Below are 196,998 nucleotides of genomic sequence, written 5' to 3' on the forward strand. Positions count from 1 at the left end.
GCCGGAGCCGAGAGGTTGTAGGCACGACCAAGACGGGTCATGGAGTCCAGCAGGACGACCACGTCGTGGCCGAGTTCAACCAGACGCTTGGCGCGCTCGATTGCGAGTTCGGCAATGATCGTGTGATCTTCGGCAGGCCGATCAAAGGTGGAGGCAATGACTTCGCCCTTGATCGAGCGCTGCATGTCAGTGACTTCTTCTGGCCGCTCATCGACCAGAACGACCATGAGGTGAACCTCTGGGTTGTTCTCAGTGATGGAGTTCGCTATCGACTGCAAGACCATCGTCTTGCCAGCCTTGGGCGGTGAAACGATCAATCCGCGCTGACCCTTGCCGATTGGGGCAACGAGATCGATCACGCGGGCGGTTAGGTTGGTGGCATCAGTTTCAAGGCGCAGCCGCTCCTGCGGGTACAGCGGAGTGAGCTTGGAGAACTCTGGCCGATTGCGAAGTGAATCCAGATCTCCGCCGTTGACGGTGTCAATGCGAACGAGCGGATTGAACTTCTCGCGACGATCTCCATCGCGCGGTTGCTTGGTGGCACCAGTGAGTGCATCGCCCTTGCGCAGACCGTGCTTGCGCACCATAGACAAGGAGACGTAAAGGTCGTTCGGACCTGGCAGGTATCCACCAGTGCGAAGGAATGCGTAGTTCTCCAGGACATCGAGGATGCCGGCTACGGGTACGAGGACATCGTCTTCGCCAACCTCAATGTCAGCCTCGCTGTAGCCATTGCGGCGGTCGGCGTTGCTGCTACTGCTGTTGTTGCTGCTGCTATTGCCGCCGCCATTGTTGTTGTTTCGTGGACGGTCGCGGAAGCGTTCGCGGCCGCGCCGACGATTACGCGAGCCATCGGCGTCACCGCCGCGGTCGTTATCTTCGCGCGGGCGATCTTCGCGCGGGGGGCGATCCTCACGTGGACGATCTTCACGGGGAGCCCGATCATCGCGAGAGCGGTCTTGGCGTGGGGCGCGATCACGCTGTTCACGCGGTTCGCGGGCTTCACGAGGCTCGTGCTGTTCACGCGGTTCGCGTTCCTGGCGCGGCTCGCGCAATTCGCGCGGCGCCTCGTCATTGGTCTGGTTGGTCTGTGTGGCAGGGGCTGCCTGACTGGGCTGCTCAGCCGAGCGGCTGGAGCGATTGGCACCTTGGCGATCAGCGATCGCGGCGACGAGATCGCCCTTGCGCATGCCACTGGCCCCGGAGATGCCCATTTGGTTGGCCATTGCCTTCAGTTCTGGCAACAGCATTGAAGAGAGGCTGTCCCCACGCGGCTTGCGCGTGGTTGCCGTTGTTTCAGTCACGAATTGAAATTCCTTTGACTCGTAAGAAACTCCAGTTAGGACCCGTACAGTTAGTTGTCCGGATTCACAGGTAAGAAGCGGTGCGCTGTGCGGGGAAAACGTCAGCTGACTTCCGCGACGCTGGAGTTGAAGCAAAGTGTAGCACTGAGATGACTCAAATGCTGTGCGCCGGGTCGACATGGGCCCCGTGCGTTGCCACGCGCAGTGCCTCGACCCGCCAGTTGGTGCCCGAAAGAGCACTTACCTCATCGAGTTGATCTGTCATGCCGAGCACCAGAACCGTGGGTCCAGCGCCAGAAATGACAGCGGCGATACCGCGCTCGCGAAGGCCGTCGATCAATTCCATAGAAGACGGATACATCGATCGACGCGCTTCCTGGTGAAGGCGGTCTGCTGTGGCCTCCAGCAGCAGTCTCGGATCCCTGGTGATGGCATGAACGAGCAGAGCTGAACGAGAAATATTGAACGAGGCATCCTTGCGAGAAACCGTTGCATGCAAAGCACTTCTGGCTTCTGCCGTTGGCACACGGAAGTCCGGGATCGCCACCACCGTGCGGATGCTTGGGTGCGCCTCCTGCCGAACGACATGGGCAAATTCGTCTTCCATCCAGGCGGTGGTGAAGCCGCCGTACAGAGCCGCCGCAAGATTGTCCGGGTGTGGTTCGAGTTCGAGAGCGAGTTGAAGGAGGTCCTGATCTGACAACAGCGAGTCACCTTCAGCATGCAGTCCACGTGCGAGCACGAGTCCGCCGATGATGGCCGCCGCCGAAGAACCCAGCCCGCGCCCGTGCGGGATGAGGTTTGTGCAGCGCAATACGAACCCGGCAGGTCGGGAGTCCATCGCCGCGAACCCGAGCGCCATTGCGCGAGCAACAAGATGGGAGGAATCCAATGCGACCTCGCCCAGCCCCTCCCCTTCCACCTCGATGAGGACTCCTTGATCCTCAGAGACCATCGCGGCGAGCGTGTCATACAGACCTAGGGCAAGACCAAGGCTGTCGAATCCTGGGCCGAGGTTGGCCGAGGTCGCCGGAACCCGAACCCGCACGGCTTCACTCAACCACGAGCTCATCAGTCAACCAAGCCCAGGGCCTGCGCGGCAGCCTTCGCATTTGCTGGCACGACAACCGGGTCCTTGGCTCCTTGCATTGCCCAGTGGGGATCCTTCAAGCCGTTGCCAGTGAGGGTGCAGACCACCAATTGCCCTGAATCGAGCAAGCCTGCGGCATGCCGCTTGATCAAGCCCGCAACGCTTGCTGCGCTTGCGGGCTCGCAGAACAAACCCTCTTTGCTGGCCAGGAAATGGTAGGCGTGCAGGATCTCTTCGTCAGTGACCGAGTCGATGACGCCCCCGGACTCATCTCGCGCTGCGATCGCCTGCTTCCATGATGCCGGATTGCCGATGCGGATTGCTGTAGCGATGGTCTCTGGATCTTTAACGGGAACCCCGAGTACGAGCGGAGCCGCGCCTGCAGCTTGAAATCCCCACATGCGCGGCATGGCTTGAGCCACGCCGTCGCGTGCGTACTCGCAGTAGCCCTTCCAGTACGCCGTGATGTTGCCGGCATTGCCGACTGGAAGGCAGTGAATGTCAGGCGCCTTACCGAGCAGATCGACCACCTCGAATGCGGCGGTTTTTTGGCCTTCGATACGAGCGGGATTGACGCTGTTGACCAGGGCAACGGGGTAGTCGTCGGAGAGCGCGCGAGCCAAGGTCAGACATTCATCAAAATTGCCTTCGACTTGCAGCAAGATTGCTCCGTGCACGATGGCCTGGGCCAACTTGCCCATCGCGATCTTGCCTTCAGGTACCAAGACGGCACAGGTCATTCCGGCCTTCACGGCGTATGCCGTGGCACTCGCACTCGTGTTGCCGGTTGATGCACAGATGACCGCCTTGGCACCTTCTTCAGAAGCCTTTGAGATCGCCATCGTCATGCCGCGATCCTTGAAGGACCCGGTCGGATTCGCGCCCTCGTATTTCAACCACACATCGCAACCGAGCAATTCACTTAGTGCGCCCGCTTGAACAAGCGGCGTACCACCTTCGCGCAGAGTGATGACCGGAGTATTCGCTGTGACCGGCAAACGGTCGCGATATTCCTCGATGAGTCCTCGCCATTGATGTGCCACGATTAAACTCCCGCCTCGCCCTCGACACGCATGACTCCGACCACGGCCGTGACCATAGAGAGTTTGCGCAGCCGATCCACGGTGTTCTGCAAGGCACCATCACTTGACCGATGGGTGCGAACGATCAAACCTGCGGCATCGCCGTGTCCGTCTTGTCGGACGACCTGAATGCTGACTCCACTGTCGGCAAATGCCTTGGCGATGCCGGCCAAGGCTCCGGGTTGGTCGGCCACAACAAGATTTACGTAATAACAAGTAAGTGCCTCGCTGATCGGAAGCACCGGCAACTGCACATCAGCACTCTCACCCCAGCCAGTTGAGCCAGTGAGTCGGTTGCGAGCCGCAACAACGACGTCGCCAAGAACCGCTGATGCTGTGGGTGGGCCACCGGCACCGCGGCCATAGAACATCAACTCCCCCGCAGCCTCCGCTTCGATGAAGACTGCATTGAAGGCATCGCGAACACTGGCAAGTGGGTGTTCGCGCGGCACCATCGTGGGGTGCACTCGCACAATGACACCGCGATCATCGTCAACCCGCTCGGCCACAGCCAAGAGCTTGATGACGCAGCCCAGACTCTTAGCCGCACGAATGTCCGTAGTAGAGATATTGGTAATGCCTTCGCAGTACACGTCTTCACGAGTGACGTGCGTGTGGAAGGCGAGTTCGGCAAGGATTGCCGCTTTGGAAGCCGCATCGTGGCCTTCGACATCTGCTGTCGGATCTGCCTCTGCGTAGCCAAGAGCTTGCGCTTCAGCAAGCGCGTCTGAAAATGACGCCCCATCCTCATCCATCCGAGTCAGGATGTAATTGGTGGTGCCATTGACAATGCCCATGATCTTGGTGACATGGTCACCGGACAGCGACTCCTGCAGCAAGCGCACAATCGGAATCGCACCGGCAACCGAAGCCTCAAAGAAGATATCCACGCCTTCGGCTTCAGCCGCCGCGTACAGCGATGCACCGTCAGACGCAAGCAGTGCCTTGTTGGCAGTGACAACGCTGGATCCCGATTTGATCGCCGCCAGGATCAGCGATCTTGCAGGCTCGATGCCGCCGATCAACTCAACCACGATGTCGGCACCGGACGTCGCAACGGCCATCGCATCGTCGGACAGGAAGGACGCGGGAATGTCGCGCTTCTTGGACAAATCGCGCACAGCGACCTTTGTCAGTTTCAGCGAAGTGCCCATGCGAATGTGGAGGTCGGTATCCCGGTCGGTGAGCAGCCGGGCAACCTGCGCTCCGACCGTGCCGCCGCCGAGCACAGCCACCGTTACGGGGCGTGCAGATTCGGCCGGTGACATGTGTACTCCTGAGGGGACGGTTGTGGTCCCCTAGCCTCTCAGGTCAACTGCTCGAACTCCGCATTGGCACAATGCCGAGCTCACAGAACCGCCAATTGGCCACAGCAAAGTCCCGCGCGCGTCCCACACTCCTTTCTCAGGAACTCCTAGCCTGCGTGGATCACGTTCATTCGGACAAGGAGTGCACATGAGTTTCATGACCAGAAAACTCATTGCTGAAGCAATGGGAACCTTCCTCTTGGTCTTCCTGGCTGTTGGTGCTGCTGTCTTTGGAATTTCGCACAAGGTTGGCGTCGGCGAGGGCGGTCCGGGCAACGGCATCGTGGGTGTCGCGCTCGCATTTGGCCTCGTGCTCCTGGGTATCGCCTACGCATTTGGTCCGGTTTCCGGAGCCCATGTCAACCCAGCAGTCACCCTGGGCATGCTGCTTGGTCGACGGATGCCTGCGGGAGAGGCAGTTGCCTACTGGGTCGCACAGTTCGCTGGCGCAATCGCGGCCGGCGCAATGCTGAAGCTATTCGTCTCCTCCTTCGGCGTCACCGACTACACCGGCGGCTTGGGAACCAATAGCTACGACAACGGCAATATCGACATGGGCGGAGCATTCCTGCTTGAAGTCATCCTGACGGCTGCATTCGTGCTCGTCATCCTGCTCGTGACCGAGCGGGTTGCGGCGCCTGGATTCGCAGGCATTGCCATTGGCTTGACCCTCACCCTGGTCCACCTTGTTGGCATCCCGCTCGATGGCACGTCAGTCAATCCAGCCCGCTCCTTGGGCCCGGCACTGTTCGCCGGCGGAGAAGCGATGAGTCAGGTGTGGCTGTTCATTGTGGCGCCACTGGTTGGCTCTGTGGTGGCAGTCATCATCTGGATGATCACTCGCACACCTGCTCCTGAAACTGAGTTACTGGTTGCAGGTTCTGAGCGCGAGTAGCCACGCGCTCCTTCACAATTGCTGGCGCTGGATCCCGGCTCAAGCCCCGGGATCCAGCGCCAGTAGGTCTTCCAAGGTCTCTCTGCGCAAGATCACCGTCGCCTCGCCGGCCCTCACGCCAATCACTGCTGGCCGTGGCAGGTAGTTGTAATTGGATGCCATTGAGCGGCAATAGGCACCGGTGGCAGCAACGACGAGCAGATCACCTGGCACGAGATCCGCGGGAAGCCAAGCCTCGCGAATGAGGATGTCGCCGGTCTCGCAATGCTTGCCGACCAAGCGGATCAGCATCGGCTCGGCCGTGGAAGTTCGAGATGCGAGTTCAACGGTGTACTCGGCGTCATAGAGCGCGGTCCGGATGTTGTCGCTCATCCCGCCATCAACTGAAATGTACGTGCGCACTCCGTCATCTGTCTGCACTGCCTTCACGGTGCCGACTTCATACAGCGTGACTCCGGGCGGCCCGATGATTGCGCGCCCAGGTTCAAAGGCAAGCGCAGGCACAGGCACTCCGGCTGCTAGGCAATCGCGCGCAACAGCACTCGCCACCTGTGCGGCAAGTTCCTCGATGGCCAGCGGATCATCCGACTCGAGGTAGGCAATTCCCATGCCTCCGCCGAGATCCAACTCAGCGAAGCTGAATCCGATCTCCTTGGACATGCGTCCCATGAAGGCCACGATCCGCACAGCGGCCTCCTCGAAACCAAGAGCGTCGAAGATCTGCGATCCGATATGCGAGTGCAGGCCGCGAAACTCCAAGCTCGGCAGCATCGCGATGCGTCGGAGCGCTTCTTCGGCGGCGCCCGAAGCAACAGAGAAGCCGAATTTCTGATCCTCATGCGCCGTCGCAATGAACTCGTGGGTGTGGGCTTCTACGCCAATGGTCAATCGCAGAAGGACTGGCTGCACGATCCCCGCACGATTGGCCGCGTCCGCAACGCGCACGATCTCCTCGAAGGAGTCCAACACGATTCGTCCGACGCCGGCTTCGATGGCGGCCTCGATCTCAGCCATCGATTTGTTGTTTCCATGCAGTAAGAGCTGGGCACCGGGAACACCCGCACGCAGAGCAACGGCAAGCTCTCCGCCTGAGGCGACGTCAATGCCAAGACCCTCTTCGTACACCCAGCGAGCCACGGTCGTTGCAAGAAAGGCCTTCGCTGCGTAGTAGACCTGACGCGCTCCGATCTGAGTTGCCGCTAGTCGATATTCCCGAGCGCGGGATCGCACCTCTTGCTCGTCGAGAATGAACAGTGGGGTGCCGTACTGGGCTGCGGCATCGCGCACATCGATTCCACCGATGCTGAGTGCACCGGAGGAATCACGGGTGGCCGAAGTCGGCCAGACATTGGACACCAGCGAAGGCTAGGGCATCCAAATCCAAGAACTACATGCGCTCTGGCGCGCTCACTCCAAGCATGGCCAAGCCGTTTGCAAGCGTCTGCCGGGTCGCGGCACACAGCCATAGTCGCGCAATGTGCTCAGCAGTGGTGTCTTCATCCCCGCGCGGCAGCACCCGACAGGCGTCATAGAAGCGGTGATAGGTCGTGGCCAATTCTTCCAGGTAACGCGCTACCCGGTGGGGTTCGCGCAACTCCGCCGAGGTTGCCACGATGCGCGGAAACTCACCAAGTGCACCAAGCAGCTCATTTTCTCGATCATGTGCGAGCAAGCCAGGATCAAATTCTGCTGACGCCCAATCGATTTCAAGATCAGCCGCGTTCCGGATGACTGAGGCTATGCGGGCGTGCGCATACTGCACGTAGTAGACGGGGTTGTCATTTGTGTGTCGGGCGATGGCCTCAAGATCCAAGGTAAGTGGCGAGTCGACCGGATGACGAATGAGCGAGTATCGAGCAGCGTCTACTCCCACCTCCTCAACGAGATCCTCCAGAGTGACGATGGTCCCGGCGCGCTTGGAGAGCTTGACCTCCTCACCACCCTTGGTGATCTTCACCAATTGTCCGATCAGCACCTCTGCTGCATTGGCGGCATCGCCGTAGCACTGTGCGACCGCCTTGAGCCGATTCACGTATCCGTGATGATCGGCTCCAAGCAGGTAGATGCACGTGCCAAAACCGCGTTCGCGCTTGTTCACGTAGTAGGCAGTGTCGGAAGCAAAATACGTCAACTCGCCATCGGCTTTGACCAGCACTCGGTCCTTGTCATCGCCGAAGTCAGTGGTGCGAAGCCAGGTTGCGCCATCGAGTTCGAACATATGCCCTTGTTCGCGGAGGCGATCGAAAGCCAATTCCACTGAGTGGCTTTCATGGAGTGCACGCTCAGATGCCCAGACATCAAAGTGCGTTCTGAAGAGTTCGAGAACTCGTTGCTGCTGTGCTAACTGAATTCGATACGCCGCTTCGCGGAAGCCTGCGGCTCGTTCGGCTTCGGGCAGCTCTATGAGCGATGGATCCTCGCCCGTGACTTGCGCAGCGAGATCAACGATGTAGGCACCGTGATAGCCACCTTCGGGCACAGGCTGGCCTTGGGCCACCGCGAGAACGGAGAGGCCGAACTTCTCCATTTGCACGCCACGGTCATTGATGTAGAACTCGCTGGTGACGCGTGCGCCGGCAGCTGCGAGCACCTGGGCCAGTGCGCTGCCAACGGCGGCCCATCGCGTGTGTCCCAGGTGCAAGGGACCTGTGGGATTCGCCGAGATGAACTCGACGTTGATCATCTGTCCATCAAGAGCAACACCATGACCGTAGTTCGCACCTTGATCCACGATGCTCCGAGCTAGTTCGCCCTGAGCCGCGCTGTCCAGGCGAATATTGATGAATCCGGGACCGGCAATGTCAGCACTGCTGACTCCCTCGACCAAGACGAGCCGCTGCACGATGGCCTCGGCCAGGGTGCGTGGTGGCACGCCTGCAGTCTTCGCAAGAGTCAACGCGATGTTTGTCGCATAGTCGCCGTGCTCACGTGATCGAGGTCGCTCAACGTGGACCGAACCCGGCAGCTCAATCGCTATGCCGTCGGCGTCACGAACCTGGTCCAGCACGAGCAAGAGCGCTGCGGCCAGAGCGTCGGGAGTCACCGCGAGAGCGTACCGACCGGCATTGGGAACGAAGGACTCCCACCACAGAGGTGGGAGTCCTTCTGGTTCGACCCTTATCCCCCGATTCGAGTCGATTCAATCTTCACCCGGCACGCCCGGACGCGCCAGCAGTTCGGTATCGCCTGTGGATAGGCGCTACTCGGCCTCGAGGTGCGTGCGGGCAACCTGAAGATCCTTGAGGGTCTGCTCAGCCACCTTTGGATACTGCGGATCGATCTCCTGCAGAGTGTGCAGGACGATCGCGCTCGTGAGCAGATGCGTCACCCACTTGTGATCGGCCGGAACGACGTACCAGGGGGCCCACTTCGTGCTCGTGTTGCTCACCATGGCGGAGAAGGACTTGCGATAGGCATCCCAGTACTCACGCTCGCGAAGATCCGCAGGTGAGAATTTCCAGTTCTTCTCGGGCTGATCAATGCGCTCCAGGAATCGCTTTCGCTGCATCTCCTTGGAGAGATTCAGGAAGATCTTCACGATCTGTGTTCCGCTGTCCACGAGGTGCCGCTCCCACTCATTTATTGCGTGATACCGGCGCTTCCACAGTGCATCGAGATCCTTGATTTGATCGGCGGGTGGCCAGATCAACTCCGGATGCACCTGCGTGACGAGCACATTTTCATAGTGGGAACGGTTGAAGATCGAGATCTGCCCGAGTTCAGGAAGCACCAGTTGATGGCGCCACAGGAAGTCATGCGCACGCTCAAGAGTTGAGGGAGCCTTGAATGAATGAACTTCCACTCCCTCTGGGTTGAGTCCACTCATCACATGCTTGATGGTGCCGTCCTTGCCTGCCGCATCGGTTGCTTGGAACACGATCAGCATTGCGTTCGAGTTTGCCGCATAGAAGCGATCCTGCAAGGCCGTCATCTCTTCCAAAATCGGCTCATGCGCCTGCTGGCTGGAGATCTTGTCGAAGTGCTTGGGCATCAGCGACGAATCGAAGTCAGCATCCAGATCTACCTTCCGACCCGGCTCAACTTGACACTGATGCACGACCGCCCGCCATTCGTCCTTAGTCAGCACAGCTGGCGACTCACTCATGTGTCGTTGGCCTTTCCTCCGTGAGATACATCTGCATCTCGGCGCCGAGTAGCACTCCCATGAAGGACAGGTAGAGCCACAGCAGCACCACCATAGGCGCTCCGAATGCGGCGATGGCGGCGCCAATTGTCGTTGACAGTCCGACGTAGACCCCCACCCCAGCGCTCATGCCCAAGAACCAAAGTGCCACGGCAATAGCGATGGGTGACTTCCACGACAAAGGGGCGCCCTTGCTCGGTCCCCATCGAAAGACACCCAGGACAACGAGCCAGGCAACGATCGCAAAGAGCACCCAGTCGATCCAGCCGACTCCTGTGCTGAAGCGGACTTCTGGGAATCCAAGAGCTCGGGCAATTCGAGGCAGCAAGGTCAAGGCAAGTACGACCGTGATCAAGATGAGTAGACCGAAAAGAGTGATGACTGCATCGCGCACGCGACCAAGCAAGTCAGGCCGGTGCCCAATGAATCCAAAGGTCCTGTCCAGCGCCATGCGAAGGGCAGTGATGGCTTTGGACGCCGCGTAAATTGCAATAAGAAGACCAATGACTGAAGCCAGAGCCAATGCGCTTGCAGACGAACTCGTGATCACATTGACGACGGAGTTGGTCACCTCTTGCAATTGGGTATCAGTGTCAGGAAGTCGGCTCAGGATCGACTCGATCGCATTTCTGGTGTTCTCCGGCCCAATGATCGCGCCAGCTACGGCTCCAACGGCAACAGCAGCAGGAGCCATGGCAAGAAGCACGAAGTAGGCCATGCCACCGGCAGCCAACGATCCTTGGTGGGCGGTGTACTCGCGGAATATCGCGCCACCAGCTCGAGTCAACGAAGACAGGTGGCCGCGCACCCGCCTATCGTGTCAGTGCAGCGCCTCGCTGCTAGCCTGACACCCGTTTGCCTCCGTAGCTCAGGGGATAGAGCAGTGGTTTCCGGTACCGAAGGTCGCAGGTTCGAATCCTGCCGGGGGCGCAAATGTCACTTCCCGGGACATCCCTAATCAGGCGTGCTGGACAGCCGCCCCTGATGCAAGTAGGTCCTCGATCACCTGATCCTTCAAACCGAATTCACGAAGGCATTCGACGGTGTGCTCGCCGAGCACAGGTGCCGCGCGCTCCATGCGAATTTCCTGGTCGCCAAAGGACCAAAGGCCCCCAGGCTGCAGAATGGTGCCCCACAGAGCATGGTTCGTTGCTGAGACCAGACCGGCAGCGCGGTTGTCCTCACTGTCGAAGAATGCGTTCATCTGGTCCAGGCGCACCTGCTCGGCCGGCACACCTGCGGTGGCCAAGACAGACAAGGCCTCTGCGACCGTGCAGCCCGTGAGATTCAAAGCGCCCAGTGCGGCGAGTTGCACTGGCTCGTCTGCGGCGATCATGACCCACCCGTCGGCCTGTTGAAGGATGCGATGCCCGTCGTCACGGGTCAACTGGTCAGCGCTCAGGCCAGGGAATGGTGGCAAGGTGCCGTCGGCTCCCTTGAAGATCTCGCTGACCGTGAGCAGGCCGGAGCCGAGCAGCGAGGCCGCGACATCCTGACCGACACCTGTGCGGTCACGATGGTAAAGGGCCAGCACCACAGCCAACGCCGATGAGGTGGCGCAGTGGTGGTCCATGAATCCGAATCGGTGCCACATCGGCGGATTGCCGTCGCCGGCCGCAAGAGTCTCCCAGCCGGACAGTGCCTGGAACAACTGGTCAAAGCCTGGCCAATCTGCTCTCGGGCCGGTCGGGCCATAGGAACTCGTGTGGCAGTAGATGACCGTGGGATTGATTTCCCGGACGGTCTTGGCATCCAAGCCCAGGCGAGTGGCTGCGGGCATCCGCATGTTGTGGTGCACGACGTCGGCCCAGCCGATAGCTGCCTCCAGCGCGGCGCGCGACGCGGGTTCCTTCAGATTCAAGGCGATGCCCCGCTTGCCTCGCTGACAGCCAAGAAACACGCCAATCCACCGCATAGGGTCGCCCGACGTCGTCTCAAGCTTGATCACATCTGCGCCAAGGTCCGCCAGCATCTGCGGACCATACGGTCCGGCCAGGTGGCTCCCAAGATCCAGCACCTTGATGCCCTCCAACGGCCAGCGCCGCTTGCGCCCATCGCCCGCCGGTCCCGGCGAGACATCCCAGGACTGGAGCACTTCCTCGGTGTGCGCGCCATGTGCCGGCGCAGGACCTACGATCTGCTGCGGTGGGCTGAGGGTGAGTGGCGTCCCAACGACCGTGATGAGCCCTTCCTGCGGATCGTCAAGGTCGACCAAATAGCCGTTGATACGCGCCTGCTCATCATCGAAGATCTCGCCGAACTCAGCACATCCCTGCACCGGCACGTCGCTCGCCCACAACTCCTGCAGCCACGCCGCTCTGGTATCAGTCAGGAAGCAGGCGACGATCGCCTCGTCAACTGGGCCGTCGTGCTGCTCGACGAACGCACGGACGCGAGCGCTGCGCATCAAGTCGGGCATGTGGTGAAGCCAGAGCCCGTCACCGCACTCGTAGAGCGGGGTGTGCATGTTCTTGGGCAGTGGGTTGGACTGTTCCTGCGGCATGCCCTCCCCGCGATTCCAGAACATGCCCAAGTTGACGAGGGCACCCTGGGCCAAACTGGTGTGCGCCGGACCACCGAATCCCGAGCGACCCCGCGACAGCAGCCGTGCGACGATTCCGGTCGCGGCCAGCCAAACGGCGTTCCACGTCGTCAATGGATAGCGCAGGTAGATCGGTCCGTCCCGGAGAACACGCGGGAGCTGCTCATCGCAGACGCCGAGCCTGGCGTGCACCAGGGAGGCTTCAACAGGCAGATCCGCATCGGCATGGTTCATCGGCCATCCGAGTACCGAACTCACGATGAGCTTGGGATTGAGCTGGGCCAGCGACGCATCGTCCAGGCCGTGCGCTCGCGCCTGCGTTGGGCCAAGCTCATGGACGAACACGTCAGCGGCTGATAGCAGCTGCTTCAGACGCGTCAGACCTTCCGGCGTGTCGATGTCTGCGATGAGACTCCGCTTACTGCGGTTCCAGGTACGAAACCCCGGGAGATCTCGATCCCGCCCGGGCTTTGCCCTCTCGACCTTCACGACATCGGCGCCGCACTCGGCCAGGAGCATTGTCGCCGCCGACCCAGCCGGGCCAACAGACAAGTCGACAATCCTGATGTCGGTGAGAATGCCATCAGCCACCGTGTCCTCCTATTGCTCAGTCAGTGAGGCAGCGCCCTCCGCGGAGGCAGGAGATCGCACGCTCCAAGTAAGAGGCGAAACAAGGTCTCCTCCAGCGGTACAAAGGCTCGCCGCCACCGTACGCGAGCCGCGCCGTAAATGCCGGTGAATCGTCTGACGATTCCATTCGCTGGCTGGATCGTGCACTGGATTCTGAGGCATCGGCGAGTCGAGGACTTCATCGACAAGGGCACGAAGGCCAGCGCTGACCTTCTGTTTGGACAGCGCCCGCGCGGGACTCGCCATCTCGCAAACGAAGGTCGGGTGTGACATACCTGTGCCGAATGGTTGAATGACTCCGCCATGAGCACCGAAACGCAGAGCCAACGAGTGCACTTCGCCTCAATCACCCATAGTTACTACCCGCTCATCGTTGGCATCTTCGTCGGCATCCTGATCATCTCGAACATCGCCGCTACCAAACTGATCGTCTTCGGTCCTGCGATCCTCGATGGCGGTGCATTCCTGTTTCCGCTCGCCTACATCATCGGCGACATCCTGAGCGAGGTCTATGGATTCCGTGCTGCCAGGCGCGCGATCCTGTTGGGCTTCGCCATGGCGATTCTGGCAGCGGTGACCTTCTATGTCGTGCAGATCTCGCCAGCGCCCGATGCGTACACCAACCAAGAGGCCTACGAAGCAGTCCTTGGCTTCGTGCCGCGCATCGTGCTGGCAAGTGTCTGCGGCTACCTCGCCGGTCAACTGCTGAATTCGTATGTTCTGGTCAAGATCAAGGAACGCACAAAGGAGAAGCACCTCTGGGCTCGCCTGATTGGATCCACAATCGTCGGCGAGCTGGCTGACACTGTTGTCTTTTGCACGGTTGCCTTCTACGGCATCATCACCGGAGCCGAATTCGCCAACTACGTGATCGTCGGCTACTTGTACAAGACTCTGCTTGAAGTAGTGCTGCTGCCCATCACGTATCCGCTGATTGGATTCATCAAGAGACGCGAGCCGAGTTACGACTTGGCTTCAGCTCACTGAGTGCCTGTTCCAAACCTTCCGAGAAAGTCCTCTCGGAGTACCTCGAACTCGCCACTCGGAATGCTCGCGCGAATCTGATCAAGCAGGGCGACCACAAAGCGCTCGTTGTGAATGGTTGTCAGGGTGGCCGAAAGTCGCTCCTTGGCCTTGAACAGGTGATGGAGGTAAGCACGCGAGTAATGCGAGCATGTGTAGCAGTCGCAGTGGTCGTCAATGGGGTTGAAATCAGCCTTGAATCTGGCATTGGTGACATGGAATCGGCCTTCGGGATGCAACACGGTCCCATTGCGAGCCATCCGCGATGGCGCCACACAGTCAAACGTGTCGATGCCGTACTCGATCGCGGTGAAGAAATCGACTGGGTCACCGATCCCCAGCAGATGACGCGGCTTGTCCTCTGGCAGTTCTTCGTTGACCCACCGGATGATCGTTCCGAGATTGGCTTTCTCCAGTGCACCGCCGATCCCGAATCCGTCAAAGTCCAAAGCACCCAGTTCGCGGGCAGCCTGCCTGCGCAGATCCTCGTATTGCGCACCCTGCACCACCCCGAACAGGGCTTGGTAGGGCCGATGAGTACGAAGACTGGTCAACCGCTCGTGTTCTGCAATGCAGCGCTCAGCCCATTCATAGGTGCGCCTGAGCGACCGCTCTTGATATTCGCGAGTGTTCATCAAAGTGGTGCATTCATCGAATGCGAAGATGATGTCCGCGCCAATTGAATGCTGCACTTGCATGGAGATCTCGGGCGTGAAGCGATGCATCGTTCCGTCGATATGCGACTTGAACGTGACGCCATCATCATCGACATGTGCCAGTCGATCCTTGCCAGGAGCGATGACTTCATCAGAACGCACAGTCTTTGCGTCCATTGCGAGGATCTTCTTGAAGCCGACGCCGAGCGACAGCACCTGAAAACCCCCACTGTCCGTAAAGGTAGGACCTCCCCAGTGCATGAATGCGCCGAGTCCTCCTGAAGAGTCAATAACCTCGGCCCCGGGCTGCAGATACAGGTGATAGGCGTTGGCAAGGATTGCCTGTGCACCCAACTCCTCCATCGACTCTGGCAACACAGCCTTGACTGTTGCCAGAGTCCCAACAGGGATGAAAGCGGGAGTGTTGATGTTTCCGTGCGGTGTGGAGATGACGCCTGTTCGACCCAAGCCTTGTGAATCCCCGTGGTCCGCGAGACGAGATTCGAGGGCGAACATCGGCGAGACCATTGAGTCATCTAAGCAAACTCGATGCCGCACAGATTCCCGGTAGTGATGACGTACCGTGGTGACGTGAAGCGCATAGGCATCGTCGTAGTTGCGACAGCACTGGCAATTGCCGCACCTCTCGCGTCGAGCCAGGCTGCAACAGGCCTTGATGCCTATCGCGCGCAGAGTCTGAAATGGCACTCGTGCGCTGTTGGCCAGTGCGCAAGTCTGCAGGTCCCGCTCGACTATTCCGACCTCAGTCGCGGTGACATCACCCTTGCCGTCAGTCGAGCTCCCCATTCGGGTCCGAACTTTCAGGGATCAATCGTCATCAATCCTGGAGGTCCTGGCGAATCTGGCTTGGCCTTCGCGGGGTATGCGGCAAAGTTTCTGGCACCTGCCGTCGCAAAGGAATTTGACTTCATCGGCCTTGATCCACGCGGAGTTCAGAATTCAGCGCCCGTCACATGCATGACTTCTAAGCAGACTGCTGCTTGGCTCGCGATGGATTCCACACCGGACACGCCAAAGGAGGTCGCCTCCGTCATGCGAGCTGCAGCACGCATCAGCAAGGGCTGCTTGAAGCACAGCCCGCGCATTGCGCCATTCGTAGGCACGCCTTCGGCCGCCCAGGATCTCGACATCCTTCGATCTGCCCTGCGCGAAGAAAAACTGAACTGGCTTGGCTTCTCCTATGGCACGGCTCTTGGCATTGCCTATCTCGAAGCGTTCCCAGACCACGTGGGTCGATTTGTGCTTGATGGATCGCTCAATCCAGCTCTGGACTCCATGCAATTATCTGCAGGACAGTCCGTTGGATTTCAGCGAGCCTTTCAGAATTTCGCAGCCGACTGCAGCAGGCAGAAGAACTGCACTCTTGGCGAATCCGCGACGGTGATCACTGCCAAAGTCAATGCCCTATTGGCACGGCTCGATCAGCATCCGCTGCGCACTGATCAAGGGCCAAGGCTCACCCAGTCTCTGGGCATGGGCGGCATGCTGACGGCAATGTATTCAACAGATCTGTGGAAGCCACTCGGTGATGCAATTGCGCAAGCGCTCGCTGGCAATGGCACCGGGTTGATGGAATTGGCTTGGAGCGGGGCAGAGCAAATCGGCCCGGCCAAGTTCTCGTCAAATATTCAGTCGGCCTACTACGCCATCGACTGCTGGGATATGCCCCCAGCACCTGGAGCCGCAGGGCTGAGCTTGGCCGCCAAGCGCTGGTCGGTCGCGGCACCTGTACCCGAATTCGCCGAGTCGATGGCCTGGAGCAATGCGCCCTGCACCAGTTGGTTTGCCCACGATCCGCACCTACCTGCACCGGCTTCCACCTCAACCAAGGCACCGGTCTTGGTGATTGGCACTCGCTTTGATCCAGCAACGCCATATGAATGGGCCCAAGCCTTGAGTTCACAGTTGCCGACCAGCACTCTTCTCACCTACGAAGGCAATGGTCACACCGCCTATGGCTCTGGTTCGAAGTGCATTGACGGTCAAGTTGATCTCTACCTCCTGCAGGGAAATATGCCTGCCAAAGGCACCAGCTGTCCGGCTTAGCCGTCGGTCTTGCCTTCCCCCGCATCGAGATCACGCAGGAATGATTCAAACTGAGCAGCAATCTCGTCACCTGTCAGCACCGGCTCCTCTGACATGAGGCTTCCTGGAGGTGCTCCGATGGTCTGGTCGTACTGCTGCTCTAGCGCACTGACGACCGTGGCAAATTCATCGTTGCCTGCGAGTTGATCAGAAATCTCGCGAGTCGCCTGGGCTGCGAGTGGATTCAAACCGTCAACGGGAAGATCCAGACCCGTGACTCGGCTGAGGCCATTGATCAAGGTTTGCGCACCTTGGGGGTACTGGAACTGGCTGAGGTAGTGCGGCACTTGGGCCGTGATGCCCATGGAGTCAAAGCCCTCCTGTGCCAGATGGTATTCGAGCATGGCTCCCATATGCCCAGGCACATCAACCTCACCAACAACGGAGCGGAATCCGCGAACGAGCTCAGGGTCCGAGCCGTGCACCGTGATACCCAAAGGCCGCGTATGCGGCGCCGGCCACGGAATGCCGGAGACAGCAACAGCAAGGCGAATGCCCAGTCGGTGGCCAAGCCCGGAGATTGCGGCGATGAATCGCATCCACTGGTAATCAGGCTCTGGACCGGCAAGCAGAAGAAACGAGACACCCTTGGAATCGGTCATCTCATGCAACTGGATGCTTGGAATGTCTACGCCAGTGAAATGGTCGACGGAGTACGACAAGACCGGACGGCGTGCACGAAAATCCATCACGGCGTCCACATCGAAGGTAGCAATCAACTCATGCTCGCAATGCTCAAGCAGATGATCGATCGTCATTCGCACTGCGCCGCCCGCATCGACGTATCCAGTGAATGCGTGGATGAGCACAGGTGGCTCTTTGAACCGCGGCATCTGGTGGATGGCGTACATATCTTCCGGCGACTGCACGGATCCTCCTTGAGTGGGTTCTTGCTGCCTTAGATTATGCGCGCTTGGTGAGGCGCTGCATCATCCTTGCCCCTGTTCCAGAGTTCTGCTTAAAGAAAACAATGAATTGCTCTGCCACTGCACCGCTGCTCCAGAAGCGATCTCGAGCATCGTCATCCATCGCCAATGCGAGCTCACACACCCGCGACCAAGCCAAGCCAACTGCCTTGGTCATCGAGGCTGCGATGGTCGCTGAGATGGCTGAACCAGCCACGGCTCCCCCTGGAATGAACTTCAGCAGATTGGTGACGGCATATCGACCTGCCAGTGTGGCTCCGCCTGTCAGCACGATCGATCCGGCCAATGACATCGCCCTCGCGCGACTTGGTGGAAGTCCATATGCAGCAGTGATACGAGCGATCATGGTGATCTGATTCGGCACGAGCAGAGCAGCGTCGGCGAAAGGGATCGGCGTTGCTCCAATGCCCGCGGCAAGAGCCGACGCCTGATTAATGATGGCGTCTACCGCTTTTTTTTTACGTCCAATATCGATCTTCTGCGCAGCGGTGAGCGCGCGCGCAGCCACCTCGGGGGCAACAAGATAAGTGGCATCCAGAAGGTCCTGTACTCCGAAAACCGGAGCACCACTAAAGGCATCCGCAAGCGCATTGGTCAGCACAGTCGCGCCAGCAATTGGAAGCAACAAGCCATCGATGTAGTCGGCAAATTCCAAGGCCTCCGGGTGAATCTCTCCCGTCTTTGTCGGTACTTGGGTCATAACGATGATGACGGGTAGACCTAGCCGAGCAAGTTCCCGGACGAATTCAACCTGCGCCTTTTCGAATCGCCGATCTGACCACCGCACGAGGTACCAGGCCGCGTGAATTCGTTGTTCGGCGGGCTGCTTGGAATTCTGCTCAACGACAGTGCGCAAGCCCTCCAGAATCACATTGCCTGCCACGCCAGTCTCAAAGCCTTCGGCGTCATAAAGGCCAAGGAAGCCGTCCGGCAGCCGATAGTGCGTCAGCCCCTTGGTTACGGGCTCACCAACGCCGGTGCGCGCGACCTCGCTGCCGAACATCGTGTTCACCAATGTGGATTTGCCAACGCCGGTCTTGCCGAGCACAAGCAGATTGAACAAGCCCAGGGAGGCAAAGGCTTCAGCGAGACGTTGTTCGAACAGTGACTCAACCTGAGGGCGGGTGAGATCCGGAACTCGTCCCACCACGTCATCAGCCACGAGCCCACGGTACGCGGTCAAGACCGACAAAGAGTTACCGTGTACGAATGCACGTGACACTTCGGCTTCAGTCCATTGCAATTCTGGGTGTCGTGCTCGCATTGGCACTTGGCGCAGTTGCCTTGGGTATTTCGACCGCAAAGAGATACGGCCTCATTGGCCCTGTGCATGTGCCCAGCGAGTATCGGACTCTCGTCCTAAGCGCTGCGCAGCGTTGTCCTCGCATTCCCGTTGAGGTCTTCGCTGCCCAGATTGCTGCGGAGAGCGGATGGGACGCCACTGCAAGGAGTCCCGCTGGGGCGCAAGGCATAGCGCAATTCATGCCCACCGTGTGGGATCAATACGGCTTGGATGCCAATGGTGACGGCGAGACGAGCGTGTGGGATGCGGCCGATGCCATCCCCTCGGCAGCAGAGTTGAATTGCAAGAACCGCAGGCTGCTCAAAGAGGTCTCTGGAAATAGACTTGAGAACACTTTGGCCGCCTACAACGCCGGATATGCCGCTGTTCGACGCTATGACGGTGTACCGCCATTCCCGGAGACTCAGGCCTACGTGAAGAACATCCTCGAGGATGCCAAAGACATCAGTTGGTAGGTGCCTGCGACTTGGTCGCGTTCTTGCCGGGGAGATCAGCCTGTGCTGAACCGACAAACTCCGCCCAGACTTCGTCGCTCATCGATTCAGAGTCATTGGTGGTGCCCCAAGTCTTCATCTCGCGGATGAGCGCTTCCTTGGCACGCGCCACCTGCTCGGTGACAACTCGTCGCTGAGCCCACTGCAGTTCGCGCGTGCGCAGCGCGGTTTCCATGTTGATGAGCTGCTCCGGCGTGCACGGCAAGTCATATACAGACGATACAAATCGCGCGATGTCCTCGCGATAGTCATGGCCTCGTCGACCAAAGGTGCCCGGTACGACGTCCATCGCGTTGATGAGGTCGATGCCAGTCAGCACAAAGGTGGTACCAGGACGCCAGCGTGAGGATTTGGGCACGCCAATAGGGCGATCATTTTGCGGGCCCAGCCACCAGGGCTGACGCAGCAGTAGATTGGTCCCGAACTTTGGAATGGGATCGTCGTAGTGGCTCAACAGCAGATGTCGGACTTTGTCGCGCTGCTCGGCTGGCAGATCCAAGTACTCGCCGTAGTTGTCGAGTTCGACCAAGACGCCATCTGGATCGACCCGGGTCTTGTCCAAGCGCCAAGACTTTGCAAACTCCGTTGCTGAAGGTGTTCCAAGGAAGATCGATGAGTGCACAAAATCACGTTCGATCGCCTCAACTGTGCGGTGCCTCCAAATATCTTGGGTCGTCAGAGCACCAAGACTTTCGCCAAAGAGCACGAACTTGGGTCGCTTGTGCGGCTCCAAGCCTCGCAAATATCCCGTGATGCCGTACATGACAGCGCGGTTCTGCTCGACAGCAAGCCCGGTGCGCGTAAGCGACATTGACGACGGAAGCATCGAGTACTGCATGGTGCAAATCGCGCTGTTGCCCAAGGTGAGGTACTCGAGAGATTCGGCCAACACATAGTTGATATACCCAGAGCCGGTCGGAGAGGCGAATACGAGAACTTCGCGTTCAAAGGCCTTGGTTCGCACGAGTTCATCGAGCAGAGTTTCAACTCGGTCTTCGATCACGCTGGCTGAATCAAGACCAACAAACAGTCGAATGGGATCCGCAACAGCGGGCACTCCCATGACTTCTTCGATTTCTGGCCGAGTCAGCACCATGTTGGTGAAGCGACGCCCTTCGCGTGACAGGCTCGCAAAGGAAACCGAACTCTCTGGACTGCCCGACACATATGGACTCGAAGGCGGGATTTCGTAGGCAGGTTCGACAGCTGCGCCACCCTGCTCTACTCGACGAGTCAGGTACTCATAGCCACCGCTCAGGATGCCGCCCAACAGTCCAAGTGCGACCAGGTGCCCTGCTGGGTTCGCGACTTCGTCGTAGCTGGGGGCGATTCGGGTCAGTCCGCGCGAGACCTGATTGGCGAGCAGCCGCTCTCCTCCCTGCAGGGTGATGACGCCAGCACCTACACCCAGCGCGATCAGCACAGAATTGCGAGTGGAGACCTTCGCGATAGTCGTATCGCCCAATTCAGCGGCCCGACGATGCACCCGACGAATTTCAAATGCTGATGCGCCGACACCAGCGGCGAGTGGAATCGGAAGCATCTTCGCCCAGCCCATGCGCGGTGACTTCTGCGCGAGCAGATCCAGCGAACCGATCGCACCACTCAATGCCGCGCCAGCCAGGGCAACTCGAGCCGAGCGCTGAGCGGCAACTCGAGCCAAGCCGCGACGCAGTTTTTCATCCTCTTGGGCAGGCAGGAGACGCGAGAGTCCTTCGGCGAGCGCTGCTGCTGCAAGATTCGTGCCGACAGTGAAGGCAAGCCGCGAAGCCGAGGCGCTGCCATCGGACGCTTCAGCTCGATTGCGAGTGAGGCGATTACCAAGAGAATCAATGGTGCTCTCGGCCGCGGTAACCAAGGACAGCGTGGTTGCCGAGATAACTCCGGTTGCAATTGCCTGATCCAGGGTCTTTCGCGGTTGGAGGCCGGGCTCAAATGAAGGACCGACCGCTGCAGCGGCAGCGAACAGTGCAACACGTTCAGCAAGTGGACGGTTGTGGCCAAGAGCTCCCACGACCCGACTGAAGGAAACCATGGCGCAATCCTGCCAGTACCGAGGGCTATGTGCTCACGGTTGTGGGCGTAGGAGTGGGGACAGCCGTCTCCGTTGGCGACGGAACCGGCGTTGGCACAGGAACTGGCGGCGGCATCGTTGGGGTGAAGGGGTGACTGTGCAGCGCTGACTTCTTCAACCAAATCGGCCACGCCACATTCCACAACCCACCAGGGCCATTGCCCGGTTGTGCCAGATTGCCAAGGGTGTTGGAGTAGATGAAGACGTCACCAGGGATGGTGATCTCGTAAATCCATTTGGCATCCGACTCGTACATATTCGTACAGCCATGCGAACCGTTGTACTTGCCCAATCGTCCAGTCGCCCAGGGCGCAGCGTGGATGAACTCACCTGATGGAGTCACGCGGGTATTCCAGCGGGCGTCGAGGGAGTACTGCTGCGAGGGATCAGAAATTCCGAGCGAAGTGCTGGTGTACGTCTTGAATGGCTCTTTCTGCGTGCTCACCACCTTGACTCCGTTGCGCGTTCGCCAGTCCGGTCCGCCAAGTGAGATCTTGAAAGTCTTCACTTTCACGCCATCGATGTACACCGTCATGAGGTCTGAGGCCCCATTGACTCGGCCGATGAATGAGCGTGCCGTCTTGAAGGAGTAGGTGGTGCCAAGCGAGGAAGTTCCGACCAGAGTCGAGCCGCCGGACACGCCCATGTTGGCTGAGTTCAAGGAAGAGGTGATGGTAATAGTTGAGTGCCCCGGCCAGAAACCCGTGGGACGGAACATCACCGAGCGATTGCTCTGCCAGGCCCAAGCGCCTGGAACCACCTGGGTTGCACCTGTTGCATCGGAAGTGGCCGACACAGTGAGGTGGCGCTCCACGACTGCCTTATTTGGGATGTCTTGGCTGAAGGTGAGCTTGGGAATGGTGCCAATGCCCAAGCGGGTTGCCGAGGCATTGACGCCAAGGTCGTTGGCAGCTCCGTCAAATTTGCCAGTAATCATGATGCGGGCCTTGGGAAGTTTGGTCAGCTTGTCGGTGTCCAGAGCAATGGGGACAGTTGGTACGCCCGAACCCAGGGCACTCATTGGCCCAGGCCCAGCTTCATTGACCGCTCTGAGCGCGACGATGTACTTCACGCCATCGGTCAGACCGCTGACCACGCAAAGCCCGAGCGTCAATCCACAGGCACTCCAGGTATTTCCGCCATTCGACGTCACCTGGACCTCAGTAACTGGCGGAACATTGGCACTCAAAGGCAGGACATAAGCAATCTGCAGGGAGCCGGTGCCAACCGAAGTGACTGAGGCGATGCTTGGTGCATCGGGAAATGGGGCCGCGGCTTGCGCCGGCAACGCAAGGGCCAATAGGCCAAGAGCGAGCACAGAAGCAAGACCCATGCGGCCGGAGTGTGGGGGAAGCACTCCCTCACTGTAAGTCGCGCGGCGCGGCGATCCAAAACCGACCCAGATTGAGACCCGGATTACGTTCGTTGAATATGGGAACTTGCGCGTGAAGCGACTATTCTTATGTGGGCGCAACTGCGCTAGTGCGCCTCCACGTCAGTGCTGTGTGCACCATCTATTCGACGAAATGAGCACCTCGGTGCGAGAGGACCTGCAGTGGCCACGGAATCCATGGACACCTTTGGCGCCAACGAGTGGCTCGTAGATGAACTCTATGATCTGTATCGACAGGACAAGAGCAAAGTCGATCCGATCTGGTGGGACTTCTTTCAGGATTACTCCCCCGGGGCGCCAGGCGAGCCACCAACGCTGAATGCGGCCACATCGGGCTTTGCGCCTGCTCCTGTGACTACTGAAGCCACGAGCGAGGTCCTTGCTCCCGTGCCTGTTGTCGCTCCCCCAGTTGCCGTGCCTCCGAGCCCAACTACCCCGACTTATCCCACTCCCGCCGCTGCTCCTGTCGCGGCCCAGTCCGAGCTCTCAACGCAAAGCGCAACCTCTGTTCTCAAGGGCCCGGCAGCTCGAGTCGTCACCAACATGGAAGCCAGCCTTGCTGTGCCAACGGCAACAAGTGTTCGCGCGTTGCCAGCGCGACTGCTTCAGGACAACCGCACAGTCATCAACAACCATCTCGCGCGCACCCGCGGCGGGAAGGTCTCCTTCACGCACCTCATCGGCTACGCGCTTGTTCGCGCTGTTGCCGATATTCCTGCCATGAACGGCCACTTCGTCGAGGTCGACGGCAAGCCCGCACTCGTGTCCAGTTCAGCGATCAACCTCGGTCTTGCTATCGATCAGACCAAGCCCGATGGCACTCGCCAACTGCTCGTGCCGAGCATCAAGGGCGCACAGGACATGGATTTCTCACAGTTCCATGCGGCCTATGAGGACATCGTTCGCAAGGCTCGCAATAACAAGCTCACCGTCGACGACTTTGCCGGAACTACCCTTTCGCTCACCAATCCAGGTGGCATCGGCACCAACCTCTCAGTGCCGCGATTGATGAGCGGCCAAGGCTGCATCGTTGGCGTGGGTTCACTTGAGTACCCAGCTGAGTGGGAAGGGGCTTCAGAGGAGTCCATAGCCCGCAACGCGGTCTCGAAGATCTTGACCCTGACCTCTACCTACGACCACCGCATCATCCAAGGCGCTCAGTCCGGTGAGTTCCTTCGCCGAATCCACCAGTTGATCCTCGGAGAAGATGGCTTCTACGACGAGATCTTCCGAGCCCTGCGCATTCCATACGAGCCCATCCGCTGGGCCAAGGACATCTCTGCCAATCACGAGTCAGATCTCAGCAAGGCAACACGTGTGCAGGAGATCATCCACGCCTACCGAGTGCGCGGACATCTCCTCGCCGATACCGATCCACTTGAAGCGCGTCAGCCGACGCACCCAGATCTCGACACGATGTCGCACAGTCTGACTCTTTGGGATTTGGATCGCGTCTTTCCGACAGGTGGATTTGGCGGCCAGCCCCTGATGAACCTGCGCGAGATTCTGCGCATCCTTCGCGATTCGTACACGCGGTCGATGGGCATCGAATACATGCACATTCAGGATCCAGACCAGCGCACTTGGATTCAAAGCCAGATCGAAGGCCCGCATGTGCGTCCCGATCGCGAAGAGCAGTTGCGCATCTTGCACAAGCTCAATGAAGCCGAAGCGCTTGAATCCTTTCTGCAGACCAAGTACGTCGGCCAGAAGCGCTTCAGTCTCGAAGGCGGCGATTCGCTCATCCCTCTTCTTGATGCCATCCTCATTGAAGCTGCTGATGCCAACCTTCTCGAGGTCGCCATCGGTATGCCACACCGTGGCCGCCTCAATGTGCTCACCAACATCGCAGGCAAGTCCTACGCCCAGATTTTCCGTGAGTTCGAGGGTGACTTCGGCCCAGAGTCGGTGCAGGGCTCAGGCGACGTGAAGTACCACCTCGGCACCACCGGAATGTTCACCGCTCCAAGCGGTGCGACAACTGATGTCTACCTCGCCGCGAACCCCTCGCACCTTGAGGCGGTCAATCCCGTGCTTGAAGGCATCGTTCGAGCAAAGCAGGATCGGCTGAATCGCGACGAGACCAGCCGCATCCTGCCGATCTTGATGCATGGCGACGCCGCCTTTGCTGGCCAAGGGGTAGTGGCCGAAACGCTGCAGATGTCGCAGATTCAGGGCTACCGCACTGAGGGCACGATTCACATCGTCGTCAACAATCAGGTCGGCTTTACCACGAGTCCGCGGTACAGCCGCTCCTCGGTCTACTCAACTGATGTCGCTCGCACTATTCAGGCGCCCATCTTCCACGTCAATGGTGATGACCCAGAAGCGGTAGTGCGCATTGCGCGGCTGGCTTACGACTTCCGGCAGAAATTCCACAAGGACGTTGTCATCGATTTGGTCTGCTACCGACGCCGCGGCCACAACGAGGCCGATGATCCATCACTGACCCAGCCACTGATGTACAAGATCATCGACAACAAGCGTTCAGTTCGCAAGCATTACACCGAGTCATTGATCGGTCGCGGAGACATCACCGTTGAAGAGGCTGAGGACGCTCTCAAGCACTTCCAAGCCCAACTCGAGCGAATCTTCCAGGAGACGCACAGCGATCCAGGCAAGGCGTTCAGTGAATCCGAGCAGGACATCGTTGAGACGGGCAGCCGCGAACTGGTGCGTCAGCGACCGGCTTATGAAGTCGACACCTCGATTACTCAAGAGCAGATCGACACCGTCATCGCATCGCAACTGCAAATGCCAGAGAACTTCGCAGTGCATCCGCGCTTGCAGCCGCAGTTGGCTCGACGCGAGCAGATGGTCGCCGACGATGCGATTGACTGGGGCATGGGAGAAGCGCTCGCCTTCGGCTCGCTGTTGATGGATGGCCGTACGATTCGACTCGCGGGTCAGGATTCGCGCCGCGGCACCTTCGGCCATCGACATGGCGTCATCGTCGACAGCCAATCTGGCTGGCAGTACAAGCCTTTGAAGCAGTGCTACCGCGGTGACGCCAAGCTCTACATCTACGACTCCCTCCTCAGTGAGTTTGCCGCGATGGGCTTCGAATACGGCTATTCCGTGGCTCGGCCTGATGCCCTTGTGCTCTGGGAAGCCCAGTTTGGTGACTTTGCCAATGGCGCTCAGACCATCATCGATGAGTTCATCTCATCAGGTGAGCAGAAATGGGGACAGAAATCGTCGTTGACTCTGCTGCTCCCACACGGATTCGAAGGTCAGGGGCCTGACCACTCTTCTGCGCGAATCGAAAGATTCCTGCAGATGTGTGCGCAGGACAACATGACGGTGGCGATGCCAACAACGCCAGCGTCGTACTTCCACCTGCTGCGATGGAAGGTGGCCAGCGAGTTGACTCGACCACTCGTGGTCTTCACACCCAAGTCCCTTCTTCGGGCCAAGCAGGCAGTGTCGAGCAAGGCTGATTTCCTGAACGGTCATTTCCGCGCAGTGATTGGTGACGACAAGATCAATCGGGCAGATGCTAAGACAGTTCTGCTGTGCAGTGGCAAGGTCTATTACGACCTGGTGGCGCACCGCGAGAAGATTGGCGCCAATGACGTGGCGATTATTCGAATGGAGCGTCTGTACCCGCTGCCCCATAAGACTTTGCCTCTGTCAATGGAGGGCATGGAAGGCGCCGACCTGCGTTGGGTCCAGGAGGAGCCGGCAAATCAAGGTGCCTGGAGTTTCATGGCCATGCATCTTCCCGAGTTGCTGCAGCGTCCCATTACTGGTGTTACTCGACCGGCTTCTTCGTCACCTGCGGTCGGCACCCATGCTCGTCATGAGCTGGAGCAGAGCGCGCTGGTGGAGCAGGCCTTCGCTCCACGGAGCTAGACGTGTACTTCACCGATCGAGGTATTGAAGAACTCCTCGCCCGCAGGGGCGAGGAGGAAATCAGTTTCGACTGGCTCGCCGAACGGATGCGCGAATTCGTCAATCTGCATCCGGAGCATGAGGTACCTGTCGAACGGCTGGCTACCTGGCTTGCTCGGCTCGATGACGATCTCGACGAGGACTAGTCAAAGGTCAACACGATCTTGCCTCGTACTTCACCAGCATTCATCACTGCAAAGGCTTCAGCGGCATCACTGATTGGCAACACCCGATCGATGATCGGACGGACTCCTGATGAGACGAGCAGTGCAACAAGTGCGCGCAGTTCGTCTGCTGTGCCCATGGTCGAACCTTCTACTTTGAGTTGAAGGAAGAAGACTCGGTTGAGGTCAGCATTCGCCGCTCCACCGCTCGTTGCCCCACACGTGACGATGGTTCCGCCCGGCCGCAAAGAGCGAAGGGAGTGCGACCAGGTGGCCTCGCCAACAGATTCAATGACGGCGTCGACCTTTTCGGGCAGGCGAGCTCCAGTTTCGAATGCCTCTTCTGCGCCGATGCTCTTGGCCCAAGCGCGCTTTTCCTCATCTCGCGAAGTCACCCAGACCCGCAGCCCGAGTGCCTTGCCCAGCAGGATTGCGGCCGTGGCAATGCCACCCGCAGCACCCTGAACCAGTACTAAGTCGCCTTTCTGGGCACCTGACTTGGTCACGAGCATGCGGTACGCGGTGAGCCATGCCGTGGGCAGGCAGGCAGCCTCGGCCCAAGTGATTTGGGCTGGCTTGTCGATCAAGTTGCGTGCCGGCACGCGCACCTGGGCAGCCATCGTGCCCGGGTACACCTCGCTGAGCAACGAACGCTTCGGATCCAAGGTCTCATCGCCCCGACCCTTTGCCGGATCGCCGATAACCCCATGGACGATAACTTCGCGACCGTCCTCGGTGATGCCAGCAGCATCGGTGCCAAGAATCATCGGAGCTTGATCGGCCGTGAGCGCCGTGCCACGCAAAGCCCACAAATCATGGTGATTCAGTCCGACAGCCTTCACATTGACGGTGATCCAGTCCTCGGGAGTTGGCGTCGCTTCGAACTCACCGATTGCAAGGCAGGACAGGGGATCTTCGGCATTCACGCCGGACGCGTAGACAGCAAACATGGCTTGAGCGTATCTGCGCGGGACTGCGCGTATCCGGCCAACCTCAACTTCTCGTCAGGGGAATCAAGGGCCGATAGCGAAGCACGAGCCTGCCCACCACCCTTGCCGGATCAACGACGCCAAAGAATCGACTGTCGTCGCTGGCAGCTGCGTTGTCGCCGAGCACCCACCAGCCTTCAGGCCGACGATGATCAACACGCTTGACGGTGAGCAGGTCCGTACGAACGGGATGCCAGAACACGATCAACTGACCGGGTCGAACATCGCGTGTTCGACGCACCAACCACCAGTGGCCTGAGCGCAGCGATGGTTCCATCGAGGAGCCAGCGATGGCAATCGCAGTGAGCCCGAGCATCCCTGCATCCTTCCGCAAACTGAGTCAGGCTCCCGCACTAGGCTGAGTCCGATTTCTCCCCAACGAAAGGGATGGTTGATGTTTACCCGTGTATTCGCCCCACGCCAGACTGCTTACGCACACTGCGATCTGCCGTGTGGCATCTATGACCCAGCACCGGCCCGACTCGAAGCAGAGTCTGTTAAGGCCTGTATGACGAAGTACCACGGCTCCGAAGATCCAGACTTCAAGGCTCGCGCCGTCTCGATCAAGGAGGCCCGTTCGACCATGGTCAAGGAGCACCTATGGGTGCTGTGGACTGACTACTTCAAGGCACCGCACTTCGAGAAGTACCCGAACCTGAACGAGCTCTTCAATCAGGCGACCAAGCTCGCAGGTGCCGGTGGCACCAAGGGGACAAACGATGTTGCTGTGGCCGATGAACTGCTCGCCAAGATCGACGAGATTGCCGCGATCTTCTGGGAGACCAAGGCCGCGTAGTGGCCTTTGCAGCGGGCTCGAGGCTTCTGGCCTCGGGCCCGTTTCTTTTTGTCGCAGCTGTGCCGACACCTGCACGTTGAACAGCAGAAGTTGCCAAGACTGGATCTACGCTCAGAACACATAGCTCAACGGAGGTAATCATGACGGTCTTGATCAATCTGCCTGCTGAGCCGGGCTATGCAAGTGTCCTGCGGACGACCGCTGCATCGATCGCTGCTCATTGCAATCTGACCTACGACCGCCTGGAAGATGCCCGCTTGGCCATCGATGAAGCTTTCGCGCAGGTCATCTCGTTCGCCCAGGAAGACTCAACAGTTGAATGTGTGTTTGAAGAAGCTCCGGGCGATCTTCGCTTCATCGTTTCCGGGCCCACGCAATTGAATACCGATCTCCCCACGGATTCCTTCTCGTGGACAGTGCTGAGTGCGCTGGCTGACGAGCTCAGCGCAAAAGTCGAACAGGGTCGACTGGCAATTCATGTGCGCGTCCGGGAACCCCAAGAGGCCCATGCGTAACACCCACCTTTCGCTGAAATGGATATCCAAAAGCGCGCGGAGCAGATTGCCGCGCACATCGGCCTGGTTCACCATGTCGCCCGTCGTTTTCGCGGTTCATCTGACTACGAGGATCTTGTCCAAGTCGGCATTGTCGGTCTCATTCACGCCGTTGATCACTTCGATCCAGCCCAAGGCACCTCGTTCAGCAGCTATGCGGTGCCTTCGATCACTGGAGCAATCCTCCACCACCTACGCGACCACTCCTCGAGCGTCAAAGTTCCCGGTCGCCTGCAAGAGTTGGTGTCGAAGGTTTCCAGGGCAGTTGACCATCTCACCCAACACCACGGACGTTCCCCCACAGTGGCGGAGATTGCGGAGGAAGTCGCTACCAGCCAAGAGGCGGTGCTGGAGGCAATTGAGGCCAATTACGCGCGTTCGACCGTGAGTCTGGAAGCAGAGGATGCTCCGCCGGCAGTTCCAGCAGCAATTGACACAGATTTCGAAGAAGTGGAAACGCGTCTCGTGGTTCTTCAGGCGCTGTCCGGCCTGCCAGGGCTGGACCGACGAGTAATCGAACAGCGCTTCTATCGAGGTCGAACCCAGAGCCAGATTGCCGAGGATCTTCAGCTCTCCCAGATGCAGGTCTCGCGCATCATTTCGCGCAGCCTGACTCAACTGAGGCAGGCACTAGCCGACATCTGAACCCGGGCGGCGGTAGGAGTCCGAATAAGTCCGCAGTACTGAGGGATTGAAGGAGAGGATCAAGCCGAGGATCGAGGGGACCGCAAGCATCAAGCCGGGCAACAGCTGTTCTTCAAATCCGCTGAAAACAAAACTGATGCCGGCCAGCAAGCCAATGAGTTGAGCCATGATGAACGGTCCTCGAGCCCACCGACTCATCCGAATCCAAGCAAAGGCCACTTTGACCAATCCGAGTCCAAGCAGGGTGAAGATCGCGATCTCGATCACCATTGCTGATGTCGAATTGCCGATGACTCCGTAGGATCCGCCGCTCACGACATTGATGCCGACGACAATCGCATATGCGAGCAAGGCTAAGCCCTCCAGCGCGGCAAGGGCGCCAAGGAAAATGAATTGGCGAGGAACAGGCACGAGCGACACTCTACGGTTCCCTGCATTGCTAGCAGCCTCGCTAGGGTGCGTGAATGCGCGCTCTGCTGATTGTGAATCCACAGGCGACCACTACCTCGCGGCGCATGACTGATCTCGTCATCCACGCCTTTGCCGACGCGCTGCAACTTGAAGTCGTCAACACTGAGCATCGCGGCCACGGCATCGCACTGGGCAAACAAGCGCGGGCTGCCGATCTGGATGTAGTCATCACCGTTGGCGGCGATGGCATCATCAACGAAGTGGTGAATGGACTCATCAGCGACGGACCTGCGCCCCGCACTCAGTTGGCGACTTTGCCTGGCGGCAGCGCGAACGTCTTTGCCCGTGCCTTGGGCATTCCCAATGACCTCGTCGAAGCAGGGGCACATCTGCTCGAGGGAATCAAACAAGGCCGCAATCGCACGATCGGCCTTGGTCGAGCTAATGAACGATGGTTCACCGTAAACGCCGGCGTCGGACTGGATGCCGAGGTCATCGCGGCGATGGAGCACAAGCGCCGCCGTGGCCGCAAAGCCTCTCCTTCACGCTACCTCGCAACCATGGCCTCCACGATGATCAAATCGGCTCGTAGTCGGGTTCCGCAACTGACGCTGACGCGGGGCGATCAGGTCATTAACGATGTCTTCTTGAGCTTGGTGCAGAACACCACCCCATGGACCTACTTCGGCAACTGGCCCATTCAGATGTGCCCGGCCGCGGACTTCAATTCAGGCTTGGATCTGTTCGGACTGCGCAAGATCGACGTGCCAACCGCGCTGCAGAGCACCAAGCGGCTCCTTGTTCACCGCAAGCCCAGCGCCCTTTCGTCCGTGATCTCCTGGCATGACGAGCAGGAGTTCACCGTCTCGGCCCTGAAGCCGATGGCATTCCAAATTGATGGTGAAGGGATGGGCGAGGTAACCGAGGTCAGATTCGCGTCCGATCCGGCTGCTCTCACGGTGATTGTCTGAACATATTCCCCTCAAAGCGGAAGAAAGCCGCTTCTGTGATGAAAGTGACAGCCAAAGGGCCGTATTTTTCGGCGCGCCCCTTGCGCGGCTAGCCCGCCCATGTAACCCTTTACTTCGCCCGTTGCTGATCGGCACCGGCCGCCTTCCTCCGGGGGACGACCAGGAGACCCCTAGGGTCGCCCCCATCCGATGGCCGGGGTACGTGAAAGCAATCACGAGCACTGGTAACCCCAGTGCCCTTTTTGATGATGGAGTTGAGTGCGCATGGACTGGCGACACGAGTCAGCCTGCCGAGAGGAAGACCCGGAGCTGTTCTTCCCGATTGGTAACACCGGACCTGCCTTGGTTCAGATCGAGGAAGCCAAAGTTGTTTGCCGTCGTTGTTCCGTCGTCGATGAGTGCCTGCGCTGGGCCCTGGAGACTGGCCAGGATGCTGGCGTCTGGGGTGGCTTGAGCGAGGACGAGCGGCGCGCCCTTAAGCGCCGAAACGCCCGCTTGCGCGCCCGCGGCTCAATCTAGGCTTTCTTCGTCCAAGGGCACGGTAATCATTACCGTGGTGCCGAAATCCACCGAAATCTCAACAGAACCCTGTAATTCGCCCACCAGCGAATGCACGATCTGGAGGCCAAGGCCTCCTGCTACATCCCCGGTTTCGGCGAGGTCTGCAGGCATTCCCAGTCCGTCATCGCACACACAGGTGACCAGCGCATCTGGCTCGCGGCGGACGCGAACCTCAATGACTGATGCCTGGGCATGCTCCACGGCGTTCTGCAGGAGTTCCGAAACGCACATTGCCAGCGGCATCGCGACCTCAGCTCCCAGCAACCCGGCCGAACCCGTCCGTTGGATCGCTGGCGAGGTCGTGCCGCCAAGCGCCGGCGCGAGCTCACGCACAAGCTGAATGATTCGATCGGTCACTTCGTCGAATTCGACTGTCTCGTCTATTTGGCGCGACAAGGTCTCGTGCACCACGGCGATGGCTGCCACTCGAAGCTCAGCTTCGCCCAGAGCAAGCCGAGTCTCCTCGCTTTGGGCTCGCCTGCCCTGCATTCGCAGCAGCGCTGCCACTGTTTGCAGATTGTTCTTCACGCGGTGATGGATTTCACGAATAGTGGTGTCAGCTGACATCAGCGCGCGCTCACGACGACGAACGTCGGTGATGTCTCGCACGAGAATGAGTGCTCCAGGCTCCCGACCGAGAGCGCTCAATGGGATGCCGTGCACGAGTGCGACTGCCCGAGCATTTTCAACCTCTGATTGACCGGCGATCCGGCCGCCAGCAATAAGGGCCAGATTCTGATCCATTGGCCCGTGTCGATGCGAGAGGCGAACTAGCAGGCTTGCCAAGTCGGCACCGACCAAGTCGGCGGCAAGACCCAGACGGCGCAAGACGCTCATGGCATTGGGGCTGGCGTAGGTCACGGTGCCTTCCCCGTTGAGTCGGACAAGTCCATCCCCGACTCGAGGGGATTCGCTCGTCTCCCCCACAAATTCCGGTGGCGGGAAGTCCCCGGCCACCATCATGTGCAGGAGGTCCTCCGAGCAACGCAGGTAGACCTCCTCGAGATGTCCGGCAACACGAGATGCAGGCGAGGAGGACCGGACAATCACGCCGATAACGCGACCATCGGGTTCATGAGACGACTTGATTGGGAAGGCGTTGCCAACGGCTCGACCAAAGTGCAGTGCCTGATCGATCTCAGGAAGCCGGCCGCGTGGCACGAACCGACCGACTAAATCCTCTTCAACAGTCGTTGAAGCTGTAGTTGGTCGCACGAGTGCAGCAGCAAGAGCGCCTGCGTTGTTCCAAGTTGGCACCCACAGCACGAGATCACTCAGCGAGAGATCTGCGATGAGCCCCCAGGCGCCAATGATCTGTTGAAGTCTGTCGACTTCTTCAGGGTGCAGATCAGTGCGTTCCTCTGCCAGTTCTTGGACGGTGCCCACAGCAGTTGAGCGTACGCGGAAGCGTCAATGGAATGACGAAGCGGCGCGGCGCAAGATTCAGTTCGAACGCAGGCTTGCCTGGATCTGGCTGACGATCCGAGTGCGCAGTTCTTGTGGCGTTTCCATCGCAGTGCAACAGCGGCGAATGCGAGCTTGCACGATTTGCTCCGCGGTGTAGTGGTCTGCGCATGGCGGGCACTCCTGCAAATGCACCGTCACTTCAAAGCGATGACCATCATCGATCTCGTTATCGATGTACACCCACATCAGTGACAGCACTTCAACACAAGGCACGTCGTGATGATTGCCGCAACTCATGAACCCACCTCCTGGGCTACAAAGCCGCGCTCGGCAGCGTACTCGCGCAACAGCCCTCGCAGAAGCTTGCGTCCGCGACTCAAGCGAGACATCACCGTGCCAACGGGAGTCTGCATGATCTCGGCGATCTCCTTGTAGGCAAAGCCTTCAACATCGGCGAGATAGACGGCCATCCGAAAGTCATCAGGCAGCGCAGCAAGTGCTTCCACGATCTCTGCGTCAGCAAGATGATCAAGGGCTTCGGCCTCGGCCGAGCGCATGCCCAGGTGCTCGCCAACTTCATTCAACTCACCGTCGGTGAGTTCATCTGCACTGGTCTGAAAGGGCTGACGCTGCTTCTTGCGGTACTGATTGATGTAGCTGTTGGTCAGAATCCGAAACAGCCAAGCGCGAAGGTTGGTGCCTTCGGTGAAGGAATCAAAGGCGGCGAAGGCCTTCAGCGTGGTTTCTTGTACGAGGTCCTCAGCGTCAGCCGGATTGCGAGTCATCCGCAGGGCTGCTCCGTAGAGGGAGTCAAGAAACGGCATGACATCGCGCTCAAAGCGTGCTGCCTTCTCGTCCTTGGTTTCTGTCGTCATCTCTATGGAGCCTACGGTACTCGGATCCAACTTCACGTAGTCCAAGACCTTGAGCACACCTACATGAACGCAAGGGCAGCGAACAGTATTCCCAGCCTCGCTGCCATGGTTGGGCTGATCCGAGCACTACCCTTGAGGCAATGACCGCTCCTTCGCCGCTGCATTGGGACGCGCCCCGGGCCGTCGAGCCGCTTCACGCCACGGTGCGTATCCCCGGTTCGAAATCTGCCACGAACCGAGCCCTGGTCTTGGCAGCCCTTTCCGACGGCCCAAGCACGATCGAGCAGGCACTTGATGCGCGCGATACGCGACTGATGGTCGCTGCCCTTCAGGCACTTGGTGTGGGGATCCAGGTGAGCGAGATCTCTGCAGTGGGCAACGCTCGTGTCCTGGTTACTCCGGGCCGCCTGCTTGGACCCGCAAGCATCGATGTTGGCCTTGCTGGAACCGTGATGAGATTCGTCCCAGCCGTAGCTGCATTGGCCACCGGTGAGATCCACTTCGATGGTGACGAGGGTGCGCGTCGACGGCCGATGGCAACGACCTTGAATGCCTTGCGCGCACTTGGGGTCGGGATCGTTGGATCTGACTCTCTGCCCTTCACAGTGCAGGGCAGAGGTCGGCTGCACGGCGGCGAGATCACGATCGATGCCTCGGCTTCGAGTCAATTTGTCTCGGCCCTGCTGCTTGTGGGAGCTTGCTTCGGTACAGGCCTAACGATCCGGCACGTCGGCGATCCGGTTCCAAGTCAGCCCCACATCGACATGACCATCAGCATGCTTGCTGAGCACGGCGTCACAGTGGAGCGAGAAGACCTCAACACCTGGAAGGTGCGACCTCAGCCGATCAAGGCCGTTGACCGAGTCATCGAGCCGGATCTCTCCAACGCTGCCCCCTTTCTTGCCGCAGCTCTGGTGACAAAAGGCTCAATCACGATCCCTGACTGGCCCACGAACACCACTCAGGCAGGCGACGCACTTCGCGATCTCCTCGGGGCCATGGGCGCAACAATCGCGCATCACGTGGGCGGACTGACCGCTTCAATGAGCGGCGAGATCCACGGCATCGATGTTGATCTCAGCGAAGTCGGTGAACTCACGCCTACCCTTGCGGCACTGGCCTGCCTGGCTGTGAGCGAGAGTCGTTTTCGCGGTATCGGACATCTGCGAGGTCACGAGAGCGATCGACTCGCCGCTCTCACGCACGAGATCAACCACCTCGGCGGCGATGTTGTCGAAACCGCCGACGGTCTGCATATTCGACCCAGTTTCCTACATGCCGGAAGGTTTGCCAGCTACGACGACCATCGCATGGCCACAGCTGGCGCAGTGATCGGACTTCGAATAGGCGGCGTCGAGGTAGAAGACATCAACACCACAGACAAGACCTTGCCCAACTTTGCTCGCAGGTGGGTTTCAATGGTCGAGGGCTCGTCGATGCCGTGACAAATATGAAGACCCACGAACGGTGGGATGAAGATGACGTGCGCATTCGTCCCGGCCGCACGAAGTCCAGGCCGCGGACTAAAGAACGACCGGCTCACACTGAAGCTGAAACCGGAATGGTCATCGCCGTTGATCGCGGTCGCTTCACTGTTGCGCTGAGTTCAGCCAGCGATGAAATCGCCATGGGGAAACAGATCTTCGCCATCAAGTCACGCGAACTGGGACGCAAGGGAATCGTCGTCGGTGATCTCGTTGCCCTCATTGGTTCTGACACTTCTGGCACCGATGACCTCGCGCGCATTGTTCGCAGACAGGAACGCACGTCGAATCTGCGTCGAACTGCCGACGATGTAGATCCGGTGGAACGCATCATCGTCGCCAACGCCAGCCAGATGGCCATAGTGACGTCGACGGCAGATCCCGAGCCTTCATTCGGCTTGATCGACCGAGCGCTCGTGGCGGCCTTCGATGCCGACATCCAACCAATCTTGATCATCACCAAGACTGATCTCGCCAGCCCTGAAGCCTTGTATTCGATGTACGGGCCACTCGACCTGCCGGTATTCACCGTGACGAGTCGGGTGCCGCCCGAAGAGCTGCGCGAGGCCTTGAGTGATGAACTCACCGTTGTGCTCGGCCATTCAGGCGTCGGTAAATCGACTCTCGTAAATGCGATCGTTCCGGGCTCAGCGCGAAGCACGGGTCACGTCAATACCGTGACCGGCAAGGGCCGACATACGTCAACCAGTGCCTTGGCCTTGGCTCTGGTAGGCGGTGGTTGGATCATCGACACTCCAGGCATTCGATCCTTCGGACTCGCGCATGTAGACCCGGACCAATTCATTCGCGCATTCCCAGATCTTGAGCCTGGGATCGCCAACTGTCCCCGCGCGTGCTCGCACGACGAGCCTGATTGCGGACTCAACGAGTGGATCCAACAGCAGCCAGCAAATGTGCAGGATCGCTTGCTGTCGCTTCGTCGACTCTTGACTCAACCGGCGCCGACAGCCCAATCTGACGCCTATTGAAGCAGCGGGATCCATAGGGTTTCAGAACCGCTGTGACCCGCACCTAGCACCTGAATCAAGGCAATGACGCCGAGCAACACCATGACCCCTGCAAACACGTGCACCCACACCGGGCGGGGCCGATTAGCAGGAATGCCTCGATCAACCAGCCAGAACGCGATGACTGCAATGCTGAAAGCGCCGATCCACCAGGGAGCCCGCTCGCCCCAAGCCAAGTGATCCGCGCTCACTCCCACCACGGGTGCCAACTGCTCGCCCGCTTGGCGAGCGATGATTGCCCCCACCAGTCCGAGCACGGCACCAATCGCAATCAGCGGCCCAAATCGTCTTGAGAATTTTGGCCACACAGCAATCAGGAAGGCACCAGCAAAGGTCATCGGCACAACTACCACTACGAGATGTACAACAAGTGGATGCAGAGGTAGGCCACCGACAGTGACGAGATCCGACATACCTCCGGAGCCTACGAGTTTGGTTTGGCTTCGCACTACATTCAGACTCATGTCGACGCGAGCTTCTGAGGCAAGCCTTGCAGGCCTTGCCGACGATCTGTCCCTTGCAATTGCGATGGCCGATGTTGCCGATGCCATCACCATGGATCGATTCGGCTCCGATTCTCTTCAGGTGGAGACCAAGGCCGATCTCACTCCAGTTACCGATGCCGATCGATCAACGGAACAGGCCTTGCGCGAACTCCTGGCCAAACACCGCCCCGGGGACGCGATTCTCGGAGAGGAGTTCGGCTCTACTGATGATTCGAACTCTCGCCAATGGATCTTGGATCCCATCGACGGCACCAAGAATTACCTGCGCGGAGTACCGGTGTGGGCGACCTTGATCGCGCTGAGCATCAATGGCCTGCCTGTGCTTGGCGTCGTCTCTGCACCAGCGCTTGCTCGGCGATGGTGGGCCGCAGTTGGATCCGGCGCCTGGGTGAGTGCAAACACTCACCCGCCAATTGCCTTGCGAGTGAGTCAAATCGAGGCACTCAGCATGGCCTCGCTTTCGTACTCTGATGCGGTCGGATGGACAGCTGGGACTCTGGAGGGATTGTTGAGCTCCACTTACCGGCAGCGGGCATACGGAGATTTTTGGTCGCACATGCTGGTAGCGGAGGGTGCCGTCGACATTGCAGCTGAACCAGAGCTAGGCAGGTGGGATATGGCAGCGCTCATCCCGATAGTGCGCGAAGCCGGAGGCGCAGCGACGGCTTTCGACGGCACCGACCCGATGACAAGCGGTTCGCTGCTCTCAACAAACAGCCGTCTACACGATCAGGTAAAGGAACTCCTCCACTAGTGACTTTCTCGGCGCAGAGGAGCATCATGCAAATACCACGCCGTGGATTGGAGTCACATGCAACTCTCAACGATCTTGGCAAATAAGGGCTCGCACGTGGTCACTATTCGACCCGGAGCAACCGTCTTCGGACTGGCAAGTGTGTTGGCTGAGAACCACATTGGTGCTGCAGTCGTTTCGGAGGACGGCGAGCACATTCTCGGGCTCGCGTCAGAGCGCGATGTCGTGCGCGCAATAGCCGACCGCCTTGAACTCGCACAGACTCAAGTTGCTGAAGTCATGAGTCCGGAAGTCTGCGCCCTACTGGCCACTAACACGGTGGAACATGCAATGGAGGTGATGACGAATCAGCGAGTGCGACACCTGCCGATCGTCGATGAGTCGCTCGCATTGATGGGAATCGTGAGCATTGGCGACCTTGTGAAACTTCGGCTTGATCAACTAGAGGTCGAACGCAGTGCATTGATGGAGTACATCACCAAGGGTGGTTAGTTGCGAGCAACAACCCTGAGTTGCACGCCGCCGATCGGGCGCATCGTGACTGCTGGATCAAATTGAGGAAAGTTCGATCCTGCGGGAAAGACCAATTCGAAGCGCGAGACGAGCCGAGCGAGCAAGGCAATTTGCTCTGCATAGGCGAAATCGCGCCCAATGCACAAGCGCGGACCCGCACCAAAGGGGATATAAGCGGATCGATCGATAGCGCCGTTCAGGAAACGATCCGGCTCGAAGACTTCTGGCCGAGTCCAGTAGTCGGGATGGCGGTGAATCAGATAGGGGCTCATGATGACCAGCGACCCAGCTGGAATTCTGGCCTGCGTCAACTCGTCGTCGATAAGCGCCTTGCGCGTGATCAACCAGGCTGGCGGATAGAGCCGCATCGCTTCGTCAATCACTGCGCGCACCAACGGCAATCGAACAAGGTCGTCCATGGTCATCGTCTGGTCCGTCACAACCGCGTCAACTTCGACGCGAACACGCTTCTGAATGTCCTGGTGCTCCGCGAGAAGGGCAATGCACCAGGTCAATGCAGAAGCCACCGTCTCATGCCCGGCCACAATCATTGTGACGATCTCGTCGCGGATCTGAGATGACGTCAGTCCGCTGCCCGACTCACCCTGCGCCTGTATCAGCAAATCGAGGACATCGTTGGTCCGCGCACTCCCCGGCTCCATTCTTCGAGAACTCAGCAATCGGTCGACGGCACCATCGAGTTCGGCATTTGCTTTGATCAGCTGGCGATTGCGCGGAGTGGGAATCCACGACGGGGGTGTGATCGGTACCCGCGCACGGGCAATGACGACATCCAAGCCTTCAAGAGTGGCATCGACCAGACGTACTGCATCGTCAGATAGATCCTGGCCAAAGAGCGCATGCCCAACCGTCTCCAATGCCACCTTGGCCATCGCATGTCCGACATCGACTACAGAGTCGCGTGGCAAGCACAGCCACTGGTCAACGAGATCGCGACCAGACTGATCCACCTGCAGTACCAACGATGAAAGCCGCTCCTGATGAAAAGCCGGCTGCAGAATGCGTCGATTCCCTCGAGGATCCTGACTTGCCAGGAGACCTTGTCCGGTCACCAGCGCAAGGGCTCGATACTGCAGCGTGTCCTTGGTGTAGTCACGAGAACGATCAACAAGGACTTGACGGACCGCAGCAGGATCAGTGAGCAGGTAGCTGGGCGGACGAGGGATCGGAAATTGCGCGATGTCACCGTATTTGCTCCACACCTCGTGCAGATAGGTCAGTGGATTTCTCCTGATCGCGGCGAAGGCGGCCAGCATTTGCGGGCCGCTTGGTCCGGGAGCGGTTGCAGGAGTGCCGAGATACGAGCGCTTTGGTACGTCGAGCAAGGCGAATCAGCTCAGCACGGAGACGCCGATAGGGACGTACAAAGTTGAACGTTCTTGAACGCTGCGTCCAATTGGCTCGGCGATCGCGGCAAATTCTTCAACGGTGATCCCCTGCCCGTGCGTGGCACCCGCCGCACGAGAGATGTTCTCGTCCATCAAAGTGCCACCAAGATCGTTGACCCCAGCACGAAGCAATTGTTGGGCACCACTAGTGCCAAGCTTGACCCACGACGCCTGGATATTGTCGATAGATCCGTGATACGCAATACGCCCAACGGCGTGCATTAAGACGGTCTCGCGCCATGTTGGTCCGCGGCGAGCGCCCTTCTTCAAATACATCGGTGCGGCCATGTGCACAAATGGAAGTGGAACAAACTCGGTAAAGCCCTGAGTTCTGGCTTGCAATTCGCGAGTGCGGATGAGGTGCCTGGCCCAATGCACTGGTCTTTCGACTGACCCGAACATGATCGTGATATTGGATCGCAATCCGACTTCGTGCGCAGTTTCGTGCACTTCCAGCCATTGCTCGGTATTGACTTTGTCAGGACAGATGATGGCTCGAATCTCATCGTCAAGAATCTCAGCGGCGGTGCCTGGTAAGGACTTCAACCCTGCTTCCCGCAAGGTCGTGAGGAATTCGCGCAGCGGTATGCCAAGACGCCGGGCTCCCTCCCACACCTCCAATGCGGAGAAGGCGTGCAGATGCAGACTCGGCGCAGCGTCACGAACAGCCGCCAAGATGTCGAGGTACGACTGACCATTGAAGTCAGGGTGGATCCCACCTTGCAGGCAGACTTCAGTGGCACCGAGCTCGACTGCCTCCACTGCGCGGGCGGCCACTTCACCAGTAGTCAACAAGTACGGGGCTCCGCGCAGATTCAGGGTTGCTGGACCCTTGGAGAAAGCGCAGAAAGTGCACTTGAAAGTGCAGACGTTGGTGTAATTGATGTTTCGATTGCGTACGTAGGTGACGACTTCGCCTGATACCGCCGCGCGCAATTGATCAGCCAGAGCAGCGATTGCACGCACTTCGGCACCACGAGACTCGAACAAGGTCACCAGTTCAGACTCGCCGGGTACCTGACCTGCCCGCACTCCCTGCAACACCTCCCCGACTGCTCCGCCCACTTCTGCGGCCGGTTCATTGGAGATCAAGATGCCTGGGAGGCGATCCGAACCTGAGTACCACGAGGTAGATCGTCGTCCGATCTGCACGACCTCCGGACCAGTGCCGACATTTGCAGCCTGGGCATATCGCTCAGGGAACATGGCTCCAACATCGTCGCGCCCCAGCGCTTCAGCGTCGCCACGATCTTGCACAGCAAAATGCAATGCGGGGTCAATCCACACATCAGGATTTCTTGCGAATTCAGGGTGGATGGTCAAGCGAGGAACGAGAGAACGGCCTCTTGATTCCACAATTGCGCGGAGATCCTCGATTTGCGGCCACGGCCGTTCTGGGTTCACATGATCGGCGGTGATCGGAGAAATTCCGCCGAAGTCATCAATGCCAGCTTCAAGGAGCGACCCAGCATCCTCTACAAGATTCGGCGGGGCCTGCACATGCACATCTGCCGGCAGGATCGCACGCGCGAGTGCGATTGCATCAAGGTGATCGGCCTCCGGGCACGCTGGCCACAAGCGCATCACTGTGTCTGACTTTGGCATGAAGTTCTGGACGATGACCTCCTGCACGTGACCGTGACGGGCATGAGACGCGGCGATCGCCTCAAGAGCCTCGATACGATCCTCGCGAGTCTCACCAATGCCGACAAGGATTCCGGTGGTGAAGGGAATGCGCAGTTCACCTGCGAACTCAAGAGTTGCCAGGCGCCGCTCAGGAGTCTTGTCCGGAGCTCCCCGATGCGCTGCCAGATCTCCGCGCAGAGTCTCAATCATCATGCCTTGACTTGGCGCGACTTTTCGTAGTCGAGCCAGATCCTCGCGAGATATTGCGCCGGCGTTCGCGTGGGGCAGTAAACCGGTTTCATCGAGCACTGCTTGGCAGGCAGCAACGAGGTAATCAATAGTTGACGAGTAGCCATGCTCATCAAGCCAGTCCCGTGCCACCGGGTAACGATCTTCAGGAGCCTCCCCCAAAGTGAAGAGCGCCTCATGACAACCAAGTTCTGCTCCGGCGCGTGCGATCTCCACTACCTGATCCAGGGTGAGGTAAGGCGCGACATGTGCAGGTGACTGGGCAAAGGTGCAGTAGCCGCAACGATCGCGACACAAGGTGGTCAACGGAATGAAGACCTTGGGCGAATAGGTCACCCTTGTCGACGCGAACTTCGCCACGTTATTCATGAACTGCCGATGGTGGATGCACGAAGCCTTCCGGCTCAATCTGCAAGGTTGAATGAGCAATGTTGAAATGCCCGACGAGGCATGACTGCAGGTCATTCAACAGGATGCTCGTATCGAAGGCCGGCTGCTGGGTACGAACAACAACGTGAGCGCTCATCACCTCTTTGCCCGAAGTGATGGTCCAAGCATGCATATCGTGTACACCAACGACATTCGGCTGGCCCATCAGGTGCTCTCGAACCTCGCTCAGGTTCAAGGATCGGGGCGTGGTCTCCAACAAGATATCGAGGGCTTCCTTGAGCAGAAGCCAAGCTCTGGGCAGGATCATCAACGCAACAGCCACCGAAGCCAGCGGGTCAATGCGATCCCAACCCGTCAGCCAGATCCCGAGCGCCGCCGCGATGACAGCAATCGAGCCGAGCAGATCACCCATCATCTCGAGGTAGGCGCCTTTGAGGTTCAGACTCTGTTTGGCTCCCCCGCTCAGGAGTCTCATTCCAACGATGTTCGCGATCAAGCCGATGGTGGCGAAGCCCAGCATGAGTGGGCCATCAATGGCCGATGGCTGCTGCCAGCGTTGCCATGCTTCAAATGCGATGAGCCCGGCGACCAAGAACAACAGGAGCGAGTTGGCCGCGGCAGCGAGGATTTCCAATCTCAGCAGACCGAAGGTGCGGTGCAAAGTGGCAGGACGCGCAGCCAGGGTCAGCGCAATGAGTGAGATCAGCAAGCCCGTGACGTCGGTCAGCATGTGTCCGGCATCGGCCAGAAGTGCCAGTGAGCCCGAGATCAGGCCGCCAACAATCGAAACGATCAGCACGCCGAACGAGAGCATCAACGCATAGACAAGCCTGCGACGCATCTGTGTTGTGGTCATCTCCCCACCGCCAGGGGCGTGATGATGCGCAGTCACTTCTGAAGTATGTCGCAGAAGGGACAGATTGGACGTGGCTGTGCTCATGCTGACCAACGTGGAAAGGCCAAGGCCTAGGAGAAGGACAAGCTGCGCTTGGAAAGGCCCCAGAAATAGCCGTCGACTTCAGACTGACCAGAACCGGGATCGTTCGCAGCGCCGAGCGCGACGAACAGCGGCACAAAGTGCTCCACCGTGGGATGGGCATATGGCAGCCCGGGGGCTTGCTGCAAATAGTTGGCCAGCGCATCAATGTCGCCGGCCTGTAAAGCCGTCTGAACCCAGAGATCGAAATCTGAGGACCAAGCAGGCACCGCTCCGCTCATCATGCTGGCATCGAGGTACGGCAGCCCATGGGTCATGAAGCCGGAACCGATGATGAGCACGCCTTCTTCACGAAGGGCTTTCAAGCGCTCGCCGACCTTCAAGAGCAAGGCCGGATCATGCGTTGGCAGGCTCACTTGCACGACAGGTACGTCCGCAAGTGGATACATCACTTTCAACGGAACCCAGGTTCCGTGGTCGGTGCCTCGATTGCTCTGGCGCACCCCGCCAAGTCCCGAGAGTTCACCCACCACCCGGGCTGAGAGTGCGGACGCATCGGGGGTGACATATTTCATCGCGTAGAAACGTGGATGGAAACCACCGAAGTCGTAGACGAGCGGAGAGTTTGGGCCGGCGGCAGTTACCGCGATGGGACGGGCTTCCCAATGAGCGCTGATGCAAACGATTCCGGTTGGCTTCGGCATCCGCAAAGCCCAGTCATGCAGTTCGCGCATCCACAGCGGGTTGTCGAACAAAGGAGGTGCTCCATGACTCAAATACAGTGCAGGCATCGAACCGTCGACCCAATCTCGTTGAGCCGAACTTGCCACTAAGGCATCGGCCTCGAACTCGTCGAATGCCGCTCCACCTTCGCTTGCCATGATGCCTCCCGAAATACTTTCGATAACCCATCCAACACCCCTGCTCTCCAGTATGTTCCTTGAGAAAGCAGCGCCCGCAATGGGCAATATGAGGGGAATCCATGGAAGACGAGGGCGCACCGGGATGGCAGCGCAATAACTACGCTTCCATGTTCGCGGTGTTCCTGCTCTGCATCACATTCTCCTTCACAATTCCCTTCCTTCCCCTGTACCTGAATCAGCTTGATTCATCCTTGACCGGCCAACAGGCCGCCCTTTGGGCAGGCATTGCCACCGCTCTTGGCGGGCTTGGCTCCTTCGTCTCAGGGCCGATCTGGGGAATACTCGGTGACCGATACGGACGCAAGCCCATGCTCATCCGCGCCTGTTTCGGCGGCGCAATAGGGCTGACCTTGTTTGGCTTTGCCACCAGCATCTGGCAGGTGGTGGCCATCCGCACCTTTATTGGAATCATGGCTGGCGCCCCGGCTGCCGCCATGGCCCTCATTGCCGCCGGCACCCCGGCTACTCGACTTCCGAAGGCGCTGGGCCAGTTCCAGGGAGCAACCCTGGGTGGGATTGCCCTTGGCCCGGTCATCGCCGCAGTGTTCATCGCTGCTTTCGGCTATCGCCCAACCTTCATCGTTGCCGGAATCCTGATGTTCTCTGGCGCGCTCGTCACCGTCTTCATGATCAAGGAGCCCACCCGAGCTCTGGCGGCCAAGCCCGGGTCAGGCACTCTCGGCCTTCGCACTGTGTTGAAATCCCCGTTGGCCTGGGCCGCTCTCATGCTCGTGCTGCTGCTGAGTTTTGCGGCACCCATGGTTCAACCCGTGCTACCGACGTACATCCTGACTCTACTGCCAGATCCAGAACACGGCGGCACAGTCATCATTGGCTGGATCTTCTTCGGCATGTCTGCGGCCAGCGCGATTGCTGCCGTCTATGCGGGCCGCTTGATCTCCCGTGCCGGCCATCAGCGCATGCTGTTGATTGGCGCCATCGGGATTGCCGTCTTCCTCATTCCGATGGCATTCGTCAATACGGTTCTTGCACTCGCGCTGTTCGCGATCTGCATGTCACTGTTCCAAGGGCTGCTGACGACCAGCGCTGTCTCGCTCCTGCCCACCGTGGTCACGGCCGCAGCCCTGAGCTCAATGTTCGGGCTGTACCAAAGCGTCCAGGCGCTTTCCTCTCAGCTAGGACCAGCCCTTGGCGGCGTGATCGCTGTCCAATTCGGGTACCAAGCGGTCTTCCTCATTGCGGCAGCCGCCCTCATGATTCTCGGACTTCCGATGTTTGTGGTGTTCAAGAGAGTCGCCGCAAAATACAAGGTCGAGGCCGAGCCCGAAGAGGTTCATCCGATCGAGCCTCATATTCAGACTCACACCAAGGATCAGATCGAGAAGTCAGTGGATTCCCAGACTCCATCGACTGGCCGATAGATACCGTCTGGAGCAGCGTGCCCGTGGATTTCGGTCTCCAGGTTTTGCACCCGACCGAGCAGATCCTGCACAGCGCTGCCAACTGGGTCCGGCGCATTGCGATCCTGAGCGTCAAAGCTTGGTCGAGCGGTGTGCACCCCGGCGCGCGCCACTACTTGGCCTGGAACTCCAACAACTACTGAGTCCGGATCCACTGATCGAACGAGCACAGCATTGGCTCCGATGCGCGAATCTGAGCCCACCTCAATATCACCCAGGATTTTGGCGCCAGCGCCGATAGTGACGCGATCACCCACCGTTGGATGCCGCTTGCCAACATTCAAACTGGTGCCACCCAGAGTGACTCCGTGATAGATCGTCACATCAGCACCAACGATTGCCGTCTCACCGATGACCACCCCTGCCCCGTGGTCGATGAACACCCGAGGACCCAAGCTGGCGCCGGGATGGATCTCAACTCCGGTGAGTGCGCGTGCCGCCTGCGATACCGCTCGCGCAGGTAGGTAGGCGCCGGCATTCCAGAGATGGCTGCTCACTCGATGCGCCCACACCGCATGAACGCCGGGATACAGCAGTGCTACTTCGGCAGCCGAACGGGCTGCGGGATCTCGATCAAGCACCGATTGGACATCTTCACGAGCCTGCTCAATGAATGCCTTGATTCCCCGGGGAAGGCGCGCCACAAGGACCGTCAGTCGCCCAGCCCGGCGAACAGGGCGGTAGAGAGATAGCGCTCGCCGAAGTCTGGGATGACGACCACGATCAACTTGCCGTCATTCTCTGGACGCTTGGCAACTTCGATCGCCGCCCATAGAGCAGCTCCGGAAGAGATACCGACTAGCAGGCCCTCTTCTGTGGCAGAACGTCTGGCAGTGGCCATTGCATCGTCGGCTGTGACCTGGACGACCTCGTCGTACACCGTGGTATCGAGAACATCGGGGATGAATCCGGCACCGATGCCCTGAATGGGGTGGGGGCCCTTCTGCCCACCGGAGAGAACCGGCGAGGCAGCAGGCTCGACGGCAATGATCTGGACTCCCGGCTTGCGTTCCTTGAGCACCTGGCCCACACCCGTCACCGTGCCGCCGGTGCCGACTCCGGAAATCAAGATGTCCACCTGTCCTTCGGTATCGTTCCAGATTTCCTCTGCCGTAGTGGCCCGATGGATAGCCGGGTTTGCCGGATTCTGGAACTGCTGTGGCATGAAGTACTTGGGATCTGAATCAGCCAACTCCTTGGCCTTGGCGATCGCGCCCCCCATGCCTTCTGGTCCTGGAGTGAGGATCAACTCGGCCCCATAACCACGCAACACCATGCGCCGCTCCATGCTCATGGTCTCGGGCATCGTCAACACGATCTTGATTCCACGCGCGGCGCACACCATCGCAAGTGCGATGCCAGTGTTGCCACTGGTCGGCTCAACCACGACAGTGTCCGGCCCAATCAGCCCAGCAGCTTGAGCAGCATCGATCATCGAAAGCCCGATGCGGTCCTTCACTGAGTTTGCTGGGTTGAAGAACTCCAACTTCGCAGCAACGGTGGCGCCGGCCCCATCAGTGATGTTTCGGATCTTCACAAGTGGGGTGTTGCCGATCAACTCTGTAATGTCATTCGCAATACGCATGGCCAAATCATGCACTGGTCACATGTGCGAGCGCAGCCGACCCCATGAACTGAGCCGGGCTCCTCCACAAAAGGCCATAATTGCCGACATGACGGAGCGCAGCGACATCGCTTTGACCACGCACGTTCGCAAGGAATCTGTGGCCGAACGAGTCGAGGCCGGCAAACGCGCCCGCAAGGAGCACCCGCGCAGCACGATGGGCAATTGGGAAGTTGCTGCGGATCGTCCCGACCCCGTGGAAATGCTGCGCGAGCAAGAAGCAGTGCGAGTGCAGGAGTTGGTGCCAATCCGGCACGCACGAATGGCCGTGAGCCCATTCACCTTCTATCGCGGCACAGCTGCTGTCATGGCTTATGACCTCGGCACCTATCCCAGCTCCGGGCTCACTACCCAGTTGTGTGGTGATGCCCATTTGTCGAATTTCGGGGTTTTCGCAAGCCCAGATCGTTCGATGCTGTTCGACATCAATGACTTCGACGAGACTCATCCAGGTGCGTTTGACTGGGATGTCGCGCGGATGGTCGCCTCCTTCTACATCGCAGCCACGGACAACCAATTCAGTAGCACTGACCGCCAATTGGCCACGCTTACGGCGGCAGCCTCATATCGCTTGGCGATGGCGCAGTACGCATCGATGAACGACCTCGATATGTGGTACTCGCGCGTCGATGCTGAATTTCTCCTCAATCTCGCGCAAACCGAAGGCGGGAACAAGGCAGCCAAGAACATGGATCGGAATCTGGCCAAGGCCCGCAGCAGAGATCGTTGGTCAGCAATCAACAAGCTCACCATCCAGGCGGACGGGGTTCGCCAGTTTGTCGACGATCCGCCCCTGCTGGTGCGCCTGCCGATGGATGGCGTGATGTGGGAAGTCATCGACGGCATCTTCGAGCAATACCGAATGACCCTCCTCGATGACCGCCGAGAGTTGCTGCGCAAATATCACATAGTCGATTTCGCCCACAAGGTTGTCGGCGTTGGCAGCGTTGGGCTGCGCGCGTTCGTGGTGTTGCTGCAAGGCCGCGATCCTGAGGACCTGCTCGTATTGCAGGTGAAGGAGGCGGTGAGGAGCGTGCTCGAGCCGTATTCGGCTCACTCTCGCTACAAAGACGAAGGCCATCGGGTTGTTGCAGGCCAACGAATGATGCAAGCGGCAAGCGATGTCTTTCTTGGCTGGCTTGTCGGGCCAGCCGGCCGGCATTTCTACGTGCGCCAACTGCGCGACATGAAATGGTCACCAGAGATTTCGACTCTGACGCCGCGAACTCTCGCCGGATACGCGCAGATCTGTGGCAAGACCCTTGCTCGCGGGCATGCCCGCACGGGTGATTCGATCAAGATTGCTTCGTACCTGGGAACGAGCGACGTCTTCGACCAATCGATGGTCGCATTCTCAGAGCGGTATGCCGCACAGGTGGACACCGACTTCGATGCCTTCAAGGCGGCACTCGACGACGGAAGCCTGGCGAACTCCTTGAATGAGAATGATTCAGTGCAGCAGAGTCTGATGGCCGAAGCCGATCTGATGCGTGAGCGGTTCACGCAGGGCGAAGCGACTACGCAGCCACAGGCTTAGTCTCGGCGGTCCCTGGCTGCGCTTCCGGAATGCGAGAGGTGAATAGCAAGGACGCCACCGCGAACAATGCAAGTAAGCCGAGTGCGGCATCAAGACCTTGCACTCTGGCCTCCTCATTCTCCATCACCACGGCATCAGTGACTTCTGGGCTCGCACCTGCCTCCAGCATCGCGGCATTCAAAGCCGTGTCGGAAAGGAAAGGCACGCCGCTGGCGAGTTCGACTCCGGCCTGCTGCTGAATGCTTTCCGGCACTTGTTCATTTGATTGAATCCCAGCAATCAGAGAACCGGTCAAGACTGCGATGAGCACCGATCCAGCAAGCGCCGTTCCAAGTGAGACTCCTAAATTCGTGGCCGTGTTCTGAATACCGCCGACTTCTCCGCTGCGGTTATCGGATACAGCCGAGACTGTCACGCTGCCCAACTGCGAGGCGAGCGAACCCATGCCGAGCGCCATCAGTGCCAAGGGAACCGAGACGACCGCAGCAGTGGCGTCGATATCGATTCCCGATAGCAGCGCCAAGATGCCAAGGAGCATCAGCAACACCCCGATGCGCACCACCCGGCGTGGAGACGCATGTGGCCAAAGCTTCGGAACGCCAACTGCTGCAAGGAGCAGGGCAATCGAGAGCGGCATGAGTCGAACGCCAGTCTCCATTGCCGATAGTTCCAGGACCACAGACAAGAACAACGGGATGACGAAGAAGACTCCCGATTGCAGCAGAAATTGGAAGAAGAACATGATCAGCCCGCCACTGAATTGGCGCGAGCCAAAGATATCCGCACGAACCAATGGCTCCTTGCCTGCGGCAAGCACCCTTTGCTCCCACTGGAAGAACAGCCAGACGATGAAGGAGCCCACGACGATAAGCCAGAAACTAGGCGAAATCCCTGCGATTGAGGGTCCGCCGACTTTCGGGTTGATCCATCCCCATTCGCTGGTGCGCAGCACGCCATAGACGGCCAGACCGAGTCCGGCAATCGAGAGCGCAGTACCGACGAAATCGAGGGGCTTCTTGGTTTCAACCGCGGCATCTGAAACCCGCCGAGACAGCAGCAAGATGATCGCCACGATGAAACTCTCACCGAAGAAGACCCAACGCCATGACAAATAGGTGGTGGCTGCCCCCCGATCAAAGGACCAAGAGCCACGGCGATGGCGCCCGCTGCAGCAATGAGCCCGTACGCGCGCGGTCGATCCTGAGCCTGGAAATTTCTCGCAACCAAGGCAACGATCGCAGGCATGATGAGGGCAGCACCGACGCCTTCGAGCAGAGACCAGCCGAGGAGCAGGGTCGCGAGATTCTGCGCAAGGCCAGTGACGAAGGAGCCGATGGCATAAATGACGCAGCCGATGGCAAAGGCTGCGACGTCCGATATTGCTGCCGATCTTGCCGCCGGTGATCATGAGCGTTGCCATGACGAGGGTGTACATCGTGATGGCCGTTTGAATACCAGTAATCGGCGTATTGAGATCGCTTGCGACAGTGGCCATTGAAACGTTCATCACAGAACTGTCCAGAGTCATGAGAAATTGACCGGCGCCGAGGGTGAGCAACACCAATCCGGAAGCCGCTCCGACGGCAGTACTTCGAGCGGACATGCAAGCTCCTTTTGTTCCCGAACGGATCGTGTCGAACCCTATTGATTTGCATGTGAGTCGTAAGCCTGTTGGCGGCGAACACTCGTAGAGTCGTGGAGTGACTCAGGAGACGCAGGAGCCTCGAGAGTTGGGCGAACGCCGCCTGCCGATGGCCCTAGCTGTGTTGGCAGTTGGTGGACTCGTGCTGATTGTGCCGGAGGAGTTCCGACTTTCCAATGCACTTCACTACGCGTACTGCGCGCTGCTTCTGGTGATGCTGCTCGTCTTGGTCATCGGCGATCCCGGCCGAATGGACAATGAGCACCGCTGGCTGAGAATCGTGAGCGGAGTGCTTATTGCACTGATCACTGGGCTGACCATCATGTCCGCGGGCCGGCTGGTATTGGGCATATTGCAACATGCAGACTTCGCCACACCAGCGCAACTCCTGACCATTGGCGGGGCGATCTGGACGATCAACGTCATCGCTTTTGCACTCTGGTATTGGCATTTGGATTCGGGAGGTCCCGCGGCACGAGCACGCGACGAATTGCCCACGCATCCGGCATTCATCTTTCCCGAACAGAACATCCCAACATTGCTTGCGCAGGGGTGGTATCCAAAATTCGTTGACTACTTAGCTCTGTCGTTCAACACGGCTTTGGCGTTCAGTCCCACTGACGTTGCCGCCATTCGGCATTGGCCAAAGCTCTGCATGATTGTCGAATCGCTCATCTCGTTGGTCTTGGTAGCACTAGTGCTGGCTCGGGCCGTCAACGTTCTGTAGCCAATAGAGTGGCGAACATGGTCGATGAGCCCGCCGAACATGAGGATCACGTCGAATCGCACGACCACAATCACGACCACGAGCACCCCAATTCGATCCTCGCAAGAATCGGCAGCATCTTCATTGCGCATAGCCACGACACAGCAGATTCCTTTGACAGCGCGCTTGAATCCAGTGCCGCGGGCATTCGCGCGGTAAAGCTCAGCTTGCTGGCACTGCTCATCACATCGGCAGTTCAAGCAACAGTCGTTGTCCTCACGAGTTCCGTCGCATTGTTGGCCGACGCCATCCACAATCTTTCTGATGCACTGACCGCCATCCCCCTGTGGATTGCCTTCTCATTGAGCCGCCGCCCCGCTACCCGCCGCTACACCTACGGCTTCGGAAGGGCTGAGGATCTCGCGGGCATTTTCATCATCCTCATGATCGCCCTTTCGGCAGGGGTCGCTGGCTACGAATCACTCAGACGCTTGTTGAATCCCCAGGAGGTCTCCTACCTTGGAGCCGTCATGGCCGCGGGAATCATCGGCTTCGCTGGCAACGAGTTGGTGGCGATCTATCGAATTCGCGTGGGGCGTCGCATTGGCTCAGCTGCGCTGGTGGCCGATGGATTGCACGCCCGTACCGACGCAATCACGTCGCTGGCTGTTGTGATCGGCGCATTTGGAGTACTCATCGGCTTCCCAGCGGCCGACCCGATTGTCGGCCTGCTTGTGACCTTTGCAATTCTGATCGTTCTGTGGCAGGCCATGCGCGATATCTACCGAAGATTGATGGACGCCACGGACCCTGAACTGATCGACGAAGTTGAGGCCGCACTTTCCAAGACGCCGGGCATCGTTGGCATCGACAAAGTCCAGATGCGCTGGGTTGGCCATCGACTGCACGTTGAGATCGCAATCTCCGCTGACCCAAATCTCAGCCTGATTGCCGCACATGACATTGCTCATGAAGCTGAACACGAGCTGCTGCACGGCATTGCTCGCATTGATGAAGTGCAAGTTCACGTAGGGCCCAATGAGACCAAGGGGCCGGAGTTTCATGGTGTCATCGAACATCACCGCGGTTGACCAACGGCAGCCCGACTTACGAGCTTGTCACCTGCTCCTGCGGGCTGTCGCCAAGACCAGAGGCGACCTTGTTCATCTTTGCATCCACTGACACCCGAATGAGGTAACCGATCACTGCCCCGATAATTGCAAAGGGAGCGATTGCCCCACCGGCGCCACCGATCAGCACCGCACCCAGCAAGGCGGCAGTTGCGGGCAACCTCAGCATCGCCGCGGCTGTTGAGCCGATGCCAGCTGCAGCCATCGCGCTGACGGAATCCGTGGGAAGAATGAGGGCGGCAAGCACGCCATGCCTTGATCGGATCGCAGGTAGGTGATGCGCAAGGGCTGGGAATTCATCGCGGTCGGTGCGTGACGAACGAGGTTGTAACTCTCCTCCAGTTCGGCGTCACTCACCAAGTCGGGAGCAAAGTCGTAGGCGGTATGGGCCTGGCGAAAGAATGGTGGTCATGGTGGACTCCTTCGCAGGACGGCCTCGTGAGCCATATGCGTCGTGGTCAACTATTAGATGAATGTTCAAGCAAATCGCGCGCAACTGAGATCGAGGAGGCAGTCATGGGCGTGGAAATTCGCGATAACTCAGCAGTACGTGCGGGCTTGGCCGAGTACACGATCGAAGGGGATCGCATCTCGCTGACGCACACCGAAACCTCCCCCGAATTCGCCGGAAGAGGTCTGGCCAAGCAATTGATCATCTTCGCCTTGGAATCGGCTCGTGAACGCGGCTTGCAAGTGCTGCCGTTCTGCCCATATGCCTTGCGCGTCATTGCCGACAACCCAGAGACCTTCCTGGACCTGGTGCCAGCAGACGCGCGCGTTCAATTCAACCTTCCTGAGGCGCAGTAATCCGCACATGACGGTCAATCCAAAGATCGCACTAGCCACGTGTGCTGCGTATCCCGAACTCGATATTGATGACCGACATCTGCTGGAGCCTCTTCGAGCCGCCGGGCTTGACCCAAGTGTCACCGTCTGGAATGACCCTGCGGTTTCCTGGGAGCAATACGACATGGTGCTCATCAGGTCCACGTGGGACTACACAAAGCATCGTTCGGAGTTTCTGGCCTGGGCCAAGAGTGTGGAATCAGTGACGGAACTGGCAAACCCGCTCGCGGTCGTAACGTGGAGTTCAGAAAAGGGCTACCTGCGGGACCTGGAACAAGGCGGAGTGCCGATCGTGCCAACGGTATTCGTAGCGCCCGGTCAGTCCTGGACATTCCCATCCGGCGAGTTCGTGGTAAAGCCAACAATCTCAGCAGGGTCCCGCGACACAGTTCGACTCAGCAGCACAAGCGCCGAATCCGGCAACCGTGCAGTGCAAGCCCTGCACTCCATGAATCGAGTGGCGATGATTCAGCCGTACTTCCCTAGCGTCGATGTCAGCGCCGAGACAGCAATGATCTTCTTCGACGGCCAGTTTTCGCATGCCGTGAGCAAAGCCGCACTGCTGATCTTGGATCAGCCTTCGCAGCTGTTCGAACGCGAACTGTTTCTGCGCGAACGAATTTCCAGAACGCAGGCTCGGCCGGATCAACTGCTTGTGGCTACGGCTGCCTTGCAATGCGCTCCTTCGGGATGGCTCTATGCGCGCGTGGATCTGGTTGATGACGAGCACGGCGATCCAGTTGTCCTTGAACTCGAAATGGTCGAACCCTCGCTGTTTCTCGGCTTCTACGCGACAGGCGAAACTCAGCCTTCAGCCAAGCTCGCCAAGATGATTGCAAATCGCTTAGTGCCTAAGTGATCGAGGCCGCGTAAATGCTGGCAATCGCAGAATCCAGGGCCGAGTCGAACTCGGCCTCGCTCTGTTGGGCAGAAAGTCCCTCAGTCAATGCCCGCGAGAAACTGGCTATAACGCCATGGTTGTTCGAAAGGCGGGTGTCGGCCTCTTCACGCGAGTAACCACCGGACAGTGCCACCAATCGCAGCACACGTGGGTGATTCACCAGAGAGGTGTAGAAGCCATCCTCATCAGGAAGAGTCAACTTGAGCATGACGAATTGATCTGCAGAAAGCGCATCCAACGCTTGAGTCAGTGCACCAAGAAGTTTGTCTTCGGCAGCACTTTTTTCCGTGCTGTGAATGTCGATCTCTGGTTCGATGATCGGAATCAGCCCGGCGCGCAGGATCTGTGCTCCGACCTCGAACTGCTGGGTCACGATCGCCTCGATGCCCGAGTCGTTGGCGAGTTTGATCACCGATCGCGTCTTCGTGCCAAAGACTCCGTGAACCACTGCGCGCTCGAGCAGGGGATCAAGATCGGGTATGGCCTTCATCAACTGCACGCCATCGGCGGCGTCCGCCAGACCCTTGTCGACCTTGAGAAATGGCACGACCTGCTTGTCGTTCCATAGGTACTCAGCGGTACCTCGGCCGTCGATCTGTCGATCCATCGTCATTTCAAACAGGATCGCGCCAAGAATTCGATCGCCGTTGAACGCTGGACTGGCGATGATGCGGCTGCGCATCTGATGGATGCAGTCGTACATCTCAGTGTCATTGGAATATGCAGAGGAATCCAGCCCGTAGAGCAATAGTGCCTTAGGAGTACTGCCACCGCTTTGATCAAGCGCCGCGATGAATCCCTTGCCCGTCTTCATTTTCTCGAATTGAGCTTGGTTCACGTTCTCCCCCTCATTGCGTATGCCCGGCTCTGCTGATAGTGCCAAATGATCTCCGTGCTGACTACAGAGAGTCCAGTTCCACCTGCTCGTCACTCAGCGCGGCGGAATCCACGGGAGTGCCCCGTTGGATGAGTTCGCGAATCGGATCAACGACATCCCAGATATTGACGTTCATGCCAGCCTGGATTCGACCCTCGCGCAGCCAGAAGGCGATGAAGGCACCGCTATCCAAATCGCCGCGGATCACCACTTCGTCAAATTCGCCAGGCGCCGTGTAGCCGACGTATTCAAGCCCAAGGTCGTATTGATCGCTGTAGAAATACGGGAGCCGATCGTAGCTGGCCTCTTGCCCCATCATTCCCAGCGCAGCCACGGCCGGCATGTTCAAAGCGTTAGCCCAATGCTCCACGCGAATATGCGAGCCAATACGTGGATTGAACGCGTTGGCAACATCGCCTGCAGCAAAAATGTCGGCGTCGCTGGTACGTAAGTGCTCATCTACGAGGATCCCATTGTCGGTGTCAAGGCCAGCAGATTCAGCAAGTGCAGTGTCCGGCAAGATGCCCACGCCAACGATGACCATGTCGGCGGAGATCTCACTGCCATCACCTAGACGCACACCAGTCACTCGGCCCTGGCGACCAAGGATCTCGTCCACACTGACTTCCAGACGGAGGTCAACACCATTCTTGCGGTGTAAATCTGCGAAGACCTGAGCCACTTGTTCGCCAAGAATGCGCACGAGGGGCAGCGACGCGGCTTCGAGGATGGTGACATCAAGCCCGGCAGCCCTCGCCGCAGCGGCAGTCTCCAAACCAATCCAGCCAGCACCGATGACAATCACGCTCTTGGACAAGGAGAAGGCAGACTTGATGGCCTCGCTGTCATCAATCTCCCGCAGGTAGAACACTCCTGCTAGATCGGCACCCGGGATACTCAGTTTGCGCGGGATCGAACCAGTGGCGATCAGTAATTTGTCATACAACTGCGTCGAGCCATCGCTCAAGGTGACGATGTGGGCTTGCGCATCGACTCCCACGACCTCTGACTCCCGCTTCAGCTCAACTTCGTTTTCTGCGTACCACTCCATTGGGTGAACGAAGACGCTCTCGCGCGAGTCCCTGCCCATCAAATAGCCCTTGGAGAGCGGCGGGCGCTCGTATGGAAGATGCGACTCTTTGCTCAGAATGGTGATGCCGCCATCGAAGCCACTGGCCCGTAGAGCTTCAGCGGCCTTGGCTCCTGCCAAGCCGCCCCCGACGATTACAAAATTGGAAGTCATCTGGCTATCGAACCACAGTCACGCAATGCGATTCGGTAGTTCATAGGAGGTTCACAATCTGCGAAAACATTCGCGGCAACATTTGTGCAACAGGAACGATGGTTCCTCGCATTCGTTTATTCCGCGCTGCTAAGAGGAGCGACGACGTCAGTATTCGATAGGAACGCGTGATGCGCTTCCACTCTCGTTCGTAGCCGCCAAGTTCGTTCGCCACGATGCATGCCACGGCAGCGTGCGCTTGCGCGAAGCCAACGCGCAGACCCTCACCAGTGAGTGCATCGACATAACCGCTTGCATCGCCAACGAGTAGTGCCCGGCCTACACGCTTTTGCGCAACGTGCACGTGCATCGGCCCGGCGCCACGCGGGGAGCTCACGCGGGCAGCCAGATTCAGACGCCAAGCGAGCGCAGGTACGCGCGCAATCGCATCGTCAAGATCGAGAGGCGCAGCGCCGAGCACCGCAACTCCCACGGTGCTGTCATCAATAGGCGTGACGTAGAGCTCGGCGTCAGGTAACCAGTAGACCTCCACCACATCAGCCCATGGCTGGACGGCGAAATGCTGTCGAATACCGAAGCGATGCCTCGGCCCGGTTGTTGTCGGAATGTGCAGAGCAGAGCGGACTTGCGAATGCAGACCATCAGCTCCGACCAAGTACCGAGCGGAGAAGCCTTGAACTTCCACTGAATCGGAGCCCTGGACAAGCTCGGTGATTCTTCCTTTGGCGAAGCACACGCCAAGTTGCTCTGCGCGCGCTTGCATCTGGGCTTGCAAGACCGTTCGGCGCACTCCCCTGCCCGGGCCGGACGAAAAATGGGCGAGAGCAGCGTGACCCGGAGCGATATAGCGAATGCCCGTGAAATCTCTACCTTCTGGATCAATCCCGAGTCGAGCAAGTCGATCCAATGCCTCTGGCATCAAACCTTCGCCACAAGCCTTGTCAATCGGAGTGGTGCGCGGGTCGACGACTTGCACCTGAAGCCCGGCTTGTGCGGCCGCTATCGCCACAGCAAGTCCAACAGGGCCAGCGCCAGCGACAAGAACGTCGTTCACATCGCGGCCGCAGGCAACGACGCAAGCGCCTGATTCTCAACTCGTAATCGCACATATAGCAGTGGCAAGTTGAGCAGAGTGAAGATCAATGCCGTCACCCAAGCGAATCCAACGAGCGGAAGAGCGATCCCCTCGATCACGACTGCCACGTAATTCGGATGACTGATAAGTCGATAGGGACCAGCGGTCACCCGAGGAAGCCCCGGGATGACGACTACAAGAGTGTTCCAGCGCTGGCCCAATGTCCTTATACACCACCAGCGCAAGCCCTGTGCTGCGATCACTACGACGAACATGCTCCATGACAGAGCAGCGACCAGGGGCTTCTGCCAGACCCACACCTCAATCAAGGAACCAGCGAGCAGAAACGCGTGGAGCACAACCATGAACGGGTAGTGCGTTCGACCAAATTCAATCCCGCCGTGCGCAAAACTCCAGTCGAGATTGCACTTGGAGACTCGAAGTTCAACGACCCGTTCAATAGCCACGAGCACGATCAGCACCGTGAAGGCCCAGTAGCCGATCATTGGCTCACCATTCGAGCAGCACTAACTCAGCGCAGAAGCCCGGCCCCATGGCCATGACAACTCCAGGCGTTCCAGCAGGGGGCTTATCCATCCCAGTGCCCTGCATGGTGTCGCGCAGTACATGCAGGACTGAAGCGGACGACAGATTGCCGATGGCCGCCAATGAACGCCAAGTGACATCGAGTTCTCCTGAATGCAAACCCAATGTCGATTCCATTGCTCGCAAGACGCGTGGTCCGCCGGGGTGACTCACCCAGCGCGAGACATCGTCAATCTTCAAATCATGCCTTGAGAGAAAGCTGTCAACATCCTCACGGAGGTACTGGCTTATGACGTCACCAACTCCAGCTGACAGAACAATGCGAAAACCATGCTCACTGATATCCCAGCCCATCGTTCGTTCGGTATCGGGATATAGCCGACTCTGCGAGGCGAGCACCCGCGGGCCGGTCAGTCCAAGACTGGCTGCCCGATTCGAACCAACCAAAATGACTGCGGCCGCACCGTCGCCGAACAAGCCACTTGCTACGACATTCGGCATTGAATAGTCGTCGCGTTGCACTGTGAGCGAACACAGTTCCACAGAGAGCAACAAGGCAATCTCGTCTGGATGTCCCAATAGATAGTCGTGCATCCGAGCAATACCCGAAGCGCCAGCAACACAGCCGAGGCCGAAGATTGGCAAGCGCTTGATATCAGGCCGAAATCCAACACGAGACACCAACCGCGCATCTAGGGAGGGAGTAGCAATGCCAGTGACCGATGTGGACATCACAAGGTCGATGTCGCTTGCTGACAGCCCTGCCTCGAGCAGTGCTCCATCGATTGCGGCCTGCCCGACCTCCAAAGCAACGCGAATGAAGGCGTCATTGGCCTCGCCGAAGCCAGCCAACTGCGCATAGGCCTCCAGAGGAAGTGCCAGATTGCGATATTCGATGCTCGTAGCTCGGTGTATCCGCTCGATAAGTGGTCGGTGCTCACCTGATGGCGAGACCACGTCTGCAAACGCCGCCGTGATCTCAGATTGCGGGTAACGATTGGCTGCGAGTTCGCAATGGACCGCCGCGATGACGCTCACGGGAGGCGGCCTTGCGAACTCAGCATGCTTGAGCGTATGGCTTGGACAACTGCGCGGGCCAATACCCCCTTCGTCAAGGGACTGCCACAATCACCACATGATGAGGAATTGTGCGCGGATCGGCGGGGCTCTGCTTGCTGTGGCGATCGGAGTTGGATTCGCCAGTGCTGCGCAAGCGGCCGAGTCGATCAACTCATATGACGTCGTAGCCACCGTCCAACCCAACTCAGTCGTGGATTTCAAAGAGACCATCAACTACGACTTCTCAAACACCCCGAATAAGCACGGGATCTATCGAGATCTCGTTGTCGCCGATGAGGACAGCACTGGTCGCACGCGCCTGTACGACGTCAGAGTTCTTGGAGTCAGGGTCGATGGATTTCTAGCAAGCTACACACTGAGTGACGAATCAAACGTGCTACGGATTCGCATTGGTGATGCCAACACGGAGGTGACTGGCGCGCATACCTACGTGATCACCTATTCGGTAGCTCACGCGCTTCGCGTGATCACCAAGTCTGATGTTGCCGACCCACAAGCACCTCCAGGTCTCGCCGTTGGAGATGTCGAACTCTTCTGGGACCTGATCGACAACAACTTTGATGTGCCGATCACCAGCGCAAAGGCGAGCGTTGCTGGCCCGGCGAGTCCCATTGCTTCTCGATGTCTGCTGGGCTCCTTTGGCTCCACCAAGACTTGTCCTCTTGCAGTCAATGGTCAGACAGTCGATCTCGGACCAAGTCCCGTCGCCAATGGTGAATTCCTCACTACTGCCATCGACTATCCAGCAGCTGCCTTCACAGTAAAGCCGGTAGAAGTCTTTGAACCCGAGCAGCCAATTGGGCTCGCAATGATTATCGGCGCGGTGCTGTTTCTTGCGCTGTTGATTGTGCCCATCGTGCTCGCCATCCGCTGGCGCCGCGGTGACAAGGGCGTGGCCGTCAACGCCACGCCCGTGCAATTTGAACCACCAGATCGCCTGAGCGCAGTGGAAATGGCAGCAGCATGGAAGGGCGACAACGCTTCCATGCGCCCACGGGCCATGGTCGCCGCGCTCACTGATCTTGCCGCACGCGGACAGGTAGTCATAGCTGACGCTGATCACCTCACGGTCGCACTCGTGCCACAGGCAGCCGTCAAGGTGCAGGCCTGGGAAGCAATGCTGCTGGATCAGATCTTCGCTGCTGGATCCCCAGCAAGCTTGGGTTCATACAACGCCGAATTGGCAGACGTGTGGGGCACTGAATTCTCAGGCTTAGTCGGCGCTGCTGAAGCCGCCGGGCGCCGCAATGCCGAAGGGGGCACACCTGACCGACGTTGGAATTGGATGTTCCTTGTCGCGGCGGTTGGAGTGGCCTTGTTTATTGCTTCGATCGCGTTCAAATCACCGCCCGTGACCGTCGTGGCGGTGTGCATCGTCATCGGTTCGATCCTTGGTGGCGCTATCGCGCGCGCCATCACTCCGCGACGGGAAACCGAAGCTTCGGCACGATTCCTCATGCTTACTCTTGGGTTTCGAAGGCTGCTTGAGACAGATGCATCAGCCGCGCGTCGGGAATTCGCCCAGCGGCTGGGGCTACCGGCCGGTGCCATTTTGGCCACGATGCTGCCGTATGCCGTGGTCTTCTCTCTTGAGCAGTCCTGGGTCGGCGCCTTCCCTGATCTCACCCCGGAAGAACTTCAAGCCACAGGATTCAATGTCCTGACGATTGCTGCCATGAGCTCACTGGTCAGCAGCGCATCGCATTCGGCATCAAGCTCGCTCACAGCCCCAAGCAGCGGTTCTGGTTCAGGCGGAGGGGCCGGCGGCGGCGGCGGAGGTGGCGGCGGCGGCTCCTGGTAACTAGCCGGCCAGATCTTTTGCGTTGGCAGTCTCCACCCGTTCAAGAAGCGAAGACAGCTGATGCCGCAGTACCCAGTACTCATCCGCACTTGCGGCAAAGCACTCGCCGATCGCTGATGGAACGTCGAGTGCGCGTTTGCGCAAGGCCCGTCCACGGGCCGTCAGCGAGATCTCGACTGAGCGTTCATCAAGCTTCGAGCGCTTGCGTTCAATTAACTCGGCCAACTCAAGTCTCTTGAGCAAGGGCGACAGAGTGCCACTATCCAGGCTAAGACGATCTCCCAACTGGCTGACCGAGAGTCGCTTGGACTCCCACATTGCAAGCATCACCAAATACTGCGGATAGGTAAGACCTAGATCCGCAAGGATCAGGCGATACCGATCAGTGATGCTGCGCTGCAATCGATAGATCATGAAGCACAGTTGATTGTCGAGGAGCAGCGTCGGATCGGGCTCAGAGGACTTGGTCACGACAACGATTCTGGCAGCAACGATTCAATATCTGCGCGAATTTGGTCAGGAGTCGTCTTGGGCGCAAAGCGCTTGATGGCGGCGCCGTCGGGTGAGACCAGGAATTTCGTGAAATTCCACTTGATCGTGGAGCCCAGCAGGCCGGACGAATGCGCCTTGAGGAAGGTGAACACCGGGTGCGTGTTCTTGCCATTGACATCAATCTTTGTCGACAGCGGAAAACTGACGCCGTAATTGATAAGGCAGAATTCTTCAATTTGCGCATCATCACCGGGCTCTTGATGCGCGAACTGATCGCACGGAAATCCGATGACGACGAGTCCTTGACCCGAGAAGTCGTCATACAACTTCTGGATGCCTTCCAGCTGCGGGGTTAGCCCGCATTTGCTCGCCGTGTTGACGATCAGCATCGGTCGACCGGCAAAGTCCGAAAGTGGCACAACTGCCCCGTGGTTGTTCGTAAAGGACAGCTCCAGCAATGACTTTGTATTTTCATAACTAGATTGTGCACAATCTAGTTTGCTGAGTCAATGGCTACGCATATATCCCTCACATACAACTCACAAATTTCGAGTCGGTAACAATCGTGTCGCAGTGCGATTCATTCGTTGACTTGGGCTCTTCATAAGAGCACTCTCGAAGGGAATTCAAATACGAATTCATGCTGAACGACGCGAAGGGGAATTCCCGTGAACGCATCCACACGCAAGCGGAACACCAAAGCCGCAGCACTCGTTGCTGGATTGAGTGCCGCGATGCTTCTTGCAGCATGTAGCAGTTCCAACCCGTCCGCCATCGATTCGACAGTGAGTCCAAGCGGCCTTGAATGCTCAGCTGTTCCCGGCGTCAGCGCAACCCAAGTGAAGGTTGGCATTGTGTTCCCGAATTCTGGAGCCGCTGCACCTACCTTTGCCGAGTTCGACAAGGCAGCCCAACTGCGCTTCGAACAGGAAAACGCCAAAGGCGGAGTCAATGGGCGACAGATTGTCACAACCGTGTACGACGACATGAGCGATGGCTCGCGCCAATCCACAGTTGCAACCAAAGCGATTGACCAAGACCAGATGTATGGACTGCTCCACGCATCTCAGGCCGACACCATGTTCACCATGCTGCACGAGAAGAATGTCCCAGTTGTCGGTCTGGCAATTCAGCCGGCGTACTCCGTTGACCCAAACGTCTTCGGAGTTTTCGGCGTCTACAACTCGGGCTTTGCGTCAACGAGCACTCCCCTGCGCATGAAGGAAGCAGGCAGCACGAGCGTCGCAATCGTTGGTCACAACTCACCGGGTGCAACTGCCTCAGCAAAGGGCATGGAAGTCGCGGTGCCTGAGGTCGGCATGAAGGTTGGCACGACAATCTTGGACATGCCGTTTGGAGCATTCGATGCCACATCTATGGCCTTGAAGATCAAGAATTCAGGTGCAGATGGCGTCGATTCGATCTCACTGGTTGATTCGGCGATCTCCTTGCTGCAAGCCCTCGACCAACAGGGAGTGCCGATGAAGGCGAAGATGATGTCGCTCATCGTGCCGCCTGACGTTGTCGCCAAGACTGGCAATGTTCTTGAAGGTGTACTTGCTGCCACGTCCGGGACCAAGCCACTGACTCTTGATGATCCAGCCGTCACCGCGTACGTAGATGCGATGAATGCAGCGGGTTTGAATACTGAGACCTCATTCGCTTCAGTGGGTTACGTGGCCGCGGACCTCTTCATTCGAGGGCTGCAAGAAGCCGGTCCCTGCGCCTACCGCGCTGACTTCGTGACGAATCTGCGAGCCGTCACGAACTACGACGGTGCTGGGCTCAGCATTGCTCCGGTCTCCTTCGCACCTGGGCTGACCCCCAATGGCGATCCCTCCAAGTGCCAGTGGTTCTTGGAGGTCAAGCACGGCAAGTTCGTGCCTGACCCTGCAGCTACCTGTGGCGATCTGATCCCACTTTCCTAGAAGGTCACAAGAAAGGGGAGGCGGCGATCCCGCCTAACTTCCGCTCAGCGCATTGAAAGGGCCTCGAGTAGATCTCTGCTCGGCCCTAGGGTGGGGCAGTTCCGGAAATCCGGGGTTGCCCCATTGTTTGTGCTCAATCCTCCTTGCATTCCCAGGAAAGGCACCACATGACTTCATCATTTTCAGCTGCATCGACGACCGACGAAGTCCTCGAAGGAGTCGATCTGACTGGCCAGCGCTTCCTGGTCACCGGCGTTTCGGCGGGCCTAGGGGTCGAGACGACTCGCACCCTGCTCGCTCACGGTGCAACCGTCGTTGGAACCGCCCGCGATTTGACCAAAGCCGACCGCGCACTGGAATCTGTCCGCGAATTCATTCAACCCGGAGCATCACTTGAGGTGATTGAGGTCGATCTCGCTTCGCTCGCAAGTGTCCGTCGCGGCGCCGAGCAACTACTCGCAAAGGGCGAGAAATTTGATGTGGTAATTGCCAACGCAGGGGTTATGGCCTGCCCCTATGGCACCACGGAGGATGGCTTCGAGACGCAGTTCGGCACCAACCACCTCGGACACTTCGTGTTCGTGAACCGCGTCCTGCCGCTCATCAAATCGCCGGGGCGCATCGTGCTGCTTTCTTCAGCCGCTCATCGTCGTGCAGACGTCAACCTGGAAGATCCTGGCTTTGTAACGACTCCATACGATCCCTGGATGGCTTATGGCCGGTCCAAGACAGCCAACGTCCTGTTCGGAGTCGCCCTTGACAGCCGCTTGCGCGATCAGGGCATCCGAGCGGCTGCCTTGCATCCGGGCGGCATCCAGACTGAACTCGGTCGCCACGTGACCCCCGAACTCATTGCCACAATGCGTGCTGCTGCTACCCCGGCCGGGGCGCCTCAAATGCAATTCAAGACTGTCCCGCAAGGTGCGGCGACAACGGTGTGGGCAGCGTGTGTTGCTTCGCCGGATGAGATTGGCGGAAAGTTTCTAGAGGATTGCAATGTGGCCAGCGTCAATCAGACAGATTCATTAGGTGGAGTCAAGGCTTATGCCCTCAATCCTGACACCGCCGACGAGCTGTGGATCTTGAGCGAGCGAATGGTCGACGAGACCTTCTCGTTCAATCGCTAGCTCGACTTCGTTCGCCACAGCAGGGCACAACTCGCTCACTCCGGGATCCTTTGGCAGAGTCACGACCTCGCAATTCCGTGCAATTGCCACGAAAGAGGCGCGCGGCACAATCAGCCAGATGTAATCGCACTTGTAATCCATTAACCTGACGCGCAGGCACACCTGGTTTCTCAACTCACAGTTCTCGTCCAAGTCAGGGGTCAGCACATGTCTCAATTCGTCGGTGCTCAAATCTTCGATGCTGACCAACACATGTACGAGAGCGCCGATGCGCTCACGAGGTACTTGCCCACGCACTGCCGTTCAGTTCGTACAGATTGGTCGCCACACGCGTATAGCCGTCAATGGTCGCATCACCGAATACATCCCCAGCACAAGGAATTGATCCCTACGAATCGCGAGGAGCAGCGTGCCCGACTCTCTTGAATTGCTGGAACTCACCCAAGTCGGTGAAAGGCGATATCTGGCTCCCATGCCTGCTGGTTCACAAGAAGGCAGAGATGTCATCTTCGGTGGGCAACTGCTTGCGCAGATGATCATGGCCGCAAGTCTTGATCCAACCGACCCCAAGCATGTCAACTCCATTCACACGATCTTCGCCCGCGCAGGTACCTACGAGCAGCCGCTGCACTTCGAGGTAGAAGACATCCACAATGGGCGTACGTACGGCAGCAAGATCATCAGCGCATTGCAGGGAGAACGCCTGCTTTCAAAGTCCATGATCCTGATGACAGCAGATGAACCTGACTTCATCGCTCACAATCCAACTATTCCGGCGGGCGTGCTTAGTCCAGAGGCATCACGAGAGTCCGAACCAGGAGTGACTTTCCCTGGAGCAGAACTTCGTTATGCAAGCCCGGTCCATGCCTTGGCCAATGGGGTGCCGGTCATGTCATTCTGGACTCGCATGCCGGTACCCGTGCGATCACTCGCCGCGAGCCAAGCCGTGCTTGCTTGGTCGACCAATGGTTGGCTGATCGGCTTAGCCCTGGAGGCGCATGGTGATGTTGCGAATCTGAGCGATGCGCATCGCTCGATCTCAACTGGCGTGATCTCTCATACGATCAACTTCCATCGCGAAATTGACGCAGGATCCTGGACGCTGATCAATCAAGAAGCCAGCTTCGCGGGCAAGGGCCGCATCGCTGGCCAAGGCACTGTCTTCAACGAGAAGCGTGAATTACTCGCGACCTTCTCGCAGAACAGCATGACCAAGATTGTTGATCAAGAAGGCGTGGGGATTGGTACGCGCTCGCGCATGTAACGCAAACCGAAACTAGACCCGAGCTGCAATGATCACTGCGTCAAAGGCACTTCTGGCCCCTTGATCGGTTTCTACGAGTCGTTCCCGAGTCTGAGAATGCGCGATTTGCAAGCCAAGGCCTTCTAGCTGCACAACGATCTCTTCCGGAGTGAAAAGCAGGTTCGCGTCCTGGGGACCGCCGATGCCCTCAGCGAGGTTTCGCTTATCGTGACCAATCACCATCAGGCGTCCGCCGGGTGCAACAGCACTTACTGCAAGAGCGAGAACAGCGTTGCGCTCCGCCGGCGCAAGGTGCAGGTAGGCGATGAGTACTAAGTCGAAAGCGCGATGTGACGGTAGGTACTTGCGAATGTCTGCGCGAACCACGCGAACGCTGGTTGAAATGCGCAACTCACCAGCGCAATGACTGGCCCGATCAAGTGCACCCTGAGAGCAGTCAACGACAGTCGCTTCCCAGCCTTGCTGGGCAAGCCATAGCGCATTTCGTCCTTCGCCTCCTGCCAGATCAAGGAGTTGCCCAGCCGGAAGTTCTTCGCAGTACTCCTTGACCCAAATATTCGGCTGCCCGGAACACAGCATGTCGCTGACGGCATAGCGCTCATCCCAAGAGGTGGTGATCACACCCTCACCGTGGAGTGAATGAGCGATCGCCGGTAGAGACTTTCGTCCCGAATGAAGCACATCAATCGTGGCGCGGGACCAAGCGCCCTATTTCGCCGTCGCAAATGAGCGAACAATTGGGGTGAATGGGACAATTCACTACAGGAGTCACCATGCGGTCAGTCGTGATCTACGAATCCATGTATGGGAACAACCATCGAGTGGCTGAGCTCATCGGGTCTGCTTTGGAGGAGTGTGGATCAGTAATTGTCGTCCACGTCTCCAAGGCTACCGACGAGTTGGTTGGTTCAGCGGACCTTGTTGTCGTCGGCGGACCCACCCATGTGCGTTCGCTGAGCACGCGTGCCTCGCGCGCCAGCGCGTTGGAGGCTGCTCAGAAGAGCAGCATCAATTGCCCGGACGCCCCGTTGAGCATGGATCCCCATTGGCAAGCCGCTGGCATTCGCGATTGGTTTCGCACAAGCCCTCCATCGCACGGACAGTTCGCCGCTGCCTTCGATACCCGCCTGCTGGCTCGCTCGCTGCTTACTGGTCGTGCATCTCGCGTGATTTCCCGTCGCCTTGCCAGACATGGGTACGAACTCATTGCCGAGCCGGAGAGCTTCTTGGTAGACAGTCAGACGAGATTGCTCGGCAGCGAAGCTGAGCGCGCCACGCACTGGGCAAGGGGATTGGCCACGTCCATCCTGCACGCTTAGACACAAGTCGGTCTTGGCAGCGCACTTACTTGCGCAGGTCTGCGACCAAGCAAGCCCGGGTTTCCGCGCATCACCTGACGCTCGGTAGCCTCACGCGTCATGCGCACTCGCCAGGCCCTGATACCTCTCGTCGCTGCCATCATGGTGATCAGCCTGCAGCCAGCAGCTCATTCATTTGCAGTTGAAGCACCGAGCCAACTGACTGTCCGTATCCAGGCCAATTCCGCGAAATGGGTGAGTTCCGAAGTTAGCGGGGCTTTGGTAGTCGTCAAGGACGCGATCACGGGTCAAGTGCTGCAGACCGGCAAGGTTGTGGGTACCAGTGGCGACACCGCGGCCATCATGAACGATCCACGCACGCCACTTCAGCCAACCCCCACACTTGATGCCGCCGCTTCCGTAACTTTCAACTTCGCCTTCAACAGCCCCAGGCGCCTATTCGTCGAGGCTTACGGTCCACTCGTCGGACCGACGCCTGTCAGTCAGACCAGTGCACCCATCTGGATCGTGCCTGGTGACAAGCAATCTCTTGCTCTGACTCTGCATGGGCTGATCGTCACCGTCACCACTCCTGCGCCGCACTCAGCGCTCACGAGTTCAGGTCCAGTGCAAGTCCCGATAACCGCCTCGGTGCAGATGTTGTGCGGCTGCCCTATCTCAACCGCAAGCCCGTGGACTCCCAACCGCTATCGGGTGCGTGTCCTTGTCACCTCCCCTGGCATCGCCACTCAGACCATCCAGTTGGTCTATCAATCAACGGACACATTCACTGGGAGCGTCACCTTGCCCGGAGCAGGAATGTTTGATCTCGTCGTTGTCGCGGACATGCCAGGCACCGGCAACACTGGCTCCTCAGCGACATCTGTAGTCGTCGTTCCTTAGCGGTGGTCAAAATCTTGTGGAATGTCCACCCGCACGCTTCACAAGAATGGAGATCATTCACTGTAAATTCCGCTCATGCATGGTCGCCTTCTGGCAACTGCGCTCAGCGCCGTTGGCCTTCTCGCTCTCGCGCTTGCCCCCGCTCTGACCACGGCTGAGGGCACGAGTTTCCGAGGATTCAACTATCCGACTGCTGACTGCACGCCAATGCAAGGAACCACGCAACTAGGCCTGGCCCCACAGCAGTGGAGCTCTGCGGTCGGCCTGCCACTGACTCCTTCGGGAACCCCGGCTGCCCAACGCATCGTCATCGGTGAGATTGACCAGACGGCCAATGCGACAGCAGTGAACAACCTGATGACCCAATGCGGGCTCCCGAACGTTGCGCTTCCCGTGGTGAACAGCACCTTGTACCCACCCGCATCGACGCCCGGCCTCGAAGCCACACTCGATGCCAGCGTCGTGGCCGCAGCGTTGCCAGCAAACGCGAGCATCACCATGATCAACACTGGGGCCGGTTCAGAGCCGTTCTATTCGATGCTTGTCTCGGCCGCGAACGCGTGCGGATTTGTATTCGCAGGCGATCCAAACGTCACCCTCAGCAACATCTCGAAAGGATCTGGCTTTCCTGATGGAGGATGCATCATCTCCATCAGCTACGGGGGGGCCGAGGTCAGAGCCCAGGAGACAGACGCTGACTTCATGCTGCAGCAATTGGCGGATCAAGGTGTCATCGTCGTCGTGTCAGGCGGGGACGAGGGATCCGGCGGTTGCATCTCCAACACAGGACTCAATTTCGGCAACGGTGCGAAGGTAGCCGTCTCCGGAATCGCGCTGACTTCCGGAGTGCTGACCGTATTGACGGGATCTGCGCACGGCTTCTCAGTCGGAGACCATGCATACGTGACTCTGCAGGCACCTGGTCTGCTCTCCATGACGAACACCGTCACGGTGACGAGCACCCCGACCCCCAACACCTTCACCTTCAACTTCGCCGGCAACGACTTTGCACCGACCGCGGCCAGCGGGGCAGCCTCGGTCGGTTTCGGGACGCTGACTCCGCAGTATCCGGCCAGCAATCCCAATGTTCTTGCCGTTGGCGGCACCCAATGGCAAACTCCAGCCGATGGTCAAGCTCATGGGGTTGAGATAGCGTTCGCGCCTTCGCTGACGCACACTGACTACGTCTGGCACGATTCCAACCCGAATACCAACTGTGCCAATGTGCCAACATTCCCAGTATCCGGCGCTCAAGGCACTGGTGGCGGGCAGAGTTCGCTCTACGCCATGCCTTCCTACCAGTCGGCAGCAACTTCGGTGAATTACCCAGGCCCGGCACCTGGGCGGATGATTCCTGACGTCGCTGCCTTGGCTGGCTGGCCTTTGTATGCCATTGCGAACTACGGGCTGCCCGTGACCGCGAAGCAACTCACGAGCAATGTGGCCACACTGAGCACGCCATCGACTCAGGGACTGGACTTGGGTGAGGAAATCACCGTAGGCGGAGTCGGCGCACCCTTTGACGGCACGTTCGTCATCACTGGTGGTTCTGCTGTGTCGGTCTCCTACGCGCTGACCGCGCCCGATGTCCTGCCCACTCCCGTCTCTCCCACTGGCACGATCACTCAGGCCTGCAACTCCTATCCATGTTCGGCTACGCAATTCCCGTGGACACAGGTGTACGGGACCAGTGCCGCAACTCCCCTGGTGGCAGTCGGCATCGCGAACCTCAATGCAGTTCTCACTGCAATAGGCCTGCCCGCTGTCGACAATGGTGGCGGAGCTATGGACGTGCACTCAATCCTCTACGACCCGCGAAATGCAGCAGCCATGACAGATGTCACCGACGGCAGTAGCGACATCTTCAATCTCGGTGGCTGGACTGCATTGCCGGGATACGACATGACTACTGGCATGGGGGTTCCGAACTTCACGACATTGGCGAACATCCTCATCGCACGGCTTTCGCCCACGCCCACGCCTGCACCAACAACGACCACAACGCCGACAGTCGCACCTAGCCCTGTTCCCACATCCACGCCGACTGCCAGGCCCACATCCACGCCGACACCAAGTTCAACGCCTCAGCCACTCGGTCCCGCTAGCGCCAACCCAGAAAAGGCCGTGATCGCTGCGCCAGGGATTGTCATCCTCAGCGCGGCAAGCGCCGAACGCGTGACGCCCCGCACCATGATCGAGAAGTCTGCGATCAGGGTAAAGAATGCTCCGGTTGTCGAAGCGAAATCGAGCGCACCAGTCTCATTGGTCGCACGCGGGCTTCGTCCAGGAATCTCGTACTCGATACGCATCAAGGGCAGCGAGACAACTGCGACTCTTGGACGCACAACTTCAGATTCCGCCGGGCTTGCGCAACTGCCGGTGTTCCTCTTGACGAAGCCGGGCACGTACACACTCGAGATTGTTGATTCCAACACCAAGGCGGTTTCTTACGTCAAGGTCGTCATCGTTCGAATAAAGCGATAGCAATCCCGACGCCGAGTGCTGACATCGTCGGTGAAAACGTGAGGTGGCCAATCGGTTTGTTACCTGGAATATTCACGCAATTGATGGTCGGGACATATCGCGGCATCGAGTGGTGATGTCGTCCAACTGGATCTCACGAGCACTCCGTTGCCGGAAGGGCTCTGCACGCATCAAGCCGGATCCTTGGCGCATGGATCACGTAACTTCGGGGTACATGGCGGCGACAGCATCAATATGAAGGTATTCGGCACCCTCAATCACGGTGCCACGGCATGGGAAGTCAAGAGATATCCGCGAAACTTCACGTCGTTTGGAGTAAGGCTGCAGCCACCGATGTGCGCCTTGGCTCAATCACCCAGACTTCATAAGTCTGGTGTACGCCACAGAACTAGCACACAAACGGAGCGAAATCGTGGCGCACAGAAGCCGGTACGTGAAAGCGTTGGCAACCGTCATTCTCCATGTCGTAGAACAGGTACTTCCAACCACTCGCAGTCCGCTTGATCACCTGGGTGTGGCCACTCGACGGACCACAATGCGCGTATCCAAACGGTGATGTGCTGACGAGCGCCCACTTGCGATTGGACTTGGCAAGAGCAACGTCTGTGCATCGTTGATCCGCTGTCCAAGGCATCGAGAGGTCCGCGAATACCTGTTTCTTGACTGTCGAACTGGCCCGCGCAAGATCCGCCGTATCCGCTAGCGCCGATATCGGAGCACTCAGAACCATCAGGCCCAGCGCCAATCCGCCAATGGTTCGTCTTGCGAGCATGGTGCCCCCTCGAAGGTCGCGCACTTAGAACTCCACGTGAACGTAAACCTAGGCCTGAGCCTTCTTCAAGGCCGCCGGATCGGCGATGCGTCAGAGTTACGTCCCGTCAGATCGAGTGCAACGAGGACGCAGGCGGCAATGGCTGGAACAACATTTCGAAACTTGAAATGGATCATGGCAATCCACACGTCGTTTTGTTCGAGCCAGCAGTTGGCGATCTAGATGAGATTAGGGAAAGACTCGCATCAACGCCGCTCCGAGTTGCCCTATCGCATCGGCTTCCAGCATGCCTTGCACGACCACTCCCTGCGCCCCGGCGTCGGCAAGCTCTGCGAGTTGCGATTCGAACTTGGCAGCGTCTCTAGGTGGAGCCGCGAACGCTGTGCGCGAGATCTCTGAGTAGTCGCGGCCCACTCGCTCGCAGTGCTCTTTCAACACGGCGAACTTATGACGCACCGTCTCAGCATCGCCGAACACATTGCATGCATCGGCATACCGAGCCACCAGATCCAGGGTCCGCTTCTCGCCTCCGCCACCGACCAGGATCGGAATGGAAGCGCGAATCGGCCGTGGCGTGTTGTATGCGTCGGCAACTGAGTAATGCTCGCCTGCAAAAGTGGCGTGCCCATCCCGCATCAGGGACTTGCAGATGTTGAGCGCCTCGTCGAGCCGATCGAAGCGCTCACCCGTTCCTGGAAATTCGATGCCATAGGCGGCATGCTCATCAACGTCCCATGCGGCGCCAAGCCCAAGGATCGCCCGGCCGCCAGAGATCACGTCCAAAGTCGTCACGGCCTTCGCGAGCAAGGCCGGGTTGCGCAAGGTGACCGGACTGACGAGCGCGTACAGCTTCACAGTGCTCGTGCGCATGGCCAGGGCCCCGAGCAACGTGTAAGCCTCGAACATTGGCGAAGCTGGTCCGCCGCCCGTGCCGTTCTGATGAACGTGATCGGGCACCGAGATGGCATCGAAGCCAGCTGCTTCGGCCAGAACCGCACACTTGGCGGCGCGTTCGAACACAGCAGTGCCGTCATCAACCGTGCCATACGAACCCAGATGCAAGCCACGCCTGAACACGGTCATTCGTTCACCTTTTCGGACGAATCCAAAGTTCCAAGGCTGAGGAAATCGCCGCGACCAGTGCGAGCGGCTGGTCAAGCATCGGGTGGTGACCAGACTGCGGCAGTTCGACAAAGGGGATCGTGGTGCTCACAAGTTCCTGTAGTTCTTCTGCCATCTGCTGCGTCACTAATCCGAACTCGGCTCGCAAGCACACCGTTGGGCATTTCAGACTCGACAGCATCTCGCTCATCGAGCGGCCCGGCGTCTGGCCGAAGAAGTTCGGGTCGTACTTCCAGGTCCATCCGCCTTCCACCGGCTTCAGTGATTGCTCTGCCACATGACGGCCTACGTACGGCAGTACGACTGCCTGCTCCGGGATCGTGCGGAACCGGGCGACTGCGTCTTCGAAGGTGGCATGAACACGCGGAGGGCGTAGAGCTGGAAGCATCCCGTCCCTCTCCAGGCGCCGCGGATCCAGCGCGGTATCGATGACGATGAGGCCCGCGACAGAGTCTGGATGCTCACCGGCTGCCGCGAAGGAGACACCTCCGCCCATGCTGTGACCGATCAGGATTGGTGGGCCATCAATGAGCGCGGTAGCAGCAGCCAGCACCTCTTCGCCCCAAGCGCCCATGCTGTAGCTCTCGCGCCATGCGCTGTCACCATGGCCAGAGAGGTCGATTGCCACCACCCGGTGCGAACGCGCTAGTTGTGGGCCTATGTGGTCCCACCAGCCTGAGTGTGCAGAACCGCCGTGCACCAGCACGAGTCCCGGAAGGGAGCGATCCCCCCACACGCGGACATGAACGTTCGCGCCGAGAATCGACATGTCCACGTGTTCCGGCGCATGTGCGATGGCCTGGCTGAACCATTGCGGCACTGAGCCGAGATCGTCGAGGGTGGGCGAAACTGCCATGTGTTGCTCATCTCCAATATCTGTGTCGGCAGCCACTGATTTCGGCGGTCCGCCGCGACCGACATTGCGATCCTAAGCGGCCTTCAGCGGCTTGTTGCCAAGTCCGACCAGGGTCCCGCCTGGCAGATTCGGATGTTTCCCGTCGGCTGATTTCGAGCGGCTGGCAAAACATGGGACATAGATGAGCGTGTTCGCCTTCGCCTTTCCATCCGGGTCCGCCCTCACTCGCAAATCGGTTCTCTTCGCGCCGACGAGCACGTCCATTATCGCTTGGCATTGCGCGTCATACGGCACCCATTGAGCATCAGTCATCGCGGAAACATCGGCAGGAAGTTTGCCGACGAAATGCGCGATTAGCTCATCGACGTGTGGCTTCGAGCATGAAATGTCGATGTTGTTCTTACCTGATCCATCCAACTTCGAGCAGGAACGCATTGTTGGAAGTGTGCTGGTGGTACCAAGGAGTTGGGCATTGCCCTGCAAGCCCTTCGCGGCGGCAACGCCCGCACCCTTCTTCTGGTCGGGCGAGTAGATCACGCAGATCATCGATCGATCACCGGCATTGAATGCGGCAGTGTCCGGAAACACCCAACCAAAGTTCTGGTGCTCCTTGAGTCCTGGAAGCACTCCACCGGCAGCCGTCGCGGCGAATCCGGTGAGAACCTTCGCTAGTGCTGCCCCCTGCTTGGGCCAAATTCCGGCCGCGGTCACCGTGCCGGAGCAGATCTTCTGTCCGAATTCGGCGAGTGCTGCCCGCAGTCCGGTGTCCTTCTGGTCGCGCAACTGGGTCAGTGAGTACTCCGCAAAGACCGGAGAGAGTGCAGCTCCGCCAATTACTTGCACGGTATGCGGCTTCGCGCATGACACGGCGGAATTGAGGTCGACCAGATCGTTTTGGACCTCAGCCGTTGTAAAGCAACTGCCGACATTCCAGCCAGGAGACGCAGCCGCGAGCGCGGCACCCGCAGGAATCACCGCAACCGCGAGCGCCAGCACGGCAATCGATGAGGCCAAGCGGTTCGCGAAATATAGGCGCATCGCATGACAGTACCGGCATTTCAGAAGACGATGTCGAGATCCGAATTTCCTGAATCCACCGCCCACGATCACGCAGTGATCTCGTGGTTTGACGTGTCTACGCCGACAATGCCTGACCGCCGAATCGCGAGAAGAACTTTTTGACCAGCGAGACCGGCGGACGATAGTCGGCCTCATAGGCGATGGAGGGACACGATGATGAGGCGTCAGCGGTTCGTCGTAGCAGCGCTTGCCTGCGGTGCAGTACTCGCCGCCGGAGGCGCGGCAAACGCTCAAGACGCGGGAGTCACATGCAAGGCGACCGGGACAGGGACGAGTTGGAGCCTCGGCGTGACGGGCGCGTCAGTACCGATTGGTGGCTTTGTGGCCGGATTTCCCGGCGGCAAGATCACCGCGCTCTCGTTCGACGGATTCCCCGGACAACCCGATACGACCGGACTGCCGTCCGGGACTTCGAACGGGCTCTTCGCCCCGATCCCGTCCGGACGCGCCATCGTCATCCATGTCGTCACGAGCACGCCACCGACCGGACTGTTCAACGTCGCGTTCATCAACCAGGCCCAGATGGGGTACGGATCGGTGTTCGAGTGCCCATTCGAAACAATTCCGATGCCGGTCAGCGCCTTCAACGGGGACGGATCGCCGGAAATCCTGCTCGATAGCCCCGGGGCTGGAACCTTCTTCGTAGTCCAGGACTTCGCTAATCGATCCCGAGCCACAGTCAATAGGCAGGTCGCACTAGTCAAGCCGGAGACAGTAAAGGTGAATGAGGCGGGAAAGGTATCCGTGCCCCTCCATGCCACCGCCGCCGGGAAAGCACTGCTCGCGCAGAAAAGTAGTTTCACGGCACGCGAGAAAGTCACGTTCAAGTCAATCGACGGACATTCGTCAAGCAAGACAGTGCAGGTCACGTTCAAGAAGCGCTAGCGCGCCGTTTCATGAGGACCAAAGTCCCTATGCATGCTGGCCGGACGAATCCACGATGGTACCGACCTCGGCGGGACGTCTGAGTAGCCACCGCCAGTCACGGCAGAACGAGGCTAAAATGAGCACTTCAGAAATGAGTCCCACACAAGTCGAAGAGATCATGGGTGGACTCACCATTATTGATGGCGACAGCCACTTTGCAGAACCTGCGGATCTTTGGACTTCGAGGGCTCCCGCCAAGTTCAAGGACCGCGTGCCACAGTTGGGTGTGGTGGACGGCACGACTTGCTGGATGCTCGAAGGCAACTATTGGACAGGTCTCGGCGGCCACACAATTGCCAAAGGTGGGACGAAAACTCTGGGCGTGCTGTCCTTGCCGTTCGAGGATATTGACGATTCGGCTTGGTCGGTTCCGGGCCGGCTGGAACTCATGGACAAGCAGGGTGTCTATGCGGCGGTGCTCTATCCGAACTCCATTGGGTTCGCTTCGAACGCGGTCATGGGCATCAAGGACATTGAGTTCCGCAACATCGTCAGCAGCATCTACAACGACGGAATGGTCGACGTCCAGCACGAGTCAGGCGGCCGCATGCTTCCGCAGTGCATTCTCCCGATTTGGGATATGGATCTGACGGTCAAGGAGATGACACGTCTGCATGAGCAGGGTATTACAGGGTTCACGGTCACCGACAAGCCACAAATGGTCTCACTTCCTGACCTTGATGCGCCGTACTTCGCACCAATGTGGTCACTGGCCAATGACCTCGGCTCAGTGATGAACTTCCATATTGGTAGTGGCCTGCCACCGAACACCGGTGAAGAATCACGCAAGAATTCCGTCGTCTCCGGTACGAGTTCAGACATCTTCTGGCAGTCATTTGGCCCCCAGCGTCGGCTCGCGGTCTTGGCAACCCAGTTCTACATATCCAATGTCCGGGTGATCACCAACTTGATCATGAGTGACTTGTTTGATCGCTACCCCAACGTGAAGGTCGTGTCAGCAGAGAGCGGCATCGGGTGGGTTCCGTTCGTTCTTGAAGCATGTGAATACCAACTCGACGAGATGGTGACAACGAAAGAAGAGCGATCGTTGCAGAAGCTCCGTCCTACTGAGTACTTCCGCAACAACATCTACGTGATGAGTTGGTTTGAGAAGTCCGCGATGAAAGTACTCGACGACGTGGGCGTGGACAACGTCATGCTGATGACCGACATCCCGCACCCCACCTGCCTCTTCCCGAACTCGCGTGAGTACTTCGCCGAAGTGACGAAGAACCTCACTCCCGAGGTCCGTGCCAAGATCGTGCAAGACAACGCGGCACGCGTCTACGGAATCGACATCCCAAAGTAAGCGCAACACATTTGGCGCAGTTCTCGCGCCAAATGGGGAGAAGCGCTGGACGCCATTGGCGTCCAGCGCTTCTCCCCATTTGTGTTCCTCGACTACGTCACTAGTTGAACTAGATCCGGGCGGATCGCAGGCGCAGCGCGTTGAGAACGACGGACACGCTTGAGAGGCTCATCGCCGCAGCGGCAATCATCGGAGACAGCAGCAAGCCGGTGAATGGGTAGAGAATGCCGGCCGCGATAGGGATGCCTGTGGCGTTGTATGCGAAGGCGAACCATAGGTTTTGTTTCATGTTGCTCACGGTGGCCCGAGATACGCTGCGAGCGGCCGTGATGCCGCGCAAGTCTCCTTTCACCAGCGTGATCTGCGCAGATTCAATCGCAATGTCGCTACCGGTGCCCATCGCAATGCCAATGTTTGCTTGAGCAAGTGCAGGCGCATCATTGATGCCGTCACCGGCCATCGCCACCAGGTGACCTTCGCGTTGGAGCGCCTCGATGATGATGAGTTTGTCTTGGGGTTTGACCCCTGCATGGAACGCGTCGATGCCCAGTGTCTTGGCCACGCGTTGCGCCGGGCCAGCTGCGTCACCGGTGGCCATGACGATGGAAATCTCCTCGCGGTGTAGCGCATGTACCGCCTCCGCGCTTGTCTCCTTAATTGTGTCTCTGAGTGCAATCAAGCCTTCGAGCTTGCCATCGACCGCCACGTAGATGACCGTCTGCCCGTTTTCCTCGCTGTCTGACAAGTCAGTTGACCAAGTGATGCCATTGAGTTGCATGAGGTCGCGATTGCCAACCAAGACCGCCTGACCTTCAATGTGTGCAGCCACGCCGTAGCCCGGCTTGGCCTGAAACTCATCGGGGTCTTTTAGGCTCAAGTTAGCCGTACGCGCTGCCGTGGTGATGGCTCGCGCGAGCGGGTGTTCACTGGACTGGTTGGCGCTGGCAGCCATAAGGAGCACCTGCTCGCTCTCAAAGCCAGTGGCTGGGATGACCTGACTGACGCTTGGCCGACCAACTGTGAGAGTGCCAGTCTTGTCGACCACGAGCGTGTCGATTTCACACATCTTCTCGATAGCCGCGGCATCCTTGAACAGCACGCCGTGGCGGGCGCCCAAGCCGCTGCCAACCATGACTGACATCGGAGTGGCCAGCCCGAGCGCGCAGGGGCAGGCGATGATCAGGACAGCAACCGCAGCCACCAGCGCATTGGTCCAGCGCGGCTCGGGACCCACGAGTCCCCACGTGATGAACGTGGCGATCGCGATACCGATGACGGCCAGAACGAATACGCCAGCAACCTTGTCGGCCAGTCGCTGCATGGGCGCCTTGGAGCGTTGCGCCTTGGCCACCATCTCCACAACACGAGCCAGCACCGTCCCCGATCCGACCTGAGCGGCGATCACCACGAGAGTGCCGTTGGTGTTGACGGTGCCACCGATGACTGCATCGCCGGGAACTTTGTCTGTCGGTAACGGTTCACCGGTGAGCATGGACTCATCCACGGATGACTCGCCTGATTCAACGGTGCCATCGACCGGAACTTTCTCACCAGGCCGCACACGCACGCGATCTCCCACCTCCACCACCGCAAGCTCAACATCGACTTCTGAGCCATCAGAGGCGATCCTGTGCGCGGTGGATGGGGCAAGGTTGAGCAGCGCTTTGATCGCCTCACCCGTGGTTGCGCGGGCACGCAGTTCCAGAACTTGCCCCATGAGGGTCAGGGTGCAGATCACCGCGGCGGCTTCGAAGTAGACCGGAACGGTGCCGTCGTCTATTTGGGATGACGGAAATAGATCTGGAGCGATGGTCGCGACCACTGAATACAGATAGGCGGCGGTGACCCCCAACCCGATCAGGGTCCACATGTTCGGGCTGCGATTGATGACGGACTGCACGGACCATTTCAGGAACGGCCCCGCACACCAAAGAACCACTGGTGTGGCAAGAGCAAATTGCGCCCAAGGCGTCCAGCCGTCCGGGAGCGCAGGGAAGTTCAGCATGGCCAAGGAAAGTGTGAGCAGGGACAAGGGCACCGAGATCCAAAAGCGTCGGCGCATGTCTTGGTATTCGCGAAGCGCTGTGTCGTCATCCTCACTGGGCAGGACAGGCTCGAGATGCATGCCGCAGATGGGACAGCGCCCGGGGGCATCTTGAATGATCTCGGGGTGCATTGGGCAGGTGTAAAGCTTCGCGGACGCAGCATTCCTTGAAACCGGTGGCTTCGCTTCCACGGCTGCGTGTCCGTCAGCGGAATGGTGAGCGTGGTCATGACTTGTCATATGTGCAACGGGAACCAGGTCCATGCCGCACTCAGGGCATGAAGAAGCGTGGTCGTCGACCACTTCGGGGTGCATGGGACAGGCATAACTCGCAGCCACCTCATCCAGAGCATGCACATGCTCACTCATTGCGCCCCCAACTCAAGTTCTGCCACGGTTCACCTTAGGTCTCTCGGCGCCGGATCACTAAGTTCATTGCGTGAGCATGCCAACCAAGCCCGTATGGCTGACACGCAACGTCAAAGTGCTATCTGCAGTGTCACTAGCGCAGGACTCCGCTAGCGAAATGCTCTACCCGCTACTGCCAATTCTTCTGACAACAGTGCTTGGTGCGCCCGCGGCCGTAGTGGGCATAGTGGAGGGCGCTGCTGAAGGTGCGGCGGCTTTGCTGAAATACGCCTCTGGCCGACTTTCGGACCGCGTCGGCCGCAAGCCAGCAGTCGCAGTCGGCTACGGCCTCGCGGCGGTCGGAAAAATTATTGTTGCTGCCTCGCTGGTGTGGCCGGTCGTGCTGGTTGGCAGGGTTGTGGACCGAGCCGGCAAAGGCATCCGAGGCGCTCCGCGGGACGCCTTGCTGACCGAGGGAGCACCGGACGCGACATTGGGCAAGGTGTTTGGCTTCCATCGTGCGGCCGACACCTTGGGCGCGGTCATTGGTCCGCTGATCGGACTGGCCGTACTTGCAACTGTCAATGGCAACATCCGTGTTGCCTTGTGGGTAGCGGTGGTCCCTGCAGTTATCAGCGTGATGCTGGTAGGTCTTGCCAGAGAACAGCGCACCGACTCACATCACACGACTCAAGAAGGTCCGGCGAGCAGCCTCAAAAAGTCGAAGGCAGCTCCACCGTTGCCGACCCGAGTTCGCCTCATCGCCGGACTGCTCGCGGTGATCGCCCTAGTGAATTTCCCGGATGCGTTGTTGTTACTGCACCTCAATGACCAGGGCTTCTCCACCATGTCCGTCGTGGCAACATACGCGGCATTCAACCTCGCGAACGCACTGATCGCCTTTCCTGCGGGGATGCTGGCTGACCGCTGGCCGCGCGCCCGGGTGTATGCATTGGGCCTGCTGTGTTTCGCGATCGGTTACCTAGGGCTCGGCCTGGCGCCCGCTGGCTGGTTGACGGTCGCGCTGCTCTTGGTGTACGGCGGTTTTGCAGGGATCACCGACGGAGTCGGCAAGGCCTGGATCTCCAGCCTGACACCTCCGGCACAGCGAGGCCACGCCCAAGGTCTCATGCAAGGACTTTCCGGCGGAGCGGTGTTGATCGCAGGCGTATGGGCCGGCCTGCTGTGGGAAATAGGCGCCGGATCGGGCACCGTACCGTTGATCATTTCCGGTGCCATCTCGGCTCTGGCTGCCCTCGGGCTGCTCGTCCTCGGCAAGCGACTCGGCTGATCTTCGGGCGCTCTTTCGGCCGTGCGGATTACATGAAATTGCCGAAGCCGAATGTGCGCCTGCATTAATCCGGATCCTTGCTTCTTGGCTATCTGAAACGACTTGTGTGCCCGTCGACCACCCCCATATGTTGCGCTTATGAAGCGATCTTGGGCCCAGGTTCCCTTCGTATTAGTTATCGCTGCAGCGATGGCAACTACAACGTTGAGTGCCCAAGCGGCGGCACCCACCTTGGTCACGCCATCGTTTCCATCGAAGAGAATAATCCCCCGAATATGACGGCGATCAATAACACGCTGACTGGCTGTGGGTTGCCATCGATCAATCCCACGATTGTCAACGACCCGCAAAACCCTCCGGGCCCCTCGCCCGACAACAACGGTGAGCCAGATCTGGATCTCGTGGTGTTGGGGGCGGCGCTGCCCAAGAATGCGAGTCTGGCGCTGGTGAATACCGGTGGCGATATTTTCGACGCCTTGCAGTTAGCCGCCCAGCAGTGCGGGGTGATTCTCAGTAACGATCCTGCACCGGGTACCACTTCTTCGAGCGCATCGCGCGGGCCGAATTTCCCTTCCGGTGGGTGCATCATCTCGGTGAGCTACGGCAGCCCCGAACAATTCGACAGCACCATGGTGGGCGGCCAAAACGTGCTGGTGTCCAACAGCCAAGAAGCTTCGGATCTGCTGGCCGATCTTGCAGATCTCGGCGTCATTGTGGTCGTCGCCGCTGGCGATACAGGTTCCGGCGGATGCCTCTCGACGGGGCAGAGCACGGCAACTGGACTGACGCCCACGTACCCAGCCAGCGACCCGTCTGCACTGGCAGTTGGCGGAACGCAGTGGGCGACGTCGGCCAACGGGCCCTACCAGCCAGGCGTGAATTACACGCCTATTGTCTGGAAATCAGCCAACGCAGGCGCATCGTCGCGATGCTCGAATTTCCAGGTCAATGGACAACCGGCCTCTCCAGGCGCTGGTGGTGGTGGCATCAGTAGCGTGTTCCCGGCGATCTCGGCTCAAGAGTCGATTACCGCACAGGCCTACCCAACCTTTCCTCGCAACCGCATGGTGCCTGATGTTGCAGCTCTTGCCGGAACACCTGGCTATGCCATGTTCATGACGAACCCACAAACCGGCCAGTTGGGATGGTCGGTTGATGCTGGCACGAGCGCGGCAGCACCTTCCGTGGCTGCTGGCATCGCGAACATCAATGCCATCCTCAGCGCTCGTGGCCTAGGTCCGATCAGCAACGGTGGCGGGACTCTTGACGTTCACACGGTCATGTACAGTCCCGCGTACCAATCATCGTTGACCGATATCACCATCGGCGATAACAGCCTGTTCGGACTGACGATGAATGGCATTGTGGGTTGGAGCGCGATGACCGGATTCGACATGACCTCCGGGATGGGGGTACCGAACTTCGGCGTCCTCGCGAACGCCCTGGTGGGTAGTTCCGGTCGAAGCGCAGCGTTGGCGCCCCTTTCATCTCACCAAACATCCAGCGTCCAGTTATTGGGCGGCGGGGTCCGCCTGGACACCAGTGCACCGTCCACTCCAGCACAGTTGCTCCCCGTGCAGTCGCCAAAAGCGAACGCTGCCTAGGCACCTGTGGGCCACACCAAGACCACATTGTGGGTAGTGCCCAGAACACGACTGGCAACAACAGGGACGTATGCGACGTCGATGCGTATCGCCGGTACCTGGGTGACTCTGGGCAAGAGCAAAGCTGAGAAGCGCGGCATTCTCAAGTTGCCGACAATGCGTTTTGATAAGGCTGGGCGCTACCCGATCAAGGTCTCAACATCCGGCGCACCAGATCGTTTCCTCACCCTCGTCGTCACGAAACGGCCGTAACTCCAACGCTAAGAGTCGATCAATGGCCATTCGACTAGAGCGATGATTCAGCTGCCGAGCTGATGCTAATCCGCCCATATGATCGCAATTCAGGACGCGCGTATGTCGCTCCCGCTCTTTGAGATCGACCTACGGTCTGTCCCAAAGCCCTCGCAACGGCTCGTGCCTACTGAGTTTCACAAAGACCAAGAGCGTGGGAAATTCCCTTTATTTCCAATCGAAAATGGCTAAGGTCATAATCAGATTGCTATTGCGCACATCGGCAACTGAACGGCCATTCCCGATGCAAGGAGGCGAACACAGATGAACTTGAACGACATGATTCTGCTCAGCACAGATGATCATTTGATCGAACCACCAGACACGTTCGAAGGCCACTGGCCCGCACAGTACAAGGACCAGGCACCCAAACTCGTACTCAATAAGGACACCGGCCTTGATGAGTGGATATTTCAAGGCGTGAGCGTGGGCACCAACGGCCTTGGTGCTGTGGTGTCCTGGCCCAAGCAGGAATGGGGCTTCGACCCAGTCGGCTACTCCGAGATGCGTCCCGGTGTCTACAACTTGCACGAGAAAGTCCGCGACATGAACGTCAATGGCGTGCTTGCTGCCACCACGTTTCCGACTTTCCCGGGCTTCGCCGGCACGCACATGGCAAATCTGCCTGACAAGCAACTCAGCCTGATGGGGATCCAGGCAGTCAATGACTACATCCTCGATGAAATCGTGGGCTCGTATCCAGGGCGGTTCATGCCGCTGTGCATCCTGCCGTACTACGACATTGATGAGTCAGTGAAGGAGATCCATCGCATCGCCAAGAAAGGCTGCGTCACGGTCAGCATCCCGGAGACCCCGTACGGCTTGGGCATGCCAGATTACGCCTCGGGATATTGGGATCCGATCTTCAAAGCCATCAACGAGCACGGGATTGTTGCCAGCTTGCACATTGCCGGTGGATTCTCGCTACTGCAGCGCCCAAAGAACGCACGCCCTGACGACACCATTACCTTGGCGCCACTGATCTCCGCGATCACAGGCACCGACTTGATGCTCAGCGGGGTGCTTCGCCGCTTCCCAGACACAAAGATCGCGATGTCCGAGGGTGGGCTGGCTTGGATCTCAGGGTGGTTGGACCGCATGGACCGGCACATCATCAATCAAGCCTGGACTGGGCTCGACACTCTCCCGCCGGGCATGACACCGACCGACGTGTGGAGGAAGAACTTCCTGGCCTGCTTCATCACCGACAAGACGGCACTTCGGCTACGCGACCGGATCGGCGTGGACACCATCTCGTGGGAATGTGACTACCCGCACTCGGACTCAACTTGGCCGTACTCACCCGAAGTACTGCTCAAAGAGCTCGATGGTGCCGGCTGTACCGACGAGGAGATCGAGAAAATCACCTGGCAGAACGTTGCCCGGTTCTTCAACTGGGATCCGTTTAAGCACACGCCGCGCGAGCAGGCAACAGTTGGAGCGTTGCGCGCACTATCGAAGGATGTTGACATCTCCGAGACCTCAAAGGCGGAGTACCGGCGACGCTACGAAGCGGCAAACGCTTCTGCCTGACGCGCCACGACAGTAGGCAAGCGTTCCAGTGATTCGGCCTGACCAGAGTTACTTTCCTGGTCAGGCCGAAGGCTAAAGCCCATACAAATCACTAGATTTCAGATATTACGCCCCACTTAAATCACGTTCACATTACGCTTTTGTTCACACTCTGTACGGAGTTGTACCGGAGATCTAATTTGTCCCTGTTCCGGTGGATTACCTCACTGGGAGAAACGTTTCTCATTCCAACAGGTCTGGGAGCGCACACCGAGTAATAGGGAGAAATATGTCAGTCCATTCAAAGCGAGGCGCGGGTTCCGCCCTCGTGCTCGGCGGCCTGAGCGCGGCCATGCTGTTGAGCGTTGCCGCCAATGGCGCCTCAGCAGCTACCGCAGCGCCGAAGCCCGTCGCCGTCAGTAATGCTGCCTGCGCACCAACGCCAGGCGTCACACCGACCACGGTGAACTATGGCTTCATTTCGCCCACAACCGGTCCCGCGGCACCGAACTTCGTTGGTGGCGCGCAAGCCGCCCGTTTGCGCATCGCTCAGGAGAATGCCAAGGGCGGAGTGAACGGTCGCAAGATCCTCTTCAAGGCCTACGACGACCAGTCCAACCCAACCTCGTTTGTTTCGGTTGCCCAGCAGGCAATCCAATCGGACAACATTTTCGGTGTGTCAACTGATACCAGCACCGCTGGTGGATACGTGACGCTTACGGCTGGCGGTATTCCGGTCACTGGCTTTAATGCGCAGACCTTTGGTCAGGATCGCAATGCCTTCGGCGTCACCGGCGTGACCGTGCCTCCAGGCATCGGTTCGCTGCTGACCATTCAGAAGCTCAAGACGCTTGGCGTGACCAAGGTTGCAAACATCAACCACGCCTCGGCAGGAGCATCTGCTTCAGGCAACACCACCGCGGGCTTGCTCACCCTGGTTCCCGGAATCACTCAGTCATTGCGTATCGCCGATGAGCCACAGAGCACACACGATGCAACCTCAACCGCGCTTCGCATCAAGAACTCCGGTTCTGATGGTGCGATCATCGTCGGCTTCACTGAAGGTGCGGTCTCTATCGCGCAGGCAATGGCCCAGCAGGGAGTCAAGCTCAAGGGCATGTACGTTGCCGGTCTTTCTGACCCAGCTGTGCTGAAGACGACCGGTACCGCTCTTGACGGTGCACTTGGTGTTGGCACCGGCACTGTCCCGATTGGTGTCCCGAATGCCGCCGTGCGTACCTACTCCAACGGCATGAAGGCAGCGGGCATCAACCCCTACGCCACCTACGGTCCGATCGGCTACCTCGGTGCCGACCTGTTCATCCGCGGGCTCAAGGTGGCCGGCAAGTGCCCGACGCGCCAGTTGTTCATCGACAATCTGCGCAAGGTCACCAACTACAACGGTGGAGGACTGGTACCTGAGAAGATCAGCTTCACCCCGGGTCTCACCCCGAACGGCAACCCGGCGTCCTGCACCTGGTTCCTGGTAGCACAAGGCCAGACTCTGGTCCCAGATAAGGCCGCCGCCTGCGGCGCGACCTATGTCGACACTGCAACAGGCAAGGTCGTGTTCCAGGGTCACAACTAGTCCCTGAACAAGTTCGTGTGGCGGGTGTCCTCAGGACACCCGCCACACGAATGAATAAGGCGGCGAATACGGCTCTTCACCGATGCGAACAAGGACTTAACCCCGCCTTGGTCCGCCGCGAGCGACAACGCCAGACATTCGCCCAAGAGATTGCGCACCGGCACGCAATCCAATACCGTGGACTTGTTGCCCCGGACCCGGTAAAGCATCCATATACATGTCTTGTGGTCCGGGGTTGGTTTGTTTCACCCGCGCACCGCATGGCGTAGACGCTAACGGGAAGGCGGCGCAGCGTGTCCCGTACTGCAACTGTCAGAAGCACTCACTTCTTCGCTGGTCGAGTTACGAACACCCCTCCGATTCACAATCTCTCAGGCAGTTTGTTCGCACGCGTGTTGGCCGGACTCTCCGCAATGCTGGGAGTCATTGGCATTGCTCTGCTGCTCTTGGGGCTCCGGAACGAGTCCACGCAGAACTGGCCAAATTCAGATGAATGTTCGATTCTTGGGACAGTGTTCCTAGGGATGTTCGCAGTCGTTGTCGGAATCACTCTGATCCTGAATATCCGAGACATGCGAAATCCTCGATACGACCCGGACTGGCGTAATACGAGCACCGATTTCGACCACAAATCGTGCTGGTGTTCCAAGACGGAACAAGAATCACGGTCGGGCGCCAACAGTGAATCCGTGATTCACGCGGCTTAGATGGCCTTGACGCATTGGCACTGAATGCCCGCGCCACAATCGATTATTGGAACTGCGCTACCGGTACGAACTGAGTCAGCGAGAGAACTCTGACTGACTCAGTTCGTCGCTAATTTCATCGAGGGAACATCAATCTTTTCTGGCTGCTCGTCGTTTGGCACTCCGCAAGCCGAAAGCAAGAGCGTGCAAGCGAGGCCGATCACGACACAAGCCGCCAAGTTGGCGTGCATCCTTCGGGTCATGACGTCGCCTCCTGCGTCGGGAAGTGCGCCACAAAACGCGCTCCCCCTTCCGGCGAACTCGTGATGTAAATATCGCCGCCAATGTTCATTGCCTGCTCTCGAGCAATGGCGAGGCCGAGTCCGGCTCCGTTTCGAGCGGTGGGACCTTCACCGCGGTGGAATGGCTCGAACACTCTGTCCCGCAATGACTCGGGAACGCCCGGACCTGCGTCATCAACCATCACCTGCACAGCTTCAAATTCGGAAAGAATCACCACTCGAACAACGCCTGCCCCATGCGTGCGAGCGTTTTCCATCAGGTTTCCAACCACTCTTTCTACTCTGCGTGCATCGGTCCGGATTACCGTGTCGTCGCCATTGACCAAAGCAGGATCGAAACCTCGGTATGTTGCGCAGTCAATACACAGTTGCTTTACGTTCACGCTCTCCCACTGCGGCGGATGCTCGGGATTTATTCGACTGATCGCCAGGAGATCAAGCAACACTTGCGCGAGCCTGCGCACCTGTTGAGCAAGCACAATCACCAGTCCGGCTTCTCGCGCAGGTAACTCCCCACTTCGAGTTTCCAATAACTCAGCTGTTCCAAGCACTGAGGTCACTGGCGAGCGCAGTTCATGACTGACATTTGCACTGAATCTCTGTTCTCGAGCCAGCCGTGATTCCAAAGCCTCCGCGACACTGTTGAACGTGTCCGCTATTGGATCCAGATCCGGGTCACCCGTCAGATGCACGCGAGCACCCAACTCTCCCGCTGCGAGTCTGTGAGCACTTGATGCCAATTCGCGCATTGGCTTCAACAAGTAGTTGACGAAGTACAAGCCAAGCAGTCCACCGAGCAGTGACGAAAGGATGATGATTGCGAAGATCAGCCATAGCGCGCGTTTCAAACTTGAGTCTAATTCGCCAAACGAAAAGACTTCGGCGTACGTAGCGTCAGAAACGTTGGCAACCACGGCGAGATATGGCCGACCGTCATACGTGAATCGCTGCTTCGCACCTCCATCTTGCGCAGCAACCAGCAGGGCCGGCGGCAGGGCAGATGAAGGTACTGGGGATTGGGTCCCCACCCAATTCTTGCCGTCCAGCGTGTACAGCTGCTGCGATGCGCGGTTTCCTACGAGCGGTAGATCCGCTATTGCTTTCTCCGCAGCATTGCCAGTGACGTGGATCGAGTAGTTGACCGCTTGGACATCGAGCAATGCGCGCGTGATCGCGACGCTCTCGCCTGCTCTTACGAGGTAACTGCGCGCGAATTGGTACGAGGCAATCGAGAGGATCGTCGATATCAACAGAACCAACATCGCAAACGAGGCCGCTGCGCGCGTGCGCAAACGAGGTGAGCCCCGCATGCCCTACACGACCATGCGATAGCCGAATCCGCGCACAGTCAGCAGAAGTTCGGGATTGGCTTGGTCATTTTCGATCTTGTTTCGTAATCGGTAGACCAGATTGTCGACAATGCGGCCATCGCCCGCATTGCTGTAGCCCCAAACCTTGCGCAAAAGGTAATCACGGCTGAGGACTTTCCCGTGCGCATTGATGAGTTCAGAGAGCACGAAGAATTCGATGCGAGAGACCGCAACGGGCTGCCCGTTCTTCAGCACCTCTGCAGTATCGGGTCGCAATTCGATCGGCCCACAGGTGAGGACTTCTGGCACGGCCTCGGGAGGAACAGCCTTCCTGAACTGAGCGCGGACCCGCGCCATCAATTCCTTGGCTACAAACGGCTTGGTGACGTAATCGTCTGCACCAGCTTCCAACCCGACCACGACATCGTGGCTGTCAGCATTTGCAGTGACGATGATGATCGGCATTTGGCTGCTTGTGCGCACTCGCCTGATCAGTTCAAGGCCTTGCATACCCGGTAGACGGAGATCCACGATCATGACGTCAACCGGAGCGCTCTCAAGAATCGTGAGGGCGCGTTCAGCATCTTCAGCTTCGGTCACGGAGAAGCCATCTTCTTCAAGATTCATGCGAAGGACGAGCCGAATTGCATCGTCGTCTTCGACCACAAGCGCTGATCGCAACATATGGGCATTCAATCCTGATTCCTGTCGGTACGCCACTCAAAGGGGCTCAACTGGGCAATTGGAGTTCCATGTGACTTCGTTGAGACACAACTGCGATCTTCGTGTCAGTTTCATGCGGCCAAACCGCGCGACTATTGGACGTTGGCGTGAGCCCACATTCCTTTTTCTTGGAAAGGCGTTGAGTGGGCGATGGACGAATCCGAACTTGGCGAGGTGCTCACCACCGAACAGCCCTGGGGCAAGGAGGAGGTCTTCGCCGATGTTGAGGGTCGATTCGTTGGCAAAGTGCTCCATGTTCGCTCAGGAGAACGGTTCGCGCTTCAAATGCACTTGGACGAGGAGGAAGTCCTCTCGCTCATGTCCGGGGCCGTTCGAATCGATCTTGGTGAGGACGCTGACTCGCTTACCAGCATCGTCATGGTCCAAGGTCAGACGGTGCATTTGCTTCCCAGTTCTGTCCACCAAATTTTGGCAACCGAGGACTCAATGTTGCTCGAAGTGAGCAATGCATCCCGTGAGTTTTCCTAGCTTGCACTGTCGCGATGGAGCTGTTGGATCAGACGCTCCGATTGCGCCAGGCCTTGATCGCCAGAACTGAGAGCACACCCAGTATCACGAGCCCGAGGAACAGCGATCGCGGTCGCTTCTTTGCATCGCCAAGATTGTCGGCAAGGCCGTCTGCGCCTGACTGTGCCGCCTGGGAAAGCGCGTCTGCGCCTGCATGTGCAGCATCAGCAAGTCCGTCCGCGCTGGACTGGGCAGCATCAACAAGCATTGCCTTCACCGATGAAATGTGTTCTTGCGCTTTGTCTGGGAGATCTTTCACGGCACTTGCAATGTGATCGGTGACGTTTTTTTCGTGCTTCGACATGGCGCACCTCATTCAGAACGATTGCAGCCATCCTGAAATGTTGGGATGCCGGCTGATTACCGCAGGCTAACACTTGGTGAACGCCCCCTTCCCGTTTCGCATCGGCTCTCTCGAAGTTTCGAGACTTTCCCATTTGAATTTCCTTATCCCAAGCCAACACCGCCAATGGTCACGCACTTTGAGATGCAGATGCGACCTGAATTCCCTTGAATCCCAAGTCGAAGCACGCCAGCATGGTGCCAGCGCCAGGGAAAGGAGACCACCATGTCTCTCGAAGTTGCATGCGCGTGCGGAACAGTGCTTGAAGCCGCAAACGCTGACTCGCTGTTGGACGATGCGTACCATCATGTACAGATCGAGCACCAAGCGTTTCCCGAATCGTTCAGCCAGAGTTTCGTGCTCAATCTCATGAGAAGTGCGCAGGTCACTGCGCCAGAGATGACAACCTCAACTCGTGTCCCGCGATAGCCCTTTCGATCGCGAGGCTGGTGGCTCGTTGAGGGATTCGGCCAGATACTCGGGCTGTGCGTGCAAGCGATCCCCAGCCTTCACTGGATCCAGGCAATAGGGCCCCGGGTCGACCAAGGAATTCATCTCCACGATCTCGGCACCGACGATCCCGACCTCGTGGGCGAGCCGGGGCGGCATCGGGAACACCTAGCGAGGCGTGAGTCCGGCTGGTTCGGGCGTGCCCATGCCCGGCGCTAATGGCTGTCGGCCCTTGGGCTGCACCACGCATGCCCAGCGACATGTCACAAGGGATGTTGGCGATCGCGATGTCGGCCTTGGCTGCGACGAGACCCTCTGGAGCAATGCAGATGGGCGCACCAAAGAAGGTACGAATACCCGTTCCCACATCCGACAACGCGAGATCGCCGAAGCCGACCTCCTACTGGAACTTCCTCGGTGCGTAGCCGATGGCTTCAGCACTGGCGTTTGACTCCGGTCCGATATGACTCAGTACTCCGAGGAGTCCGCAGATGCCGCCCCACACCAAGAGCCACAGCGGGGCAAGTTCGACGAACTCATGCGCATGAAGCGCACTTGATGCGGGGATGCGTCCAATTGCCGCCCGAGGTGGTCAACGCGTTAATTGCGCTGTCCCCTACAAACGGTTACATTCAAACTAGTTACCCCGGACCCGGTGGCATAGCAATGAAGCTGCCAAGGGATTCGGGGTTTGTGCTTTCCGGTCACCGTGACCCGGCACAAAGTCGCAATCGGATCTCGCTTGCAGCAATAAACGGAGGTCGTCATGTACAAGAAAATCACTCATGATCGAATTGTTCCTATTCTTGTCGGCGCGGTTGTCATGTCGGGCATGGTCGGATTTGCTGGTAGTGCCACGGCCGCTGAGCCTGCCCCGCACACGACGGGTGCTGAGATCACGAACTTGCCTGCGAAAGCCACTCTTGTTGGAGGTAAGACTCCTGCAGAGTTGGTCACAGTAAAGATCGCGGTCCCGTCTGGTTTCGTCTGCGCAACAGATTTCAAGTCTCGTGTAGTTGGTCAGAGCAATGCGGTGACCGTCCCTGTGTCGCCTGATTGCAGTGTTTCGGGCTTCGCAAAGTGGACCGTGACAGCCAATCCCATCACTTTCGAGCGCAACGCTGTAGTGAAGTTCATCAGCACGAATGCCACACATTCCGCCAATACTGTTGGCACGCTGGAAGTGAAAGTGAATCCGGGAGCAAAGCCGGCCACACCAACGGCCAAGCCAAGCGCAACTCCAACCGCAACTCCAAGCACGACGGGTGCTGAGATCACGAAGTTGCCGGCGAAGGCCATCCTTGTTGGAGGTAAGACTCCCGCTGAGTTCGTCACAGTGAAGATCGCCGTTCCGTCCGGCTTCGTCTGCGCAACAGATTTCAAGTCTCGCGTAGTTGGACAGCGAAATGCAGTGACCGTCCCTGTGTCGCCTGATTGCACTATTCCGGGCTTCGCAAAGTGGACCGTGACAGCCAATCCCATCACCTTCAAGCGCAACGCTGTAGTGAAGTTCATCAGCACGAATGCCACACACTCCGCCAATACTGTTGGCACGCTGGAAGTGAAAGTGAATCCGGGAGCAAGGCCCGCCACACCAACGGCCAAGCCAAGCGCAACTCCCAAGCCTTCAAACACTCATGGGAATGGCAATTCCTGAAATGGCAGATTAAGAAGTGGGGCGAGCTACCAAGGTAGCTCGCCCCACTTCTTTCTTGGTTGCTGTAGTCCTGACACGTCCGTCAGGTGAACCAATCCCCCTCCCATCGCGGGCTGCTGCCGGGAGGTCGAGTAGCACAAAGATCGAAATTGCGCCGAGAAGAATCCGAGCCCAGAGACAGAATCTGCGCTCACGGACGGAGAGTTAAGCATGAGAACTCTTAACAAGATAGCCATCCCGTTGGTTGCCACGTTCGGTCTGATGGGCGCCCTGGCTGGGTGTTCAAGCACAACATAGACGCCCGATGTTGGCTCCACAGTTGAGTCTTCCTCTGGTCCTGCCGCCCCGACCGCTGATACTTCGGAGCCTGCCAGTTCCGATGCAATCACGATCGCCGATTTCGCGTTCAGTTCAGCAACGGTGAAGTCCGGCCAGAAGGTCACCGTGACGAACTCCGATGGCGTGGACCACACCCTCACGATTGCAAACTCTGGTCTGGACGTGAACGTGCCGGCCAATGGCAGCGCCACCTTCACCGCACCAACAAAGGCGGGCAGTTGTGCTCACTTCTTTCCTAGATTGATGCGAGCAAGGCGCATATCCACACGAGGATGAACATCCAGAGTTCGACTATCCCAATCGCACCGGGTCGCATGGGCCTTCGTCCAACTATCCGTGCGCGAGCGGCCATTGCAACGAACGGCACGATGAGCCAAAAGCCGTTGGGCAGCCCCCACCATGCCGCAAGGCATAAGGCAATTGCGATTGATCCATCAGCGACGACCCTGGATGTCTTGGAAAACCTGGGATCGCGTTTCTCTCGAATCAACGACTTCACATGCAGCGTCGAGCCCAGCAGAGTCAATCCACAGAGCATGACGAGGATCCACACATGTGCCGGCGCTGAACCCAGGATTGCGGGCGCCCATGAACGGTCACCTGCTCCTACGGCCCACATGATCCAGACCATGGCGGAACATTCAGTGATGAATACCAGGTCATTTTGTATTGCACGTTCATCGTTCTTTCGTGCATACCAAACATTGACCAGGAACAGCAGGAAATAGAAGCCACCCGCCCACACCAGCCAAGGTCTCTGCCAAAGAAGAATCAAACATGATGGGATCACCACAGCCAGCCAGACGGCAAACGGTCGACGAAATCTCTCGGGCCGTTTGGAGCGGACCATCCCTAAGGCTGCGTACGACATCGGATACACGGCTATCCAAGCCACAGCCAGTACTAACAGCACCGGAGTCCATGGCGCCACAACGAGCCCTAAGGCCAGGGGAAGCCCCAAGAACGCCCATGCACCATGCTGCGGCGGTAAGTAACTACTCACGAGGCCAGATCCACTGTTCGCTGCCAAGCCGGGCCACCCAAGGCAATAGCCGCTGAAGCGAAGATTTCGTTCTCCTCATTGTCGATATGACGTCGCAATAACTTTTCAAGTCCATCCATATTGGGCAGACCCCCAAAACGATTGATGCGATTCGAGAAGTCTGCCGCGCAGACTGACGAAGATTGTCAGCAGGGTTTTTCAGCACCTGGGCGGGCGTAGAACCACCAGGCGATGGCAGTTGCTACGAGGGCGAACGCGACACCGAGAGAGAAGAAGAGCATGGGCGCCATGAAAGAGAGCATCATGCCGAAAATGAACGGGCCATACGCCGCGATAGCCGAAGTCCAGCCGATTACTCCACCGGCCTGCCTTCGTTCGAAGATCATCGGCATCTGTTTGAACGTACTGGCGTTTCCCACGCCAGCAAAGAAGAAAATAGCGAGCATTCCGCCGAGAAACTTGGGGAAATCGTTGACTGACGTTGGAGACAATTGAAAGGCCGTATACAACGAACCCAGGGCAATGCCCACTGATGCAAGGACTGTCAATCGACCGCCGCCGACGCGGTCGGCGACAGGCCCGGCGATGATGCGGGCCACAGATCCAACTAACGCGCCCAGGAATGCGAACTTCAACGGGTCGATACCGGAATCGCCGAAGGATTTACTGCCGTAGAGGTTGGCGATTAGCAGGCCGAAGCCCGCAGCTAGACCTGAGAAGGTTCCAAAGGTGATGACGTACAGGTATGTCATCAGCCAAGTGTGCTTATTTTGGAATATATCCAACTGTTCCCTAAGACCGCGTACCTGAATCGGAACGCTGCGCAGCAGAATCCAGGCCAGCGCAACGGCAATCAGGACGAACGGCACCCACACGTACCCGGCATTTTGCAACCACACATCTTTAGTGGCGTTGGTTTCCTTGTTGGTCATTATCTGTGCAGTGCCACCGAGCAATGCGAAGCCGATGATCCACGGTGTCACGAACTGGACGAGGCTCACGCCGAAATTGCCGATTCCTGCTTGCAATCCAAGTGCAGTGCCCTGCTTGGAGCGCGGAAAGAAGTAAGAAGTGCTCGGCATGAATCCTGAGAAGGCGCCACCGCCAATACCGGCGAGACCGCCTAGTAGAAGGAGCACGGTGAAAGGTGTCGACGGATTCTGTACTGCCAGGGCCCAGCCTATGAGTGGAATGATGAAGAGCATGCTTGTCAGCGTTACCAACTTGCGTGTACCCATGATGGGAGGAAGAAAGGTCCAGACCAGTCTCAACGTTCCACCTGCAAGCCCTGGCATTGCAATCAGCCAATACAACTGACCCTGACTGAGGTCAAAGCCGATGCTGTTCAGTTTCGGCGCGATAGCCGAGGCCAGAAACCAGGTGATGAAGGCAAGGGTCAGGCTGAAGGTGGTGACCCACAATGTCTTCCATGCTCGCTTGGAATCCCAAGTCGCCAAGTCCTCCGGATCCCAGGCGTTGAGCCAATCTGCCCCTTGCTTTTCCTTGGTCATGCTCATGAGTGGACTCCTGACTTCTGGGCTTGGGTACTGGAGTTGTGGTCTGGGACTTGGTGGTTGGACTCATCAAGGCGAGGCGACCTGGGTTGGTCGTGTTCGAATTTGTTAGCCAGGCTGGGACTTGCCTTATGGAGAATTGACATGACAGTGAGGTGCATCCACACAGCGGCGATTAGCGTGACGATGAAGATCACGAAGAACGTGGACTGTGGGAGTGCCGACCAAGCATTGGTGTATGCAAATAGCAATGGGAGGAAGAATCCGCCGAGCGCTCCCAGCGAACCAACTAATCCGCCAACCGAGCCAACATCATTGGGAAAGTACTCTGGAATGTGCTTGAAAACTGCGGCCTTTCCGCAGCCCATTGCGCAACCCATGATGAATACGAGTCCCGTGAAGAGATAGGGGCCAACCGACCAGGGCAGGATTTCACTGGAAGACCCATCGGTACGGCTCAGCACGATATGGCCGTAAGGCATCATCAGAATGCCGGAGGCAATAAGCATTACTGCAAATGTGTAGTACATGACTTTACGGGCGCCGAAGCGGTCAGAAAGGTAGCCACCGAATGGTCTCAAGAGCGACGCCGGAAAGATGAAGAGCGCGGTCAACAGAGCAGCGGTGCTCAGGGAGAGCCCGTAGACGTCGTAGTAATACTTCGGCAACCAAGCCGCGAGAGCCACGTAGCTACCAAAAACGACAACGTAATAGAGACTGAATCTCCACACACGTGTCTGTTTCAAGGGGGACAACATGGAAGTCAGCGAACGTCCATCTGCTGGTTTGATCTCGCGATGCGGGGTGAACTTCCAAGTAGCTGCGCCCATCAAGATCAGCAGAATCATGTAGAGAAACGGAATAAACCGCCAGCCTCCTGGAATCATCCCGTTTGCGAAACCTGCGATAGGGACTGAAACAATGAGCACCGGGCCGATGAATTTGGTCACCGATGCGCCGACATTTCCGGCACCGAACACACCCAAGGCAAAGCCTTGACGGCCCTGCGGCCACCAGGCACTTACCCAGGCAATGCCTACGCTGAACGAGTTGCCAGCGAATCCCACGAGGAATGCGTAGAACAGGAGCGCGGTGTAAGAGGCCACTTGTGAAACCAAGTAGGCCGGGATCGCCGTAATCAGCAGCATGAGCACGAAGATGCGCCTGCCGCCCCATCGGTCGGCCGCAATACCGGCGGGCAGGCGCCATATTGCGCCATTGAGAACGGCCAGAGCAACGATCCACGAGAGTTGGACATCAGTGAGCCCGAATTCCTTGCGGATTGGGATGCCAAGAACCCCGAACATGAGCCACACCGCGAACATCAAGGTGAAACCCAATGTGGAAAGAACGAGAACTTGGGTCCTATCGGTCTCCAACCTGGACTTGTTCACGAAATGAACATTAACGCGAATCAATTCATTATTCGAGTTTTAATTCAATAAATCTGTACTTCTGTGGTTAATATTGCTTGTGAAGCAAAGCCTGATCAGCCAGGCCAGGCGAGAAGCCATTAAGTCTGCGCTTGGCGATTCAACAGGGCCAATGACGGTCGATGCAATCTGTGAGTTGACTGGACTAAGCGCGAACTCGGTACGGCGCGATCTTGAAGTACTCATCGCTGGCGAATCAGTGTCCCGAGAATCAGCGGAAACGCATCGTCGAGGCCGACCGAGTTGGCTCTACCGGCTTGCTGAGCGCCCCGCATCACTTTTCCAGGCGCTGGCCGAAGCGTTAAGCGCTGAACTCTCACGCGGCGGGGACCCATCAATGGCTGCCCGCGCAGCGGAATACTGGACTCATTCGCTTCCTGCCTTGAGCCCCTCAGACTCCCCCGATCAAGCTGTCGAGGAGGTCAGCGATGCACTCAATCGTCTCGGGTTCGACGCCACCGAAAGTGAACTGGGTGACTCAATCTCCATCACCTCATGTCAATACTTGAAGCTGGCAGACGCGAATCCGGTGATCTGCGAGATCCACTTTGCACTCGTGGAGCGTCTCCTGCAACAAACCGGACAACCGGTAACGGCCCAGTCGTTGGATGTCTCAGTTCGACCGGGCGTGTGCGTAGTCCACTTGAATCGCTTAGATCTCGTGCCTGTGCGCGTCATCACCCATAAAGAAGTCGACACGAGGTCCGAAGGGAACGCATTGTGACCGTCACCGAGGATTCGAGCAGCGCGACATCGGAGTTTCTCGTGCGGGCTGGACGTTTTTTCACTCCTGGAACGGTCTCGAATGACTTACGAACAGTGACAAGAATCGGTGGGCGTGATGGCGATGTCTTCTACCGCGATCGTTGGAGTCACGACAAAGTTGTGCGCAGCACTCACGGCGTGAACTGCACGGGATCGTGCTCGTGGAAGGTGTACGTGAAGGACGGCATCATCACCTGGGAAACACAGCAAACGGACTACCCCTCAGTTGGCCCCGATAGTCCAGAATACGAGCCGCGTGGTTGTCCTCGTGGTGCTGCATTCTCTTGGTATACCTACTCACCCACACGTGTCCGCTACCCATACGTGCGTGGGGTGTTGTTGCAGGCCTATCGCGAGGCAAAGCTCTCCAATCCTGATCCCGTGGATGCTTGGGCTGCCGTTGTCGGCGATTCCGAGACGCGAAAGCGATACCAGCAAGCGCGAGGTAAGGGCGGTCTGATTCGTGCGACGTGGCCTGAGGTGCTGGAGATCATCGGCGCCGCGCATGTGCACACCATCAAGGCACACGGGCCTGATCGGGTCTTCGGTTTCTCCCCGATTCCTGCAATGTCCATGGCTTCGCACGCTGCTGGGGCAAGGTTTATCAGTCTTCTGGGTGGCTCGATGCTCTCCTTCTACGACTGGTATGCGGACCTTCCTGTGGCCTCGCCTCAAGTCTTCGGAGATCAGACCGACGTTCCCGAATCCGCAGATTGGTGGAACGCCTCATATTTGATCATGTGGGGCTCGAATGTTCCTGTCACACGCACGCCGGACGCGCATTTCATGGCTGAGGCTCGCTACCGCGGCCAAAAAGTCGTCACGGTCTCCCCCGACTACGCCGACAACACGAAATTCGCCGACGAGTGGCTGGCCCCGCATCCAGGCACTGACGGTGCTTTAGCGATGGCCATGGGGCACGTTGTCTTGAAAGAATTCTTCATCGAACGCCAAGTGCCACGGTTCATTGAATACGTGAAGACGTACAGCGACTTGCCATTCATCGTGAGTTTGAAGGAAAAGGACGGCGCCTGGGTACCGGACAAATTCATTACTGCCGCCGACCTTGGCGACAAGAGCGAAGAAGCGGTCTTCAAAACGGTCATTGTGGATGCAGCGACTGGAAGACCACACGTACCGAATGGCTCACTAGGTTTCAGATTCAACGACAACGGAAAAGGCAAATGGAACCTCGACTTAGAAGGTATCGATCCAGCACTGTCGCTTTACGGTGCCTCGGATACTCACGCAGTTGAGGTCCTCCTCCCCCGCTTCGACGTTGGTCAGACCGAAAACGAGGGTGGCGGAGTGCACAGCCGCGGAGTTCCCTCGGCTCTGCTGGACACAGTTGGCGGAGAACGACGCGTCACAACAGTCTTCGACTTGCTATTAGCCCAGTACGGAGTGGGCCGCCCAGACCTACCCGGACAATGGCCGACCGGCTACGACGATCCTGAGCCATACACGCCGGCGTGGCAGGAAGAGATCACTGGGGTCCCCGCGGAAATGGCTGAACGTATTGGCCGCGAATTTGCACAAAATGCAGAGGATTCGGGCGGTCGTTCAATGATCATCATGGGTGCTGGCACGAATCACTGGTTCCATTCCGACACCATTTATCGAACTTTTCTAGCGCTCACGACCTTGTGCGGAACACAAGGGGTCAATGGCGGCGGGTGGGCACACTACGTCGGCCAGGAAAAATGCCGACCCGTAACAGGATGGGCGCAACTTGCTTTCGGCTTGGATTGGTCGCGTCCTCCGCGCCAGATGATCGGGACGGGGTTCTGGTACGTACAGACCGACCAGTGGCGTTATGACCGGCTGGGTGCTGACTTGTTGGCATCCCCGTTAGCGGAAGGCCATTTCACCGGTCGGTCAATGATCGACACAATGGCTCAGTCGGCGAGGTCTGGCTGGATGCCTTCCTACCCTCAGTTCGATCGAAACCCGCTAGACATTGTCGACCAAGCGGAAACTCTAGGACAGGATCCAGCCGCGTACGTCACCGACCAACTCAAGAGTGGCGAGTTGAAGTTCGCGATTGAAGACCCCGACGCTGAGGAGAATTGGCCCCGCATTCTGACCGTATGGCGGGCCAACTTGCTGGGATCGTCCAGCAAGGGCAACGAATTCTTCTTGAAGCACCTTCTGGGCACGAGCAATGCCGTGCGGGCCGACGAAGCGCCCGAAGGCGAGCGACCGCGCGACATCAAGTGGCGAGACGAGGCGCCTGAGGGCAAACTGGACCTTCTCGTCAGCATCGATTTTCGAATGACAAGCACGGGACTGTTCGGCGATATCTTGCTGCCCGCTGCAACTTGGTATGAGAAGCATGACCTGGCGTCGACCGACATGCACCCCTTCGTTCACGCATTCACACCTGCCATCGACCCGCCATGGGAAACGCGAAGTGACTATGACATTTTCCAGTCTCTTGGACGTGCAGTCTCAGATCTATCGCCCGGGCATCTCGGTGTGAAACGAGACCTCGTCGCGGTCCCACTGCAACATGACACCCCTGATGAAATGGCAGTACCGGGCGGGGTCGTGCGCGATTGGAAGACCGGTGAAGTGGACTTGATTCCCGGAAAAACCGCGCCAAAATTTGTCGTGGTTGAACGCGACTATTCGGCAATTGGCGCGAAGATGTCGGCGCTTGGACCACTCACGGAGCAGTTAGGGATGACGACCAAAGGCGTGCCATATTCTCCCGTCGAGGAGATCGGCGTACTTGCTTCAAAGAACGGGGTGATCCCCGACGGACCAGCTGCGGGACGACCCTCCTTGGTAAGCGATATCCATGCATGCGAAACGATCCTCGCTTTATCGGGTACCACCAACGGTCGGCTCGCAGTGCAAGGTTTCCGCGCCCTGGAAGAGCGCACAGGGCAGCCTCTTGCCGATCTGGCCCTGGAAGAAGAGGGTAAACGAATCACCTTCCCTGATACCCAGTCCCGCCCCGTCCCAGTCATCACCAGCCCTGAATGGTCAGGCAGCGAACACGGTGGGCGCAGGTACACGGCATTTTGCATCAACGTCGAGCGGCTCAAGCCGTGGCACACGCTCACCGGACGTCAGCACTTCTTTCTCGACCACGACTGGATGAGCGAAATTGGTGAGAACATGCCAACCTTTCGTCCGCCGCTTAATCTCCACCGACTCGACGGCAACCAACACACCGGCGCCGGAAAGGAAGTGACCGTGCGCTACCTCACCCCGCATTCAAAATGGTCAATCCACTCCGAATACCAAGACAACCTGTTCATGTTGTCGCTTTCGCGCGGTGGACCTGAGATCTGGATGAGCCCTCAGGACGCCGGTGCCATCGGAGTCAAGGACAACGAATGGATTGAGGCCTACAACCGCAACGGCGTAGTGGTAGCGCGAGCAATCGTCTCCCACCGCATGCCCGAAGGAACGGTCTACATGTATCACGCCAAAGACAGAACAATCGACGTGCCCAAGGCCGAAACATCGGGGCTTCGCGGAGGAATTCACAATTCGCTTACTCGCCTCATGATCAAACCGACTCACATCGTTGGCGGCTACGCCCAGTTGTCCTTCGCCTTCAACTACCTCGGCCCAACCGGCAACCAACGAGACGAGATCACCGTGATTCGGCGTCGTTCACAGGAAGTCGATTACTAATGCGCGTCATGGCCCAGATGGCGATGGTGATGAACCTCGACAAGTGCATCGGTTGCCACACCTGCTCGGTGACATGCAAGCAAGCCTGGACCAATCGAACTGGCGTCGAATACGCGTGGTTTAACAACGTCGAAACTCGCCCAGGTCAGGGTTACCCGCGCACGTACCAGGACCAGGAAAAGTGGAAGGGAGGGTGGAGTCTGAAGCGCGGAAAGTTGCGCCTGCGATCAGGTGGGCGCATGAAACGCCTGCTCCAAATCTTCAGCAACCCCAATCTGCCGGTCCTGAGCGACTACTACGAGCCTTGGACGTACGACTACGACACCCTCATCTCCGCACCATTAGGCGAGCACACCCCTGTTGCCCGTCCCCGATCCTTGATCTCAGGCAAACCCATGAAGATCGCTTGGTCAGCGAACTGGGACGACGACCTCGCAGGTGGACCTGAATTGGCGCCCCTGGATCCTGTTCTGGTCAAAATTCGCGACCAGGTATCCGATCGCGTGAAAATGGAATTCGAGCAAGCCTTCATGTTCTACCTGCCACGGATTTGCGAACATTGTCTCAACCCGGCTTGCGTAGCCTCTTGCCCCTCAGGTGCCATGTATAAGCGCTCTGAGGACGGCATCGTCCTTGTAGATCAGGATCAATGTCGAGGCTGGCGCATGTGCGTCAGTGGCTGCCCGTATAAGAAGGTGTACTTCAATCATCAAACGGGTAAGGCCGAGAAGTGCACTCTTTGTTACCCACGCATTGAGGTGGGTCTCCCAACTGTGTGCGCGGAAACCTGCGTTGGCCGACTTCGCTATATCGGACTCTTTCTTTACGATGCAGACAAGGTCACCGCCGCAGCGGCGACTGAAGACGAGCATCAACTGCTGCAGGCTCAAATTGATCTCCTGCTGGACCCAAACGATCCAGCTGTGCAGGCGGCCGCGCGACGTGACGGAATCGCCGAAGACTGGATTGACGCTGCACGGAGGTCCCCTGTCTACAAACTTGCCAAGGTCTACAAGATTGCGCTCCCCTTGCACCCCGAATACCGCACGATGCCGATGGTCTGGTACGTCCCGCCTCTATCACCTGTTGTTGACGCGTTGCGCGATACGGGCCACGATGCCGAGGACGCTGACAACTTGTTTGGTGCCCTCGATTCCCTTCGCATCCCCATTGAGTACCTGGCAGAGCTCTTTACGGCAGGTGACGTTGCACCTGTCGAGGCCTCGCTTCGTAAGTTAGCTGCAATGCGTTCCTATATGCGTGACGTCAATCTCGGTCGCGACCCAAGACCAGAAATACCAGAGTCCGTCGGGATGGACGAGGAAACCATGTACGAGATGTACCGACTCCTCGCGATCGCGAAATACGAAGACCGGTATGTCGTTCCCAAGGCACACGCTGAATCTGCACGTGATCTCGAGGAACTGGCTTGCGCAGTCAATTACGAGTCCGACTCCGAGGGTGCTTCGGGCCCGTTTGGGCAATCTTCTGGTCGCCCGGTGCCGGTAGCTGTCGAGACGTTTCACTCGCTGAAGAAACGTCAAACATCCGAAGTTCTCATTCCTTTGGAGTCACTAAGCCTCAACCTTCGAAATTGGATCGGTTCTGGAGACTCCGATGAACACTGACTCGCTGGAACCCAACTACATTGCGGGTGCGCGGCTGGCCGCCTCCTGGCTACTGTCGTACCCCGACGACCTGCTGCTCTCGCGGCTGGATCAGATCGCAACTGCAGTCGCTGAATTCCCATCCAGCACAGGAGCCCCGCTGCAATCGTTCTTGGACCATGTTCATGGCACACCATTGATTGAGATCCAACAGCACTACGTCATGACCTTTGACATGAAGCGCAAAGCGAGCCCATACCTGAGTTATTGGACCGACGGAGATACCCGCAACCGCGGACGGGCCATCCTGCGCTTCAAGCAGGCCTACCTCGAAGCAGGATTCGACCTGGGTAGCGAGGAACTCGCAGATCATCTCTGCGTCGTCCTCGAATTCGCTGCGGTCGGAGACCCACTCACCGGAAATGCGTTACTTGCTGAACACCGCGGTGCCATCCATCTCCTGCGCGATGCACTGGCCAGCATGGATTCGGCATATGTGCATGTGCTCGATTCGGTGATCGCCACTCTCCCAAGCCTGACCCCTGAAATTCGCGAACGGATGGCTCACCTTGCTGCCTCCGGACCGCCCGTCGAGCAGGTCGGGCTAGAACCATTCGGAGTCAGTATCACTATTGAGCCAATCGGGTCACGTCGGTGAGCACCGTCGATATTCTGCTGTGGGTCGCGCTGCCATACGTGACTATCGCTGTATTTCTGACCGGGACACTCTGGCGCTACCGCTACGACAAGTTCGGCTGGACCACTCGCTCAAGCCAACTTTACGAACGCAAGTTGATCCGCATCGCCAGCCCCATCTTCCACATTGGCATCCTCGCGGTACTCATGGGGCACATTTCCGGTTTGCTCATCCCTGAGAATTGGACGCAAGCCGCTGGTCTGAGCGAGGACGCCTACCACCTGATGGCAGTGGGACTCGGTGCTGTCGCTGGAGGCTGCACCCTTTTCGGTATGTCCATGCTCATCTACCGCCGCCGTACTAACGGCCCAGTACTTGCAGCTACCACCAAGAACGACAAAACCATGTACCTATTCCTTGTCGCTGCGATCTGCTTGGGCCTAGTCACAACGATTGTCGCATCGGGCATCCTTGGGGATTCCTATGATTATCGTGAAACAGTTTCGCCATGGTTTCGGTCGATCTTCCTGCTCAATCCACAACCGGAATTGATGGCCGCGGCACCGCTGTCGTTCCACGTGCATGCAATCGCGGGCATGCTCTTGTTCATCATCTGGCCATTCACTCGCTTAGTGCACGCCTTCAGCGCCCCGTTCGGCTATCTATTTCGGCCCTATGTGGTCTATCGCGGTCGTGATCCGCAAGAATCCGGCAATCGCCCACCCCGTCGGGGTTGGGAAAGCGTTCGTTGACTCCCACCCATGCGCAGTTCCCTGCCGGCGAGAATGACACCGGACGAACAACTCAGATGCCGGACTCCACGATGCTGTTTGTCAGGATGTCAGAGGGACCGCTCAAGATCAGAGATACCACCCTGACTTCGGCACTCACCCACGCCGGAGTAGTAGCAACGCCAGTCGACATCGATGCGCTGGAAGTCTTCGTCCAGACACCCACCGCAGGGGCTGTGGTGCAATTCATTGGACGCGTGCGCGACCATGACCACGATCGGCCGGTCACCTCGCTGAAGTACGAAGCCCACCCCCACGCGAGTCATACCCTCTTGGAACTCACCAACAAGATCGCCGGCCAGTACTCAGGAATGGGTGAATTGCCTGTGACCGCCAACGCGTTATCTGACGCGCAATGCAGGCAACACAACTCAAGGCCGGCCGGGCGGCCTTCGGACGCAGAACACAGGTAGGCGCTTTGCCGAAGTCCGTCCGCTCCTCAGCAATCACGTCCCAGTACTCCATTTCCAAGCTCCGGGCGATCGGTACGAAACGCGAAAGGCACCGAACTTGCGAGGCTGCCTTCATCAGTGCGAACTCAGATTCCTTCGACGTACTTGGGCAGGCTCATGGTGAATGTCGCACCTTGCCCAAGCCCGTCGCTGGAAGCTTCGAGTGATCCCCCGTGATCGTTCACTATTGCTCTGGCAATGGTCAGACCTAAACCGCTGCCGCCAATGCCCGTTGATACTCGGGCCGGATCAACGCGATGGAATCGATCGAAGATTCTTCCGATTTCGGCTGGTGGAATTCCGGCCCCTTCATCGATGACTTCAACACATACGTCAGCAACATCAAGCCGCGCAAGCACCTTCACTTCAAGACCTGCGGGAGAGTGCCGGAGTGCATTCTCGAGCAAATTGGCCAACACTTGCTGCAAGCGCAGTTCATCACCCATCACAGGCAAGACCGCCGTTGATTGCACAAGAGTCAACGAGACTCCCAGATTTTGGTACTGCACGGTCGCGTCTGCGACCGCTGCCGCGCACGTGTCACGAATATCGACAAGTGCGAGCTTCAGGCCCAGGGCGTGCTCTTCGGCGGCGGCGGTTTCGCGCAAATCTCCTGCTAGGCGCTCGAGCCGGTGGACTTGGTGACGCATCGTTGCCCAAGCGTCACTGTCTCGCACGATGACGTCATCTTCGAGGCCGTCGATGTAAGCCTCAAGTGTTGCCAGGGGCGTGCGCAGTTCGTGAGCGAGGTCGGCGAGGAGTCGCGAACGTGCCGCTTCGGAGTCACCGAGCCTCGCCGCCATGAGCGTGAATGAGTTCGACAACTGCTCAAGCTCGCTGCTGAATCCGGCGTCCGGGACGATCACTTCGAAGTTGCCTGCCGCCACTGACTCGGCAGTTTTCGCCAGCTCCTCAATCGGTCGCGACACGCGCCGGACTAGGAACCACGATGCGACAGCTGCGGCGGCCATCGATACCACCGTCGCCACAGTGACGGAAATGACCAAGGAGTAGGCGAACGCCTCTTCGGCATGGAGTTGCACGTCCGCAGACACCATGCCCAGATGACTCAAGTGTTGATGAAACAGTATGGGCGCCGCGATCCAGGCGGTCGCGATGAGCGTCAGCGCACCTACCCCTACGACGGCGGTCTGCACGAGCATCATTCGAGTGGCGAATCTCGGTTTGCGTTTCATGTTTGGATTACCAGGCCATAGCCGACCGCGCGCACGGTTCGTATGAACCGTGGATCAGATGCCTCGTCGTGGAGTTTTGTGCGCAGGTGGCCGATGTGCACGTCGACAATGTGTTCGTCACCCACCCAGCCAGGTCCCCACACGGCTTCGATCAGTTGGCGGCGGGACAGCACTGCATGCGGGCGCGCCATCAAAGCGGCCAACAGATCGAATTCTGTGCGAGTCAATTCCACAGGCTGCCCATCGACCACGGTCAAGCGCCCCTGCCCATCGACCTCTAAACCCCCGATCGACATCGGCGCCTGCGGAATTGACACCATGTTCGAGGAGCGTGGGCGGCGCAGCATTGCCCGCACTCGTGCAATGAGTTCGCGTGGGGAGAAGGGCTTCACTAGGTAGTCATCGGTTCCCATGGTGAGACCTAGAACTTTGTCGACTTCCTCATCGCGAGCGGTCAGCATGATGATGTAAGCATCGCTGAACTGGCGGATGAGTCGGCACGCCTCGACTCCATCGAATCCAGGAAGCATGACATCCAGCACAATCAAGTCCGGGCGATGGGACTGCGCGAGTTCAACCGCGTCGGGACCCGTGTGAGCCAGAGCCACGTCGAAACCTTCTCGAACAAGGTAACTGCTGATCACAGCGGTCAAGGGAACTTCGTCGTCAACCACGAGCACGCGCAGGGCATCAGCCATCTGCAGGCGACCCCGGGTGCTCCAACAAGCGACGTGCATGGGCATAGGCCTCCGCGTCGATCTCACCCGCAGCGAAGCGCCGATCAAGAATTGCGCGCGGGGATTCAAAGGTCACGCTCGTCCGCTTCCCACCGCCTTGGGTGTACCGAATAACTGCCCAGATCCCCAAGCCGATGAGGGCGATCCAGAAGATCATCATGAAGCCCATCCCCCACCAGTTCCCGCCGCTCCATCCGTTGCCGTCTCCAAACCAGTACATCATCTGCGGGCCTCCTTGCTTCCATGGCACCTCGCAGTGCTCTATTTATCCATTGTCGTCCCGTTGGATATCGATCGGCGACCATGTTGATCAAGATTTGATGAAGGAGCCGTGTCTGTGTCCTTTATCGAATCTTCATTCTTTCTTGCGGATTCCTCTACTGACCCGGCTCGATGATTGATCCACTACGAGATACGCACCCACACGCAGCGCAGGAGGATCGCCATGGAGATGACTCGCCGAAAATTCGGTCTGGGCTTCCTTGGGGCTGGTCTGGCCTTAGGCGTCGCTGCCTGCGGCGGCAACCCTGGTGCCTTGGCTAGCGGCAACTCCGCGGTGCTGCCGACCGCCCGCGCCACCTCGGGCCGACTGCTCAAATACACCCTCGAAGCCAAGCCGACTCGCGTTGACCTCGGAGGTCGGGTCGTGAACACCTGGGCGTTCGGCAACACCATCCCGGGTATCCCATTACGCGCAACTGCAGGAGATCGTGTACAGGTCGCTTTCAAGAACAGTCTGCCGATGGCGACCAGCGTGCATTGGCACGGCCTGCAAATCGTGAATGCCATGGACGGCGTTCCGGGTGTGACAACACCTGAAACTCCAACTGGCGGCACGTTCGATTTTGATTTCGTGGTCCCCAACGCAGGGACGCACTGGTTCCATCCCCACCACGGACTGCAAATGGACCGCGGGCTCTATGCGCCGTTCATAGTCGATGAGGCCAGTGAGCCTGGCGCCTATGACGCGGAATGGATCTTGATGCTGGATGACTGGACCGATGATCTGGGCCAGAGTCCAGAGCAAATCATGGCGGGATTGCAATCAGCCGGCGGTAGCGAATCTGGCGGGATGGGCGGGATGGATATGGGCGGCGGGATGAGCGGGGGCATGTCAGGAATGGATGGCGGCGATGTCACCTACCCGGCCTACCTGATCAACGGACGCATGGCGTCAGACCCCGACACCTTGACCGCCAAACCTGGCCAGCGGGTGCGCATGCGCATCATCAACGCATCAGCTGACACGATCTTCACCGTTGCGCTGGACGGCCACGACCTGGGCATCACCCACACCGACGGGTACGCCGTACAGCCCATCACTACGCAGGCGCTGAGACTTGGCATGGGGGAGCGATATGACGCTGTCGTCACACTCGGCGACGGAGTGTTCACCTTCGCAGCCCAGCCCTACGGCAAGCAAGGCATGGCCCGCGCGCTCGTACGAACCGGCGGCGGTGCCGTGCCCGAGGCGAGCTACCGGCCAGGCAATTTGAACGCTCAACCCCTGACCGTCGGATCACTCCAAGGCACCCCCGGCACCGCATTGCCGTCCAGCGCGCCCGACACAGTTCAGGACCTCGTTCTTGCTGGAGCGATGGCTCCCTACGAGTGGACCATGAATGGCAGCACCTATGAAAATACCAATCCATTGACGATTCGCACCGGTCAAATGGGTCGCTTGCGCATCGTCAATCAGTCGATGATGTCGCACCCCATCCACTTGCACGGGCACAGTTTTCAGATCGGCGATGCCGGTGGCAGCGGACCCCGCAAGGACACCGTTCTGGTGCCTGCGATGGGGGCCGTCAATGTTGACCTCATAGCTGATAACCCCGGCAAATGGATGGTCCACTGCCACAACGCCTATCACGCTGAAGCCGGAATGATGACGCGGCTGGATTACGCGATCTAGACCGCGACTACGGCTACCCGGCTCACTTTCGGCGACAACTCAACTCAGCATCACCACAACCAAGGAGTCACCACCAAATGTACAAACGCCCACACGCCATCGCGGGCACCGGACTTGCCATCGCTGCCCTGCTGACCAGTTTCGGTGTCGCAGAATTCGCCAACGCCGCGACCAGTCCCGCGCCCAAGTCTTCAACATCCATAACCCTGACCAAAGGAGCCAAAGGGGATATCGCCTTTGCCCAGATGATGATCCCTCACCATCGACAGGCAATCGACATGGCGGATTTGGCGCTTGCACATGCCAAGTCCAACGCCGTCATGACACTTGCCAAGCAGATCAAGGCAGCTCAGAACCCTGAGATCACGATGATGGGCAATTGGCTGGCCAAGTGGGGCGTCTCTGAATCCTCCGGCACCTCAACTTCAACCGCGAAGCCATCCAGCAGCGACCCGATGGCTGGAATGGACATGGGTGGCACTGCCGAACCAGGAATGATGACCGACGCCGATATGGCCAAACTGTCGGCAGCGCGCGGCGCAGCATTCGACAAGATGTGGCTGCGCATGATGATCAGCCACTATCAAGGTGCGATCACCGACGCCAAACAGGTGCTCGCAACCACCAAGGATCCGGCAGTCCGCAAGCTGGCCCTCTCGATCATGACTGGGCAAACGGCGCAGGTCTCGTCGATGCGCCACCTTCTGGCAACGCAGTAAGCCGTCTCACACGAAGCCTCCCTGGGGCCAAGCTGCGAGCCTGCTGCCCGGCCCCAAGGCCGCGCTTATCCTGATAGCCCCGAAGTCCGGAGTCGTCGTGCTGCTCGTCATGAACTGGGCCATCCCGTCATTTGGCAGAGCACGGAAATTCCTGCCTTTCGCCCTGATTGCGTTGGCTGGAGTGGCCGGCTTCACCTGGATGTGCGACGGTGTAGGTGATCACAATGGCGCGACCTACATGGACGCACCCATTTCTTCGTGGTTCGCCGCACACCGAACGCTCAGTGAAGGTCAGAGCGGACTGCTCTTGTCCAAGGCGACGACGCCAGCCGTGCTCATTGGAGTGGTGATTGTCGCAGCACTTGTGTTGTGGCGTTTCGGGCGCAGACTCGAGGCGGCGCTGCTTGGCGCTTCGGTCTTCATCGCCTACGCAGTTGGCTACGCCGCCAAGCACCTTGAGGCGCGCGCGCGGCCCGTCGCTCCGATCAACCTGGCTTCCGAATCAGAGGGATCCTTCCCTTCAGGACACGTGCTGGTTGTAGCGACGATCGCCTTCGTCGCCCTTGGACTTGCTTGGTACTACTTGGACGCAGTCAAGCGGGCAATTGGTACCGCTACCGCATTGTTGGTGACTCTGGTCATGGCCCTGGATCGGCTGATAGTCGGAGCCCACTGGATGACTGACGTTCTTGGTTCAATCTTTCTGGCGTCAGCCATCGTTGCCGTCACGCTGAGCGTTCACAAAGCGCTCGCGCGCAATCAGTGAGATTTTGGTTGTCGATGCACCGCCACCAGCACAACCCTGTGAATTCGACGGTGAGACAGAGCAGTGGCGGGCACCCGAAGGCACCCGCCACTGTCATGTGGAGTTGCGACTAGCTGCCGAATACGACCTTGCCGGTGGTGGTGTCGATGTACTTGCCACCACAGGTTGCCTTGGCATCAGGGATCAGATCGGTGCCCTTGGCGATGGTGTACCAACCGCAGGTGATCGGGTTGCCGTTAGGCATCAGGCCATTGGGCACGAAGGAGACCTTGGCCGGGATGAGGCCGGCTCCGTCGTAGTTGTTGACCTTGCGCAGGTTGCTGATGAACGACGCACGCGTCGGGCACTTGCCAGCGACCTTCAGGCCCTTGATGAACAGGTCAGCACTGAGGTAGCCGACCGGACCAGCTGGTGCGTAGGGGTTCAAGCCAGCAGCCTTCATTGCGCCAGCGAAAGTCTTGACCGCGCGAACGTTCACGCCGATCGGCACTGGGCCGTAGGTCTGACCCAGAGCGCCTTCAAGGGCACCATTGGATGTCTTGAGCACGGCTGGGTCAGTCAACCCGGCGACAGCGAAGGACTTCAGGGTTACGCCCTGCTGCTTGAGAGCCTGGGCCAGTGAGATTCCGCCGTCGATGAAGCCGGAGTAGTTGACGCCATCAGCGCCGGAGGACTTGATGCGCAGTGCCTCAGACGTTGCATCGTGAGCACCGAAGGGGGAGTCTGCGATGCGCAGCACTGTGGTGATGCCCGGTACGAAGGGAACCACTGCGGCTAGCGCATTCTGTGACGCAGTTGCGCCAGCACTTGCATGGTTGATGATCGCGATCTTGGTCGCGCCCATCTGCTTCATCTTCTCAAGCACGCCAGTTGAGGCAAGCGACGGTGTTGCTGATGTGGTGACGCCGGTGATGCCGAAGGCGTTGAGGTCAGTTCCAAATGCCGCGTTGGTGAATCCGACGATCGGGATGTTCGCGCTCTTCAGCGTGGGGTACATCGACACGGTGCTGGTGGCGCTGGTGAGGCCGAAGACCTCTTCGCCGATGGCCTTCTGGGCAACGGAGACCTGGGTGCTGGGGTTGGTGGCGTCGTCGTACACCTTCAGCGAGAGCTTGCGGCCATTGACGCCGCCCTTGGCATTCTCCTGGTCAAAGCGCAACTGAGCGCCTTCGGATGCGCCGATGAAGGTGGTGGCAGCAGGTCCGGTCTTGGAGCCGATCCAACCAACGGAGATGCTGGTTGGCGTCACACCTGGCGTTACCGGGCACGAGGCATTCGTCGAGACGGCGGCCTTTGTGGGGGCCGGCGTTGGGGCAGCTGTTGCGCTATTGGCCGTGAGGCCCAACAGCAACGACGCGCTTGCACCGACAGCGAAGACTGTCGATCGGCGCGCATTTCGATTTGAAAGCACTGAATCCTCCAGTAGTGGCATCACCGCACTGTGCGGCGACGAAGACGTGCAGTATGGAATGGCTTTCGATAGAACGAAGACAAAGTACCGCATTGTTGCTATTTCGTTACTTAATTTCGCATGAAATCCGACATATCAGTCTTGCCGTGCAACAGAAGAGCGGCGGGTGCCCGAAGACACCCGCCGCTGTGATTCTTGTGAAGCTCTAGCCACGACCTTGCCGGTGCTGGTGTCGATGTACTTGCCACCGCAGGTTGCCTTGGCGTCCGGAACGAGGTCCGTGCCCTTGGCGAGGCTGTACCAGGAGCACAGGATCGGGTTGCCATTGGGCATGATGCCGTTGGGGACGAAGGAGACCTTGCCTGGCAGCAGCCCGGCGCCGTTGTAGCTAGTGACCTTGCGCAGGTTTGCGATGAACGACTCACGAGTCGGGCACTTGCCAGCAACCTTCAGGCCCTTGACGAACAGATCAGCCGTGACGTAGCCGATTTGACCAGCCGGTGCGTAGGGGTTCAGTCCAGCAGACTTCATCGCCGAAGCGAAAGTCTTGGCCGCACGAACGTTGACGCCGATTGGCACGGTGCCGTAGGTCTGACCAAGCGCGCCGTCCAAGGCACCATTGGCGGTCTTGAGCACGGCAGGGTCGGACAGACCGGCCACGGCAAAGGACTTCAGGCTTACACCCTGCTGCTTGAGAGCCTGAGCCAGCGAGATGCCGCCATCGATGAAGCCGGAGTAGTTCACTGCGTCCGCGCCGGAGTTCTTTATGCGCAGTGCCTCTGAGGTTGCATCGTGCGCACCCGAGGGTGAGTCAGCAATGCGCAGCACCATGCTCATGCCCGGAACGAACGGCACGAGGTTGGCCAGAGCATTCTGGCTCGCGGTTGCGCTGGCACTGGCGTGGTTGATGATCGCAATCTTGGTTGCGCCCATCTGCTTCATCTTTTCCAGGATCTGGGTTGGAGCGATTGCCGGGTTCGATCCCACGGTAGCGCCAGCGATACCGAAGGCGTTGTTGTCAGTGCCGAAGGCCGGGTTGGAGAACCCAGTGATCGAAATGCCGGCCGACTTCAATGTCGGGTACATGGACACCGTGCTGGTGGTGGCGGCCAGGCCGAACACGTTGTCGCCGATCGCCTTCTGCACCTGGGAGACCTGAGTGCTGGGGTTGGTCTGATCGTCGTAGATGTTCAACTTGAGCTTGCGACCATTCACGCCGCCCTTGGCGTTCTCCTGATCGATGCGCAGCTGCGCACCTTCGGATGCCTGGAGGAAGGTGGTGGCAGCTGGGCCGGACTTAGAGCCGATCCAACCGATCGTGATCCCCGTTGGGCTGACTCCCGGTGTGGCCGGGCACGCAGCATTAGTTGAGGCTACGGGCTTTGGGACAGGTGTTGGAGCGGCCGTCGCGCTGTTGGCAGTGAGCGCAACGAGCAACGATGCGCTGGCTCCGACGGCAATGGCCGTCGATCAGCGCGCATTTCGTGAGTACTGAAGCATGAATCCTCCTGATGACGCCCTTGCAGAAAACAAGGGCGTAGATCTCCAGTATCCGGCGGGCTTTCCCCGCTTGTAAAGGAAATGCACCCAAGCGTTACTAAACCATTACTTATCTACTCATTTCGACATCAGGGACTGACGCACGCTCCTTCAGCTGTCCGCCATATCCTCCCGGAATTTCGCTTCTTGGAGTTCCAGAGCCTGCGCGAGCAGCTCCAGTGATCGCGAACGAAATTCAGCCGACACTGCCTGGCGCACGGTCATGATCTCGTCGGCACCGGTGTGCTGCTGGAATCCCTCGACATACGCGCGAACCTGATCGGTCGTGCCCAGCGCGGTGTACGTGAACATTTGATCGAGCATCGCGGACTGTGGCGAGGCAAGCACCCGTCAACCTCCTGCTCAGTGAGCGGTGACCGGCCGCGACCGAACATCGCGCGAACCCAAGAGCGACGGCGCAGCTCGAACTGCTCAGGCGCCTGTTCGGGGGGGGGTCTGCGGCCATCACGCTGAGGGCAGCGATCACATATGGCTGAGCAAGTTGCAGCGAGGGCCTGAAGCGCTGCCGGTAGATCGCGATCGCCTGATGCAGTGCCTGCGATGCGAAGGCGAAGGGCAGGCCCAGTTGGGCGGCCAACTGGGCACCGAACAGCGAGGACCCCAAGATATAGAGCGGGATCTTGGTGCCGCGTCCCAGGGTCGTATTGACCCCTTCGATCACGCTGTCATTGGACAGATATCCCAGCAGTTCCAGCACATCCATTGGAAAAGAGTCAGCTGCTCGCTGACGATGCAATTGTGAGAATGTTGTAGTGCTCGGCGATCACCTTGCCTTGCGGTGAGCTGATCCCGCAGAGTTTGGAACACCCTCAAGCTTGCTGGGCGATGTCGCGGTCGTTAAGAGTGGGCGCATCGGCACATAGTGTTCCGTCAGTAGCAAGACTTGGTTGACCTCGCTGGCAACCACCTGCGCATAGCCGCGGCAACCATCGCGGGTGAGGTGGATGCCGTCTCCCCCAGTCCACCTTGGGTGCGTGTTCGCCATTGCGTTCCAGTCGGCGACATACGCGTTCGCGTAAAGACGCGGAAGTGAGCGAATGGCCTCGTTCGTGGACGCCTCAAACGTGTAGCGGCCAGTGTTGTCGGGCAGTTGCACGGTGACCCAGATGACTTGGTGACTTGGACCGAGAACGCGCATAACTGCGCGCAAGTCAACGAGGTGGGCTCCGCCGTTCGTCCCTGTATGCACAATGACTTGGGGCGGCAAGTCTGACTTGGCGCGCAACTCCTGTGCGACCGCCGCCACACGCCGGGAGCCCAGCGCGTCAACGTCGTAGCCGTGCTTCTCCATGCACCCCTGAGCTCCGAGCATGACCGAGTCGCCTATTGCAAAGACCCTGGGATCAGTCCGGCCCTGGGTCTGTGACGACGTTGCGCCACTTGACGATGACACTGTCGCGATGAGCAGCACAAGGGTTCCAATAATCGTACCCGCGACTCGAAGTCTGAGCCTTTCCATGACCCACAAGGTACGCCAATCCCTTCCCAGCTTCCCTGCGGGCAACAGCTGCTGATCATGCGAGAGGCAAGAGTCGCCACGCGAAGTGTGCTCAACGCACTGATGCCTTTGACAAAGGTCGATCGGCGCACGGGTTCGACTTGGATATTGCCGCCGTGCACAGGGGGTGACAGCTACATCTGGGTTCGCTCTTCGACATAGGCAACAAGCTTGTCGAACGCCATGATCCAACCCGCTTCGCCTGGTGAGCCTTCTGGTATTCCAGCGTGCACCAGCACCATTTTCGTGCCTGACTCAAGACCCTCCAACTCCACGGTGATCGTGGTGACGCTCGGATGATCAGCGGGCATGCCCATGTCGGCTGGGGAAATGACATTGCCACTCTCATCACACATCGCCTCGGTATATACGAGACGTTGATTCTCAACGATCTCAAGATGTTCGCCTGTGAACCACATCTTCATCGGGCCATTGGGAGTCATGACCTCCATGCTCACCAGCCGTGCTCCGCCGACGACTAACTCCATTTTCGCAACGACCACAGTTGCTCCCGATGGTCCGTACCAGGCTTGGAAATGCTCCGGCTGCGTCCACATTTGCCAGACGATTTCGACTGGCACGTTCAGCAGAAGTTCAATGCGCACAGCTTGCGCGGGTGAGTTCTGATCGGTCATGTCACTTGTCTCTCGTTTGTTCCGGTTGGAGCTTCTGGATGTAGTCGTTCATGCGGTCCAAGCGCGCTTCCCATACCGGCCGGTATTGCTCAGCCCAGACCGCCACTTGTTCCAAAGGTGCCGCTTCCAGCGAACAGGGCCGGTACTGAGCTTGATGCCCTTTTGAAACAAGCCCGGCTCGCTCAAGGACCTTGATGTGCTTCGAAATCGCCGGAAGCGACAAGTCGAATGGTTCGGCGAGCTCGTTCACGTTCGCCGCCCCCAAGGCAAGACGGCTCAGGATCGCCCGCCGAGTCGAATTTGCCAGGGCTGCGAAGGTTTCGTCGAGTCGCTCTTCAGAGATGATCGTGGTCACTCACTGACCTCACTTGCCAAAGTAGGTAATTAACCTGATAGGAAAATACAATGGCTTGCGGCCCACGTCAATAGCATCTCGAAGTTGTCAACTCGCTGTTCGAGTTTTCGTCGCCCAGGACTGAACCCGAAAGTCTCGTGAAATGAGAAACGCGCCGAGAGATACGAATGCGATGGTGGCGAAGCCCTGGACAGCCAGTTTCTCGCCGATGCCGAAGCGATGGCTGAACTACGGGGCGCATACGGCTATAGAGCGTGACACATGCGGGTCGCCCGACTGGCACTACTCGGCTAGGCGGTTGGCTCGCCTTGGGCATCACACGCATACTTGAAATCGGCCGGAATCTGAGCCTGCATGAGCGTTTGAGTGTGCATCATTTCGGTGGGGTGAATCTTGCCCACTTGTGATCCGATTGGTGAGTCGAGTAGAGATACCAGCAGCAGGCTGGCCGTAATCAACCCAGTGACCGAACCAATCATGAGCACCTGCACTCGTTTGCGCTCGCCGCTGTCAGCCCAGAAGAACATGAAGCCGATGACCGCAAACGCCCCGGTCAGCAGAACTAGCCAGAACAGATTCGGCAGCACACTCTCAGCCTCGAGTAAGCGAGTTTGACGCGCATCCTCACGAGCACCTGCTGTGCCCAGCATCGCGGCGTAGTTCACCTGCTGCTTGGGCCCGTCAATAGTGATGTTCCTGACCGCCGAATCGAGTCTCGCCGCCCAGATATCGACCGTCGCACTCGCGGTGTCGCTCTCCTCCATGCTCGGCCATTCCTGGTAGATCACCGCGCGGGCACAACACACCAGATCGCCTTGGAGAACCCGCTGGTCGTCCGCCGCGAACACGTGCTCATCGTTGAACATCGCGTTCGTCGAGACCGCCTCAGTTCGCGCGGCTTCGTTGACGGTGCTGTAGACCTCGAAGCTCATCAGGATGACCAAGCCAAGGACGATCGCAAAGCCGGTTCCGAGAGCCAAAGACGCCTGTTGCCCTGTCGGAATCGTTGAAGAAACCGCCGTCGGGCGCCTGGGGTCGTATCACGAGCATGAGCGCCGCAGCGCTAACCCCTGCAAGCACGACAATTGCCAACGCGACAATTGTGTTCACCTCGACACCCCTCAATTCGGCTTGAGACTTCCAGCGACGGTCAACGCGTGCGATCGCAGATTATCTTGGGGAAAGCCCTCGAGATACCCCAAGGCGACGCAGGCCGAACTCGCATCAACGCGTTGCGTTCGGACTGAGAAACGCACTACACACCTGTGCCGTCAACCGAGGACTCCACCGAAAAGCACTGTGGCCGGTGCCAAAAGGCACCGGCCACAACACCTTCGTCATTGGTCAGTTATGACCTTGGAACACCACCTTGCCTGTTGCCGTGTCGACATAGGTCGCACCACACGTAGCAGCCTTGTCCGCGATCAACTGGGAGCCTTGAGCCGTGAGGTACCAGCCACACGAGATCGGATCACCGTTGGGCGTGAGACCTGGGGTGAAGCTGATCTTGTCTGGAACCAGACCGTTTGCGCTGTAGCCCTTGACCTTGCGCAGGTTGTCGATGAACTTCTGACGGGTCGGGCAGGGCCCGGCCTCCTTGAGGCCACGGATGAACAGGTCCGCACCGACATAGCCGATTGGCGCATAGGTGCTGTATGGATTCAGGCCAGCGGCCTTCATGCCATTGGCATACGTGCGCACTGCGGGGTTATTGACACCAACTGGAACGGTACCGGCACCTGTGCCGATGGCTCCGTCAAGTGAGGTGCCCGTGGTCTTGAGTTGAGCCGGATCCGAGAGACCACTGATGCTCATCCCCTTGAGCTTGACGCCCTGCTGGGCCATAGCTTGCGCAACAGAGACGCCTCCCTCGACGAACCCCACGTAGATGAGGCCATCGGAACCGGAGTTCTTGATGCGCAAGGCCTCGGATGTCGCGTCATGCGTACTCTGCGGGGAGTCAGCAATGCGCAGCGACTCAGAGACACCCGGCACCAACTTGATGGCAGCCGAGGTGTTGTTGCCCGAGGCGGTCGCACCGGCCGAGGTGTGGTTGATGTTGGCGATCTTGGTGACACCCAGCTTCTGCAATTTCTGGATCAGACCGATGCTGCCGATGCCCGGTGGCAGCGTCGGACCAGTGATCCCGAAGGCATTGCGATCCTGGCCGAACGCCTGGGCGTTGAATCCGGTTGTGGGAATGTTCTGGTCCTTCAGAGTCGGATAGCCGGAGACAGTGCTCGTGGCCGTTGAGACGCCGAAACTGTTGTTCCCTATCGCTTGCTGCACCACCGACACCTGCGTGGACGGATTGGTCTGATCGTCGTATCCCTTGAAGATGATCTTGCGACCGAAGACGCCGCCCTTGGCGTTCTCCTGAGCGATGCGCAGGCGAGCAGCCTCCTCAGCACCCGAGAAGGTGTTCGCCGCCGGGCCGGTGCGCGACGAGATGTAGCCGTAGTTGATCGTCGTGGGCGTTACTCCCGCAGTGGCGGGACACGCTGCATTATTGGCCGCCTTGGCCAACGACGGCGTAGGTGAAGCCGACGCTCCCGTAGCGGCGACAGATATGACCATGGCGGCGCTCAGACCACCGATCACGATGGCTGATCGACGTGAATTACTTCTTGGTTCCGACATTCGACTCCCCTTGTGGTGAGCGGCCGCGCACCATGCGCAGTCGGTTGGTATTCGCTTCGTGTGATGTGGCGCACACGGAAGTGCCGCGAACATAGGAGCCGATTTCGAGCCACGCGAGACCGGAATCGAAATAGTTACCATTCCGTTATCAATCAAGAATCCTTTGTCCTGACATGACGGATTTGTGCGCGCAGTACGCAATGCCTGACACCGTTGATTCGTTGGGCGGCCAACAGCCGGTCACATCAGATTCGTTATTAAGGAAGGGTTGGGGCAGCGACCCGATTCACGCCTCGGTGGCTCGCAGGGCCTTGTGCACGTACATCTGTCGATCCGCACGTGCCCACGCCAGGTCGTACGGCTCGTCGCCCGTCCACTGCGTGATGCCGAACTTGGCGGACTCGCACATCGCATCGGTAGCAGAGTTTCAAGATGCGGGAGCTTGGCTGGCGAGCCCAGTCGGTCATCTTCTCGAGGTAGGCGCGGACATCCGCAGCCTCTTGCTGGGCGAGCGACGTAACCTAGCCCAAAGTCAAGCTGATCGACCCGACATCTGCCTTGGCCGCCACCACGAGAAGTAGGAGCAGCCATGACCCGAGTACGCGTTGACCTCAACATCTCCCTGGACGGTTTCGCCACCACCACTGACCAAACACCCGAGAATCCGTTCGGTGAGGACTGGTCGCGACTTACCGAGGCATATGTCGCCACTCGCACAATGAGGGCACGGGTTCTCGGTGACACTTCCGGCGAAGGGACCACCGACGTCGATGAAGAGTTCGCAGCCAGGTACTTCCAAGGAATCGGCGCGGAGATCATGGGCGCCGGGATGTTTGGCTTTCATACCTTTCCCGATGACCCCAACTGGACGGGATGGTGGGGCGATGAGCCGCCGTTCAGGGTGCCGGTATTCGTTCTCACCCACGCAAAGCGGGAGTCAACCCCGATGAAGGGCGGAACCGTGTTCCACTTTCTGTCTGCCTCACCCGCCGAGGTACTTGCGCAGGCCTCCGCTGTCGCTGGCGGGAAGGACGTCCGCATAGGGGGCGGTGCATCGACCGTCCGAGATTTCCTCCGGGCAGGGCTGGTCGACGATCTGCACGTCGCCGTAGTTCCAATTCTGCTCGGCCGCGGCATCCGACTCTGGGACGACCTCCGCGGGCTTGAGACTGGCGCTCGCGTCAGTTCGGTTGTCGCAGCGAGCGGCGTCACACACGTCACCTTCAACAGGTAGGGGCGGCCCGAAGAACGGGACCGGAAGAAGGCCGTCTGACTACTGCGTCGTCAACTGTCGGACTCTTGAGTCCGCTGATGAATGCACTTATACGATCGCTCCCGAGTCGCGCAGTGCTGCGATTCGTGCTGAGTCGTATCCGGCAATGTCGCGAAGAACCTCATCAGTGTGCTGATTGAAGTCAGGTGCCGGGTCGCAAGGTCCTGCATCCTCATTGAACATGACCGGTGGCATCACGATCGGCTGCACCCGGCCTCCATAGGTAGCGGTACGAATCATGCGGTTCGCCTGCACCTGCGTGTCTTCTGGCATTTCTTCGACCGTCTGGACCGGCGCCCACACACCCTTACTGGTCAGAAGGATCGACTTCCATTCAGTAAGGGGCTTCGTCGCAAAGATGTCATCCATGATCGACATCAAGGCAGCTGAATTCGTCATGCGATCCATCGGGCTTGCGAAGCGTGGGTCCGCTACGAGATCCATGCGATCCAAGTTCTCGCACAGATTTTCGAATTCGTTCTGATGGTCACCGAGGTGCAGCAGCCCGATGAAACGGTCATCTGCAGTTCGGTAGGTCGTACCGGACCATTGGCCCATCTCACGGGGGAAGTACTGGCCCATGGTGGCCTTGTGCCCATCTACAGCCTTGCCGATGATCGCCGGGGCGTTGAACCACGCGGCAGTTCCAAGCAGCGAGGAGTCAACGACCACAACCTCGCCCGATCGCTCGCGCTTGAAAAGCGCTGCGACGATGCCGCCAGCCAACACCAGCCCCGACATTCCGTCACCATGGCCGACCATGCCGGAGGGCTGAGTTGTTTGAGTCACGTTCATCACGCTGGACGCAAGCGAACCGCGATGCCACCAAGTAGCGCCGTCGTAGCCACCTCGGTGACTCTCTGATCCCAAAGGTCCAGCACCAGTCCCCTTGGCGTAGATCAGGTTGGGATTGATCTCACGCAATTGATCAACATCAAAGCCGAGCTTGCGGCGGGTATTGGGCAGGAAGCTTGTGAGGAACACATCAGATTCGCGGACCAGCGCATACAGCGCCTCTCGCGCTTGGTCGTTGGCAAGATCCAAGGCCATCGCTCGCTTACCCCTGTTGTAATGATTGAACATCCAATGGGCGCCACCTGGCTCAAGTGTTCCTGCGCCGCCCAAAGTCCTCAACGGATCAGGTGACTTTGCATTCTCGATATGAATGACATCCGCGCCCCACTCAGCGAGCACTGCTCCAGCCGATGGGCAGAACGCCCACATGGTCAGATCCAGCACGCGCACACCTTCGAGCATCTTCATGGGTATCTCTCATCTCTCAGTTGACGCGCCATCAGGACGTTGGCGTTGGGCGCCAGACAACAGCCGCGCCAACAGTAGTGACTAGAACAGCCCAGAACGGGTCGAATCCAAACTGCCCTGGATCCAATGACTTGTGCGATCAGAGGTGAGCGCTGCCGCCACCGCCGACCGGGATCGACTGACCAGTGACCATTCGAGCCCGATCAGAGCAGAGGAAGGCGACCAGCGCCGCCATCTCCGAAGGCTCCCCGAACCGGCCGACGGGGATGCGCTGCGTCATGTCCTGCGTCTCGATGGCGACGCTCGTGTTGCGCTCGCGCGCCAGCCACACCCAGTAGGAGCGATTGCGTTCAGTCAGGATGGAGCCGGTGAGGATGTTGTTGACCGTGATGCCGTCTGGCGCAAGCCGCGCGGCAAGCAGGCGGTGCATTCCGGCCACCGGCGGCCGCACGACGTTGGGCAGCAGGTGCGGCAGGTGCGTGCTCGGCTCACGGGCCACGCCGGAGCTGATGTTGCAGATCCGGCCCCAACCCTGCTGCTGCATGTCTGGCACACACGCATGCGCCAGGGCCCAGGAGGAGATCAGCAACTGCGTGAACTCCTCGCGGTAGGCCTCGGTCTCCATGCCCTCGAAAGTCCCGGCTCCGGGGCCCGACCCCTCTTTCTCCGCGTCGATCACATGGCCGATGACGTTGCTGATCGCGATGCTGATCGGTCCGAAGCGATCACGCGATTCGGCGACGACGCGATCGACACTGGACGGGTCGGTCATGCTGGCCGCGATCGCGTGCACCCTGCCCGGGGCAATGGCCTCCAGCTCAGCGAGGGTTTCGTCGAGATTGGACTGAGTGCGCGAGGCGATGACGACCTTGGCTCCCTCACTGGCGAGCGCGGTGGCAATCGCGCGGCCGATGCCGCGACTGCCGCCGGAAACAATGGCCACCCGGCCCGAGATCCCATAGTCCATTAGAAGATCGCCGATCCGACGCCACCATCGACGGTGATGGTGATTCCGCTGAGATACGCCGCACCTTCCGAGCACAGAAACGTCACGGCGTTGGCCACGTCTTCATCAGTTGCCATGCCGCCACGCAGCACGGCGTTCGCCGTGATGCCACTCGAACCGACCTCGCCGGTGACGACCTTGTTCAGGCCCAGCATTCCCAGTGAGGCCACAGCAGCCAACTCGTCGGCCTCTGCGTCAACTGATTTCGCCTGTGCCGAGCCCACCCAGACAAAGCGACCCCATTTCTGGGCCAGCATCCGCGGCAGGGCGGCGCGGTAGGCGTCAACTGCGTTGGTCACGTCGGTCCAAGCTTCATACAGCTCATCGGGGTCGGCAACCTCTAGCAAGTCGCTACCGGGCCGTACTCGGCCCACGGCAATCACGACGTCTGCCTGCGCTTCGACAGCGCCGGGCGGCGATTCTGCAATGACCGCACCCTCGGCTGCCAGCACTCGACGGCAAGCCGCGATCGTTCCTTCGTCGGGTCCGCACACAGACACGACTCGGCCCTTGAGTTGAAGATCCATGAGCGCGGCTACCTTCCGAACCAGCTGGCAAGGTGGACCCCGAGGTAACTGGATGGGATTTGGCTCAGCATCGTCGCCCTTCGAAACATCGTCTGGATCGCATGTTGCTCGAGCCTGCGAGTCAAGCAGGCGATCTAGGGAACGTCAACGCCTTTGACCCAAGATGCCAAGCACTCATGAAAGTGCGTGCTCACTACTCAAGCGTTGAGCACACCTCCTGCATGCCGGCGGCGGACAGGCGAAAGCGGAGCCGGACTACGGAAGATGAGTCAGCGCCAACTCTGGGCTCACCGTTACATAGTCGTCCGTCGACACCCACTCCGCGATCGCCCCCTCACCAGAAATGAAATCCACGACCACGCAGCCGCTCCCCCCACTCCCATACGCGTGGGGAGCACCCGAATAGCGAATTGGAGGATTCTCGCGAACAACGGTGTGCACATGAATGTGGCCGAGCGCCACATAGTCGGCAGTCAGATCCGCGAGTTCGCTGGACCTTATTGGCGAAGATCGCCCAGCCTCGGCGTCCAACAGTCCGTGCGCTGCAATCACGCTCCAGCGATCAGCCCGTCCAACGGGCGCATTGAACAAGGGTTGGAATTCGGGAGCATGTTCGACCATCGCCCGTCCCCACACCGTGATGTCGGATCCTGGGAGATCTACGCTCGCGCCGTCTGGGTCGTCGAGCATGAAGAGGCGATCGCAGACTTGGCGAAGATCGTGACGATGATGCACCGAGGCGTCGTCCAAGCAGTCGTGATTGCCGATGAGTAGTACGACGGACCCAGGAAAGCGATTGAGTTGATCGGCAACCCACAACACGATCTCTGGGCCAACACGGCTGTGGTCGAACAAATCTCCGGCGATCAATAGCACGTCAACTCGACGAGCGATGGCCAGATTGACCACTGCTTGAAAGGCGAGTTGCGCTGGTCCGCCTTCATCACGAGCGAGGTGACAATCCGATGTATGCAGGAGTCTGGCGGGCCTACGCCTGTCATTCCTGGGGACGCCCGTCACGATTTTGACTGTATCTTTTGGCCTGACATAGAGCAATCGCATGCTGGCTCAACTTGCGACGCCCTAAGGCCGCTGCAGGCGTACTCTCCGAGAGCGTTGGTAAACATTCTGTTGGCAGTCGCCGATGAAGTTCAGGTTCTTGGAGGTGCGTAGTGCGCGCGAAATCGCAGACGACGGCTTGGTGTTCGCGAGTGCGACCGACCCTTCGGGTCCTTGCGGTGATGATGGCTTTGGCCCTCGGAATGGCCACCTCGTCAAGCATGGCAACGGCTGCGGTCGCCGCCCCGCGAATTGATGTGCGCAACGCCCCTGTTCCGGCGGGAATGTGTGGGCACCCCGCGGGCAATTTGGTCGACGGCATTCGTCACGTCGGAACAAGCGGCGACGACTACCTTCGCGGGTCTTACTCCGGCACGATGGGTGGTGGAGCCTCTGTTGTGGCTGTCATCGGATGCAATGCCGGTGGTGTCTCCTGGCCTGAAACGCTTGTGTTCTATCGCTTGAATTCAGATGGAAGCCTCGCAGTTGTCGGCTCGTACGACCTGAGCAAGATTCGAAACGCCGAGCACGTCGATGTTCGCACCGCTCACATCCGCGGGGGCATGCTGGCCACCGCGCTCAACAGCTACGAAGGGGCCGGCTGCGAGATCCACAAGATCTCTGCCTCGTTCCATGTGAAGTCAGGATCAGTCGCGGTCTCCAACATCCTCAAGGGTCCTGTTGTGAATCGGTGTCCGTCCAAAGTCCAGTAACTCAAGGCCAGCACCAACGACTGCTGGCGCGCTCAGTTTCAGCATCGACGTCTGGCGAGATCGACTCTTCGGTGCGGGAGCTTTCCGCTTCCCTTGCAAAACGACATGCCCTCGCTGCAGTTTTGATGCGGGGCTTTCTCGATACACGTCTCTCTATACACGTCACCACGACATCATGTTCGTCCTAGATAGGTAGCACCCGCTCATCGGAGGTTAGAAATGGAATTTGATGGCAAGGTTGCGTTCATCACTGGCGCTGCGCAGGGCTTCGGCTACGCGTTCGCCGAGTCCCTTGGAGCTGATGGCGCCTCGGTCGTAATTGCTGATGTCAATAGTCAGGCGGGTGAAGTCGCCGCAGCAAAGCTGCGCGACCAAGGCATAAAAGCGCTCGCAGTCGCATGCGACGTTTCTGACTCAGAATCCGTCAATGCTGCGATCGCCGCGTCGATCGCTGAGTTCGGCGGCGTCGACATACTTATCAACAACGCCGGATTGCACCTGACCAAATATTCTCAGCCGTTCCACGTGCTGGGAGTGAAGGACACTAAGGCGCTCTTTGACGTGAACGTCCTGGGAGTTGTGTATTGCACACTGGCATGCCAGGAGACCATGACTGCCCGGGGTGGCGGTTCCATCATCAATATCTCGTCGATGGCCTCAAACATGCCAGGGTCGCCCTACGGCGTTAGCAAACTCGCTGTCCGCGGTCTCACGATTGCATTCTCGCGCGAGTTCGCAAACGCCAATATCCGCGTCAACGCCATCTCCCCGGGGCTGATGGCCACTGAGGCGGCCATTGCAGATCTGCCCAACGACATGGTTCAGAACATGATCAATGTCCAGCAGGCCGTTCACCGGATTGGCAGCATCGACGACATCGTCAACATGATGCGTTTCCTGATATCGGAAAAGGCTAGTTTCGTCACGGGCGAGACATACCGAGTCAGTGGCGGCGCCATGCAGGGCATCTGACTGAATTCTGAACTCCCCTGGAGACTACGTCAGTTGTGCAGTACGAGCGCGGACGAATTCACCACGCCACCGCCTCCGATCATGGTGGTGTGCACGTCTGGCAGCTGCCGGGCATCACTCCTGCCCTGCAATTGCAGGATGGCTTCGCACACGTGACCGAAGCCCCAACTGCGGCCCTCGCTGTTGTTGCCTCCATGCGGATTCAATGGGAGGGAACCTGTGCGCAGGTGCTCTCCAGCTCCAAGGAACTCCCCCGCGGTCCCCTTCGGGACGAATCCGAAATCCTGCAGGCAGTACAGCACCAGAGGAGAAAAGCCGTCGTAGAGCATTGCAAAGTCCATGTCTTCGGGGCCGAAGCCGGCGTTTGACCACAGCCGCTTAGCTGCCCACTTGTAAGGCATCTCGTCATAGTCGTGCCAGAAGATGCCATTTGGACGAGGGCGCTGGCCCGTGGTCATCGCACTCACGTACACCGGCTTCTGCTTGAGGTCCTTGGCCCGTTCCGGTGTCGTGACAATCACTGCTCCACAGACGTCGACGGGCATGTCGCAATCCAGCAAACGCAAGGGCTCGGCTACGTAGCGCGAAGCGAGGTAGTCCTCCAACGTGACAGCATCGCGCCAGACGGCATTGGGATTTCTGGTGGCGTTGTCTCGCATGGCCACAACGTAGGCACCGATCTGTTCGTCAGTGACGCCGTCAAGCAGACGACGCCTCTGATACCACGGCGCGAAGTGCTGCATGAACACGCCGTCGCCGTAGGGCAGCGTGAATGCGTCATCACCTCGTGCGCCGTTGTGCCCCATGTAGTTGTAGGTGACACCGGGTTTTGGCGCCTCCATCGTGACGAAAGCCAGCGCCACTTCGCACAGCCCGGAAGCAACGGCCAACGCTGCATTTGCTGCCACGCCACCACCGACGCCACCACCCAGTGGCCCGGCGTGGTAAGTCACGCCGTCAAGCCCTAGGTGCTGCAGCACTTCAAGTTCGTTGAGCGTACCCACGGTCACGATTCCATCGATCTCGCTTCGCTCGATGCCGGCATCCTCGATGGCCTGCGTGCACGCCTCAAGTGTGAACCGCATCGGCGACTTGCCCATGTTCCTCGAACTTGGAGTGTGACCCACCCCGACAAAGACCGCTCGGTCGCGGAGGGGATTGTTCACTTGACATCTCCTTGTTCTCCGGCGATGCGCCACTGCGGAAGTGTCACGTCTTCATTGATCTTCTCGAAGACGACCTGCATAGGCGTCCCGATTGCGAGTTCGTTTGGCTGAGATCCAACAAGGTTCCCGACGATGCGCAGGTTCTTCTGCTCGGCAAGCTCCACGATGAGCACGGCGTAGGGAAGGCGATCCTCGAATCCAGGATTTCCACGCGAGTGCATGACTGACCAGCTGTAGATCGATCCCTTGCCGCTGACCGCGGTCGGCACAAGTTGCTCATTCCAGCAGGCGGTGCACATGACGCGAGGCGGGTGGACGTAGGTCTGGCAGTCCGGGCAGCGCAGGATGACCAGCTTGCTGGCTTGGGCACCATCCCAATACGCACGGTTCAGGTCATCTCGAATTGGCAGTGGAAGATCAGACACATCAGCACCTCTCGCCTTGTCCCATAAAGCTCCAGCAAGCACAGATCTCGAACGTAGCGGCTGAAAGCGCACTGCGGACACCGAACATCAAAGCCGGCAGCCGTGTCGGGTATCGCTAGACGAGCTGGCGCTGAAGCTTGGAATGTCGGCTTCCTTCATGAGCAAGGAGATGTTCGCGGGGTCAAGGGTTGTCGACACACTTACGCTGAGACCCCTCCGCCAGGGGCCGGGAAAACCGGATCTAACAGGAGAAGGCCTCCCGGTCGCGAGGCCTTCTCACTCGATCTTCATAGCGGGGAGAGGATCTGAATCTCAACGGACCCACGGGTGCGCTCTCATTGGAATCGCGATTAGTTGTTTATTGCCAACATGTATTCGGGACACAGCATCACACGAGATGACATGCGTGGACACTCCCGTCGTTGATATTGTCCCGAGTACTTGGCCCACTGAGTCCGATTGACGAGGAATTCTCCCAAGCACTCGCTAGCAGGAATCGCAAGATCGCGAATTTCATTCAGGTGCATCGAGACAGCACGGCATAGAGGCGATGGATGGGACTGCAGTCGATTTGATTGACACTCGTTGAGTCGCTCGCGCCATTACAATCGATGTTCTATACGCTCGGCGCGGTGTTATTGCGGTTCTGGAACATGCCGTCAATGAAGTCGACCACGAGGCGTCGGGCATCTGTTCTAGGACAAAATTCACGACCGTGACTCCCCGGTTCCTCGGGTGTACCGTCGATGCATGATCAAGTGGACGCGTATTGCGCTGCCGCTGTCAGCCGCGGCACTGGTGCTGGCAACCTTTGCCACACCCGCCTTCAGCGCTACATCGGCCGGCTTCGACATCAACGGCTACATCGTCGGTTCGTGGCGCAACGTCGACAACGGACGTGTCTACACGATCTCGAAGGGGAACTCGGCCTACGTGCTCGGCGCCGGCTCGGCGTGGAAGACGGGCGAGGGTTGCAACGTGAATATGGGTGACGTGCTGTACACCCTGACCCCCAAGCAGACCGTGGGCGGCTACCTGAACGGTGGTGATTACGTGGGGCCGTGGCGGCAACTGAAGAAGGAAGCCAGTGGTGCCTGCACGTGGCTTCCGATCTCGCCAGGCCAGTCGGGCTACTACGAAGGAATAAGTGGCTTCGTGCCAACGACCGGGCCCAAGACGGCAGAGAACCCCGACGGCCAGACGATGAACTGGTTCTGCGCCTACACGGGCCCCTATACGCAGTGCGCGAGCCTTTCCCGGATCGGGCCCGGCTTCGTGCAGCCTGGTGCCAAACCCACGCCGACCCCCACGCCGACCCCGACGGTGCCTCCGTTAGCGAAGACGGCCGAGTACGGCACTTTCCTGGGCCTCGGCGACCCCAATACCCCAGACTGCTCGGCAGCGCGCACTCAGCGCGCAGCGGAGATCGCCACGGTTGGGCAGAACTACCCCGGAGCCACGAACGATGTCGCCATCCGTGGCGAGAAGCTCGTCCTTGGGGCAATCCCGAACTCCGCTTCGCTCTTGCAGATCTACCGACTGCTCGGCAAGACGGACATACCGCAGGCTCTGAACACGAACGTATACGCGCGAGCTACGCGTACTGTGCGCGGCGGGGTCACCCTTGAGGACCGCCTGCGCGCGGCCATCCTCGCTTCTGGGGGTCAGCTCAACCCCGACGACGTTCTCGGCCTCGCCCTCCAGGTGACGGGTGGGAGTTATCCGATGGCCGTGCTGACCGCCCACAATCTCCTGAAGGGCGTCGCGGTCACGGGCCGAAACATCATCGAGCAGTGGCCAGTGGCAGGCGCCAAGTCCCACCCGGCCATGCTTGCCGAGCTCGGTAAGCAGAGCGCCGTGGTGGGCAAGCTCGCGAGTTTGCGATGCGAGCCTGCAGTGTCGAGGGACAAGGTGGGACCTTGGTACCACTCGTTCGCGGTGCTCACCGGCGGCGCGCTCGTGGGGGCTGACTTCGCCCCCCTGATCGTCGCGGCCGAGCATGGCGGGAAGGCGGCTAACACCGCCCTCAGGAAGATGAGGCAACTGCTCGGCTATGCCCTCCCAGCAAACATCCTCGCCTGGATTCCTGACGGCTTCTTCAGCGGCGAAGGCGGCTTCGACCCTGAGAAGGCGGCATTCGATGCAGCCGTGTCCGGCGCAGCGCTCCAACTCAGACCGCTTTCCCGCTGACGACCGATCCTGAGTGGCACGTCGATGAGCAGTTTGGCGTCGGCGTCTTCCCTCCGCCCCGAGGCCCTACTGCGCCTCGTTGACGCGGTCCTGGTCTGACAGTACGAAGAATGACCTCCGGCAGTTCGCCGCTACGGGGTTCTTCCGTTGTCTACCTCGAGCGCATCGATCGCCGAATCCGCGCAGACCTCGGTCAGTCCTTACTCGTCGGGTGAACCGAGCGGGTGCGCCGCCCGTATTCCGCAGTAGTCATCGTCTATAACGGAGGTCACTCATGCCCAACCAACTAGCCTCAACGACATTGCGTCCCAGACAAGCGCGACGCCACTGGATCCCTGCGTCAGTGACGGTCTGTGCCGCGGCCGCGATCGTTGTTACCGGAGCAGCGGCTGCGACAGCAGCCGCGTCCACGGATGTCGGGTTTGGAGCGGGAGCGCAGGTTCGAAGTCGTGCCGTGTTGAGCACCGCCTCAACCTCTTTGGGCACGATCGTCGTCGACTCAACCGGACGCACCGTCTATGAGTTCGCCGCAGACTCCAAGGGTCACTCCACGTGCGCTGGCGGCTGCCTTACTTATTGGCCACTGGTGACCGCACCGAGCGCGATGCCGGCATCCGTCCCGGGAATCAGCGGAAAAGTGGGTTTCATTAAGAGGTCCGACGGCAAGCGCCAGCTCACCCTCAACGGCATGCCCCTGTATAGGTTCACTGGCGACTCGAAGGCTGGCCAGACGAACGGACAGGGCTCGACCGGCTCGGGCGCGAAATGGTGGGTCGTGTCTTCCTCAGGCAAGCAGATAACGACGCACACCTCCGCCGGGTCGGCGGTCGACTCTTCCACCACGCCTCCAGCGGGCGGCGGCGGCGACATCTACAACTACTGAGGCAGCCGTGAGCGAGGCGCGAGGCCGCAAGCCCACGTCCCTCGCTGCGTCGAAATCGGGATGCCTACACACGGGAAAGTCCGCCGAATTTGTAGCAGTGACTTGGCTCATCCCTTCGGGCTAAGTCAAGAAGGAGGAGCCTTGAAAGTTCTCCGAAAGTCGCTCACGGGAGTGGCAGTAGTCGGTCTCGCTGTGGACGCATACGTTCACCTGGATCTTGCTGGCCAATACTCAGGAGTCGGTGAGACAGTCACGCAGGGTCAGTTGTTCCGCATTGAGGCTGCGATGGCGCTCATCGCGGCTGTACTGCTACTGGTCAAACCTGGACGAGTGACGGCGGCGTTCGCTGCCCTCGTGGCTGGCGGTGGAGTTCTAGCGTTGCTGTTGTACTACTTCGTCAATGTCGGGCCAATAGGTCCTCTGCCGAACATGTACGAGCCGCTTTGGTACGGCCAGAAAGTGGCGACACTAGTCGCGCAAATGCTCGCAACCGCTGCCGCGCTTGCCCTTGTGGTCATACATTCGTTCAGGCCACCCCAGCCTGCCGCCGAAAGAGCCGAGCACCGCTTGTAGGGCGAATCATTTGACGCAGAGAAACGTTCCTCGCGGGTGAACGATTCTGTGGTCGGGGACGTGAAGTCAAGTATGCGAACACTAACTAAGCTTGCCGTCCCTCTTCTTGCCTCGCTCGGCCTGATGGGCGTGCTGACAGCGTGTGGATCCAGCACAACCTCAACGCCAACCAACGACTCCACGGTCGCACCTTCTTCAAGCCCCGCCGCCACAACATCCGACACGTCAGCGGCCACTAGCACCGATACGGTCACGATCTCCGGCTTCGCTTTCAGCCCGGCGAACGTGAAAGCTGGGCAGAACGTCACCGTCACGAACGCAGATAGCGTGGAGCACACGGTCACGATCGCAAGTGCTGGTGTGGATGTGAAGGTGCCAGCCAACGGCAGCGCCTCGTTCACCGCGCCAGCAAAAGCGGGCAACTACGCCCTGACCTGTGACTTTCACCCATCCATGTCAGGCACTTTGGTGGTCACCGCGTAGCCACAGCGTGTTCTTCCAGTACAACACTTGGCTCGATAGTGGAGCCGGCAACTCGCCTCAGACGACTGGAACGTCCAGGAGGATGGAACCGTCGGCTCCCGTCAGCGTCACGCTGGCGATCGCATCAGGCGTAGCCCGCGAACTCGCCACGACGTATGCCTTGCCGTCGTACTTTGCCGTCCATGCGAGTACCTGTTCCGTTCCGCCGTCAACTGTGTGGACACTCAACACGCATTTGGTCCCTTGGGGCACACCGCTGACCGCGATGGTCAACTGACTTCCATCCCCATCAGAGACGATGTCCGCGGAAACCGACAGCCCGGAGGCCGATGCGATCGCCGTGATGCTGTGGTTGTCCGGGGCTACGGCCGAGAAGCCGACTCCGATCCCGACAGCAACGACCACAACGGCCGCAGCTCCTGCCAAAGTTCTCATCAATGTACGTCGCCGACGCTGCACCCTCTCGGCGGCGACGGCGCGAAGGATGCGCTCCAGGTGCATATCGTTGGGCACCGGCACATCCTCCGATACGACATCAGCAGTCGAGACCGCCGCCATGATCGACGAGACTCCTCGAAGCGAGGCCTGCTCAGCAGCGCAGGCCGGGCACGTCAACACGTGGGCCGCGGCCACCGAGCCGAGTGCGGCTCGGGTGAGCAGCGCGACAGCTATCTCCTCTTGCACTTCACCGCAAATCACGAGATCAGTCCCCTCTCCTGGAACAACACCCTCAGGGCACGCAAGGCGTAATGGCACCGGGACTTCACCGTGCCCTCGGGAACACCGAGGGCTTGAGCCGCTTGGGCGATCGAGCGATCTTCGTAGAAGACAAGGAGCAGCACGTCCCGATGGACCGGATTGAGGCAGTCGAGTGCATTGAGCAGCTCGAAGCGCGTGAGCAATGCATCCATGCCGCCGTCGGTGCTTCCCGCCCGATCCGGCGGATCCACGAGCACCTCCGGCGGGCGAGCCAACTGGGCGCGATGCGCGTCAATGACCAGGTTGCGAGCAACGGTGAACAGCCAGCCGCGTGGTGATCGACCTTCGTCTTGCAGCACCTCCGGATGCCGCCACGCCCGCATCAGCGTCTCCTGCACGATGTCCTCCGCCCGCTGGCGGTCAGCTCCCATCAACCCCGACACGTATCCGAGCAGGCCTCGTGCGTACTGGTCGTACAGCTCGCGTACCAATTCCTCATCGGCGTGCTGGCTTTCGGACACACCTCACAGTACGTCGACACCGCAACCTTGGTTCAATACCCGTAATTGGCTACAACGCCGTAGGCCCATCGTCACCACGCTTTGTCTGCAGTTGGCGGTGCGATTGCAGCAGCCTCTACGGACGCAGCTAAACACGCTGCGGCACCGAACTGTGGGGCAGATCAATCTGTCACATCCTCGGCATTGCGCGACGCGAGATGGTCTTCATCGGCGATGCCCTGCTCCCCGGCGGGAACGACTATCCAGTCAAGGCGGCAGGGGTCGCTTCAATCCATGTCAGAGACCCCATGAGACGAAGCGGGTAGTCGATTCCATAAATGTGAGCAGCCACCTGAGCCCAGTTTGCAGCGACGAATGACTTCAAACTGGTGATTGAATGTCACGAGGTGCCGCATGGTGGCAGACAACATGACGCATTACTCGAAATGGAGCACTGATGTCCGGGTTCGACCTAGAACACTTGGGCGTCATCATGGAGCCCGAAAGGGGCAATCCGCTGGAGGTCGAAGGGGTGTTGAATCCGGCTGCTGTTCGTGGGCCAGATGGTCATCTCTACGTGTTTCCCCGTCTTGTGGCGAAGGGCAATTACTCGCGCATTGGCATAGCACGGGTGTTGTTTGATGAGACGGGTGATCCCTGCGGGGTCGAGCGATTGGGCGTTGCGCTGGAACCTGAAACTGACTACGAACTGTGGCCTGACGGCCGCGGTGGATGCGAGGATCCGCGCATCACGTTTATTGAGCCGCTGGGTCAATACGTCATGACATATTCGGCGTTGTCGCCCAAAGGCCCGCGGATTGCCTTAGCCGTGTCGACGGATTTGCTCAAATGGCGCCGGCTTGGCTTGGCGTCTTTCACGCCCCATGCAGGTATCGAGTTCGATGACGTTGACAACAAGGACGCGAGCGTTTTCCCCGTTCCGATCCCCAATCCGTCGGGGGTGATGGAACTTGCAATGCTCCACCGCCCGCTGTTCCCCGGCACGCGTCCCGAGGAGACCGCGCTGCATCCCGTACCGCGTGCGTTGCGTCTTCATCACGAAAGCATCTGGATTTCCTACCGCAGCATGGAAGTTGATGGCACTGATCCAGATGGCCTTTGCTGCTTCACCTCACATCATCGGCTGGCTTCCCCCGTGTCGCATTGGGAGCGTCTGAAGATAGGCGGCGGTGCCCCGCCAATACTCACTCGGCATGGCTGGCTGATCGTGTATCACGGTGTAAGTAAAGTTTCCGAGGCAACTGACGACAAAGGCGCATTGCGCTACTCCGCGGGCGTGATGGTGCTCTCGGAGGAACATCCGCACGACATCCGCTACCGCTCAACGCATCCGGTACTGGAACCCATGCTGCGGCAAGACCCCAATGGCACAATCCCCAACGTGGTGTTTCCCACCGGCGTTGACCGCCGCGACGATCTTGGCACCCCCGACCGTTTCGATGTCTACTACGGGATGGCCGACAGTTCGATCGGCGTGGCTCGCCTTGATCTGCCACAGATCCTGCCGCTGCGAGCGGCCGCTGACCCACCTGAAGCAAAGGTGTAGCTGGCCCGAACCCACGAGTTTTCCACTGGTGCGCGGTTGCGGGTGTTCACTACTCTTGTCACCATTCGTGCAGCAGTATCGACGTCACCTTCCGGCGGCCAATGGTGTCCGCTAGACCGCCTCGCGTCCGTCAAGGGTCGAGGGAGCTCGACAATGAAGTTGGCTACTTTCTTTTCGGGTGCTGCTTTGCATGTTGGTGTCGTTGACGGCGCTCATATCGCGGACCTCACGGCGGCCGTCCCGAAGCCGCCGAAGTTTCTGGCGATTGGTTACAACTACACCGCGCACCTTGAAGAAACTGGGATGGCAAAGCCAACGCGGCAAGTGTGCGGGACTGGCAAGAACTGGAGCCAGGCATGGTCGTCAGCAACTCATTCGATACTCACGGAACCATCGGGCCGTGGATCGTTACGACCGATGAGATCGGCGACCCACTGGACATCACTCTGAAGACGTTTCTCAATGGTGACCTCCGCCAAGACGGGCACACAGGCGACATGCTGTTCAACGTCGTCTATCTGTGGCTGGAGGGCGCCGCCACGAAGCGGCCCGGCGTGGTTGCCTAAGCCACCCTCAAACTGATCTTTGTCGTGTCTCCGGCCGAGATCGCCTCCGCCTTGCGTATAGCCGCCTTGACCGGCAATACGAAGCAGCCTGATTCCTTGTCCGGAAATACCGACGTGCGCCAACTAGATCCACCGATCGTGACTTCCACCGACACAGAGCCGAAGCCGGCCCGCAGCCCACTTCGTTCACGTAGCTCATCACTGAGTTCCGGCGGCACGGTAACGAAAGTCCAAGTGTCAGACTTGCGCGCGTCCCAAGCCCAAAGTTGTGCGGTGAAGACGTGCAACATGCGCCAAGCATTCCACGCACGCAGGTTTGACCCGGGAATTGCTGCAGGTTCCCTTGTCACCTTGACCTGCTGCACGTTTGGTTCCCAACTCCCCTGTCGAGTCAGGCGGATTCTGGCTCAACTTGCGAACCCCCCTTTGCACCCCTGGGAATCCAGGCTTGCACCCCCATCGTCCATAAACTCCGCCCGCGAGTTTGCGTGAGCCCGTTGCTTCCCAGTCACATGGATACGCGGCGACAAGGCTCGAGGAAAAGTTCGACCTCTTGTCAGAGTGCCAGGGGTGGAGGGCGTTTGGCGGGTGCGGAATTCAACCGGCGAACGAGCAAGCTACCGAATTCGGGGCAGGGCCAGCCCGATCCAATCTCGACGATTGGCTGATTGAAGAACTGTTCACATGCTAAAGTCCCCCAAAGACGTTGGGAGTCGCGGTGACCAGACCTCTGTATGAGGCCAAGGCGGATTTCTTCCGCATACTCGGGCATCCTGCGCGAATCAGGGTGCTCGAGTTGCTCTGCGATCGGGAATACGCAGTCCACGAACTTCTCGACGAGATCGAAATCGCGTCGAGCAACCTCTCCCATCAGTTGGCTTTGCTGAGACGCACCGGACTGATTGCCCAGACCCGACGTGGTGGGCAGGTCTTCTACACGATCTCAGCCCCAGAGATCCGGGACCTGCTCATCGTCGCGCGGGCGATCCTGCTCGATGTGATTAGGGAGAGAGACGGTTTGAAGAAGGAATTGAGTTCCGGCCCAAGGAGGCTGTTGTGACCTTGCTTGCTCCCTCCTCCGACCAGGAGCACGGGAACGTCGCCAAGGCGGTTCGCGCAGGCTGGGTCCTCACCCGGGCACTCCTACCCCAGCGGGCTGACTACACGGCAATGCGCCGCAACCCCAAGCGTGACATCGTTGCAGGGGTCACTGTGGCGTTCGTCGCCTTGCCCCTGGCCCTGGCCTTCGGAGTCGCCTCCGGCATGGGAGCAGCCGCCGGTCTTGTCACTGCAATCGTCGCCGGTTTCGTTGCCGCCGTATTCGGCGGCAGCAATCTGCAAGTCAGCGGCCCGACCGGGGCGATGACCGTCGTCCTACTGCCCATCGTGGCGCAGTTCGGGGGTTCGGGCGTCCTCGTCGTTGGAATCATGGCCGGGATCCTCCTCATCGTTCTCGCATTCGTTGGAGCCGGGCGCTACATGCAATACATCCCGCTGCCCGTCGTCGAGGGCTTCACCCTCGGCATCGCCGTCATCATCGGCCTGCAGCAGGTCCCCGCCGCGCTTGGAGTACCCGCCGAAGGCGAGAAAGTCGTGACCATCGCCATCTCCGCGGCCCGCGAATGGCTTGCCGCCCCTGACTTCTCCGCAGTTCTCATCACAATCTTCGTCGCTGGCAGCATGCTGCTGACTCTGCGATTCCGTCCGGGCCTGCCAGTGTCCCTGATCGCCGTCGCGATCTCCACCGTTGTCGTCGCATGGGGTGGCATCGAAGTCGTCACGATCGGCGCGATCCCCACCGGCCTGCCCACTCCCGCACTCCCCGCCGTCCCATGGGGTCATCTGACCACCTTGATGGTGCCTGCAGTCGCCGTCGCTGCACTCGCCGCTCTGGAGAGTCTGCTGTGCGCCGCCGTCGCCGACGCAATGAGCGTGGGCGAGCGCCACAACCCAAACCGCGAACTGTTCGGTCAGGGATTGGCAAACCTCGTGGCACCTGTCTTCGGCGGAGTCCCCGCGACCGCTGCAATCGCCCGCACCGCCGTCAACGTCCGCGGTGGTGCTCGCTCCAGGCTGGGTGCGATGACGCAGTCAGCGGCACTGCTCCTGGTGATCCTGGTCGCTTCGAAGTGGGTGTCCTACATCCCACTCGCCGCCCTCGCTGGAGTCCTGCTCGCAACTGTTGTGCAGATGGTGGAGATCTCCAATCTGCGAGCTCTGCTGAAGGCCACCCGCGGCGACGCCATGGTGCTCATCGCCACGGCTGCCGCCACGATCGCGCTGGACCTCGTCACCGCCGTCGTCGTCGGCCTGGTCGTCGCCTCGCTCTACGCGTTGCGCCAGATGTCGAAGTCAGCCCGCCTAGACGAGGTGCCGCTGGACATCGCCGACCACAGCGCCGAGGAGCAGGCTCTGCTCAATGAACACGTCATCGCCTATCGACTCGACGGCCCCCTGTTTTTCGGTGCCGCCCACCGATTCCTGCTTGAAGTCGCTGAGGTCAGCGATGTCCGAGTCGTCATTCTGCGCATGTCACGCGTCCAGACCCTGGACGCAACCGGCGCCCGCGTGCTTGGGGACACCATCAAGACCCTTGAAGGCCGCGGCATCACGGTGCTGCTGTCTGGCATCCAAGCCGATCACGAGAACATCTTCGAAGTGCTCGGCGTCTACGGACATCTGGCGCACGAGAATCACATCTTTGCCAGCACACCCGAGGCCATCGCTCATGCTCACGCTCACATCCATAAGACACACACCCACGCCAACCCGATGACCTGAATGGACGGTTCCCCGTGATCTCCCCCTCTCGCAGTCAGCATGAGGCCGAGCCTGTCGTCATCACCGGCGACTTCGTCAAACGCCGCGTCGCCGGGCACGTGGTGGGGGCGTTCCACCGAACCGGTCCTACCGGGATATGAACGAGTAGAGGTGTTCGCCCTCATGAACCGGGCCCGATGACTGAGTATCCCTCAGCCGAGCCAGCCGTGGCGCCATGACGCTGCGCAAGGCGATTCGGCTGATCCGTGCGACCGGCAGGATCGCCGAACCCGCCCCGCCCCGCCCCGCGGTCCTAGCCGATCGCCCCGATGAGCTTGCCGGCACAGTCCAGATCCGGCATGTCGATGCGGGCTCCTGCAATGGCTGCGAGATCGAGATCGCCAATGCGTTCGGCCCGGTATACGACGTCGAGCGTTACGGTGCCCGACTCGTCGCCTCCCCACGGCATGCCGACGTCATCCTCGTCACCGGAGCGGTGACCCGGAACATGCTCGAGCCGCTGAAGCGCACTATCGACGCGACACCTCGACCCCGGCTCGTCATTGCGCTTGGGGACTGCGCGCGCAACTGCGGCATGTTCGCCGGGGCTTACGGAGTCGTGGGCTCGGTCAGCGACGTGGTCGACGTCGATCTGGAGATCCCGGGCTGTCCGCCGGAACCTGAGGCGATCGTGCAAGCACTGCGATCGGTGACCGGCACGTGATCCGCGCCGGCCTACTAGCCCAGCTCGCGTTCATGATCATGGCTATCGCGCTGGCGGTCCTCGTACCCGCCCGCTACCGAGCGCGCGTGACAGGCCTAGCCGTGGCGGGAATCGGTCTAGCCGGCTGTGTCACCGGCGTGCTCGCGCTGACTGGCGATCAGGGCCTGGTGGAAATACCGGTCGCGCTCCCCTTCGGTCCATTGACGCTATCCCCGACTCCTCTTGGCGGATTCTTCATGCTCGTGATCGGCGCCGTGGGTGCCATCACGGCCGTGTATGCCATCGGCTACGTCCACGGGCCGTCGGCATCGCGAACATCATGGATCGCCCTGGCTGTATTCATGATGTCGATGCAACTCGTGGCAGCCGCAGCCGATGTCGTCAGCTTCCTGCTGTTCTGGGAGCTGATGGCTGCCGCATCCACGATCTTGGTCCTGACCGAGCATGCGCTGCGCCCCGCTGTGCGCCCGGCCGCAATCTGGTACGCAGCGATGACACAGCTGAGCTTCTTCCTGCTGCTGATCGGCTTCGCAGTCCTCGCCGCTCAGGCCGGCAGCACCCAGTTCAGCGCGTTCAGCACGACCCCTTTGAACTCGACCTCCGCGAATATCGCATTCGTCTGCCTCCTGCTCGGATTTGCCAGCAAAGCCGGCACCGTGCCCCTGCACGTGTGGCTTCCCCGCGCACATCCAGAAGCGCCCAGCCACATCTCCGCACTGATGAGTGCGGCGATGGTCAAGCTCGGTGTGTACGGCGCGATTTTGGTGTCGACCCGGTTCCTCGTCAGCAGCACAACCTGGTGGAGCCTGCTGATCCTTGCCCTCGGACTGGTCTCGGCTGTGTACGGCATCCTGCAGGCATCCGTCGCCAGCGATCTTAAGAGACTGCTCGCGTACTCCACGACGGAGAACATCGGTCTGATGTTTCTGGCCATCGGATCGGCATCACTACTGCGCTCGTACGGAACGACCGGCGTGGCCGATATCGCACTGGCTGGCTGCCTCCTCCTGGTGATGGCGCATGCGGCGTTCAAGACCACGCTGTTCCTTGGAGCAGGTTCGATGCTGCGTTCGACCGGGGAGCGCGACCTCGACAGGCTCGGCGGTCTGGGATCACGCATGCCGATGACGTCGGTCGCCTTCGGCATCGGGGCGCTCGGCGCCGCCGCCTTGCCCCTGACGGTCGGCTTCGTCGCTGAATGGGTGCTGCTGCAGTCGCTGATCCATGGTGCCGGCGGCAGCAATCGGATCCTGGCCATTGTCATGCCCGTGACGGTCGGTGCCGTGGCCCTGACCGCTGGCCTTGCCCTGATGACCTTCGTCAAGGCCTACGGAATCGCCTTCCTCGCCAGGCCCCGAAGCCAGGGGGCCGATGACGCGCGGGAGAGCCCCTTCAGCATGCGGGTGGGCATGGGCGCGGCTGCCTTCCTCGTCATCGCGCTCGGACTTGCCCCAGGCATGACCGCTTCTGCCGCGGCGGCGGCTGGCGGACTTGTCGGCATCGGGTCTGTCGGACTGTTCGGCATCGACGTGCCGGGAATCGGTGCACTCCTTGATCCCGCGTGGTTGTCGATCCTGGGAGCCGTCCTTGTCGTCCCCGTGCTCTTGGTCTCCCTGCACTACGCACGCAGGCGGCCCAGGCGCAAAGTAGACCTTGCCTGGGGTGGCGGCGGTGTGCGCGTCAACCCGCGCATGCAGTACACCGCGACCTCCTATGCGGAGCCACTGGCCCGTATCTTCGACGATTCCCTTCGTCCCGAGCGCGATGTGATCGTCACGCATTCGTCCGAGGCGCAGTACCTCGTTGAACGGATCCAGTACCGCCAACGTCTCTCCGATGTCTTTGAGACGCGTTTGTACCTGCCGGTCATCGAGCTCACCGGCCGGATGACCACCGCGGCCCGGCATCTGCAGAACGGCAAGATCCACTTCTATCTCGCCTACTCGTTCATCGCCTTCCTGCTGGTGCTCCTGGTGGTGACGCTGTGAAACTCGGCGCAGCGGTTCTGGCCACGACCCAGGTGATCGTCATGGTCATCCTGACCCCGTTGCTCATCGGACTAATGCGACAAGTGCGCAGTCGGCTCGAGGGCCGAGCGGGTGCGGGAATCCTGCAACCGTGGCGCGACATGCGCAAGCTGTTCTCCAAGGAGCCCCTCCGCGCACCAGGGATGAGCTGGGTCCAGGCAACGGGGCCCGTGGTTCTCATCACGTCCAGTCTGGTGCTGTGCGCACTCATCCCCTTGCTCGGCACCGTCGCGTTCCCGCTGATCCCCGACGACCTGTTCGTCGTCGTCGGCGTGCTGCTCGTCGGCACCGTTGCCTTGGCGCTCGTCGGGCTCGACGCAGGCTCCGCTTTCGGCGGCATGGGTTCCAGTCGTCACATGACGATCGCTGCACTGGTCGAACCCACGGTACTTGTCTCTATCTACGCACTGTCGGTCCCCATCGGGTCATCCGCGCTGTCCCAGATCGTCAATTCGCGCATTGATTCCCCGGCCACCGTCGCAGCGCCTGTGAGCCTGCTCGCCCTGGTCTCCCTGGTCATCGCAGTGATTGCCGAGGCGAGCCGAATGCCCGTCGACAACCCATCGACTCATCTCGAACTGACGATGGTGCATGAGGCGATGATCCTGGAAAGTTCAGGTCGCGACCTCGGGTGGCTCGAGCTCGGATCCTGGCTCAGACTTGGGGCGCTGCTCGGTCTGATCGGCACGTTGACGCTGCCCTGGGGTGTTGCAACCGCAGTCTCTCCCATGTCCATGCTCATCGGGGTGCTGGCGCTGGCGCTGAAGCTGGCCGTACTGGGTGTGGGCCTGTCCGTGGTCGAGGTGTTCCTCGCCAAGCTCCGACTGTTCCGTGTCCCGGAGTTGCTCGCCGGATCCTTCGTGCTCGCGCTGCTGGCTGTCACGGCGTCCTACCTGACAGTGCAGGTCTAGAAATGTCCGACGCCGTCTACGCCCAGGCCATCGGGATCTGCGCCGCGCTGCTGCTGCTCTCCGCAGTACTGCTGGTGTGGCGGCGGGCGCAGGTCACCGCACTCCCGCTGCTGTCCTTGCAGGGCCTGGCACTGGCCAGCCTCGTTGCGGTCATCGCAATCAAGGAGGGCAGTCCCGAACTCATGGGCGTAGCGGTGCTGGTCCTGCTGTTCAAGGCGATTGCGTTTCCCGTGGCCCTGGCCAGGAGCGGTCGCGGCGAGTATGGCGGAGCCCCCTTGATCAACACTGCGACCTCACTGATCGCCATGGCTGCGCTGACCGCCCTGGCCTATGCCGTCAGCACACCGCTGTCCGTCCTGGGCACTGGACCTACCATCCAGGCAGTCCCAGTGGGCATTGCGCTCGTCCTGTTCGGCTTCCTGCTCCTGGTCACTGGCCGCCACGCGATCGCCCAGCTCATCGGCTTCCTGGTCATCGACAACGGCACCGCCACGGTTGCATTCCTGTCCTCCGGCGGCGTCCCGATAATCGTTGAACTCGGCATCTTCCTCGACGTCCTGCTCGTCATCCTCATCTTGTACGTGCTGACCGGTCGAATCCGCGACGAGTACGGCGACGCCGACCTCGACGACCTCACGGAATTGCACGACTGATGGCTGCCCTGCTCATTGCGCCGCTCGCGATCTGCCTCCTGCTGGTCATGGCCACCGCTGTGGCACGCAAATCGTGGCTGAACCGTTTCGCGGGCATCATTGCCGCCGCCGCAGTGCTCGCCAGTGGTGTCGTCATCGCCGCCCTCGTCCTGGCCGGCGGCCCATTGACCGCGATCGACGGCCTGCTGCGTGCTGATGCCCTGACCGCATTCATGCTCACGGTCGTCGGCGCCGTCGGGCTGACCGCGACGTGGGGCAGCCTTGCCGCCCGCGGGACGACAGAGCACAAGGCGTTCGCCTATCCGACACTGATCGCGGCGTTCCTGTTCGCCATGTCGCTGGCAGTCCTCGCCGACAACCTCGGCATCCTCTGGGTCGCGCTTGAGGCGACGACCATCACCACGGCATTCCTCGTCGGCTATCACCGCACCCGAAATTCCCTCGAAGCCGCCTGGAAGTACGTCGTCCTCGGCTCCGTCGGCGTAGCCATCGCCCTGCTCGGCATCGTCCTGCTCTACGCCGCAACGGTGCAGGCGGGCCACCCCACCCTGTCCTGGACTGTCCTCACCAATGCCGGCATTACGCTCGACCCTGGCCTGGTGAAGATGGCCGCTGGCCTGACACTGCTCGGATTTGCAACCAAGGCCGGCCTGGCACCCATGCACAGTTGGCTGCCCGATGCCCATAGCCAGGCACCCGCCGCGGTCTCCGGGCTCATGTCCGGAGTCCTGCTGTCAGTCGCGTTCTACGGGATCCTGCGCGTACAGGCCATCACCGACGCGGTGATCGGCCCCGACCTGATGCGTAACCTGCTCATCGCCGGCGGGCTGCTGTCCATAGCCGAAGCTGCAGCCCTCATCCTGCGCCAACGCGACCTCAAGCGGATGCTCGCGTACTCAAGCATCGAGCACATGGGCATCATTGCGCTGGCCGCCGCCATCGGAGGGCCGCTCGCCATCGGGGCGGCACTGCTGCACATGCTCGGCCACGGGCTGGCCAAGTCCAGCATCTTCGTCGTATCGGGCCGCATCCTGACCGTCGACGGCTCCACCCAGATCTCTCAGATCCGGTCCCTGCTGACTCGGCGATCCGGCATCGCCATCCCTTTCCTGGCCGCAATGGCGGCGCTGCTCGGCATGCCGCCGTTCGCGCTGTTCTTCACCGAAGTCGCCATCGTTGTTGCCGGATTCCAGCGCGGGCTGGGCTGGGTGATGTCCGTGGCCATCGCCTTGCTGCTCATCGCCTTCATCGGCCTTGCCCGTCACACCAGCGACATGATGTTCGGCACCGACCCGGACCCAGAGGCCCGCCAGGGCCACGCCCCGCAAACCGGCGACCGCTCCGCGCATGGACCGAGACTGCCGCTCATCGCAGCACTCGCGGCGACGGCAATCATCGGATTTCTCACGGGTCCGTTCTCAAGCCTGCTCAGCGAAGCTGCGAATGTCCTTGGAGGTGGGCGATGACCGGTGGATCCAATCGGCGGTCCGTCAACGTCGCGGCAGCAGATGTGGTCGATGTCTTCGAGGGACTCCTGGCCGAAGGCTTCCGGCTGTGCATGGTCGCCTGCCATCAGGACGAGGCCCAGTTCCGAATCGTGTACGTGCTCCTGCGACCCGTGGACGACCGGCGCGTCGAACTGGTGCTCACCGTTTCCCAACAGGAGCGGGAGATTCCCACCCTGGCCCGGCTCAACTACTCCGCAGGCCGCTTCGAACGCGAGATGCGCGACCTCTACGGCATCAGACCCATCGGCCATCCCCTACGCCGGCGGCTCGTGCGCCACGGCCACTGGCCCGTCGGCTGGTACCCAATGCTCCGCGAAGCCGATCCCGATCCGGACTTCCTTGAGGACATCGGCTCATTCCCCTTCCTTGAGGTCGAGGGAGAGGGCGTCTACGAGATCCCCGTCGGCCCCGTCCACGCCGGGCTGATCGAACCCGGTCACTTTCGATTCTCCGTCGTCGGCGAGACCATCCTGCGATTGAAGACACGACTGTGGTTCGTGCATCGCGGCATCGAGAAGATGCTTGAAGGCGCCGACGCCACCGCCGGCATCGAGATCGCCGAGCGCATCAGCGGCGACACCGCCGTCGGCCACTCCCTTGCCTTCGCCATGGCCCTGGAAGAGGCTGCAGGCATCCACGTCAGTGAGAACGACAGACTCATCCGCGCCCTTCTCCTGGAACTGGAACGTCTGCACAACCACATCGCCGACATCGGAGCCCTGGCCAACGATGTCGGCTACGGCCTGATGAACGCACATGCTCTTCGTCTGCGCGAGTCTCTCCTGCGAATGAACAAGGACACGACAGGCCACCGACTCCTGCGCGGCGCCATCTCGATAGGCGGATCGCATCTGATCCAACTGCCCGACACCACTGCCATCCGATCGATCGCCGATGAGGCTGCTGAACTGGCCACCATCACGACAGACAACGCCACCGTCCGCGACCGCTTTGTCGGCACATCCGTGCTCAGCAGCGAGGCCGCGCGACTGCTCGGCGCGCTCGGCTACGTTGCACGCGCATCAGGAATCGACATCGACGCGCGACGGGACCATCCCTTCGTCGACCTCGGCGCCGCGCTCAAGGTCGTCGTCGAAACCGGCGGCGACGTCATGAGTCGCTACATGATGCGCGTTCGCGAGATCCAAGTGTCGGCAACGCTCGTCACGGACCTGGTCCGACGACTGGACACAAATACAGGCAGTGGCCACCAGGCACTGCCCAACGGGCCAGGTGCGGGACTTGGCCTTGTCGAGGGTTGGCGGGGACTGATTGCCCACCGCGTCGAGCTCGACGCTTCGGGTCGCATCACGCGCGCCAAGATCGTCGACCCCTCGTTCTTCAACTGGCCAGCGCTTCCCGTTGCCCTCGTCGACACGATTGTCCCCGACTTTCCCTTGACCAATAAGAGCTTCAATCAGTCCTACGCAGGCAACGACCTCTAAGGCCGTCACCATCGAGGAGACTTCAGGCCTTCTTTGCGAATTGTCTGAGCGGTCGGATTCGGGAGTGGCCTACTCCACACGTATTGGCATCAATGCAAGCGCTCAGCGCCTCCGCACTACTCAATGGATCCAGCTTCAGAAACTCCTGATCACTCAGGTGTTCAAGGACCTCTAGAACCCAAGTAGCAGGGCCTTGCTTGTCCATTTCTTGTAGCGGTGACCATGTAGTGCTTCATGACTTAGTCAACCCTGTCCCGCGTCTTGGTTAACCCAGCGGGCATGCGGTAGCACCGTCGGAGTCACCACCCATCAAGTCCCAAATAGGCAAATCCCGCCCTGGCTCCGAATAGGCCTGCGTCGCTTTCGCAGCCTGGAGGCGACCACACCCGGGGTAGTCACTTCAATCGACTTGCCTCCAGTCGGAAGAGTTAGTTAGGTTAGCCTTTCCAAATGTGATGGAGGAACTTGATGGGTCTCGGACAAACGCTGGTGGTGCCTGAAATGCTCGGCGCCGTCAAGGGACTCCATGCCCGCACAGCGATGCGCATTGGCGTGGCGCTCATCGCAGGATCCGCGCTTGTCGGAGCACTGGCAAGTTGTGGGACCTCATCCTCAGCGTCCAGTGACAATCCTTCCCATCAGACGCGCGCCTATTTCATCGCTGCTGACGAGCAGCCTTGGGATTACGCTCCCCGGCACACCAATGCCATCACCGGCAAGCCGTTTGATGCCACTGCAGACACGTTTGTCAAGCAAGGGCCCGATCGCATCGGCTCTAGGTATCTCAAAGCCTTGTACCGGCAGTACACAGACGCCAGATTCACCACATTGCTACCAAGGCCCGCCTCGCAGGCCTATCTCGGCGATCTCGGGCCCATCATCCGCGCCGAGGTGGGCGACACCATCCAAGTCACCTTCCGCAACAACACTCGGTTCCCAGAATCCATGCACCCACATGGTGTCTTCTACCAGGCCGCATCAGAAGGAGCCGTCTATAACAACGGCATCCCCGAGAAAGACAAGCCCGGCGACTCGGTGGCTCCCGGACACACATTCACCTACACCTGGGAAGTCCCCGAACGCGCAGGACCCGGACCAAGCGACCCGAGCTCGATCATGTGGATGTATCACGGTCACGTCGACGAGATCGCTGACACTTACGCTGGGCTCATCGGGCCAATGATCATCACGCGAGCAGGTCAAGCCAATCCCGACGGGTCCCCCAAGGACGTGGACAAAGAATTCGTGGCAAACTTCATGGTCGCCAACGAGAATCAAAGCCCTTACCTATCAGCGAATATTGCCAAGTACGCATCGAACCCGAAGAGTGTCAACCGAGACGATGATGACTTCATCGAATCCAACCTCATGCATTCGATCAACGGCTACGTCTTCGGCAACCAGCCGATGATGACGATGACTCAAGGACAGCATGTGCGCTGGTATGTCATGGCGATGGGCACCGAGGTCGACCTGCACACCCCGCACTGGCACGGCAACACCCTGACCAGCATGGGCATGCGCACTGACACCATCTCTCTCCTGCCGGGGGCCATGATCACCGCGGATATGACGCCCGACAATGCGGGAATCTGGCTCTTCCACTGCCATGTCAACGACCACATCACGGCGGGGATGCTCACTCGATACCAGGTACTGCCAAGTTCCAACGCGCCACCGACCGAATCCACTGCGCCTGCCCATACGTCAGGCGGGTAACCCGCTAACGCGAACCAGGCTCACGGCACAGGGTCGGTAACACCACAATTGGCTGCTAAGTCGCGCCGTTCGATTTGGTTGACAGTTGGATTGCCCCGGCTGCTATCGACACCTTCCCGCTTTGGCCCTGGGATGTGAGCCAGCTGAGCCGGGGCTCGTGAGCCGACCGCCGCGCCCTTCGGGCGAGCGGCTCATCCGGCGCGAACTCCTGATCCGCGCTTGGGTACTGCGGGGCGGGGTATCTGCGATCTTGGTTGCTCGGCGCCAATGTGCAGGACAGACCTGTGTAGGAAGCAATACACCTCTGCAGCAGACGATCCCGCCGATCTGACCAAAGCCAGACACAGATGACCGGCAATAGGAGGACTCTGAGACCAAGGAGGTTCGCATGTTCCTCAATCGACGTGAGGCAGGTAAGAGACTGGCCTTACATCTGCGCGACCGCATCGGTTCAGATCCGGTAGTACTCGCTCTGCCGCGCGGTGGAGTCCCTGTCGCTGATGAGGTGGCCCGCGCTTTGGGCTGCGAACTGGATGTCCTGGTGGTGCGCAAACTCGGCGCACCAAGCAACCCAGAATTCGCCATCGGAGCCATCGGTGAAGGCGGAGCGCGCGTAATTCACGAGGACGTGGTCACCGCTCTGGGCCTGTCCTCGCACGAGGTCGACGACATCACCTCTGCCCAGCAGCGTGAAGTCGAACGTCGCGTGACTCTGTATCGGGGTGCGAGGCCCATGACGCAGGTGCATGGCCGGACGGTCATCGTTGTGGATGACGGGCTGGCCACGGGCGCAACTGCTGCTGCGGCCGTTGCTGTCCTTCGCCACCTGAAGGCGGGCCACATCGTCTTGGCCGTGCCAACAGGTTCACGTGAGGCAGTGCACGACCTGAGCGCCCAAGTCGACGACGTCGTCTGCCTGGAGCAGCCCGCCAACTTCCAGGCAGTCGGCCAGCAATACGAGGACTTCGGACAGACCACTGACGATGAGGTCATTGAGATCCTCGCATCCGCACATGCAACTACCACTAGCAGTGGAACAGATATTGCCCATGCGTGACATCGATGTCTCGATCCCGGTGGCGCCAGGATGCGACCTCAAAGGGCACTTGGCAGTCCCTGAGCATGCGGTTGGCATCGTCTTGTTTGCCCATGGCAGCGGTAGCAGCCGCCACAGCCCCCGCAATCAATGGGTCGCCCGCACACTGAATGCAGCACATGTCGCCACGCTGCTCATCGACCTGCTGACTGTTAGCGAAGCCGATGACCGTGCGATGGTCTTCGATATCGACACACTGGTGACCCGTGTAGTCGCGGTGGTTCGGTGGGTTGCAACTCATCCAGACTGCAGCGAATTGCGGATCGGCCTGTTCGGCGCAAGCACTGGAGCTGCGGGCGCGATCGGCGCCGCAGCCATGGAGCCCTCACTGGTTGCGGCAGTGGTGTCACGGGGAGGACGCCCAGACCTCGCCGCGGACTGGCTGGACCAGGTTCGTGCACCAACCTTGCTGATCGTAGGAGGACAGGACACGCAGGTACTGGCCTGGAACCGTCAAGCGGGTGCCGCCATGCGCTGCACGCACGAGATGGCCGTCATCCCCGGGGCCACGCACCTGTTCGAGGAGCCAGGGACACTGGCCGCGGCAGCCCAGATGGCAACCGACTGGTTCACGCAATGGCTCCGCCCCCACAACGAATAAGCCGAATCCGGAATCTGACACCTGGACCTGCACCGTGCAGCAGCGCGATCTCGGGATCGCCGGTGTCCCACACCAGGGAGCTGATCTTGCGACCGTCCGGCATCACCACGGATTCGCGGCGGTTCAATTGCGCATGCCGATCAACGTGGACGACGCTAAGGGGCGATCTGTGGGCCCTAATGTTCGTCGACCCTTGAGATGAAGACGGGACCTCGGCCCTTGTGATTTGGCGACCGGGCCGTCTAACTTGGCCATTGGGAAGTGCGCGACCAGACAATCAAGGAGTCGCGATGGTCCGTTTGAGCAGGTTCAGATCGCTGAGACTCATTGCGCCGCTGCTGGGGATCGCACTCGGTGCCTTTGGTGTCGCGCCTGCGATGGGTGATGCCTCCGATACTCATGCACCCATCGTTGAGTTGCATCCTGGGACCTTCGAGGGCAAGCAGCAGGTGGTCTATGTGCCACAAGGCAAGGGCTTTGATCTCTGGTACTACGTCAGTGATGACAGTGGGTATTCGCGTGTGGCGATCACGATCTATTCCGGTGGTACGCAGGTCGATACTCCTTGCTGCGCTGAGCAGGCACCGGCAAAGGCTGTGCTGGTGAATCAGTTCGTTGCAGCGGTCCATCCGACTAATGCGCTGGAAGCGGGTCCGTATTACGCATGCATTGGCGCTGAAGACCCCTCCGGGAACAAGTCGATCAACTATCCGCAGAGTTCGTGCATATGGCTCTCGCTGGAGGTTCCGTTGAATCTCGTTGCCAATGGCTGTGGAGGGCAGCAGTGGGGTCCAATCGCTGGGAGATTGCAGACTCGACTGCTGGACAAGAACACCTACTTCGGCGTGAAGGTGAGTTTCAAGGACGCCTGCGATCAACATGATGCGGGCTACAGCGGCGTGACGGTGATGAACCAATATCTAGGCAAGGTTGTGGACTATCGCAACTGGCCGCGTGGAACCGTCGATCAGTGGTTCCTGGCCGATCTGCAAACCGAGTGCGATATCCAGTTGAAGAACAAGCTCACTGTGTTCAAGCGCTCATACTGCAGGTACGGTCCAACGCTTGATCGATTCGTCGCGGGAATCAAGGCAAGCCACGCTGTCTTCGCGATTCCCTGTGCACTCACGTCCGGGATGAAACTCCAGGCGTACATCCAACCCGGTGCGTTCACGTACTTCCAGGCAGTGCGCAAGTGCGCAGTCTCGGCCTACGACTCCGACGCGATCGTCCCGGGAATTCAACACACACACAAGCCGCCAAGTTCACTCTCGAACTATGGGCTCTCGGGCTCCTCGCGCGACAATACGTGAGCCCACTCGACGAGTATCGTCACGCTCGTTCGCCGCATGCGCTTGCGCTCACTTGAAAATGGTCTAGCGGACATCGATGGGCCCAAACTCTTCATCCAGCCATGATGATCTTGGCGGCCGCCAAGCGCGCGCGTCTCCCCGCTCGGGAAGGTCACACACCCCGTCAGTTGATTGTGAACCTCGATCAGCCAACAAGACAGCCACTGTCTCCGCGAACGGTCCAGCGGGTTCTTCGTCTTCAACGCAACAGAATCGCCGAGTGCACGAAGTTCTCGTATCCGGAAGCCGGAATGCAGCCTGTCACGCGTTGTCGCGCTGGCCACCTTGCGGAACAGCAGCAGGGTTGGTCGTCGTCTGGATTCCCCCTGCAGTGAGGTCGGCGTCGAAGTACGGCTGGAAGGCGCTGCGGGTCGCGGTATAGAAGGTGTACGCGCCAATGGCCCCGGTCGGCTGGCCGCCAGTGGACGCGGCACCGTTCAGGCACGCGTTGCGCGCGGCCTGATACTTACGGCTGGCGGGGATCTGAGTTCGGCACTCCAAGGCCAGCAGCTGCCGGAACAAGTCATCGACCTGCGCCCTCGTCCACGTCCGGAAGTCGTACCACTTCTTCGTTGCCGGCTCCTGGATGACGATGCCGCGGTACCCGGAGTCCCGTACGCCGCACGCATCTCGGAAGTCGACCCGCACACCGGCATACGTGCGCACGCTGCTCATCCACGCAAAGGTGCCGGACGCGTCGTCCGGCGAGGCGCACGTCTTTCGATTCTGCCAGCGCCCATAGAGCACCTGGTCCACCCTGATCCACTGGCAGGCGGTCCACGGAGCGTTGGCCGACTTGATGCCCTGTGCACTCGTCATTGCGTACCCGCAAACGAAGTACGCGCTCGGCGCCGCCTTGTCCGGTCGGAAGGAGAACTCTGCCGTGCGCGATGCCCCTCCGCGTGGGTCGTAGATGGGTCCGTAGTCGTAGATCAGGGGCTTGAGGTTGTTCCCGTCGTAGACGTTGACCTGCCAATTGACCAACTCATCCCCGGCCGCGACCGTGATCCCCACCTCGAATCTGACCGCATGGTCACGTTGAAGGATCAGATCCTCGGGGGCTCGAATCGACACGCGAGGGGCGCTTGAGGTCACAGCCGTCGGAGTGGGGCTTGGAGTCGACCTGGTCAGGGTGCCCGGCTTCGTGTAGGTCGGCGTAGGCGTGTACCCGTTGTTCACGACCAGCGTCAAGGTGCCCGGGCTGGACTCGGTTATCGCGAACGTCGCCGCCCCGGGGTTGGCCGAACAGTCGTTCAGCCAGAACCCTACGTGCGTGCCGGAGTAGGACGCGCCGCTCCCGCTCATGGTCCACATCTGCTGGCCTGCCGGGTGGGTGCAGGGGCCGCCGAAATTCGCCGCGGTGATCGTCGTGCCCGCGTACGACGTCGACCCGGTTGACTGCACCACGACGTTGCCGTAGGAACCTGTCCAAGTGCCCACGATCGGTGCGTCGGAGGCCGCCTTGGCGGGCGCCATCACCGCCCCCGCGAGTAGACCGGCCACCAGGGCCGCTCCAGATATTGCACAGACCAGCATGGACCGCTTCATGACGATTACTCCCCCCACAGACTCATCACTTCCAGTATGGCCCTCCCGCACTCCGGCCCATCACGAGCTACCAACGCGGGGTCCTAGTTGCGCGTGCACCGGATGCATCCCATGCGGCGTCCGAGGCCGTTCATTTACGTGTCTTCAGCGATTGCCTCGCTTCGATCCGAGCTGGCAGTCCGCTCCTCCTGACGAATGATGCCCAGCATCTACAGTTGACTCACCGTCCGGCACGGGACCGGACTCGACCCCGGGGTGGGCATGAACACTGATCGACATCTGGCTCGATACCTCGTGACAATCACAGCAGCCGCAGCAGTCCTGGCCTGGATACCCAGCGAGGCCTCGGCATCCCCCGCGATGGAGTCGCAGGGAACCGTCACGGTCGCTTCCGCGGTCCAACGATTCTTCTGGGCGTGGATAGACGGCGTCCATTCACGGGTGCGTACCTTCAGGAAGAGCGTCTACCACGTCCGGGGGGAACGTTCCCCAACTGCGAGTTACCGTCCGGCCCGCGAATCCGCCGCAGTATGTCACGCTTCAATACAAGCGGGACGGGACATGGAAACGAGAGGATGCGTGGCAGACCAAGGACAGCGGCATCGCCTACCTGGCCTTGCACCCCTACTGCCAGGGTGGCCAGTGGTGCCACGGCACCTACAAGTACCGCCTTCTGGTCAACGGGAAGTTCACGCTCTTCACCATCACCTACGCCGACTGACTTCCCTCGCTTTCCCAGACGGGTTGGGTTTGGTGATCATGCCGATTTGCTCGCGGCGGTGAGACATTAGTAGGGCGCGACCTTCTTGTGCAGGTTGGGGCCAAGCCACACGCCGAAGTTAGTCACACACGTAACCAGTGGTCGACGTCGCACCTTCGTCCGTGTCCAGGCGCAACCACTCAGTCGCTGTTCACCGGACCTGGCTTCGTCATGCTTATCGGCACGATCACGCGATCAAATAGGTCCGGATCGATAGCGGAGCGCAAGGCTGCTTCTCTCAACGTCAAGTCGTTGTCCATGGCCAGGTGGGCGATCGCTGATGCCTTGTCGTAGCCAATCTCAGGGGAGAGAGCCGTCACCATCATCACCGAGCGATTGACGTACTCCTTGATCTTCGCCTCGTCGAGCTCGGTGCCAGCAATCATGAAGCGATTGAAGTGGTCGCACATGTCACCGAGTATCCGCATGCTGTGCAGGAGATTGGCGATGATCACCGGCCGGAATGCATTGAGCTCGAAGTTGCCCTCCTTGCCTGCCATGGCGATGGTGGCGTCATTGCCCATCACCTGGATAGTGACCATGAGCATGGCCTCGGCCTGAGTTGGATTGACCTTGCCCGGCATGATCGAGGACCCAGGCTCGTTGGACGGGAGGATGAGTTCGTGGATTCCCGCCCGCGGGCCTGAGCCGAGCCATCGAAGGTCGTTGGCGATCTTGAACAGCGACACGGCGAGGTTTCGAAGCCCGCCCGAGCACCGAACGAGCGGGTCCAGAGACCCTTGCGCGGCGAATTTGTTGGGTGCAGTCACGAATGGTCGACCGGTGAGCGTGGCGATCGCCTCGGCGATCTGGACATCGAAACCGGCCGTGGTGTTGAGCCCGGTCCCTACGGCCGTGCCCCCGGCCGCGAGCCGAAGGAGCGTAGATGCATCCGACAGCAGGGCGTCACGGGCATCGTCGATCATCGCGACATAGCCGGACCATTCCTGTCCGACGGTCAGGGGCGTGGCGTCCTCGAGATGCGTACGCCCGATCTTCACGACATCGGACCACTGCTCCGCCTTTGCCTGCAGTGCCTCGCGAAGCGCGTCCAGCCGAGGCAGCAAATGCAGCTGGAGCATCGTGTCGGCGGCGACATGCATCGCCGTCGGGAACGTGTCGTTGGACGACTGGGACATGTTCACGTGGTCGTTCGGGTGCACCGGAGTCTTCGTGCCCAGTTCGCCACCGACCAACTGGATACACCGGTTGGAGATGACCTCGTTGACGTTCATGTTCGATTGAGTTCCCGACCCGGTCTGCCAGACGAAGAGGGGGAACTCGCGGTCAAGGTCGCCCGCGATGACCTCGTCTGCCACCTGCGCGATGAGGCCGCCCATCCACGAGGGCAGTCGGCCGGCGCTCGTGTTGACCTGCGCGGCCGCCTTCTTCACCGCTCCATAGGCCCGGTAGACCTCAATCGGCATGCGGTCCTTGTCGCCACCGATGTTGAAATGCTCCAGCGAACGCTGCGTCTGAGCCCCCCAATAATGGTCAGCAGGGACATCCACCTCGCCGAGCGAGTCGGTCTCAGCTCGCTTGCCCGTGGCGTCGATCCCTACCGGAATGTCGAGGATCGTGGGTTCCTCTTCGGGCACAGCAGGCACCGGCCTCACTCCGCCACGATCGGCACGTAAACGGGCCACCACTCTGTCTGCCTGACTGACTCAACGGGGCTGTCGATGGTGGCGCGGGCCAGGCCTTGGCCGATCGCTGTTCGCACGACCTCAACGGCAACCACGCTCGAGGTGATCCGAAGGTCGGCATTCGACGGGAGGAGGGAGGCGCCAGGGCTGCTCGTGTCGGCCTGCCCAGCGACGGCCTCGGCTGCGGCGAAGATCATCTCGTCGGTGACCTTCGCGGCCCTCGACGCGATGACCCCCAGGCCTAGGCCCGGGTACAGCGCCGCATTGTTGGCCTGGCCGATCCGGTACGTGATCCCGCCGTACTCGACGTCATCGAACGGCGCACCTGTGGCGACGAGGGCCTTGCCGTCGGTCCACTCCAGAAGGTGTACCGGGGTTGCTTCGTGAAGATTCGTCGGGTTGGACAGCGGGAAGATGATCGGCCGTTCGACCCCCGCCGCCATCGTGCGAACGATGCCCTCCGTGAACAGGCCCGGGGTGGTCGATGTCCCGATCAGGATCGTGGGCTTGACGGCCGCGACCAGGGTCGCAAGATCGATGATTCCCGCGCCCTTGGCCGCCCGAGCGCGGAGGGTGGCCATCGCCGGCCACCTGGTCTCGGCTGCAAGATCGACGTCACAAGGGGTGCGCTGTAGGTCTGCCACCTCAGCGGCCGGTCGCGCGTAAGGGGCCTGGTAGTCGAGTAGGCCATCCATGTCGTCGGTGAGCAGTCCCGGAAGGTCCACGACCCAGAGCCTTCGCGTCGCCTCGTCAACGGAGAGTCCCGCGCGCACCATCTGGTCGCGTGCCTGGTCGGCGATCCCGCAACCGGCCGTGCCCCCGCCGAGGACGATGATCCGCTGCTCGGACCAGGAAGTGCCAGTCAACGACACTGCATTGAGGAGCCCGGACATCACGATGGCACCGGTGCCCTGCATGTCGTCATTGAAGGTTGCCACGTGATCACGGTGGCGGTAGAGGATGCGCCTGGCATTGGTCGACCCGAAGTCCTCCCAGTGCAGGAGTGCCTTGGGGAAGAGCTTCTGCGCAGCAGCGACGTAAGCGTCAATGAAGTCGTCGTACGTCTTGCCGCGGACGCGTCCGTGGCGATTGCCGAGGTACTCCGGGTCGTTGAGGAGCTTCTCGTTGTCGGTGCCGACGTCGAGGATGACGGGGATGACTCGATAGGGGTCGATGCCGGCTGCTGCCGTATACACGGCGAGCTTGCCGATCGAGATATCGATCCCATTCGTACCCCAGTCACCGATGCCGAGGATCTCCTCAGCATCTGACGCGACGAGGAGATCGATGTCTTCCGCGTCGGCACCGAAGTTCGCGAGTCTTGCCTCGACGCCTTCCGGGTCATCGATGCTGAGGTAGACGCCTCTGGGCCGGGTGAACACCTCGCTGTACTTCTCGATCGCCTCGCCGACGACCGGGTCGTACACGACGGGCAGCATCTCAAGCATGTGATTCTGGAGAAGGGCATAGAAGAGCGTGACGTTGTTGTCATGGAGTCGCCACATGTATATGTGCTTGTCAAGATCAGTCGGCGCGGCGTGGTACGCGTCATAGGCTCGGCTCAATTGCGGAGCGAGGTCTGAAGTCACAACGGGAGGCACTAGGCCATTGAGGCCCAGTGCGGCGCGCTCGTCGGTAGTGAATGCGGTTCCCTTGTTCAGGCCTGGGTCCCTGAGGACTTCGTATCCGCGCGCCGTGGTGGAGATACGACGAGTGTCGCCTTGGCCCAGCACCTTGGCATGTCTGCTATACATCGCACCCCTCGTGGTCGATCGGCCAGTCAACGGACCTTAGGGCATTTGTGCAAATCTGGCACCAGATCGCGCGTGCTGCGCCGAGTCACAATCCAGACAGCGAATCAAGGTCGCCGCGGGCGAGGCGAACGTGGAACTTCCGCCCACAACCATGGGCACCGATGGAAGCGCCCAGCGCTGTCTGGACAAGTCAACGGAACCAGTTGCAACCACTCCGAAACCCGGGCCCAAAACGAACAAGGCACCCCGTGAGGAGGGCCTTGCCATGCATACTTTCGTAGCGTGGAGAGGTGACGTCCCCGGGAGGTCGGTTTTCGGGCTTGAGCGTGGCGTTGTCCGCAACGTTGAAGGCCGCCGGCGTGGATGAGCGCGTGCGGACTGGGCGGCGTGCAGCTGTTCATCTCCGATGCTCACAGCGGCTTGAAGCGAGCAATACCCGCAGTTCTCCTCGGTTCTGCGTGGCAGCGCTGCCGGATCCACTGCATGCGCAACGACCTGCTGCCTTCACCGGATTCCCGCAAGCCCACTGGCGGCAGATCTGGTCCACCAAGCCATTGGAGCGGGTCAGCAAGTAGATCAAACGCCGCACCGAAGTCGTCGGCGTGTTCCCCAAGCCCGAAGCGCTACTGCGCCAGGCTGGCGCGGTCCTGATTGAGCAGCACGATCACAGAACCGACCTAAGCGTGAAGAGCGAAAAGCCATCGCTCCGGGGGATGTCACCCGACAGCACTCCGAGAGAGCGCGTCCCATTCTCAATCGGGCGACTGCGAAACTCTGGAACGAGCAAGACTACCCTTCATTCCTGCATGACGCTCCGGCAATTCTTGCCTGCACAGTTATGGGCGGGCAGAACGTGATGTGGGGCTCGGACTAGCCGCACTTCTTGGGAAGCTTCGGGCACTCTCAGGAGACCCTGCACGGCCACTTTGATGGTGCTGACCCCGCCGTCAGTCGCCGCATCAGGATCGGCGCCTTACAGGAGTTGTTCCCATCGGGTCTGCTGCCCGCTGCCGCGTAGGCAATGAGTCGAAATGGAAGTAGGCAGCCGTCACTGCCCGGTGTCGCTCCAGGCAGCAGCGAGCGCGTCAACACCGGGCTTGATGCGCTCGCTGTACGACGCCTTGTTCCAGTTCTCCCAGGCGATCGCACCTGCCTGCTGCGGACCGCTGCCTTCATCGATCGTGAGCTTGATCGCCCCCACCGTCGAATTCATCGGCTTGCCGTTGCTGCCGGGCGTAACTGCAGTATGCGTCGATGGATCGCCGAGGAGCAACATCGACCATGGCAGGCGCAGGTTGAGTGTCGCGCCGTCGAGGTTCCATGTGGCCATGGAGTTGGAGAGCCTGCTTGCTGGGTTCCAGTTACCTGACACAAGGTTGCCACTGGCAATCAACTCTGCTGGGTGATCTGGATACGACCTGTTGGCAGCCAGTCGCTGCACTCGCCATCCGGGTAGGTCTTCGGCAGGAATACCCGTCGGATCGAGCCCGTCCATGAGGATCGGATCTAGTGTTGTCCGCACGTAGGCACGTGCCGTGTGCTCGGCAGGAGACATCACGACCTGCACATCTGTGGTCTTGCCGCCCAGAACATTGAAGCCAAGGGTGACCGGCTTAGTCGGAGAGCCGTCGAAGGTCACTTTGAGATCGATATACGACTCATCGTGGTTGACAGCGACTGACCGCACCCCAGTGCGGCTTTCGTGGATGGTGCGCCAGCCGACACTTTTCGGATCAGTCGCCATGAGTCCGAACCATTGCTCATTGGTGAGCGGGTCATGCCACAGCGAGCGGCGCTCGGTGGCCGTTGCATCCTGATGCTCCATCGTGTTCCAACTGCGTTTGAACCACTCATCTGACCACGAGAAGACCAGGGCCCCGGCCATGCCGGCTTCATGGATCGCCCGGGTCAGGTCCGCATCGATCTGCATTGCGGACCGCTCGCTGTGCGCTCCTTGGTCGCGCCCGTTAGTGCCCTGATGAGCTGAGCCGATCGCGGATGGCACGCCGAACTCCGTCACCATGGTTGCGAGTCCGGCCTCTGCGTGATGTGCCTTCAATGCTTCGAGATAGCCGACATAGGCATCCTGTTTCCCATTGGCGGTTGCCTTGGCGTAATCCGGCGTATACCTCAAGAAATCCGGGTAGTACGGGTATGCGTGATAACTGGCGAAGGTTCCGCCCGGATATGCGCTCGTCGCAATGACGTGGTTGGCATCAATGCCGACCAAATCCTCCTTCGGGGATGGTTCGGTCGGGTGCTCAAGCGGATCAGTCGTAGGCCAGTTGATAAATGCAATAGGAGCGCTCCGCCCGCGCTTGACCTCGAATCCGGCGAGCTCGTCCATGCGCTGCGCGTACCAGATCTCCGTCGGCGAGGCATCCGTGGAACTCTCGAAATAGGCGCCCGTTGCCGCAGTTGAGTTGGCATTGAGGTCGTCGGATTTCTTGGTGGCCTCAGGATCCAGTTCTGCACCAATGATCCACGATGCAAGCCACGGCGATACGTCGGCACTCCAGACTCCTGAAGCACGTCCGGGCGTCTTCTCGCGCGAAAAATCGCCGCTCACGGCAGCGGATAAATCCGCGAGTTCCTGGGTGAACGCGGAAGTGGGCGCGACGGCGAAAAGGTTTCCAGTGGAGGTGTAGGACTCATCCGGCAGATAGACGCCTTGGACTAGGTAGATCGGCGCATTCGAATGCGCATTGTTGTACGCCAGTAAGGCTGCATAGAAACTCGGAGGCAGCAGGGTGTAGATCCGCAAGAAATGCACGCCCAGATCACCCATCTCGCCGATCCAGCGGTCGAAATCGGCGCGTGACATGGCCAACTCACCGGGACTGTGCCCCGGTGTCGTTGAACCCAGGTTCACACCGGTCCAGAAGGTCACGTCACCAGACGTCGTGTGCAAGCCGATCTGGACACCATTGCCGGACATGACCGGCGAGGCCAGGACCGAAAGACCCGCAACGCTTTGCGGCCCAGGTACCCACGTGGCTACCGTGCTTCGCTCAATGGCAGGTGCGGCATCCAAGGCTTTCTGAATCGGTGGGGATGACGAGCAGGAAACCAGCAGCACGGACAGTGCCACCAACCCCATAAGGATGGCCGGTCGGATGGCATTCAGACGGGCCATGCCGACACCCTTGCACTTGAAGCCTCCGAATGCTTGCAGGTTTGGCTAGTGAGAGCACTGAACCAGGAGATGCCCCCGGCCAAAGAAGTGCGCTCACTTTCGCGCCATGCACCCTCGCAATGGCTTTGACAATCGCCAGGCCCAGTCCCGTGCCACAGTCTTCGCGCGTACGAGCATCAGCCGCGCTCCCCAGACGCCGGCGAAGGCAACATGCTTTGGCTCGTGTCGCCTAAGCAAGTTGACCTCGTGGGCATGCATGGACCGTGGTTTGAGCCTATTACTGGCTACGCGGCAATCTCGGGGAACGTGATCTTCGCCTTGTGGGTGCTGTTCAACGGCGTCGATTCAGGCTTCTCTGGGTCGAGGCCCAAGTTGCCTCCCACCTGGCGCTACTTGGTTTGCTGGGCCTGAACACCGCCTTGATCGTCCGATCGAAACCCGTTGGTCGCGCAAGCGAAGGCTAAAGTCGATCACTCGGGTCGTATCGTTTGCGGGCGCGGGCGATGTGCTTGTTCCAGCCTGATCTGCCAATACCGGTACGCGGTGGATGATTGACGCGTGCCGAAGATCAGTCCTCGGGAAGCAGTGAAGACGCGCTGCCACCACCCACTCACCAGCCCGACGCGGACGCTCGGGCTGTCTCGACTCGGTCGTGGGTCGGAGGACCGTCCTTCTGCCACGCCCGCAAGTCGGGCTTCGCCCGTGGCGGCGCCGTCACGGTGCGGTGGGCGGTCCGTTGAACAGCTTCGGCTGGACGGGCGATGCGATGCCGACGAACACGACGATGCCATCGCCGCCAGGGTTGCCTCCGGCGGTGTCGATCGCGCCGGAGGGCTTCCAGTTGTTCGCCACCCAGAGGTTGCCGGCCGCGTCGACCTCAGCGGAGGTCTCGCGCATGAGTGGCTTGAACGTCTTGGGACCCGTTGCGCCGTACAGTTGCTCTCCCGAGCGGAGGAGCACTGGATCTCCGCCGGACGGCAGCGTGTAGCCCGTGGAAGGGGTCATCGGATCGCCAAGGCTCATGCCCTTCGGGCAGGTGCCAGCCACGGCCCCGCACAGGCGCGAGATGCCGTACTTCACATTGGCCTGAGTCACGCCACCGAAGTTGGCGACCCAGAGACTGCTCGACGAGTCGACCGTGACACCCCAAGGGCCGTCGATGCCGCCGCCCGTGAACTTCCCCAGAGGTGTGCCCGTGCTGTCGAAGGCGTACACCGCATCGTCCTTGCCTGAAGCGACCCAGGCGTTGCCCGCCGAGTCGACCGCGACACCTTTCGGATTTGCGCCAGTTCCCACCGCGGCGGTGAAGAGCCGCTGAACGCCGGTCGCGGTGAAGCGCAGTTTGGACACCGTCGACGTGCCGGTGTAACTGACCCATGCATCGCCGTTGGAGTCGAGTCGGATGTCGAATGGCTCGGTGTTGGTGTCGACGTAGAACGGGTAGCTCGTCGTCGGGTCACCGGTGGGGAACACCTGCACCCGGTTGTTGCCGTAGCTGGCCATCCAGATGTTGCCGCGAGCGTCCGACACCGTGCCCTGGACACGGAACAGGTTGCTCGTGTAACCGTAGGGTCCGCTGATCGCCATACCGGATCCGTCGACCAGCGACACGCTGCCGCCCGGCGTCGTCCCATTGGTGGTCGGGAAGTAGGCAGACGTGCCCCAGCCGAAGTTGCCCGACCACAGCCGGCCACTTGGATCGAAGCCGAGACCGAAGCCTTGGCCCAGGATGCCGCCTCCGGTCACCGGCGAGCTCGGGGTGCCGGCGGTGCCGTCTGCCGGCTGGCCGTTGGGCTGCAGGACGACGATGCAGTTCGTGGAGTTCGGTGTCCCCTGCACGACGTTGTTCGTGATCCAGGCGTAGCCACGCAGGTCGAACGTCAGGTTACCCAGGCCCCCGAACGGGCAGACTTCCTTGCCGTCCTGGGTGCGGCCCGTCGCGTTGAACTTCACTGCAAGCGTGAAGGCATCCAGACGCATCCACTTGCTGCGCGCTGCCGGACCGAACGCGGATGTCAAGTGCGGGCGGAAGGCGTGGACGCGGTTGCCGAGTGCGAAGATCGACTTCACGTTTCGAGCAGGGTTACGAGCAATCGCCTGCACCGCATTCCACGTCGTCGGATGGGCGCTGCTGCCCGTGAGAGCGAACAGCTTCGTGCAGGCTCCGGTGGCCACGTCCGCACGCACGCAGGCGGCAACGATGTTCGACAAGGTGCCGAGCTCGCGCCAGGTGTTGGTCTGGTTGGCATTCGGTGGGGAGGTGATGACGGTCGATGGCATCCCCGTTGCGGGTGAGACGAGATTCGCGGCCATGCCCGCCACCGAGGTCAATTGAAGGGCAGTGCCAGCGATACGCGTGCCCTGAGCCAGTTGGGCGGTCGCGAAGGCGGCTGCGACGGTCGTCATCTCGTTGACCGAGATCCTGGCCGGTAAGCGGGTGCCCAGCATCGTGACGAGTTCGCGGGAGGTCCCCTCGCCGGCCACGACGTACCGCGAAACAGCACCCTGGGGAATCGCGATTGCGAAACGGCCAGCGGCATCGCTGCGGGACTGCCCGACGGCCCTGGCGGTCGTACGCGTTGACTCATACACCACAACCGCTGCGCCCGCGATCGGCAGGGACGACGTTCCGGCGCCCGACGACACGACGCCCCGCAGCACCTGTTGCCTCAAGGTCGTCACCGCACTCGGTTCACTCGCTGGCCGTGCGGCGGAGACGCCCGCCGTGCCCATCACTGCACCGAGGGTCGTGACGACGATGGCCGCGCGCAGCATCCAGCGCTGCGGAGTCCCCTGAGTCATTGGTAGCTCCATTAAGAAGGCTCGAATCGGTGCCCCGGTGTCGGCTGCCCACGCTAGTTGGGCTGCGCGGCACACACAAGGCGCCTAAGGACTCGCGCAAAAGCAAACCAGGGGATTGCTTTCGGTTGAATTGACACCTTGACTTGTCGCAGGTAACTCGTCGTCGCTTTGGCGACTGGCTCCTGCCAACTTGCGAGGTACCTCGAGGTCTCACCCCGTTGAAGGGGTATGAGAAACAGCCGCGCCCACATCAACGCCTCGAAGCTCGCGGACCCCCGTCATGTGAACTGCACCCCCCTCGCACACTTTCGCAAGCGCATCCAATGCGAGCACACGCGCTGATTTCGGCATGGACAGTTGTGCCAATCATGCACTGGGCTGCGTGTGGAAGATGTGCGCGGTGTAGTTACTTATGGTCTTCACGGAGATGGCCAGGATGACGTACAGAATCTGCTGCTCGGTGTACCCGGCATCAAGAAAGCGTTGAGCATCTTCACGCGTAGGCAACCCCCGATTCGCGACCATGGTGCGCGCGAAGGAGACAAGACCCTGGAGCCTGGCGTCGTCCAGCGAATGCTGATCCATGACCGCGGCGATGGTCTCCTCCGCCACCTTCGCCATCCGCGCCCCAGCGCTGTGGGCCCAGGTGCAGTAGGTGCATCCATTGGCGCGGCTGATCTCGAGCATAACCAGCTGTTGCTCCGCGGCAGTGAATCCTGACTCCTTCGTGAACGATCGGTAGCCACTCGTGTACGCCTCCAGCAGTCCTGGCGCATTGGCCATCTGCGCATACAGCGCAGATACGGTGCCCGACTTCCCTGTTACTCGTGTGATGAGGTCCGCGACGACCGGATCTGGGTCCTGGGCGGTTCGTGATGTCAGGGTCGACTCGTACTCGGCGTAGGTCATGTGTGGCCTCCTTATCGCTTCGGCTGTCTTGGAACCCTGCCGCACGGCGTCGCTATTCCCGCTCCATTGTCGGTGACGGATTCCAGGCGCTCAGGCCGCGGTGTCCGACTCTTCGTCAATGGCCACGAGCAAGGCCACAGTGGACAGCGTGACCACCGAGGCTCCGCCCACTGTGGCGATGCCCACCACGGACACAGCCGTCCGCAGCTCCACGCCGTAGCCCCTCCTGCTAGGCGAATCGGTCGACCACAAGGGTCCGAAGGTCCTCCCGCGCGGTGTAGATAGCGGCCGTGCGGCCCTTGGGTCCGCCTCCGATGATGACAACGTCATAGGTCGACTGCACTGCTGCCCGTATCAGACCCAGCTTCTCGGCCGGCGCCTCGTCGCTGGGCTCGGCCAGGTGACTGAGGTCGGACCAGCCTGCCCCCATTCAACTGCAGGACCTGCTGCAACTGGTCAGGACTGGCCTCGAGATCCACGTAGGTGTACGGGACCCTCTCGTCCGCCAGGAACGCCTTGCTTCGTCGGCAGCCGGGGCACCATGCGGCTCCGTAGAGGGTGATTTCAGGATCGTTCATGGGGGGTCAACCCGTCATCGACCCGCGTGCATTCCCGTTTGGGTCCTGAAGGTCCCCTCTGGACTTGGAAGCCTGAGCGTGCAACAAGGACCAGGCCAGCTGACCCACGATCATTACGACGCCGAGGCGTATGGCGATGTCGGCGACGTTGAACGCTGCCGGGTATCCGGGCATCGTGATCCAGTCGACAACACCCGCAGATCGCCCGAGTCCGAGCCTGTTCAGTCCATTTCCGACCGCCCCGCCAAGTATGAGGCCGAATGCCAGGAATTGTGGCGCTGTGCGAGCCCACTTCCAGGCGACGGTAGCCACGACCATGAGCACGACAGTGCTGAGGAGCGCTGCAACGGCCGGACGCTCTGCAAGCAGGCCGAAGGACACCCCCTGATTGACGTGCACGACACCGCGACCCAATGCGACTGCCTTCGTCGCCTCGTCGATGACCACGACGGCGAGCACTGTTCCAGTCATCGCCAGTCGGCCAAGCATGAGTGCGCGCCCGGTGGGCACCCGAGGCGCCGGTTGGAAGTGCTTCACTGCAGCGCCCGATACCCAGCGACGATGCGCGCTGCAGCGCTCACGAGCACGATCGCGGCCCAGATCCACGCGATGGTGCCAGCTTCACTGGGCAGCAGGCACCACAGGCTGTGGACGATGATCGTTTCAGTGCCCTCTGCAATGCCACCGAGGAACGACAGTGAGCGACCGTCATCGATCTGCCGACCCGTCCGCTCAGCAATGGACGAGAACGCGAGGAAGGCCGATCCGTTCACGTAGTAGCCCAGTAGGACGAACAGGAAGGGCACGAGCGATTGGCCCGAGCCAATGCCCACGCCGATGACAAATGAGCCGTACACAATGAAATCTGCGGCGATGTCCAGGAAACCGCCGGCTGCCGGAGGGGGCTTCCCATGCGCCCTCCGACGTGCCAGAGGACCATCGAGGCCGTCCGCGATTCTCGAGGCCAACCACAGCACAAGCGCGAACCACCACCGGGCATTCGCCGCACTCACGGCTGCCGAGATGCCCATTACAAGCCCGGCAATCGTGATCCTGTCTGGCGTGCTCCACGAACGATCCAAGGACGCTGCTATTCGGTCCAAGGGTTCCTTGAGCAGCCGGCGCCCGGCGATGTCGAGCATCAGGACGCGCGCTCGTGCGTCGGAGCCGGCTCGGGCACCCTGCGCCGAAGCCAGAAGGCGATACCGGCCAGCGACAGCAGTGCAAAAGCGCCTGCAGCCGCCATGAACTCCCAAGATCCTGGCTGTCGCCCGTAGGCACCCAGTGCGACATACGCGGCAGTGCCGGGAAGGATTCCAATGAGGGTACCCAGGGTGTAGGCGCCCGTGCTGATCGACGTCAGCCCGGAAATGTAGTTGATGACGGTGAACGGAATCACCGGGATCAATCGCACAAGGACGATTGCGGCGACGCCGAACCGGACGATCAGGGCGTCAAGGCGCACCAAGTGCCCACCGGCCATCTGCTGGACTGCATCCCGGCCCAGCAGGCGCCCGATCACGAATGCGAGCAGCGCACCGGTCATTGCTGCCGCGATCACGATTGCGACAGCAGGCCAGAACCCATAGACCAATCCCGCTGCGGCGCTGAGCACGCCCTTGGGCAGGACCAGCAGTGTGCTGGCCGCATACAGGGCGATGAAGATCACGACTCCGCCACTGCCCAATGACTGGACCTGCGCACTCACCGCGTCCAGGTCGGGTACGCCGAATCGCAGCGTGACCAGCAGCCCGGCGAGGAGCAGCGCCACGAGCAGCGCGAATCGCACCCACATGCCGAATCGACGACGCTCCACGCCCCTCCTTCCCGTTCGACCGATATCAAGGGAAGGCTTTGGGGCCCCCGATGTGTTCCCGAATCGACGACATTCATCGACGACGGAGGAATACCGTGCCTAGTTCACGCGCCCCCTTTGGGCGCCTGCGGGCGGGCCAGAGCCTGCTGGCATTAGCGTTCTGCGCCTTCACTGTGCTCACGCCGGCCTTGCCCGGTGCAGCAGCAACGCCTTCCCCGAATCCGAAATCCAACTCTTGGGCGCAGATTGAGCAGGCCGCCAAGGGGCAGACCGTGTCCCTGTGGATGTGGGGTGGAGACCCGCAAGGCAACGCCTACGTCGATGACGTGCTCACCCCGGCGGCAAGCACCCTGGGCGTGACGCTCAAGCGCGTGCCGATCACCGACACCAAGGATGCGCTGAACCGCATACTGGCCGAGCACCAGGCCGGGCGCACCGACGGCTCGGTCGATCTTGTGTGGGTCAATGGCGACAACTTCCGCACCGGGCTCCAGGCCGGCATCTGGAAGTGCAATTGGGCGGACAGGCTGCCCAACATGACCTACACCGCGCCTCCCGATCCTCTGCTGACCAGTGATTTCGGCACACCAGTTGGCGGTTGCGAGTCCCCTTGGCACAAGGCGCAGTTCACGTTCGCCTACAACGCTGCCCGCGTTCCGCACCCACCGACCTCGATGCCCGCCCTGATGTCATGGATCACGGCACACCCAGGTCGCTTCACGTACCCGGCGCCACCGGACTTCACGGGCTCAGTATTCGTCCGCGAGGCCCTCTACGCGGTCTCCGGTGGGTTCGCCAAGGTCCCTGCACAGTTCAGCCAGTCGGCGTACGACCAGCTCACTCCAGCACTCTGGCGAAAACTGGATGGCATGAAGCCCGCACTGTGGCGCCACGGACAGACGTATCCCAAGGACTCAACACAACTTGATCAGTTGTTTGCTGGCGGCGAGGTGGACTTCACGATGACCTACGGCCCGGCGACGCTGACTTCACTCGTGGCCAAGGGCACATTCCCCAAGTCCACCAGAGTGCTCACGTTAGACGAAGGTACTGTCGGCAATGCCAGTTTCCTGGCCATCCCGACGACATCCGGCAACTCCGCCGGCGCCCAAGTGGTCGCGAACCTCGCTCTATCGCCGCAGCAGCAGGCGATCAAAGCCGACCCCCGCACGTGGGGACAGTTCACTGTGCTCGATGTGAAACGGCTGTCCAAGGCCCAGGCTCACACCTTCGCATCACTGCCGAAATCCCCGGTCGTGCCCAACTACAGCGTGCTGTCACGCCACGCCAATCCCGAACTCGCTGCTGCGTGGGTTCCCAGACTTGACGAGGGCTGGCGGCGCAATGTGCTGACAGATTCCGGATGAGGCGCGCCGCACTGCTCGTCCTGCCCGCAGCCATTCCCACGGTGCTCGTGCTCGGCACGGCTCTGGCGATGGGAACCGCGCAGAGCTTCGGCCTGGCCCCGATCACCGGGCCACCAAATGCGAGCCTTGCCGCATATCGCGAAGTCGGCGGCGACGGTGAACTCTGGTCGGCCATGACCATCAGCATCACCATTGCTGTCGTCGCCACAGCAATCGCCGTGATCGTGGGATTCGCGACAGCCCTCGCAGCCACGTCAACACGTCGCGGTGGCCGAATGCTGACGGGCCTGGCCGTCAGCACCATCCCCGTGCCGCACGTGATCGGTGCCGCAGCCATCGGATTGCTCCTGGCCGATTCGGGCTGGCTGGCCCGCCTGTTCGGCGCGACCACGGACACCTGGCCACAATTCGTCGGCGGCCCCTGGTGGACAGCAGTCATCCTCGAATACGCCTGGAAGGAATCGGCGTTCATCGCACTGGTGGTCATGGCAACACTCGCGCGCGACGCGGCGGAGTTGTCGGAGACTGCTGCAGTGCTGGGCGCAAGTGCCACGGCACGCATTCGCCATATCAGTGCGCCGCTTGCCGCTCCAGCCTTGATCATCGCCGGGACGCTGTCGTTCATCTACGCACTGGGGTCCTTCGAGGTGCCGTGGCTGCTCGGACGCACCTACCCTGAGCCGTTGCCCGTGCTGGCCTACCGTTTGTTCACCTCCACCGACCTTGGGGTCCGTCCGCAGGCGCTGGCAGTGTCGATGGTGACTGTCGCCATCGCACTCACATTCGGCATGACTGCCCTGGCCCTCGTGCGGCGCAGGACGGTGACCACATGACGCCGCGCACGGCCATCGGCAGACACGTTGCCGGCACGTTGCAACTGCTACTTTCGACCTGGTACGTCCTGCCGATGATTCCGCTCGTCCTTTGGGCAATGGCTCGAACGTGGCCCGCGCCCCTGGTGCTGCCAAGCCAGTGGGGTCCTGCAGGCCTAACCGAAGCTCTCAACGACGACGCCACCTCGGCCTTCGCCGCATCCCTCATGCTCGCCACTCTCACCGCCGTCCTGGCCACACCAGCCGGTGCCATGGCCGCCTTCGCGCTCACCTTCGGGCGGCTCCGCGGCCATCGTGCACTCTCGGTGCTCCTGCTCGCGCCTGCCTTCGTTCCTCCATTCGTCATCGTGATGGGCATCAACGTCACGCTGCTACGGCTACACATTCCCTCGATGATGGGCATCGTCCTGGTGCTGATAGTCACGGCAATTCCGTACACCACATTCGTCATGCGGTCAGCGCTCGCGAGCTACGAAATCGGCTTCGAGGACGAAGCCCGCACCCTGGGAGCCAGCCCAAGAGCCGTCCTGGTGCGCATCCGCATCCCAATGCTCGCACCAGCAATCGCGACTTCAGCATTCCTGGCATTCCTCGTGGGGTGGAGCGACTACGTGGTCACCCTCCTCATCGGAGGGGGCGAGATCGTGAGCGTCCCGATGCGTATCGCCGCAGGAGCCTCGGGCACTGGCAACGACGCGATGGTCGCCGCCCTGTCGATCGCAGCGGCCGCTCCACCACTGCTGCTGCTCCTGGCACTCAGTCGACTCTCCCAAACGCCTCGGCGTCGGGAACTGCGCGCCTCCAGCAGCGCCCAAGGAAAACAGCGCACAGTAATTGGAGTCCTTACATGACAGCATCCCTGCGACTGGAACAACTGAGCCGCACCTACCCGGGAGCACTGACTCCGGCAGTGAACGAGATCGACCTTGCCATCGACGCCGGACACGCAGTCGCGCTCCTCGGTCCATCGGGATCAGGGAAGACCACCGTGCTCCGCCTCATCGCCGGACTCGACGCTCCCGACCACGGCAACATCCTGATCAATGAGACCAGCGTGCTCGGCAGGTCTCCGGAGCGGCGCGACATCGCCATGGTCTCCCAACGGCCACTGCTGTTCCCGCACATGTCCGTGCTCGACAACGTCGCGTTCGCGCCGCGCATGGCAGGCATAGGCAAGCGCCAGTCCTGCGACACAGCCATGCGCTTCCTCGAGCTCGTGCAGCTTCCCGGGTTCGGCAAACGCCGTCCCACCGAACTGTCAGGAGGGCAGCAACAGCGCGTAGCCCTGGCACGAGCGCTGGCTGCTGAACCGGCCGTGCTGCTGCTCGACGAACCTTTCAGCGCCTTGGATCCGGCGTTGAAGGCAGACATGCACCAGCTGCTCGTCGAACTGCGCGCCGTCCTGCAGCAGACCATCGTCATGGTCACCCACGACCACCATGAGGCAGTGCTGCTCGCAGATTCGATCGCCGTCGTCATCGACGGTGTCCTGCAGCAACACACTCCGGCAGAAGCACTGTTCGCCCATCCAGAATCCCTGGCAGTGAGCAGGTTCCTGGGCGGTCTCAACGAGATCCCCGGTGAGCTGCGCGGCAACCTCTTCCACTGTGCGATCGGCGCCCTGGATCTCGCGAAGGATCACGGGTGCGCGCATGGCTCCGCAGTCATGGTCATCCGCCAGGAGGCCGTGCGTCTGGTTGGTGAGTCATCAGTCGACGCCGATACCTGCGGGCGCATCCAGCGAACGGTCCCGCTCGGAGCGCGCACACTAGTCGAGGTGCGCACTTGCGATCTCACACTGTTCGCGGAGGTCGCGCCGGGGTTGGGGGCACAGCCCGGCGATGTGGTCGGCGTTGCACTGCCGCGAAGTCAGCGACGAGTGCTGCGGGATTGTGCAGAAGCACAGCCGCTGACTGCAGGTTCCGCCGAAGTTGCGCACGCCCTCTGAGTATCCGCGACAGGAGCGATCGGCAGGAGCCTGCGCAGGTGAGCATTCTCTGCGATGTCGAGCACGGCGTGCTGGGCGCATGCGGGCACCAGCCCACCATTCTCTGGGTGGGCCATGGTGTAGACGCAGGCTTGCAACCGTTCCTGAGTCGCGCGAATCTTCGGGTCCTGGCTCATCTGATCGTTCTGCAGCAATGCCCATGCGGGGGCGACGGCCTCCGCGGCCATGAATGCATGCATGACGAACGTCATCGACTTCACTCTGCCGCGGCGCATCGCCCGCAGTCCGCCAGCGCGCCGCACAAGGCCTCGGGCGTAGCGCACCCCCACCGGAATCACCTGGGGGCGTGCCGCCACGCCTCGGGCCACACGCACTGCCGCACCCACTTCGGCACACCGCCGAGCGTGATGCCGCCGAGATGCTCCAGGAATGCATCGCGGGCTGCGACATCGTTCGCGTCGGTGTCGTCGATCAATGGATGCCACCTTGAACCGATCATGAAGCCAAATGAAGTTCGATTGCATCGAGGGTCGCCGAACTGCAAGCCCGCATACGGAACCCGCCTGCCGACGCCGGATTCGATCGCTGACCACACGTCGTCATTGCCCACCTCACGGAAGCTCGCGTCCCAGCGACGATCATCCCCGACGAACGCCGCCGGCTGGAAGGAGAGCATGGAGAACCCCATCGTGGAGGCGGCACGCACCACCTCGGCCACCTGGGAGAGGTTCGCCGGTGTCACGGTCATGTTGTGGGCAAGAAACGAACGGACTCCATGTTCACGGCGAAGGCGCTCGAACATCTCGACGAATGCTCGCCGCTTCCCATGCAGGTCGGTCTCGCTGCGGGGCCGAGGCATCCCGCGGCGTCCGCGCATGAGGGAGTCGAAGTGGGCCGCAAAGGACAACCGCGGGAACCGCATCCGACCGTCAGGGCCCAATGCAAGGCCCTGCAGGTATTTGTAGTCGAAGTCACCATGCGTCATGCTCATCGGCTCTCGCCCATGGGCCCGCATGACCTGCAGCACGGCTGCATGATCGTCCGGAGTCAACAGCGATACTTCGCCGCCGATGAGTTGGGCGTGGCCGCGCGGCCCGCGCCATGCACGCAGGTAGGCCATCTGTGCCTCGACTTCGCGAATGGTGTGTTCGCCGTCCGTTCGCACCTTGTTCGCGTCACTGGAGTGATAGCACGGTCTGCAGGTCAGGTTGCATCGAGGAAAGACTCCATGGGTGCCCTCGCAGCCGATGGCATGACGGCCCACCACCTGCGCTGGCGTTCGCACTCCGACCGGCATGGCCATCCATCGCTCGCGCAGTCGATCGCGGAACTCAGGATCAATCGTGCGGGTGCGATGCTCGAGTTCACGCAGGCGGGTGAACAGTCGAGGGGCGAGTCGTGTCACAGTTCAGTAACCCGCGGTGTGGCAGCGCCTATTCCTGCAGGGGCTGGTCACTCCTTGGCGAGAGCACGCTCCACGGCTGCCTTGACGCGATCAACTGACTCCGGAGTTGGCTCTGAACTCTGGCCATAGTGGCGAAGGGAGTTGTGCAAGTCCTCGAATTCCCGTGCCAGGCCGCTGCAGCGTTCACACACCGCCAGATGCGCTTGCACCCGCTGTCGGTCCATATCCGACAGCGGAGCCGAGGGGTCGCGGTCCAAAAACCGCTGCAACCGTCGCGCGGTGCGCCGGCACTCGATCATCTGGCGGGCTGATTTCATGAGAGCCTCCCGGAGGCCTTAAGGTGCTTGCGCATGCGTTCGCGGGCCCGGTTCAGTCTGGACATCACGGTCCCAACAGGGATCCCGAGTGCCTGCGCGCACTCGGCGTAGGTGAGCCCGTGGACGTCGACCAAGACAACCACAGACCGAAATTTCTCGCCTAGGGACGCGATGGCGCGCTCGAGATCATCGTCGAGCACCCGCACAGCGACGACCTCATGCGGCGTTTCAGGTCGGTGCGCGCCGAACGCCGGCTTCGGGTCGGCCAGGAGTGCCCAGTCGTCGACCAGATCTGGCCGTGTGCGCCGGCGCAGATTCGATGCGGTGTGGCGCTGGATCGTCAGCAGCCAGGCGCGCGGGTGGGCACCGTCGAATCCCCCAAGGGCTCGGTACGCCCGGATCACGGTCTCCTGGACCAGATCCTCCGCGTCCGCATCGGATGCGGTCAGCGTTCGAGCCACGCGAAGCAGCACCGGCAGCTCCGGCTCCACATACTGCGCGAAGGCAGCCCGACGGTCCGCATCACTCAGCGGCCCGCTGTCGGTTGGATTCACGTGTGCATTATCCCCTGCCGACACCTCCGACAGTGTGCGCTGACCCACAGCACCCGCACCCACAGCGCCACTCGGTCACGATCCGCCGCACGCATCGGCCCGCTAGGCCAGACCAGACGCCACGGGAATTACTGGAGCCGCTCATCGTCGTCAGGGGCGGCCACCGCCTATGCAGTTCTGACCGCGACCGTGCGCCGGATGCCCACCGGCAGTTGCGCCCTAGGTCCCGCCGCTCGGGCAAGCCGCCGTATCGCGCGCTCGCGCCGGTAGGCCGGCACGTGTGGAAGGTAGAGGGCCTCGACTGCGAGGCGAGCATCGCGTTCATGCAGAAGTGGATATCCGAATCTCCTGCTGTCGTCCGATCGCACCGAGAAGCCAGCTTGCGCGAGCAGCCGAGAGAAGCGCGCCCCACCGAACCTCTGTGGCATCTCGGGAAGGTGATGCAGCCCAAACACGAGCCTGAGGCCGAGTGAAACGTCGCGCATGCGCACTGGTCCAGCAACGGGCCTGATCGTCGCGAAGATCCCGCCTGGGCGCAGCACCCTGCCCACCTCGGCCAGCGCCGCCTCGATGGGGTTCAGAAGCATGATCGCCATGGAGCAGATCACCACGTCCATGCTCGCGTCGGCAACAGGCAAGCAGGTGGCGTTGGCCTGCATGACAGGTCCGCGTCCAAGGCCAGACGCGAAGGCCAGCTCTTCTGGCGACCGATCAATGCCTAGATAACTGTCAGCACCTGCGAGAAGCGGGTGCAGTGGCGCGCTTCCGCAGGCGATGTCCAGGACATGCCCAGGATCTGTCGGCAAGGACGCACGCAACCACGCATAGGGCGTACCCACGTCTCGCCTGAACGCTGCAGTGAGCACCTGCTCAGTGATTCCCGGGCGATGTGCATGGAACTGCGCGAGGTAGTCACGCCACATTGCCTCATCTCGGTCTCTGCGCTGGTGCCCGGCCCGCAAGCGTCCGTCCCGACTCAAGCCAGCTCCGCCAACCGCTGGATGACCAAGCGGCCGGAGGGCTCGGTCATCGTGCTGCCATCGGAGAAGACCAAGGTGGGAACGGACTGATTGCCGTCATTGACGCGGCTGACGAATTGCGCGGCTGAGGAATCCTGCTCGATGTCGACCTCTCGGAACTGCACCCCGGCACGACGCAGTTCACCCTTCAGCCGCCTGCAGTCACCGCACCAGGACGTGGTGTACATCGTGAATCGCTGGTCCGTTGCCTCGTTCATCGAATCCCCGATCTCAGGTTGCCTGGGTCATGGATGCCCACGGATCGGAAACCCCGTCATCTCGCGCCGGTATTCCACTCGCTCGCCGACGTCATCACAGCACGCGCCCAGCGCCGCTGTAGTGCTCGGCATACCAGGGCCCGAGGTAGTCGATCACCTCGACACCGTCGGAAGGATTCGATGCACTCACCATCTTGCCGTTGCCCACGTATAGCGCGACATGGTGGGCATCGCCGCGAAAGTAGAACACCAGGTCGCCAGGTCGCAGTTGGGAACTGGGAATGCGCTGCACCTGGTTCCATTGCGCGTAGCTCAAGGCCGTCAGCCCGACCCCTCCACGGCTCCAGGCTGCCGCCGTCAGTTTCGAGCAGTCCCATGACGTCGGCGGATGGGCATTCAGCGAGTAAGGGGACCCGACGTGTGACAGCGCATACTGCACTGCTGCCGTTGCCCGTGAACTCGAGCTCACGGGCCTTCGTGTGGTCGATGCCAGTGCCTGCGACACCCGCCGGGCCTCTGCGCGAGCCTGCCTGGCGCGGTCAGCTGCCTGTGAGGCCAGTTGCTCGCGCTGCACCGGCTGCAATGCCGCGAGCAGGGACCGAGCCTGGGCAAGCCGGGTGTTGATCGCCTGCTTCGCGGCACGCATCTGATCCAGAATCCGATCCGCAACGCGACCCTGATCGGCCAGTGCTGCCTCGTGCTGCTCGACGACGGCGCGAGCCGCCTGGGAACGCCGGATGCTCGTAATCTGGGAGCGAGCCACCGCGTCCAGCCGGTCAGCCTGGGACAGCAGCTCGCGCGGGTCATCAGCCATCAGCAGGTGGATGGACGGTGGGAGCCCTCCCGACATGTACGCCGCTCGAGCCAGTGCGTTGGTCGATTGCTCGTAGATCGCAAGCATCGATCTCTCACGGACCAATCGGTTGCGCAGGCTCGCCTGCTGCTCGCGCGTGCGCCCCAGTTGGGCCAATGCCTGCTTGTATTCCTCGTTGGCCCCGGCCGCTCGCATCTCCAGAGCAGTGACCTGGGCCTGCACGGCTCGAAGGTCCGGCTGCGGGCTAGCGTGCACCTCAGTGAGTGCGCCAGGCCCGCTCGAAAGGCTGGCAATCAGCGCAAGGCCCATGCACCACCTGACCAGAAGTCGCGTCCGGTATCGGTCATTGCTCCGCCGCCGGATTTGGATCCTGTCAGCCTGGGGTCTAGGCGTGCCAAATCCGGCCGTCATCGCTTCCCTGCCATGATCAGGAAAGTCCGGAACCCAGCTCACTATTCCCTTCGGGAGAAACTCGCTAAGGGAAGAATGCGTCCACTCCAGGGTGTTTCGCACTCGTGAAGACACGGCGAAACTGGGTCACGTGCTGGTGGACTGCACGTCAGCTTCAGCGATACCTCGATGCCGATCCCAACGCCATGCTTGGGCAGGAGCGCATCACGCTCATCGAGCGACACTTGGCCACGTGCGCGCAATGCGCGACCCTAACGGCCGAGTACCAACAGCTTTTGGCCCTGCTCCATGAACTGGGTGCTACGCGCACGCCCGATGAACGCCTGGTTCGCCAACTCCAGGAGCACCTCTCCGTTGTCCTAGAGCAGGAGCGCCCATGAACGCGTCGCTTCTCGCGACCTGGGATCTGGCCGTCGTGGGAGGTGGAAGCGCCGGGATCGTCGCAGCCAAGACCGCAGCCCAACTCGGAGCGAGTGTCGTGCTGATCGAGGCAGATCGCACAGGAGGCGACTGCCTGTGGACGGGATGCGTGCCCAGCAAGGCGCTGCTGGCCAGCGCCGCTGCAGCGTCCGATGCGCGCAATGCCGGTCGGCTGGGCATCCACGTCGCCAGCATCACCGTCGACTTCAGCGAGGTCATGGACCATATTCGTCGCTCGATCAGGCGTATCGAGCCCGTGGATTCGATCGAGGCACTCAACTCCGAGGGCATCAGCGTCATCTCGGGCAGGGCGAGCTTCCTGCCATCCGGTGCCATCAATGTCGACGGCCAGCTCGTGCAGTATTGCCAGGCACTTCTGGCGACGGGGGCGAGCCCGACACTGCCGTCCATCCCCGGACTTGATGCGTGCCCAGCACTGACCTCCGACAGCCTGTGGGACCTCGGGGCACTTCCAAAGCGTCTCGCGATCCTCGGTGGCGGCAGCATCGGCTGCGAACTGGGCCAGGCATTCGCTCGCCTGGGATCCGAGGTGACCATCATCGAGGCCAGCTCGCGGATCCTTCCCCGCGAGGATCCGCGAGCCGCTGACGCCGTGCAGCGCTCCCTTGTCCGAGACGGCGTTCGAATCCTGGCGAATCGCACAGTGTCCAGCGTCCACGGAACGTTCGATGGTGCGGGATCGCTCATGCTTGCACCTGAAGGTGCCAGCCCTCTGCAGATCGACTTCGACCGCCTGCTCGTCGCTGTCGGGCGCACGCCGAACACCAGCTCGCTGGAACTTGATGCGGTGGGTGTGCATCGCGATGAGCGTGGTTATGTCATCGTCGACGCGGCCCTGCGCACGAGCAACCGGCGGATCTGGGCGGCTGGCGACCTGACTGGGCACCCGCAATTCACGCACACGGCCGGCGTCCACGGCAGCCTAGCGGCCAGCAATGCCGTGCTGGGCCTGCGCCGCAAGGCAGAAGTGCGGGCCATACCGAGAGTCACCTTCACCGACCCCGAGGTGGCATCAGTTGGCACCGCGACCTGGGGACGCCCACCAGGATCGAACACCGCACTTTTCACGCGCCAGCATGAGCTTGTGGACCGGGCTGTCACCCACGACGACACCGATGGCTTCGCCTGCCTTGCCATGGACCATCACGGTCGCATCCAGGGTGCAACGCTCGTTGGCCCGCGTGCCGGAGAGAGCCTGGGCGAACTCACCCTGGCAGTGCGCAAGGGCCTGCGCACGCGCGACATCGCCGGCACCATGCACCCATACCCGACCTACGCCGACGGAGCATGGAATGCAGCCATCGACGCGACCAAGGCGCAGCTCGAGCGCCCCTGGACACGGCGAGCCCTCACCGCATTGCTCAGATTCCGCCGCGCGCTATTGCGCTGACGCGACTTCGGCGGGGCGTGTGCTGCGGCTAGCCCACTCGCGCCAGGGCTGCGGTGATCTGCTCGACTGTCGGCGCCCCGGCAAAACCAGTGCCAGTCGAATACAACCGGCACGCGAGTCCAGGTGCGCCTGCCTGGTCGGCAAACAGGTCGCGGTCGTCGACAAAGATAGTCGGGCTGCCCGCGAACCCCAATTCGTCGGCCTGCTCCTGCGTGGTCACTTCAACAATGTCGATCGCGCTGCCGGCCAGTTGGTCGACATTCAGGGCTTGCTGGAGATTGTTCGCCGCCACGAGCCAGTTCGGGCAGTCCTTGAAGTACATCAGGGTGACACGCATCGTCGCCTCCTTGCTTGGTCCGGGTCGTTGACGGCTGGGACAGTTGCTGACTCAGGCGGTCGCGGCCAGCCGCTCCACGACCATGGCCGCCGGCGGGTTCGTCATCGCGGTGCCATCGGGGAAGACCACTGTGGGCACGGTGCGATTGCCGCCATTGACCCCTTCGACAAGAGCGGCGGCCGCGGCATCGGCCTCAATGTCGACTTCAGTGAAGGTGACGCCGGCTCGTGCCAACTGCGCCTTGAGGCGTTGGCAGTAGCCGCACCATTGCGTGCTGTACCTGGTCAAGCCTGATGCGCTCATGCGGGCTCCATTCACTTCGGGTCGTAGAACGGGAACCCCGCAACATTCAGCAATATTCCACGGAACGCGCATGGGCGGTCCCGGCACAGGGCTAGCGCCCGGCGCGTGCTCGACCTGTGGTCGGCGCAAGCTCCTCATCGCGTGACAGCTGGATCAGCAGGCGAACGTCCACGATCTGGATCCGGCCCCGACGCAGTCGCACAAGCTCGCGTTGGCGCAGGTCGCCGAGCACCTTGGTGGTGGTTTCGCGCGTCGTGCCCACGAGATCGGCCAACTGCTCGTGAGTAAGACGCACCTCGCCGCCATCGATTCGTGCCAGGGTCGCCAACGTCGATGCGATCCGAGCCGGGACCGACATGAGCACGGTGTCACCCAGGCGCCGCTCGAGGTCCAGTACTCGCGCGCCGAGTACCTCGGCGACGCGAGCGGCCACCCGGGGGTCGGCAAGGAGGAGCCCATTGACGTCACTGCGACTCATGATGCAGACAACACTGGGTTCCAGCGCCTCTGCATAGGTGTCGTCCAACTGCTGGGCCATGGGAAGCATCTCCCCGAAGATCTGTCCTGGCTCGATGATGGCCGTGGTCAGGCTGCGTCCGTCGGCGGCTAGTCGGTACAAGCGCACTCGCCCCGTCTTGAGGATGAATAACACTTCATTGGTGTGATTGGGTGAGATGAGTAGTGATCCTGCAGCCACTTCCTTCATCTGCGCCGACATGGCGATGCCCTCGACCTCGGCCGCGCCTAGGTCCTGGAAGATGTCGACCTCGGTCAGTCGCCAGACCTTGTCTGGCAGCATCCAACCGGCTGCTCCCAGATCATGAGCGTCAGTGCCCATTCGCATCCAGCCCCTTCAGCAGGTCCGCGATGCGCCGCGGTTCGGGATTCCCCAGCGAGACCACCCGCCCCTCGACCAGGTAGGTGGGTGTTCCGATCAGGGTAATCCCTGCCGGTACTGGCTCCTGGTCCACATCGATGACTGTGACGGTGAGCCCCGGCACCAGTGCGGCAATCACGGCCAGCACCTGAGGCGTGCGCTCGCACGCAGCACAGTGCTCGGCGACCAGGACGGTGAGGTGTGGGGCCTGAGTGCAGGCCCCACAAGCGTCATCACTGTGCGGCACGTGATGCAGCGCCCTGCTTCACCGCGGCCGCGGTGATCAGGCCAAGGATGGCTCCGAAGATCATGTGGCCCATGAGGGACTGCCAGGCCATGGTGTCGAACTGGAACGTGGGCATCCCCAGCTTTGCGGGCATGAGTAGCAGCGCTCCCAGCACCCACCACATGACGCCATACATGACGCCCATGGCCGCGAAGCCTGCGTAGCCGGCGCGGATCTGCGCGACGATCAGTCCGAAGGCAACACCCAGGGCCATGGAGATCGCCAGGTGCGCCGCCCAGCCGACTAGTACCGAGTCGCTGCCGACGAGCATGGCGATATTGGGCATGAACGACATCATCTGCATCATCATCCCGAAGACCATCCCGCCGACGACGCCACCAGCAAGGCCACCGATGGCGCCTCGCGTGATCGCCTCTGTCGAGGTCCGGTTCTGTGTCTTGCTTGCCACCGATGTAGCCATCTGCATTCCTTTCGCATACGCGCCGCATCTCGACGCTTGCCTCAAGGTAGGAGCGGGTGCCGCATGAGTTCTGTGTGCTGGCTTACGTTCAAGGAACTGCTTGCACGCCGCGGATTCCTCGACGCGAACGACGTATGCGACCTACCATCGCAGCATGACCTCGACGCTGTATCTCAGTTCCAGTGGACTTGCGGACGACCGCAAGGTACTGGCGGCGACCTCGGACAACGCCCGGGCTCTGGTTGTGCTCAATGCTCTCGACGGATCCAGCGCCCAGCGCCAGGAAGTCTTCGATGTCGAAGCAGCCGGACTGGCAGCGCTGGGGTACTCATGCCGGGAACTCGATCTCCGAGAGCATTTCGGCGATCCGGGTAATCTCGCCGACGCGCTCGCTCAGTCACAGCTTGTCTGGGTGGCTGGCGGCAACACCTTCGTGCTCGCCCGAGCCACGGCGCAGGCCGGATTCGACAACGCCCTGCGACAGGTGCGAGATGACCAGGATCTGGCCTACGGCGGCTATTCAGCCGGCGCCTGCCTAGCCGGCCCAGATCTGGCCGGCATCGACCTCATGGACGACCCGCATTTCCTCCCCGATGGCTACAACGCCGCGGAGGCCCCACGCACCCTGCGACTCATCGATGAGCGCATAGTGCCTCACTGGAAGTCGAAGTCACCTGAATCCTCCGGCGCGTCCCTCGCCGCAAAGTTCCTGAAGAAGGCACGCCTGCAGTTCCGCTGCCTCAAAGACGGCGAAACCTACGTCGTTGGAGGGAACACCGCGAACTCCGACGCAGACGAACTCGCCATGCGCATGGCGACGATGCCGCACCTGCACTGCTGACGCCACCGCCATTTCACTGGACGCACACGTCGAGTCTTGTCGACAGACCAGCACAACTGGGAGAAGGTGAATCATGCAGATTCCCAAGCCAAGCGACGAGGCGAAGGCCCAGTTCCGCGCGCTGATCCCTGCTGCACCAGGTGTTGAAGTCAAGGCGATGTTCGGAAATCTCGGCGCATTCGTCAACGGCAACATGTTCGCCGGCCTGTTTGGCGACAGCCTCGGCGTCAAGCTCCTCGACCTGTCAAGTCGAGACGAACTCACAGCTATTGAAGGCACCGGCCCATACGGCCCAGTGGAGCGCCCGATGGGCGGATACATCGCGCTTCCCACCGACTGGGCTTCGACCCTGTCAGCAACCGCATCATGGGTTGAACGCGCGATGCTGGAAGTCAGCGCACTGCCACCGAAAAAGGCCAAAGCTAGAAAGTGACCGCGGCTATATGCGCGGCACCGAACACGCACACCCCGTTCACGAGGTATGAGCATTCGCACTCATCCCACTGGTCTCCACCGCTTTCCCGCCTATTGGCCACATGCCAAATCCGCGGAACACTGACGCGCTTGTCTGATCTTGGCCCAGTCGGGTGGCTGGGCTAGCAATGCGCTCAAAGATGTCCTACTATTTTCCTTAGGTCACGAGTGCCGATGCAAAACCCCAGTTTGTCGGCCGGCAACCCTCCACCGCGGTGGGGTGCCCTGGGTGAGGACCCGGTTGCTGTCGCACACGCGCAGCGACAAACGCGGGCACGATGCACCTGTCGGGTCCAAGGACCTAAGGATCGCCATGTCGTCACTGAATCCCTCAGCAGCCCACCTCACCGACCCCGCTCGCTTTGATATTGCGGCATTGCTGCCAGTAGCCGGAGCAGATCTTGAGGCGCCACTCGTTCAAGGTGGCTCCATCACCTATGCCGGGCTGGATGTCGCAGCCAGTGCGCCGGCTCTGTCAAGCGTTGTTGACCGCGTCAACGCTGTCATTCCCTACTACTCGAATGTGCATCGAGGAGCCGGTTTCGCATCCCAGGTCAGCACTGATCTCTACGAATCTGCAAGGCAGACCATTGCTTCCTTCGTTGGCGCTCGCAGCGAGGATGTCACGGTAATCGTGCGCAACACCACTGACGCGTTGAATCTCCTGGCTTCCTGCATTCCCGATGGTGGATCAGTTGTCCACCTGGATATCGAGCATCACGCGAATCTGCTGCCGTGGAGGGCACATCAACCGCGCACCGTGCAGACTCAGACAACGGTCGCGGAAACCTTGACGGCGCTAGAGACCGAACTTGCACGCACGCCCGCGTCCCTCCTTGCGATCACCGGCGCATCGAATGTCACGGGCGAGGCTCTGCCTCTGTCCGACCTCGTCGCCATCGCGCACAGACATGGCGCCAGAATCGCAGTGGACGCCGCGCAGCTGGCTCCCCATCGCCGCATCGACATCTCGGCACTGGGTGTGGACTACATCGCATTCTCCGGCCACAAGATGTACGCCCCATTTGGCGCTGGGGCTCTTATCGGCCGCGCGGATTGGCTCAATGCCGCGCCACCGCACTTGGCCGGTGGTGGTGCAGTCAATGAAGTAACGAGCAACTCAGTGCGATGGGCTCCCGCGCCTGCACGCCATGAAGCAGGCACCCCCAATATCCTCGGCGCCATCGCGCTAGCCCACGCTTGCTCGTCCCTCGCGGCGCTCCCCCCCGGTGCCCAGCAACGTCACGAGCAAGAACTACTTGCCCGGCTCGACGAAGGTCTTGCCCAGATTCCCGGCCTGACAACACTCCGCATCTGGGATGACGCGCCTGATCGCATGGCAGTTACCTCATTCGTGATCCGCGACTGGGACAGCAGCAAACTGGCCACGATCCTCGCCGCGGAATTCGGCATCGGCGTTCGAGATGGACGTTTCTGTGCGCATCCGTTGCTAGCGCGGTTCTCGCCCTCGGGCACCGCTGTACGCGTAAGCCTGGGCGCGGGCACCACCTCCGAGCATGTGGACAGACTCCTGACCGCCCTGGCTTCAATCGTGCTTCACGGTCCCACATGGAACTACGTGAACACTGGAAACGGCTGGGCGCCTCAACCTGAGACGCGGGACCTCAACCCCCTCGGGCTCGATGTCAGCCGCTCCATCGGCCAGGCAGCCTCGCCTTGCGAAAATGCAGCACCTCTAGAAAATTCCATTGGTGGGGATTGCCGCAGCTGATTGACACTCGCTGCGTCGCTCGCGCGGCTTATTCATGCCAACTTGCGAGGTACCGAACCCTCGGCACTTTTGATTGGGCAGGATGTATCCCGACAATGCGCCGAACGAGCTTGCTCGCCCTCCCCCAACGACGAAGGGCCAATGATTTCTCGTGACCCTTCTTCATGCCAACGGGGGGCCTCGGCAAGTTCACCCCGATCGAGTTTGAGACCATCTACACGCAGACCGCAATCGCGCCCCGAACCCTCAATCGAGCCAGGCAACTAAAGCGGGGGCAGTCCCTTATCTGAACTTGGTCTGCGTTGCAAGAGGGGACCCATGGTTTCAGAACACATCGCCTGACGGGTGTCCAGTTGTCGAACATCATTCCTTAGCGCCTGCCAGTCAACGGATGATCGACCTGCCAGAATGGATGACGTTCAAGAGATCAACTGCTCCCAAACGGTATTGCGCATGGTCCACTACATTGATTGGGTTAATTCGAATCGAAACTGGTTCGGAGCCAAGGTCGACAGCAAACGGTACGCCGAGAACAGGGGGGCGTTGATGATTCGACAAACTCAGTCCACAGCTTTCGATCCGCGACTGCATCGGTGTCTGTCCGGACTTCTGATGAAACTGTCTAGGGACTTTGGTCCCTACTCGACGTACAAGGTGCACTCGTACGCTGCGCCCAGATTCGTATTGCCAACTTACTGACATCGCGCCCATCGACACCCTCTCGGCTAGGAGGACCAGCCCATGCTTCCCAAGGATGCACAGATCATCAGCGTCGATGACCATGTCATCGAGCACCCCAGCGTCTGGCAGGACCGCCTGCCAGCAAAGTACAAGGACGTCGGCCCGAAGCTCGTCTTCGACAAGGTCAACGGCGACCACTGGGAGATCGATGGTGAGCCCCACGGCAACTTCGCGCTGAACGCGGTCGCGGGCAAGCCGCGCGAGGCCTTCGGCATGGACCCGACGAGCTACGACGAGATGCGTGACGGATGCCATGACGTTCACGAGCGCATCAAGGACATGGACATCGAAGGAGTCTGGGCAGAGCTGAACTTCCCGAACATGCCCGGATTCGCCGGCAGCGGGTTCTCCACACTCAAGGACAAGGACCTCGCCTACGTCTGCGTGCAGGCGTACAACGACTTCATCCTGGATGAGTGGTGCCCGGCCTACCCGGATCGACTGATTCCCCTCACGATCCTGCCGTACTGGGATTCGATGGAGCGCCAGGTGGCCGAGATCCATCGCACAGCCGACAAGGGCACCAAGAGCATCGCCTACCTCGAGGCACCACATCGTCTGGGCATCGGTCTGCCCTCGTGGCACTCCGACCACTGGAACCCGCTCCTGCAGGCCGTCCAGGATCGGGATCTGCCACTCTCGGTGCACTTCGGCTCCGGCGGCTTCCCCCTGGGCATTTCCGACGAGGGCCTGTCGACGAAGTTCCCCGTGACCATCACCTCGTTCGGCTTCAATTCGGCCTACGCGGCCACCGAGCTCATCTGGTCGCCCATCTTCGACAACTACCCGGGCGTCAAGTTCGTGCTCTCCGAGAGCGGCATCGGCTGGGTTCCCTACGTCCTCGAAAGAGCCGACTATGTCTGGGAGCGGCACCGCTCGTATAACGATGTGAACCAAGACGTGAAGCCGTCGGATCGCTGGTACAGCAACATGTACGCACCGTTCATCGCAGACGATGCGGGCCTTGAGGCGCGCCACCGCGTCGGCGTGGAGAACATCATGTTCGAGTCCGACTACCCCCACTCCGACTGCAACTGGCCGCACACGCGCAAGATGCTCGAGGAGTCGCTGGCGAATGTTCCTGACGACGAGGCTCGCCTCATCGCCGAGGGCAATGCCCGTCGCGTGTATAACTTCCCGCGCCAAGCGTAAGTACCAGGCCGAAATACCGTGGTGCCCCGGGGGGGGGGGTTCCCGGGCACCACGGTATTGGTTAGGTCGCCTTCCAGCCGCATCGCATTTGCCGCGAGTGCAGCCTGCATCGGACTCCGCTACTTGCGACGATCCCAACCGCTCAGCGCTTGGGAATGAGGACTTGAAGCATGGACTAGGCGGTGCGCTACTGGCCGCGACAGGCCGTTGAGCGGCGACTGCACAGGACGCCTGTGTGATGCACGCCATATCTTCCGAGTTGCATAGCGGCTATCCAGTCTCGACTTTAGGTAAGCCGTACCTTACTAGGTGAGTCGTCTGAAGCAGCATCATGTTCGCCAACTACCTCATCGGGTAGATTCGCAGTTGTACGCGGCCCTCCGATACGACTGAGGGCCCCTGCTCTCTCAGGGACCCTCTGCCGTACTGAACGCTCAACGAGTTGAACATTCACGTTGGTAGCGGGGAGAAACTGAGGGTGCACGATCGTTGGGTTGCATGCCCTGCGAGTTATCCTCACAAACGACCATTTCTGCACCCCCTTCGCACACTTTCGGCCAACTTGGGTCAGAGACATCTAGAGCCTCGACTCTGCAAGGCAATCGAGCTCAGGTCAGTCCCCATTGCCCACAAACTCACGTGTCCCCCGCCATTCGAAATGGCAACAGACCCTTGGGATGAATCTGGCCTCCGCAACGTCTCATGGACGCTAGGCACTCCTGAGATGTCGAAATAGTACAACGTCCAAAGAATAATAGAGCCCATGTTTTGCGATTTTGTGAGATAGGGAGACTGGATTCTCCCGATTTCATGGACTCTAGTTATTTTCCCTTGGATATCCTAGTATTTTATGGTCCGCCGAAGCTGGCGCCAATAGACCCCGGTTTCTGCACTCATCACAGACGACGTGAAGGGGGGCCTTCATGCACGTGCCTGTCAACCCTGTGCGGTTCGTGACCGCTGGAAGTTTGTTTGATGGTCATGATGCGGCGATCAACATCATGCGGCGACTCCTCCAAGCACAAGGTGCCGAGGTTGTCCATCTCGGTCATGACCGATCGGTGGACGAGGTCGTTACGGCTGTTGTGCAGGAGGACGCGCAGGGGGTGGCGATTTCGTCCTACCAGGGCGGGCACATCGAGTACTTCAACTATCTAGTTGAGCGCCTACGCCAGATGGGCGCTGCGCATGTCAAGGTCTACGGCGGCGGGGGCGGGGTCATCGTTCCTTCGGAAATCGATTTGCTGGCCGAGGTCGGCGTTCGCATCTTCAGCCCTCAGGACGGTCAACGGCTTGGCCTGCCGGGCATGATCAACCAACTCATCGCCGAGTGTGACACCAACCTCAGCACCAGCCAGGTGGACGTCGACTCTGTGATCTCAGGCTCCGCCGCCGCACTCGGCCGTGCCATCACTGTCCTCCAGGCCAGCGCCGACCCCGAGCTTGCCCAGGCGGTCCGGGCAGCGGCGGACCAGACATCAATTCCCGTTCTGGGCATCACTGGCACGGGTGGGTCCGGCAAGTCGTCACTTACCGACGAGCTCGTCCGTCGCCTGCGCCGAGACAGCCAGGACAAACTGCGCATAGCCGTGCTCGCCATCGACCCGACGCGGCAGCGAGGCGGCGGCGCGTTACTCGGCGACCGCATCCGTATGAACAGCATCGATCCCAGCGTTGTCTTCTTCCGCTCGCTCGCCACTCGTCAGGCCGGACGTCAGGTGCCCGAGGCACTTGACGACATCATTGCCGCGTGCAAGGCGGCTGGGTTCGACCTGGTAGTCGTTGAGACCCCCGGAATCGGTCAAGGAGACGCATCCATCGTCCCCCACGTCGATGTCAGCCTGTACGTCATGACGCCGGAATATGGGGCCGCATCGCAGCTGGAGAAGATCGACATGCTCGATTATGCGGACGTCGTCGCAGTGAACAAGTACGAGCGTAGAGGGGCCGAAGATGCACGCCGCGATGTCGCCCGGCAGTTGATCCGCAACAGGGGCGCCTTCGGCACCGCTTGGGAGCAGATGCCGGTATTCGGCACGAGCGCGGCGCGCTTCAATGATGATGGAGTGTCTTCTCTGTACCACTGCCTGAAGTCCTCGCTGGCAGAGAAGGGACTTGAGCGGTTCGATGGTGTGCTGCCTGTTGTCGAGGGGCACACGTCGACTCGGCTTGCCGCAGTGCTGCCGCCAGGTCGCGAGCACTATCTGGCTGAGATCGCCGGGACGGTCCGGGGCTACCACAAGCAGACAGCTCGACAGGCCGAGCTTGCGCGACAGCTTCAACAGCTCGACACCACCTCAGCCATGCTGGACAGCGCTGGGCAGGCCAGCGCTGTCCAGGCAGTGGACAATCTGCGCGATGGCCTCGCGCGTGAGTTGGCTCCTGAGGTTCGCACGCTGCTGGAATCCTGGCCAGCTATCCAGGAGAGCTACGCGGGTAACGACCTGACCTACGTGGTGCGCGGTCGAGAGATCCAAACCGAGCTCACGCGTACGACACCGTCCGGATCATCGATTCGACGGGTGGCACTGCCGCGCCTGACAGACCATGGCGAGCTGGTCGGCTTCCTGCGCGCCGAGAACCTGCCCGGCTACTTCCCGTATACGGCGGGCGTCTTCCCATTCAAGCGCACCGAAGAGACTCCGACCCGGATGTTCGCTGGGGAGGGCGATCCGGCCCGAACGAACCGCCGGTTCCACCTGCTCAGTGCCGGGCAGCCCGCCACACGTCTGTCGACAGCGTTCGACTCGGTGACCTTGTACGGATGCAACCCGGGATCGGCGCCGGATGTCTACGGCAAGGTCGGCACATCCGGCGTATCGGTGGCCACCCTCGATGACATCAAGGAACTCTATGCGGGGTTCGATCTGTGCTCGCCTTCCACATCAGTGTCGATGACCATCAACGGGCCTGCGCCCACGATCCTGGCGATGTACCTCAATGCCGTGATCGACCAGCAGCTCGACTCTTTTCGCGACAGCAACGGACGCGAGCCCGACGCGGACGAGGCCGCGGCGTTGCGGGATACTGCCCTGTCGACAGCGCGTGGCACCGTGCAGGCGGACATCCTCAAGGAAGACCAGGGTCAAAACACGTGCATCTTCTCCACCGAATTCTCCCTGCGCTGCATGGCGGATATCCAGCAATGGTTCATCGATCACCAGGTCCGCAACTTCTACTCGGTGTCCATTAGCGGATACCACATCGCCGAGGCCGGCGCGAACCCCTTGAGCCAGCTTGCTTTCACCCTGGCCAATGGTTTCACCTACGTGGAGTCCTACCTCGCGCGCGGCATGGCCATCGACGACTTCGCCCCTAGCCTTTCGTTCTTCTTCTCCAACGGGATGGACGCGGAGTACACCGTCCTCGGGCGCGTGGCCCGGCGGATCTGGGCCATCGCGATGCGCGATCGGTACGGGGCCAACGACTTGGCCCAGAAACTCAAATACCACGTGCAGACCTCAGGGCGGTCGTTGCACGCGCAGGAAATGGACTTCAACGACATCCGCACGACTCTGCAAGCGCTGTGCGCGCTCAATGACAACGCCAACTCACTGCACACCAACGCTTACGACGAGGCGATCACCACTCCGTCAGCACAGTCGGTTCGTCGCGCGCTGGCAATCCAGATGATCATCGACAAGGAGTGGGGCCTGTCGATGAACGAGAACCCGCTCCAGGGCGCGTACATCGTGGAGGAACTCACCGAGTTGGTCGAGGAAGCGGTCCTGGTGGAGTTCGAACGCATATCGGAGCGTGGTGGCGTGCTCGGCGCGATGGAGACCGGCTATCAGCGTGGCCGGATTCAGGACGAGTCGATGCTCTATGAGCATCGCAAGCACGACGGCTCGCTGCCCATCATCGGCGTCAACACCTTTCTCAATGACAACATCGGCCAGGAGCAGTCGATCATCGAGTTGGCACGGGGGACGGACGAGGAGAAGCAGTCGCAGCTGCGTCGTCTGGCCGAGTTCCACGATCGCCACCGCGACGATGCGCAGGCTGCCCTGACCCGGCTCAAGGCCGCGGCCACCGAGGGCGGGAATGTCTTCGACGGCCTGATGGATGCTGTTCGCTACTGCTCACTCGGTCAGATCAGCGAGGCATTCTTCGAAGTCGGCGGTAAATACCGCCGCAGCGTCTGACCACCAAGGCAAAGGGGACTGCACAGATGACAGGCAATGCCGAATTCGCATTCGGCCAACTCTCGGAGGATCACCAGATGATCAGGGCGGCGATTCGCGACCTCGCTGCGTCTCAAATCGCACCGCATGCTGAGGAAGCCGATGAGACCAGCACCTTCCCGCAGGCGTCCTACGACGCGCTTCGCGCATCTGACTTTCACGCCCCACACATCCCCGAGCAATATGGCGGCGTTGGCGCTGATGCGCTCGCCACGTGCATTGTCATCGAGGAGGTCGCTCGCGCCTGCGCATCCACCTCACTCATTCCCGCCGTCAACAAGCTCGGAACGCTGCCCCTGATCCTTGCAGCCAGCGATGACGTGAAGGCCAGGTATCTGCCGCCCATCGCAAGCGGTGAAGCCATGTTCGCGTACGGACTGTCCGAGAGGGAGGCGGGATCGGACATCGCATCGATGACCTGCAGTGCCACTCCTGACGGCGACGACTGGATTCTCAACGGTCAGAAATCGTGGATCACCAATGCCGGTGAGGCCGAGTACTACACGGTCTTCGCTGTCACCGACCCCGATGCAAAACGCGGGGGCACCGTGTCCGCCTTCGTCGTGGAGAAGACCGACGAAGGCTTCACGTTCGGTGGCAAGGAGCGAAAGATGGGCATCAAGGGCTCCCCCACGCGAGAGCTCTTCTTCAACAAGGTCCGGCTGCCCGGCAATCGTATTGTCGGTCGTCGTGGCGAAGGGCTCAAGATCGCCTTGGGCACGCTCGACCACACCCGCGTCACGATCGGCGCCCAGGCGGTCGGGATCGCCCAGGGGGCTCTTGATCTGGCACTTGACTACGTCAAACAACGCCAGCAGTTCGGCAAGCATCTCGCCGAATTCCAGGGAGTGCAGTTCATGCTCGCCGACATGGCGATGCAGTTGGAGGCCGCTCGGCAACTCGTATACGTCGCGGCTGCAAAATCCGAACGCGGGGATCAGGACCTGTCCTTCTTCGGGGCTGCCGCCAAGTGCTTCGCCTCCGATGTCGCAATGAAGGTGACCACTGATGCCGTTCAACTCCTCGGCGGATCGGGGTATGTTCAGGATTATCCAGCCGAGCGCATGATGCGGGATGCGAAGATCACGCAGATCTACGAAGGCACCAATCAGATCCAACGCATAGTGATGGCACGTCATCTCCTCAAGGGCTGGACCCCTGCGTGAGCACCATTCAACGCCTCGATGCTCCTGTTAGCCTCGGAACGTGACTGTTCCGCACTTGCCATTCGATCCAATCGACCGTGCTGGCGAACATTGGCAGGAGCATTTCGGGGAGCCCTCCGCGATGATGGTGGTCACATCCATCATGCGTGTGCAACAACTCCTACTCGGTGCGCTCGACAACGCGCTGAAGCCCCACGGGATTACGTTTGCCCGATATGAGGTGCTCGTGCTGCTCACCTTTAGTCGCAGCGGCTTCCTTCCACTGAACAAGATCGGCGAGCGTCTGATGGTCCATCCAACTTCCGTCACCAACGCCATCGACCGTCTCGAAGTCCAAGGGCTCGTGCGCCGCGTGCCGGACAATGTCGATCGACGAAGAGTCCTTGCGGCCCTGACTCCCAAGGGCAAGAAAGTCACTCAGCGAGCCACGAAGAGCCTGATTGCTCTGTCGTTCGGAGTCACTGGACTCGACGAGGCGGAGATGGAACATCTCTACGGTCTCCTGCGCACCTTGCGAGCGACCGCTGGAGACTTCCCGAGCGAGGCATAGAACCGGGCCCAGTGGATTCTGCTCGAAAACGAGGTGGAGTCGGGACTCTCAGCATCTTGAGAATGTTCTGAGAAACATACGCCGCACTTGCACCATGAAACGGGATAAGCACCCACCTGCACACTTTCAAGGATGTCATGCGACTTGGACTGCGTCCTTGAACTTGGTCAGCCGGGACTCGAGAGACGAGTTGAAGCCGTCCTGATCCTGGGCAAGGACTGCGATTCAAGGCGAGCGACGTTCGCGGCGAGCGCCACGTTGATTTCAGCGTTCTGCTCAACTTCGGATTCTCTGACGTTGATGCCGATGTGCGTCCCCCAAACAGGGGTCGCTTGCAGCCGGGATACATGCTGCATGCCGAACACGATGACATGCCACACATGAACTTGAGCATTGCGATCAACTCGCTTCAACTTTCTGGAACGTTCTGAATGTTGTAATCAACAAGCCGCCCTACCAGTACGTCCTGTGTGCATCAAAAGAATCGCATCTGCCGCTCGTTGACATGCACAATGCAAGCGGACCGCACAACGAACACAACGGAGTCAGGTGCCGACGCATACTGGCTGCGAATCAACCGTTGTCATTCGCGAAGTCATTGCCTAGAGGATCGAGCGTGTGCTGGCTGGCTGGTGGTTGAAGTGCCATTTGATGTGCATGCCGTGGTGCAGAAACGGCAGAGAAATGGGTTTGCCCTTGCCTCTGGCCGCTAGTCGTCGTTTGAATCTGATGCGTCAGTTCCTTGATCCTCGTGATCCACGTGATCATTCGAGCCGCCGACATGATCGCCGGACTGGCCTTCGTCAGTCTCGATCGCGTCAGATTGGTCGTCCTCACCTGAGGGTTCGTTCTCGCCTGATTCCTCACGCGACGTATCTGTCCCAGTCGTCGGGGTTCTTGAGGGCGCTGGTGTGGGCGCGGACGTGTGCTCGACGTCGAATTGAGCACTGTTCGATTCCTGCCCCTGAGGGTCGCTCGAGCGAGTTGAGGCGAAGCTGACGATCGGAATCATCGCGACCGCGATCATTGCCCCGGCTGCGATTGCTCCTGTAACGGCGAGATTCTTGCGGTTCATGCGCTTGGTCCTTCCTTTTGCCCCGTTGGTACTCACGAACGTAGGTAACGCTGTCGACGATTCGAACCAAGCGCACGTTAAGTACGGGTAAGAGCCTCAAGCATCTGAGTGATGTCACCTGCGGAGTCGAGGTAATTGCGGGGCAGGAGACCAAACACTGTTGATAGACGAGGATGCAGCAGCGCCCAACTCATCACTGAACTCCCGAGGCACAGCCACGAAGTTCCGAACGTGCATCACCAGAGTCTTGCTAGGAGGCGTTACGCGTCTCCGCCTGCGAATCGGCGGATGGCGGCGGATTGAATAGTCGGGCCTCGATGGCATTTGCAGCAGCCGACGGACCACCTGCAGCCTTGAATCCTGCGGCAACTCGGGCGGCGCCCTGGGTCATGGTCATGGCTTGCATGACCTTTGCGCGCAGTCGCGCAGCGGTCAGGCGGCGTGCAGTGAGTCGCGTTCCCGCGGCGGCGACCTCGATGCGTCGTGCGACTTCGAGTTGGTCACGACCAAAGGGAACGGCGCAGACGGGCACTCCGCGTGCGAGAGCCTTCTGGGTGGCACCCATGCCTCCGTGGGTTACCGCGCAGACCGCCCTGTCCAGCAGCGGGCCATGTGCCAGGAAGCGCTCAACATGGGCGTTGGCTGGGACCGCGTAATCCGCGGGATCGCCCGAGGGAATGGTCGCGACCACATGCACAGGTAGGTCGGCGAGGGCCTCAAGCGCGACTTTGACCAGCCGCCCGTCATCCTGGAACTCCGAGGACGTGGTGACCAGGACGAGAGGCTGTTCGATCTCAGCGAGCCAGGACGGCGGCTCGCTCGGGGGTTCCCAGTCGCACGGCCCGACCATGACGATGTTGTCTGGCCAGTCGACGCGGTGGTACTCGAACGGCTCCGATGTCAGGTAGACCAACAACGGGGGCCGGTGGAACAGATCGTCAGCATGTCTGAGCGGAGGCAGTCCCAATGCTTGGCGCACGCCGTTCATCGACGGGACCATCTGCCTCTCAATCGCGCCCAGGACCACAGGTCGCAGCAGCCGGTCGCGAGTCCGGCCCAGAAGTCCCTCAGCGGGTGGCAGTCCGGGACCGAACGGTGGCACCTGATCCGAGCGCAGCGCCAGCGGATAGGGGCAGAAGGCAGCCCACGGGCCGCCCCACTGCTCGGCAGCGGCCAGTGCGCCCCAGGCGTTTATGTCGACCAGAACAGCATCAGGCTGCTCGTCGCGAATGGCTTGGCGAAGATCGTCCGCATCGAACTCCGCTCGGGCGCAGAAGGCGCGTACCGCCGCCGCCAATGCCTTTTGTGAACCTCCCGCACGCCAGTCCTCCAACTCAACGGCCTCCACGTGCGCACTGATCGGGGCGGCCGCGAAACCGCGGCTGTGCATGAGAGGCACCTGGGAGGCCAGAGTTCGAACGCTGATGTCGTGTCCGCGTCGACGTAACTCGTCCAGGATTGGGGTCAGTGGGAACAGGTGCCCGCGAGCGGGTGAGGTGTAAGCCATAACACGAATCATGAATGCCCCTCCACGAGTGGATTGATCAGTTCTACGAGCGCGAGTTCGGTTTGACGGCGGCTGAGGCCAGCGTCGCGACGCAGCAATTTCCACATGTAGACGTCGCAGACCGCCACCAACTGCGCCAACCGGCGCTGGCGCTCAACGCCCGTCAGTCCCGTCAACCCCTGCGCGAACACGCGTGCGCACCAATCTCGGTGCAGCTCGCGGCCCATGTCGACGATGCTGCGCAGTGCAGGAAGCCGCTGCTCCTCGGCGAGCATCTTCAACACTTGGTCCCCAGATGCCTCATAGTGATCGACCAACACCTCAACCGCAGTTACGACATCCCCCACCGGGGCTCGTCCACGCTCATGGCGCTCGCGCTGTATCTCACGATCTGCGGCCGCCGCCAGTAGACCCTGCTTGCCACCGAACCTGCGGATCACTGTCCGCACGGATATACCAGCCCGGCGAGCAACCTCATCCATCGATAACTGATCGGACGGACCCTCCCAGAAGAGCTCCGTTGCGGCATCGAGAATCCGTTCGCCGGTCTCCAGCGCCGTCTGTGCTCTCGATTCCATCCTGTAACCTCGCGGCCCGCCCAATTCCATGTCACTGATAGTGACAGGAAATTACGTGCCCGGCAAGACGCACCCCATCAAGCGATGATCGAATCCGCGCATGCAGGTCAGCGAGGCAACCAAGCGGGGGCAGTCCCTTTGTCCCCAACTCATGCAGCAGACCCCAACGTCGCCCCTGGGCTGTCGGTGCGGACCAAACCAGAGCTTCGTGATGAACCTCATGGGCGTCACCGGCCACATGATGAAGATGGGTCGCGAGAGCGCTCTGATCACTGCTTCCAACATTTCGGCTTGATGAACCGCTCCCTCGGACACGACTTCATCGGCGGTAAGGACGCGAACGGCAACCCCGGTGCCATGGCGGAGGTCGTCACGTCCCCCAACGACCCAGCCTTCTGGCTGCACCCGCCAACATCGAACGGCTCTCAGACAACTGGTGGAAGAATCCTCACTACCAGTACCTCCAAGAGCCTTGGGTCTGTCTACGATCCACACCAGTAGGTGCGCCCCGAATCCGATCGAATGAGACGTTGAGAGTCAATGCTCAACTGCGACGAGGCATCAAGGAGTCTGGCAACATAGACCGGCATCGTTAGTTTTTGTTCGGTTGTCCTGGTCTCCCGTAGGACTGCGCCTTCACCGTCGGCATCCAAATTGGTCAGCGCAGTGTTGAAGCAGTCCTGGACTTGGCCCCGGACAGCACTGAATTCGTCCGACCGAAACCAGTCCCGCTGCAGTCCCGCGCCATCCTGCAACACGCGTTGCAGTGCCATCGTGGCCAGTCCCGCCCAGCCGATGGTTGTGACGAGGTCTGTCCCGACCAACGGATCGCACTTGGTCCTGTGTGGCTCGATCAGCGCGGCCGTAGTGACTGGCACCGCTGTCGAAAGAGCGCGCCGGGCGAACAAATCGAGCTCCCTGAGACGGACTTTGTCCAACGGTGACGGGTCCGCGAGTGCCGCCAGTACCTCCGTTGTCCAATCGAACTGGGCTCGGATAGCGCCGGTCAGTACGGCGACCAATTCGCTACCGCGCCAGTTCGGCAGCACCAGGAAGACGATCAGTGCAATACCGCAACCCAGCAAGGTGGCCAAGAGTCGTGCCTCCGGTGGCCCAAGAGACGGGGTCTGCGCTTCAGATAGCAACAGCATCGTCGTCGCCATCGCGATGGACGCCCAGAAGTAATTCACAGTCATCCAGCGCATCACCAGAGGGGCAGCAATCATGATGAGGACTGCGTAGACCCAGCCGACATCACCGATCATCGCGAAGACCGCAGATACAGCGACCACTGCGACGACGGTACCCGCAACGCGTAGGAGGCCCTGCGACAGTGTGCTCGCAAAGTCGGATTTCATCACCATGAGCGCGGACATCGCGATCCAGTAACCGTGAGGGATGCCGAACCACAGCGAGATTGCTGTCGCGACCGCCAAAGCGAGCGCGATCCTAAGTCCCTGACGCGCGCCGGGCGCTCCAATTGCCAGTGACGACGGCAAATGTGTGAACCAACTCCGCAGAGTTGGCTCATCGCTGCCAACCCGCACAGCTCGTGTTTTCGAGGCTGGCGAAAGGGAGGAGGTGACGGCGGCATCGAGATCTCCAAGAGCCGCCGTCAATTCAGGCGGCACGACGCCCGTGTCCTGCTGCGGGGGCTCGGCTGGGTGTTGGAATGATCGAGTGATTGCTTCCAACCGAACGACCACAGCGCCTCGATGGAGCGGATCAGGTTGCGCGTTCATGAGCCACGAGGACACGACAACTCGCGTCTCGTAGATCTGATCCAGTACATCCGAAAAGTACTGCCGTCGATCTTGGGGCAGGCCCGCCGAATCGACCAGAGCCATGGCTCGCGCCGCAATGTCGATGCCATGAAGGTGCAGCCCGGGGGACGCCTGTTCGCTGCGCACCAACTCAAGCAGCGAACACAGACTCGCAGTGACCGCTCGGCGAACCTCGGTGATTCGTTCGCGGGGCCAGGTCATCACCGCTGCCGAAGTCGCGATCAGACCCCCCGCCAGAATCGCGAGCGCCGAGACCGTGACGTGTGACAATGTCATCGGCGCGATTCCGCTCAGACCGACCGCAGTGGCCAGTGGGCCAAGAGTCAGGTTGAACGCCAAAAGCCCATTGCCACCCACAGTTCCGTAGACATAGCCGAGTAGCGGGAGTAACAGCAGTAACCACCAAGTACCTGCGACGAGTTGGACCGCGAAGCCCGCAGAAGCAGACAAGACTGCGACGCCCAGGCAAATTCGTACCAGCAATGAGCGGCTGATCCCTGGCGGGACGAGGCCAACACTGAGAGCACCAAAGCCAGCTGCAGCGCCATAGGGCAAATCGCCGAACCCCGCGCCGAGGGCTACAAGAAGTCCGACCAGGACGCCGCGGTGGATCGCCGCTGGCCACGCCATGACTGATTCGGAGTGCTGACGCATCAGTGCCCACAGCAGACGCGGGCGCTTCATCGCCGATTCTCGATAGCTCACCGGTGGCCTTTCGAGAGCGGCCTCATGTGCGCAAGAAAGGCGTGTCGACTGGACACCAGGTCCGACACTCGAAGCCCTCGAAGGCGACCGGACTCAGCTCTAGCCCGGTCTGCGCCGGGAGACGATGCGGGGCGGCGGCCGATGGCCGCCGCCCCGCATCACAGCCGATCGGTCAGCCGACCACCTGGCCTGTGGCGATTTCGACGATCTTGCCGCAGGTCGCGGCCTTGTCGGGCACCGGCTGGCCGTTTTGCACAGTTACGAACCATGCGCACTTCGTCGGCGTGCCATTAGGCAGCAGGCCCGGCTTGAAGGAGATCGGCGCAGGCAGCAGGCCGCCGGCGTCATACTTCGAGACGTTGCGCAGGGCGCTGATGAACTTCTCCCGGGTCGGGCACGGCCCGGCCAGCTTCAGCCCCTTGATCATGAGGTCGGCCCCTGCGAACCCGACCGGCGCGATCGAAGCGTACGGGTTGGCGCCGGCCGCCTTCATGCCATTGGCGTAGGTGCGCACCGCCGGGTGCCCGGGCACACCGATCGGCACAACCGCGAGTTGGGCGTTGACACCCTCAAGTGCCCCACCGGACTTGGCGATGACCGCGGGGTCGGCGATGCCAGCGCCGTTGATGCCCTTGAGGTTCACGCCCTGCTGCTTGAGCGCCTGCACGATCGACACCACACCGTCGGTGAACATCGTGAGGTATGCGCCGTCTGCGCCGGAGTTCTTGATGCGCAGCGCGGTCGAGGTCGCGTCGTGCGTGCCCTGCGTCTCGTCGAGGATGAGCAGGCCCTGCTTGACGCCAGCGGCTCCGGCGGCAATGTTCTGGAGTTTGGCCGAGTTGGCCGCGCTCGGGGAGTTGTGCGAGACGATCGCGGCACTGGTGACGCCGAGGGACTTCAGCTTCTCCATCGTGGCCGTGTTCACGTACTGCGTCGACGGCACGCCGGTTGCGGAGAAGGCGTTGCGGTCGGTAGCCATCGCCAGTGCGTTGAAGCCCGTCACCGGCACGTTGTTCGCCTTGAACGTGGGCATGGCCGAGTCGGTGGCCGTGGTCATAATCACCCCGAAGACATGGTCAGACTGCAGCGCCTTGGTGGCCATGGTCGTCTGAGTCTGCCCGTTCGCCTGGTCGTCGTACACGATCACGTTGATCTTGCGGCCGTACACGCCGCCCTTGGCGTTCTCCTGCGCGAGGCGCAGCGCCACGGCCTTGTCAGCGTCGATGAACGTCGCCGCCGCCGGCCCGGTCTTCGGGATGAAGTCTCCGATGGTGATGCTGGCCGGCGTAACGCCGTCCGCCGCCGGGCACGCGGCGTTGCTTTGCTTTGTGGGTGCGGGCGTGGGGGCGGCGTTTGCTGCGGTGCCGACAAGAGACAGCACCACGGCCGCGCCAAGGCCTCCGGCCATTACAGCCGTTCGGCCCTTCTTCGTGCTCATAGTCTTCATGGATTCTCCCAACTGATAGTCGTGGCGCGCGCTGCGCTACGAGTACACCAAGTCCGCAGACTGGCCCCGAATGCCGCCTATGCGATCCAAATCACATGTAATAGTTACGCAATCGTTACGCAGTATCGCTCATACGCGCGCAAATCAGACTCGCTCCATGCGGCACGCAACCATCGCCAAGGCTGACAAGGCTGACTGAGCACACACACCACACGATCGAAGCAACGACCGCCAACATGCCCATTGTCCATAAACCCTTGGCAGATCGGAAGTCACGAGCGCAACATGGCGTAGCTAATGCACCACTGCTCGCCTGAGGACTTTGAGGTGCCGTCGAAGGGCCTCTGAGATTTAGTCGTGGATCGAGTTCAGCCAGGAGTGCCGAAGTTGACGACAGGATCCTGGTGCATGTCGCTGCTTGAGTCATAGGCTCCGCCAACTGCAGGAACATTGGTTATCAAGGAGTCTCCCGTCAGCTCTTGCAACGTGTGAAGGCCAGCGGCCCCACATTCGTCGGCAAGCCTCGGCGCAACTGGAACCTCTGGCGGCACGAAGAAGAACCTTGAGCCGCCGAAACATACGATCAGTAGGAAGAACGCCAAATGCAATGCGTCTTTCGAGATCAGCCCGCTTTCCCGGACGGTTCTATTTGGCGATCACGGCCCGGTGTTAAGTAGTTCTAAACGGTTCCTGCTGCAGCTCCACAGGCGAAGGGCCCTACAGATGCAATTCGGACGCTACGAATTACTTTGTGGTTGCCGTCCAGCGGTTGAACACGGACGGTGAAGGAGTAGGCGCTCGTATCAACCTTGGTGGCATCGGACATCTGCGTGCAATCCATGAGGCCAAGCGCTGGTGGCGCGACATCATCCATCGCCAGGCCAACGACTACCTTGGCCGTCAATGGCGGCACGGGATCTGCAAGTAAGGCTACTCTCAAGAATTTTGTAAGGTGGATCTCCATCGCCGCATCGCCGAACTGGGCGGCGTGGGTGGTGCGCAGCGTGGAATCTCGTTCAACTATGTCGGTGCCGTTTGCGCGCAGAGACTTCATGATGATGCGCACCGATTTGATGAGACCGTGGCAGTTGGCTACCTGAATGTGGGGTTGCATCGCGTAGTACTGGGCATTGATCTGGGCCCAGCCGATCTTGACGGCCAATCCCGGAGCGCTAGGGAGACAACCTGCCCTTGTGGTTGTGGCACTTGCTGGCGTCATGGCCAATGTGGGATTGACCGAGACGGTCAAGGTCGAGCCCACTGCAAGTGCGAGTCCAGCGAGTGTCACAACCATTCGACTTCGAGTGTGAACGGGCCAGAAGCTCATGCGATGTCTCCCCTAGGTCGCGGGCGCACAAATTACCACCGGCAAGGTGCCTGTCGGGTTCTCGTCATTTACTCACAAATGTTGATGCTTCCGCTGTTGTTGGGGTTGACATCTTGATCTGCCAGCTTGGGATGGATGCGAGGTACCGGAAAGGCAACACCGTTGATCAATTGGGACCATCGCCAGATGGTCGACACAGCCACAGGATCACGGAAGTCGCCGCCAACTCACGGGCAAAAGTGCAAGCGCCAGCGCCGTCCATAAACGCAAATAACCGCCGATAACCCCCTCCGCGAGGGGTCAGGAAACCGGTACCTAATAGGACAAGGCCCCCGGTCGGGAGGCCTTGTGCCTTGAATTACGTAGCGGGGGAGAAACTGAGGATGCACGATCACCGGGTTGCATGCCCAGCAAGTGCTCTCACAAATGACCATTTCTGCACCCCTTCTGCACTCCCTGGGGTGCAAGCCTGCACCCGCCCCCGCACTTTCGCGAGCCGCGCAGAGTCCCACCCAAGAGGTGAATCCCATGTAATCTCAAGTGTCATGAGCGTGGTCGTTCTTACGTGCGCAAATCGTGGACTTTGGCGAGCATTGCTCGATGAGTTCGTACGATTGGCACTTTCAGGAATTGGCTTGCAGGCTCGAGATAGGAACCCGCGCCCACGCCCCGATGCGTGGCGTGCCAACTGGCCACAGGGACATCCATGACACAAGCTTCGGCGTTCGAACTTCTTGCGAGTGGCGACACCGTCGCTCCCGACCACGACGTTGCAATGGACATGTGTCACAGGGAGTGGGGACTGCCAGAGCAGAAAGAGAGTTGGATAGTTTCTTGTCCTCCACTGGGAGCCAAGTGGACCTATGCCAGAGTGAACCTCTCCAGACAAGAGGCGCCGACCTTTCTGAATATTCTCGGAGTCCCATTCCACGCACCTGCACGGAACGAACGCCCATCTGGATACGCCTTCTTGCCGGAAATCGCTGCAGCTCAGGGCATCAGACCGGCGCGGAATCACGCCACCGTTGTCGCCTCTCGAAACATCGACGGCCTCGCCCAGCGCCTGCAGGAAGCGGGCGTGAAATTCCGCTACGACCCGCCAGATGACAATCTGGCAATTGCCAGAATCTGGGTTGGGTTCACCGAAGGCATGGAGGACTCATATGAACCTGCAGCCGACGCGGGCTTGCGCCTCGAGGTGATCCCATATGAGGCTGTCCGGCCGCCCTCCACTGCAATTCAGCCTGATGAGGCCGGATCAGTTACAGGAGCTGGGATCCGGATCGCGGCGCGGACTCTGCTCATGAGAAATCTAGATTTGCGGATTTCCACGCTCGAATCAATATTTGAATGGCGCCCACAGAGCGACCACATTTCCAAGGATGGAACTCGGCGAGTCCGATTCGCATTTGCGAATCCCAAGAGCGCGGTCATAGAACTTGTCCATCCTGCGCGGGAATCAATCGAAGGCGGATTTCTGGAGGAGTGGGGCGAAGGGCCATTTAGCCTGCGGCTTGAGGTGCCCGATGTGGCATCGGTTCAGGACCGGCTTCAATCGTGCGACGCACCTTGGATGTGGATGCCACCTGCAGGTCCAAACGAATCTTCGCGACTTCTGCGCCACCCACAATGGCAGCTCGGTACGGGCTTCGAATTCGTTCCGTCTGAGTCGCAGTTCGCACGCTGAATATCACACCGCGATAATTACGAACTGGTTCGCGAGCCAGTTCACACGCATGGGCTCATTCGGCGCCCACATCCGATAGCCGTGGGGCCCACGATGATCTAACGGCTTCAAGATCACCACCGTAGCGCCGGCTAGTTTGGCCTTGTGCCAGTTCTACCAGCACTTGCGTTTGCTTGGCGCTGCGACACATCGCACACTTGGCCGAGCGCGGCACGTGCCGCGACTATCGACGAAGTCTTCGTGCTACCAGGTGAGCTGACTCGACCGATCTTGATGCCGGACCGCACAGGCCATAGCTACGCACGTGGACCGCTAAGGCGAAGTTGAAGCGAGGACCTCGCTGCCGAACCGGTTGACGCCCATTGCGGGGCAGGCGGGTTCTGGCTCGACTTGCGAATTGCCACGCCCGCTCACACCGTTGACTACATGTGAGCCTTCATCGTTGCTCTACGCCAGCATCGCAGCGCGGACCTCCGGAACGACGAAGGGCCCTGATCTCTCAGGGACCCTCGGTCGTGCAGAAGATTCATTTAGTTGAATCTTCAAATAGTAGCGGGGAGAAACTGGCGATGCACGATCTCTGGGTTGCGTGCCCTGCAAGTTGCCCTCACGACAGACCATTTCTGCACCCCCTTCTGCACTCCCCCCGGGGGCGCAAGCCTGCACCCACCCCGCACACTTTCGCGGCGTCCAAATTCAATCTGACTACGCCCACCACACCAGAGCGCAAGTTAGAACTGACCATCGCGCGCCTTAGCGAACAGCGGCATGACCACTTCGCGTAGTTGGCTGATGGTTTCTGCTATGTCGGGTGCTGAGAGTTGATTGCGTGTGATGAATGCGCGCCACTGCGCGATGACTCTTGGATCCTCGGCGAATTCTCGACTCAGTCCCGACGGCGTGGTCGGGGGAATTGACGTGTTCCGTCGAGTGAATGTCGCTGCGATCGCGGAAGCCACGTCACTGACGTCGGTGTCCAGGTTCGAGAGCAGGATCCACAGGTCGAAGTAGTCCTTCAGCCGAGAGTTGACTCGTCCGAGGTCGACAATGGCTTCGAGTTTCTCTGCGATGACGGTGGCCTTTGGGTACGCGCCAAGCAGTGGCGGTGGCATGTCGTCGAGCAGGACCGGGAATGTCACGGCTGTCGGTC

187 protein-coding genes, 1 tRNA gene, 7 pseudogenes and 1 riboswitch (1 of these 196 cut by a window edge) are annotated in these 196,998 nt (G+C 60.2%); of the genes and pseudogenes, 90 read left to right on the forward strand and 105 right to left on the reverse strand.

From position 1 onward, the window contains the following. The 4 genes from rho to Q7L55_08045 all read right to left on the reverse strand — a co-directional run. Window positions 1-1,304, reverse strand: the 5' portion of a protein-coding gene (rho, locus tag Q7L55_08030) for a transcription termination factor Rho (GenBank protein MDO8732503.1). It extends 457 nt beyond the left edge of the window; 1,304 of the gene's 1,761 nt are visible here — the first part of the coding sequence; it begins with the start codon at window positions 1,302-1,304; its stop codon lies beyond the left edge, outside the window. A gap of 154 nt (window positions 1,305-1,458) precedes the next feature. After that, window positions 1,459-2,376 carry a homoserine kinase gene (gene thrB / locus Q7L55_08035; GenBank protein MDO8732504.1) on the reverse strand — a complete coding sequence of 306 codons (918 nt, stop codon included), beginning with the start codon at window positions 2,374-2,376 and terminating at the stop codon, window positions 1,459-1,461. Continuing rightward, window positions 2,376-3,437: a threonine synthase gene (gene thrC, locus Q7L55_08040; GenBank protein ID MDO8732505.1), complete on the reverse strand. Its 1,062-nt coding sequence runs from the start codon at window positions 3,435-3,437 to the stop codon at window positions 2,376-2,378. Before thrC ends, thrB begins: the two co-directional genes overlap by 1 nt. Before the next feature lie 2 nt (window positions 3,438-3,439). Continuing rightward, window positions 3,440-4,744, reverse strand: coding sequence for a homoserine dehydrogenase (locus tag Q7L55_08045; protein MDO8732506.1), 1,305 nt, complete (start codon window positions 4,742-4,744; stop codon window positions 3,440-3,442). A 187-nt stretch (window positions 4,745-4,931) separates the two neighbouring features. Here Q7L55_08045 and Q7L55_08050 point away from each other — a divergent pair, with 187 nt between their 5' ends. After that, window positions 4,932-5,678, forward strand: a complete 747-nt coding sequence (locus tag Q7L55_08050) for an MIP family channel protein (GenBank protein MDO8732507.1) — start codon at window positions 4,932-4,934, stop codon at window positions 5,676-5,678. A gap of 39 nt (window positions 5,679-5,717) precedes the next feature. On the opposite strand, the gene lysA is transcribed toward Q7L55_08050, so the two are convergent. The 4 genes from lysA to Q7L55_08070 all read right to left on the reverse strand — a co-directional run bounded on the left by lysA (window position 5,718) and on the right by Q7L55_08070 (window position 10,630). Continuing rightward, window positions 5,718-7,037, reverse strand: a complete 1,320-nt coding sequence (gene lysA, locus Q7L55_08055) for a diaminopimelate decarboxylase (protein ID MDO8732508.1) — start codon at window positions 7,035-7,037, stop codon at window positions 5,718-5,720. Window positions 7,038-7,065: 28 nt separating this feature from the next. Continuing rightward, window positions 7,066-8,721, reverse strand: a complete 1,656-nt coding sequence (argS, locus tag Q7L55_08060) for an arginine--tRNA ligase (GenBank protein ID MDO8732509.1) — start codon at window positions 8,719-8,721, stop codon at window positions 7,066-7,068. A gap of 156 nt (window positions 8,722-8,877) precedes the next feature. After that, on the reverse strand, window positions 8,878-9,783 hold the full coding sequence (locus Q7L55_08065) for a polyphosphate kinase 2 family protein (protein MDO8732510.1): 906 nt from the start codon (window positions 9,781-9,783) through the stop codon (window positions 8,878-8,880). Then, a complete protein-coding gene (locus Q7L55_08070; GenBank protein ID MDO8732511.1) occupies window positions 9,776-10,630 on the reverse strand; it encodes a YihY/virulence factor BrkB family protein in 855 nt (284 codons plus the stop codon). Before Q7L55_08070 ends, Q7L55_08065 begins: the two co-directional genes overlap by 8 nt. Window positions 10,631-10,679: 49 nt before the next feature. On the opposite strand from Q7L55_08070, the gene Q7L55_08075 reads away from it, so the two are divergent. Then, window positions 10,680-10,752: transfer RNA gene (locus tag Q7L55_08075), tRNA-Arg, on the forward strand. A gap of 28 nt (window positions 10,753-10,780) precedes the next feature. Here the strand turns inward: Q7L55_08075 and Q7L55_08080 are convergent. After that, entirely contained in the window at window positions 10,781-12,955 is a 2,175-nt protein-coding gene (locus Q7L55_08080; protein MDO8732512.1) for a CoA transferase, read from the reverse strand. A 138-nt stretch (window positions 12,956-13,093) separates the two neighbouring features. Between Q7L55_08080 and Q7L55_08085 the strand changes: the two genes are divergently transcribed. Further along, on the forward strand, window positions 13,094-13,264 hold the full coding sequence (locus tag Q7L55_08085; GenBank protein MDO8732513.1) for a hypothetical protein: 171 nt from the start codon (window positions 13,094-13,096) through the stop codon (window positions 13,262-13,264). A gap of 33 nt (window positions 13,265-13,297) precedes the next feature. Then, window positions 13,298-13,981, forward strand: a complete 684-nt coding sequence (locus tag Q7L55_08090; GenBank protein MDO8732514.1) for a queuosine precursor transporter — start codon at window positions 13,298-13,300, stop codon at window positions 13,979-13,981. On the opposite strand, the gene tgt is transcribed toward Q7L55_08090, so the two are convergent. Further along, window positions 13,975-15,189: a tRNA guanosine(34) transglycosylase Tgt gene (gene tgt / locus Q7L55_08095; protein MDO8732515.1), complete on the reverse strand. Its 1,215-nt coding sequence runs from the start codon at window positions 15,187-15,189 to the stop codon at window positions 13,975-13,977. The genes Q7L55_08090 and tgt overlap by 7 nt on opposite strands. 75 nt (window positions 15,190-15,264) lie before the next feature. Here tgt and Q7L55_08100 point away from each other — a divergent pair, with 75 nt between their 5' ends. After that, window positions 15,265-16,740: an alpha/beta hydrolase gene (locus Q7L55_08100; protein MDO8732516.1), complete on the forward strand. Its 1,476-nt coding sequence runs from the start codon at window positions 15,265-15,267 to the stop codon at window positions 16,738-16,740. Here the strand turns inward: Q7L55_08100 and Q7L55_08105 are convergent. Both Q7L55_08105 and Q7L55_08110 read right to left on the reverse strand, forming a co-directional pair. Continuing rightward, window positions 16,737-17,648 (reverse strand): PAC2 family protein, encoded by a 912-nt coding sequence (locus tag Q7L55_08105; GenBank protein MDO8732517.1) that lies wholly within the window; start codon window positions 17,646-17,648, stop codon window positions 16,737-16,739. The genes Q7L55_08100 and Q7L55_08105 overlap by 4 nt on opposite strands. 34 nt (window positions 17,649-17,682) lie before the next feature. Continuing rightward, a complete protein-coding gene (locus tag Q7L55_08110) occupies window positions 17,683-18,867 on the reverse strand; it encodes a DUF697 domain-containing protein (protein ID MDO8732518.1) in 1,185 nt (394 codons plus the stop codon). A gap of 47 nt (window positions 18,868-18,914) precedes the next feature. Between Q7L55_08110 and Q7L55_08115 the strand changes: the two genes are divergently transcribed. After that, entirely contained in the window at window positions 18,915-19,463 is a 549-nt protein-coding gene (locus Q7L55_08115; GenBank protein ID MDO8732519.1) for a lytic transglycosylase domain-containing protein, read from the forward strand. On the opposite strand, the gene Q7L55_08120 is transcribed toward Q7L55_08115, so the two are convergent. Both Q7L55_08120 and Q7L55_08125 read right to left on the reverse strand, forming a co-directional pair. Next, window positions 19,453-21,537, reverse strand: a complete 2,085-nt coding sequence (locus tag Q7L55_08120) for an alpha/beta-hydrolase family protein (protein ID MDO8732520.1) — start codon at window positions 21,535-21,537, stop codon at window positions 19,453-19,455. The two genes, Q7L55_08115 and Q7L55_08120, sit on opposite strands and share 11 nt — an antisense overlap. Before the next feature lie 25 nt (window positions 21,538-21,562). Continuing rightward, window positions 21,563-22,933, reverse strand: a complete 1,371-nt coding sequence (locus Q7L55_08125; protein MDO8732521.1) for a L,D-transpeptidase family protein — start codon at window positions 22,931-22,933, stop codon at window positions 21,563-21,565. Window positions 22,934-23,146: 213 nt separating this feature from the next. Here Q7L55_08125 and Q7L55_08130 point away from each other — a divergent pair, with 213 nt between their 5' ends. Together Q7L55_08130 and Q7L55_08135 are read left to right on the forward strand one after the other, a co-directional pair. Next, on the forward strand, window positions 23,147-26,824 hold the full coding sequence (locus Q7L55_08130; GenBank protein MDO8732522.1) for a multifunctional oxoglutarate decarboxylase/oxoglutarate dehydrogenase thiamine pyrophosphate-binding subunit/dihydrolipoyllysine-residue succinyltransferase subunit: 3,678 nt from the start codon (window positions 23,147-23,149) through the stop codon (window positions 26,822-26,824). 2 nt (window positions 26,825-26,826) lie between these two features. Beyond that, window positions 26,827-27,009, forward strand: coding sequence for a DUF6104 family protein (locus Q7L55_08135; protein MDO8732523.1), 183 nt, complete (start codon window positions 26,827-26,829; stop codon window positions 27,007-27,009). Here the strand turns inward: Q7L55_08135 and Q7L55_08140 are convergent. Then, window positions 27,006-27,977, reverse strand: a complete 972-nt coding sequence (locus Q7L55_08140) for a zinc-binding dehydrogenase (protein ID MDO8732524.1) — start codon at window positions 27,975-27,977, stop codon at window positions 27,006-27,008. The genes Q7L55_08135 and Q7L55_08140 overlap by 4 nt on opposite strands. 43 nt (window positions 27,978-28,020) lie before the next feature. Continuing rightward, entirely contained in the window at window positions 28,021-28,332 is a 312-nt protein-coding gene (gene sodX / locus Q7L55_08145) for a nickel-type superoxide dismutase maturation protease (protein ID MDO8732525.1), read from the reverse strand. Window positions 28,333-28,410: 78 nt separating this feature from the next. Here sodX and sodN point away from each other — a divergent pair, with 78 nt between their 5' ends. The 3 genes from sodN (at window position 28,411) to Q7L55_08160 (ending at window position 30,011) form a co-directional block, all read left to right on the forward strand. After that, window positions 28,411-28,812, forward strand: coding sequence for a superoxide dismutase, Ni (sodN, locus tag Q7L55_08150; protein MDO8732526.1), 402 nt, complete (start codon window positions 28,411-28,413; stop codon window positions 28,810-28,812). 140 nt (window positions 28,813-28,952) lie between these two features. Beyond that, window positions 28,953-29,327 carry a hypothetical protein gene (locus tag Q7L55_08155; protein ID MDO8732527.1) on the forward strand — a complete coding sequence of 125 codons (375 nt, stop codon included), beginning with the start codon at window positions 28,953-28,955 and terminating at the stop codon, window positions 29,325-29,327. Window positions 29,328-29,345: 18 nt separating this feature from the next. Further along, on the forward strand, window positions 29,346-30,011 hold the full coding sequence (locus Q7L55_08160) for a sigma-70 family RNA polymerase sigma factor (GenBank protein MDO8732528.1): 666 nt from the start codon (window positions 29,346-29,348) through the stop codon (window positions 30,009-30,011). Here Q7L55_08160 and Q7L55_08165 read toward each other — a convergent pair. After that, window positions 29,997-30,422: a hypothetical protein gene (locus Q7L55_08165; GenBank protein MDO8732529.1), complete on the reverse strand. Its 426-nt coding sequence runs from the start codon at window positions 30,420-30,422 to the stop codon at window positions 29,997-29,999. The genes Q7L55_08160 and Q7L55_08165 overlap by 15 nt on opposite strands. A gap of 53 nt (window positions 30,423-30,475) precedes the next feature. Here Q7L55_08165 and Q7L55_08170 point away from each other — a divergent pair, with 53 nt between their 5' ends. Together Q7L55_08170 and Q7L55_08175 are read left to right on the forward strand one after the other, a co-directional pair. After that, window positions 30,476-31,393: a diacylglycerol kinase family protein gene (locus Q7L55_08170; GenBank protein MDO8732530.1), complete on the forward strand. Its 918-nt coding sequence runs from the start codon at window positions 30,476-30,478 to the stop codon at window positions 31,391-31,393. A 264-nt stretch (window positions 31,394-31,657) separates the two neighbouring features. Continuing rightward, window positions 31,658-31,912: a WhiB family transcriptional regulator gene (locus Q7L55_08175; GenBank protein ID MDO8732531.1), complete on the forward strand. Its 255-nt coding sequence runs from the start codon at window positions 31,658-31,660 to the stop codon at window positions 31,910-31,912. On the opposite strand, the gene Q7L55_08180 is transcribed toward Q7L55_08175, so the two are convergent. From Q7L55_08180 to Q7L55_08190, 3 genes are read right to left on the reverse strand one after another with little or no spacing between them, the layout of a single operon-like run. Further along, window positions 31,904-33,340 (reverse strand): histidine kinase N-terminal domain-containing protein, encoded by a 1,437-nt coding sequence (locus Q7L55_08180; GenBank protein ID MDO8732532.1) that lies wholly within the window; start codon window positions 33,338-33,340, stop codon window positions 31,904-31,906. The genes Q7L55_08175 and Q7L55_08180 overlap by 9 nt on opposite strands. Window positions 33,341-33,397: 57 nt before the next feature. Further along, on the reverse strand, window positions 33,398-33,658 hold the full coding sequence (rsrA, locus tag Q7L55_08185) for a mycothiol system anti-sigma-R factor (protein ID MDO8732533.1): 261 nt from the start codon (window positions 33,656-33,658) through the stop codon (window positions 33,398-33,400). Beyond that, window positions 33,655-34,236 (reverse strand): sigma-70 family RNA polymerase sigma factor, encoded by a 582-nt coding sequence (locus tag Q7L55_08190; protein ID MDO8732534.1) that lies wholly within the window; start codon window positions 34,234-34,236, stop codon window positions 33,655-33,657. Before Q7L55_08190 ends, rsrA begins: the two co-directional genes overlap by 4 nt. Before the next feature lie 140 nt (window positions 34,237-34,376). On the opposite strand from Q7L55_08190, the gene aroA reads away from it, so the two are divergent. Then, complete coding sequence (gene aroA, locus Q7L55_08195) at window positions 34,377-35,681, forward strand: 3-phosphoshikimate 1-carboxyvinyltransferase (GenBank protein MDO8732535.1); 1,305 nt, start codon at window positions 34,377-34,379, stop codon at window positions 35,679-35,681. A 5-nt stretch (window positions 35,682-35,686) separates the two neighbouring features. After that, on the forward strand, window positions 35,687-36,709 hold the full coding sequence (gene rsgA / locus Q7L55_08200; GenBank protein ID MDO8732536.1) for a ribosome small subunit-dependent GTPase A: 1,023 nt from the start codon (window positions 35,687-35,689) through the stop codon (window positions 36,707-36,709). Here the strand turns inward: rsgA and Q7L55_08205 are convergent. After that, entirely contained in the window at window positions 36,703-37,161 is a 459-nt protein-coding gene (locus Q7L55_08205; GenBank protein ID MDO8732537.1) for a hypothetical protein, read from the reverse strand. The two genes, rsgA and Q7L55_08205, sit on opposite strands and share 7 nt — an antisense overlap. 49 nt (window positions 37,162-37,210) lie before the next feature. On the opposite strand from Q7L55_08205, the gene Q7L55_08210 reads away from it, so the two are divergent. Beyond that, entirely contained in the window at window positions 37,211-38,008 is a 798-nt protein-coding gene (locus Q7L55_08210) for an inositol monophosphatase family protein (protein MDO8732538.1), read from the forward strand. A 57-nt stretch (window positions 38,009-38,065) separates the two neighbouring features. Further along, the gene (locus tag Q7L55_08215) at window positions 38,066-38,500 is read left to right on the forward strand and encodes a CBS domain-containing protein (protein ID MDO8732539.1); all 435 of its coding nucleotides are present in this window, start codon (window positions 38,066-38,068) and stop codon (window positions 38,498-38,500) included. Here Q7L55_08215 and Q7L55_08220 read toward each other — a convergent pair. From Q7L55_08220 to Q7L55_08235, 4 genes are read right to left on the reverse strand one after another with little or no spacing between them, the layout of a single operon-like run. Next, a complete protein-coding gene (locus tag Q7L55_08220; protein ID MDO8732540.1) occupies window positions 38,497-39,867 on the reverse strand; it encodes a cytochrome P450 in 1,371 nt (456 codons plus the stop codon). The two genes, Q7L55_08215 and Q7L55_08220, sit on opposite strands and share 4 nt — an antisense overlap. 6 nt (window positions 39,868-39,873) lie before the next feature. Next, window positions 39,874-42,174 (reverse strand): 5-amino-6-(D-ribitylamino)uracil--L-tyrosine 4-hydroxyphenyl transferase CofH, encoded by a 2,301-nt coding sequence (gene cofH / locus Q7L55_08225; GenBank protein ID MDO8732541.1) that lies wholly within the window; start codon window positions 42,172-42,174, stop codon window positions 39,874-39,876. Continuing rightward, complete coding sequence (locus Q7L55_08230; GenBank protein ID MDO8732542.1) at window positions 42,167-43,135, reverse strand: cation diffusion facilitator family transporter; 969 nt, start codon at window positions 43,133-43,135, stop codon at window positions 42,167-42,169. Before Q7L55_08230 ends, cofH begins: the two co-directional genes overlap by 8 nt. 26 nt (window positions 43,136-43,161) lie before the next feature. Beyond that, window positions 43,162-44,013 carry a class III extradiol ring-cleavage dioxygenase gene (locus Q7L55_08235; protein MDO8732543.1) on the reverse strand — a complete coding sequence of 284 codons (852 nt, stop codon included), beginning with the start codon at window positions 44,011-44,013 and terminating at the stop codon, window positions 43,162-43,164. Between the two features lie 101 nt (window positions 44,014-44,114). Here Q7L55_08235 and Q7L55_08240 point away from each other — a divergent pair, with 101 nt between their 5' ends. Further along, complete coding sequence (locus Q7L55_08240) at window positions 44,115-45,437, forward strand: MFS transporter (protein MDO8732544.1); 1,323 nt, start codon at window positions 44,115-44,117, stop codon at window positions 45,435-45,437. On the opposite strand, the gene cysE is transcribed toward Q7L55_08240, so the two are convergent. Next, window positions 45,389-46,120, reverse strand: a complete 732-nt coding sequence (gene cysE, locus Q7L55_08245) for a serine O-acetyltransferase (protein MDO8732545.1) — start codon at window positions 46,118-46,120, stop codon at window positions 45,389-45,391. The genes Q7L55_08240 and cysE overlap by 49 nt on opposite strands. 8 nt (window positions 46,121-46,128) lie before the next feature. Next, the gene (cysK, locus tag Q7L55_08250) at window positions 46,129-47,061 is read right to left on the reverse strand and encodes a cysteine synthase A (protein ID MDO8732546.1); all 933 of its coding nucleotides are present in this window, start codon (window positions 47,059-47,061) and stop codon (window positions 46,129-46,131) included. An 88-nt stretch (window positions 47,062-47,149) separates the two neighbouring features. Here cysK and Q7L55_08255 point away from each other — a divergent pair, with 88 nt between their 5' ends. After that, entirely contained in the window at window positions 47,150-48,637 is a 1,488-nt protein-coding gene (locus Q7L55_08255; protein ID MDO8732547.1) for a DUF2252 domain-containing protein, read from the forward strand. Here Q7L55_08255 and Q7L55_08260 read toward each other — a convergent pair. Continuing rightward, window positions 48,618-50,240, reverse strand: a pseudogene (locus Q7L55_08260) (MFS transporter). The gene Q7L55_08255 and the pseudogene Q7L55_08260 sit on opposite strands and share 20 nt — an antisense overlap. A 97-nt stretch (window positions 50,241-50,337) precedes the next feature. Between Q7L55_08260 and Q7L55_08265 the strand changes: the two are divergent. Then, a complete protein-coding gene (locus Q7L55_08265) occupies window positions 50,338-51,006 on the forward strand; it encodes a hypothetical protein (protein ID MDO8732548.1) in 669 nt (222 codons plus the stop codon). Between the two features lie 17 nt (window positions 51,007-51,023). Then, window positions 51,024-52,076 (forward strand): cation diffusion facilitator family transporter, encoded by a 1,053-nt coding sequence (locus Q7L55_08270; protein ID MDO8732549.1) that lies wholly within the window; start codon window positions 51,024-51,026, stop codon window positions 52,074-52,076. A gap of 16 nt (window positions 52,077-52,092) precedes the next feature. Here Q7L55_08270 and Q7L55_08275 read toward each other — a convergent pair whose 3' ends face one another. After that, window positions 52,093-52,362 carry a hypothetical protein gene (locus Q7L55_08275; GenBank protein ID MDO8732550.1) on the reverse strand — a complete coding sequence of 90 codons (270 nt, stop codon included), beginning with the start codon at window positions 52,360-52,362 and terminating at the stop codon, window positions 52,093-52,095. A 269-nt stretch (window positions 52,363-52,631) separates the two neighbouring features. Between Q7L55_08275 and Q7L55_08280 the strand changes: the two genes are divergently transcribed. Together Q7L55_08280 and Q7L55_08285 are read left to right on the forward strand one after the other, a co-directional pair. Continuing rightward, the gene (locus Q7L55_08280; protein ID MDO8732551.1) at window positions 52,632-52,922 is read left to right on the forward strand and encodes a GNAT family N-acetyltransferase; all 291 of its coding nucleotides are present in this window, start codon (window positions 52,632-52,634) and stop codon (window positions 52,920-52,922) included. A gap of 7 nt (window positions 52,923-52,929) precedes the next feature. After that, on the forward strand, window positions 52,930-53,820 hold the full coding sequence (locus Q7L55_08285; GenBank protein ID MDO8732552.1) for a hypothetical protein: 891 nt from the start codon (window positions 52,930-52,932) through the stop codon (window positions 53,818-53,820). On the opposite strand, the gene Q7L55_08290 is transcribed toward Q7L55_08285, so the two are convergent. From Q7L55_08290 to Q7L55_08310, 5 genes are all read right to left on the reverse strand, one after another. Further along, a complete protein-coding gene (locus Q7L55_08290) occupies window positions 53,813-54,700 on the reverse strand; it encodes a fructose bisphosphate aldolase (protein ID MDO8732553.1) in 888 nt (295 codons plus the stop codon). The two genes, Q7L55_08285 and Q7L55_08290, sit on opposite strands and share 8 nt — an antisense overlap. 61 nt (window positions 54,701-54,761) lie before the next feature. Beyond that, window positions 54,762-55,982, reverse strand: a complete 1,221-nt coding sequence (locus Q7L55_08295; protein MDO8732554.1) for an FAD-dependent oxidoreductase — start codon at window positions 55,980-55,982, stop codon at window positions 54,762-54,764. Between the two features lie 40 nt (window positions 55,983-56,022). Beyond that, window positions 56,023-57,036, reverse strand: a complete 1,014-nt coding sequence (locus tag Q7L55_08300) for an NAD(P)/FAD-dependent oxidoreductase (protein ID MDO8732555.1) — start codon at window positions 57,034-57,036, stop codon at window positions 56,023-56,025. Beyond that, complete coding sequence (locus Q7L55_08305; GenBank protein MDO8732556.1) at window positions 57,033-57,563, reverse strand: isoprenylcysteine carboxylmethyltransferase family protein; 531 nt, start codon at window positions 57,561-57,563, stop codon at window positions 57,033-57,035. Before Q7L55_08305 ends, Q7L55_08300 begins: the two co-directional genes overlap by 4 nt. Window positions 57,564-57,567: 4 nt before the next feature. Then, the gene (locus Q7L55_08310; GenBank protein ID MDO8732557.1) at window positions 57,568-58,641 is read right to left on the reverse strand and encodes a type III polyketide synthase; all 1,074 of its coding nucleotides are present in this window, start codon (window positions 58,639-58,641) and stop codon (window positions 57,568-57,570) included. A 97-nt stretch (window positions 58,642-58,738) separates the two neighbouring features. Between Q7L55_08310 and Q7L55_08315 the strand changes: the two genes are divergently transcribed. Continuing rightward, window positions 58,739-60,484, forward strand: a complete 1,746-nt coding sequence (locus Q7L55_08315) for a DUF2207 domain-containing protein (protein MDO8732558.1) — start codon at window positions 58,739-58,741, stop codon at window positions 60,482-60,484. Here Q7L55_08315 and Q7L55_08320 read toward each other — a convergent pair whose 3' ends face one another. Both Q7L55_08320 and Q7L55_08325 read right to left on the reverse strand, forming a co-directional pair. Beyond that, window positions 60,485-60,898 carry a MarR family transcriptional regulator gene (locus Q7L55_08320; protein MDO8732559.1) on the reverse strand — a complete coding sequence of 138 codons (414 nt, stop codon included), beginning with the start codon at window positions 60,896-60,898 and terminating at the stop codon, window positions 60,485-60,487. A 53-nt stretch (window positions 60,899-60,951) separates the two neighbouring features. Continuing rightward, complete coding sequence (locus Q7L55_08325; GenBank protein ID MDO8732560.1) at window positions 60,952-61,434, reverse strand: glutathione peroxidase; 483 nt, start codon at window positions 61,432-61,434, stop codon at window positions 60,952-60,954. Between the two features lie 210 nt (window positions 61,435-61,644). Between Q7L55_08325 and Q7L55_08330 the strand changes: the two genes are divergently transcribed. From Q7L55_08330 to Q7L55_08345, 4 genes and pseudogenes are all read left to right on the forward strand, one after another. Next, window positions 61,645-62,904, forward strand: a complete 1,260-nt coding sequence (locus Q7L55_08330; protein MDO8732561.1) for an ABC transporter substrate-binding protein — start codon at window positions 61,645-61,647, stop codon at window positions 62,902-62,904. 167 nt (window positions 62,905-63,071) lie between these two features. Next, window positions 63,072-64,031, forward strand: a complete 960-nt coding sequence (locus tag Q7L55_08335) for an SDR family NAD(P)-dependent oxidoreductase (protein ID MDO8732562.1) — start codon at window positions 63,072-63,074, stop codon at window positions 64,029-64,031. Between the two features lie 207 nt (window positions 64,032-64,238). Beyond that, a pseudogene (locus Q7L55_08340) lies at window positions 64,239-64,404 on the forward strand (amidohydrolase). A gap of 36 nt (window positions 64,405-64,440) precedes the next feature. After that, a complete protein-coding gene (locus tag Q7L55_08345) occupies window positions 64,441-65,295 on the forward strand; it encodes a thioesterase family protein (protein MDO8732563.1) in 855 nt (284 codons plus the stop codon). A gap of 12 nt (window positions 65,296-65,307) precedes the next feature. Here Q7L55_08345 and Q7L55_08350 read toward each other — a convergent pair whose 3' ends face one another. Then, a complete protein-coding gene (locus Q7L55_08350; GenBank protein MDO8732564.1) occupies window positions 65,308-65,916 on the reverse strand; it encodes a class I SAM-dependent methyltransferase in 609 nt (202 codons plus the stop codon). 152 nt (window positions 65,917-66,068) lie between these two features. Here Q7L55_08350 and Q7L55_08355 point away from each other — a divergent pair, with 152 nt between their 5' ends. The 3 genes from Q7L55_08355 to Q7L55_08365 all read left to right on the forward strand — a co-directional run bounded on the left by Q7L55_08355 (window position 66,069) and on the right by Q7L55_08365 (window position 69,980). Next, on the forward strand, window positions 66,069-66,614 hold the full coding sequence (locus Q7L55_08355) for a flavodoxin domain-containing protein (GenBank protein ID MDO8732565.1): 546 nt from the start codon (window positions 66,069-66,071) through the stop codon (window positions 66,612-66,614). 99 nt (window positions 66,615-66,713) lie between these two features. Continuing rightward, window positions 66,714-67,496 (forward strand): hypothetical protein, encoded by a 783-nt coding sequence (locus tag Q7L55_08360; protein MDO8732566.1) that lies wholly within the window; start codon window positions 66,714-66,716, stop codon window positions 67,494-67,496. Between the two features lie 75 nt (window positions 67,497-67,571). Next, complete coding sequence (locus Q7L55_08365; protein ID MDO8732567.1) at window positions 67,572-69,980, forward strand: hypothetical protein; 2,409 nt, start codon at window positions 67,572-67,574, stop codon at window positions 69,978-69,980. A 388-nt stretch (window positions 69,981-70,368) separates the two neighbouring features. Here the strand turns inward: Q7L55_08365 and Q7L55_08370 are convergent, their stop codons facing one another. The 4 genes from Q7L55_08370 to Q7L55_08385 all read right to left on the reverse strand — a co-directional run bounded on the left by Q7L55_08370 (window position 70,369) and on the right by Q7L55_08385 (window position 73,768). Next, window positions 70,369-70,752, reverse strand: coding sequence for a hypothetical protein (locus Q7L55_08370; protein ID MDO8732568.1), 384 nt, complete (start codon window positions 70,750-70,752; stop codon window positions 70,369-70,371). A gap of 228 nt (window positions 70,753-70,980) precedes the next feature. Further along, window positions 70,981-71,835 carry an LLM class F420-dependent oxidoreductase gene (locus Q7L55_08375; GenBank protein ID MDO8732569.1) on the reverse strand — a complete coding sequence of 285 codons (855 nt, stop codon included), beginning with the start codon at window positions 71,833-71,835 and terminating at the stop codon, window positions 70,981-70,983. Between the two features lie 4 nt (window positions 71,836-71,839). Next, on the reverse strand, window positions 71,840-72,730 hold the full coding sequence (locus Q7L55_08380) for an alpha/beta hydrolase (protein ID MDO8732570.1): 891 nt from the start codon (window positions 72,728-72,730) through the stop codon (window positions 71,840-71,842). Window positions 72,731-72,802: 72 nt separating this feature from the next. Further along, window positions 72,803-73,768 carry a septum formation family protein gene (locus Q7L55_08385; protein MDO8732571.1) on the reverse strand — a complete coding sequence of 322 codons (966 nt, stop codon included), beginning with the start codon at window positions 73,766-73,768 and terminating at the stop codon, window positions 72,803-72,805. Between the two features lie 195 nt (window positions 73,769-73,963). Here Q7L55_08385 and Q7L55_08390 point away from each other — a divergent pair, with 195 nt between their 5' ends. Further along, window positions 73,964-74,695 carry a hypothetical protein gene (locus Q7L55_08390; GenBank protein MDO8732572.1) on the forward strand — a complete coding sequence of 244 codons (732 nt, stop codon included), beginning with the start codon at window positions 73,964-73,966 and terminating at the stop codon, window positions 74,693-74,695. A 118-nt stretch (window positions 74,696-74,813) separates the two neighbouring features. Further along, complete coding sequence (locus Q7L55_08395) at window positions 74,814-76,046, forward strand: amidohydrolase family protein (protein ID MDO8732573.1); 1,233 nt, start codon at window positions 74,814-74,816, stop codon at window positions 76,044-76,046. Between the two features lie 109 nt (window positions 76,047-76,155). On the opposite strand, the gene Q7L55_08400 is transcribed toward Q7L55_08395, so the two are convergent. After that, window positions 76,156-78,459, reverse strand: a complete 2,304-nt coding sequence (locus tag Q7L55_08400; GenBank protein ID MDO8732574.1) for a copper-translocating P-type ATPase — start codon at window positions 78,457-78,459, stop codon at window positions 76,156-76,158. Window positions 78,460-78,535: 76 nt separating this feature from the next. Between Q7L55_08400 and Q7L55_08405 the strand changes: the two genes are divergently transcribed. The 6 genes from Q7L55_08405 to Q7L55_08430 all read left to right on the forward strand — a co-directional run bounded on the left by Q7L55_08405 (window position 78,536) and on the right by Q7L55_08430 (window position 85,431). Further along, complete coding sequence (locus Q7L55_08405) at window positions 78,536-79,729, forward strand: MFS transporter (protein ID MDO8732575.1); 1,194 nt, start codon at window positions 78,536-78,538, stop codon at window positions 79,727-79,729. Between the two features lie 149 nt (window positions 79,730-79,878). After that, on the forward strand, window positions 79,879-81,333 hold the full coding sequence (locus Q7L55_08410) for a hypothetical protein (protein MDO8732576.1): 1,455 nt from the start codon (window positions 79,879-79,881) through the stop codon (window positions 81,331-81,333). A gap of 36 nt (window positions 81,334-81,369) precedes the next feature. Beyond that, window positions 81,370-81,585: a hypothetical protein gene (locus tag Q7L55_08415; GenBank protein ID MDO8732577.1), complete on the forward strand. Its 216-nt coding sequence runs from the start codon at window positions 81,370-81,372 to the stop codon at window positions 81,583-81,585. 303 nt (window positions 81,586-81,888) lie between these two features. Continuing rightward, the gene (locus Q7L55_08420; GenBank protein ID MDO8732578.1) at window positions 81,889-83,157 is read left to right on the forward strand and encodes an amidohydrolase family protein; all 1,269 of its coding nucleotides are present in this window, start codon (window positions 81,889-81,891) and stop codon (window positions 83,155-83,157) included. A 268-nt stretch (window positions 83,158-83,425) separates the two neighbouring features. Then, entirely contained in the window at window positions 83,426-84,724 is a 1,299-nt protein-coding gene (locus tag Q7L55_08425) for an ABC transporter substrate-binding protein (GenBank protein ID MDO8732579.1), read from the forward strand. Window positions 84,725-85,017: 293 nt separating this feature from the next. Then, window positions 85,018-85,431 (forward strand): hypothetical protein, encoded by a 414-nt coding sequence (locus tag Q7L55_08430; GenBank protein ID MDO8732580.1) that lies wholly within the window; start codon window positions 85,018-85,020, stop codon window positions 85,429-85,431. A 98-nt stretch (window positions 85,432-85,529) separates the two neighbouring features. Here the strand turns inward: Q7L55_08430 and Q7L55_08435 are convergent, their stop codons facing one another. From Q7L55_08435 to Q7L55_08445, 3 genes are read right to left on the reverse strand one after another with little or no spacing between them, the layout of a single operon-like run. Further along, window positions 85,530-85,673 (reverse strand): hypothetical protein, encoded by a 144-nt coding sequence (locus Q7L55_08435; protein ID MDO8732581.1) that lies wholly within the window; start codon window positions 85,671-85,673, stop codon window positions 85,530-85,532. Beyond that, window positions 85,670-87,022, reverse strand: coding sequence for a HAMP domain-containing sensor histidine kinase (locus Q7L55_08440; GenBank protein MDO8732582.1), 1,353 nt, complete (start codon window positions 87,020-87,022; stop codon window positions 85,670-85,672). The genes Q7L55_08435 and Q7L55_08440 overlap by 4 nt, the downstream gene beginning before the upstream one ends. 3 nt (window positions 87,023-87,025) lie before the next feature. Then, window positions 87,026-87,706 carry a response regulator transcription factor gene (locus tag Q7L55_08445; protein ID MDO8732583.1) on the reverse strand — a complete coding sequence of 227 codons (681 nt, stop codon included), beginning with the start codon at window positions 87,704-87,706 and terminating at the stop codon, window positions 87,026-87,028. Window positions 87,707-87,895: 189 nt separating this feature from the next. Between Q7L55_08445 and Q7L55_08450 the strand changes: the two genes are divergently transcribed. After that, window positions 87,896-88,234: a cupin gene (locus Q7L55_08450; GenBank protein MDO8732584.1), complete on the forward strand. Its 339-nt coding sequence runs from the start codon at window positions 87,896-87,898 to the stop codon at window positions 88,232-88,234. 28 nt (window positions 88,235-88,262) lie between these two features. Here Q7L55_08450 and Q7L55_08455 read toward each other — a convergent pair whose 3' ends face one another. Then, a complete protein-coding gene (locus Q7L55_08455; protein ID MDO8732585.1) occupies window positions 88,263-88,577 on the reverse strand; it encodes a hypothetical protein in 315 nt (104 codons plus the stop codon). Between the two features lie 264 nt (window positions 88,578-88,841). Between Q7L55_08455 and Q7L55_08460 the strand changes: the two genes are divergently transcribed. Beyond that, on the forward strand, window positions 88,842-89,045 hold the full coding sequence (locus Q7L55_08460; protein ID MDO8732586.1) for a hypothetical protein: 204 nt from the start codon (window positions 88,842-88,844) through the stop codon (window positions 89,043-89,045). Here the strand turns inward: Q7L55_08460 and Q7L55_08465 are convergent. Then, a complete protein-coding gene (locus tag Q7L55_08465; GenBank protein ID MDO8732587.1) occupies window positions 89,025-89,225 on the reverse strand; it encodes a hypothetical protein in 201 nt (66 codons plus the stop codon). The genes Q7L55_08460 and Q7L55_08465 overlap by 21 nt on opposite strands. Before the next feature lie 46 nt (window positions 89,226-89,271). Between Q7L55_08465 and Q7L55_08470 the strand changes: the two genes are divergently transcribed. Together Q7L55_08470 and Q7L55_08475 are read left to right on the forward strand one after the other, a co-directional pair. Continuing rightward, window positions 89,272-89,517, forward strand: coding sequence for a hypothetical protein (locus tag Q7L55_08470; GenBank protein MDO8732588.1), 246 nt, complete (start codon window positions 89,272-89,274; stop codon window positions 89,515-89,517). Window positions 89,518-89,832: 315 nt separating this feature from the next. Next, entirely contained in the window at window positions 89,833-90,723 is an 891-nt protein-coding gene (locus Q7L55_08475; GenBank protein MDO8732589.1) for a hypothetical protein, read from the forward strand. 574 nt (window positions 90,724-91,297) lie between these two features. Here Q7L55_08475 and Q7L55_08480 read toward each other — a convergent pair. The 4 genes from Q7L55_08480 to Q7L55_08495 all read right to left on the reverse strand — a co-directional run bounded on the left by Q7L55_08480 (window position 91,298) and on the right by Q7L55_08495 (window position 94,973). Further along, window positions 91,298-92,065 (reverse strand): YwiC-like family protein, encoded by a 768-nt coding sequence (locus tag Q7L55_08480; protein MDO8732590.1) that lies wholly within the window; start codon window positions 92,063-92,065, stop codon window positions 91,298-91,300. Continuing rightward, the gene (locus Q7L55_08485; GenBank protein MDO8732591.1) at window positions 92,062-92,184 is read right to left on the reverse strand and encodes a hypothetical protein; all 123 of its coding nucleotides are present in this window, start codon (window positions 92,182-92,184) and stop codon (window positions 92,062-92,064) included. Before Q7L55_08485 ends, Q7L55_08480 begins: the two co-directional genes overlap by 4 nt. 66 nt (window positions 92,185-92,250) lie before the next feature. Then, entirely contained in the window at window positions 92,251-93,576 is a 1,326-nt protein-coding gene (locus Q7L55_08490) for an MFS transporter (protein MDO8732592.1), read from the reverse strand. Window positions 93,577-93,578: 2 nt separating this feature from the next. Further along, window positions 93,579-94,973: a nitrate/nitrite transporter gene (locus Q7L55_08495; protein MDO8732593.1), complete on the reverse strand. Its 1,395-nt coding sequence runs from the start codon at window positions 94,971-94,973 to the stop codon at window positions 93,579-93,581. 151 nt (window positions 94,974-95,124) lie between these two features. Between Q7L55_08495 and Q7L55_08500 the strand changes: the two genes are divergently transcribed. Genes Q7L55_08500 through Q7L55_08525 form a run of 6 tightly spaced genes read left to right on the forward strand, consistent with a single transcriptional unit; the run spans window position 95,125 to window position 102,876 of the window. Further along, window positions 95,125-95,736, forward strand: a complete 612-nt coding sequence (locus Q7L55_08500; GenBank protein MDO8732594.1) for a hypothetical protein — start codon at window positions 95,125-95,127, stop codon at window positions 95,734-95,736. Beyond that, on the forward strand, window positions 95,733-99,428 hold the full coding sequence (locus Q7L55_08505; GenBank protein ID MDO8732595.1) for a nitrate reductase subunit alpha: 3,696 nt from the start codon (window positions 95,733-95,735) through the stop codon (window positions 99,426-99,428). The genes Q7L55_08500 and Q7L55_08505 overlap by 4 nt, the downstream gene beginning before the upstream one ends. Beyond that, window positions 99,428-101,056 carry a nitrate reductase subunit beta gene (gene narH, locus Q7L55_08510; protein ID MDO8732596.1) on the forward strand — a complete coding sequence of 543 codons (1,629 nt, stop codon included), beginning with the start codon at window positions 99,428-99,430 and terminating at the stop codon, window positions 101,054-101,056. The genes Q7L55_08505 and narH overlap by 1 nt, the downstream gene beginning before the upstream one ends. After that, window positions 101,046-101,693 carry a nitrate reductase molybdenum cofactor assembly chaperone gene (gene narJ / locus Q7L55_08515; GenBank protein MDO8732597.1) on the forward strand — a complete coding sequence of 216 codons (648 nt, stop codon included), beginning with the start codon at window positions 101,046-101,048 and terminating at the stop codon, window positions 101,691-101,693. The genes narH and narJ overlap by 11 nt, the downstream gene beginning before the upstream one ends. Next, a complete protein-coding gene (gene narI, locus Q7L55_08520) occupies window positions 101,690-102,424 on the forward strand; it encodes a respiratory nitrate reductase subunit gamma (GenBank protein MDO8732598.1) in 735 nt (244 codons plus the stop codon). Before narJ ends, narI begins: the two co-directional genes overlap by 4 nt. Further along, window positions 102,421-102,876, forward strand: coding sequence for a molybdenum cofactor biosynthesis protein MoaE (locus tag Q7L55_08525; protein ID MDO8732599.1), 456 nt, complete (start codon window positions 102,421-102,423; stop codon window positions 102,874-102,876). The genes narI and Q7L55_08525 overlap by 4 nt, the downstream gene beginning before the upstream one ends. A 125-nt stretch (window positions 102,877-103,001) precedes the next feature. Here Q7L55_08525 and Q7L55_08530 read toward each other — a convergent pair whose 3' ends face one another. Genes Q7L55_08530 through Q7L55_08540 form a run of 3 tightly spaced genes read right to left on the reverse strand, consistent with a single transcriptional unit; the run spans window position 103,002 to window position 105,071 of the window. After that, entirely contained in the window at window positions 103,002-104,111 is a 1,110-nt protein-coding gene (locus Q7L55_08530; protein MDO8732600.1) for a HAMP domain-containing sensor histidine kinase, read from the reverse strand. After that, entirely contained in the window at window positions 104,108-104,809 is a 702-nt protein-coding gene (locus Q7L55_08535; GenBank protein ID MDO8732601.1) for a response regulator transcription factor, read from the reverse strand. The genes Q7L55_08530 and Q7L55_08535 overlap by 4 nt, the downstream gene beginning before the upstream one ends. Beyond that, on the reverse strand, window positions 104,802-105,071 hold the full coding sequence (locus Q7L55_08540) for a hypothetical protein (GenBank protein MDO8732602.1): 270 nt from the start codon (window positions 105,069-105,071) through the stop codon (window positions 104,802-104,804). The genes Q7L55_08535 and Q7L55_08540 overlap by 8 nt, the downstream gene beginning before the upstream one ends. A gap of 222 nt (window positions 105,072-105,293) precedes the next feature. On the opposite strand from Q7L55_08540, the gene Q7L55_08545 reads away from it, so the two are divergent. The 3 genes from Q7L55_08545 (at window position 105,294) to Q7L55_08555 (ending at window position 108,248) form a co-directional block, all read left to right on the forward strand. Continuing rightward, window positions 105,294-106,763 (forward strand): multicopper oxidase family protein, encoded by a 1,470-nt coding sequence (locus tag Q7L55_08545; GenBank protein MDO8732603.1) that lies wholly within the window; start codon window positions 105,294-105,296, stop codon window positions 106,761-106,763. 77 nt (window positions 106,764-106,840) lie between these two features. After that, window positions 106,841-107,482, forward strand: coding sequence for a DUF305 domain-containing protein (locus Q7L55_08550; GenBank protein MDO8732604.1), 642 nt, complete (start codon window positions 106,841-106,843; stop codon window positions 107,480-107,482). Between the two features lie 97 nt (window positions 107,483-107,579). Further along, window positions 107,580-108,248, forward strand: a complete 669-nt coding sequence (locus Q7L55_08555) for a phosphatase PAP2 family protein (protein MDO8732605.1) — start codon at window positions 107,580-107,582, stop codon at window positions 108,246-108,248. A gap of 109 nt (window positions 108,249-108,357) precedes the next feature. Here Q7L55_08555 and Q7L55_08560 read toward each other — a convergent pair whose 3' ends face one another. The 10 genes and pseudogenes from Q7L55_08560 to Q7L55_08605 form a co-directional block, all read right to left on the reverse strand. Further along, window positions 108,358-109,680 (reverse strand): ABC transporter substrate-binding protein, encoded by a 1,323-nt coding sequence (locus Q7L55_08560; protein MDO8732606.1) that lies wholly within the window; start codon window positions 109,678-109,680, stop codon window positions 108,358-108,360. A 114-nt stretch (window positions 109,681-109,794) separates the two neighbouring features. After that, window positions 109,795-111,096 carry an ABC transporter substrate-binding protein gene (locus tag Q7L55_08565; protein ID MDO8732607.1) on the reverse strand — a complete coding sequence of 434 codons (1,302 nt, stop codon included), beginning with the start codon at window positions 111,094-111,096 and terminating at the stop codon, window positions 109,795-109,797. A gap of 213 nt (window positions 111,097-111,309) precedes the next feature. Next, window positions 111,310-111,546: a hypothetical protein gene (locus Q7L55_08570; GenBank protein ID MDO8732608.1), complete on the reverse strand. Its 237-nt coding sequence runs from the start codon at window positions 111,544-111,546 to the stop codon at window positions 111,310-111,312. A gap of 106 nt (window positions 111,547-111,652) precedes the next feature. Next, window positions 111,653-111,940: pseudogene (locus Q7L55_08575) on the reverse strand (alkane 1-monooxygenase). Window positions 111,941-111,982: 42 nt separating this feature from the next. Then, window positions 111,983-112,678: a hypothetical protein gene (locus tag Q7L55_08580; protein ID MDO8732609.1), complete on the reverse strand. Its 696-nt coding sequence runs from the start codon at window positions 112,676-112,678 to the stop codon at window positions 111,983-111,985. A gap of 173 nt (window positions 112,679-112,851) precedes the next feature. Beyond that, the gene (locus Q7L55_08585) at window positions 112,852-113,352 is read right to left on the reverse strand and encodes an SRPBCC domain-containing protein (GenBank protein MDO8732610.1); all 501 of its coding nucleotides are present in this window, start codon (window positions 113,350-113,352) and stop codon (window positions 112,852-112,854) included. A gap of 1 nt (window position 113,353) precedes the next feature. Further along, window positions 113,354-113,698, reverse strand: a complete 345-nt coding sequence (locus Q7L55_08590) for a metalloregulator ArsR/SmtB family transcription factor (GenBank protein MDO8732611.1) — start codon at window positions 113,696-113,698, stop codon at window positions 113,354-113,356. A 299-nt stretch (window positions 113,699-113,997) separates the two neighbouring features. Further along, window positions 113,998-114,687 carry a DUF4239 domain-containing protein gene (locus Q7L55_08595; GenBank protein MDO8732612.1) on the reverse strand — a complete coding sequence of 230 codons (690 nt, stop codon included), beginning with the start codon at window positions 114,685-114,687 and terminating at the stop codon, window positions 113,998-114,000. 364 nt (window positions 114,688-115,051) lie between these two features. Continuing rightward, the gene (locus Q7L55_08600; GenBank protein ID MDO8732613.1) at window positions 115,052-116,347 is read right to left on the reverse strand and encodes an ABC transporter substrate-binding protein; all 1,296 of its coding nucleotides are present in this window, start codon (window positions 116,345-116,347) and stop codon (window positions 115,052-115,054) included. Between the two features lie 286 nt (window positions 116,348-116,633). Next, window positions 116,634-116,756, reverse strand: a complete 123-nt coding sequence (locus Q7L55_08605) for a hypothetical protein (GenBank protein MDO8732614.1) — start codon at window positions 116,754-116,756, stop codon at window positions 116,634-116,636. 180 nt (window positions 116,757-116,936) lie between these two features. Here Q7L55_08605 and Q7L55_08610 point away from each other — a divergent pair, with 180 nt between their 5' ends. Beyond that, on the forward strand, window positions 116,937-117,581 hold the full coding sequence (locus Q7L55_08610; GenBank protein MDO8732615.1) for a dihydrofolate reductase family protein: 645 nt from the start codon (window positions 116,937-116,939) through the stop codon (window positions 117,579-117,581). 87 nt (window positions 117,582-117,668) lie between these two features. Here the strand turns inward: Q7L55_08610 and Q7L55_08615 are convergent, their stop codons facing one another. The 4 genes from Q7L55_08615 to Q7L55_08630 all read right to left on the reverse strand — a co-directional run bounded on the left by Q7L55_08615 (window position 117,669) and on the right by Q7L55_08630 (window position 121,436). Beyond that, window positions 117,669-118,883 (reverse strand): CaiB/BaiF CoA-transferase family protein, encoded by a 1,215-nt coding sequence (locus Q7L55_08615; GenBank protein MDO8732616.1) that lies wholly within the window; start codon window positions 118,881-118,883, stop codon window positions 117,669-117,671. A gap of 139 nt (window positions 118,884-119,022) precedes the next feature. Then, a complete protein-coding gene (locus tag Q7L55_08620; protein MDO8732617.1) occupies window positions 119,023-119,850 on the reverse strand; it encodes an SDR family oxidoreductase in 828 nt (275 codons plus the stop codon). Further along, the gene (locus tag Q7L55_08625; GenBank protein ID MDO8732618.1) at window positions 119,850-120,416 is read right to left on the reverse strand and encodes a hypothetical protein; all 567 of its coding nucleotides are present in this window, start codon (window positions 120,414-120,416) and stop codon (window positions 119,850-119,852) included. Before Q7L55_08625 ends, Q7L55_08620 begins: the two co-directional genes overlap by 1 nt. Window positions 120,417-120,671: 255 nt before the next feature. Further along, window positions 120,672-121,436 (reverse strand): DNA repair exonuclease, encoded by a 765-nt coding sequence (locus tag Q7L55_08630; protein ID MDO8732619.1) that lies wholly within the window; start codon window positions 121,434-121,436, stop codon window positions 120,672-120,674. A 152-nt stretch (window positions 121,437-121,588) separates the two neighbouring features. Here Q7L55_08630 and Q7L55_08635 point away from each other — a divergent pair, with 152 nt between their 5' ends. Together Q7L55_08635 and Q7L55_08640 are read left to right on the forward strand one after the other, a co-directional pair. Next, the gene (locus Q7L55_08635) at window positions 121,589-122,188 is read left to right on the forward strand and encodes a hypothetical protein (GenBank protein ID MDO8732620.1); all 600 of its coding nucleotides are present in this window, start codon (window positions 121,589-121,591) and stop codon (window positions 122,186-122,188) included. A 219-nt stretch (window positions 122,189-122,407) separates the two neighbouring features. Further along, window positions 122,408-123,160 (forward strand): SDR family oxidoreductase, encoded by a 753-nt coding sequence (locus tag Q7L55_08640; protein MDO8732621.1) that lies wholly within the window; start codon window positions 122,408-122,410, stop codon window positions 123,158-123,160. A 29-nt stretch (window positions 123,161-123,189) separates the two neighbouring features. Here Q7L55_08640 and Q7L55_08645 read toward each other — a convergent pair whose 3' ends face one another. Together Q7L55_08645 and Q7L55_08650 are read right to left on the reverse strand one after the other, a co-directional pair. After that, window positions 123,190-124,326 (reverse strand): thiolase family protein, encoded by a 1,137-nt coding sequence (locus Q7L55_08645; protein ID MDO8732622.1) that lies wholly within the window; start codon window positions 124,324-124,326, stop codon window positions 123,190-123,192. Further along, a complete protein-coding gene (locus Q7L55_08650) occupies window positions 124,323-124,751 on the reverse strand; it encodes an OB-fold domain-containing protein (GenBank protein ID MDO8732623.1) in 429 nt (142 codons plus the stop codon). The genes Q7L55_08645 and Q7L55_08650 overlap by 4 nt, the downstream gene beginning before the upstream one ends. Window positions 124,752-125,501: 750 nt before the next feature. Here Q7L55_08650 and Q7L55_08655 point away from each other — a divergent pair. From Q7L55_08655 to Q7L55_08670, 4 genes are all read left to right on the forward strand, one after another. Continuing rightward, window positions 125,502-126,941, forward strand: a complete 1,440-nt coding sequence (locus Q7L55_08655) for a hypothetical protein (GenBank protein MDO8732624.1) — start codon at window positions 125,502-125,504, stop codon at window positions 126,939-126,941. 274 nt (window positions 126,942-127,215) lie between these two features. Further along, a complete protein-coding gene (locus tag Q7L55_08660; protein ID MDO8732625.1) occupies window positions 127,216-127,824 on the forward strand; it encodes a hypothetical protein in 609 nt (202 codons plus the stop codon). Window positions 127,825-127,965: 141 nt separating this feature from the next. Beyond that, window positions 127,966-128,397, forward strand: coding sequence for a hypothetical protein (locus Q7L55_08665; GenBank protein MDO8732626.1), 432 nt, complete (start codon window positions 127,966-127,968; stop codon window positions 128,395-128,397). A 72-nt stretch (window positions 128,398-128,469) separates the two neighbouring features. Continuing rightward, window positions 128,470-128,880, forward strand: coding sequence for a cupredoxin domain-containing protein (locus Q7L55_08670; GenBank protein ID MDO8732627.1), 411 nt, complete (start codon window positions 128,470-128,472; stop codon window positions 128,878-128,880). A gap of 57 nt (window positions 128,881-128,937) precedes the next feature. Here Q7L55_08670 and Q7L55_08675 read toward each other — a convergent pair whose 3' ends face one another. Continuing rightward, entirely contained in the window at window positions 128,938-129,579 is a 642-nt protein-coding gene (locus Q7L55_08675) for a hypothetical protein (protein MDO8732628.1), read from the reverse strand. Further along, window positions 129,576-130,100, reverse strand: a complete 525-nt coding sequence (locus tag Q7L55_08680; GenBank protein MDO8732629.1) for a sigma-70 family RNA polymerase sigma factor — start codon at window positions 130,098-130,100, stop codon at window positions 129,576-129,578. The genes Q7L55_08675 and Q7L55_08680 overlap by 4 nt, the downstream gene beginning before the upstream one ends. A 436-nt stretch (window positions 130,101-130,536) precedes the next feature. Here Q7L55_08680 and Q7L55_08685 point away from each other — a divergent pair, with 436 nt between their 5' ends. Beyond that, window positions 130,537-131,646 carry a glycosidase gene (locus Q7L55_08685; GenBank protein ID MDO8732630.1) on the forward strand — a complete coding sequence of 370 codons (1,110 nt, stop codon included), beginning with the start codon at window positions 130,537-130,539 and terminating at the stop codon, window positions 131,644-131,646. Window positions 131,647-131,972: 326 nt separating this feature from the next. Further along, the gene (locus Q7L55_08690; GenBank protein MDO8732631.1) at window positions 131,973-132,212 is read left to right on the forward strand and encodes a fumarylacetoacetate hydrolase family protein; all 240 of its coding nucleotides are present in this window, start codon (window positions 131,973-131,975) and stop codon (window positions 132,210-132,212) included. Here Q7L55_08690 and Q7L55_08695 read toward each other — a convergent pair. After that, a complete protein-coding gene (locus Q7L55_08695) occupies window positions 132,209-132,502 on the reverse strand; it encodes a DUF1905 domain-containing protein (GenBank protein ID MDO8732632.1) in 294 nt (97 codons plus the stop codon). The genes Q7L55_08690 and Q7L55_08695 overlap by 4 nt on opposite strands. Window positions 132,503-132,930: 428 nt before the next feature. Between Q7L55_08695 and Q7L55_08700 the strand changes: the two genes are divergently transcribed. The 12 genes and pseudogenes from Q7L55_08700 (at window position 132,931) to Q7L55_08755 (ending at window position 146,969) form a co-directional block, all read left to right on the forward strand. Further along, window positions 132,931-133,272 carry a metalloregulator ArsR/SmtB family transcription factor gene (locus tag Q7L55_08700; GenBank protein ID MDO8732633.1) on the forward strand — a complete coding sequence of 114 codons (342 nt, stop codon included), beginning with the start codon at window positions 132,931-132,933 and terminating at the stop codon, window positions 133,270-133,272. Window positions 133,273-133,382: 110 nt separating this feature from the next. Then, a complete protein-coding gene (locus Q7L55_08705) occupies window positions 133,383-134,993 on the forward strand; it encodes a SulP family inorganic anion transporter (protein MDO8732634.1) in 1,611 nt (536 codons plus the stop codon). Window positions 134,994-135,207: 214 nt separating this feature from the next. Continuing rightward, window positions 135,208-135,696, forward strand: coding sequence for an NADH-quinone oxidoreductase subunit NuoB (gene nuoB, locus Q7L55_08710; protein ID MDO8732635.1), 489 nt, complete (start codon window positions 135,208-135,210; stop codon window positions 135,694-135,696). Beyond that, window positions 135,693-137,684 carry a proton-conducting transporter membrane subunit gene (locus Q7L55_08715; protein MDO8732636.1) on the forward strand — a complete coding sequence of 664 codons (1,992 nt, stop codon included), beginning with the start codon at window positions 135,693-135,695 and terminating at the stop codon, window positions 137,682-137,684. The genes nuoB and Q7L55_08715 overlap by 4 nt, the downstream gene beginning before the upstream one ends. 41 nt (window positions 137,685-137,725) lie before the next feature. After that, window positions 137,726-138,634, forward strand: a complete 909-nt coding sequence (locus Q7L55_08720) for an NADH-quinone oxidoreductase subunit H (GenBank protein MDO8732637.1) — start codon at window positions 137,726-137,728, stop codon at window positions 138,632-138,634. Between the two features lie 2 nt (window positions 138,635-138,636). Then, entirely contained in the window at window positions 138,637-139,287 is a 651-nt protein-coding gene (locus tag Q7L55_08725) for a hypothetical protein (GenBank protein ID MDO8732638.1), read from the forward strand. Next, window positions 139,287-140,753 (forward strand): proton-conducting transporter membrane subunit, encoded by a 1,467-nt coding sequence (locus Q7L55_08730; GenBank protein ID MDO8732639.1) that lies wholly within the window; start codon window positions 139,287-139,289, stop codon window positions 140,751-140,753. The genes Q7L55_08725 and Q7L55_08730 overlap by 1 nt, the downstream gene beginning before the upstream one ends. Beyond that, window positions 140,750-142,240, forward strand: a complete 1,491-nt coding sequence (locus tag Q7L55_08735; GenBank protein ID MDO8732640.1) for an NADH-quinone oxidoreductase subunit C — start codon at window positions 140,750-140,752, stop codon at window positions 142,238-142,240. The genes Q7L55_08730 and Q7L55_08735 overlap by 4 nt, the downstream gene beginning before the upstream one ends. A gap of 468 nt (window positions 142,241-142,708) precedes the next feature. Continuing rightward, window positions 142,709-143,959: a multicopper oxidase domain-containing protein gene (locus Q7L55_08740; GenBank protein ID MDO8732641.1), complete on the forward strand. Its 1,251-nt coding sequence runs from the start codon at window positions 142,709-142,711 to the stop codon at window positions 143,957-143,959. Between the two features lie 112 nt (window positions 143,960-144,071). After that, window positions 144,072-144,215: pseudogene (locus Q7L55_08745) on the forward strand (cation transporting ATPase C-terminal domain-containing protein). Window positions 144,216-144,347: 132 nt separating this feature from the next. After that, a pseudogene (locus Q7L55_08750) lies at window positions 144,348-145,656 on the forward strand (phosphoribosyltransferase family protein). A 290-nt stretch (window positions 145,657-145,946) separates the two neighbouring features. Next, the gene (locus Q7L55_08755; protein MDO8732642.1) at window positions 145,947-146,969 is read left to right on the forward strand and encodes a hypothetical protein; all 1,023 of its coding nucleotides are present in this window, start codon (window positions 145,947-145,949) and stop codon (window positions 146,967-146,969) included. Between the two features lie 300 nt (window positions 146,970-147,269). On the opposite strand, the gene Q7L55_08760 is transcribed toward Q7L55_08755, so the two are convergent. From Q7L55_08760 to Q7L55_08770, 3 genes are all read right to left on the reverse strand, one after another. Further along, window positions 147,270-148,556, reverse strand: coding sequence for a hypothetical protein (locus Q7L55_08760; GenBank protein ID MDO8732643.1), 1,287 nt, complete (start codon window positions 148,554-148,556; stop codon window positions 147,270-147,272). A 900-nt stretch (window positions 148,557-149,456) separates the two neighbouring features. Continuing rightward, complete coding sequence (locus tag Q7L55_08765) at window positions 149,457-150,923, reverse strand: class II fumarate hydratase (protein MDO8732644.1); 1,467 nt, start codon at window positions 150,921-150,923, stop codon at window positions 149,457-149,459. 5 nt (window positions 150,924-150,928) lie between these two features. Further along, window positions 150,929-152,716, reverse strand: coding sequence for an NAD-dependent malic enzyme (locus Q7L55_08770; GenBank protein MDO8732645.1), 1,788 nt, complete (start codon window positions 152,714-152,716; stop codon window positions 150,929-150,931). 355 nt (window positions 152,717-153,071) lie between these two features. Between Q7L55_08770 and Q7L55_08775 the strand changes: the two are divergent. After that, window positions 153,072-153,381: pseudogene (locus Q7L55_08775) on the forward strand (transposase). A 383-nt stretch (window positions 153,382-153,764) separates the two neighbouring features. Here Q7L55_08775 and Q7L55_08780 read toward each other — a convergent pair. Further along, the gene (locus tag Q7L55_08780) at window positions 153,765-155,852 is read right to left on the reverse strand and encodes a hypothetical protein (GenBank protein ID MDO8732646.1); all 2,088 of its coding nucleotides are present in this window, start codon (window positions 155,850-155,852) and stop codon (window positions 153,765-153,767) included. A gap of 222 nt (window positions 155,853-156,074) precedes the next feature. Between Q7L55_08780 and Q7L55_08785 the strand changes: the two genes are divergently transcribed. Next, the gene (locus Q7L55_08785; GenBank protein ID MDO8732647.1) at window positions 156,075-156,263 is read left to right on the forward strand and encodes a hypothetical protein; all 189 of its coding nucleotides are present in this window, start codon (window positions 156,075-156,077) and stop codon (window positions 156,261-156,263) included. A 303-nt stretch (window positions 156,264-156,566) separates the two neighbouring features. Here the strand turns inward: Q7L55_08785 and Q7L55_08790 are convergent, their stop codons facing one another. The 8 genes and pseudogenes from Q7L55_08790 to Q7L55_08825 all read right to left on the reverse strand — a co-directional run bounded on the left by Q7L55_08790 (window position 156,567) and on the right by Q7L55_08825 (window position 161,957). Then, window positions 156,567-158,654 (reverse strand): hypothetical protein, encoded by a 2,088-nt coding sequence (locus Q7L55_08790; protein ID MDO8732648.1) that lies wholly within the window; start codon window positions 158,652-158,654, stop codon window positions 156,567-156,569. A gap of 366 nt (window positions 158,655-159,020) precedes the next feature. Next, on the reverse strand, window positions 159,021-159,563 hold the full coding sequence (locus Q7L55_08795) for a carboxymuconolactone decarboxylase family protein (protein ID MDO8732649.1): 543 nt from the start codon (window positions 159,561-159,563) through the stop codon (window positions 159,021-159,023). Between the two features lie 90 nt (window positions 159,564-159,653). Continuing rightward, window positions 159,654-159,776, reverse strand: a complete 123-nt coding sequence (locus Q7L55_08800) for a hypothetical protein (GenBank protein ID MDO8732650.1) — start codon at window positions 159,774-159,776, stop codon at window positions 159,654-159,656. Window positions 159,777-159,792: 16 nt separating this feature from the next. Then, window positions 159,793-159,993 (reverse strand): FAD-dependent oxidoreductase, encoded by a 201-nt coding sequence (locus Q7L55_08805; GenBank protein ID MDO8732651.1) that lies wholly within the window; start codon window positions 159,991-159,993, stop codon window positions 159,793-159,795. A gap of 52 nt (window positions 159,994-160,045) precedes the next feature. Next, window positions 160,046-160,141, reverse strand: a pseudogene (locus Q7L55_08810) (NrdH-redoxin). 6 nt (window positions 160,142-160,147) lie between these two features. Further along, complete coding sequence (locus Q7L55_08815; protein MDO8732652.1) at window positions 160,148-160,678, reverse strand: signal peptidase II; 531 nt, start codon at window positions 160,676-160,678, stop codon at window positions 160,148-160,150. After that, window positions 160,675-161,283, reverse strand: coding sequence for a CDP-alcohol phosphatidyltransferase family protein (locus Q7L55_08820; protein ID MDO8732653.1), 609 nt, complete (start codon window positions 161,281-161,283; stop codon window positions 160,675-160,677). The genes Q7L55_08815 and Q7L55_08820 overlap by 4 nt, the downstream gene beginning before the upstream one ends. Further along, window positions 161,283-161,957 (reverse strand): TVP38/TMEM64 family protein, encoded by a 675-nt coding sequence (locus Q7L55_08825; protein MDO8732654.1) that lies wholly within the window; start codon window positions 161,955-161,957, stop codon window positions 161,283-161,285. The genes Q7L55_08820 and Q7L55_08825 overlap by 1 nt, the downstream gene beginning before the upstream one ends. 95 nt (window positions 161,958-162,052) lie before the next feature. Between Q7L55_08825 and Q7L55_08830 the strand changes: the two genes are divergently transcribed. From Q7L55_08830 to Q7L55_08845, 4 genes are read left to right on the forward strand one after another with little or no spacing between them, the layout of a single operon-like run. Then, complete coding sequence (locus tag Q7L55_08830) at window positions 162,053-163,324, forward strand: ABC transporter substrate-binding protein (GenBank protein MDO8732655.1); 1,272 nt, start codon at window positions 162,053-162,055, stop codon at window positions 163,322-163,324. Further along, entirely contained in the window at window positions 163,321-164,157 is an 837-nt protein-coding gene (locus Q7L55_08835) for an ABC transporter (GenBank protein MDO8732656.1), read from the forward strand. Before Q7L55_08830 ends, Q7L55_08835 begins: the two co-directional genes overlap by 4 nt. Next, a complete protein-coding gene (locus Q7L55_08840) occupies window positions 164,154-165,008 on the forward strand; it encodes an ABC transporter permease subunit (GenBank protein ID MDO8732657.1) in 855 nt (284 codons plus the stop codon). The genes Q7L55_08835 and Q7L55_08840 overlap by 4 nt, the downstream gene beginning before the upstream one ends. Next, a complete protein-coding gene (locus tag Q7L55_08845) occupies window positions 165,005-166,105 on the forward strand; it encodes an ABC transporter ATP-binding protein (protein ID MDO8732658.1) in 1,101 nt (366 codons plus the stop codon). The genes Q7L55_08840 and Q7L55_08845 overlap by 4 nt, the downstream gene beginning before the upstream one ends. Here the strand turns inward: Q7L55_08845 and Q7L55_08850 are convergent. The 7 genes from Q7L55_08850 to Q7L55_08880 all read right to left on the reverse strand — a co-directional run bounded on the left by Q7L55_08850 (window position 166,027) and on the right by Q7L55_08880 (window position 170,741). Next, window positions 166,027-166,461: a hypothetical protein gene (locus tag Q7L55_08850; protein MDO8732659.1), complete on the reverse strand. Its 435-nt coding sequence runs from the start codon at window positions 166,459-166,461 to the stop codon at window positions 166,027-166,029. The two genes, Q7L55_08845 and Q7L55_08850, sit on opposite strands and share 79 nt — an antisense overlap. Further along, complete coding sequence (locus Q7L55_08855) at window positions 166,440-167,510, reverse strand: radical SAM domain-containing protein (GenBank protein ID MDO8732660.1); 1,071 nt, start codon at window positions 167,508-167,510, stop codon at window positions 166,440-166,442. Before Q7L55_08855 ends, Q7L55_08850 begins: the two co-directional genes overlap by 22 nt. 47 nt (window positions 167,511-167,557) lie before the next feature. Beyond that, window positions 167,558-167,827, reverse strand: a complete 270-nt coding sequence (locus Q7L55_08860; protein MDO8732661.1) for a zf-HC2 domain-containing protein — start codon at window positions 167,825-167,827, stop codon at window positions 167,558-167,560. Then, window positions 167,824-168,381, reverse strand: a complete 558-nt coding sequence (locus Q7L55_08865) for a sigma-70 family RNA polymerase sigma factor (protein ID MDO8732662.1) — start codon at window positions 168,379-168,381, stop codon at window positions 167,824-167,826. The genes Q7L55_08860 and Q7L55_08865 overlap by 4 nt, the downstream gene beginning before the upstream one ends. Window positions 168,382-168,548: 167 nt before the next feature. Next, window positions 168,549-169,361, reverse strand: coding sequence for a class I SAM-dependent methyltransferase (locus Q7L55_08870; GenBank protein MDO8732663.1), 813 nt, complete (start codon window positions 169,359-169,361; stop codon window positions 168,549-168,551). Then, complete coding sequence (locus Q7L55_08875; GenBank protein ID MDO8732664.1) at window positions 169,358-169,618, reverse strand: mycoredoxin; 261 nt, start codon at window positions 169,616-169,618, stop codon at window positions 169,358-169,360. Before Q7L55_08875 ends, Q7L55_08870 begins: the two co-directional genes overlap by 4 nt. Before the next feature lie 94 nt (window positions 169,619-169,712). Next, entirely contained in the window at window positions 169,713-170,741 is a 1,029-nt protein-coding gene (locus tag Q7L55_08880; protein ID MDO8732665.1) for an NlpC/P60 family protein, read from the reverse strand. A 206-nt stretch (window positions 170,742-170,947) separates the two neighbouring features. Between Q7L55_08880 and Q7L55_08885 the strand changes: the two genes are divergently transcribed. Together Q7L55_08885 and Q7L55_08890 are read left to right on the forward strand one after the other, a co-directional pair. Continuing rightward, on the forward strand, window positions 170,948-171,223 hold the full coding sequence (locus Q7L55_08885) for a zf-HC2 domain-containing protein (protein MDO8732666.1): 276 nt from the start codon (window positions 170,948-170,950) through the stop codon (window positions 171,221-171,223). After that, window positions 171,220-172,674 (forward strand): FAD-dependent oxidoreductase, encoded by a 1,455-nt coding sequence (locus Q7L55_08890; GenBank protein ID MDO8732667.1) that lies wholly within the window; start codon window positions 171,220-171,222, stop codon window positions 172,672-172,674. Before Q7L55_08885 ends, Q7L55_08890 begins: the two co-directional genes overlap by 4 nt. 28 nt (window positions 172,675-172,702) lie before the next feature. Here the strand turns inward: Q7L55_08890 and Q7L55_08895 are convergent, their stop codons facing one another. The 5 genes from Q7L55_08895 to Q7L55_08915 all read right to left on the reverse strand — a co-directional run bounded on the left by Q7L55_08895 (window position 172,703) and on the right by Q7L55_08915 (window position 174,898). Next, on the reverse strand, window positions 172,703-173,011 hold the full coding sequence (locus tag Q7L55_08895; GenBank protein MDO8732668.1) for a thioredoxin family protein: 309 nt from the start codon (window positions 173,009-173,011) through the stop codon (window positions 172,703-172,705). A 51-nt stretch (window positions 173,012-173,062) separates the two neighbouring features. After that, a complete protein-coding gene (locus tag Q7L55_08900; GenBank protein ID MDO8732669.1) occupies window positions 173,063-173,314 on the reverse strand; it encodes a mycoredoxin in 252 nt (83 codons plus the stop codon). A 91-nt stretch (window positions 173,315-173,405) separates the two neighbouring features. Next, window positions 173,406-174,152 (reverse strand): Crp/Fnr family transcriptional regulator, encoded by a 747-nt coding sequence (locus Q7L55_08905; protein MDO8732670.1) that lies wholly within the window; start codon window positions 174,150-174,152, stop codon window positions 173,406-173,408. Next, window positions 174,142-174,438 carry a thioredoxin family protein gene (locus tag Q7L55_08910; GenBank protein ID MDO8732671.1) on the reverse strand — a complete coding sequence of 99 codons (297 nt, stop codon included), beginning with the start codon at window positions 174,436-174,438 and terminating at the stop codon, window positions 174,142-174,144. Before Q7L55_08910 ends, Q7L55_08905 begins: the two co-directional genes overlap by 11 nt. Further along, window positions 174,425-174,898 carry a hypothetical protein gene (locus Q7L55_08915; protein ID MDO8732672.1) on the reverse strand — a complete coding sequence of 158 codons (474 nt, stop codon included), beginning with the start codon at window positions 174,896-174,898 and terminating at the stop codon, window positions 174,425-174,427. Before Q7L55_08915 ends, Q7L55_08910 begins: the two co-directional genes overlap by 14 nt. A 154-nt stretch (window positions 174,899-175,052) precedes the next feature. Between Q7L55_08915 and Q7L55_08920 the strand changes: the two genes are divergently transcribed. The 7 genes from Q7L55_08920 to Q7L55_08950 all read left to right on the forward strand — a co-directional run bounded on the left by Q7L55_08920 (window position 175,053) and on the right by Q7L55_08950 (window position 185,738). After that, window positions 175,053-175,739 (forward strand): Type 1 glutamine amidotransferase-like domain-containing protein, encoded by a 687-nt coding sequence (locus Q7L55_08920; protein MDO8732673.1) that lies wholly within the window; start codon window positions 175,053-175,055, stop codon window positions 175,737-175,739. A 73-nt stretch (window positions 175,740-175,812) separates the two neighbouring features. Continuing rightward, window positions 175,813-176,172, forward strand: coding sequence for a TfoX/Sxy family protein (locus tag Q7L55_08925; protein ID MDO8732674.1), 360 nt, complete (start codon window positions 175,813-175,815; stop codon window positions 176,170-176,172). A gap of 201 nt (window positions 176,173-176,373) precedes the next feature. Next, window positions 176,374-176,489, forward strand: a riboswitch (SAM riboswitch). 37 nt (window positions 176,490-176,526) lie between these two features. Continuing rightward, entirely contained in the window at window positions 176,527-177,945 is a 1,419-nt protein-coding gene (locus tag Q7L55_08930; GenBank protein ID MDO8732675.1) for an aminotransferase class V-fold PLP-dependent enzyme, read from the forward strand. Between the two features lie 741 nt (window positions 177,946-178,686). Next, window positions 178,687-179,838: an amidohydrolase family protein gene (locus Q7L55_08935; protein MDO8732676.1), complete on the forward strand. Its 1,152-nt coding sequence runs from the start codon at window positions 178,687-178,689 to the stop codon at window positions 179,836-179,838. Window positions 179,839-180,761: 923 nt separating this feature from the next. Beyond that, window positions 180,762-183,983: a methylmalonyl-CoA mutase family protein gene (locus Q7L55_08940; protein ID MDO8732677.1), complete on the forward strand. Its 3,222-nt coding sequence runs from the start codon at window positions 180,762-180,764 to the stop codon at window positions 183,981-183,983. Between the two features lie 26 nt (window positions 183,984-184,009). After that, window positions 184,010-185,188 carry an acyl-CoA dehydrogenase family protein gene (locus Q7L55_08945; protein MDO8732678.1) on the forward strand — a complete coding sequence of 393 codons (1,179 nt, stop codon included), beginning with the start codon at window positions 184,010-184,012 and terminating at the stop codon, window positions 185,186-185,188. A gap of 40 nt (window positions 185,189-185,228) precedes the next feature. Continuing rightward, complete coding sequence (locus Q7L55_08950) at window positions 185,229-185,738, forward strand: MarR family transcriptional regulator (GenBank protein MDO8732679.1); 510 nt, start codon at window positions 185,229-185,231, stop codon at window positions 185,736-185,738. A 167-nt stretch (window positions 185,739-185,905) separates the two neighbouring features. On the opposite strand, the gene Q7L55_08955 is transcribed toward Q7L55_08950, so the two are convergent. From Q7L55_08955 to Q7L55_08970, 4 genes are all read right to left on the reverse strand, one after another. Further along, the gene (locus Q7L55_08955; GenBank protein ID MDO8732680.1) at window positions 185,906-186,151 is read right to left on the reverse strand and encodes a hypothetical protein; all 246 of its coding nucleotides are present in this window, start codon (window positions 186,149-186,151) and stop codon (window positions 185,906-185,908) included. 296 nt (window positions 186,152-186,447) lie between these two features. Further along, on the reverse strand, window positions 186,448-186,813 hold the full coding sequence (locus tag Q7L55_08960; GenBank protein ID MDO8732681.1) for a hypothetical protein: 366 nt from the start codon (window positions 186,811-186,813) through the stop codon (window positions 186,448-186,450). Window positions 186,814-187,063: 250 nt separating this feature from the next. Further along, window positions 187,064-188,332 (reverse strand): glycosyltransferase, encoded by a 1,269-nt coding sequence (locus Q7L55_08965; GenBank protein ID MDO8732682.1) that lies wholly within the window; start codon window positions 188,330-188,332, stop codon window positions 187,064-187,066. Further along, window positions 188,329-188,898, reverse strand: coding sequence for a helix-turn-helix domain-containing protein (locus tag Q7L55_08970; GenBank protein MDO8732683.1), 570 nt, complete (start codon window positions 188,896-188,898; stop codon window positions 188,329-188,331). The genes Q7L55_08965 and Q7L55_08970 overlap by 4 nt, the downstream gene beginning before the upstream one ends. Before the next feature lie 100 nt (window positions 188,899-188,998). Between Q7L55_08970 and Q7L55_08975 the strand changes: the two genes are divergently transcribed. Then, window positions 188,999-189,193: a hypothetical protein gene (locus Q7L55_08975; protein MDO8732684.1), complete on the forward strand. Its 195-nt coding sequence runs from the start codon at window positions 188,999-189,001 to the stop codon at window positions 189,191-189,193. Between the two features lie 187 nt (window positions 189,194-189,380). Here the strand turns inward: Q7L55_08975 and Q7L55_08980 are convergent, their stop codons facing one another. The 3 genes from Q7L55_08980 to Q7L55_08990 all read right to left on the reverse strand — a co-directional run bounded on the left by Q7L55_08980 (window position 189,381) and on the right by Q7L55_08990 (window position 194,161). Continuing rightward, window positions 189,381-191,366 carry an FUSC family protein gene (locus Q7L55_08980; GenBank protein ID MDO8732685.1) on the reverse strand — a complete coding sequence of 662 codons (1,986 nt, stop codon included), beginning with the start codon at window positions 191,364-191,366 and terminating at the stop codon, window positions 189,381-189,383. A gap of 193 nt (window positions 191,367-191,559) precedes the next feature. Beyond that, complete coding sequence (locus Q7L55_08985; GenBank protein ID MDO8732686.1) at window positions 191,560-192,834, reverse strand: ABC transporter substrate-binding protein; 1,275 nt, start codon at window positions 192,832-192,834, stop codon at window positions 191,560-191,562. 679 nt (window positions 192,835-193,513) lie between these two features. Further along, a complete protein-coding gene (locus Q7L55_08990; GenBank protein MDO8732687.1) occupies window positions 193,514-194,161 on the reverse strand; it encodes a hypothetical protein in 648 nt (215 codons plus the stop codon). A 706-nt stretch (window positions 194,162-194,867) separates the two neighbouring features. Between Q7L55_08990 and Q7L55_08995 the strand changes: the two genes are divergently transcribed. Beyond that, the gene (locus tag Q7L55_08995; protein MDO8732688.1) at window positions 194,868-195,848 is read left to right on the forward strand and encodes a hypothetical protein; all 981 of its coding nucleotides are present in this window, start codon (window positions 194,868-194,870) and stop codon (window positions 195,846-195,848) included. 731 nt (window positions 195,849-196,579) lie between these two features. Here the strand turns inward: Q7L55_08995 and Q7L55_09000 are convergent. Beyond that, on the reverse strand, window positions 196,580-196,998 hold a 419-nt coding region (locus Q7L55_09000), incomplete at its 5' end, for a nucleotidyl transferase AbiEii/AbiGii toxin family protein (GenBank protein ID MDO8732689.1).

This window comes from Actinomycetota bacterium (genome assembly GCA_030650795.1).
Lineage (GTDB): Bacteria > Actinomycetota > Actinomycetes > S36-B12 > S36-B12 > UBA11398.

Coding starts and splice junctions, on each gene's coding strand:
- thrB (MDO8732504.1), bottom strand. CDS start 2,376: ATGAGCTCGTGGTTGAGTGAAGCCGTGCGGGTTCGGGTTCCGGCGACC.
- Q7L55_08045 (MDO8732506.1), bottom strand. CDS start 4,744: ATGTCACCGGCCGAATCTGCACGCCCCGTAACGGTGGCTGTGCTCGGC.
- Q7L55_08050 (MDO8732507.1), top strand. CDS start 4,932: ATGAGTTTCATGACCAGAAAACTCATTGCTGAAGCAATGGGAACCTTC.
- Q7L55_08065 (MDO8732510.1), bottom strand. CDS start 9,783: ATGAGTGAGTCGCCAGCTGTGCTGACTAAGGACGAATGGCGGGCGGTC.
- Q7L55_08085 (MDO8732513.1), top strand. CDS start 13,094: ATGCCGGTGAATCGTCTGACGATTCCATTCGCTGGCTGGATCGTGCAC.
- Q7L55_08090 (MDO8732514.1), top strand. CDS start 13,298: ATGAGCACCGAAACGCAGAGCCAACGAGTGCACTTCGCCTCAATCACC.
- tgt (MDO8732515.1), bottom strand. CDS start 15,189: ATGTTCGCCCTCGAATCTCGTCTCGCGGACCACGGGGATTCACAAGGC.
- Q7L55_08115 (MDO8732519.1), top strand. CDS start 18,915: ATGCACGTGACACTTCGGCTTCAGTCCATTGCAATTCTGGGTGTCGTG.
- Q7L55_08120 (MDO8732520.1), bottom strand. CDS start 21,537: ATGGTTTCCTTCAGTCGGGTCGTGGGAGCTCTTGGCCACAACCGTCCA.
- Q7L55_08130 (MDO8732522.1), top strand. CDS start 23,147: ATGGACACCTTTGGCGCCAACGAGTGGCTCGTAGATGAACTCTATGAT.
- Q7L55_08140 (MDO8732524.1), bottom strand. CDS start 27,977: ATGTTTGCTGTCTACGCGTCCGGCGTGAATGCCGAAGATCCCCTGTCC.
- sodX (MDO8732525.1), bottom strand. CDS start 28,332: ATGCTCGGGCTCACTGCGATTGCCATCGCTGGCTCCTCGATGGAACCA.
- sodN (MDO8732526.1), top strand. CDS start 28,411: ATGTTTACCCGTGTATTCGCCCCACGCCAGACTGCTTACGCACACTGC.
- Q7L55_08155 (MDO8732527.1), top strand. CDS start 28,953: ATGACGGTCTTGATCAATCTGCCTGCTGAGCCGGGCTATGCAAGTGTC.
- Q7L55_08160 (MDO8732528.1), top strand. CDS start 29,346: ATGGATATCCAAAAGCGCGCGGAGCAGATTGCCGCGCACATCGGCCTG.
- Q7L55_08170 (MDO8732530.1), top strand. CDS start 30,476: ATGCGCGCTCTGCTGATTGTGAATCCACAGGCGACCACTACCTCGCGG.
- Q7L55_08175 (MDO8732531.1), top strand. CDS start 31,658: ATGGACTGGCGACACGAGTCAGCCTGCCGAGAGGAAGACCCGGAGCTG.
- rsrA (MDO8732533.1), bottom strand. CDS start 33,658: ATGAGTTGCGGCAATCATCACGACGTGCCTTGTGTTGAAGTGCTGTCA.
- Q7L55_08190 (MDO8732534.1), bottom strand. CDS start 34,236: ATGACGACAGAAACCAAGGACGAGAAGGCAGCACGCTTTGAGCGCGAT.
- aroA (MDO8732535.1), top strand. CDS start 34,377: ATGACCGCTCCTTCGCCGCTGCATTGGGACGCGCCCCGGGCCGTCGAG.
- rsgA (MDO8732536.1), top strand. CDS start 35,687: ATGAAGACCCACGAACGGTGGGATGAAGATGACGTGCGCATTCGTCCC.
- Q7L55_08205 (MDO8732537.1), bottom strand. CDS start 37,161: ATGTCGGATCTCGTCACTGTCGGTGGCCTACCTCTGCATCCACTTGTT.
- Q7L55_08210 (MDO8732538.1), top strand. CDS start 37,211: ATGTCGACGCGAGCTTCTGAGGCAAGCCTTGCAGGCCTTGCCGACGAT.
- Q7L55_08215 (MDO8732539.1), top strand. CDS start 38,066: ATGCAACTCTCAACGATCTTGGCAAATAAGGGCTCGCACGTGGTCACT.
- cofH (MDO8732541.1), bottom strand. CDS start 42,174: ATGAATAACGTGGCGAAGTTCGCGTCGACAAGGGTGACCTATTCGCCC.
- Q7L55_08230 (MDO8732542.1), bottom strand. CDS start 43,135: ATGAGCACAGCCACGTCCAATCTGTCCCTTCTGCGACATACTTCAGAA.
- Q7L55_08235 (MDO8732543.1), bottom strand. CDS start 44,013: ATGGCAAGCGAAGGTGGAGCGGCATTCGACGAGTTCGAGGCCGATGCC.
- Q7L55_08240 (MDO8732544.1), top strand. CDS start 44,115: ATGGAAGACGAGGGCGCACCGGGATGGCAGCGCAATAACTACGCTTCC.
- cysK (MDO8732546.1), bottom strand. CDS start 47,061: ATGCGTATTGCGAATGACATTACAGAGTTGATCGGCAACACCCCACTT.
- Q7L55_08255 (MDO8732547.1), top strand. CDS start 47,150: ATGACGGAGCGCAGCGACATCGCTTTGACCACGCACGTTCGCAAGGAA.
- Q7L55_08270 (MDO8732549.1), top strand. CDS start 51,024: ATGGTCGATGAGCCCGCCGAACATGAGGATCACGTCGAATCGCACGAC.
- Q7L55_08280 (MDO8732551.1), top strand. CDS start 52,632: ATGGGCGTGGAAATTCGCGATAACTCAGCAGTACGTGCGGGCTTGGCC.
- Q7L55_08285 (MDO8732552.1), top strand. CDS start 52,930: ATGACGGTCAATCCAAAGATCGCACTAGCCACGTGTGCTGCGTATCCC.
- Q7L55_08295 (MDO8732554.1), bottom strand. CDS start 55,982: ATGACTTCCAATTTTGTAATCGTCGGGGGCGGCTTGGCAGGAGCCAAG.
- Q7L55_08305 (MDO8732556.1), bottom strand. CDS start 57,563: ATGATCGGCTACTGGGCCTTCACGGTGCTGATCGTGCTCGTGGCTATT.
- Q7L55_08315 (MDO8732558.1), top strand. CDS start 58,739: ATGATGAGGAATTGTGCGCGGATCGGCGGGGCTCTGCTTGCTGTGGCG.
- Q7L55_08320 (MDO8732559.1), bottom strand. CDS start 60,898: ATGATCTATCGATTGCAGCGCAGCATCACTGATCGGTATCGCCTGATC.
- Q7L55_08335 (MDO8732562.1), top strand. CDS start 63,072: ATGACTTCATCATTTTCAGCTGCATCGACGACCGACGAAGTCCTCGAA.
- Q7L55_08355 (MDO8732565.1), top strand. CDS start 66,069: ATGCGGTCAGTCGTGATCTACGAATCCATGTATGGGAACAACCATCGA.
- Q7L55_08360 (MDO8732566.1), top strand. CDS start 66,714: ATGCGCACTCGCCAGGCCCTGATACCTCTCGTCGCTGCCATCATGGTG.
- Q7L55_08365 (MDO8732567.1), top strand. CDS start 67,572: ATGCATGGTCGCCTTCTGGCAACTGCGCTCAGCGCCGTTGGCCTTCTC.
- Q7L55_08370 (MDO8732568.1), bottom strand. CDS start 70,752: ATGCTCGCAAGACGAACCATTGGCGGATTGGCGCTGGGCCTGATGGTT.
- Q7L55_08375 (MDO8732569.1), bottom strand. CDS start 71,835: ATGACCGTGTTCAGGCGTGGCTTGCATCTGGGTTCGTATGGCACGGTT.
- Q7L55_08380 (MDO8732570.1), bottom strand. CDS start 72,730: ATGGCAGTTTCGCCCACCCTCGACGATCTCGGCTCAGTGCCGCAATGG.
- Q7L55_08385 (MDO8732571.1), bottom strand. CDS start 73,768: ATGCGCCTATATTTCGCGAACCGCTTGGCCTCATCGATTGCCGTGCTG.
- Q7L55_08390 (MDO8732572.1), top strand. CDS start 73,964: ATGATGAGGCGTCAGCGGTTCGTCGTAGCAGCGCTTGCCTGCGGTGCA.
- Q7L55_08395 (MDO8732573.1), top strand. CDS start 74,814: ATGAGCACTTCAGAAATGAGTCCCACACAAGTCGAAGAGATCATGGGT.
- Q7L55_08400 (MDO8732574.1), bottom strand. CDS start 78,459: ATGAGTGAGCATGTGCATGCTCTGGATGAGGTGGCTGCGAGTTATGCC.
- Q7L55_08405 (MDO8732575.1), top strand. CDS start 78,536: ATGCCAACCAAGCCCGTATGGCTGACACGCAACGTCAAAGTGCTATCT.
- Q7L55_08420 (MDO8732578.1), top strand. CDS start 81,889: ATGAACTTGAACGACATGATTCTGCTCAGCACAGATGATCATTTGATC.
- Q7L55_08425 (MDO8732579.1), top strand. CDS start 83,426: ATGTCAGTCCATTCAAAGCGAGGCGCGGGTTCCGCCCTCGTGCTCGGC.
- Q7L55_08435 (MDO8732581.1), bottom strand. CDS start 85,673: ATGACCCGAAGGATGCACGCCAACTTGGCGGCTTGTGTCGTGATCGGC.
- Q7L55_08440 (MDO8732582.1), bottom strand. CDS start 87,022: ATGCGGGGCTCACCTCGTTTGCGCACGCGCGCAGCGGCCTCGTTTGCG.
- Q7L55_08445 (MDO8732583.1), bottom strand. CDS start 87,706: ATGTTGCGATCAGCGCTTGTGGTCGAAGACGACGATGCAATTCGGCTC.
- Q7L55_08450 (MDO8732584.1), top strand. CDS start 87,896: ATGGACGAATCCGAACTTGGCGAGGTGCTCACCACCGAACAGCCCTGG.
- Q7L55_08455 (MDO8732585.1), bottom strand. CDS start 88,577: ATGTCGAAGCACGAAAAAAACGTCACCGATCACATTGCAAGTGCCGTG.
- Q7L55_08460 (MDO8732586.1), top strand. CDS start 88,842: ATGTCTCTCGAAGTTGCATGCGCGTGCGGAACAGTGCTTGAAGCCGCA.
- Q7L55_08465 (MDO8732587.1), bottom strand. CDS start 89,225: ATGCCGCCCCGGCTCGCCCACGAGGTCGGGATCGTCGGTGCCGAGATC.
- Q7L55_08470 (MDO8732588.1), top strand. CDS start 89,272: ATGCCCGGCGCTAATGGCTGTCGGCCCTTGGGCTGCACCACGCATGCC.
- Q7L55_08475 (MDO8732589.1), top strand. CDS start 89,833: ATGTACAAGAAAATCACTCATGATCGAATTGTTCCTATTCTTGTCGGC.
- Q7L55_08485 (MDO8732591.1), bottom strand. CDS start 92,184: ATGGATGGACTTGAAAAGTTATTGCGACGTCATATCGACAATGAGGAG.
- Q7L55_08490 (MDO8732592.1), bottom strand. CDS start 93,576: ATGACCAAGGAAAAGCAAGGGGCAGATTGGCTCAACGCCTGGGATCCG.
- Q7L55_08500 (MDO8732594.1), top strand. CDS start 95,125: ATGACGGTCGATGCAATCTGTGAGTTGACTGGACTAAGCGCGAACTCG.
- narH (MDO8732596.1), top strand. CDS start 99,428: ATGCGCGTCATGGCCCAGATGGCGATGGTGATGAACCTCGACAAGTGC.
- narJ (MDO8732597.1), top strand. CDS start 101,046: ATGAACACTGACTCGCTGGAACCCAACTACATTGCGGGTGCGCGGCTG.
- Q7L55_08530 (MDO8732600.1), bottom strand. CDS start 104,111: ATGAAACGCAAACCGAGATTCGCCACTCGAATGATGCTCGTGCAGACC.
- Q7L55_08535 (MDO8732601.1), bottom strand. CDS start 104,809: ATGGCTGATGCCCTGCGCGTGCTCGTGGTTGACGACGAAGTTCCCTTG.
- Q7L55_08540 (MDO8732602.1), bottom strand. CDS start 105,071: ATGATGTACTGGTTTGGAGACGGCAACGGATGGAGCGGCGGGAACTGG.
- Q7L55_08545 (MDO8732603.1), top strand. CDS start 105,294: ATGGAGATGACTCGCCGAAAATTCGGTCTGGGCTTCCTTGGGGCTGGT.
- Q7L55_08550 (MDO8732604.1), top strand. CDS start 106,841: ATGTACAAACGCCCACACGCCATCGCGGGCACCGGACTTGCCATCGCT.
- Q7L55_08560 (MDO8732606.1), bottom strand. CDS start 109,680: ATGCCACTACTGGAGGATTCAGTGCTTTCAAATCGAAATGCGCGCCGA.
- Q7L55_08580 (MDO8732609.1), bottom strand. CDS start 112,678: ATGGAAAGGCTCAGACTTCGAGTCGCGGGTACGATTATTGGAACCCTT.
- Q7L55_08585 (MDO8732610.1), bottom strand. CDS start 113,352: ATGACCGATCAGAACTCACCCGCGCAAGCTGTGCGCATTGAACTTCTG.
- Q7L55_08600 (MDO8732613.1), bottom strand. CDS start 116,347: ATGTCGGAACCAAGAAGTAATTCACGTCGATCAGCCATCGTGATCGGT.
- Q7L55_08605 (MDO8732614.1), bottom strand. CDS start 116,756: ATGTGCGAGTCCGCCAAGTTCGGCATCACGCAGTGGACGGGCGACGAG.
- Q7L55_08610 (MDO8732615.1), top strand. CDS start 116,937: ATGACCCGAGTACGCGTTGACCTCAACATCTCCCTGGACGGTTTCGCC.
- Q7L55_08615 (MDO8732616.1), bottom strand. CDS start 118,883: ATGAAGATGCTCGAAGGTGTGCGCGTGCTGGATCTGACCATGTGGGCG.
- Q7L55_08620 (MDO8732617.1), bottom strand. CDS start 119,850: ATGGACTATGGGATCTCGGGCCGGGTGGCCATTGTTTCCGGCGGCAGT.
- Q7L55_08625 (MDO8732618.1), bottom strand. CDS start 120,416: ATGGATCTTCAACTCAAGGGCCGAGTCGTGTCTGTGTGCGGACCCGAC.
- Q7L55_08640 (MDO8732621.1), top strand. CDS start 122,408: ATGGAATTTGATGGCAAGGTTGCGTTCATCACTGGCGCTGCGCAGGGC.
- Q7L55_08655 (MDO8732624.1), top strand. CDS start 125,502: ATGATCAAGTGGACGCGTATTGCGCTGCCGCTGTCAGCCGCGGCACTG.
- Q7L55_08660 (MDO8732625.1), top strand. CDS start 127,216: ATGCCCAACCAACTAGCCTCAACGACATTGCGTCCCAGACAAGCGCGA.
- Q7L55_08670 (MDO8732627.1), top strand. CDS start 128,470: ATGCGAACACTAACTAAGCTTGCCGTCCCTCTTCTTGCCTCGCTCGGC.
- Q7L55_08685 (MDO8732630.1), top strand. CDS start 130,537: ATGTCCGGGTTCGACCTAGAACACTTGGGCGTCATCATGGAGCCCGAA.
- Q7L55_08695 (MDO8732632.1), bottom strand. CDS start 132,502: ATGTTGCACGTCTTCACCGCACAACTTTGGGCTTGGGACGCGCGCAAG.
- Q7L55_08705 (MDO8732634.1), top strand. CDS start 133,383: ATGCGCCGCAACCCCAAGCGTGACATCGTTGCAGGGGTCACTGTGGCG.
- nuoB (MDO8732635.1), top strand. CDS start 135,208: ATGACGCTGCGCAAGGCGATTCGGCTGATCCGTGCGACCGGCAGGATC.
- Q7L55_08720 (MDO8732637.1), top strand. CDS start 137,726: ATGGTCATCCTGACCCCGTTGCTCATCGGACTAATGCGACAAGTGCGC.
- Q7L55_08725 (MDO8732638.1), top strand. CDS start 138,637: ATGTCCGACGCCGTCTACGCCCAGGCCATCGGGATCTGCGCCGCGCTG.
- Q7L55_08730 (MDO8732639.1), top strand. CDS start 139,287: ATGGCTGCCCTGCTCATTGCGCCGCTCGCGATCTGCCTCCTGCTGGTC.
- Q7L55_08735 (MDO8732640.1), top strand. CDS start 140,750: ATGACCGGTGGATCCAATCGGCGGTCCGTCAACGTCGCGGCAGCAGAT.
- Q7L55_08740 (MDO8732641.1), top strand. CDS start 142,709: ATGGGTCTCGGACAAACGCTGGTGGTGCCTGAAATGCTCGGCGCCGTC.
- Q7L55_08755 (MDO8732642.1), top strand. CDS start 145,947: ATGGTCCGTTTGAGCAGGTTCAGATCGCTGAGACTCATTGCGCCGCTG.
- Q7L55_08760 (MDO8732643.1), bottom strand. CDS start 148,556: ATGAAGCGGTCCATGCTGGTCTGTGCAATATCTGGAGCGGCCCTGGTG.
- Q7L55_08770 (MDO8732645.1), bottom strand. CDS start 152,716: ATGTATAGCAGACATGCCAAGGTGCTGGGCCAAGGCGACACTCGTCGT.
- Q7L55_08780 (MDO8732646.1), bottom strand. CDS start 155,852: ATGGCCCGTCTGAATGCCATCCGACCGGCCATCCTTATGGGGTTGGTG.
- Q7L55_08790 (MDO8732648.1), bottom strand. CDS start 158,654: ATGACTCAGGGGACTCCGCAGCGCTGGATGCTGCGCGCGGCCATCGTC.
- Q7L55_08795 (MDO8732649.1), bottom strand. CDS start 159,563: ATGACCTACGCCGAGTACGAGTCGACCCTGACATCACGAACCGCCCAG.
- Q7L55_08805 (MDO8732651.1), bottom strand. CDS start 159,993: ATGGGGGCAGGCTGGTCCGACCTCAGTCACCTGGCCGAGCCCAGCGAC.
- Q7L55_08820 (MDO8732653.1), bottom strand. CDS start 161,283: ATGCTCGACATCGCCGGGCGCCGGCTGCTCAAGGAACCCTTGGACCGA.
- Q7L55_08835 (MDO8732656.1), top strand. CDS start 163,321: ATGAGGCGCGCCGCACTGCTCGTCCTGCCCGCAGCCATTCCCACGGTG.
- Q7L55_08840 (MDO8732657.1), top strand. CDS start 164,154: ATGACGCCGCGCACGGCCATCGGCAGACACGTTGCCGGCACGTTGCAA.
- Q7L55_08845 (MDO8732658.1), top strand. CDS start 165,005: ATGACAGCATCCCTGCGACTGGAACAACTGAGCCGCACCTACCCGGGA.
- Q7L55_08860 (MDO8732661.1), bottom strand. CDS start 167,827: ATGAAATCAGCCCGCCAGATGATCGAGTGCCGGCGCACCGCGCGACGG.
- Q7L55_08875 (MDO8732664.1), bottom strand. CDS start 169,618: ATGAACGAGGCAACGGACCAGCGATTCACGATGTACACCACGTCCTGG.
- Q7L55_08880 (MDO8732665.1), bottom strand. CDS start 170,741: ATGGGCCTTGCGCTGATTGCCAGCCTTTCGAGCGGGCCTGGCGCACTC.
- Q7L55_08890 (MDO8732667.1), top strand. CDS start 171,220: ATGAACGCGTCGCTTCTCGCGACCTGGGATCTGGCCGTCGTGGGAGGT.
- Q7L55_08895 (MDO8732668.1), bottom strand. CDS start 173,011: ATGCGTGTCACCCTGATGTACTTCAAGGACTGCCCGAACTGGCTCGTG.
- Q7L55_08900 (MDO8732669.1), bottom strand. CDS start 173,314: ATGAGCGCATCAGGCTTGACCAGGTACAGCACGCAATGGTGCGGCTAC.
- Q7L55_08905 (MDO8732670.1), bottom strand. CDS start 174,152: ATGGGCACTGACGCTCATGATCTGGGAGCAGCCGGTTGGATGCTGCCA.
- Q7L55_08915 (MDO8732672.1), bottom strand. CDS start 174,898: ATGGCTACATCGGTGGCAAGCAAGACACAGAACCGGACCTCGACAGAG.
- Q7L55_08920 (MDO8732673.1), top strand. CDS start 175,053: ATGACCTCGACGCTGTATCTCAGTTCCAGTGGACTTGCGGACGACCGC.
- Q7L55_08925 (MDO8732674.1), top strand. CDS start 175,813: ATGCAGATTCCCAAGCCAAGCGACGAGGCGAAGGCCCAGTTCCGCGCG.
- Q7L55_08930 (MDO8732675.1), top strand. CDS start 176,527: ATGTCGTCACTGAATCCCTCAGCAGCCCACCTCACCGACCCCGCTCGC.
- Q7L55_08935 (MDO8732676.1), top strand. CDS start 178,687: ATGCTTCCCAAGGATGCACAGATCATCAGCGTCGATGACCATGTCATC.
- Q7L55_08940 (MDO8732677.1), top strand. CDS start 180,762: ATGCACGTGCCTGTCAACCCTGTGCGGTTCGTGACCGCTGGAAGTTTG.
- Q7L55_08945 (MDO8732678.1), top strand. CDS start 184,010: ATGACAGGCAATGCCGAATTCGCATTCGGCCAACTCTCGGAGGATCAC.
- Q7L55_08960 (MDO8732681.1), bottom strand. CDS start 186,813: ATGAACCGCAAGAATCTCGCCGTTACAGGAGCAATCGCAGCCGGGGCA.
- Q7L55_08965 (MDO8732682.1), bottom strand. CDS start 188,332: ATGATTCGTGTTATGGCTTACACCTCACCCGCTCGCGGGCACCTGTTC.
- Q7L55_08970 (MDO8732683.1), bottom strand. CDS start 188,898: ATGGAATCGAGAGCACAGACGGCGCTGGAGACCGGCGAACGGATTCTC.
- Q7L55_08975 (MDO8732684.1), top strand. CDS start 188,999: ATGCAGGTCAGCGAGGCAACCAAGCGGGGGCAGTCCCTTTGTCCCCAA.
- Q7L55_08980 (MDO8732685.1), bottom strand. CDS start 191,366: ATGAAGCGCCCGCGTCTGCTGTGGGCACTGATGCGTCAGCACTCCGAA.
- Q7L55_08985 (MDO8732686.1), bottom strand. CDS start 192,834: ATGAAGACTATGAGCACGAAGAAGGGCCGAACGGCTGTAATGGCCGGA.
- Q7L55_08990 (MDO8732687.1), bottom strand. CDS start 194,161: ATGAGCTTCTGGCCCGTTCACACTCGAAGTCGAATGGTTGTGACACTC.
- Q7L55_08995 (MDO8732688.1), top strand. CDS start 194,868: ATGACACAAGCTTCGGCGTTCGAACTTCTTGCGAGTGGCGACACCGTC.